Annotated in this window: 199 protein-coding genes, 2 pseudogenes and 2 riboswitches (1 of these 203 only partly in view); of the genes and pseudogenes, 153 read left to right on the top strand and 48 right to left on the bottom strand. The window is 41.3% G+C overall.

All coding sequences use genetic code 11. The annotated features are described in order from the left end of the window. Positions 1 to 1,740, bottom strand: partial view of a two-component regulator propeller domain-containing protein gene (locus FPL27_RS11685; RefSeq protein WP_143961263.1) — the 5' end (the start) only. It extends 2,310 nt beyond the left edge of the window; the window shows 1,740 of its 4,050 coding nt (coding positions 1-1,740); its start codon is at positions 1,738 to 1,740; the stop codon falls past the left edge of the window. 255 nt (positions 1,741 to 1,995) lie between these two features. Between FPL27_RS11685 and FPL27_RS11680 the strand changes: the two genes are divergently transcribed. From FPL27_RS11680 to FPL27_RS11630, 11 genes are all read left to right on the top strand, one after another. Continuing rightward, a complete protein-coding gene (locus FPL27_RS11680; RefSeq protein ID WP_235893422.1) occupies positions 1,996 to 5,055 on the top strand; it encodes a SusC/RagA family TonB-linked outer membrane protein in 3,060 nt (1,019 codons plus the stop codon). A gap of 12 nt (positions 5,056 to 5,067) precedes the next feature. Next, positions 5,068 to 6,603, top strand: coding sequence for a RagB/SusD family nutrient uptake outer membrane protein (locus FPL27_RS11675; RefSeq protein ID WP_143961262.1), 1,536 nt, complete (start codon positions 5,068 to 5,070; stop codon positions 6,601 to 6,603). A gap of 86 nt (positions 6,604 to 6,689) precedes the next feature. Next, positions 6,690 to 7,745, top strand: coding sequence for a family 43 glycosylhydrolase (locus FPL27_RS11670; protein WP_143961261.1), 1,056 nt, complete (start codon positions 6,690 to 6,692; stop codon positions 7,743 to 7,745). A 10-nt stretch (positions 7,746 to 7,755) separates the two neighbouring features. Then, positions 7,756 to 9,792, top strand: coding sequence for a glycoside hydrolase family protein (locus FPL27_RS11665; protein ID WP_221936600.1), 2,037 nt, complete (start codon positions 7,756 to 7,758; stop codon positions 9,790 to 9,792). 36 nt (positions 9,793 to 9,828) lie between these two features. Continuing rightward, on the top strand, positions 9,829 to 10,977 hold the full coding sequence (locus FPL27_RS11660; protein WP_143961260.1) for a glycoside hydrolase family 172 protein: 1,149 nt from the start codon (positions 9,829 to 9,831) through the stop codon (positions 10,975 to 10,977). Positions 10,978 to 11,004: 27 nt separating this feature from the next. Further along, the gene (locus FPL27_RS11655) at positions 11,005 to 12,855 is read left to right on the top strand and encodes a glycoside hydrolase family 2 protein (RefSeq protein ID WP_143961259.1); all 1,851 of its coding nucleotides are present in this window, start codon (positions 11,005 to 11,007) and stop codon (positions 12,853 to 12,855) included. After that, entirely contained in the window at positions 12,852 to 13,988 is a 1,137-nt protein-coding gene (locus FPL27_RS11650) for an aldose epimerase family protein (RefSeq protein WP_143961258.1), read from the top strand. Before FPL27_RS11655 ends, FPL27_RS11650 begins: the two co-directional genes overlap by 4 nt. Next, a complete protein-coding gene (galE, locus tag FPL27_RS11645; RefSeq protein ID WP_143961257.1) occupies positions 13,985 to 14,995 on the top strand; it encodes a UDP-glucose 4-epimerase GalE in 1,011 nt (336 codons plus the stop codon). The genes FPL27_RS11650 and galE overlap by 4 nt, the downstream gene beginning before the upstream one ends. 14 nt (positions 14,996 to 15,009) lie before the next feature. Beyond that, positions 15,010 to 16,209: a galactokinase gene (locus FPL27_RS11640; RefSeq protein ID WP_143961256.1), complete on the top strand. Its 1,200-nt coding sequence runs from the start codon at positions 15,010 to 15,012 to the stop codon at positions 16,207 to 16,209. Between the two features lie 2 nt (positions 16,210 to 16,211). Next, complete coding sequence (locus tag FPL27_RS11635; protein WP_143961255.1) at positions 16,212 to 17,270, top strand: UDP-glucose--hexose-1-phosphate uridylyltransferase; 1,059 nt, start codon at positions 16,212 to 16,214, stop codon at positions 17,268 to 17,270. Then, positions 17,267 to 18,373 carry a glycoside hydrolase family 43 protein gene (locus tag FPL27_RS11630; RefSeq protein ID WP_143961254.1) on the top strand — a complete coding sequence of 369 codons (1,107 nt, stop codon included), beginning with the start codon at positions 17,267 to 17,269 and terminating at the stop codon, positions 18,371 to 18,373. Before FPL27_RS11635 ends, FPL27_RS11630 begins: the two co-directional genes overlap by 4 nt. A 200-nt stretch (positions 18,374 to 18,573) precedes the next feature. Here FPL27_RS11630 and FPL27_RS11625 read toward each other — a convergent pair whose 3' ends face one another. Then, positions 18,574 to 18,858, bottom strand: a complete 285-nt coding sequence (locus FPL27_RS11625; RefSeq protein WP_317129450.1) for an SUMF1/EgtB/PvdO family nonheme iron enzyme — start codon at positions 18,856 to 18,858, stop codon at positions 18,574 to 18,576. Between the two features lie 78 nt (positions 18,859 to 18,936). Here FPL27_RS11625 and FPL27_RS11620 point away from each other — a divergent pair, with 78 nt between their 5' ends. The 9 genes from FPL27_RS11620 to FPL27_RS11580 all read left to right on the top strand — a co-directional run bounded on the left by FPL27_RS11620 (position 18,937) and on the right by FPL27_RS11580 (position 32,413). Next, positions 18,937 to 20,262, top strand: coding sequence for a cytochrome ubiquinol oxidase subunit I (locus FPL27_RS11620; protein ID WP_143961252.1), 1,326 nt, complete (start codon positions 18,937 to 18,939; stop codon positions 20,260 to 20,262). A gap of 6 nt (positions 20,263 to 20,268) precedes the next feature. Further along, positions 20,269 to 21,321: a cytochrome d ubiquinol oxidase subunit II gene (locus FPL27_RS11615; protein ID WP_143961251.1), complete on the top strand. Its 1,053-nt coding sequence runs from the start codon at positions 20,269 to 20,271 to the stop codon at positions 21,319 to 21,321. Between the two features lie 205 nt (positions 21,322 to 21,526). Continuing rightward, positions 21,527 to 23,011, top strand: a complete 1,485-nt coding sequence (locus tag FPL27_RS11610; RefSeq protein ID WP_143961250.1) for a calcineurin-like phosphoesterase C-terminal domain-containing protein — start codon at positions 21,527 to 21,529, stop codon at positions 23,009 to 23,011. A 77-nt stretch (positions 23,012 to 23,088) separates the two neighbouring features. Further along, on the top strand, positions 23,089 to 23,622 hold the full coding sequence (locus FPL27_RS11605) for a sigma-70 family RNA polymerase sigma factor (protein ID WP_143961249.1): 534 nt from the start codon (positions 23,089 to 23,091) through the stop codon (positions 23,620 to 23,622). A gap of 113 nt (positions 23,623 to 23,735) precedes the next feature. Continuing rightward, positions 23,736 to 24,692: a FecR family protein gene (locus FPL27_RS11600; protein WP_143961248.1), complete on the top strand. Its 957-nt coding sequence runs from the start codon at positions 23,736 to 23,738 to the stop codon at positions 24,690 to 24,692. A gap of 148 nt (positions 24,693 to 24,840) precedes the next feature. Further along, positions 24,841 to 28,251, top strand: coding sequence for a SusC/RagA family TonB-linked outer membrane protein (locus tag FPL27_RS11595; RefSeq protein ID WP_235893420.1), 3,411 nt, complete (start codon positions 24,841 to 24,843; stop codon positions 28,249 to 28,251). 11 nt (positions 28,252 to 28,262) lie between these two features. Further along, positions 28,263 to 29,699 carry a SusD/RagB family nutrient-binding outer membrane lipoprotein gene (locus FPL27_RS11590; protein WP_143961246.1) on the top strand — a complete coding sequence of 479 codons (1,437 nt, stop codon included), beginning with the start codon at positions 28,263 to 28,265 and terminating at the stop codon, positions 29,697 to 29,699. Positions 29,700 to 30,085: 386 nt separating this feature from the next. Continuing rightward, the gene (locus FPL27_RS11585; RefSeq protein ID WP_143961245.1) at positions 30,086 to 30,562 is read left to right on the top strand and encodes a delta-60 repeat domain-containing protein; all 477 of its coding nucleotides are present in this window, start codon (positions 30,086 to 30,088) and stop codon (positions 30,560 to 30,562) included. A 309-nt stretch (positions 30,563 to 30,871) separates the two neighbouring features. After that, entirely contained in the window at positions 30,872 to 32,413 is a 1,542-nt protein-coding gene (locus FPL27_RS11580; protein WP_185974360.1) for a S41 family peptidase, read from the top strand. A 39-nt stretch (positions 32,414 to 32,452) separates the two neighbouring features. On the opposite strand, the gene FPL27_RS11575 is transcribed toward FPL27_RS11580, so the two are convergent. After that, complete coding sequence (locus tag FPL27_RS11575; protein WP_143961243.1) at positions 32,453 to 32,827, bottom strand: hypothetical protein; 375 nt, start codon at positions 32,825 to 32,827, stop codon at positions 32,453 to 32,455. 431 nt (positions 32,828 to 33,258) lie between these two features. Between FPL27_RS11575 and FPL27_RS11570 the strand changes: the two genes are divergently transcribed. Further along, the gene (locus FPL27_RS11570) at positions 33,259 to 33,678 is read left to right on the top strand and encodes a hypothetical protein (RefSeq protein ID WP_143961242.1); all 420 of its coding nucleotides are present in this window, start codon (positions 33,259 to 33,261) and stop codon (positions 33,676 to 33,678) included. Between the two features lie 11 nt (positions 33,679 to 33,689). Here FPL27_RS11570 and FPL27_RS11565 read toward each other — a convergent pair whose 3' ends face one another. Next, a complete protein-coding gene (locus FPL27_RS11565) occupies positions 33,690 to 36,137 on the bottom strand; it encodes a S8 family peptidase (RefSeq protein WP_143961241.1) in 2,448 nt (815 codons plus the stop codon). Between the two features lie 9 nt (positions 36,138 to 36,146). Continuing rightward, on the bottom strand, positions 36,147 to 37,115 hold the full coding sequence (locus FPL27_RS11560) for an AAA family ATPase (RefSeq protein ID WP_143961240.1): 969 nt from the start codon (positions 37,113 to 37,115) through the stop codon (positions 36,147 to 36,149). Positions 37,116 to 37,300: 185 nt separating this feature from the next. Between FPL27_RS11560 and FPL27_RS11555 the strand changes: the two genes are divergently transcribed. Together FPL27_RS11555 and FPL27_RS11550 are read left to right on the top strand one after the other, a co-directional pair. Next, positions 37,301 to 38,356: a helix-turn-helix domain-containing protein gene (locus FPL27_RS11555; RefSeq protein WP_143961239.1), complete on the top strand. Its 1,056-nt coding sequence runs from the start codon at positions 37,301 to 37,303 to the stop codon at positions 38,354 to 38,356. Then, positions 38,356 to 38,871 (top strand): PIN domain-containing protein, encoded by a 516-nt coding sequence (locus tag FPL27_RS11550; protein ID WP_143961238.1) that lies wholly within the window; start codon positions 38,356 to 38,358, stop codon positions 38,869 to 38,871. Before FPL27_RS11555 ends, FPL27_RS11550 begins: the two co-directional genes overlap by 1 nt. 442 nt (positions 38,872 to 39,313) lie before the next feature. Here the strand turns inward: FPL27_RS11550 and FPL27_RS11545 are convergent, their stop codons facing one another. From FPL27_RS11545 to FPL27_RS11535, 3 genes are read right to left on the bottom strand one after another with little or no spacing between them, the layout of a single operon-like run. Next, on the bottom strand, positions 39,314 to 39,706 hold the full coding sequence (locus tag FPL27_RS11545) for a hypothetical protein (RefSeq protein WP_143961237.1): 393 nt from the start codon (positions 39,704 to 39,706) through the stop codon (positions 39,314 to 39,316). 4 nt (positions 39,707 to 39,710) lie between these two features. Continuing rightward, entirely contained in the window at positions 39,711 to 40,310 is a 600-nt protein-coding gene (locus FPL27_RS11540) for a hypothetical protein (RefSeq protein WP_143961236.1), read from the bottom strand. Continuing rightward, positions 40,310 to 40,660 (bottom strand): hypothetical protein, encoded by a 351-nt coding sequence (locus FPL27_RS11535; RefSeq protein WP_143961235.1) that lies wholly within the window; start codon positions 40,658 to 40,660, stop codon positions 40,310 to 40,312. Before FPL27_RS11535 ends, FPL27_RS11540 begins: the two co-directional genes overlap by 1 nt. 402 nt (positions 40,661 to 41,062) lie before the next feature. Here FPL27_RS11535 and tcmP point away from each other — a divergent pair, with 402 nt between their 5' ends. Together tcmP and FPL27_RS11525 are read left to right on the top strand one after the other, a co-directional pair. After that, positions 41,063 to 42,187, top strand: coding sequence for a three-Cys-motif partner protein TcmP (gene tcmP, locus FPL27_RS11530; protein WP_143961234.1), 1,125 nt, complete (start codon positions 41,063 to 41,065; stop codon positions 42,185 to 42,187). Positions 42,188 to 42,285: 98 nt separating this feature from the next. Beyond that, entirely contained in the window at positions 42,286 to 43,014 is a 729-nt protein-coding gene (locus tag FPL27_RS11525; RefSeq protein ID WP_143961233.1) for a DUF5131 family protein, read from the top strand. Positions 43,015 to 43,186: 172 nt separating this feature from the next. On the opposite strand, the gene FPL27_RS11520 is transcribed toward FPL27_RS11525, so the two are convergent. Then, a complete protein-coding gene (locus FPL27_RS11520) occupies positions 43,187 to 43,396 on the bottom strand; it encodes a hypothetical protein (RefSeq protein WP_143961232.1) in 210 nt (69 codons plus the stop codon). Positions 43,397 to 43,705: 309 nt separating this feature from the next. On the opposite strand from FPL27_RS11520, the gene FPL27_RS11515 reads away from it, so the two are divergent. From FPL27_RS11515 to FPL27_RS11415, 25 genes are all read left to right on the top strand, one after another. Further along, positions 43,706 to 44,284 (top strand): Crp/Fnr family transcriptional regulator, encoded by a 579-nt coding sequence (locus tag FPL27_RS11515; protein WP_143961231.1) that lies wholly within the window; start codon positions 43,706 to 43,708, stop codon positions 44,282 to 44,284. A gap of 113 nt (positions 44,285 to 44,397) precedes the next feature. After that, complete coding sequence (locus FPL27_RS20155; RefSeq protein WP_262712084.1) at positions 44,398 to 44,571, top strand: SDR family oxidoreductase; 174 nt, start codon at positions 44,398 to 44,400, stop codon at positions 44,569 to 44,571. Next, on the top strand, positions 44,522 to 45,049 hold the full coding sequence (locus FPL27_RS11510; protein WP_262712083.1) for an NADPH-dependent F420 reductase: 528 nt from the start codon (positions 44,522 to 44,524) through the stop codon (positions 45,047 to 45,049). The genes FPL27_RS20155 and FPL27_RS11510 overlap by 50 nt, the downstream gene beginning before the upstream one ends. Positions 45,050 to 45,167: 118 nt before the next feature. Next, the gene (gene ygiD / locus FPL27_RS11505) at positions 45,168 to 46,001 is read left to right on the top strand and encodes a 4,5-DOPA-extradiol-dioxygenase (RefSeq protein ID WP_143962147.1); all 834 of its coding nucleotides are present in this window, start codon (positions 45,168 to 45,170) and stop codon (positions 45,999 to 46,001) included. Between the two features lie 92 nt (positions 46,002 to 46,093). Beyond that, complete coding sequence (locus FPL27_RS11500) at positions 46,094 to 46,741, top strand: YceI family protein (protein ID WP_143961230.1); 648 nt, start codon at positions 46,094 to 46,096, stop codon at positions 46,739 to 46,741. 368 nt (positions 46,742 to 47,109) lie between these two features. Further along, positions 47,110 to 47,898: an alpha/beta fold hydrolase gene (locus FPL27_RS11495; protein WP_143961229.1), complete on the top strand. Its 789-nt coding sequence runs from the start codon at positions 47,110 to 47,112 to the stop codon at positions 47,896 to 47,898. A 149-nt stretch (positions 47,899 to 48,047) separates the two neighbouring features. Beyond that, positions 48,048 to 48,647, top strand: a complete 600-nt coding sequence (locus FPL27_RS11490; protein ID WP_143961228.1) for a Crp/Fnr family transcriptional regulator — start codon at positions 48,048 to 48,050, stop codon at positions 48,645 to 48,647. 204 nt (positions 48,648 to 48,851) lie between these two features. Further along, the gene (locus FPL27_RS19800) at positions 48,852 to 49,010 is read left to right on the top strand and encodes a hypothetical protein (protein WP_185974359.1); all 159 of its coding nucleotides are present in this window, start codon (positions 48,852 to 48,854) and stop codon (positions 49,008 to 49,010) included. 40 nt (positions 49,011 to 49,050) lie between these two features. After that, positions 49,051 to 49,203 carry a hypothetical protein gene (locus FPL27_RS19795; protein ID WP_185974358.1) on the top strand — a complete coding sequence of 51 codons (153 nt, stop codon included), beginning with the start codon at positions 49,051 to 49,053 and terminating at the stop codon, positions 49,201 to 49,203. A 66-nt stretch (positions 49,204 to 49,269) separates the two neighbouring features. Beyond that, on the top strand, positions 49,270 to 49,662 hold the full coding sequence (locus FPL27_RS11485; protein ID WP_185974357.1) for a YybH family protein: 393 nt from the start codon (positions 49,270 to 49,272) through the stop codon (positions 49,660 to 49,662). A gap of 24 nt (positions 49,663 to 49,686) precedes the next feature. Beyond that, positions 49,687 to 50,661 (top strand): zinc-binding alcohol dehydrogenase family protein, encoded by a 975-nt coding sequence (locus tag FPL27_RS11480; protein WP_143961226.1) that lies wholly within the window; start codon positions 49,687 to 49,689, stop codon positions 50,659 to 50,661. Positions 50,662 to 50,698: 37 nt separating this feature from the next. Beyond that, positions 50,699 to 50,953: a DUF2798 domain-containing protein gene (locus tag FPL27_RS11475; protein ID WP_143961225.1), complete on the top strand. Its 255-nt coding sequence runs from the start codon at positions 50,699 to 50,701 to the stop codon at positions 50,951 to 50,953. A 162-nt stretch (positions 50,954 to 51,115) separates the two neighbouring features. Then, positions 51,116 to 52,201, top strand: coding sequence for a right-handed parallel beta-helix repeat-containing protein (locus FPL27_RS11470; RefSeq protein ID WP_143961224.1), 1,086 nt, complete (start codon positions 51,116 to 51,118; stop codon positions 52,199 to 52,201). Positions 52,202 to 52,252: 51 nt separating this feature from the next. After that, positions 52,253 to 52,942, top strand: coding sequence for a hypothetical protein (locus tag FPL27_RS11465; protein WP_221936599.1), 690 nt, complete (start codon positions 52,253 to 52,255; stop codon positions 52,940 to 52,942). 118 nt (positions 52,943 to 53,060) lie between these two features. After that, positions 53,061 to 53,174: a hypothetical protein gene (locus FPL27_RS20300; RefSeq protein ID WP_394348503.1), complete on the top strand. Its 114-nt coding sequence runs from the start codon at positions 53,061 to 53,063 to the stop codon at positions 53,172 to 53,174. A 324-nt stretch (positions 53,175 to 53,498) separates the two neighbouring features. Then, a complete protein-coding gene (locus tag FPL27_RS11460; protein ID WP_143961223.1) occupies positions 53,499 to 53,741 on the top strand; it encodes a hypothetical protein in 243 nt (80 codons plus the stop codon). A gap of 265 nt (positions 53,742 to 54,006) precedes the next feature. Then, positions 54,007 to 54,912, top strand: a complete 906-nt coding sequence (locus FPL27_RS11455; RefSeq protein WP_143961222.1) for a hypothetical protein — start codon at positions 54,007 to 54,009, stop codon at positions 54,910 to 54,912. Next, a complete protein-coding gene (locus FPL27_RS11450) occupies positions 54,909 to 55,412 on the top strand; it encodes an SLATT domain-containing protein (RefSeq protein WP_143961221.1) in 504 nt (167 codons plus the stop codon). The genes FPL27_RS11455 and FPL27_RS11450 overlap by 4 nt, the downstream gene beginning before the upstream one ends. Positions 55,413 to 55,569: 157 nt before the next feature. Beyond that, a complete protein-coding gene (locus FPL27_RS11445; protein ID WP_143961220.1) occupies positions 55,570 to 56,814 on the top strand; it encodes a hypothetical protein in 1,245 nt (414 codons plus the stop codon). Positions 56,815 to 57,032: 218 nt separating this feature from the next. After that, positions 57,033 to 57,299, top strand: a complete 267-nt coding sequence (locus tag FPL27_RS11440) for a hypothetical protein (protein ID WP_143961219.1) — start codon at positions 57,033 to 57,035, stop codon at positions 57,297 to 57,299. Between the two features lie 11 nt (positions 57,300 to 57,310). Further along, complete coding sequence (locus FPL27_RS11435; protein WP_143961218.1) at positions 57,311 to 58,381, top strand: HipA domain-containing protein; 1,071 nt, start codon at positions 57,311 to 57,313, stop codon at positions 58,379 to 58,381. Continuing rightward, a complete protein-coding gene (locus tag FPL27_RS11430) occupies positions 58,378 to 59,031 on the top strand; it encodes an HIRAN domain-containing protein (protein ID WP_143961217.1) in 654 nt (217 codons plus the stop codon). The genes FPL27_RS11435 and FPL27_RS11430 overlap by 4 nt, the downstream gene beginning before the upstream one ends. Positions 59,032 to 59,856: 825 nt before the next feature. Further along, on the top strand, positions 59,857 to 61,395 hold the full coding sequence (istA, locus tag FPL27_RS11425) for an IS21 family transposase (RefSeq protein ID WP_143959261.1): 1,539 nt from the start codon (positions 59,857 to 59,859) through the stop codon (positions 61,393 to 61,395). A gap of 43 nt (positions 61,396 to 61,438) precedes the next feature. After that, the gene (gene istB / locus FPL27_RS11420) at positions 61,439 to 62,176 is read left to right on the top strand and encodes an IS21-like element helper ATPase IstB (RefSeq protein ID WP_143959262.1); all 738 of its coding nucleotides are present in this window, start codon (positions 61,439 to 61,441) and stop codon (positions 62,174 to 62,176) included. Positions 62,177 to 62,439: 263 nt separating this feature from the next. Further along, on the top strand, positions 62,440 to 63,069 hold the full coding sequence (locus tag FPL27_RS11415; protein WP_317129442.1) for an AbiU2 domain-containing protein: 630 nt from the start codon (positions 62,440 to 62,442) through the stop codon (positions 63,067 to 63,069). Between the two features lie 414 nt (positions 63,070 to 63,483). Here FPL27_RS11415 and FPL27_RS11410 read toward each other — a convergent pair whose 3' ends face one another. After that, on the bottom strand, positions 63,484 to 64,110 hold the full coding sequence (locus FPL27_RS11410) for a hypothetical protein (protein ID WP_143961215.1): 627 nt from the start codon (positions 64,108 to 64,110) through the stop codon (positions 63,484 to 63,486). A gap of 674 nt (positions 64,111 to 64,784) precedes the next feature. Here FPL27_RS11410 and FPL27_RS11405 point away from each other — a divergent pair. The 6 genes from FPL27_RS11405 to FPL27_RS11380 all read left to right on the top strand — a co-directional run bounded on the left by FPL27_RS11405 (position 64,785) and on the right by FPL27_RS11380 (position 71,130). Then, positions 64,785 to 65,654: an AAA family ATPase gene (locus FPL27_RS11405; protein ID WP_143961214.1), complete on the top strand. Its 870-nt coding sequence runs from the start codon at positions 64,785 to 64,787 to the stop codon at positions 65,652 to 65,654. Positions 65,655 to 65,777: 123 nt separating this feature from the next. After that, positions 65,778 to 66,725 carry an ABC-three component system protein gene (locus FPL27_RS11400; protein ID WP_143961213.1) on the top strand — a complete coding sequence of 316 codons (948 nt, stop codon included), beginning with the start codon at positions 65,778 to 65,780 and terminating at the stop codon, positions 66,723 to 66,725. Further along, positions 66,722 to 66,961 carry an ABC-three component system middle component 8 gene (locus FPL27_RS11395; RefSeq protein WP_143961212.1) on the top strand — a complete coding sequence of 80 codons (240 nt, stop codon included), beginning with the start codon at positions 66,722 to 66,724 and terminating at the stop codon, positions 66,959 to 66,961. The genes FPL27_RS11400 and FPL27_RS11395 overlap by 4 nt, the downstream gene beginning before the upstream one ends. Continuing rightward, positions 66,951 to 68,780: a DUF2326 domain-containing protein gene (locus FPL27_RS11390; RefSeq protein WP_143961211.1), complete on the top strand. Its 1,830-nt coding sequence runs from the start codon at positions 66,951 to 66,953 to the stop codon at positions 68,778 to 68,780. Before FPL27_RS11395 ends, FPL27_RS11390 begins: the two co-directional genes overlap by 11 nt. Positions 68,781 to 68,850: 70 nt before the next feature. Beyond that, positions 68,851 to 69,414 (top strand): hypothetical protein, encoded by a 564-nt coding sequence (locus tag FPL27_RS11385; protein ID WP_143961210.1) that lies wholly within the window; start codon positions 68,851 to 68,853, stop codon positions 69,412 to 69,414. 447 nt (positions 69,415 to 69,861) lie between these two features. After that, on the top strand, positions 69,862 to 71,130 hold the full coding sequence (locus FPL27_RS11380) for an AAA family ATPase (RefSeq protein WP_143961209.1): 1,269 nt from the start codon (positions 69,862 to 69,864) through the stop codon (positions 71,128 to 71,130). Positions 71,131 to 71,358: 228 nt separating this feature from the next. Here the strand turns inward: FPL27_RS11380 and FPL27_RS11375 are convergent, their stop codons facing one another. After that, the gene (locus FPL27_RS11375; protein WP_143961208.1) at positions 71,359 to 71,757 is read right to left on the bottom strand and encodes an NUDIX hydrolase; all 399 of its coding nucleotides are present in this window, start codon (positions 71,755 to 71,757) and stop codon (positions 71,359 to 71,361) included. Positions 71,758 to 71,952: 195 nt separating this feature from the next. Between FPL27_RS11375 and FPL27_RS11370 the strand changes: the two genes are divergently transcribed. From FPL27_RS11370 to FPL27_RS11360, 3 genes are all read left to right on the top strand, one after another. Beyond that, positions 71,953 to 72,435: a very short patch repair endonuclease gene (locus FPL27_RS11370; protein WP_143961207.1), complete on the top strand. Its 483-nt coding sequence runs from the start codon at positions 71,953 to 71,955 to the stop codon at positions 72,433 to 72,435. Between the two features lie 92 nt (positions 72,436 to 72,527). Continuing rightward, a complete protein-coding gene (locus tag FPL27_RS11365; RefSeq protein ID WP_143961206.1) occupies positions 72,528 to 72,770 on the top strand; it encodes a hypothetical protein in 243 nt (80 codons plus the stop codon). 346 nt (positions 72,771 to 73,116) lie between these two features. After that, positions 73,117 to 73,839: a hypothetical protein gene (locus tag FPL27_RS11360; RefSeq protein WP_143961205.1), complete on the top strand. Its 723-nt coding sequence runs from the start codon at positions 73,117 to 73,119 to the stop codon at positions 73,837 to 73,839. 121 nt (positions 73,840 to 73,960) lie between these two features. Here the strand turns inward: FPL27_RS11360 and FPL27_RS20150 are convergent, their stop codons facing one another. After that, positions 73,961 to 74,092 carry a hypothetical protein gene (locus FPL27_RS20150; protein ID WP_262712082.1) on the bottom strand — a complete coding sequence of 44 codons (132 nt, stop codon included), beginning with the start codon at positions 74,090 to 74,092 and terminating at the stop codon, positions 73,961 to 73,963. Positions 74,093 to 74,284: 192 nt separating this feature from the next. Here FPL27_RS20150 and dcm (FPL27_RS11355) point away from each other — a divergent pair, with 192 nt between their 5' ends. The 5 genes from dcm (FPL27_RS11355) (at position 74,285) to FPL27_RS11335 (ending at position 82,224) form a co-directional block, all read left to right on the top strand. Beyond that, entirely contained in the window at positions 74,285 to 75,496 is a 1,212-nt protein-coding gene (gene dcm / locus FPL27_RS11355; RefSeq protein ID WP_143961204.1) for a DNA (cytosine-5-)-methyltransferase, read from the top strand. After that, positions 75,489 to 76,703 carry a type II restriction endonuclease gene (locus FPL27_RS11350; RefSeq protein WP_143961203.1) on the top strand — a complete coding sequence of 405 codons (1,215 nt, stop codon included), beginning with the start codon at positions 75,489 to 75,491 and terminating at the stop codon, positions 76,701 to 76,703. The genes dcm (FPL27_RS11355) and FPL27_RS11350 overlap by 8 nt, the downstream gene beginning before the upstream one ends. Before the next feature lie 135 nt (positions 76,704 to 76,838). Then, positions 76,839 to 77,936 (top strand): DNA (cytosine-5-)-methyltransferase, encoded by a 1,098-nt coding sequence (dcm, locus tag FPL27_RS11345; RefSeq protein ID WP_143961202.1) that lies wholly within the window; start codon positions 76,839 to 76,841, stop codon positions 77,934 to 77,936. A gap of 1 nt (position 77,937) precedes the next feature. Next, positions 77,938 to 79,932: a hypothetical protein gene (locus FPL27_RS11340; RefSeq protein WP_143961201.1), complete on the top strand. Its 1,995-nt coding sequence runs from the start codon at positions 77,938 to 77,940 to the stop codon at positions 79,930 to 79,932. A gap of 3 nt (positions 79,933 to 79,935) precedes the next feature. Next, positions 79,936 to 82,224 (top strand): DUF2357 domain-containing protein, encoded by a 2,289-nt coding sequence (locus FPL27_RS11335; RefSeq protein WP_143961200.1) that lies wholly within the window; start codon positions 79,936 to 79,938, stop codon positions 82,222 to 82,224. Between the two features lie 290 nt (positions 82,225 to 82,514). On the opposite strand, the gene FPL27_RS11330 is transcribed toward FPL27_RS11335, so the two are convergent. Then, the gene (locus FPL27_RS11330) at positions 82,515 to 83,597 is read right to left on the bottom strand and encodes a hypothetical protein (RefSeq protein WP_143961199.1); all 1,083 of its coding nucleotides are present in this window, start codon (positions 83,595 to 83,597) and stop codon (positions 82,515 to 82,517) included. 158 nt (positions 83,598 to 83,755) lie between these two features. Here FPL27_RS11330 and FPL27_RS11325 point away from each other — a divergent pair, with 158 nt between their 5' ends. The 4 genes from FPL27_RS11325 to FPL27_RS11310 are packed head-to-tail and all read left to right on the top strand — an operon-like array spanning position 83,756 to position 86,842. Continuing rightward, entirely contained in the window at positions 83,756 to 83,983 is a 228-nt protein-coding gene (locus FPL27_RS11325; protein ID WP_143962145.1) for a DUF2188 domain-containing protein, read from the top strand. A gap of 3 nt (positions 83,984 to 83,986) precedes the next feature. Then, positions 83,987 to 85,240, top strand: coding sequence for a nucleotidyltransferase domain-containing protein (locus FPL27_RS11320; RefSeq protein WP_143961198.1), 1,254 nt, complete (start codon positions 83,987 to 83,989; stop codon positions 85,238 to 85,240). After that, positions 85,227 to 85,691: a hypothetical protein gene (locus FPL27_RS11315; RefSeq protein WP_221936598.1), complete on the top strand. Its 465-nt coding sequence runs from the start codon at positions 85,227 to 85,229 to the stop codon at positions 85,689 to 85,691. Before FPL27_RS11320 ends, FPL27_RS11315 begins: the two co-directional genes overlap by 14 nt. Beyond that, positions 85,688 to 86,842 (top strand): SAVED domain-containing protein, encoded by a 1,155-nt coding sequence (locus tag FPL27_RS11310; protein ID WP_143961197.1) that lies wholly within the window; start codon positions 85,688 to 85,690, stop codon positions 86,840 to 86,842. Before FPL27_RS11315 ends, FPL27_RS11310 begins: the two co-directional genes overlap by 4 nt. Before the next feature lie 130 nt (positions 86,843 to 86,972). On the opposite strand, the gene FPL27_RS11305 is transcribed toward FPL27_RS11310, so the two are convergent. Continuing rightward, on the bottom strand, positions 86,973 to 87,257 hold the full coding sequence (locus FPL27_RS11305; RefSeq protein WP_143961196.1) for a hypothetical protein: 285 nt from the start codon (positions 87,255 to 87,257) through the stop codon (positions 86,973 to 86,975). 946 nt (positions 87,258 to 88,203) lie between these two features. Here FPL27_RS11305 and FPL27_RS11300 point away from each other — a divergent pair. From FPL27_RS11300 to FPL27_RS11285, 4 genes are all read left to right on the top strand, one after another. Next, positions 88,204 to 88,488 (top strand): hypothetical protein, encoded by a 285-nt coding sequence (locus tag FPL27_RS11300; RefSeq protein WP_143961195.1) that lies wholly within the window; start codon positions 88,204 to 88,206, stop codon positions 88,486 to 88,488. A gap of 133 nt (positions 88,489 to 88,621) precedes the next feature. Further along, complete coding sequence (locus FPL27_RS11295) at positions 88,622 to 90,259, top strand: TlpA family protein disulfide reductase (protein WP_143961194.1); 1,638 nt, start codon at positions 88,622 to 88,624, stop codon at positions 90,257 to 90,259. 45 nt (positions 90,260 to 90,304) lie between these two features. Then, positions 90,305 to 93,505: a SusC/RagA family TonB-linked outer membrane protein gene (locus tag FPL27_RS11290; RefSeq protein ID WP_143961193.1), complete on the top strand. Its 3,201-nt coding sequence runs from the start codon at positions 90,305 to 90,307 to the stop codon at positions 93,503 to 93,505. Positions 93,506 to 93,530: 25 nt separating this feature from the next. Beyond that, the gene (locus FPL27_RS11285; protein WP_185974355.1) at positions 93,531 to 94,895 is read left to right on the top strand and encodes a RagB/SusD family nutrient uptake outer membrane protein; all 1,365 of its coding nucleotides are present in this window, start codon (positions 93,531 to 93,533) and stop codon (positions 94,893 to 94,895) included. Positions 94,896 to 94,932: 37 nt separating this feature from the next. Here FPL27_RS11285 and FPL27_RS11280 read toward each other — a convergent pair whose 3' ends face one another. Both FPL27_RS11280 and FPL27_RS11275 read right to left on the bottom strand, forming a co-directional pair. Next, positions 94,933 to 95,217: a hypothetical protein gene (locus FPL27_RS11280; protein WP_143961191.1), complete on the bottom strand. Its 285-nt coding sequence runs from the start codon at positions 95,215 to 95,217 to the stop codon at positions 94,933 to 94,935. A 510-nt stretch (positions 95,218 to 95,727) separates the two neighbouring features. Continuing rightward, on the bottom strand, positions 95,728 to 96,222 hold the full coding sequence (locus FPL27_RS11275) for a MauE/DoxX family redox-associated membrane protein (protein WP_143961190.1): 495 nt from the start codon (positions 96,220 to 96,222) through the stop codon (positions 95,728 to 95,730). 428 nt (positions 96,223 to 96,650) lie between these two features. On the opposite strand from FPL27_RS11275, the gene FPL27_RS11270 reads away from it, so the two are divergent. The 34 genes from FPL27_RS11270 (at position 96,651) to FPL27_RS11105 (ending at position 144,235) form a co-directional block, all read left to right on the top strand. Further along, positions 96,651 to 97,256, top strand: coding sequence for a Crp/Fnr family transcriptional regulator (locus tag FPL27_RS11270; protein ID WP_185974354.1), 606 nt, complete (start codon positions 96,651 to 96,653; stop codon positions 97,254 to 97,256). After that, the gene (locus FPL27_RS11265; protein ID WP_143961188.1) at positions 97,249 to 98,187 is read left to right on the top strand and encodes a terpene synthase family protein; all 939 of its coding nucleotides are present in this window, start codon (positions 97,249 to 97,251) and stop codon (positions 98,185 to 98,187) included. The genes FPL27_RS11270 and FPL27_RS11265 overlap by 8 nt, the downstream gene beginning before the upstream one ends. A gap of 45 nt (positions 98,188 to 98,232) precedes the next feature. Beyond that, positions 98,233 to 98,442 carry a hypothetical protein gene (locus FPL27_RS11260; protein ID WP_143960204.1) on the top strand — a complete coding sequence of 70 codons (210 nt, stop codon included), beginning with the start codon at positions 98,233 to 98,235 and terminating at the stop codon, positions 98,440 to 98,442. A 257-nt stretch (positions 98,443 to 98,699) separates the two neighbouring features. Further along, positions 98,700 to 99,350, top strand: a complete 651-nt coding sequence (locus tag FPL27_RS11255; protein WP_143961187.1) for a DUF6266 family protein — start codon at positions 98,700 to 98,702, stop codon at positions 99,348 to 99,350. Positions 99,351 to 99,494: 144 nt separating this feature from the next. Then, the gene (locus tag FPL27_RS11250) at positions 99,495 to 100,232 is read left to right on the top strand and encodes a hypothetical protein (protein ID WP_143961186.1); all 738 of its coding nucleotides are present in this window, start codon (positions 99,495 to 99,497) and stop codon (positions 100,230 to 100,232) included. A gap of 126 nt (positions 100,233 to 100,358) precedes the next feature. Continuing rightward, positions 100,359 to 101,114 (top strand): hypothetical protein, encoded by a 756-nt coding sequence (locus tag FPL27_RS11245; RefSeq protein WP_143960207.1) that lies wholly within the window; start codon positions 100,359 to 100,361, stop codon positions 101,112 to 101,114. Next, positions 101,111 to 101,566 (top strand): DUF5675 family protein, encoded by a 456-nt coding sequence (locus tag FPL27_RS11240; protein WP_143961185.1) that lies wholly within the window; start codon positions 101,111 to 101,113, stop codon positions 101,564 to 101,566. The genes FPL27_RS11245 and FPL27_RS11240 overlap by 4 nt, the downstream gene beginning before the upstream one ends. After that, positions 101,545 to 101,781: a hypothetical protein gene (locus FPL27_RS11235; protein ID WP_143961184.1), complete on the top strand. Its 237-nt coding sequence runs from the start codon at positions 101,545 to 101,547 to the stop codon at positions 101,779 to 101,781. The genes FPL27_RS11240 and FPL27_RS11235 overlap by 22 nt, the downstream gene beginning before the upstream one ends. 569 nt (positions 101,782 to 102,350) lie before the next feature. Next, positions 102,351 to 102,554 carry a hypothetical protein gene (locus tag FPL27_RS11230; protein WP_143961183.1) on the top strand — a complete coding sequence of 68 codons (204 nt, stop codon included), beginning with the start codon at positions 102,351 to 102,353 and terminating at the stop codon, positions 102,552 to 102,554. 258 nt (positions 102,555 to 102,812) lie between these two features. Beyond that, positions 102,813 to 105,830: a PKD domain-containing protein gene (locus FPL27_RS11225; RefSeq protein WP_143961182.1), complete on the top strand. Its 3,018-nt coding sequence runs from the start codon at positions 102,813 to 102,815 to the stop codon at positions 105,828 to 105,830. After that, positions 105,830 to 106,843 carry a PorP/SprF family type IX secretion system membrane protein gene (locus tag FPL27_RS11220; protein WP_143961181.1) on the top strand — a complete coding sequence of 338 codons (1,014 nt, stop codon included), beginning with the start codon at positions 105,830 to 105,832 and terminating at the stop codon, positions 106,841 to 106,843. The genes FPL27_RS11225 and FPL27_RS11220 overlap by 1 nt, the downstream gene beginning before the upstream one ends. A 371-nt stretch (positions 106,844 to 107,214) precedes the next feature. Further along, on the top strand, positions 107,215 to 108,192 hold the full coding sequence (locus FPL27_RS11215) for a hypothetical protein (RefSeq protein WP_143961180.1): 978 nt from the start codon (positions 107,215 to 107,217) through the stop codon (positions 108,190 to 108,192). After that, positions 108,192 to 108,986 (top strand): hypothetical protein, encoded by a 795-nt coding sequence (locus FPL27_RS11210; RefSeq protein WP_143961179.1) that lies wholly within the window; start codon positions 108,192 to 108,194, stop codon positions 108,984 to 108,986. The genes FPL27_RS11215 and FPL27_RS11210 overlap by 1 nt, the downstream gene beginning before the upstream one ends. A 4-nt stretch (positions 108,987 to 108,990) precedes the next feature. Next, positions 108,991 to 109,539, top strand: coding sequence for a hypothetical protein (locus FPL27_RS11205; RefSeq protein ID WP_143961178.1), 549 nt, complete (start codon positions 108,991 to 108,993; stop codon positions 109,537 to 109,539). Further along, positions 109,536 to 114,329 (top strand): hypothetical protein, encoded by a 4,794-nt coding sequence (locus FPL27_RS11200; protein WP_143961177.1) that lies wholly within the window; start codon positions 109,536 to 109,538, stop codon positions 114,327 to 114,329. The genes FPL27_RS11205 and FPL27_RS11200 overlap by 4 nt, the downstream gene beginning before the upstream one ends. 6 nt (positions 114,330 to 114,335) lie before the next feature. Then, positions 114,336 to 119,018, top strand: coding sequence for an Ig-like domain-containing protein (locus FPL27_RS11195; RefSeq protein WP_143961176.1), 4,683 nt, complete (start codon positions 114,336 to 114,338; stop codon positions 119,016 to 119,018). A gap of 121 nt (positions 119,019 to 119,139) precedes the next feature. Then, the gene (locus FPL27_RS11190) at positions 119,140 to 126,915 is read left to right on the top strand and encodes an RHS repeat-associated core domain-containing protein (RefSeq protein ID WP_143961175.1); all 7,776 of its coding nucleotides are present in this window, start codon (positions 119,140 to 119,142) and stop codon (positions 126,913 to 126,915) included. A gap of 11 nt (positions 126,916 to 126,926) precedes the next feature. Further along, complete coding sequence (locus tag FPL27_RS11185) at positions 126,927 to 127,154, top strand: hypothetical protein (protein WP_143961174.1); 228 nt, start codon at positions 126,927 to 126,929, stop codon at positions 127,152 to 127,154. A gap of 102 nt (positions 127,155 to 127,256) precedes the next feature. Beyond that, positions 127,257 to 128,870: an RHS repeat-associated core domain-containing protein gene (locus FPL27_RS11180; RefSeq protein WP_143961173.1), complete on the top strand. Its 1,614-nt coding sequence runs from the start codon at positions 127,257 to 127,259 to the stop codon at positions 128,868 to 128,870. Between the two features lie 582 nt (positions 128,871 to 129,452). Then, positions 129,453 to 130,556: an RHS repeat domain-containing protein gene (locus FPL27_RS11175; RefSeq protein WP_185974353.1), complete on the top strand. Its 1,104-nt coding sequence runs from the start codon at positions 129,453 to 129,455 to the stop codon at positions 130,554 to 130,556. Positions 130,557 to 131,257: 701 nt separating this feature from the next. After that, positions 131,258 to 132,280, top strand: a complete 1,023-nt coding sequence (locus FPL27_RS11170; RefSeq protein ID WP_143961171.1) for a JAB-like toxin 1 domain-containing protein — start codon at positions 131,258 to 131,260, stop codon at positions 132,278 to 132,280. Continuing rightward, complete coding sequence (locus FPL27_RS11165) at positions 132,258 to 132,536, top strand: hypothetical protein (protein WP_143961170.1); 279 nt, start codon at positions 132,258 to 132,260, stop codon at positions 132,534 to 132,536. Before FPL27_RS11170 ends, FPL27_RS11165 begins: the two co-directional genes overlap by 23 nt. A gap of 409 nt (positions 132,537 to 132,945) precedes the next feature. Further along, positions 132,946 to 135,252 (top strand): RHS repeat domain-containing protein, encoded by a 2,307-nt coding sequence (locus tag FPL27_RS11160; RefSeq protein WP_143961169.1) that lies wholly within the window; start codon positions 132,946 to 132,948, stop codon positions 135,250 to 135,252. An 8-nt stretch (positions 135,253 to 135,260) separates the two neighbouring features. After that, a complete protein-coding gene (locus FPL27_RS11155) occupies positions 135,261 to 135,761 on the top strand; it encodes an Imm26 family immunity protein (protein ID WP_143961168.1) in 501 nt (166 codons plus the stop codon). A 28-nt stretch (positions 135,762 to 135,789) separates the two neighbouring features. Beyond that, positions 135,790 to 136,008: a hypothetical protein gene (locus FPL27_RS11150; protein ID WP_143961167.1), complete on the top strand. Its 219-nt coding sequence runs from the start codon at positions 135,790 to 135,792 to the stop codon at positions 136,006 to 136,008. A 126-nt stretch (positions 136,009 to 136,134) separates the two neighbouring features. Further along, positions 136,135 to 136,443: a hypothetical protein gene (locus FPL27_RS11145; RefSeq protein WP_143961166.1), complete on the top strand. Its 309-nt coding sequence runs from the start codon at positions 136,135 to 136,137 to the stop codon at positions 136,441 to 136,443. Positions 136,444 to 136,717: 274 nt separating this feature from the next. Further along, complete coding sequence (locus FPL27_RS11140) at positions 136,718 to 137,629, top strand: thioesterase domain-containing protein (RefSeq protein WP_185974352.1); 912 nt, start codon at positions 136,718 to 136,720, stop codon at positions 137,627 to 137,629. Then, positions 137,626 to 137,910, top strand: coding sequence for a hypothetical protein (locus FPL27_RS11135; protein ID WP_143961164.1), 285 nt, complete (start codon positions 137,626 to 137,628; stop codon positions 137,908 to 137,910). Before FPL27_RS11140 ends, FPL27_RS11135 begins: the two co-directional genes overlap by 4 nt. Before the next feature lie 256 nt (positions 137,911 to 138,166). After that, on the top strand, positions 138,167 to 139,633 hold the full coding sequence (locus FPL27_RS11130; RefSeq protein WP_143961163.1) for an RHS repeat domain-containing protein: 1,467 nt from the start codon (positions 138,167 to 138,169) through the stop codon (positions 139,631 to 139,633). Positions 139,634 to 139,645: 12 nt separating this feature from the next. After that, positions 139,646 to 140,230: a hypothetical protein gene (locus FPL27_RS11125; RefSeq protein WP_143961162.1), complete on the top strand. Its 585-nt coding sequence runs from the start codon at positions 139,646 to 139,648 to the stop codon at positions 140,228 to 140,230. A 236-nt stretch (positions 140,231 to 140,466) separates the two neighbouring features. Continuing rightward, on the top strand, positions 140,467 to 141,630 hold the full coding sequence (locus FPL27_RS11120) for an RHS repeat domain-containing protein (protein ID WP_143961161.1): 1,164 nt from the start codon (positions 140,467 to 140,469) through the stop codon (positions 141,628 to 141,630). Between the two features lie 18 nt (positions 141,631 to 141,648). Beyond that, the gene (locus FPL27_RS11115) at positions 141,649 to 142,065 is read left to right on the top strand and encodes a hypothetical protein (RefSeq protein WP_143961160.1); all 417 of its coding nucleotides are present in this window, start codon (positions 141,649 to 141,651) and stop codon (positions 142,063 to 142,065) included. Positions 142,066 to 142,292: 227 nt separating this feature from the next. Further along, entirely contained in the window at positions 142,293 to 143,804 is a 1,512-nt protein-coding gene (locus tag FPL27_RS11110; RefSeq protein ID WP_143961159.1) for an RHS repeat domain-containing protein, read from the top strand. Further along, entirely contained in the window at positions 143,771 to 144,235 is a 465-nt protein-coding gene (locus FPL27_RS11105; protein WP_185974351.1) for an RHS repeat domain-containing protein, read from the top strand. Before FPL27_RS11110 ends, FPL27_RS11105 begins: the two co-directional genes overlap by 34 nt. 78 nt (positions 144,236 to 144,313) lie before the next feature. Here the strand turns inward: FPL27_RS11105 and FPL27_RS11100 are convergent, their stop codons facing one another. Beyond that, positions 144,314 to 145,510, bottom strand: coding sequence for a threonine synthase (locus FPL27_RS11100; protein ID WP_143961157.1), 1,197 nt, complete (start codon positions 145,508 to 145,510; stop codon positions 144,314 to 144,316). 349 nt (positions 145,511 to 145,859) lie between these two features. Here FPL27_RS11100 and FPL27_RS11095 point away from each other — a divergent pair, with 349 nt between their 5' ends. Further along, positions 145,860 to 146,102 (top strand): hypothetical protein, encoded by a 243-nt coding sequence (locus FPL27_RS11095; protein WP_143961156.1) that lies wholly within the window; start codon positions 145,860 to 145,862, stop codon positions 146,100 to 146,102. Beyond that, on the top strand, positions 146,090 to 146,248 hold the full coding sequence (locus FPL27_RS11090) for a GreA/GreB family elongation factor (protein WP_185974350.1): 159 nt from the start codon (positions 146,090 to 146,092) through the stop codon (positions 146,246 to 146,248). The genes FPL27_RS11095 and FPL27_RS11090 overlap by 13 nt, the downstream gene beginning before the upstream one ends. Positions 146,249 to 146,507: 259 nt before the next feature. Here FPL27_RS11090 and FPL27_RS11085 read toward each other — a convergent pair whose 3' ends face one another. Together FPL27_RS11085 and FPL27_RS11080 are read right to left on the bottom strand one after the other, a co-directional pair. Beyond that, a complete protein-coding gene (locus FPL27_RS11085; RefSeq protein ID WP_143961154.1) occupies positions 146,508 to 148,862 on the bottom strand; it encodes a PAS domain-containing hybrid sensor histidine kinase/response regulator in 2,355 nt (784 codons plus the stop codon). Further along, entirely contained in the window at positions 148,859 to 149,272 is a 414-nt protein-coding gene (locus FPL27_RS11080; protein WP_143961153.1) for a hypothetical protein, read from the bottom strand. Before FPL27_RS11080 ends, FPL27_RS11085 begins: the two co-directional genes overlap by 4 nt. A gap of 416 nt (positions 149,273 to 149,688) precedes the next feature. On the opposite strand from FPL27_RS11080, the gene FPL27_RS11075 reads away from it, so the two are divergent. Together FPL27_RS11075 and FPL27_RS11070 are read left to right on the top strand one after the other, a co-directional pair. After that, positions 149,689 to 150,441 carry a response regulator gene (locus FPL27_RS11075; RefSeq protein WP_143961152.1) on the top strand — a complete coding sequence of 251 codons (753 nt, stop codon included), beginning with the start codon at positions 149,689 to 149,691 and terminating at the stop codon, positions 150,439 to 150,441. Positions 150,442 to 150,576: 135 nt separating this feature from the next. Then, positions 150,577 to 151,290, top strand: a complete 714-nt coding sequence (locus tag FPL27_RS11070) for a LytR/AlgR family response regulator transcription factor (protein WP_143961151.1) — start codon at positions 150,577 to 150,579, stop codon at positions 151,288 to 151,290. Between the two features lie 352 nt (positions 151,291 to 151,642). Here the strand turns inward: FPL27_RS11070 and FPL27_RS11065 are convergent, their stop codons facing one another. Next, a complete protein-coding gene (locus FPL27_RS11065) occupies positions 151,643 to 151,882 on the bottom strand; it encodes a hypothetical protein (RefSeq protein WP_143961150.1) in 240 nt (79 codons plus the stop codon). Positions 151,883 to 152,246: 364 nt separating this feature from the next. On the opposite strand from FPL27_RS11065, the gene FPL27_RS11060 reads away from it, so the two are divergent. The 4 genes from FPL27_RS11060 to FPL27_RS19790 all read left to right on the top strand — a co-directional run bounded on the left by FPL27_RS11060 (position 152,247) and on the right by FPL27_RS19790 (position 157,778). Next, positions 152,247 to 152,438, top strand: coding sequence for a hypothetical protein (locus tag FPL27_RS11060; protein WP_143961149.1), 192 nt, complete (start codon positions 152,247 to 152,249; stop codon positions 152,436 to 152,438). Between the two features lie 301 nt (positions 152,439 to 152,739). Next, positions 152,740 to 153,633 (top strand): ice-binding family protein, encoded by an 894-nt coding sequence (locus FPL27_RS11055; RefSeq protein WP_185974349.1) that lies wholly within the window; start codon positions 152,740 to 152,742, stop codon positions 153,631 to 153,633. Between the two features lie 3 nt (positions 153,634 to 153,636). After that, on the top strand, positions 153,637 to 157,506 hold the full coding sequence (locus tag FPL27_RS11050) for a T9SS type A sorting domain-containing protein (RefSeq protein ID WP_143961147.1): 3,870 nt from the start codon (positions 153,637 to 153,639) through the stop codon (positions 157,504 to 157,506). A 119-nt stretch (positions 157,507 to 157,625) separates the two neighbouring features. Further along, on the top strand, positions 157,626 to 157,778 hold the full coding sequence (locus FPL27_RS19790; protein WP_185974348.1) for a hypothetical protein: 153 nt from the start codon (positions 157,626 to 157,628) through the stop codon (positions 157,776 to 157,778). 234 nt (positions 157,779 to 158,012) lie between these two features. Here the strand turns inward: FPL27_RS19790 and FPL27_RS20145 are convergent, their stop codons facing one another. The 4 genes from FPL27_RS20145 to FPL27_RS11035 all read right to left on the bottom strand — a co-directional run bounded on the left by FPL27_RS20145 (position 158,013) and on the right by FPL27_RS11035 (position 162,086). Beyond that, on the bottom strand, positions 158,013 to 158,138 hold the full coding sequence (locus tag FPL27_RS20145) for a hypothetical protein (protein WP_262712081.1): 126 nt from the start codon (positions 158,136 to 158,138) through the stop codon (positions 158,013 to 158,015). Between the two features lie 456 nt (positions 158,139 to 158,594). Then, the gene (locus FPL27_RS11045) at positions 158,595 to 159,467 is read right to left on the bottom strand and encodes an IS3 family transposase (RefSeq protein WP_235893471.1); all 873 of its coding nucleotides are present in this window, start codon (positions 159,465 to 159,467) and stop codon (positions 158,595 to 158,597) included. A 2-nt stretch (positions 159,468 to 159,469) separates the two neighbouring features. Continuing rightward, positions 159,470 to 159,850: a transposase gene (locus FPL27_RS11040; protein WP_143960946.1), complete on the bottom strand. Its 381-nt coding sequence runs from the start codon at positions 159,848 to 159,850 to the stop codon at positions 159,470 to 159,472. Positions 159,851 to 159,935: 85 nt separating this feature from the next. After that, positions 159,936 to 162,086: a S9 family peptidase gene (locus FPL27_RS11035; RefSeq protein ID WP_143961146.1), complete on the bottom strand. Its 2,151-nt coding sequence runs from the start codon at positions 162,084 to 162,086 to the stop codon at positions 159,936 to 159,938. A gap of 154 nt (positions 162,087 to 162,240) precedes the next feature. Between FPL27_RS11035 and FPL27_RS11030 the strand changes: the two genes are divergently transcribed. The 8 genes from FPL27_RS11030 to FPL27_RS10995 all read left to right on the top strand — a co-directional run bounded on the left by FPL27_RS11030 (position 162,241) and on the right by FPL27_RS10995 (position 176,503). After that, positions 162,241 to 166,572, top strand: coding sequence for a PAS domain S-box protein (locus FPL27_RS11030; RefSeq protein WP_143961145.1), 4,332 nt, complete (start codon positions 162,241 to 162,243; stop codon positions 166,570 to 166,572). A 62-nt stretch (positions 166,573 to 166,634) separates the two neighbouring features. Then, positions 166,635 to 167,942: an outer membrane protein gene (locus tag FPL27_RS11025; protein ID WP_143961144.1), complete on the top strand. Its 1,308-nt coding sequence runs from the start codon at positions 166,635 to 166,637 to the stop codon at positions 167,940 to 167,942. 51 nt (positions 167,943 to 167,993) lie between these two features. Then, positions 167,994 to 168,095, top strand: a riboswitch (SAM riboswitch). A gap of 70 nt (positions 168,096 to 168,165) precedes the next feature. Next, the gene (locus tag FPL27_RS11020; protein ID WP_143961143.1) at positions 168,166 to 169,218 is read left to right on the top strand and encodes a homocysteine S-methyltransferase family protein; all 1,053 of its coding nucleotides are present in this window, start codon (positions 168,166 to 168,168) and stop codon (positions 169,216 to 169,218) included. Beyond that, a complete protein-coding gene (metH, locus tag FPL27_RS11015; RefSeq protein WP_143961142.1) occupies positions 169,215 to 171,896 on the top strand; it encodes a methionine synthase in 2,682 nt (893 codons plus the stop codon). Before FPL27_RS11020 ends, metH begins: the two co-directional genes overlap by 4 nt. Next, on the top strand, positions 171,897 to 172,850 hold the full coding sequence (gene metF / locus FPL27_RS11010; RefSeq protein WP_143961141.1) for a methylenetetrahydrofolate reductase [NAD(P)H]: 954 nt from the start codon (positions 171,897 to 171,899) through the stop codon (positions 172,848 to 172,850). Positions 172,851 to 172,891: 41 nt separating this feature from the next. Next, entirely contained in the window at positions 172,892 to 173,737 is an 846-nt protein-coding gene (locus tag FPL27_RS11005) for a hydroxymethylglutaryl-CoA lyase (protein ID WP_143961140.1), read from the top strand. 207 nt (positions 173,738 to 173,944) lie between these two features. Then, positions 173,945 to 175,570, top strand: coding sequence for a hypothetical protein (locus tag FPL27_RS11000; protein WP_143961139.1), 1,626 nt, complete (start codon positions 173,945 to 173,947; stop codon positions 175,568 to 175,570). A 111-nt stretch (positions 175,571 to 175,681) separates the two neighbouring features. Continuing rightward, a complete protein-coding gene (locus FPL27_RS10995) occupies positions 175,682 to 176,503 on the top strand; it encodes a ZIP family metal transporter (RefSeq protein ID WP_143961138.1) in 822 nt (273 codons plus the stop codon). An 84-nt stretch (positions 176,504 to 176,587) separates the two neighbouring features. On the opposite strand, the gene FPL27_RS10990 is transcribed toward FPL27_RS10995, so the two are convergent. Continuing rightward, positions 176,588 to 176,983 carry a group III truncated hemoglobin gene (locus FPL27_RS10990; protein ID WP_143961137.1) on the bottom strand — a complete coding sequence of 132 codons (396 nt, stop codon included), beginning with the start codon at positions 176,981 to 176,983 and terminating at the stop codon, positions 176,588 to 176,590. 114 nt (positions 176,984 to 177,097) lie between these two features. Here FPL27_RS10990 and FPL27_RS10985 point away from each other — a divergent pair, with 114 nt between their 5' ends. Then, positions 177,098 to 177,532: a hypothetical protein gene (locus FPL27_RS10985; protein WP_143961136.1), complete on the top strand. Its 435-nt coding sequence runs from the start codon at positions 177,098 to 177,100 to the stop codon at positions 177,530 to 177,532. A gap of 126 nt (positions 177,533 to 177,658) precedes the next feature. Beyond that, positions 177,659 to 178,939, top strand: coding sequence for a DUF445 domain-containing protein (locus tag FPL27_RS10980; RefSeq protein ID WP_185974347.1), 1,281 nt, complete (start codon positions 177,659 to 177,661; stop codon positions 178,937 to 178,939). Between the two features lie 3 nt (positions 178,940 to 178,942). Here the strand turns inward: FPL27_RS10980 and thiH are convergent. From thiH to FPL27_RS10940, 9 genes and pseudogenes are all read right to left on the bottom strand, one after another. Then, positions 178,943 to 179,776 (bottom strand): annotated as a pseudogene (gene thiH / locus FPL27_RS10975) (2-iminoacetate synthase ThiH); the annotation flags it as partial. Between the two features lie 12 nt (positions 179,777 to 179,788). Next, the gene (locus FPL27_RS20210) at positions 179,789 to 180,058 is read right to left on the bottom strand and encodes a hypothetical protein (RefSeq protein ID WP_317129441.1); all 270 of its coding nucleotides are present in this window, start codon (positions 180,056 to 180,058) and stop codon (positions 179,789 to 179,791) included. A gap of 12 nt (positions 180,059 to 180,070) precedes the next feature. Beyond that, the gene (locus FPL27_RS10970; RefSeq protein ID WP_143961134.1) at positions 180,071 to 180,841 is read right to left on the bottom strand and encodes a thiazole synthase; all 771 of its coding nucleotides are present in this window, start codon (positions 180,839 to 180,841) and stop codon (positions 180,071 to 180,073) included. Then, complete coding sequence (gene thiE, locus FPL27_RS10965; RefSeq protein ID WP_143961133.1) at positions 180,816 to 181,445, bottom strand: thiamine phosphate synthase; 630 nt, start codon at positions 181,443 to 181,445, stop codon at positions 180,816 to 180,818. The genes FPL27_RS10970 and thiE overlap by 26 nt, the downstream gene beginning before the upstream one ends. Beyond that, the gene (locus FPL27_RS10960) at positions 181,445 to 182,053 is read right to left on the bottom strand and encodes a thiamine phosphate synthase (protein WP_143961132.1); all 609 of its coding nucleotides are present in this window, start codon (positions 182,051 to 182,053) and stop codon (positions 181,445 to 181,447) included. The genes thiE and FPL27_RS10960 overlap by 1 nt, the downstream gene beginning before the upstream one ends. Before the next feature lies 1 nt (position 182,054). Continuing rightward, positions 182,055 to 182,264: a sulfur carrier protein ThiS gene (gene thiS / locus FPL27_RS10955; protein WP_143961131.1), complete on the bottom strand. Its 210-nt coding sequence runs from the start codon at positions 182,262 to 182,264 to the stop codon at positions 182,055 to 182,057. 49 nt (positions 182,265 to 182,313) lie between these two features. Continuing rightward, a riboswitch (TPP riboswitch) is annotated at positions 182,314 to 182,405 on the bottom strand. Between the two features lie 36 nt (positions 182,406 to 182,441). Then, positions 182,442 to 183,200 (bottom strand): TIGR03915 family putative DNA repair protein, encoded by a 759-nt coding sequence (locus FPL27_RS10950; protein WP_143961130.1) that lies wholly within the window; start codon positions 183,198 to 183,200, stop codon positions 182,442 to 182,444. Beyond that, positions 183,197 to 184,348 (bottom strand): putative DNA modification/repair radical SAM protein, encoded by a 1,152-nt coding sequence (locus FPL27_RS10945; RefSeq protein ID WP_317129440.1) that lies wholly within the window; start codon positions 184,346 to 184,348, stop codon positions 183,197 to 183,199. Before FPL27_RS10945 ends, FPL27_RS10950 begins: the two co-directional genes overlap by 4 nt. A 294-nt stretch (positions 184,349 to 184,642) precedes the next feature. Continuing rightward, positions 184,643 to 185,830, bottom strand: a complete 1,188-nt coding sequence (locus FPL27_RS10940; RefSeq protein WP_143961129.1) for a DEAD/DEAH box helicase — start codon at positions 185,828 to 185,830, stop codon at positions 184,643 to 184,645. Between the two features lie 327 nt (positions 185,831 to 186,157). On the opposite strand from FPL27_RS10940, the gene FPL27_RS10935 reads away from it, so the two are divergent. Continuing rightward, complete coding sequence (locus FPL27_RS10935; RefSeq protein ID WP_143961128.1) at positions 186,158 to 186,925, top strand: hypothetical protein; 768 nt, start codon at positions 186,158 to 186,160, stop codon at positions 186,923 to 186,925. Between the two features lie 325 nt (positions 186,926 to 187,250). Here FPL27_RS10935 and FPL27_RS10930 read toward each other — a convergent pair whose 3' ends face one another. Further along, positions 187,251 to 188,120: an SDR family oxidoreductase gene (locus tag FPL27_RS10930; RefSeq protein ID WP_143961127.1), complete on the bottom strand. Its 870-nt coding sequence runs from the start codon at positions 188,118 to 188,120 to the stop codon at positions 187,251 to 187,253. Between the two features lie 183 nt (positions 188,121 to 188,303). On the opposite strand from FPL27_RS10930, the gene FPL27_RS10925 reads away from it, so the two are divergent. The 3 genes from FPL27_RS10925 to FPL27_RS10915 all read left to right on the top strand — a co-directional run bounded on the left by FPL27_RS10925 (position 188,304) and on the right by FPL27_RS10915 (position 190,132). Continuing rightward, a complete protein-coding gene (locus tag FPL27_RS10925; protein WP_185974346.1) occupies positions 188,304 to 188,807 on the top strand; it encodes an AAA family ATPase in 504 nt (167 codons plus the stop codon). Continuing rightward, positions 188,788 to 189,810, top strand: coding sequence for a hypothetical protein (locus FPL27_RS10920; protein WP_143961125.1), 1,023 nt, complete (start codon positions 188,788 to 188,790; stop codon positions 189,808 to 189,810). The genes FPL27_RS10925 and FPL27_RS10920 overlap by 20 nt, the downstream gene beginning before the upstream one ends. A gap of 67 nt (positions 189,811 to 189,877) precedes the next feature. Continuing rightward, positions 189,878 to 190,132, top strand: coding sequence for a hypothetical protein (locus tag FPL27_RS10915; protein WP_143961124.1), 255 nt, complete (start codon positions 189,878 to 189,880; stop codon positions 190,130 to 190,132). Here the strand turns inward: FPL27_RS10915 and FPL27_RS10910 are convergent. The 3 genes from FPL27_RS10910 to FPL27_RS10900 form a co-directional block, all read right to left on the bottom strand. After that, entirely contained in the window at positions 190,129 to 190,785 is a 657-nt protein-coding gene (locus FPL27_RS10910; RefSeq protein ID WP_143961123.1) for a phosphoribosyltransferase, read from the bottom strand. The genes FPL27_RS10915 and FPL27_RS10910 overlap by 4 nt on opposite strands. Positions 190,786 to 191,242: 457 nt before the next feature. Continuing rightward, positions 191,243 to 191,815, bottom strand: coding sequence for a hypothetical protein (locus FPL27_RS10905; protein ID WP_143961122.1), 573 nt, complete (start codon positions 191,813 to 191,815; stop codon positions 191,243 to 191,245). Positions 191,816 to 192,116: 301 nt separating this feature from the next. After that, positions 192,117 to 192,875 (bottom strand): class I SAM-dependent methyltransferase, encoded by a 759-nt coding sequence (locus FPL27_RS10900; protein ID WP_143961121.1) that lies wholly within the window; start codon positions 192,873 to 192,875, stop codon positions 192,117 to 192,119. Positions 192,876 to 193,090: 215 nt separating this feature from the next. Between FPL27_RS10900 and FPL27_RS10895 the strand changes: the two genes are divergently transcribed. From FPL27_RS10895 to FPL27_RS10865, 7 genes are read left to right on the top strand one after another with little or no spacing between them, the layout of a single operon-like run. Further along, a complete protein-coding gene (locus FPL27_RS10895) occupies positions 193,091 to 194,443 on the top strand; it encodes a fibrobacter succinogenes major paralogous domain-containing protein (protein ID WP_143961120.1) in 1,353 nt (450 codons plus the stop codon). A gap of 8 nt (positions 194,444 to 194,451) precedes the next feature. Then, positions 194,452 to 195,981: a fibrobacter succinogenes major paralogous domain-containing protein gene (locus tag FPL27_RS19785; RefSeq protein WP_185974345.1), complete on the top strand. Its 1,530-nt coding sequence runs from the start codon at positions 194,452 to 194,454 to the stop codon at positions 195,979 to 195,981. Between the two features lie 11 nt (positions 195,982 to 195,992). Then, positions 195,993 to 197,366 carry a fibrobacter succinogenes major paralogous domain-containing protein gene (locus FPL27_RS10885; RefSeq protein WP_185974344.1) on the top strand — a complete coding sequence of 458 codons (1,374 nt, stop codon included), beginning with the start codon at positions 195,993 to 195,995 and terminating at the stop codon, positions 197,364 to 197,366. A gap of 3 nt (positions 197,367 to 197,369) precedes the next feature. Further along, on the top strand, positions 197,370 to 198,776 hold the full coding sequence (locus FPL27_RS10880) for a fibrobacter succinogenes major paralogous domain-containing protein (RefSeq protein WP_143961117.1): 1,407 nt from the start codon (positions 197,370 to 197,372) through the stop codon (positions 198,774 to 198,776). 11 nt (positions 198,777 to 198,787) lie between these two features. After that, a complete protein-coding gene (locus FPL27_RS10875) occupies positions 198,788 to 199,480 on the top strand; it encodes a hypothetical protein (protein ID WP_143961116.1) in 693 nt (230 codons plus the stop codon). A gap of 15 nt (positions 199,481 to 199,495) precedes the next feature. Beyond that, complete coding sequence (locus tag FPL27_RS10870; RefSeq protein ID WP_143961115.1) at positions 199,496 to 200,872, top strand: fibrobacter succinogenes major paralogous domain-containing protein; 1,377 nt, start codon at positions 199,496 to 199,498, stop codon at positions 200,870 to 200,872. Further along, entirely contained in the window at positions 200,869 to 202,254 is a 1,386-nt protein-coding gene (locus FPL27_RS10865) for a fibrobacter succinogenes major paralogous domain-containing protein (protein WP_185974343.1), read from the top strand. The genes FPL27_RS10870 and FPL27_RS10865 overlap by 4 nt, the downstream gene beginning before the upstream one ends. Here FPL27_RS10865 and FPL27_RS10860 read toward each other — a convergent pair. Continuing rightward, the gene (locus FPL27_RS10860; RefSeq protein WP_143961113.1) at positions 202,251 to 203,171 is read right to left on the bottom strand and encodes a VOC family protein; all 921 of its coding nucleotides are present in this window, start codon (positions 203,169 to 203,171) and stop codon (positions 202,251 to 202,253) included. The two genes, FPL27_RS10865 and FPL27_RS10860, sit on opposite strands and share 4 nt — an antisense overlap. Positions 203,172 to 203,224: 53 nt before the next feature. Here FPL27_RS10860 and FPL27_RS10855 point away from each other — a divergent pair, with 53 nt between their 5' ends. From FPL27_RS10855 to FPL27_RS10845, 3 genes are all read left to right on the top strand, one after another. Continuing rightward, entirely contained in the window at positions 203,225 to 203,845 is a 621-nt protein-coding gene (locus FPL27_RS10855) for a class I SAM-dependent methyltransferase (RefSeq protein ID WP_185974342.1), read from the top strand. A 78-nt stretch (positions 203,846 to 203,923) separates the two neighbouring features. Continuing rightward, positions 203,924 to 205,072, top strand: coding sequence for a methionine aminotransferase (locus FPL27_RS10850; RefSeq protein WP_317129438.1), 1,149 nt, complete (start codon positions 203,924 to 203,926; stop codon positions 205,070 to 205,072). Positions 205,073 to 205,224: 152 nt separating this feature from the next. After that, complete coding sequence (locus FPL27_RS10845; RefSeq protein WP_143961110.1) at positions 205,225 to 207,324, top strand: glycoside hydrolase family 97 protein; 2,100 nt, start codon at positions 205,225 to 205,227, stop codon at positions 207,322 to 207,324. Positions 207,325 to 207,492: 168 nt separating this feature from the next. Here the strand turns inward: FPL27_RS10845 and FPL27_RS10840 are convergent, their stop codons facing one another. The 3 genes from FPL27_RS10840 to FPL27_RS10830 form a co-directional block, all read right to left on the bottom strand. Continuing rightward, positions 207,493 to 207,906 (bottom strand): (deoxy)nucleoside triphosphate pyrophosphohydrolase, encoded by a 414-nt coding sequence (locus FPL27_RS10840; RefSeq protein ID WP_143961109.1) that lies wholly within the window; start codon positions 207,904 to 207,906, stop codon positions 207,493 to 207,495. Between the two features lie 23 nt (positions 207,907 to 207,929). Continuing rightward, positions 207,930 to 208,400: a hypothetical protein gene (locus FPL27_RS10835; RefSeq protein WP_143961108.1), complete on the bottom strand. Its 471-nt coding sequence runs from the start codon at positions 208,398 to 208,400 to the stop codon at positions 207,930 to 207,932. A 313-nt stretch (positions 208,401 to 208,713) separates the two neighbouring features. Then, positions 208,714 to 209,229: a GNAT family N-acetyltransferase gene (locus FPL27_RS10830; RefSeq protein WP_143961107.1), complete on the bottom strand. Its 516-nt coding sequence runs from the start codon at positions 209,227 to 209,229 to the stop codon at positions 208,714 to 208,716. Positions 209,230 to 209,421: 192 nt separating this feature from the next. On the opposite strand from FPL27_RS10830, the gene FPL27_RS10825 reads away from it, so the two are divergent. From FPL27_RS10825 to FPL27_RS10815, 3 genes are all read left to right on the top strand, one after another. Continuing rightward, a complete protein-coding gene (locus tag FPL27_RS10825; protein ID WP_143961106.1) occupies positions 209,422 to 211,668 on the top strand; it encodes an FUSC family protein in 2,247 nt (748 codons plus the stop codon). A 253-nt stretch (positions 211,669 to 211,921) separates the two neighbouring features. Continuing rightward, positions 211,922 to 213,592 carry a L,D-transpeptidase family protein gene (locus tag FPL27_RS10820; protein WP_143961105.1) on the top strand — a complete coding sequence of 557 codons (1,671 nt, stop codon included), beginning with the start codon at positions 211,922 to 211,924 and terminating at the stop codon, positions 213,590 to 213,592. 213 nt (positions 213,593 to 213,805) lie between these two features. Further along, the gene (locus FPL27_RS10815; RefSeq protein WP_235893418.1) at positions 213,806 to 215,992 is read left to right on the top strand and encodes a M3 family metallopeptidase; all 2,187 of its coding nucleotides are present in this window, start codon (positions 213,806 to 213,808) and stop codon (positions 215,990 to 215,992) included. 68 nt (positions 215,993 to 216,060) lie between these two features. On the opposite strand, the gene FPL27_RS10810 is transcribed toward FPL27_RS10815, so the two are convergent. Together FPL27_RS10810 and FPL27_RS10805 are read right to left on the bottom strand one after the other, a co-directional pair. Then, the gene (locus tag FPL27_RS10810) at positions 216,061 to 217,155 is read right to left on the bottom strand and encodes an AI-2E family transporter (RefSeq protein WP_143961104.1); all 1,095 of its coding nucleotides are present in this window, start codon (positions 217,153 to 217,155) and stop codon (positions 216,061 to 216,063) included. Between the two features lie 88 nt (positions 217,156 to 217,243). Continuing rightward, positions 217,244 to 217,582, bottom strand: coding sequence for a zinc ribbon domain-containing protein YjdM (locus FPL27_RS10805; RefSeq protein WP_143961103.1), 339 nt, complete (start codon positions 217,580 to 217,582; stop codon positions 217,244 to 217,246). A 163-nt stretch (positions 217,583 to 217,745) separates the two neighbouring features. On the opposite strand from FPL27_RS10805, the gene FPL27_RS10800 reads away from it, so the two are divergent. The 12 genes from FPL27_RS10800 (at position 217,746) to FPL27_RS10750 (ending at position 227,011) form a co-directional block, all read left to right on the top strand. Next, the gene (locus tag FPL27_RS10800) at positions 217,746 to 218,378 is read left to right on the top strand and encodes a fasciclin domain-containing protein (protein ID WP_143961102.1); all 633 of its coding nucleotides are present in this window, start codon (positions 217,746 to 217,748) and stop codon (positions 218,376 to 218,378) included. Positions 218,379 to 218,732: 354 nt separating this feature from the next. Continuing rightward, entirely contained in the window at positions 218,733 to 218,948 is a 216-nt protein-coding gene (locus FPL27_RS10795; RefSeq protein WP_143961101.1) for a dodecin family protein, read from the top strand. A gap of 222 nt (positions 218,949 to 219,170) precedes the next feature. Next, the gene (locus FPL27_RS20140; RefSeq protein WP_262712080.1) at positions 219,171 to 219,305 is read left to right on the top strand and encodes a hypothetical protein; all 135 of its coding nucleotides are present in this window, start codon (positions 219,171 to 219,173) and stop codon (positions 219,303 to 219,305) included. A gap of 69 nt (positions 219,306 to 219,374) precedes the next feature. Next, positions 219,375 to 219,668 carry a hypothetical protein gene (locus FPL27_RS10790; protein ID WP_143961100.1) on the top strand — a complete coding sequence of 98 codons (294 nt, stop codon included), beginning with the start codon at positions 219,375 to 219,377 and terminating at the stop codon, positions 219,666 to 219,668. Then, positions 219,635 to 219,832, top strand: coding sequence for a hypothetical protein (locus tag FPL27_RS10785; RefSeq protein ID WP_394348494.1), 198 nt, complete (start codon positions 219,635 to 219,637; stop codon positions 219,830 to 219,832). The genes FPL27_RS10790 and FPL27_RS10785 overlap by 34 nt, the downstream gene beginning before the upstream one ends. A 355-nt stretch (positions 219,833 to 220,187) precedes the next feature. Further along, positions 220,188 to 220,721, top strand: coding sequence for an RNA polymerase sigma factor (locus tag FPL27_RS10780; protein ID WP_143961098.1), 534 nt, complete (start codon positions 220,188 to 220,190; stop codon positions 220,719 to 220,721). A gap of 5 nt (positions 220,722 to 220,726) precedes the next feature. Further along, positions 220,727 to 221,518, top strand: coding sequence for an anti-sigma factor (locus FPL27_RS10775; RefSeq protein ID WP_317129437.1), 792 nt, complete (start codon positions 220,727 to 220,729; stop codon positions 221,516 to 221,518). A 250-nt stretch (positions 221,519 to 221,768) separates the two neighbouring features. Then, the gene (locus FPL27_RS10770) at positions 221,769 to 223,307 is read left to right on the top strand and encodes a DUF4394 domain-containing protein (RefSeq protein WP_143961096.1); all 1,539 of its coding nucleotides are present in this window, start codon (positions 221,769 to 221,771) and stop codon (positions 223,305 to 223,307) included. Positions 223,308 to 223,427: 120 nt separating this feature from the next. Next, entirely contained in the window at positions 223,428 to 224,036 is a 609-nt protein-coding gene (locus FPL27_RS10765; RefSeq protein WP_143961095.1) for an alpha-ketoglutarate-dependent dioxygenase AlkB family protein, read from the top strand. A 238-nt stretch (positions 224,037 to 224,274) separates the two neighbouring features. Further along, positions 224,275 to 224,871, top strand: coding sequence for an SAM-dependent methyltransferase (locus FPL27_RS10760; protein WP_235893417.1), 597 nt, complete (start codon positions 224,275 to 224,277; stop codon positions 224,869 to 224,871). A 384-nt stretch (positions 224,872 to 225,255) separates the two neighbouring features. After that, positions 225,256 to 226,356 carry a peroxiredoxin family protein gene (locus tag FPL27_RS10755; RefSeq protein WP_143961094.1) on the top strand — a complete coding sequence of 367 codons (1,101 nt, stop codon included), beginning with the start codon at positions 225,256 to 225,258 and terminating at the stop codon, positions 226,354 to 226,356. Between the two features lie 196 nt (positions 226,357 to 226,552). Next, a complete protein-coding gene (locus FPL27_RS10750; protein WP_143961093.1) occupies positions 226,553 to 227,011 on the top strand; it encodes a CHY zinc finger protein in 459 nt (152 codons plus the stop codon). A gap of 235 nt (positions 227,012 to 227,246) precedes the next feature. On the opposite strand, the gene FPL27_RS10745 is transcribed toward FPL27_RS10750, so the two are convergent. The 4 genes and pseudogenes from FPL27_RS10745 to FPL27_RS10735 form a co-directional block, all read right to left on the bottom strand. Beyond that, positions 227,247 to 227,639 carry a GxxExxY protein gene (locus FPL27_RS10745; RefSeq protein WP_143961092.1) on the bottom strand — a complete coding sequence of 131 codons (393 nt, stop codon included), beginning with the start codon at positions 227,637 to 227,639 and terminating at the stop codon, positions 227,247 to 227,249. Between the two features lie 242 nt (positions 227,640 to 227,881). Continuing rightward, positions 227,882 to 228,925: a reverse transcriptase domain-containing protein gene (locus FPL27_RS10740; RefSeq protein WP_221936597.1), complete on the bottom strand. Its 1,044-nt coding sequence runs from the start codon at positions 228,923 to 228,925 to the stop codon at positions 227,882 to 227,884. Beyond that, positions 228,844 to 229,272, bottom strand: coding sequence for a reverse transcriptase family protein (locus FPL27_RS19940; protein WP_221936596.1), 429 nt, complete (start codon positions 229,270 to 229,272; stop codon positions 228,844 to 228,846). Before FPL27_RS19940 ends, FPL27_RS10740 begins: the two co-directional genes overlap by 82 nt. 579 nt (positions 229,273 to 229,851) lie before the next feature. Next, positions 229,852 to 230,172 (bottom strand): annotated as a pseudogene (locus FPL27_RS10735) (energy transducer TonB); the annotation flags it as partial. Positions 230,173 to 230,686 lie beyond the last annotated feature (514 nt).

Here is a 230,686-nt window from a genome sequence, read left to right as displayed (position 1 = left end):
GGTCAAAAAATCATCGGATTCCGCTCGATATTTGGCAAACCCACCTCCCTCGGTTCCTAACCATAATTGTCCTAAATGATCTAGGGTTAAACTTATAACCGAATTATGGGGTATAGAGTTGGGATCAGCTTTGTCGTGCCAATAGTTAGTTACTTTGCTCGTTTTTGGATTATACTTTATTAGACCGTGATTGGTGGTTGCCAACCAGAGGTTTCCGACATTGTCTTCCAATATATCCAAAGTAAAATGTATACCGGCTTCCTCGACAAATTCAAAACGCATCGTGGATTCATCAACCTTGTAAATTCCGCTTATGGTTCCAATCCAAATAGCATCCTGGCTGTCTTTGTAAATAGAAAATATATCGCTGTCATATACGGGGTTTTGGAAGTTAGACTGATTGATCTTTTGGACTTTTTGGGTTTTCAGATCTAAAAGATCAATGTTTAAATTCATGCTGTGACTACTGACCCAGAGTTTTTGATTGTGGTTCAACAGCCCATGAATATTGTGGTAACTCAGCTGGTCGTTACGGTTTCCATGGCCAAACTGTGTGAATGTTTTGGTGAGAGGATCAAATTTGTTCAGACCGGCATCTTCTGTTCCAACCCAAATGTTTCCCTCTTCATCCTCTACCATTTCCCTTACCCTTCTTCCGCTGATAGAGTTGCGGTTACTGATGGGATAGTATTTGTCAAATTGCATATTGGCATTTGGCAAATAGTTTATCCCTCCAAAGTAGGTTCCAACCCATATACCCCCTTCTTTATCCTGAAAGATCGAGTAGGTTGCATTATCCGAAAGAGAATAGGAATCATTGGGGTTGTGTTGGATATGCTGGTATTTGGCTTTTAAGGGGTCGTATTTGAATATACCTAATTCGGTACAGATCCATAATTGGTTGCTGTTATCTTGTATGATATCACGAATAAGGAGAGGTTTGTTTTCAGCGTCTCTAACAAGGACGTCTTCGATGTCTTTACTGGTCTTATCCAAACGTTTCAAACCTCCGTTTTTTGTGCCTATCAGCAACTCTTTGCCATGATCATAAAGGTCAAATATCAAATCCTGCTTCAGAACATCATTTAGATCCCAATACTCTTCAAAAGTTTCATTGGCAGCAATATATTTTTGTACCCCACTGCCTAGAATGCCTATCCAAACAGTTCCTTGTTTATCTATAGCCAAGGAAGAAATGGATCCATATGCTAAAGAATTGTCCTTCTCAGGCTGGTGGTGGAAGTATTTTAATTTCTCCGCTGCTGCATTAAACCGAAATAAACCTTGAGTACTAGAAGCCATCCAAATGTTTCCCGCCAGATCTTCTTTGATGGCCAATATGGGTCCATTTACTTTTTCCCCTTCAGGTCCCTTTTCCTCAAAAGCTGTAAATGATTCTTTTTCGGGATTATATATATAAACTCCGTCTTGAGTGCCTACCCATAAATTGTACTGAGAATCTTCAAAGAGGGATAGTACTGTATTGTTGCCAATTGAATTTGGGTCTTTGGGATTGTATTTAAAGATTTTGAACTGGCTTCCGTCAAATCTATTAAGGCCATCTTTGGTACCAAACCACATGAAGCCTTGAGTGTCCTGTAAAATTGAAAAGACAGTCTGGTGGGAAAGTCCTTGCTCAACTCCTAGATTTTTAAAATAAAAAGTATCTGAAGACTTGGCGATTATTGGGCAAGCCAATAAAAAAAGAAGGAAAAGGATACAATAGGTTATGGGCCTCATGGAAATTCGACTTTAGAGGTGATATTTCTCAAATGTCAAAAGAAAATCCTAAGGAATCCACCCCATCCTCATAAAAAAACTGAATTTTCCACCGCAAATTAGTAAAAATGCTTCATTCCTGGCCACTAGAAGGATTTGTTTTAAAGAATGAAGGATTTGTTCTATGCAATCGATTGCAATAAATTCTAGATTACAGCTGCATTAGAAAGCTTTTAAGCTTGGCTAAAATGCTCAATTAACAAAAACCCATAAACTATGAAAACACAAATACTAAAGACAGTAGTCTTAACCTTTCTGTTCAGCTGTAGCATAATGTTACCATCAATAGCTCAGACTGGCCATGTAGTGACAGGAAGGGTGGTAGATCAAACCGATCAGGAACCTATACCAGGGGTGACTATTTTGGAAAAGGGTACCCGCAATGGTGCTGTCACCGATATGGATGGTAATTATTCAATAACGGTATCTTCCGGAGAAGCTGTGCTCGTTTTTAATTTCCTTCAAATGACTACGCAAGAGGTTAGCGTAGGAGGAAGAAATTCAATCAACGTGGAGCTTGAGGAGAATGTCGGGGATTTGGATGAATTTGTTGTAATTGGCTATCAGTCAGTTAGAAAGAGAGATCTTACAGGCGCTACTGCAGTAGTAGGTACAGAGAATACCAGATCTGTGACGGCTAACTCAATAGGTGAGTCCCTTCAAGGGCTCGCTCCAGGTGTAACTGTTAGGAACCCTGGCGGACCAGGTCAAGATGCACAAGTGGAAATCCGTGGTGTGGCTAGTTTTATCAATGCAAGCCCACTTTATGTAATTGATGGGATGATTGCTGATGCCAATGTAACTATCAACCCCAATGATGTGGAGTCCATTCAGATTCTTAAAGATGCCTCTGCTGCTGCAATTTATGGTTCAAGGGCTGCCAATGGGGTAATCATTGTTACCACCAAACAGGGTCAAGAAGGACCTGCTAGAGTGACAGCTTCTGCGAAATTTGGTATCCAGCAACTTCCGAGAGGATATGAAATGATGGACAATATGCAGTTTGCCGAAACACAGCGAAGACAGTTTGAAAACTCTGGGTTGACGCCACCAGCAAGTGTGACGGGAAATTTTGACCCTAATATAAATACTAATTGGTATGATGAAAGTACCAGACTCGGAAATGTCCAAGATTATAACGTCTCCATCTCGGGTGGATCTAGTACTAGCTCATATTTAATATCGGGAAGTTATTTTAAAAATAGAGGTGAGCTTATAGGGAATGACTTTGAGCGTGCGGCACTTAGAATAAACTCAAGAACCACAAAAGGGCGGGTGACATTTGGTGAAAACATTGTGTTGACGAATTCAGTACGTAATGCTCCGGGTATGGGTAATCCATTTTTTGATGCCTATGTTAACCTTCCTATTATACCGGTTCAAAGTGATCGATACATTACAGGTTCTAATCCTGATGGATGGGGAATCGGTACCCCGGATGCGGTTACTTATGCTAATAACCCTATTGCATTAAATGCAATTAATTCCTACAGACAGGAATTTGCCAAAATTGTGGGAAATGCCTTTATAGATGTGGAAATAGCGAATTGGTTGACCTACAGGTTTAATGCCGGTCTTGAAACCAGTTTTGATCACAATCAGAGATTAAGAAGAGCTGGCGAATGGCATTTTAATCAACCAGCTGCACCCACAAATGTAATTGAAGACCGATCTAGGTATTCCAGTGTATTGCTCGAGCATACTTTAAATTTCCAAAAAGAGTTTGGCCGTCATAATTTAAATGGCGTAGTGGGGTACTCGGAGCAACATACCAAAAGAAACGTATTGCTTGGAAGTAGAACTGACTTGCAGTCATTTGGTGGCCGATATATGGAGACTATAGGATCTGCTACAGGTGAACCATTTGCTGATGGATATATTCCTCAGGATTTCTCCATAGTGGGGTATCTAGGTAGGGTCAATTATACTTTTGATGACAGGTATCTGCTTACTTTTACGGGTAGATATGACTCAGACTCCAGGTTTGGGGAGGCTCAAAGGTCAAGATTTTTCCCATCTATAGCTGCTGGCTGGAGAATCAGTGATGAGGCTTTTTTCAACTCAAACTTCATCAGTGATTTAAAATTAAGAGGCTCTTATGGTGAGCTGGGAATTGTAACAGTTGGGTCTTGGGATCATATAGGTTTCCTTAACATGAATCCAAGAGCAATTTTTGGTCCTGATCAAAGTCCTTATGTGGGAGCTACACAAGCCAGATTGGCCAACCCTGATTTAGGTTGGGAAAGAAGAATAAGCCAAAACTATGGTTTTGATGCGACCTTACTGGAAGGAAAAATCTCCATATCTGCGGAATACTATAACTCATTATCTCAAGACGTACTGGTTAATCTACCTGTAGCCTTCTATTTAGGGAACTTAGGAGGGGAACCTGCTGTAAATGCTGCTTCCATCAGAAATAGAGGATTGGAAATAGAAGCTACTTATAGAAAATTAGGAGGAGCGTTCAACTGGGACCTTTCGGCGAATTTGACCACTATCAATAATAGGGTAGAAGATGTAGGTAATCTAGGTGAAGGAATCAATTATATCCAAACAGGTATTACCAGAACTCAAATAGGAAGATCTATAGGAGAATGGTATGTATTAAAGACGGATGGAATCTTCCAAAGTCAGGAAGAGATCAATAATCACCAAGGGCCGGATGGACAGTTGATCCAGCCTCATGCCCAGCCTGGGGATATTAGATATTTGGATGTGAATGGTGATGGGGAGATCAATCAAGAGGATAGAACTTTTGTAGGATCTCCTTGGCCAACTCTTCAGGCAGGTTCTCAGTTTAATGCTTCTTACGGAAGGTTTACATTAAACCTACAATTGATGGGAGTCTTCGGCTATTCAGTGATGAATGGGGTAAGAAGGGAGATCGATAGCTATCAGAACACCAATTTCAGAAGGGATATTAATCCTTGGACTCCCAACAATACCAATACTTCAGATCCAAGACTTGGAGTGTCAGTGGGTGACCCAGGGTTGATAGACAATGCGCGATTGGAAAGTGATCGTTGGCTAGAAGATGCTTCTTATGTCAGGCTGAGAAATGTTGAATTAGGCTATCGATTAGCACCTCAAGTAAGTGAAAGGTGGGGTATTCAAAACGCAAGGGTATTTGTCAGCGGCCAGAACTTACTCACCTTCACCAGCTATAGTGGACCTGATCCAGATGTAGTAGGTAACGGAATTTTGGAAAGGGGCTTTGATATGGGCAACTGGCCAGCTAACAAAATTTTCTCTATAGGTTTTCAGTGTGAATTTTAATTGAGACAAGTCATGAAGAACATTACAAAATATATAGCCATTTCTTTGACAACAGCTTGCGTGCTTAGCTGTAACCCTGATTTGGATAGACCTAATCCAAACCAGCCTACTGTAGAGGTGTTTTGGAATAACGCCACAGATGCGGAACAAGGTGTAAATTCAATCTACAGTACTTTTGCAAGAGGGGGATTTTCCAGATGGATGCCAATGATGTTTGTATTGAGGTCTGATGAGGGTTATAGTGGAAGTCCTTGGTCCGATCTTGCCAATGCTATGGGGGAGTTCATACAACCAGATTATAATTTTGAACCTGTAGTAGATGTATGGAGAGATAATTACATAGGAATTTTTAGGGCCAATCAGGTTCTAGACAATGTTCCAGAAATTGATATGGATGAAGAATTAAAAGCCAGACTATTGGGGGAGGCTCAATTCCTCAGAGGCTATTTCTATTATAACCTTGCGTTGTTATGGGGAAATGTACCCTTGATGTTGGAAACATCTTCACCTACAGATTTGCCACCTACCTCTCAACTGCCTCAGGTGTGGGAGCAAATTGAAACAGACCTTCTGGCAGCAGTTGCAGGTCTCCCTGTACAACATGCCTCTAGCGATGATTTGGGGAGAGCGACGCAAGGAGCGGCCCGTGCATTATTAGCAAAAGCTTATATGCAACAAAGAAAATATGATCAGGCTGAGCCTCATTTGCAGTGGTTGGTGAATGGTGAAGGTGCCGGAGTATATGATCTTACTCCCGGTTACAGAGATAATTTCCTTATCCATACCGAAAACAACATCGAGTCGGTATTTGAATGGCAATTTGCGGTGAATCCAACTGAAGTGACAGATAATGATGTGGATACCCCTAATCATAACTATGGTACTTCCATTTCTCAATTCTTAGCACCTCCGGGTATTGGATGGGCTGACGGAGAGTCCAGAACCTGGCATATTGATGAGTTTTTATCAGAACAAACTGAGGATGGGGAAAGAGATCCTAGACTTGCAGTAAGTTTATTGTATCCATTTACGGATGAGAGGGGACCGGATTTCACCATGATCTATGGACAGACATTCACCCAACGTTATGGAAATTCAAATCAGAATAGGGCTTGGTTTAGGAAGTTTTTGAATGACCACTGGAAAGATGAGGAAGGCTACCGTTCACCCAACAATTACAGGTTTATCCGCTACGCTGATGTATTGTTAATGTATGCGGAAACTTTAAATGAATTGGGCAGAACTGCAGAAGCATATGCACACGTGGACCGGGTAAGGCAGCGTGTAGGTCTAGCGCCATTAAGTGATGTGCGTCCTGGGTTAGGACAGCCACAGTTCTTGGAACAGCTAAAACATGAGCGGTTGGTGGAATTGTTGGGTGAAGGTCACCGATGGGCTGATTTACTTCGTTGGGGAGACCTGAATGACCAGTTGGAAAGTAGAGATCCAGGATTTAGAAACTTTGAAGTGGGTAGACATGAGTTGTTGCCAATACCACAAAGAGATCTGGATATCAATCCCAATTTACAGCAGAATCCTCGCTGGTAACAAGAAAATATTTTTTTAACTGCATAATTAATTTGGGTTTAGGGCAGGGATGGGGACACCCATTCCTGCTTCTTTAAAACACTATTATGAAAATTAGCCAATTAATATATAGCATTGCCTCAATTATAATGTTGTATTCGTGTCAGGAAGATAATCCGGCACAGACACCTCAATCTCCCGATGTTTCTACAAATACCTATTCCAATCCAGTTTTTACTCCTGTGCTAGCTGATCCCACGATTGTTAAGAGTGGGGAACATTTCTATGCTTACGGGACTGAAGACAATTGGGGAAATGAAGGAGGGCATAGACTGGTACCTATCGTTAGGTCTAGTGATCTTGTCAATTGGGAGTTTGTCAATAATGCTTTTCAAGCCAAGCCTAATTGGAAAGAGGATGGAGGTATTTGGGCTCCAGATGTTACCAAGGTGGGGGACAGGTTTCACATGTATTATTCTGTATCCACTTGGGGTGATCCCAATCCCGGAATAGGCTTAGCGATAGCCGACAAAGCAGAAGGTCCATTTACAGATCAAGGGAAAGTGTTCCTTTCACAGGAGATAGGAGTAGAAAATTCCATCGATCCATTTTTCATTCAAGAAGATGGAAAGAACTATCTCTTCTGGGGTAGTTTCCATGGTATTTATGTTGTGGAACTAGCAGAAGATGGGAAAACGGTAATAGGTGAGAAAGTAAGAGTAGGACATACTCACTTAGAAGCACCTTATGTTTACAAAAAGAATGGAGAATATTACTTTTTTGGTTCCGAGGGTTCTTGTTGCGATGGGGCTAATAGCACCTATCAAGTAAGGGTAGGGAAAGCTGAGTCCCTGACAGGGCCATTTTTGGACAAGCAGGGCAATGATTTAGCCACAGGTAACCATGGGGAAATTATCCTTAGAACCAATGCTGTCGCCTATGGCTTTGCAGGTCCCGGTCACAATGCCGACATCGTATTGGATGATGAGGGAACGGAGTGGTTTCTTTACCACGCTATCCCTAAAAACAATCCCCGCTTGGACAACGGGACCAATCGTAGGCCATTGATGCTCGATAGGTTAATATGGGAAGATGGCTGGCCTACGATCCAAAACCAGGAGCCTAGTGTATCTTCACAACCAGCTCCTGTTTTCAACCCTTAATGAATTGAACATGAAAAGTATACTTTTAACTTTAGTGATGGCTTTCTTAGCTTCTGTTTCTTTAGCCCAAGAACTTGAGAAACTTGTTAAAGAAAATCAATCGTTTACACTTTATCTCAAGCAACCAGGGAATCCGGCAACTGCCCATCAAATACAATTCGATAATGATGGTGCCACATTTCAATCAGATGAAAATTTACCATTAAATATATTCATGGAACTTGCTGGGGATGGAGAGGATATGGAGATTCATTTCAACTTAAAGGCTCAAGAGGATGTTTATTTTTCCTTGCAGGGTCAATTGGAATTAAATGACTTGAAATTCGAATCAGCCCAAATGTTGTTGCCTGGATTTTGGTACCGTAAAAACCAGCGCTCACCCGAAAAAGCACCATCAGTAAAAACCAGTAATAACTGGCTTGTCCGAGAAGATAGGATGAGTACGCCGATGACTGCGTTATATGATTCAACGGCCAAAAAAGGATACTCCCTTATCCGAATGGATGTAGCAACGGATATAGCTTTGACTACTCATCAGTCGGGAGAAGTGGTGCTGGGAGGTCCTACCAATATGGGGTCCTTAGGCTTTGGTGAAAACTCTGATATACCCTATCTCTCCTTCGCATTCCCATATGCGGAAGCACCCCACAGTTACTACAGAAAGCTTACACTTGGGGATCCTGTTCAGAGTTTTCTGCATTTAGAAAAGGGTGATGATCTATCCTTTAGTTATCTCCTTTCCAAAACTGAACAAGAGAACTTTTCAGATTTTGTGGCTCACCAATGGTCCTACTCTTATGATAAAATGAGCCCTGAACCTTTAAAAGAACAATTATTTACCGACCATGAAATCAAATCTACATTAACGGAATTTTTCAAATCTTCCTATATGGAAACCCAAGGGTTAAAGGGTTTTTCCGGTGTACACTTAGAAACCGCTACCTGTGAGGTGGTTGAGATTTACGAAGTGGGATTTATCGGTAGAATTCTTCTCAATGCCTTCAATGCTTTGGAGTTTGGAGAGGCAAACAATGATGATGATTTGGTTCGAATGGCCAGAAACATCATGGATAGCTATGCTGAATACGGCTTTACTGACAATGGACTGATTCGCGAAATGGTGGATTTTAGAGGGGAAGGAAATGAACCTTCTATTTACTCTATAAGAAGGCAATCGGAAGGCATATATGCCTTGCTGCTCTATTTCAACTATGAAAAAGCAAGGGGAAGAAACCACCCAGACTTCGAAAATAAGATACAAAACCTATTGACCACCATCCTCTCAGTGCAACAAGTCGATGGTAGCTTCCCTCGTAAATTTGATCGTGAACTTCAGATCATCGATGAAACAGGAGGAAGTTCACCTTCAGCTGTTGCACCTTTGGTAATGGCCTATCACTATTTTGGCGATAGAAAGTACTTGGATGCCGCCAAAAAAGTGGGAGTATACCAAGAAAAGGAAATCATATCCAAGGCAGATTATTTTTCCTCCACCCTTGATGCGGTCTGTGAGGACAAGGAAGCAGCACTCTATGCTTCCACTGCAATGTATTACCTCGCCCTAGTTTCTAAAGGAAAGGAAAGGCAACATTACGTAGATTTAGCTAAGAAAGCCGCCTATTTCACCCTATCCTGGTACTATACGTGGGATGTGCCTTTTGCCCAAGGTCAAATGTTGGGTGACATAGGCCTAAAAAGCCGAGGTTGGGGGAATGTATCCGTGGAGAATAATCACATTGACGTTTTCATCTTTGAGTTTGCGGAAATCCTTAGATGGTTGGCTCAAGAAACAGGGGAGGAAAGGTTTAGAGCTTTTGGGGAAGTAATCCGCTCTTCTATGCGCGAGCAATTGTTGCCCAGGCCGGGTAATCTAATGGGGATAGCGAAGGTAGGGTACTACCCTGAAGTGGTACAGCATACAGCTTGGGATTATGGGAAAAATGGAAAAGGTTACTACAACGATATTTTTGCCCCAGGTTGGACGGTAGCCTCATTGTGGGAATTGTTAAGTGATGACAGAACAGCAAAGTTTTTCCAAACGAATTAGGATTTTGAATATTTGAATAATAAAAACAATTAATAAATGAGAAGTAAAATTACAATTCTGGTATTAGGTTTTTTATGTCTTCACTTTGTAGGGAATGCTCAAGAAAAATTCAATGCATTGGAAGTAAATATGGGAAACCTCTATAGGTTGTCCAATGCCAAAACTCGATCCATCAGTCCTGAAAACCCTACTGGAGAACCGGGTAAAGGGGGGATGGCGACTTTAGAAGAAGGTGTTCACGGCCACCAAGCCCGGGAATTGGGTGTGGGATGGAAAGTAAACCCATTTGCATGGATAGAAGCAGGGGAAACCCATACTTTAGCCGAAATTGAAGGATCTGGAGCTATTCAGCACATCTGGATGACACCTACTGGTGATTGGAGATTTACAATTCTTAGAATATATTATGATGATGAAAAAGAGCCGTCAGTAGAAGTGCCAGTTGGGGATTTCTTCGGTATGGGTTGGGGGGAGTATGCCCATTTAAACTCCTTACCGATACAAGTTAATCCCGGCAGTTCATTCAATTCGTTCTGGGTAATGCCTTTTAGAAGGAAGTGTAAAATCACCATGGAAAATATGGGGGCTGAACGCATGAATGTTTTTTACCAGATTACTTATACAGAAACGGAGGTTCCAGAGGAGGCAGCTTATTTCCATGCCCAGTTTCGCAGGAGCAATCCTACTGATGGATCCTTACACACTCTGGTAGATGGGATAAAAGGTAAAGGCCACTTTGTCGGTACCTATATGGCTTGGCAGGTTAACAATAAAGGTTGGTGGGGAGAAGGAGAAGTGAAGTTTTATATGGATGGAGATAAAGAATTTCCGACCATAGCTGGAACAGGAACGGAAGATTATTTTCTCGGCTCATACAATTTTGAAAATAAAAAAACCAAGCAATACGAGGAGTATTCTACTGCATATGCTGGTATGCACCAAGTGATTAGGCCTGATGGAGTTTACGATTCTCAGCAAAGGTTTGGAATGTACAGATGGCATATACAAGATCCGATTCGCTTTGAAGAGGATTTAAAGGTGACCGTACAGGATTTGGGCTGGAGAAGCGATCACCGCTATTTGCCACAAAAGTCCGACATCAGCTCGGTAGTGTACTGGTATCAAACTGAACCACATGCCCCTTTTCCAAAGCTGCCTTCCAAGAATGATTTGGAAGTGAATTAAAAGTAATTTACAATTAACCCTAATAGCATGAAAACATTCATTTTGTCATCAGCTTTTGTATTGGGCTGCTTTAACCTTTTTGCGCAAAGCAATGCCGAACCAGAGATAAGGTCCATGGATACTCCTTGGACCACCCAAGTAGGAGATCAACCTCATCAAGAATATCCTCGGCCCCAAATGACTCGCGAAAATTGGATCAATCTAAATGGTCATTGGGACTATACTATAAAGGAGAAGGGAGCTGGGCTTCCAAGGGTTTTCGACGGAAAAATATTGGTTCCTTTTGCGGTTGAATCTAAGCTTTCGGGAGTAGGCAAGCAGGTCGGAAAGGACAATGAACTCTGGTATAAAAGGGAATTTGAAGTAAGCCCCGGTCAGCGGGAAGAAAGGTTGTTGATGCATTTTGGTGCCGTAGATTGGGAAGCCGAAGTTTTTATAAATGGGCAGTCCGCAGGTGTTCACCGCGGTGGGTACGACCCTTTTTATTTTGACATCACCGAATTTATCTCTGAAGGGTCTAGACAGGAGGTTGTTGTAAGGGTTTGGGATCCTACGGATGAAGGGCCACAGCCGAGAGGTAAGCAAGTGGAAAAACCACGCAGCATCTGGTATACTCCTGTGACGGGTATTTGGCAAACGGTTTGGTTGGAACCGGTACCGAGCAACTACATTACCCAAACTAAGAATACGCCCAACTTTGATAATAGCAGCATAAGGGTGGCTGCTCTATTGGAAGGTGCATCAGATGGTTTGGAGGTAGCAGTTAAACTACTGGCTGAAGGAAAGGAAATAGCTTCCCAAGCAGTATCAGGTACAGATGGTGAAGTTGACCTTCAAATTGCTGATCCAATTCATTGGTCTCCCGAAAATCCGTTTTTGTATGATATTGAGGTTTCCTTAATGGATGGGAATAAAGTAGTGGACAGAGTTCATACATATTCGGCTTTGAGAAAGATCAGTATGGCTGAGGATACGGATGGTATTCAAAGAATGATGTTGAATGATGAGTTTGTGTTCCAATATGGGCCTTTAGACCAAGGCTGGTGGCCTGATGGACTCTATACCGCTCCAAATGAAGAGGCCATGGTATACGATATTGAAAAGACCCAAGAAATGGGCTTCAATATGATCCGTAAACATGTGAAAGTGGAACCAGCCAGGTGGTATTATCACTGCGATAAAATGGGGATGCTGGTTTGGCAGGACATGCCAAATGGGGACCATGGCAATCGCTGGGAATCACGTCCGGGAATCGCAGGAATCGGTACCGAAAAAGATAGGACCCCTGAATCTGAAGAGATCTTCCGAACGGAATGGAAAGCTATTATGGATGCTAACTATAATTTCCCTTCCATAGTGGTTTGGGTTCCATTTAACGAAGCCTGGGGTCAGTTTAAAACTGCAGAAATAACGGAATGGACCCGAAACCATGATCCTACAAGGTTAGTGAACAGTGCAAGTGGGGGGAATTTCATGATGGAAGGAAGCAAGATCACAGGTGATATTATGGATTTGCATAACTATCCCGATGCGGCCATGCCTGATCCCTCTATTTATGGCAAAGACCAAATACTTGTTTTAGGAGAGTTTGGAGGCCTGGGACTTCCTGTTGAGGGGCACACCTGGCAGGAAAAGGATAATTGGGGGTATCAAAGTTTTGAGAACAAGGACGAGTTAATGGAACGGTATAGCAAGCTGATTGATGCTTTGGAACCATTAATCAAAAAAGGTTTATCTGCAGCTGTCTATACCCAAACTACAGATGTGGAAATCGAGGTGAATGGTTTAATGACTTATGACAGAGAGGTTGTAAAGTTTGATGAAAAAGCACTCAATATTCTTCATCAAAAACTATATGATATAACGATATACCGATGATAAAAAGAAGCAAAATATTCCCTTGGATTGTACTAAGCTGCTCAGTAATCATATCCGCATCCTGCACAGCTTTAAATCAACAGAATGAAGAGGCATTCACCACAGAAATAGACGGAAAAGAAGTGAATTTATATCATTTGAGGAATAGCAAAGGAATGGAGATGACCGTGACCAATTATGGGGGGCGGGTAGTCCAGCTTTTGGTGCCCGATAGAAATGGAGAGGTTGAAGATATTGTCTTAGGTTTTGATTCTGTTCAGGACTATCAAGAAAGTTCAGAGGCTTACTTTGGAGCTGCAATAGGAAGATATGGCAATCGGATAGCCGAGGGACGATTTACCTTGGATGGTGAAACATATGAATTGGCTAAGAATAATGGGCCGAATGCATTGCACGGTGGCCCCGGTGGCTTTCACAATGTGGTGTGGGAAGTATTGGAGGCCAATGAAAGCAGGCTGGTTTTGCACTACGTTTCTCCCGACGGGGAAGAAGGCTATCCGGGCAAACTGGATGTGAAAATGACCTATGCCCTTACAGAGGATAATGAGTTTAAGATTGATTATGAAGCTACGACAGACAAAAAAACGGTTGTCAACCTTACCCACCATTCCTTTTTCAACTTGAACGGTGCTGGAAAGGCAGACGTGATGGATCATGTGCTACAGCTAAACGCCAGCAATTATACGCCAGTGGATAGCGTATTGATTCCATTGGGTGAAATCCGATCTGTATCAGGTAGCCCCTTTGACTTTACCCAACCCGTCACTATGGGGGAGCGGATTGATCAGGACTACGAGCAGCTCCAACATGGTGGTGGGTACGATCACAACTGGGTTTTGGACAAGCCTGAGAAAGGAACTTTAACATTGGCCGCAACAGTCGTTGCACCGCAGAATGGAAGGAAGATGGAGGTTTACACCACTGAGCCGGGAATACAGTTTTACAGTGGCAACTTCTTAGATGGAAGTGTAGATGGAAAAAATGGTTTGACGTATAACTATCGTTCTGCATTCTGTCTAGAGACTCAGCATTTCCCGGATTCTCCCAATCAGCCAAACTTTCCCAGTACGGAATTGGAACCAGATGAAACTTATTCTCAAACCTGTATATATAAATTTTCAATCGAAGAATGACGGGACAAACTTGCATTTTAATAACCGGTGGAGCTGGATATATTGGGTCTCACACCTGCCGATTATTGTTAAAAAAAGGGTTTAAGCTGGTTGTAATAGATACCCTTGAGTATGGACATCAAGATGCCTTGGAGGATAGTGAAAACCTTCAATTCTATCTGGGTAGCATTGGAAACGAAAGATTGCTGAAACGGATCTTTATTAAACATAAAATTGATGCGGTGGTACATTTTGCTGCTTATACCTATGTAGGTGAATCGGTGTCCGAACCTGAAAAATATTATGAAAACAATGTTTTGCAACCCATGACTCTATTGAGAGTTATGAAGGCTTTCGGTTGCCTAAACTTCATTTTTTCAAGTACCTGTGCCACTTACGGAAATCCTGATTATTTACCGTTGGATGAAAAACATCCTCAGCAACCATTGAGTCCCTATGGTAAGAGTAAGTATTTTCTTGAACAAATCCTTGAGGACTATGGTCGAGCATACAAATTTCAGTATGTTTTCTTGAGGTATTTTAATGCTTCGGGTTCAGCCCTGGACGGAAGTATTGGTGAGGATCACGAGCCAGAAACCCATTTGATCCCCCTGTTGCTCAAAACCGCTAAAGGCGCAATGGGTCCCATAAAAGTGTTTGGCGATGATTATGAGACTCCTGATGGCACATGTCTGCGGGATTATATTCATGTTGAGGATTTGGCCGAAGCACATTATTTGGCTCTCCAATACATTGAACAAGGGAAGTCTTCCGATGTCTTTAATCTAGGGACAGGAAAAGGATATTCGGTGATGGAAGTATTGCGGGCTGTCGAAAAAGTAACTGGCTGCAATGTTCCTTTTGAACTGGCCCCAAGGAGGGAAGGAGATGCCACATCCTTGGTTGCTGACCCAAGTCTCGCTAAGTCCCAATTGGGTTGGGAGGCAAAAATAACAGATATAAATAAAGTAGTAGAAAGTGCGTGGAAGTGGGAAAGTGGTCCGACAGACGGGAAATTTAAGAATTAATAAATGATAATATAATGGCTAAATCCGGTGATGCAGTGACTTCTTTAGAATCCGAAAGACATGATAATCGATCTGTTCTACAAACCTATTCAAACCTATATAGTAGCGATCCTATTCGGGTGAAGGCCCCGGGTAGGATTAACTTGATCGGTGATCATACGGATTACAATGAAGGATTTGTATTGCCGGCGGCCATTGATATGGAAATTGAACTGGCATTAGGCAAAAATTCAGGAAGGACCTGTCGAATATTTTCAATTGACTATAAGGAAGAGTTTATTTTTGATTTGGAGGACTTTAGTCCATTGCCATCTGGCTGGGCCAATTACATTATGGGTGTTGTGGCCCAATTTCAGGAAAAAGGATTTCTGATTACTGGGTTTGATTGTGTTTTTGGAGGGGATATCCCTATTGGTGCTGGCCTGTCATCATCTGCAGCTTTGGAATGTGGTGTTGCGGTTGGTTTAAATAGACTCTTTGGGTATGATATAAAAAAAATAGACCTGATCAAAATGGCCCAAAAGGCCGAGCATACCTTTGCTGGTGTCCAATGTGGTATCATGGATCAATTTGCATCCATTATGGGAAAAATAGATCATGTGATCCAATTGGACTGTAGGAGTCTTGATTATCGCCATTTTAAACTTGACCTCCAAGATTATGAAATTCTACTCTGTGATACCCAAGTGAAGCATTCGCTGGCTGATTCTGCCTATAACACCCGAAGAGAAGAATGTGATAAAGGTGTTGCCATATTGTCTAAGAATCATGAAAATGTAGCTTCACTGCGGGATGTCACTTTATCCATGCTTGAAGAGCAGAAGTCTCTTTTGGATCCGGTGATTTATCAGCGGTGTAAGTTTGTGGTTGAGGAAAACCAGAGGGTGTTAGATGCTTGTAAAGCGTTGGATAAAGGAGATATGGTAGGCTTTGGCACAAAAATGTATCAATCGCATGATGGTTTATCCAATTTATATGAAGTGAGTTGTGCGGAGCTTGATCTTTTAGTAGAGGCCGCCAAAAGCATGAATTCGGTAAAGGGAAGCAGAATGATGGGTGGAGGTTTTGGGGGTTGCACGATTAATTTGGTCAAAAAAAATGAAGCTCAAGCTTTTGAAAACGAAATGAAACAAGTATTCCAAAAGGCCTTTAATCAGGAGCTAGTAATTTATAGGGTTAATATTCAGGATGGAGTACGTGAAATAATGGAATAGAAATGGAGAAATTTGACTTTGAAGAACATAGCCATAGGAGGTACAACCCATTCACGGGGGAGTATGTACAAGTATCCCCTCATCGAGGAAAAAGACCTTGGCAAGGCCAACAGGAGAAGCCGGTGATTGCTGAGGGCTTGACTCATGATCCAAGTTGTTATCTCTGTCCCGGAAACGAACGGGTGGGGGGAGATCAAAATCCTAGATACGAAGAGACGTTTGTGTTTACAAATGATTTTGGAGCAATCACAGAAAATGTACCTGAAGGTAGTTTTGAGGAAGGGGATTTTTTCAAAGCAAAAAGTGAAAGAGGCATTTGCAAAGTTGTATGTTTTTCACCTCGCCATGACCTCACAGTTCCTGAGCTTTCAGTTGTAGAGGTTGAAAAAGTCTTGAAACTGTGGCAGCGTGAATTTACTGAGCTTGGGTCTCTTCCCTACATTAATTATGTGCAAATATTTGAAAATAAGGGACAAATAATGGGTTGTTCCAATCCCCACCCTCATGGCCAGATTTGGGCCCAACAAAGTATACCATCCGAACAGGAGAAGAAATCCAACAAGTTTGAAGAATATTACCGCCGAAAAGGGAGTAGCATGGTGGTAGATTATGCGCAGGAAGAGTTAGTAAAAAAAGAGAGGGTGTTGTTTGAAAATGACACTTTTGTGGGGCTGGTACCATTTTGGGCAGTATGGCCATTTGAAGCCATGATTGCTCCAAAAATGCATTTATCTTCTTTGAAGGATGTGACAGCTTCCCAACTGAAAGACTTAGCAGACGCCTATAGAAGATTGACTATAATGTATGATAACCTTTTTAAAGTGTCATTTCCATATTCTGGTGGTATCCATCAGGCTCCTACGGATGGAAAAGATCACCCAGAGTGGGATTTGCATATGGTTTTTTACCCGCCATTGCTTAGATCCGCTACAGTTAAAAAGTTTATGGTAGGTTACGAAATGCTGGCAAATCCACAACGTGATTTAACCCCTGAAAAGGCGGCGGGTATATTGAAAAGTCTTCCATCTGAACATTATAAAAGTAAAATGATATTGACATGAAAAAACCGATTTATAATTTTTACTTGCTCCTTTTAGGCTCCTTTTTTGCAGTTTTCCATTCATGCCAGCAGAAGTCAACTCAAGAAAATGGACACATTGTTATCGAAAATCCATTGGATGTAAAATTTGGCGATCCATTTATTTTGGATGATGAAAACGGAATGTATTATATGTACGGTACCGGGGGAGGAGCCAAAGATGGGTTTGCGGTATATGCTTCGGAAGACCTCAACAATTGGGAAAACAAGGGGCAGGTATTCTATGGCAATACGGATGATTCTTGGAGTGTAGCTAATTTTTGGGCTCCTGAGGTTTATAAGTTTGATGATCAATATTACATGTTTTACAGCGCTGATTGGAGGGAGAATCCAACCAACGAAGAGGAGAATTTTAGAATTGGTGTAGCAGTGGCCGATGTTCCAACAGGTCCGTTTACAGATATTCAAAATCGACCCATTTTTGATCCAGGTTACCCAATTATTGATGCTAATGTGTATAAGGAGGATGACAGATATTACCTATACTATTCCCGAGCTTGCTATAAGCACCCGGTAGAGTCTGAAATAGCTGATTGGGCTAGAGAGAAAGGACTGTTTGATGAAATTGAGGAGAGCTGGATCTATGGAGTGGAGCTTAAACCGGATTTCTCAGGTGTGATTGGGGAGCCTGTGATGTTGTTGAGACCACCTTTAACCATGGATGATGAGCAAGCCGAATGGGAAAGCCGGTCTGTTACCTCCAAAGAAGTTAACAGAAGGTGGACGGAAGGCTCCTTTACGTTCAAGCAAGGAGAAAAGTATTATATCATGTATTCTGCAAATCATTTTGGCGGTGAGCATTATGCTGTAGGATACGCTACTGGAGACTCAGCGTTAGGTCCTTTTAAAAAAGCCAGCAACAATCCTGTTATTGAAAAAAATACGGCTTCAGGAGGAGAGGTGACAGGTACAGGGCATAATAGTGTGTTGTTTACGCCTAACAATAGCCACATGTATGCTGTCTATCATGGCAGAACAAAGGCTACTGGCGATGATCGTGTGGTTTTTATCAATCCTATGACAATAGACGAAAATGGCAATTTGGAGGTCCAAGGTCCTTCCTAACACCAACTAATACCCATATCACCTAGCTGGAGGCTGTTCGAGATTTGCAATCTCGAACCCAGATCGGGGGATTTGTAATCCTTGTTTCAGTTTAATACGTGCAATGGGGATTGCAAATCCCCTTTATCTGTCCTCGGAATTGCAAATTCCGAAGAGCTTCAAAATTCCGAAGAGTCCAATGGAGCGGTCGTGTAAATTTTCTAATACTGTTTAATTTTATCCTTTACACAACGGAAACCGAGGTTGGAGGTGCTTGAATAGATATCATGGCCCCTTCTAGCACTGGGGCGGTAATTGATGCAATAATTGTCAGCACACAGGAAGGATCCTCCTTTAATAACTTTTTCCTTTGCATAGGGGTTTTCGGGATTATAGCACTTGGAAATAAGGGTGTCGAGTGGTGGGGAAAGGTTTTGGATACGCCTATAGGTCATTTCGTCATACCAGTCGCTGGTCTTGCTGCGGCCTAGCCTATTTTTTAAAATTGGATTAAAACAACCTTACCTAAAATCAAGGAAAATCATTAAATTCACAGAGTATTTTTAACAGGTAATCAGATAATTATGGATGATTTTATTGCGGCAAGATCTCAAATGGCTCTATCCCTTGGCTTCCATATTATATTTGCTTGCATTGGTATGATCATGCCTTTCTTTATGGCCATTTCACACTATTTATATCTCAAAAAAAGAAATGACCACTATCGAAAGTTGACTGTTGCATGGAGCAAAGGGGTGGCGATATTTTTTGTTACAGGGGCCGTTTCCGGGACTATGCTTTCCTTTGAACTGGGGTTACTATGGCCAGAATTTATGCTTCATGCCGGACCAATTTTTGGAATGCCGTTTTCACTTGAGGGCACGGCTTTTTTTCTGGAAGCCATTGCAATTGGGTTTTTCCTGTATGGTTGGGGTAAATTCCACCCCTGGTTTCATTGGTATACCGGTGTGATGGTAGGTGTTACCGGGCTTGCCTCGGGTATTTTGGTAGTTGCCGCCAATGGCTGGATGAATGCCCCTACAGGGTTTGATTATGTGGATGGGGAGTTTTTGAATATCGATCCAATGGCGGCAATGTTTAATGATGCCTGGTTCACCCAAGCACTGCATATGACTTTGGCAGCCTTTGTGGCTACTGGATTTGCTGTTGCCGGTATTCATGCATTCCTTTTGATGCGAGGTAAAAACAAACCGCTACATCGAAGTGCACTTAAAATAGCGCTGAGCCTTGGAGCTGTTGCTGCCATACTGCAGCCGATCAGTGGTGATATTTCAGCTAAGGATGTAGCGCAAAGGCAACCTGCAAAACTCGCGGCCATGGAAGCTCATTATCATACCGAAAGCAATGCCCCGTTGATTATCGGTGGGATTCCGGATGAAAAAAACAAAATTGTGAACTATGCGATAAAAATTCCCGGGGGCCTAAGCTTTTTGGCTCATGGAGATTTCAATGCCGAAGTGATCGGGTTAGACCAATTTCCAGAAGATGAACAGCCTCCCGTTTTGATTACCCACCTGGCTTTTCAGATTATGGTTGGCTGTGGCATGATCCTGATGTTGACGGGAATCCTCTGGCTTTTTGGGCAATGGCGCAAAAAGCCTTTTGTGGAAGCTAAATGGTTTTTGACCTTATTGGCTTTTCTTACACCCCTCGGGTTTATTGCAGTGGAAGCAGGCTGGGTAGTGACAGAGGTAGGCCGACAACCCTGGATTATTTATGGCATTATGAAAACTCGGGAAGGCTTGACTCCAATGCCTGGCATTGTCTATTCTTTTTGGCTATACACTTTCATTTACTTATCCCTTTGCGGGATTGTTAGCCTGTTATTGATTCGTCAGATTCAAGATTTGGACAAGAAAGAGACTCCTTTACCAACATATCCAAGATAGTTGCTTATGTTATATGTAGTTATTGCTTTTCTATACATTGCCTTACTTTTCTATCTGCTTTTTGGAGGAGCGGATTTTGGAGCTGGAATTATTGAACTGTTTACAAGTGATGCTAAAAAGGAAAAGAGCCGGTTGCTTACTTATCGGGCAATAGGTCCCATTTGGGAGGCCAATCACATGTGGCTTATCATTAGCATTGTTATCCTCTTTGTTGGATTTCCGGCTATCTATTCCTCTCTTTCAATTTATCTTCATATTCCTTTGTCCCTAATGCTTTTAGGTATCATAGCCCGTGGAACAGCTTTTATTTTCCGACATTACGATCCTGTAAAAGGAAAACTTCAAAAGGTCTACAACCTGATTTATGTTTATTCTTCTTTTGTCACGCCGTTCTTTTTGGGAAATATTGCGGGAACGGTTATCTCCGGCAGAATTAATCCAGCTGCCAAAAGTTTTCCTGAGGCATATCTGTTTCCCTGGCTTGGGTATTTTCCGATCGCCGTAGGTTTATTTACCATTTGCATTTGCGGGTTTCTGGCAGCGGTGTATTTGATAGGGGAAGCAGATGACTATGTGGACAGAATTCTTTTTCGCAATAAAGCTATATGGTTGAATATCTTGACGGTACTGACAGGGGGACTGATATTCCTATCAGCTTATGTTGAAGAAATGGAGTTACTGAATGAATTGCTCTCCAATAATGTAAGTTTGACTGCATTAGTTTTGGCCAGTATCTCTTTACCGATTCTTTGGTATGCCATCAGAAACTTTCACTATAAAATGGCTAGGGTACTGGCAGGTTTTCAGGTAAGTATGATCCTGTTTGCACTTTTTTATAGGTTGTTTCCAGCTTTCGTAATTATGAATGGTGCTGTGCTGACACTGGAAGAAACTGCGGCACCGCTTTCTACATTAAATGCCCTTGGGATAGCCTTGCTTGCCGGAAGTATTTTCATCTTGCCAGCCCTATATTATCTAATTTACAGTTTCCAAAAAAAGCGTTTTGATCAGGACACGGATATTGTCAACATGGTAGGAGGGGAGGAAAGAAGAAAGTAAATGAGTCAAACCTCACCACGTAGCCATTATGAAGTTACAGTCTTCATACTTCGGTTTGCGGTTTCCTCCCTCATGTCCGGCACCGTTATAAATATTTCCTTCGTATTACCCCAGTTTTAATTTATAATCACCAATGATAAATGGTGTGGCGTATTCAAATGGATTGTACCAAATTGTGGGCAGTAATTCATTTTAATCTGTCATTATGTTTAATCGAAGAAGTTTTCTCAAAACCCTTGGTCTCTCCGGGGTAGGCATTTCGGGTCTTGGATGGGGTACGGTAAATGGTGCAGTTGCTCCTTATTCCGCTCTGGACTTCAAGGCCATAAGAATAAGAGGTAAAGTGTCCTCTCAAGGTACTGGTTTGGCAAATGTGGTGGTTTCAGATGGCAAAAATGTCGTTGCCACTAAAAAGGATGGCACCTATGAGCTGATTTCCTCCAATGACCGGGAATTTGTTTTTGCCAGCTTGCCTGCCGGGTATCAGATCCCGAAACTACAGAACGGCTCCGCTAATTATTTCCATAGGCTTGATAAGGCAAAAGACGAACAAGAGTTTCACTTCAAGCTCGAACCTACGGTACAATCTGATGAAAACCATCATTTTATGCTTTTGGCCGATACCCAAATCCAGACTGACTATGAAGCCGAACAATTATTGACTGTTGCAGCAGTTGATGTAAGGCATACGGTGGACAGGGTCGGAGATCCGAACATGTTTGGTATAGGTTGCGGGGATCTAGTTTTTGACAAATTCGAACTCTTTAAAGATTACAATCAGTCCGTTCAGGCTATGGGGGTACCTTTCTTTCAGGTGATTGGCAATCATGATATGGACCTCAATGTGCGAACGGATAAGTATAGTGGACAAACTTTTAAAAGTCTTTTCGGACCTACCTATTATTCTTTCAACCGGGGTGAAATTCACTACGTGGTTTTAGATGATGTGTTTTACCTAGGGTCTGACAAAAATTACATAGGATATATAGATGAGGATCAGCTTTCCTGGCTGGAAAAAGACCTTGCTTTTGTAGAAAAGGGGAAAACAGTAGTTGTCTCCCTGCACATTCCAACTTATACCGGAGCGGTGACCCGATATCCCGACAGGAATACCTTGGGCGGTACGGTAAGCAATAGGCAGCACCTTTATAGATTATTGGAAGGATATGAGGCTCATATCATGTCGGGACATACCCATTTTAATGATAACATGGTGATGAATGACAAGCTTTTTGAACATTGTCATGGCACCGTATGCGGGGCTTGGTGGTCAGGTCCAATATGCTATGATGGCACTCCGAATGGATATGGTCTTTACAAGGCTGAAGGTTCCAGGTTGAGCTGGAAGTATAAATCCACAGGAAAAGATCTCGATCACCAGATGCGCATAAGCCGCAATCATCCGGACTTTAAAGAAGAGATCAGTGTAAATTGTTGGAACTGGGACCCTTCATGGAAAGTGGCATGGACTGAAGATGGTATACAGAAAGGTTTGCTTGATCGCAGGGTAGCTGTGGATCCATTGAGTGTAGAGCTTCACAAAGGTCCTGAACTACCAGCAAGAAGAAAGTGGGTGGAGCCCCAGTTGAGTGACCACATGTTCTTCTTTACGCCACAAAACTCCAATGCCAATATAGAGGTAGTGGCAGAGGATAGGTTTGGCAATGTGTTTAGAGAAAAATTGGTTTAATCTGTAAAATAGCTTCTGCCTTCTGGGCAGGAGCATTTTCCTTTCTATGGTATATTACAACCTTTAAATTAATACTTATGGCTATTCCAGACAGCCGAAGACAGTTTAACCTTCTTTTTGAAGAACATTGGGAAATGCTTTACAAAGCAGCCTATAGCCGAATACCTGACCAAGTAGTAGTAGAGGATCTGGTGCAGGAAATATTCATTGATATTTGGCATAGGAGAAACGAAATTCATATTAAATCTACCTTAAAAGCCTATTTGCTTACTGCAGTCAAATACAGGGTTTTCAAATATCTAGATCAAAATAAAAAAATGTTTTTTGAGGATGTATATGAGATGGAACTGGAAGGCCACCGGGAAGGGGCTTTGTTTTCCCTGGAAGAGCTGTATGATCAACTTGAGGTTGCCTTGGAAAAGTTGCCAGAAAAGAGTAGGCTGATATTTAAATTAAACAAGCTTGAGGGTTATAGTACCTCGGAAATTGCTGATAAGCTTGATTTGGCTCCCCAAACGGTACAGAATCAGCTGAGTAAGTCGCTAAAGTTGGTAAGGGGAGAATTAAGCCATCTGGCTCCTGTCGTTGTTTTTATTTTATTCCAAGGGTGACCATTGTCAACTTTTTTTATTATCACCACTTATTTTTTTGATAACATATTCTTAATCGGATTTCATGGTAATTACTGCCTCTAACCGGAACTCTATAAGTAGAAACCCGAATCATGAAATACGATCCAAACATACAAAAATTAATCACCGCAGCTCTTCGTAATAAATTGTCCAAGAAAGATTGGGAAACACTCAATTCTTGGTACGACCGTCAGGAGTCTGAATCTACTTTTATTGAGGACCACCTGCGTAGAACTTCTCCACAAGTGAAAAAAAAGCTTTGGGCGGGAATAGAGGGTCAATTGGATAGGGAAAGGAAAAGGAGGATTTGGGTTTATACCGGTATTGCTGCTTCCTTGCTTATGGTGATCAGCTGTACAATGGCTTTTCATTTTTCCTCTATTAAGAAAAACACACCGATAGAAAATACTTATTCAGTGGAGAATGGTGTCGGTATGAAAAAGAAAATCCGCCTCCCAGATGGCTCAAGGGTTACCTTGTTCCATAATTCATCCATCAGTTATGGGGAAAGGTTTGGCGAAAACAGAAATGTCAAATTAAAAGGAAAGGCGTTTTTTGAAGTGGTAGCCGATTCTATTCATCCTTTTCAAGTCATATCTGATGGCTTAACAACCCGTGTCTTAGGTACTTCATTTCAGGTGGAAAGCCACCAGAAAACTGTTGCGGTTAGAAGCGGTAAAGTGCAGGTAAGGTTTGAGGCGGAAGAATCTTCGGAAGCTTATGAGATTTCCGCTAACCAGTTTTTTAAAAATCAGAAGGGTAAGGCCAGTATTAATACCATAGAAAACCCTTCCAGATATTTCGGGTGGTTGGAAGGTGAATTATATTTTGAAAACACTTCCATGTTAGACTTGGAGCAAACCCTGAATGATTGGTATGGTGTAAAAATCAGTTCCAATGCCGCTGATATGTCATGTAAATTATCAGGGACTTATCGAGGACAAAGTTTAGAAGACCTATTGACCGCAATTCAATATAGCATTCCCTTAACCTTTCAAATCAACCAAAACCATGTAGATATCCTATTTGAAACCTGTGCAAAGGAATAATGGGACCGTTGCAGCGGTCCCATTGAAGTTCCTGGCTCTAATCTGTCATCAATCATTTACCAGAACATTCAAATTTATGAAAAAAAAGTTACAAGGCTCATTAAGACAACTGATAATGAGATTATTTTCACTGCTATTACTCCTGTGTATGGCCCAATCCTTAGTGTGGGCTGAGAACAGCAATGCTCAGAAACTTGACAAAACCCATATTCAGGTTTCAGGCAAAAGACAAGCGATTTCCGACTACTTTAAGGAGATCGAAAAGCAAACTGGGTTTAGATTTTCACACGAAAGCCAATTGGAGCTTGGCCAGGTAATAGACTTGGAAAATGGCTCCTATTCCGTGGAAAAAGTTCTAGAAGAAATTTCACGTAAATCCGCACTAAAGTTTAAGCAAGTCAATCATACTTTGGCTGTCAGTAAAAAGGCTATTCAAAATTCCGAAGCCAAAGAGGAGAGAAGGATTAGCGGTAGGGTAATCGATAGGGAGACTGGAGAAGCCCTTCCGGGAGTGAACGTTTTGATCAAAGGAAAAAACAAAGGGACTGTTTCAGACATTGAAGGAATTTACTCACTCATGGCCGAGCAGGGTGATATTTTGGTCTTTTCCTATATAGGCTATCGTAAACAGGAAGTAGTAATATTAAACCAAGAGGAGGTTAATATCCAGCTTAATATGGATGATAGTGATCTTCAGGAAGTTATCGTAACGGCACTTGGTATCAAGCGGGAAGAAAAGGCTTTGGGGTATGCTACCCAAAAAGTAAGTGGAGAGGAGCTTCTTGATGCAAGGTCCAATAACTGGTCTGATGCCTTGATCGGTAAAGTGGCAGGGTTGAATGTACTTTCTGCGGGTTCTGGTCCGATGAACTCTTCACAGATTAGCCTTCGAGGCGACAATTCCCTTAACCCCAATGGGAATGCGGCCCTAATTGTAGTAGATGGTGTGCCCATGAATAGTGGCTTGACCTCTTCCGGCGTAGGCAATGCTTATGGAGCAGGATCAGGTAATGATGTTCCGGTGGATTTTGGAAACGGGATTGCGGACATAAATCCGGATGATATAGAAAATATAACCGTGTTGAAAGGAGCCAGTGCAACTGCACTATATGGTAGCCGTGCTGCCAACGGAGCATTGATCATTACCACCAAAAGTGGTAAGAGCGCACAAAAAGGCATAGGAGTGACTTTCAATAGTAATGTAAGTTTCAATGATGTACTCAGATGGCCTGACTATCAATATGAATATGGACAGGGAACCGGCCGGGCATTCAACAGTGATGGCGAACCCTATTACTCTTATGGCGCTTCTGAGGATGGAGCCAACACTGGAGGAACCAGTAGTGCTTTTGGTCCCCGCTTTGACGGACAGTATTATTACCAGTTTGATCCATCCACTCATGCGCAGTCCTTGGAAAGGCAACTTTGGAGGCCTTATGAGGACAATGTCAAAGGGTTTTGGAGGACAGGTTCCACCATTACTAACAGCGTAGCCTTAGAAGGAAGCACAGAGTCAAGCGCCATGCGGGCATCTTTTACCCATACCAAGAATGAATGGATTATGCCCAACACCGGTTTTGAACGTTATGTGGCAGCATTGAGTGTCAATCATCAAATCAATAATCGCATGAGGCTTAATGGTAAAGTAAACTTTATCAATAAGAACAGTGATAACCTTCCAGCTACAGGGTATAACAACCAGTCGATTGCTTATTTCATGATTTTTCAGAATCCCAGTATCAGTTTGGATGCTTACAGGCCCATTTGGAGGGAAGGAATGGAAAATGTACAGCAACTCAACCCATTTAGTGGCTTTATAGACAACCCATATTTGATTGCTCATGAAATGACCAATTCGGTAAACAACAATACCATCATCGGGAGTCTGAGCTCTACTTATGAATTCACCGACAAGTTTGATTTGATGGTAAGGTCTGGGATAGCCATGAGCCAAGAAGAAAGAGAGCAAAGAAGACCTTTTAGCACGGCCAACTTCCAAAGAGGGTATTTCCGCCAACAGGATATTAAAAACTATGAGATCAATACGGACTTTCTGTTTTCCTACAAAGAAAATTTGGGAGAAAAGATGGATTTAAGAGCCAGTGTCGGCGGTAATCAGATGGTGAGAAATTATCGAATGATGGCAGCGGATGTAGACGGGTTGGTAATTCCTGGAGTTTTCACCCTAAGCAACGGCATTAACAACCCCATGCTCAACTCGATATCGAGCAATAGGGTGATCAATTCCTTATTCGGTTTAGTTTCTTGGTCATTTGATGAGAAGGTGTATGTAGATGTTTCAGGAAGAAATGACTGGTCCAGTACCTTGCCCAAGCAAAACAGATCATTCTTTTACCCATCCATCAGTACTAGTTTTATCATTTCTGATATGATTGAGCTACCGAGAGCGGTATCATTTGCCAAGGTTAGGTTATCAGGTGCACAGGTGGGAAATGATACAGAACCTTATAGAACCAGTAAGTACTATGGTCAAAGTGATTTCCCAGGCTCTGCTTCTGTGCCTACTCTTTTATATAATACAGACTTCAGGCCCGAAATCAGTACAAGTTATGAAGCCGGATTTGAACTGATCTTTTTTAATAGAAGGTTAGGGGCAGATCTTAACTTTTATCACACAGTGACCAATAATCAGATCCTCGAAGTTCCGATTGACATAACTTCTGGTTTTTCCCGTGCCATCCTTAACGCTGGCCGAGTACGTAACCAAGGTGTTGAATTGGTGTTGAACGGCTCACCTATCTCTACGAAGTCTTTCAAGTGGAATACCTTTGTGACTTGGGCGAAGAATGATAATAGGGTTTTGGAGCTTGCAGATGAGGTAGATGGTAGTCAGGTTATAGGCAGGGGAGGAACGGCCTCCGTTATTGCTAGAGTTGGTGGGACTACTGGGGATATTTATGGATTTGGATTCGTACGCTCTCCTGATGGGCAGATTGTTTACAATGCCAATACTGGTTTACCTGAAAGACCTCAAGACATCCAGTACATAGGAAATGCCTATGCCGACTGGAAAGGAGGAATCAGGAATGAGTTTACTTATCGAAATCTAAGGGCCAGCATCTTATTCGATGGGCAGTATGGTGGGATCATTTATTCCCAGACCCATCATAAGATGTCAGAAATGGGTAAGCTGACCCACACCCTAAGAGGTAGGGAGGATGGTTTTATCATTGGAGAGGGAGTAGTGGACAATGGTGATGGTACCTTTTCTCCTAATACCACCCCTGTGGATCTGCCGGACTATTACCGGGATTATTACCGAAGGGCAAATATAGAATCCAATTCCTTTGATGCATCTTTTATCAAACTCCGTGAACTGAGATTTGAATACAATGTCCCTACTAGGTTTCTTGAAAAGTGGATGGTGGAAAGGGCTGCGATTGCCGTTTATGGCCGTGATCTAGCCATGTGGACCAATTTCCCAATTTTCGATCCTGAAACTGCCGCTCTGAATGGCGGGACTTTATTGCCGGGGATAGAAATGGGACAATTACCAACTCCCCGAACTTTTGGTGTTAACCTTACTTTGAAATTCTAATTGATCTCAACATGAAAAAACTTAATATATTTATTCTAGCCCTAGTTTTTGGTCTTGGAACATTTTCCTGTGTATATGACTTTGATGAACTCAACACTAATCCAAATCTGGTGGACCGGATAAGTCCGGGAACTTTGCTTAATCCTATTTTATATGGAGTAAGCAGTTTTAATACCTCCCGAGCGGATGCTTTTACTTTTCAATTAATGCAGGTGGCGCTACCTTTTCCTAGTTCCGCCGGTGGAACACATCGTTATGACATCACGGAGGCTGCGGGAAATTCCACTTGGAATAATTATTACCGTTGGCTAATTAATATCAGGGAAATGGAGGCTGCGGCTATTGAAAACCAAGACCCCAATTATGAAGCGATAGCCTTGACCTTGAGGGCATGGGTTTATAGCCTGTTATCTGATAGTTTCGGAGATGTGCCATTTCATGAAGCTTCTAGGGCTGAAGAAGGAATACTTCGGGCAAAATTTGATACACAAGAAGAGATCTATGCGGCTTTGTTGGAGGGATTGGAACGCGCCAACGATTTATATGATCAGGAGCGTAGCATGATTTTCGGGGAAGATATCCTGTTCCAGAACAATGTGTCCAAATGGCAAAAGTTTACCAACTCCTTACACTTGAGACTTTTGCTTAGGATTTCCAATAGGGAAGAGACAGGAGCTTTCGTAAAAATGGCGCAGATAGTTCAGCAACCTGAAAGGTATCCTGTATTTTCATCCACAGATGAATCTGCAATTCTTCGCATCACGGGAGTAGCCCCAAATCTTTCTCCTTGGGGAAGGGCGATTGATTTCACTACATTCAGGGCAATGTCTGAATTCTTTATCGATAACTTGAATGAGTTGGAAGATCCTAGAAGAGCAAGGTTTAGCACACAAGCCATGGATTTGGATGGTCAGACAGCTATTGGATACAAGGGCATTCCTAGTGGATATATCAGCAATGAATCTGCATTTGAGTTTACTCCCAGCAATCACAATATTGCTTTGGTTCAGGTTCCTATGATCAGTTTGATTTTGACCTATGCTGAGGTGGAGTTTATCAAGGCCGAATTAGCATTGAAAGGACATATAGCATCTGATGCCGAAGAGCACTATCAGGCAGGTGTGGAAGCAGCCATGGCTCAGTGGAATGTAGATCTCCCTTCTGGCTATTTCGATAATCCTGCTGCGGCCTATGATGGTACCCTGGAGCGATTGATGCTTCAAAAGTACTTTGCCTTGTATTTTAATGATTACCAGCAATGGTTCGAATACAGAAGAACGGGTTACCCTGTACTTCCCAAGCAACCCGGTATGCTCAATAATCAGCAAGTGCCGGTAAGGTTCCGTTATCCAGTGGATGTGCAGTTGCATAACCGCGCCAATTATCAAGAGGCTGTATCCCGCATGGGAGGCGATGATATAAACACTAAAGTTTGGTGGGAAAAATAAGACTATGACCAAATAGGTCTACGAATTTGGAGAATTTAAACATATACTGGTGCAATAGCGGGGATATATAAATCTTCATTAAAAATGAAGCCTGGGAGTATTCCCAGGCTTTTCTAAAATATCAGTATAATCAGGATTCTCGAGTAAGATTTCAACGTGGTGACCAATGTTTTTTCATCTATTCCGATACTAATAAGTGGATCTCATAGATTTAATTTTGATTTACGAAACAATCCCTTAATTATATTCCAAATTATGCTTGTATATTCTTTGTTTTTAGTTTTAATTAGATTCCAGATTAAATACCAGTACTTCAGTGGTTTGGGTTAAAGGAAAAGTTAGAAGGTACAGGGAATATTCATTTATTGTCCATTTTAACTTATCCTATGAAAAAAACTCTACTGTTTTGTATTGCCTTCCTTATTGTATCCACAGCTTTTTCACAGCAGGTCTTTGATTCAAACTTCGCTCCCAAATTTTATGATTATGCAAAGGCTGATCAGGCCGTAGTACAGCCTGACGGGAAAATAATCGTTTCAGGAAATTTCATTGAAATCGATGGGCAAGAGGTGCCCGGATTGGTCAGACTCAACCGCGACGGGACCCTTGATCCAAGCTTCAAGTTCGATTTTGCCCCCATCACCATGGTGCGGAGAATGGAAATCGGACCGGACAACAAAATCTATGTGCTCTACGGCAGCAGGGTAGGAAACGGGCAGACGCTTTTCCGTCTTTTGGAAAACGGCTCCCTGGACACTTCCTTTGAAATCTCACTCAATACGGAGATCATGGAGTTTGCCATCCTTCCGTCCGGAAATATTGTGGCAAACCGTAATATCATTTTATTGCCAAGAAAAGGATAGTTTTAATTTTAACCTTTAAATCACCGCAAATAGAAAGCTAAAAGGATGGCATGCCGCCGGAAATTCTAATTATACCTCTGCGTTTTCAGTGACATCCAAAAGTGGAAATTCCACTACAATTGATAATACTAAAAGAATACATAATGACCAAGAATGAAATAAATGGATATGCAGGGCTTTGGAAGAAAAAATAAGTTATATCCAGCTGGACTGGATAATGAATTCGTTAAAGGTTATGAGATTACAAGTCGTGAAATTGACGAGACTCAAATAGATAATTTAAAATCGCTCGGCTTAATTTGGGGGTTTTTGAAATATTACCACCCCAGCATCGCCCGAGGAGAATACAACTGGGATTTTGAGCTTTTTAAGATTTTACCTCAAATCCTGGACATGGAGGATAGTCTTATCAGGGATGAAATCATTTATAATTGGATAATAGGCTTGGGGAAATTTCAACAGGGCAGAAGGAAGAATGTCAAGGCCTCCAAAATCAAAATCAGCCCTGACTTGGATTGGATCCATGATTTAAAATTTTCCAATAAGCTGACTGCCTTGCTTTTAGGAGTTAAAGATGCAGAGAGACCGGAAGAACACCACTATGTAGCCCTACGGACGGGTGTGGGGAATCCGGAATTCGAAAATGAAGAGGCTTATGCCTCCATGGTTTTTCCAGATGCTGGTTTTAGATTGTTGGCTCTATACCGCTACTGGAATATTATCCAATATTACTTTCCATATCGAAATCTTATCGGAGAGGATTGGAAATACACCTTGGAAGAATTTATACCCAGGGTGGTCCAGGCCAAAAATGAAACGGAATACACCCTCACCATGCTGGAGCTGATAGGTCGTGTAAATGACACCCATGCCCAAATTTCGGGAAAAACCCCAGTTGTGAGAAAATTTTTGGGCCAGCGTATCGCAGCCGTTGACCTTACTTTCATCGAAGACAATGCAGTAGTGACGGGATATCATGATGATAATCTTGGAGAGCAAACTGGGCTCATAATCGGCGATGTGATTTTAACTGTTAATGGCGAACAAGTCGAGGATATAATAAAAAGAAAGCTTAAATATTATCCCGGCTCCAATCACTCAGCCAAATTCAGGGATATGACTTTAGGTCTCCTTAGAACTAATGAGCTTTCCCTTGATATTGAATTTATTAGAGATGGCATCAAGAAAGCCATAGTATTAAACACCTATCCCATACCGGAAATTAAGCTCAACAATAAGTTTGAAGCTAAAGGGGAAAGCTTCCAACTTATCGATAACGAAATAGCCTATATCAATCATGGGGTACTAAAGAAAGAACATCTTCCGTTGGTTTTCAAACAGATGGCAAAAACCAGAGGGTTGATTATAGACCTTAGAAATTACCCAACTGATTTTCCACTTTATGGCTTATGCGATTATCTGTTGCCTAAAAGTGCTGATTTTGCAAAGATTTCAATCGGGAGTATTGACCAGCCAGGACTATTTACATATGCCGTCAGGCTGAATGTCGGGAGGCAGAATCCGAATTATTACAAAGGCAAAGTCGTGATCATACTGAATGAAATAACCCAAAGCTCATCTGAATTTCAGGCAATGGCCTATCGTCTCCATCCCAACGCCACGGTGATTGGTTCCACCACCGCCGGTGCAGATGGCAATGTGTCTACATTTTCATTGCCGGGCGGTATATCCACCACAATGAGTGGTGTCGGCGTTTATTATCCTGATGGCAGGGAAACCCAAAGGGTGGGTATAGTGCCTGACATTGAAATCAAACCCACTATTCAGGGGATAAAAGACGGCCGGGATGAATTGCTGGAAAAGGCGGTAGAAATAATCTATAACCAATAAACCCGATGGAAACTGGCTTGCCATGCATTAGGGGAGTGCCTACCAGTCATATGATTCCAGGTCCACGCCGAAATCTTTCAGGCTATAGGGGAAGCCTTTTGGCCAGCTGCCGTAATGTTTTTTAAATGCCCTGAGGGTAAAGTGGGGGCCTTCAAGGGGCAGGTGAAAAAACATATATGTGGCTTCAAATTCTTCTTTTTCTTCTTCTAATCTTTGATTTAATAGGTCCTCCTCCTGGCTTTTTTCTCCCGTCATGGCACGGTAGGGATCATAGTGCCTGAGTAAATCCAGGTTTAAGTGTTTAATCTTGTTTAGTGTCTTTTTCATATGCTCAGCATACCAGGATAATTGCTCCTGATTATACTGCCATGCGTCCCTGGGTAGGGCCAAAACCTCCAGTATTGCCGCTTTCATCCGGGATTTAGTCCCTTCGGTAAAGAGAGAATCACAAAAATAGGTAGGAATGTAGAGGTTGCCAATGTCTTTCAGGGTGAAATTTTGTTTGAAGGCAGCATGATGAATCCTTTTGGAGATTGAGGATACCCCATCGAAATTCAATCGCTCGCGGTGATAAATGAGGTCAATATCCTGGAAAATTTCGGGGAAATACTTTATTAATTACTGTAGAGGCTTTCTTGAAAAGAAGGGGGAGGATTTCCCTTACAAAAACAGCAGGAAGGGGTTGTGAGGCAGTGGTATACATGATCATTGCTTTTCATGAAAATGGTATAAAAAACATAAAAAACTCAATAACTAGGTGAAAAAAACCGGGATAGGGTGCCGCTTTTTATAGCTGCTATCTGATATACTGTCAGTAGCACTGAATTTATCGAAATGAAGGAGGTATGGCAATTCCTGAAATTTATGTTAAAACCAAAATCGGTATTGGTTCAAACAATCTATACAAGGAATTTCAAGATCAAAATGGAGAATTAGGATATGATAATTGTTGGATCAATTATCATTCTGATTTTCTTTCAGGGACTTCTTCCAAAATTATCCGATATAGGGAGCCTCTTATATTCGAGCCTCTTTTTAAAAAATTCAAGGAGAATTTAAACTCCTCAGATCAATTAATCATCATTGGGTATGGTTGCAAAGATGAGGAGATAAACAGGATCATCCTTGAGAATTTTGACTACAAAAACAAGGGGTCGTTTATGGTTAATCCCTATCCTGGCGAAAAAGTCAGTGAGGTTTGTGAAATGTTAAGTTCAACATTGATTTCCGAAAATCTTGAAAATCTTCATAAAGAAATGTTTTAAAACCTTCTTATTCAAATAGCTTCAACACCCACCCTTAATTTATTCAAAATCGGGGTCAGCAAATCCTCTGAGTCTGTTTCTATACTGATGATCAGACTGTATCGGACAGATTGGTTATAGCGTTTATGAATTTTTCTTGTTTTCCACCAGCCACCGGTTGAAATGATGGCCAGTTCGTTTTTGGTAGCCAAATCGGCTGCATTGCCAATCCAGATATCTTTATGGATGGATCCTTTGTCCCTAATACTTTGACCGATTACCCAGTTTTCCTTACCTTCTTTTAGATATTCCTCCCCTAAAGCTTCCCTAGCTTCTTTATTGATCCTTGCCAAAAAAGTAGTAGAAGTTTCATTGTTATCCTTCAATTTAAACCGAAGACCGAATGAAGCATAATTGTTTGCCTTGGCATACCTCTTATTGCCTGGATTGGGTTCTATAAAATAGGAGAGCGTTACATTCAACCTGACCTGTGTATTTCCCATTTCCAACAATTGGTCTTGCGGCCATGGAAGGGTGAACACGTGGCATTCATTGGCCTTGACAGTACCTTTCTTGATAGTATATGGTTTAATCGTTTCTTGAACAACTAAGGAAACGGAATTTTGTAAGGTGTATAAATCAGCAGGCAAAAATGGCACTCCGTAACCTACTGTCCTCAATAATTGAATTTTTTCAACTGTGGAAAGGTCTTCAATTTTTCTGTCACCTAACATTTGATCTGTCCACTGGGCAGCATGGACCATGAGTGCCCTTACTGTTTCCTGCCAAATTTTTGGATAATTTTCCAAAATACTTACAGCAAACTTACTAGCAAATGCTGTTGCTGAGGAGGTTTCACCAAAAGTTGTGAATAGAGAGCTTGCCATTCCTCCTTTGGAAATACTTAAAGGCATCAAGGAATCAGGATCACAAAGACCGCTATTCCATTCTGCCGCATTTCCTCCTTCAAAAACAACTTCTGGCTTTATTGCCCATACTTTTCCCCAATTCATGCTTGTACTGCTTGAAGGAGCTAACTGCCCCCTTTGCGCCAAAAGAGTTGATCCTGGATATTTGGATAAATCAATTCTATCTTTCAATGTATATGCTCCAACAGTCATGGCATTGAAAGCTTGGGCAGGATCATGTATACTGTAATCCTGATTGGATAAGGGATATTCCAGCCACCTATGATTTGGAATATTTCCAGCGGAAACCAATATTAACCGTTTCCATTCTTCTTCTCCAAAGGCTGATTTGTCTATTGCCGCAGACCATGCACTAGGTCTGCCAAAATGGGTATCTCCATCAGCAGTAATGGCCATGCAGAATACTCTTTGTTCGATGGGGTTTGTCTCCGCCCTGGCTATGGCTTCTTCTGTAACCGCACCATATTGATCTGGATCTGTAGGCTTTGATTGCTGAATCAACTTTATACTTTCCAATCGGTGGAAAATCCTAATGCTTTCCCTAGATACTATAGCTTCCGATAAATCCCCAAATAAGATGATTCCGGACATAGCTGTTCCGTGGCCTGGAAAACGCCAAGAATCATTAGTCCCCCATGAAGGGTCTACCGTATCCACTTGGATATTGGAATTCAAATATGCCAGTAAGGGATGGTTTTCGTTGATCCCAGAATCCAAAAGGCATACTGACAAGTTTGAATTTTCCTGAATTTCTAATTGCTGAGCCAAGTTGGCGATCCAGTCTTTTTGTTCAGGAATATCCATGGAAGTAAAAACATCAGACACTTCTACTGGCTTTCTCAATTCATCAAGATATTGAGAATATAGCAGTGGTTCAGCCAGTTGTTTGGCACTTCCTTTTGCTAGCATCACCAAGTGTTCTGGAAAAACCAAAAAACGAGAAGATATCTGTATACCAAATGCTTGTAATCGTTCAGTAATTTCCGCACGGACAGTTTTTGCTGTTGAGGCAGTTATATCCAACCAAATCTCCCACCACACTGCCTGTTCATGATCAGGGAAAGGGATTTCAGGCTCCTGCCAAAAGGACTTTAAAGTAGCCTGATGTATGGACTCCAGGTTGGATAATAGGCTTGCGTTTTTAGGATTTCCTTTTTCTGTATTTCTTTCTGGTTTAGAATAGGCAGATATTTTTTCTAGAAAACCTTTAACCCCTTTCTTGGAAAGATAAATCGCACTGAAGGTTTTTTCCTTACCATCTTCCTCTATTACCTGTTTTAAAGAAGCAATTCTGATATCACCTGCTTTTGCTTCAAATTTCTTGATATCAAGTTCAAAACCGCGGAAAGTTTCAAGCTCCACATATACGAAATCACCGGGCTCACCTTGCCAAAAATCTAAAAAAGCTTCTTCAAAATCATTTTTTAGCTTATTCCCGTGTTTGGTTTGATCAATGTTTTTGTTTGTTATAAACCTACCAGTTCCTAGGGGAGTAAAGCTTATTGATCTTGCCTTATTCTCTAAAAAAATATGCTTAAAAAATCCATTCATGTGTTTTAATTAGTAGGTTCTCTTTCTAGCCATTATATACTGAATTATTTTTTCTTCGTTAACATGATTTTCCCCATAGAGCAGATAATCTTTCCAGAAATCCTCAGATATTTTATGCACTTCCGCATAGCTCAAACCTAGAGACTTTTTGGATAGCTGATCAAGATCTATAGCTTTTAAAACTCCAATCTCTGCTATCCTAGCGGCGAAAATTTGTTTGATTTGTTCCGCTGAAGGATTAGAATAATTGATGATTTCATCAAACCTTCGGAAAAGGGCAGTATCTAAGCTTTCCGGTAAATTAGTAGCAGCAATAATCAAACTATTGGATTTATCTTTTTCTATCTGTAGCAGGAAGCTGTTTAATACCCTTTTGATTTCGCCCACATCTTGAGTCTGAGTTCTGGTGCTGCCAATGCTGTCAAATTCATCAAACAGATATACAGCCCTAAAGTCCATCATGGCATCAAAAATCAAACGAAGCTTCGCTATGGATTCACCAAGATACCTGCTGATAAGGCCATCCAATCGAATGACAAATAAAGGAAGTCCTAATTCGCCAGCTAGTGCATGGGCAGTCATGGTCTTCCCTGATCCGGGAGGTCCCAAGAGAAGTAATTTCCTTCGAGGTTGCAGGTTATGGCTTAATAACTTATCCAAATGCCTTTGTTCGTGGATGACTTCAGCCAAACTCTCCTGAATATCCTTGGAAAGTACCATGTCTTTCAATCTTGTGTCCGGACTGACCAGTTCCAAGAGATCATTCAGTTCTTTTTGGGCAGCATTGACAGGTAGTCTTTTGACTACTGCTTTGGAAGATTTCCCTTTGTCAATCAATTTTTTCAATTCTTCAGCGAGTGCTACATGACCTTTTCTAGCCTCAGAGGCGGCAATTTGCATAGCAGTAGCATAGAAGCGGGATTCATCCCCCTCCCCAAATGATTTGATCAATGTTTTTATTTGTTCAGCCGCTGCCATATAGAATTACCAAAAATTTACACTCTAAAATATAAACGTAAAATAATACAATATGCCTCAACATGCCATGAAATATCTTGCTTTCTTTTTTAAAGGTTTAATACTGATTGACATATTGTAACTTATAAACATAATTTGTCAACTGAAATGAGTATTTTTACTGCAAATCAATTTATTTATAACCCATGAAATACTTCGGCTCCCGCCTTAAGTCAGCCCGATTGATGAATGGCCTATCCCTGCAGGGGCTGGCTGATAGGATTGACAACCGTATCACCAAGCAAGCCCTAAGCAAATACGAAATGGGCCAGGTGACCCCTGATTCGGAAATGATCGGTCTCCTTGCAGAAGCACTGGGTGTCAGGCCTGATTATTTCCAAACCGATACTGTAATGGAATTTGGGGATATTGAATTTCAGAAATTGGTAAACTATCCGTCCAAGGAGAAAAACAGGATTGTGGAGATTGCAAAAAATGAACTTAGCCGCTACATAGAACTTGAGGAGATCCTGGGAATTGAAACCAAGTTTCACAATCCTCTTAATAATATGCATATTCACTCCCAGGATGATATCGAAAAAGCAGCTGAGAAGTTAAGAGATGCATGGGGATTGGGAAGGGATGCTATTTCCAATATAATTGAGGTCCTGGAGGACCATCATGTGAAGGTATTGGAGATTGATTCTGCCGAATCATTCGATGGCTTTGCCACTTGGGTAAATGGCCGGGACATTCCTTTGATTGTTCTGAACAAATCCAAACTTGATGCTAAGCTTGACAGAAAGCGCTTTACTGCACTTCATGAGTTGGCTCACCTCCTGCTGGATGTCAATGGACTTCCGGAAAAACAGAAAGAAAAATACTGTCATGCATTTGCGGCGGCCATGTTGCTTCCGGCAGAAACCATGAAAAAAGAATTGGGTGGAAAAAGAACCAAACTTTCCATTCATGAACTATCCGCCATGAAGCAGCAATATGGAATTTCCATGCAGGCATTGGTATATAGAGCCAATAATTTAGGACTGATTTCGGAAAATTACCTCAAGCAATTCTATGTGGTCTTTAACCAGTTGGGATATAGAGTCAATGAGCCTGTTGAATACGAGGGGGTGGAGCATTCCAATCGATTTTCCCAACTTCTTTTTAGGGCTCTTGCGGAGGAGTTTATCAGCATGAGCAAAGCTGCCGCATTGAAAAATCAAAAGCTGGCAGAGTTCAGGAAGGAAAATATGGTCATCTGATGAGAATCGCTGTCACCGATGCCTGTATTTTTATTGACCTGATTGAGTTGGATCTGATATCTGAATTTTTTCAATTGGATATAGAGCTACATACCACAGTGGAAGTGATTAACGAACTGTTCCCGGAACAGAAACAGGTATTAGGAGCGTACCAGGCTGTGAACAAACTGGTGGTCCACAACTTTCAGGAAGGAGATTTTGCAAGAATGGAAGAAATTTCCTTCCCAAGAGGTCTTTCCTCTGAGGACAGGTCAGTAATCTTTATGGCTATGAATCTAAAGAATGCTATTGTATTGAGCAGTGATAGGCTGGTTAGGAAATTTGCTGAAAGCTGCTCTTTGGAATACCATGGGATCTTCTGGATATTCGACCTGCTTATCAGTGAAGAATGCCTTTCAAAAGCACAAGCCATCGTTTCGCTACAAAAATTGGTGACTATCAACGGGATGTATAGTGGGGATAAAATGAAAAAGGAAATTCAGAACCGAATCAGACAGTGGGATAAGATTGTTTGAAGTCCACAGCATACATCTAACCTCTGTTATTCCACATCAGACACCTCGCTATTCGATATTTACAATCTCGAATTCAGACCACCATTTCCGGGGGGGGCGATAAGCGCAGCGGTCGGGATGAAAAGGGATTTGCAATCCCCAAACCAGCTTGCCCGTATCTTCCGTAATTTTGAATTAGACTCAATATTTCACTAATAATTGTTCCTTCCAACCACCATGAGCCAACCAAGGATGTGTTAACAGCATATGCCCGTACAAAAGGGATATATTTTCCTCCAGCAGATCAATGAGCACCAAGTTCTCTGCCGAGGCAGAAATCCCTTATCGTTGTTCTAATATTTTGACCCTGCCTAGAAGGGTAAACTTTAAGTATGAGAGCAACAAGAGAAGGTTTTTAGTTAAATCTACGGGTTAGGTTGAAAAGGTGCCGTGATTTGCCAATTTAATACCTCCTGTGGTTAAAGGGTGTAATAATTCCGTCCTTGTCAAAGTCATGTAGCCTTCTCAGAATAAGCATAAAGCTAAAAGAAGATCCACAGTATTCAAGAGATTCTTCAATGTCCAGTAAATAATTTAAGTCTCTTTCTTGTACTCCCTGATTGATTAACTTTTGAAGGATGCGGTGGATGTGATTTTTGATATTAAGGCACTGCTTATTTCGTGAAGGTTGTCCGTAAGGTTTAATGTTTCTTTCCGTATCCACGAGGCAAATCATCAAAAAACGGTCTACCCCATTTCGTTTTGTCTTCTGGTTTGGGAAAAAATACCGCATCATATTTTCGTAATCTTCTCCAATGAGCCTAGATTTAGTCTGATTGTAGGTGTCAAAGTCCATAGTTTCAATTTTTATTCAAGACCTTCACGATTTTCTCAAGGCTTTTCACCACATCATCCATTTTCTTTCGTTTTTGATAAAGCAGATTTCTCCTGTACTTAAGGTTCATGTGGATTTCTTCCTCTATTTTGTTTTTCAGGGGATCCATATAAGTTAAGTACAAAGTGTATATCTCATTTTTTTCATGAAACTCATATGTGGTGTTAACATTGGTTTTAATTATTTTCCCCGGGGGAAAGAAATTAATTTTCTCCCTAAACACTTCACTGTTAAATGAAAACTGGTCGAATAGCTTAAGGTCTGGGTTTATTGAGATAGAAACATCCAAAGCGGATGTTTTTCCAATGTTTTTAACGTAAAAATACAAGGTGTCCTCTTCAGCCTCAAAATCAGCAATCAAATAAGGCCTGGATTCTAAATATGATTCTTGCCGGGACTTTTGGAGCGATTCCCAAGTAAAAATCACCATGAAGTAGGTTAAGAAGAACATCCCCATATTAGTTGCCATACCCATGTCAATTTCTTCCACATTATTAAGCAGGACTGGTGCAAGTAAAAAAAGGAGGGGAATGGCACCTATTATTGTCCATTTAAGTGTTTTCATTATACCAAGTCTCTATACCTACCTGTAATATCAACGCCTAATTTCAATAGATGCCTTAGCTCATTGGTAGATTGGGCATGAATTAGCTGCAATTGAATAGTTTCAAGTTGTGATTTTTCCTCCGTCGTGGGCTTTCTTTTGAGGAATTTCGAAATCGCCTTTTCTATGTTTTTCTTAATTTGGACCAATTGCTTTTCAAAGCTTCCCAAATGTCGGGTGTGCGATGCACCTCTTTCAGTGTCAATTAGGTTTTTGAAGTGGTCGTTTTTTGAATTATGTTTATCATAATCACAATTAAATGCTCTTCTGATAAATGTTTCGTAATCCATTGCTGCTACATAGCTGTTCATTTCTATTCATTTAAGTGAGTAAAGTCAATTTAAGAGCGGAGAGGCTTCAGCCACATTCCCCTACTTTGGCCGAGATCTCCTATGTTCCTTTACCGGCACCGTCTTAGGGCCTGGCTTTGGGGCATCGGGATTTTTCCTCGGGGTAGGAGATGGTGTTGACCTCTTGTGTCTTTCTACAGGTACAGTCTTCTTGCTCATTATATTTTGTTTTAGGTTGTGCTTAAAGATAAAGGGTTTATTCTAAGGTTGATGTCACCTGAAAAATATAGTGCGACATTTCGTGACACAGCTCTAAGATTTCTTTTGAATTTTGGGAAAAATACCCAGATCAGGGTATTTAATTATTTAATATTAATCTTTTAATTTGAAATTCAGCTTTTTAGAACTTAAACTCTCTTTACAATGGCGATTAAAGACCTTCATGACGAACCGTTCGATGATAGCACAATAGCTAAGTTAGAAATTTTTGAGGCATACGCTGAAGCATGGTTACCCACTTTCATCATGCTAGGTTCATCGGATATCTGCGTCTTTGATTTTTTTGCGGGGACCGGATTTGATAAAAACGGTGTTGCAGGAAGCCCGATAAGGTTATTAGAAAAAATCCAGGGTCAAAAAGAGAATATCCTCAAGAAGAATGTCAAGGTTCATCTTTATTTGAACGAATTTGAACCGAATAAAAGGAAGCAATTGAAGTTTGAGCAACTGAAAGCAGCTTGTAAGGCTTTTCTTGAAAAGGATGATGAGCTGGCAAGCCATGTTGAAATGGTGTACTGTAATGAAGACTTTCAAGAATTGTTTCCAAAGCTTCTCCCAGTGATCCAAAAGAATCCATCATTGGTCTATCTAGACCAAAATGGGATCAAGTTTCTTTCCCCAAAATATTTTTTGGAATTTGAAAAGACGAATAGAACGGATTTTCTCTATTTCGTTTCTTCCTCCTATTTTTGGAGGTTTGGTGAAAGGGAAGAATTTAAAATGCATTTGGATATTGATATTGCCTTGGCAAAAAGTCAGGGTTATAAATTCATTCATCGGAGTATTACTCAGCAATTAAGGAAAAAACTTCACCCGGATTCTGGCTTGATGCTTTATCCTTTTTCCATTAAAAAGGGAGCGAATATTCATGGGATAATATTTGGGGCTACCCATCCACGTGCAGTGGATAAGTTTTTGAAAATCGCCTGGCAGAAAAACAAGATAAATGGAGATGCCAATTTTGATATTGATGATGAGGTTGGTAATCAGCAGCTGGATTTTTTCTCCCCAGCTAGACTGTCTAAAATTGATAGTTTTAAGAAAAAGGTAAGAGAAGCGGTTCTTTCAGGACAAATATCCAATAATTTCCAGCTTTTAAGTTTCTGTTATCGGTTAGGACATATCGGAACTCATGGTGCTGAGTGCTTGAAGGAAATGAAGAAAAATGGAGAGGTGGCTTATGATGCGCAGTCCCCAATGGTTACCTATGATTCCGTTTACCATAAGACAAAAAAACAGCTGGTGGATTATCAGGTAAAGAAGAAATAAGATTCGACACTAATTGGCAGGTAAAAATGAATTATGAATTTTTCAGTCTTTTTTCTCAGGAAGAATTCCAATAGCTTTACAAATTAAAAAAAGAACCTATGGCTAAATCAAGCATTGAATGGACCGAACTTACATGGAACCCAACCACCGGGTGCTCCAAGATATCCGCAGGATGTAAGTTCTGCTATGCGGAAATCATGTCCAAGCGGCTGCAGGCCATGAGGGTGGACAAGTATAAAGATGGATTCAAAAAAGTCCGCACCCATGACGATTCATTGGCTACGCCTTACTCCTGGAAAAAGCCCAAGGTGGTATTTGTCAACTCCATGAGTGATCTTTTCCATGTGGACGTGCCTTTGGAATTCATCAAAAAGGTTTTCAAAGTCATAAACGATAATCCTCAGCATGTCTTTCAGGTGCTGACTAAGCGTGCTGATGTACTACTGCAATATCACCAGGAGCTGAAGTGGACGCATAATATCTGGATGGGAGTGTCGGTGGAAGATGAGCGGGTGACAGACCGAATAGATCTGCTTAGGCAGACCGGTGCACGGGTCAAGTTCCTTTCATGTGAACCGCTTATTGGACCGTTACCCGACCTTAACCTTTCCGGAATCGATTGGGTGATAGTAGGAGGGGAGAGCGGTCATAAACCCAGGCCGATGGATGCGGACTGGGTACTGGATATCCAGGAGCAATGCGATCGTGCAGGAGTGGCTTTCTTCTTCAAGCAATGGGGAGGGAAGAACAAGAAGAAAGCTGGTAGAGAACTCAATGGCAGGACATATGATGAAATGCCTGAGATGGAGCTGCAGAAGAGCGTATAATATTTGGGATCCTAGTCGCTATAAACTATAAAAAAAGCCCCCGATCTCTCAAGGGCCCAAATTACTCACTGGAGGGTGGGTCACAACTTTGTCGTATTAGCTATTGCTTATGAAATATAAGAATTAAAGGCTTGGCATACAATAAATTGTTGTTGGAAATTGGCTTGAAATATTATAATTGAAATCCCATATCCCTAAGCTCTTTTTGACATCTCTCTTTGCCTTCTTCATTGCCATCATTCATGTATTGGAGTGTTAAGTCTATGGTCGAGATTATGCCTTTTCCTTTTACGATCCTATCATAAGGTAGCTTTTGCCATCCGTAGAGAAATTTAAGCTTAGTCTCACAACGATTTTTTAGATCTAGCAGATCTTTTTCCATGGTATCCATCTAGGTGTTTATTTTATTGACACTAACATGTTTATAAGGCAAACATATTAATTCAGATTCCATCGACTTATTAGGTACGGTAAGATTTACCATCTCCTGGATAATTATTACAATCAGATTGGGTTTATTTTATAGAGGGGCCAGTTTCGAAGTTAATTCTTGAAACATCTTACAACTGCTCCGTAAATTGATGCGTTAGTGATCCATAACTGATTCAGGGGAACCAAAAATGAAAATGTCCAAATAATTCTTGTGAAGGCAATAATCTAATTTCGTATTGACAGTAAAATTCATTTATAGATGTACAACCTATTCTTTCAAAAATACAATGAGAAAGTTCCTCTATCTGATGAAGAACAGGAACAAATCAAGAAGTATTTAACCCCTAAAAAGCTACGGAAAAAACAATACCTATTGCAGGAAGGAGATGTCTGTAAAGTTATTGCTTTTGTGGAAAATGGAGCCTTACGGGAGTACGCTGTTGAAAACGGAAAGGAACACATCATTCAATTTGCCCTCGAAGGCTGGACCATCTCGGACTTATTCAGTTTCTTTACAGGTGAACCTGCTACTTACCATATCGATGCGTTGGAGGATACCGAACTGGTTTTGATAACCAAGGATGCGCATGAAGAGCTTCTAAAAACACAGCCCAAGTATGAGACCTATATGCGCCTGCTTATCACAAACGCCTATATAGCGCTCCAAAGACGTCTTACATCCAATATCAGTTTGCCCATAGAAGAACGTTACATAAACTTTACAGAAAAGTATCCTGACATTGTCCAGAGAGTGCCCCAGCACATGATTGCCTCCTACATGGGCCTGACTCCTGAAACATTAAGCCGAATCAGGAAAAAGCTGGCAAACCGCAAATAAATCACCACCTTTTTCATTGACAAAAGTCAATGGTTTTTCTTGACTAAGCGCAATGCATGGTAGCATGGCGCGGTAGTACCTTTGCATTGTAAGAAATTTAAACCAGGAAGACAATGCAAACAATCGCTATCATCGGAGCCTCCGGAAATATGGGCTCTGCCATTTCAAAAAGGCTGGCAAAAGGCAATTACAGATTACTCCTTTGCACCAATGAGCAGGAAAAAGTCCATGCAGTAGTTGAGGAAATCAAAAGCAACAATCCTTTCTGCAAACTTAGAGGCCATTGACTGTTCTGTGGAAGCTTCCTGGGAAGCGGACATTATCATCGTTGCGGTTCCTTTTGAAGCTGAAAAAGATGTGGCTCGAAAAATTCAGGAAGTTGCCAACCAAAAAATCGTAATCAGCATCTCAAATCCACTAAACAGCACCTATGACGGCCTGGTGACAGCACCTGATACCAGTGCAGCCGAAGAACTGCAAAAACTGTTGCCTAATGCAAAAGTAGTAAAAGCATTCAACACCACTTTTGCCGCCGACTTTTCAAGCCCGCTGATTGACGGCAAGCAAGTGGATGCCTTTATAGCAGGAAACGATGAATCCGCTTTGCAGACTGCTGCTGAACTGGTAAGCACCGTGGGTTTCAACCCTCTCGTAGCAGGTGATCTTACGGTTAGCAGAACGCTGGAAAACATGCAACTTTTGCTTATTCAGCTGAACATGAAGTATAACTACAACTGGCTGGCAGGATGGAAAATCCTACACTAGTAAGCCAATCCGCCGTAATTCAGGATGGGTCGTCCCTCTGCATCCATTTGATTCAAAAAAACAAGCAATAATGCGAAGGGATCAATTTATTAAAACAATAGTCACTGGAGCAATAGGTATGTCCACATTATCCGCTTTCAATCGATTTACAAATAGCCTAAATGAGCAGGAGCAAATCATGCCTGTTTTGTTTGTAGGCCATGGTTCCCCCATGAATGGCATTCTGGATAATGAATTTAGCCGGAAATGGACACAACTGGGCAAGGAGATCCCTACACCAAAAGCGGTTCTGGTTGTTTCGGCACACTGGCTGAGTAAAGGTACACGTATCACGGCCATGGATTTTCCTGAAACCATCCATGATTTCGGTGGCTTCCCTAAGGCCTTGTTTGATGTCCAGTATAAAGCCCCAGGCAACCCACAGCTGGCCAGGGAAACAGCTTCCATCATCCAATCCGCCAAAGTGGAAATGGACCATGACTGGGGGCTTGACCATGGTGCCTGGACTGTGGTTCGGCATATGTATCCAGAAGCCAACATTCCGGTTCTGCAGTTAAGCATTGATTACTCCAAGGGGCCGCAATACCATTATGAGCTGGCAAAAGAACTGGCAAGCCTTCGAAAAAAAGGCGTACTAATTATGGGTAGCGGCAACATGGTGCACAACTTAGGCATGGTAGCCTGGGATAAAATTGACGAACCGGAATGGGGCTACGATTGGGCTGTGGATATAAACACAAAATTCAAAGACCTAATCAGTAACAGGAATCACGATCAACTAATTAAATACGAACAACTGGGAAAAGAGGCCTTACTTGCTATCCCTACCCCGGAACATTACTGGCCCCTGCTTTACACCTTAGGGTTGAGGGGAAGCAAAGATGAAGTGTCATTTTTCAATGACAGAGTGGTAGGCGGTTCCTTGACCATGACTTCTGTGAAAATTGGCTAAGAAAACAGTTTATACCTCCTCCAGTAGCTAATGGGGTCTAAAAAGACACATTTTAAAATTCAATTTATATCAAAACTTAACCAATTAAATTTATGAAAATTACTAAGTATTTATTCGCAGTTTTGGCTATAGTAGCCATTACTTCTAACGAAGTTGTAGCACAGGAAGTAGCCTCAAAAACTCTTCCCGTAGACATTCACAGTTCCAGCATGGTTTGGACTGGCAAGAAAATTGGCGGCGAGCATACCGGGAAAATTTCCCTGACTTCAGGGTCACTACAGGTAGAGGGGAACAAGCTTGTGGGAGGTGCCTTCGAGATTGACATGAACACCATCACCAACACCGATCTTACCGATGCTGAGTATAATGCAAAACTGGTGGGGCACCTTAAATCCGACGACTTCTTTGGTGTTGAAAAGCATCCTAAAGCCAAGTTCAAAGTAACCAAGGCAACACTAATAGCCGGTGCCAAAGCAGGCGCCAACAATTACCGGATTGATGGTGCATTGACCATTAAAGGAAAAACTGAAAACATTAGTTTTCCTGCCACTGTCCTTATCAGCGGAAATTCAACTGAGGCTGTAGCTACCATTGCCGTAGATCGGAGCAAGTTTGATGTGCGATATGGTTCACCTTCCTTCTTTGCAGATTTGGGAGACAAAGCCATCAATAATGAGTTTCTCATTGACATGAAGCTGGTGACTGCTACTGAAAGTACAGTAGCTGCTACGGGCAAATAACTGGAATCAACAGAGCGCCAAACCCTTACAGGATTATTCAAAAGCCAGGCGGTAAACCGACTGGCTTTTGCTTTTGCGATGCTTGATTTGACATTATTAATTTTGGATTTGACCACAATGAATTTGGCATAAAAGGGAGAAAAATTTATCCTATGTGCATGAGCAGAAATAATTCATTGGTTCCAGTTCTTCTTCTATGTAGGGAGGTGCTAAAGGATTTAAATATATCGTTTAAGGCGGAGTAATAAGGAGATTCAAAAAGCTTAAAACCAAACAATGGCTTTATTATTATTGATTAGTATGTTAAAAAAAGAAAAGTAACCGTTCATACATCTCATCATATGAAGATGTACTAATCAAAAAAATCAATGGTAACAGGAATTGTAATTTCCGGAGATGGTACAGAAATAGGATACACCAAATTTGGTAACGGCCAGGCAATCGTTATTTCTCATGGTTCATATACAGGGCAAGAAGATTGGTTTGCTTTTGCAAAGAAGCTTGCTGTCACTTTCACTGTATATGTGTATGACCGCAGAGGAAGAGGGCAAAGCATTGACACAAACAGTCCTTATACCTTCGACAAAGAGTTAGATGATCTGGCGGCAATGGTAGATCATACCAGTGCCACAATCATATTGGGTCACAGCTTTGGCGGCGCTGTTGCCTTAGCATACACCATGCGGGAGGGTTTCTCCGGCAAGCTGATAATGTATGAGCCGATGAACTCTATTTTACGACAGGTAAGTGAGGGCTATTTGAAAGAATTGAAAGTACTGGTAGAAAAAGGAGATTTAGATGGGGCCACATTGCTTGCACAACTTAAAATAGTGGGTATCCCAGGCGCAAGTGTAGAAATGTTTCGTAACAGTCCATTCTGGAATACTTTTATCAAACGAACCCCAATTTTTGTAAGGGAATTGGAAGTATTAGACACCTTTAATTCCACGGCAGTAAATCCCGAAAAAATAAAAGCAAAAATATGGTTGCTCTTGGGTGATGAATCTTGGTGTGTATTACGAATAGCTGCAGCAGGTGTCGTTTCAATGGTAAAAGGTGTCACTGTATATCCTTTAGTTGGGCAAAGTCATTTTGCATATTCAGAAAATCCTGTGTTATTAAGAGAGATAGTACTGAAATGCTTAAAAGAAATTTAATAAATCATTAATTAGTTGAAAAGTTTCTATTCTTTATTTATCATGTGGTTTTTTAGCAGATTAATCAAGCTTTAGAAAAAACATAATTATTAGCAATTCTAAAAATTAAAATCAGGAACTTAACTGAATGAACCTTTAACCCTACCAAATTGAATGATCACCACGACGCCTTAGATAAATTGATAAAATATTTCAAGAATTTCTTTCCATTAAATGAAAAGGAAAGGAATGAACTGTCAACGCGCTTCATTGAGCGTAAGGTAAAACGTCGTGCCTTGATCCTACAGCAGGGTGAGGTATGCCGCCATTTCACCTTTATTGTGAAAGGTTGCCTAAAAATGTATGCAGTTGATAAATCCGGTAAAGAGCATAATCTCCAGTTTGGAGCAGAAAATGACTGGATAACTGATTTGAGTAGCTTTTACTCGGAAAAACCCAGCAGTGTTTATATAGAAACTATGGAGCCATCTGTTATGCTACAAATCAAGCACCCGGACTTGCTTCATCTTTACACCAACTACCATAAGTTTGACCGAAACTTCCGGATTATCATTGAACAGAAATATATTGAGCTCCAAAACAGGGTGCTGCAAAACATCAGCTCTACAGCCAATGAACGGTACCTTTCCTTCCTTGAGCATTACCCCAATCTGTCCAATCGCCTGCCCAACACCCAGGTTGCATCCTACCTTGGGATAACCCCTGAATTTCTAAGCAAAATCCGAAAAGACCTGACGCAAAATCATTGACGCTTGAACTAGATTAAGGATATTTCTTAAGATAGTTCATTGGTCTACGACTCCTGGGTTCCGGATCTTTGCATATAGAAAATGATGCCTGTAATGAATTTGTCTGGAAAATATTCCACTTGCTAGAGAAGTATGCTTCACTTACAGAAACAGTAAGACAATCAACAGGTGAGCCTAAACAGAAATATTTAAACCAGAAACAATATGGCAACCCCCGAATCAGCAACAAGCGATATATTAACGCATCACCTTACTGCCTTTGGCAACAATGACCTTGATGAGATCATGAAAGATTACACAGAGGAAGGTGTTGACACCAGAAGGCTCTTTGAAAGGGCTCGCGGCAATCCGCAATTTCTTTGAAACTTTTTTCAAAGCGATACCAACGGGTTCTGCCTTCGAAATGAAGCAACTGATTACTACCGGCCCTGTAGGCTACATCGCATGGGCAAGCGAATCGGCTGTTGCCAAAATCCCCATGGGTACGGATACTTTTTTCCTGGAAGGCGACAAGATAAGGTACCACACGGTGGCGGATTTCAGGCTGGAAAAATAAGAATGAAAACCTATTTTTAATTACCTATAACTGAAACAGGTAAATACGATGATTAACCCGAAAAAAATGAGCACGCAATTTGAAAAAACAGCAGTTGAAAAATTGCTTACCGATTATGCTGAAGCCTTGAATTCAGCAAACACAGCTTTAATACCTTCCTTTTACACAGCGGATGGGCTGTTTATGCCCGATGGCTATAAAGGCCTGCCTACAGAAGATCTATTAGGTACAAGCAAAGGCTTTTTTAAGAATGTCCGCTTTCAGATTGACTTTACAGTACCGGACACCGTGATTGATGGGGAGTATGCATTTGTACAGACCATGGCAAAAACTACCACTACCAAGCTTGAAAAAAACCAGGAAGTTAAGCAGACAAGCCGTGACTTCTTTGTTCTTCGTAAAGGGAAAGAAGGTTGGAAAATTTACCGTTACATCTTCAATAATGTAAGAGGAAAGTAACCACACCAGATAAAACCAAGAAAAGTGAAAGCCGCCGTAATATATCAGCCAGGAGGAACAGAAAATTTGATTTTGGAAGACAGGCAGCTGCCAGTGGCTATAAGCGATTGGGTGCTGGTCAAAGTAAAAGCCTTTGGCCTAAACAGGTCCGAAGTGATGACCCGAAAAGGCCTGTCGCCAAATGTCAGTTTTCCAAGGGTACTGGGCATTGAGTGTGTTGGAGAAGTAGCACATGATCCTGCAGGGAAGTTTGAACCGGGGCAAAAAGTAGCTGCCTTTATGGGTGGCATGGGCCGTGAGTTTGATGGCAGCTATGCAGAGTTTGCCCTACTGCCCGGGGCTTTGTTATACCCGTTCGAAAGTCACCTAAGCTGGGAGCAACTTGGGGCTATTCCTGAAATGTTTCAGACAGTATACGGTTCCCTGCATCTGGCACTGAAGATCCAGAAAGGGGAGACCCTGCTGATCAGGGGAGGAACTTCCTCCATAGGTATGCTCTCCACACAGCTTGCTAAGAATTGCGGTCTTACCGTTCTGGCTACTACCAGAAAAGCGGAGAAAAAAGAGTTGTTATTAAACAATGGAGTGGATCACGTACTGATAGATGATGGCTATTTGGAGGAAAAGCTAAAAGCTATCTATCCCGAAGGCGTGGACAAAGTCCTGGAGCTGGTGGGTACCGCTACCCTAAAAGATTCTCTGAGGTGTACCGCTCCGGGTGGAGCAGTATGCATGACGGGCATGCTGGCAGAACAGTGGTCAATGGCCGATTTTTCCCCCATGGATGCTATTCCCTCTACTGTTCAGCTTACGATCTACGATAGCGGCCAGGTTCGGGTGGACCAGCAAAGCTTTCAGCAGTTCATCCGTGAGGTAGAAGCAGGCATGGTAAAGCTGAATATCAGCAGAACATTTTCACTGTCCGAAATCTCAGCAGCACATCAATTTATGGAAAGTAATTCGGCAGGTGGGAAAATCGTAGTTCTAACCGAAGCATAACTCCAATTATTACACAAATGAAAATAATCTTTCAATAATGAATAACAAATATTTAAAACTTCTCAATACCTTTTTTGTAGTCTTGCCCATGACCTTCATCATGGCCTTAGTAGCAATTGCCCGCAACTATGGTTTTGAAGAAGGGTGGAGTCAAATGCTATTCAGTTCATGGATAGTAATGGCTCCAGTTGCCTATGTTACGGCTTTTTTTATTATCCCCATTGCGGGAAAAGTAACGGCTAGAATTTCTAAAAGAATGCATCCTATCGAACAGAAGAAATCCTTGAAGTAGGAAAGGATTTGGCTTAATGCTTCTTTTGGAATGGGGGGCAGATAAAATAGCACTCTAGATAAGCTATCAATTCCCTATAAACGGTTTGTTGAATTTCTTAACCTATGTTAAGGGTCCAGCCCAATTATTAGGAAGAACTTTGTCAGCATAAAAATGTCAAAGATGAAAAAACTAATTGCTATCGTTCTGTTCTTGCACGTCTTCTGTTTGCAGGGATTTTCACAATTGAGTAACGGGGTTCTTTATGTCAATCCAGAGCAAGGAAAAGATGATCAATCTGGACAAAGAGAACAGCCGCTCCGTACCCTTCATCAAGCTGCCCGCCTGATAAATGAAGCTGAAGGCAATGGGGCTGTTACGGTTTTTCTTTCCGAAGGCATATACGCATTGGATACCACCGTTAGGTTTGAGCCGGAGGGTTGGACTTTTACCCGCGAAAACAGGTTGATTATCCGGGCTGAAATCCTCCCTGATGACCCCGAGTGGCATCATGGGAAAATGCCCGTGCTGATTTCTACCATGCCATTCCAAAACATCCCGGATGACCGTTTGGGTGGTGCTTCAAATGGCATTCAAATAGAGACTAGCCATGTGACGATCCAAGGCATGCGCATGCTGGGATCACCTGTCCACGAACAACCAAAAGAGGGGATGGTGATCCGCAATTATCCCATCATTCGAGAAGGCAGGGATCTGGATGATCTAAGAGTGACCCAATGCCTTTTTTTGGGAGACATCCATGCAGCCCCAAACCATCTGCCTGTATTGGCTAGTGGACAAGGAGTAGTGGTGGACCATTGTGTGTTCTATGGTGTCAAGGATGCCGTGGTTTTTTGGCATTCAGACCGACCGGCTGAAAACTCTGCCATGCACCACAACCTAATTGTCAATATTTATGGAGCTGCAGTATGGACCTGGTCCTTGGCTGAGGATTTTGAATTCTATAACAATGTGGTAACCGATGCCGAGGCCCTATGGATATTACATCAAGATGAAAAAAACAGCTTCGAATTGTCTAATTCCTTGGTAGTAGGTTACGACCAATTGGTCAATAAAGGAGGAGGCCCCGCAAATTTGGGAACCCCTGCAGATCCTTCAAAGCTAATAAGGGGAGAAAACGTAATCATCCAAAAGGAAGGCAGTCTGGAAATTGTCAAAGATCCCACCAGCAGGTACTATCTGCAGCTTTCCCCGGGCTCCCTGGGAAGTGAATTAGGTGCCGGGCTGTTTTACCAGGGGGGAAAATAAAATTAAGGTTTGACTTATAGGTATATTTAAAGGTAATTAAATTGAGCTATTATGAAACAAGGGAAATGTTTTCTTATCGCATTAAGCTTCATTTCTTTAGGAGCACAGGCACAAAGCTTGGAATTTGAAGGCCATGAATTTGAAAAGTCCCATGTTAAGGCTTCGGTTGTCGAGTTGGACGGTGAAAAAGCAATAAGGCTCGAGCGGGATTTACAATCACTTCCTTTTGATCCAGACAGGTTGGGCGAGACGGTGGACGAGCCCACTTTTCTAAAACTGAAGGGCGTGGATTTAGAAAACGGAAAAGTGGAAGTGAAAGTCTTGAGCCGTTTATTGTCCAGCGCTCCTCCCTTTGCGCGTGGTTTTATTGGATTGGCCTTTAGGGTGACGGAGGACAATTCAGCATATGAATCAATCTACCTCAGGCCCACCAACGGTAGGGCAGAGGATCAGTTTCGGAGAAACCATACTATTCAGTATTATGCATATCCGGACCATAAATTCGACCGTCTCCGAGCAGAGTCCAAAGGAGAATTTGAAACCTATGCGGATATCGGCCTGGATGAATGGATTACCATGCGGATAGAATTCCAGGGGAAATCCGCAAAACTCTTCCTTAACGAACAGGAGGCTGCTGCTTTCCTCGTTAATGAAATGTTGGGAACCAGCAAGTCAGGCTCCATTGGTCTGTGGGTGGATATCGGCACCGAAGGTTACTTCAAGGACTTAGTCCTCTACTGAGGTAACAGCAATACTATGCCCCCAAAACCTTCGAATCCCTTTAGCTGGTTTGACTTTGAATATGTCCTTTTGATTGTATGTCTGGGCCGTAAAATTTCGTGGTTCATAGAAGCCGGTAGTGGCTTTCTTTTTCAAGCAGTGGGGCGGTAAAAACAAAAAGAAGGAGGGAAGAGAACTCAATGGCAGGACATATGATGAAATGCCTGAGATGGAGCTGCAGAAGAGCGTATAATATGTGGGATCCTAGTCGCTATAAACTATAAATTAAGCCCCCGATCTCTCGGAGGCCCAACCTGTTTCGGTTTAAACTGTGCCGGGATTGGTTGCAGAGCTGGGTAAGCCACTTTATTTTCCAAAGCCTGTATATTAAATATTCACCTCGGACACTCTCCATCTGACATCCGACATCTGACATTTGGCACCCGACATCACTCCATCGGACTTCGGACATCCCTACATCCGTCATCCCCACATCCGACATCTCAAAAATACCCCGATCTAGGTATTTTTTATCTGTAATTAATTTCTTAATCTTGGAGGAGGTAAAGGGAATGGATTGTTTTGGACTCAGGAGATAGCACAGGCTGGAAACTATATAGGTCATTGGATGAAATTCAATGACCGGTCCTTAGATAAAGCAAGGAATGTCACTGTATTTCCAACGGATTATGAAATCCTCGAAATATTCTGGACAAACTGGATGGAAAAGTCAGGAGTCAAGAGATTTAAGATGAAGAGAACCCTTACCTCGGAAATGGACGCAGAGCAGGAGATTTCGGGGTTTTTGGGGGTGAAGTAAATTCGAGTGATTCCAAGGTCTGAAGTTGGAGCGCTGGGCGCTGAGAAATGAGGGCTGTCCAAAATCTCGAGATCTGACCTAAAACAACCGAAGCGCCCCAAACTAAAAGGAATAATACATATAGGAGTGTCCCGGCTTAGTCCAACTATCCTGAAAGAATGGGACAAGTTGTTTAAACCGCAATCTTGAAATGTCAAATAGAATAGTTATTTTTTGACAGGATTGCGTTTAAAACACTTTGCGTTGGAGGTAATATGAACTAAACATGAAGCAGAATCAAATAATCACAAAAGAAGAGTTTATTGGCTTTTACGAGCCAATACTTAAAGGTTATAGCGAAAGCTTTAAAAATGAAATCGTTTCTAAAGATGTTCTGCTTAGAATCTTTTTTGAGAAAAGCGAAAGACAAACAATTATTGACCTTCAAAAAGCTATAAAAAAGCAAACTGACAAGTTTGTAAAATCGTTAATATACAGACTTCTAGGAACTCGTGAAATAATTTCATGTAGAGACAATAATTTGTATCTTGACACAAAAGCAGTTTGGCGACTAATCTCAGAATCAATTAGAATAATTCCCTCAAACTATATTATATCATCTATTGGTTCACAGGGCTTTTTATCTATTCCAATATACAAGAAGGAAGAGACATTAGAAACCTTTGACTTTTTACGCTTGCACATTTGGGATGATTCACTCGATGATTATATGGACTTGCAAAAAGTGGAAGACTTTTCGATCCATTCTCATACTTTTTTCGCAAAGAGTTGGGTAGTAACAGGGAAAATAGTCAATGACAGATTTGAGTATATTAAGAATTCCAAAAATGCAAATCACTCATTCTTTAAAGTTATCTATAATGATTCTCTGAATGAAGTTAACCAACACACCTCCAAAGCTGTGAATAAGAATATTAATGCAGAACTTATAAAAGTCAGCGAAGAAGTGCATCATGAAATGGCGGTTTATGAAATTAAGCCAAGTAAGCTTCATAAATCAGGTCATAAAAATTCACCGAAATGCTCAGCCACATTTTTTTCATTCACAGGAAAAGATGGTTTAGGAGAATCTTTTGTTATCGGACCAAAGCAAATCACCGAATCCGAAGTAAATAGAAAAATGAATATCTCTCCAATATACCTATTGGATAAAATCGACAGTCAATTATGAGTAAGAAGGAACTTATGCTATTAGATTGGATGAGAAAGGTTCATCAGCTTGAATATGCGCATTGTTTCCAATCTATATCTTTCAGTCACACAGAGCGTAGGGCAGGTATTTGGGCTTTTATTCTATCTACTGTTGTTGCTTTTACTTATCGATTTCCTTTCATCGAACAACCTTGGGTCAAAGAATATCTTTTGCCTTTAATTCTGTTTGCTGTAGCTATTTTAACAGGTTATCAATCGTTTATTAGACCAGGTGAAAAGGCAGAGAAACACAGAGAATTAGGGATTGAGTATGAGAGAATTCGGCATGAAATAGAAATGATTTTGACAACACAAATTAATAACCCAGAACTTGACGACAAGATTAATTCAGTTAAATCAAGGTGGGATTCTTTAAAAACGATGTATGTTAGAGAAAGTCATTACAATGAAGCGAAAAAGAAGGTCAAATCTTTTAATAAATATCCAAAAGAACTTAATTTTCTACCTGACAATGAATGAAAACTACCGCCAACATTGTATAAGCATATTGCGGTCTGGACTGCTAAAATTGAGCATTTTTGCTATTGAGAAACTTTACGGTGGGCGGACAGTGAATCGCTCTGAAATCTAGCACTACACTTATACTTGACCACTATCGGTAATTTGAACAACCAAGATGTATAGATATAATAGTCGTACGAGAATATTTAGTTCGGGAAGAATCTCAGATAAATTTGAATCTGCTTTAGATAGCATCAAAAGAACTGTTGAAAGCGAGACAGAGGATTATATTTTGAATGTGAACGAAACTGAATATGTTAACCACATAACTGAACAATATTTAATGAAAGTTCCTGAAATTATGTTCGAGGACGTTTATGCGGACAGTTACGAAGAGGATATTCCAGCGGAGTACTTTCCTATGTCTTTTTATGTATATGAAGGTAAAAAGTACAAGAAGGAAATAATTCAGTTTATAATACCAGTCGAAGGAGATGCCGATTTGTTATCAAGTTGTCCGGCTTCCTCAATATCTCTTGGTGGTGGAGGAAATTTTCACATTAAAGGGAATACAATCGTTGCCGAGTTTATCAACTTCAATAATGACCCACAAAAAATAAAGCAAGATTTTGACAATGAGGTAAGTGGGGTTCATCGGAATTATCAAACTCTTAGAAACGACATAATAAATTTTAATAATTCACTTGCTTCAAATACAAAATCGCTTCTAAGTCAAAGGAAACAAAAGCTCTTTGCTAAAAATGATTTATTGTCATCTTTGGGTGTTCCCCTAAAAAAGAAATCCAATACTTCAGAGACATTTTCCGTTCCACAGCCGAGATTTAGAGAAAAGCTCTCAATAAAACCATCTGTATTAGAAAAAGGGTTTAAACCTGAACCAACACTTGATGACAACAACTATCGACATATTCTAAAATTAATTAATGATATCGGTAAAAACTTTGAAAGGATGCCGAGTGTGTACAAGGGCAAAGAAGAGGAAGATTTGAGAGACCATATTCTAATGACTCTTGATCCAAATTTCGAATTTGGAAGTGCGAGCGGAGAGACTTTCAATAAATCAGGTAAAACGGACATTCAATTAAGGTATGACAGTTCAGTTATTTTCATTGCTGAATGTAAATTTTGGAGTGGGGAAAAAGGGTATCTGAAGACAATTTCCCAACTATTGAATTACTTGACATGGAGAGATACTAAAGCGTCAGTTGTTATGTTTGTTCGACAAAAAGACTTTTCCTCTATTCTTGAGAAAGTTGAGAGATCCACCAAAGAGCATGAAAATTACTTGGGATTTGTAGATAAAACAGATGAGAATTGGTATAACTATCGATTTCATATAAACGGAGATAAGAACCGAGAATTAAAACTAGCAATTCAATTATATCATTTACCAAAATAAGAAACTTCTGCTAAAAATAGGAATAAAACATAAGGGGGCGGTGTTTACCGCAAGTTTCGGTACTTTACAAGCTTGGTTTCAGGCGTATTGTTAGAAGCTTCGAAATGCCCTACTTTTCATACCCGAGGTCGTTAAGGTAATCTATCCCCCCCCCCCCTTTGCAAATCCCCTAATTCCTTAATATCTTCCCATCACCATTTTTAAAGTAACTTTTGCCTATGGCTTTCAACGAGGATTCTAGAGTTAAAATACCGGCTGTGTTGCACCTGGTGAGGTTGGGGTATACTTACCTTTCGCTGAAGGGGCGGCAATGGGACCCGGAGACGAATATCTTTACCGACATTCTTTTTGAAAGGATCCATGGGCTCAATCCGGTGCTTTCGGATGGGGATGTGGAACGTATTTGCGCGGAACTGTCGCTTTCGCTGGAATATGAGGATCTGGGGAGGGCTTTTTACCAGGTTAGTTATGGAGAGCGGTTGTAATTCCAATTAAGATGGCACAACTTTTTGAAATCAATACCTGGAACGAACAACCTTGGTGGAATACAGGGGGCACCAGAGATAAGAAAATATATCAAAATCCAGAGGATGGGGAGCTTTATTATTTTAAGCAGTCTTACAAAAAGGGTAAGATGGATTACAAATACGAGTTCTGGTCCGAGATAATTGCTTATGAAGTTGGAGCATTATGTGGCTTTGATATTTTGCCTTATCATATAGCTATTAGAAATGACATCGTTGGTTGTATCTCAAAATCAATGATAAGTATATCAGGAGAAGAATTAATTGAAGGGGGAAAATACCTTCAGGTTGTTGACTCTGCATTTCGACCTGAAGATACAAAAACTAGGCACTTATATGGCTTTCATTTAATTGCTGAATCATTAACCGTATTGAAGCTAGAAAAATACATTTCAAATATAATAGAAGTAATCGTATTTGATGCTTTAATAGGCAATAGAGACCGTCATCAGGAAAATTGGGCAATCATCACTAAACATTCCGCCTTTTCTCAATCTATCGCTGAAGTTTCAGACTCTGTAGAAAATGAAAGTTTAGATGGGTTTCCTGATTTTGTTAAAAAAATCATCAAATTCCTGTATACGAATAAAGAAGGAAGACTCAAGAAAGAAATTGTTCAGGCACGATTAATGATCCCCAAAGAAAATCGGTTTGCTCCGATATATGATAGTGGATGTTGCTTTGGTCGGGAACTCAATGATGAAAGAGTGGCTTTATTATTAAAGGATAAGCAAGCATTTAATAGCTATGTACGAAAGAGTAAAGCAGAAATTCATTGGGAAGGCGAAAAGCTGAATCATTTTTTTCTTATTGAAAAAATTGCTGCTATAGATCAATATCAAGAATACGTCAGGTGGCCTTTAAAGCGGATAGTAGAAAAGTTCGACCCAGACAAAATCCGGAAAATAGTATTTGCTGTAGATGATGAACTCCAAAAAGTTGCTCCGGACAAGAAATTACCAAGTGAAAGAAAAGAGTTGATTACGAAATTGCTAATTTCGCGTTTTCAACATCTAAATGAGATTTACAAAAGCTTATTATGAAAGAAATTGGGCTTATTTATTTAACCTGGAGAGAAGGTCAGGGGAAAAGAAGACATCGGGTTGGCGTTTTGAAAAGAAGCGCTACCAATGGGGTTCTTTTCAAATACTTGTCTGAAGGGGTTAAGCAAGCCCAGGAGGATGGTTTTTCACCTTACACTGAATTTCCGGATTTAGAAAAGGAATATAAATCCGGGGTATTGGAAATTTTTGGTCAAAGGATTATGAAACAAGAAAGGTCAGATATTCAAGACCTTTTTGATTTTTGGGAAATTGACCCCAAGTTTAAAGGGGATAAATACTACATGCTCGCCCATACCCAAGGTTTGAACCCTACCGATAATTTTGAATTCTTGGCGGAATACAATCCTGTGAAGGAGCTTAGGTTTTTGACAGACCTTGCTGGATTGAGTCAGTTTAAACTCAAGCCAGGAATATTACGTCCCGGAGATTTATTGACCTATGAAAAAGAGCCGGACAATCCCTATGACCGGTTTGCAGTTAAGGTATTGAAAGGAGATACACCAATTGGATATATCAAGATGGTCCACTCCAAGGTCTTCCATAAATCAAAAAGACCATTGATACTCCAAGTGAAAGCAGTAGAGGAAAACAGTACGATTAAGAAGGTGTTTTTGAAAGTGCAGGCTTAAACTGGGTAGTTTAGAAGGTTATTCGCCCTGCGGTCTGGTTTAGGGGTTTAGAAATCGCAAAGCGGGGAGTTGAACTTTTTCTCAGGACAGCCGATTTTTCACTTCACTTCCTACTTCTCACCTAAATCTCTCTGTGCTTCTTCTAATCTTTGCTTTGGTATAGTAACCGATACCCTCGAGTCGGAGACCCACATCTCAGGGGTGCGAAGTCTGAAGACATTTGCACAACGGGTGATCACAGCTCCGTTAGGAGCGGCCGATATAATAACCGCCGGTGGCAACCGGCGGTCAGCAACACCTGCCTGCTTATAAGTCCCAGCGGGACGCACCATATTAATCTCTCATTGAGGGTTGGAAGATCCAGAAGTAACTTTTTTTAATCTTATAATCCGTTAACCAATAGGCCTAGAATCTCAAAGCATTTATCGGGAAAAACTTAAACCGCCCCTTTACATTTTACATAAATATGTCTATATTATAAACATTGTAATGTTTAGATAATAAATAATGCTTGATATTCCCTTATTAAAAAGAGATCTTAAGGATAAAGCGGAAAGGATATCCGCAAAAATGGACCTACTCATTTCCCAGAATCCTGATCCGTTCCCCTTTGAGCGGTTGGAGAAGTGTCTAAAACGGAGGTCACTGGGCCATAGTTTACGCTGATACTGGGCCAGCCATTCCGGGAATCAACGGGCCAAAAATCAGGCGTTGTTTCCGGAGGTCATTGGGCCATTTAATTACGGCAACCCATTCGAATTCCGGAGGTCATTGGGCCACTTTCCATGATAATTATTAGCCTTGTAGTTTTTAAAAACAATCTACATGGCAGGACAAAGAATAAACATCATGGAATTAAGAAGTTTGATAGCATTTAAGCAAAAAGGCTTGAGCAACCGAAAGGTGGCCGCCCTTTTGGGTGTCAACCGGAAAACCGTAGACGAGTACATCAAGCGGTTCAAGGAACTCGGCTTGGGGTACGGGGAGCTCCTGACTCTTGAGGGAAAGGATCTTGAGGAACTTTTCACCCAAAACAGCCAGACGGAAAAGGAACGGTACGAACAGCTTTCCGGACAGTTCCCACACTTCCAGAAAGAGATGAAAAAGCCCGGGTGCACCCTGCAGGCACTTTGGAAGGCATATATTGCAAAACATCCGGAAGGCTATAAATACAGCCAGTTTACCTGGCATTACCGGCAATGGAGCAAACGCCACCATGTTAGCGGAAAGCTGACCCACAGGGCCGGAGAAAAGCTTTTTGTGGACTTTTGCGGCAAGAAACTCTTTTATGTGGACAGGCATACCGGCGAACAGATCGATGTTGAGGTTTTTTTGGGGATCATGCCCTGTAGCCAATATACCTACGTCAAGGCCGTGGCCAGCCAGAACCGTGAAGATTTTATCAGCTGCCTAGTCCATTGCCTCGGATGGATAGGAGGCGTCCCCTATGCGGTGGTGCCGGACAACCTTAAGTCTGCCGTAAGCAAAAGTTCAAAATATGCCCCCATACTCAACAAGACTTTTGCCGATTTTGGACAACATTATGGCTGTGCACTTGACCCCACACGCCCTTACAGCCCACAGGACAAGGCCCTTGTCGAGCGGACGGTAACCATTGTCTATCAACGGATATACTACCCCCTGAGCAACCACACCTTTTTCAGCCTGGCCGAGCTCAACGATGCCATTGCCGACAAATTGGTGGAGTTCAACGATTATCTGTTGAGCCACGGACAGGGCAGCAGGAGGAGCCAGTTCATCGATATTGAAAAAGAGTTCCTTCAGCCCCTGCCAAGTGGTATTTATAGTATCAGGAACTATAAAAAAGCCACAGTCCAGAAAACCTCCCACGTCTTCATGGGAGAGGACAAGAACTATTACAGCTGTCCCCACCGCTATATCGGGCTGGCCGTGGAAGTACAGTACAATCAGGACATAGTGGAGATCTTCCACAGGCAGGAAAGGATAGCCTTCCACAAAAGGAGCTTCAAAGCAGGTCACTACATCACAGTGGGCGACCATATGCCCAGCAGCCACCAATACTTCAATGAATGGAGCCCCGAATTTTTTCACCGGAGAGCCCAAAAGGTCGGTCCCCACACCCAAGAGTACATCGGCAGGCTGATCGGGCAGTATGACTATCCCGAAATTGGCTACAAGCAGGCCCAGGGGATCCTTGCCTTTTTGAAAAGCTACGAACCGGAGCGCCTGGAAAGGGCCTGTAAAAGGGCTCTGGGATTCGAAAAAGCCTCTTACCATACCCTTGAAAGGGTGTTGCAGAACAAAATGGATATGGAGGAGATCCCCTTTCCGGAGGACCGAGTGACACCTGAACACAAAAACATCAGGGGGCTTTTCAGTTGAGCGGCTTCAACCCATCTACATTAAAAACCAATCCATATAAACTATGAACGAATACAACACAATCGAAAAATTGAAACAGATGCGCATGGGGGCCATGGCCGAACTTTACCACAAACGGCTCACCGAAAACCTTTACAAAGAATTTTCTGCCGATGAGCTGTTGACCTTGTTGGTCGACAGCGAATGGGAACAAAGGCAAAACAGGACGATTGACAACCTAATCCGCCAGGCCGGTTTCAAGCAGGCTTCCGCCGCCACTGACATCGATTACCATGCCTCACGTAATCTCGACAGGTCGGTGTTTGAAAGGCTGCTAGGGCTTGGCTTCATCCGCAACAGGGAAAACATCATACTTACCGGTGCCACAGGTTGCGGAAAAAGTCACCTAGCCCAGTGCCTCGGCGTAAAGGCATGCCAGTTCAGGTACAAAACACTTTATTACAATACCTCGAGATTTTTTGACACGGTCCGGCTTGCAAAGCTGGAGGGCACCTACCATAACCTACTTAAAAAGCTGGAAAAAACCGCGGTATTGATCCTGGATGATTTTGGACTGGCACCCATGGACACCCAAGCCAGGCATGCCCTGATGGACGTTATGGAGGACAGGTATGGGAAAAGCTCTACCATCATAGCCTCACAGATCCCGGTGGCCCAGTGGCATGCTACCATCGGAGATGACAGCATTGCAGATGCCGTTCTTGACAGGCTGGTATACTCCTCCCACAGGATAGAACTGGAAGGGGAATCTATGAGAAGTAGAAAGAAGTTGGACAATTAAAATATAATCCCATAATTGCACATGGAAAGTGGCCCAGTTATTCCCGTAATCACTGGCCCGGCATGCTCCGTAATCACTGGCCCATCATCGCCGTAATAGACAGAGAAGGCGCGAGTTCTGCTTAAATTGATTGAGGAAGCGCAAAGTGCCATTAGTAGTGACAATCTGTTTCGGGCGGGGTACTTGGTGAAAATGATGGAGGAGGAGGGCTTGATATTTAAGCTTCCTTTGGCGTAGTTTTAATTAATGAAATCTAAAAGGATATGCACCTTAAGAACGTTCAATATTGTCTAATGGCTTTACATTTAAGCTATAAATCACTCAATGAGATTTCATCAATCCTATCGCATGATAAGAAGTTTAAAACATCCATTGCTGAGTCGCCCACATTCAGGTTTTATAATTACTCACTTCATTATATGCTCGTAATGGAAATTTGCAAATTGATGGAGCCTAATAATTCCAAGGGTCCAGCTAAATACCGAGACAACCATTATGCGAGTTTAAAACGCTTAATTGGAGAGGTTGAACTTAGTGTACCCCCTAGCTTTAAGGCGATTAGTGAAAATCTTACAAATCGAATTGAATTATTAAAATGTGGCCTGTTTAGTAAAATACTCCACTTAAGAGATAAAAAATTGGCCTATAGTGATATGGACCAGTATGGAGGCCCTTTATCCTTTAAGGGTTTCGATATTGATGAAATTGAAGAATGCAGGGAACTCCTGGACGAGCTTCAGGATATTTTAAAAGAATGTATATCTCATTTTGATTATGACATTGTTATTCATAGTAATACCCAAACTCAAAATTTATTGAAATATGTTGATGAGTATAAGGCATTTGCTAAAGATAATAAATGGGATTTTTTTAAATGGCAATCAAAAAAATAAGCCCCTGATCCCTTGGAGGCCTATGGGTACTCGTTGGACTGGATGGGTCTCAAACAATTTTTTAAATTTCTTTCTAAGGATAAGTTAGGGAATTGATCAATTAAGACCAATAGATATTCACCTCTCATTTTTCATTTTTCTCATTTCTAAATTCAAGGGGATCAGTCCTACCGTCATTGTCGGGAACGGAATGGAAGCGTATGAAGCAATTCAACGAACGTCGGATCAATGAATCCGGCTTTTTTGCGAGTGGTCTCCATCAGCTAGAGTTATCCACTCCTCAATCTCCGAACTCTCATTCTGGTCATATAGTAGGTTTCACCTTAATCTTGAAATGAGCTCAAATATACTAAAAGGGATTGTATACACCGTTTGTTGGGTCTATTGTTGCGATTTTGACCTTCAAACCTAAAGTTATTTCAAATATTTTTCTTGATAAATTTTTATTAATATAATTTTTAACCTTTTCTCTTTTTTATGCCTATATCTAAAATAATCTTTTATTGTAATGGAGTCTATCAAAAATATAAATAATATTATAACTATAAAAATTAAGTAGGAAGAGATACTTTCTATACCAAAAAGTTGATAATCCTGGATTAATCTTCCAATTATTACTCCAAGAAAAAGTAACAATAAATTGGTGAATAAGGTATACCTGAACTTCGGGATTTGCATATTGCAATGTTCTATAAGAAAAATTAGTTTTTCTTTATTTAAACGGTTGTTTTTTTTCAATTTTTCTTTGATTATTTTTTTTCTAATTCTGAAAATAGAAGATTCAGTATATTTTTCTTCCTGATAGGGATGTACTATTCTATTTTGAGATTTCCTCAATAGAATAGCTACAGTTATTGTGCCTACGGATAAAATAAAAAATGGTAATATATAATTGAAATAGAAAGCGATGAAAAACAATAGTAATGTTATTGTTATTGTAGTAAAAATTTTAAATTTTTCTGTTTTACTTAAGTTTCTATAAATTATATTTGACCATGAAATTTCTTTTTCTAAGTATTTTATTTGTTCTAATAGTGACATAATATATCGATTAAGTTGTCGAAATAAAATTTTTTATTTTACCATTTGGTATATTGTAAGGGTTTACTTTTAGGTGTGCAGAATAGGGTTTCTAGGTAATATTTATTTTTGGCAATTGTGTTCTTTATGATCTTTACGTAATGTGTTATGGCTGGCGAAAGTATCATAATCACAATTAAACGCTCTTCTGATAAATGTTTCGTAATCCATCTCTGCTACATAGCTGTTCATTTTTATTCATTTAACTTAGTAAAGTCAATTTAAGAGCGGAGAGGCTTTCCAGCCCCTTTTTTCTACTTCGGCCGTGATCTCTTATGATCCCTAACCGGCACCGTCTTAGGTCCTGGTTTTAGAGCATCGGGATTTTTTCTTGGGATAGGAGATGGTGTTGACCTCTTGTGTCGCTCTACGGGGACAGTCTTTTTGCTCATGATTTTATTGTTTTAGGTTGTGCTTAAAGATAAAAGGTTTATTTGTAGGTTGAAGGCTAGCGGAAAAAAAAGTGTGACTATTCGTGACACAATTCAGGGATTTGTTTTGGTATGGCGATAGAATACCCCGATCAGGGTATTTTTTTTGTTGTAATTATGAGTTAAGTTGTGGGGGAATCGGGAGAGATTTGAATTTTATATCTTCTTTTTCACTTATTTTGGGTTGGGAAACAGATTTAGACAATGGCGAGAGCAGATTTATTGGTGAAATTGGTGAAGGCGGGCAGTGCCGGTGATACGGCTTTGTTCAATAGGATTGCCGAATCCATTATTGCCGAAGAAAAGCATAAGCAGCACCATGTCCTGGCAGGTCAGCTGGAAAATGTGCTGCGGAAATCTCCCGCCAATTTTTCGTCCAACCACCGGAATACCGGCAATTTGCTTAATGAAAAGCTTGAGAATTTTTTGTTTAGGGTACATCCCCAGAAAAGCCTGGATGATGTAATCCTGACGGATGAAAACAGGAAGAGCATTGCCGACCTGGTAGGTGAGCAGCATGATGGGATTATTGGGAGCTATTTGGGAGAGACGGCCTCCAGGCTGAAGGCCATGTTTGATTTTATCCGTACCCAAGAATGCGTGTTGTTTTTTGACGAATTTGATGCCATCGGTAAAGAGCGTGGGGATACCCACGAAACCGGTGAAATCAAGAGAGTGGTGAGTTCACTTTTGCTGCAGATCGACCGATTGCCATCTTACGTGGTAACGGTGGCAGCTACCAATCACCCGGAGCTGCTGGATCGTGCAGTTTGGAGAAGGTTCCAAGTAAGATTGGAATTGGATAAGCCTAACCGGCAAATGATCATCGTTTGGTTAAAGAAATTTGAAAATCAGGTTAAATATTCATTGCAACATCCACACAACCTTTTAGCTCAGAAGCTGGAAGGACTGAGTTTTTCGGAGATCGAGGAGTTTATGCTAGATATTCAGAGAAAGTATATTCTTTCCCTGCCGGATATCAATGTAAAGAGGATTGTAGATGAGTGTTTGAACCAGCTCACTTTTAAATACGATCCAAATGACGACCAAGAAACCCCTTCTAATTTTTCCTAGATATTAGGCTAAAGGGTAGGACGGTAATTCCCTACTGCAAAAATACCCTGATCAAGGTATTTTTTTAATGAATGATAATCATTTTCTTAGCAACTCTTTTAAAAAATAATTTTTACAGGCATAATGGATTATAGGCTTGAGTTATTAGACAGTAAAACTTTTGAAAGGTTGGTGAATTCAATTTGCCAAGAACTATTAGGAATAGGAGTGGTTTCCTTTTCAGAAGGAAAGGATGGTGGCCGAGATGGTAAATTCGAAGGCGAAGCGAAAAATTTCCCATCAACGACTTCTTCCAATTGGAAAGGAAAATTTATCATTCAAGCCAAACATACCACTAACCCCATAGCATCTTGTGGAGATTCGGATTTTTCAAATCATATAATTTCCAAAGAAATCCCCAAATTAAAAAAGCTAAAGGAAAACGGGGAAGTAGAATGTTATTTGCTGTTTACAAATCGGAAATATCCTGCAATTACTGGAGAAAAGCTGACGCAGAAACTAGTTTATGAGACAGGCATTCAAAATGTGACGATTATTGGGAAGGAAACTCTAAATGATCATTACATCAATCCAAATAAAAAGCTAATTAGGTTATATAATCTCGATCTTTTTCACATACCGTTTGATTTTTCGGATGAGGAAATAAAAGATTTGATCTTGGGGTTTAAAGAACAGTTGTCAAACTTTCCAGAGGAGTTTGGCCAGAATCCAAACACCTTGAAGTATGATTTTGACCTGGTACAGATTAAAAAGAAAAACAAGAGAAATAATCTAGGGCGGGAATACTTCGAGGATAACATACAAGGAAGATCTTCAATGGATTTTGATAAGATCCAAAGATTTTTGGAGAATCCAATTAATGAAGAATATAAGGAGGTTTATTTTGACATTGCTGCAGAGATCAATGAAATGATTTCTCTAAAAAGGAGTAATTTTGGCTCCTTCGAAGAAATCCTTGTTTTTCTCTACAAGAAAATCTGTGATGGAGAAAGCACTTTAAGAGGTACCAAAAGACATGTGTCGACCTTGCTGCACTATATGTATGTAGAATGTTTAATAGGAAAAAGATGATCCGACCTGATAGACATACCAATTTAGATTACTCTGTGATCAACATCAGTTCCTTCATATTGGGAGAGTTAAGCACTTATTACACCGTTTCATACGATGAATTATTGGAGCGGGTTACCAAGGAAATCGGGGAAAATGCCAAGGAAAATTTTCCTTATGCTCTGAATTTCCTTTATTTATTGGGAAAAATTAAATACGAGAACAGTAAAGACGCCTTTTTATACAATGAAGCTTAGTAAGTTATACTGCAATAAAAATAATTTTAAGCATGTTAAGTTTAATTTGCAAGGGATCAGTGTGGTATATGCTGATGTTCTTTTAGGCGAAAATGAAGCTTCCACTACAAATAAGAAAAACTCCCATAGCTTAGGCAAAACTAAGCTTGCTGAATTAATTGATTTTTTATTTTTAAAGCAAATCAATCCAAAGCATAGTTTCCTCCTTAAGCCCGGAAGCTCAGGGTCTGATCCAATTTTTAAAGATTATGTCTTCTATCTGGAGCTTTACTTGAATTCTGGAGAATATCTGACCATAAGAAGAGCTGTAGATTCCGCTACTAAAATTGCTTTTGCTCTTCATGATCAGACTGTGGATGGATTTAACCCTCCGAAGACATGGGATTGCGAAAAAGTCCCATTTGAAAAGGCCAAAGTTAAATTAGCGGAATACCTGTCCCTTCACTTTTTTCAAGACAAAAAATATGACTTCCGAAAAGCAATTAATTATTGTCTGAGGCTCCAGGGAGATTATGAGGACGTATATAAACTTTCCAAATATGTGGGGGGATACGATAAAGACTGGAAACCTTTTATGTTTTCACTTCTAGGTTTTAATGGGAATCTACTTTCTGAAAAATATGATAATGACGCTAAACGAGAAGATATAAAAAAATACATTGAAAAATTAAAAAATGAATTTTCAGTAAAGATTGAAGATCGGGATGATCTAGTGGCTCAGATTCAGCAACTTGAATTAGAGGCCCAAAAATCAGAAAATGCAATCGATAGCTTTAATTTTTATGAGCAAGATAAAAACCTGATCAGTAAAGGGATTGACGAAGTTGAAGAAAGCATCAGTACCTTAAATTCCTCTTCGTATAGGTTAAATTTTGAAATTAATAAGCTCCAACAGTCCATAAAGAACAAGTTTGCTTTCAATTTGGATAAGGTAAATAAGGTGTTTGAAGAATCCGAATTGTATTTTCCAGACCAATTGAAAAATGACTATGAAGCTCTTATGGACTTCAATAAGTCACTGACCAAAGAGAGGAACAAATTGTTGAAAGAAGCCTTAGAAAAGAAAGAGTCGGAACTTCAAAAAATAAACGAAAGACTAGCTGATTTGAATAAAGAAAAGGAATCTTTACTCTCCCATTTAAGAGATACCGATTCTTTTAGGAGATTTAAACTTTACCAAAAGGATTTAGTCCAAGTTCAAGGCCAACTGTATGCTATAAGGGAAAAGCTAGGCATTATCGATAAAATTTTCACTCTAGAAACCGAAAGGGAAACCCTTGCCCGTGAAATAGAAGGAACAGTATGGCAGCTCAAGGAGGTGTATAAGCATACAGAAGAGAACCAAAAGTATTCATTGATCCGTACCCTATTTGCCCAATTTTATAAACAGGTGATGGATGAGGAAGTACGAATTTCTTGGTCAATTAATTCAAATAACAATGTAGATTTTGTGCCACCGAAAATACAGGCTAAGGGTGGGGTGAAAAAAGACACCTCCAAAGATGATGGTAGGACCTACAAAAAAATTCTTTGTGTGGCCTTTGATCTAGCTGTTTTATGTGCCTATAATAAAGAATCCTATTTCCGTTTTGTATACCATGATGATGTTTTGTCACAGCAGGATAACGGTATAAAAAATAGACTTATTAAATTAGTAAGGGAGCTTACTGGCCAATATGATTTCCAGTACATCTTATCAGCAATTAAATCTGATCTACCGGTTGATGAAAATGAGCAACCAATTTATTTCCCAAAACAGGAAACTGTTTTATTATTGGATAAAGAAAGTAAAGGTCCTCTGTTTGGGTTTGAGTTTTAGTTTCTGGTAAATAACCGTAGGACTTGATGCCAAGGATTGAGGTGTAGGTTTTTACTGAGAAACTAAGTATATGGAAAAGGTATTGAAAGCTTTGATTTTTGTGACGGTAGGGGCTTTAGTTCTTTACCTTATGGTTATTCAAGATTGGTTGGGGGCTTTTAGTTTTTTAATTTTCCTTCCTTTGGCCTTTCTTTCTATTGGTGCAGTGGCTTTATTTCTAATGCTAATCGTGACTGGGATTAAAGAGGTCAAATTGCCTGATTTCAAATTACTTTCCATATTATTTATTTCAGGAGGTTTGTTTCTTGGGATTTATGGATTTCGTAATGGTCTTTTTTGGAATAAATCTCTGGAAGCGGCATTTATTGATGAAAGAAGCCGAATGGATCTGATGTTGTTTGAGAATGGTAACTATATCATTTTTGCTAACTGGTTTCTTGGGGAAGAAAGGTTTGAGGGCAAATATGAAATTAGAGGAGATACATTGGTTTTTAAAAAATCACCTGTTACTGATAATGATTTTATAAATACTGAGTCAATCATTGATTATAATGCTGGTAAGATCTACTTTAAGAAAGGGAAGGATGGGGAATATGATACCACTTATTATTATTTCCAAATTAATTTTAGATAGAGAAAACATCATTGATCTAGTAGAACTGAATGGTTTGAGTTATACTAACCCATTCATAACAACCGATTTCAACTATGGGATCCATGAGGTTGGTTTCTGAATTCAGTCAGGCATCGGTCATCTGAAATCCTCTCATCCGATATCGGACATCAGTCACCCAGACTTCCGACATCTCACAAAATACCCCAATCACGGTATTTTTTAATTGTAATTAATTCCTTAATCTTGGAGGAAGTAAGGAAAACTCGATCAAGCAGGTAATGCCACAGTCTATCAGACGAATTATGAAATCCTCGAACTGTTCTTGACCGAATGAATGGAAAAGTCCCTTGCTCTATTCATGCCTGATAAACATTAACTCTTTGTGAGGCTTATCCCTTCTAATCTGGGTAGATAAGCCTCATAGGACTTATGGAGATATAAGTGTTGTGCACAATTAAAAAAAACATGAAACCAGAAGAAGTATTCACACCCCGATCCCACTCAATAAATCAGTATTCCTATGTTGAGAGGAAATTGCACTTAAAAAGTCTAGAAGAAGGTTTCAAAGGTTCCAAGCATATTTTTTTGCACGGAGATAGCGGTACGGGAAAGTCATGGTTATACAAGGATTTTTTAAAAAAGAATGATATAAGGCACCTTACCGTAAACCTCACTAACGCTTCTAGATTGGGCTCTTTAAATCAAGAATTTGAGAATACTGTTAATAGAGAGTTGAAAAAACAGAAAACAGGTTATTCTATTACTAATGAGGGTGCATTACATACAGAAGGTGGACTCAGTGGTTGGTGGACTGGAGTTGTTCTCAAGGCAAAGACAATTCTTAAACGAAATAAACAAACCAGTTATAAAACTCTAGCAAAAGAACCATTTGAAGCTTGTCTAGAATATCTAAGGAAAAAATCAAAGAAAAAACGTGCCGTTTTAGTATTTGAAAACTTCGAATCTATCCTGAGAAAGGAGGAGCTACTAGAAGAATTAGGAAATATCATATTACTCCTGGATGACGAACGCTACGGACAGTATAACATTAAAATCCTTATTGTAGGAACTCCTTCAGATATCATGTATTTCTTTTCTAACTATCCTGCCAACGGGCCACTCTCCAATAGAGTTGAAGAACTTACAGAAGTATCAAGGATGACCGAAGATGAGACTGAGAAATTGTTTGATCATGGCTTCCAATCCTTAAAATACCAAGTTGAGAACAGAGATCAGATAATATCCCACCTTAAATGGGTCACCGATAGAATTCCTCAAAGAGTTCAAGAGTATTGTTTAATTCTTGCTCGTAAGGGAGAATCAGATAAAAAATTAGATGCTAACGACTTGACCTCTTGCGACCAAAAATGGATTAATGAATCATTGAGTCAAACATACACAGCTATTGAAAATGTTATGAATTCTAGGGAAACCTCCATAGGTAGGCGCAATCAAACCTTGTACTGTCTAAGTCTCTTGGAAAAAAATGAAATTCGACTTAATGAAATTGAAGAGTTAATTCGAAGTGAATTCCCTACTAAAACGGAAGGTAAGGCTATAAACCCAAGCGCAATTTTAACTGAGATATCCAAGGCTGAAACGCCCATTATCAAAAGAAATCCAAAAGGAGACGCATACTACTTCACAGATCCAAAGTTTAGAATGTGTTTAAGGGCTACTCTTGTAAAGGAGGGAGAAAATATTTCTAAAAGAGAGATCAGTGAAATAAAATAACTGTGCACAACACGAGGCTATAAGCAAGCGGGCGGACAGTGAGTTACGAAATGTTTGGGCATTTTAGCTACATTTGTTCGGTCGGACAGGTTGGAGCATTTAAAGCCCGCCTGCTCATAGCCCGGGAACGCTAATTGAGAAATAACATAAGCCATACCTACCGGCAGCAGTTCAACCCATCCAGAAATTTGGTAGGAGGGGGGAGCCCATTGTCCAAGTTCACAAGGTCTATCTAATCCTCCTTTCTTCCTTTAGCCAATCAAAGATGATTTTATCCACCGGCGATACCTTTTCTTTGTCAGCATAACTGAGCCAGACTATTTCTTCAATTTCAGCTGCAGCTTGAAGCTTGCCTGTATAGTAGGCGGCATAACAGGTCATCTGGACCATGACGCCTTGAGGATGGCCATGTGCCTGAGCTTTAAAAGTACCTATATGATGCAGGCTGTCTTTAACCAATTGCACGCTCAGTTCTTCCTGTATCTCCCGGATGAGCGCCTCAGCATCACTTTCCCCGCTTTCCCTTTTTCCGCCTAGAATATAGTAAACCTCTTTGCCGGTGCTTCGGGTACTCAGGAGGCGTTGGTCTTGGATGTGGATCCATGCCAATTTATCAATTACTTTCATTCAGCTATAAATATATTGTCCACCACTAAATTCTCAAATTTAGAATCAATCTCACCATTCCGTTTAATTTTAATCAGAATAGCCAATGGTGGTCCGAGCCTATTTTTGAAAAGAATATTGATAATAGCCATTTCCAAATCCGGCACTAATTCTTCCTATTCTTGGTTCTTTTCACAGTGCCTAAAAGGATGAATTATGAGTAAACCCTATCACCAGCCTAAAATACAGGTGCCAAAATTCTGTGAGGAGAATGGCTTTTATACCACTAAGAAGCGGTCATACAATATGTCGCGGATTAAAGGCAGTGGTACCAAGCCGGAGAAAATGTTGAAAAAGGCTTTATGGGATGCGGGGGTAAGGTATAGGAGCAATAAAAGGAAGCTGCCTGGCAAACCGGATATAGCATTCATAAAATACAAACTGGTCGTTTTTGTGGATGGGAGTTTTTGGCATGGTCACGACTGGGAACACAGGCAACAAACTATCAAATCCAATAGGGATTTTTGGATTCTAAAGATCGAAAGAAACATGCAGCGGGATAGGGAAATCAATTCCTGGTACAAAGCAAAGGGATGGATGGTACTCCGCTTTTGGGATTTTGAAGTACAGAAGGACCTTGGGGTCTGCGTCAAAGAAATTGTAGATTTTATTATTCGTAAAAATAGCCTAATAAATTGATTTAAAGTGTTTTGTGTGTTATTTTTATGCTACGAAAAAATAGCATTCCAGAACAGTACTTTTTTGATATCCACTACTTAACACTTTACCCCATGGAACAAACCTCCCAACTCAAACCATACCGATTCTATATCGACCTACCCAAAGACATTTTGGTCGATGAGGTCAACAAACTTTCCAGAGAAGAGCTGATTGAATGGCTAAGCTGGAATGATCCCAATGGTATTTACCGGGATGAGGATTCTTTTGATGAACTTGGGAATGTAATGTCGTTAAAAGAGGGGAGGGAGATAATGATTAGGCAGATTTCCGAAGGGCAGGGAATTAAGGACTAAATAAATCCCCTTCGATTTCCCTTTGCTTTTGCGATACCTTAACAGGTCATGGGGTTCGTTGATTATAGGCCTGCAAGTTTTCACCTAATTTTAGGGGGAATGCTTTATTGGGCATAGTTGCTTTATTTATGGCAGTGTATCACGAAGATTGTGAAGGGAAAAGCTACATCTTTTTGTTTTCTATGGATTTTTGACTTTTGAAGAGTAATCTTAGATGATTGATCTTCTATAGGATTTTTCTAAGCCAAATAAGCATAAAAATACCCCAAACCAGGTATTTTTATTATCAGATTTATTTTTGAATTTTAATTTCTAATTTTTTATAATCTAAACTAACTAGGGAATCATGAAAATTTTCACAATTATTTTGGTTTTGGGTATTTTTATATCGAAAAGTTATGCCCAAGAGTCCAAACCTGATACACTTACTTTTCTAGAGTTTAAATCAAAAAAAATTAAGGTAGTTAGTTCAAAGTTTGATGAATCAACAGGTTTGTGGAAATTCGTTGGGTTTAAAAATGAGGAACCAGTAATTCATAATGTTCGTTTTTCACGTTTTAATGTTTACAATGATCAATACTTTTTAAAATTCCGTTATCCCAAAGTTTCTGTGTTGACAGTACCTTTAAAAGTACGACCCTCTTTAAGTTATCAACCTTTTCTTTCAGAGGAACCTGATGTCATGCCCTCAAATGCACAGTTTGGATTAACTAATGCCTATCTTGGATTGGGGGTAATAAATTGGGGAATGAATAGGTATTTTTCTTCTGGAAAAGTTTCTTCACATTATTTGTCTTTTGGAGGTTTAATGGGGTTTTCTGTTGAAAAGCTGACTGGGAATAATGTAAATGCTGATTTTCCTTATTCAGAATTGGATCAGTTGTTTGTTTCTACAGGTTTGCAATTAACTTATTCTTATAATGACATCAGTTTTATTTTTGTTCCTGCTGCCTGGGATTTTGCTGTAAACAGACCTGGAACAAATTACATCTATAATGGGACAAGATGGTGGGGCTTAGGCATAGGACTTTCCTTAAAAAGGATGGGAATGCCATATGGCAGAAACTAACGAACTGGAACCTATTCCTTGTTGTACCTATTGTAAATTAACTTAATCATCATCCCCGCCTAATAAATATCCTCCCCCTCCCTTTCACAAGGGAGGGGTTATGGTGGGCGGCTTCGGATAGTTAATAGGTGGGTGTACCAGTTTTGAGATCAACGTAATTTGCGAAGGCTTCATCCGGGTGGAAAATTAAACCGTCTTCAATTAAACCCTGGATATATAGCTTTACCTCATCTAAAGTTTTGATGGTTTTCATGTTCTTGTATTTTGTTTAAATGGTGACAATTAGTTTCTTATAATTTAAAAATTGACATTGAAGTATCCAAGTTAAAGTCACCTTGTAAATAGTGCGACAGCAAATGTCTCACTATGGTCAAAATAATCCCTTCCTCTTTCACCAATTTTTCTATCTTTGGAAATCCATTGATTATAATACTTCCCTTTACAGATGCCAAAATACTCTGACCTCAAGAAAAACTTGAAAATTGATGTGAAAAAGCCTGAGCAAACTGAGTTGGCTCACTTGACGCACTTTCTTCATACCATGGATAATGGGGCCGCTCACCATTTTGAGAAAGGAGCCAAGGCTTATGCTTCAACAGTTGATGAAGACTTGGGCCTTGTGGAAGAACCTTGGTATCAGGGATATCTTCCCATCAAGTGGGACGTCCCATTTCCTCCTCCTGAAAAGCCTACCTTTAAATTCATTGACCTTTTCGCGGGAATCGGAGGCTTTAGATTAGCATTTCAGAACTTGGGGGGAAAATGTGTTTTTACCAGCGAGTGGAACCATTACGCTCAAAAAACATACGAAGCGAATTTCGGAGAGGTGCCGTTCGGAGATATTACCAAAATAAATGAAAAGGAAATTCCTGACCACGAGATTTTGGTAGCCGGATTTCCTTGTCAGCCCTTTTCCATTGCCGGTGTATCCAAAAAGAATGCCTTAGGAAAGAAACATGGATTCTTGGATGAAACGCAGGGCACCTTGTTTTTTGATGTAGCCAGAATTTTGAAAGAGAAAAGACCTAAGGCCTTTCTATTAGAAAATGTGAAGAACCTGGTGTCCCATGACAAAGGTAAAACCTTTAAAGTGATTACCCATGCACTGAAGGAACTCGGGTACAATATACATTACCGTGTGTTGGATGGGAAATATTATGTACCACAGCATAGAGAGCGGATTGTTATAGTGGGCTTCAATAGAGATGTCTTCCAAGGAAATGAGGACTTCAGTTTTCCGGAGATGCCGGATAACCCTCCAATGGTAATGGAGGATATTTTGCACAAGGATGTACTGGAGAAATATACGCTTTCCGAAAAACTATGGGATTACCTTCAAAAATATGCTCAAAAGCATAAAGCCAAAGGGAATGGATTTGGATTTGGCTTGGTGAAGTTTGATGGAATTTCAAGGACTCTCAGCGCAAGATATTATAAAGATGGATCTGAAATACTCATTCCCCACGAAGGAAAAAATCCGAGAAGGCTTACACCTAAAGAATGTGCATTGCTTCAGGGGTTTCCAGAAAACTTTAAGATTCCTGTTTCTGATACACAAGCATACAAGCAATTTGGAAATTCAGTAGTAACCACTTTGATGCAGGATGTGGGGAAGCAAATCGTAAAAGTTTTAGACTCCCAATCTAAAAATGAATAATCCCCTTTCCAAATATATTGTAGCTGCAGGAGCGAAAAGACTTAGCCAAGTTGAGATTAATGAAAAGAAATCTAATCAACATGAATTAAATGGTGGGGGGTTTAGGCATATATTCGGATCTGAAAAAAGCATCTTCCAAACTAAGTTTCTTTATCTAGCTGACGAAGAAGATGAGCAGCTGGTGGAAGATGTTTCTATGACGTGGTATGATTCACGTAAGAATAAAAAAAACAGAAGTCCAGAATTTCGATTCTATTACACACCAAATTCGATAATTAAAAAAGCCCAAGAGTCTGATTTAATCATAATAGCTAAATCAACGGATGATACGCTTTTGGTGGTAGTATGCCCCAACGGCTCTACCCATGAAAGCCAGCTGTTATGGTTATTTGGTCTTGAAGAATCTGAGAAGAAGTTTGTAGTCAAAGAATTTAAAGATCAAAAGGGGGATCTGGGTTTTGCAGGAAAACTTATTATTTCCAACCTAGGACTCGAGGTAGAGGAAGAGGAACCTGATTATTTGGTGGAGATGTTGAAATTGTTTGGCCCCAAATTACCTACTACAGCTATTTTTTCCGAGTATGCACGAAAAACTTATAGAGATAAAGTATCCCCTTTAGAAGCGCCGGATGATACCTTAATGGCTTGGCTGGAATGGGAGGAGATTTTGTTCAAAACATTCGAAAGGTATCTGGTAGCCCAAAAATTAGGTGAAGGTTTTGGTAAGGATGGTCTTGATGTTGATGATTTTATCAAATTCTCCCTCAGTGTACAAAACCGGAGAAAATCCAGGGCGGGATATGCTTTTGAAAACCATTTGGCCGTCATTTTTGATGAGCATTGCGTGAAATATTCCAGGGGAGTCAAAACCGACCGAAATAACAAACCTGACTTCCTGTTTCCAGGAATAGAGGAGTATTTAGATGCCGGATTTTCATCTGAACTGCTCACCATGCTGGGATTAAAGACAACTGCAAAAGACAGGTGGAGGCAGGTATTACCTGAGGCAGACCGAATTGACAAAAAGCACCTCATTACCTTAGAGCCTGCCATCAGCAAGAATCAAACTGAGGAGATGAGGATAAAACTTGTACAGTTGGTTATTCCAAAGCCTATTTTATATACCTATTCAGATTCTCAGCAGAAGGAGATAATTTTAGTGGAGGAATTTTTGAAATTGGTGAAGGGGAAACAAATTTTATTGTGAAAACTTTCTGGGTTAATGAAAAGTAAAGACGCTACTGTGCTATATGATTAATTAGAGGTTCGTGAAAATATTAGAGATCGAAAAAAGAAATTTTACTTGTATTATTGCGAAGAACAAATGATTGTAAATTATCAAATGAGAGTAAAGAAGGCATTTAGGTTTATTGATTTGTTTGCGGGAATTGGAGGGTTTCATATTGCAATGCACGAAATTGGCGGCAAATGCGTGTTTGCGTCAGAAATTGATAAGTTTGCACGAAAGACATATGAACATAATTTTCAAAAATTGTCACCTGAAATTTTTGAAAATGGGAATTTTAATGAGGATATTACTGATCCAAATCTAGATTATTCTAAGATTCCGGATTTTGATGTGCTCTGTGCAGGATTCCCGTGTCAGCCGTTTTCTCATGCTGGTTTAAAGAAGGGGTTTGACGATACTAGAGGGACACTTTTCTTCAATATAAAAGAAATTGTAAGGGCAAAAATTGAAGCTAATAAGCATAATAATAGAGTTTCTATACCGAAAGTTCTTTTACTGGAAAATGTTAAGGGGTTTAGAAACCATGATAAAGGGAATACTTTTAAAGTCATTAAAAAAACTCTAAATGATTTGGGGTATGATGTAGCCGCTGAAGTATTAAACAGTAAAAATTTCTGTGTGCCACAAAATAGAGAAAGAATTTTTATAGTTGCTTGGCACAGAGAAAGTGTAAAAAAATCTGACTTCAAGTTTCCATTCGGATTAAATGACAAAGGAGAAGTAATCTTTGAAAAATCTCAAATAGAAGTAGAGGCGAAGAAAGTAGTAGTTGGAGAAATACTTTTGAATAGATCAGAATTAGAATGCTTTGAAAAAAGAGATAATAAAACTTATACTATTTCTGAAAAGCTTTGGAATGGTCATCAAAGGAGAAGGCTTGCTCATGCCCAAAAAGGTAATGGTTTCGGATATTCTTCTTTCAATTCTAATTCACCATATACTAGTACTATTTCAGCACGATATTATAAAGATGGGAGTGAAATTTTAATTGAGCAAAATGGAATTTTAGGAAGACCAGACAGGCCAAGAAAACTTCATCCAATTGAAGCAGCCAGGTTGCAAGGATATCCCATTGATAGTTGGTATGAAATTCCAGTGTCAGATAATCAGGCATATAAACAATTTGGCAATAGTGTCTCAATCCCTGTTGTTAAATCAATAGCATTAGAAATAATAAAACAATTACTATAGTATGAGTAGCAAACTAATAGATTTTTCAAAATATGAGACGACAAACTCAAAATTTACTGCAGAACTAGCTGAGAATGGAGGCCACATAAACTTTAGTAACTCTGGAAAAGGTGGGAATAAAAAATTCTTCACTTTAAGTTTAGAATCATATTTAAATTGTCTAATTGATATTAAATCAAATTTAAATGAGTTTAGAGGCCACGAAGATTATCTTGAAGGAAAATGGAGAGATTTAGGCAGTGCTCATTATAGTGATAAACCAGCAAATGCCCAATGTACAGTCCAGACCAAACCTATGTTCTCGACTTTGAGCAAGATAATAATGTGGGCAAATTCCCCTATATTAGATCATAATGATCCAGAATCACACATTCCTTTGGATGAAAAGTATATTGACAATGCTATAACCAAATTGAAATATACAATTTCTCTTTTTACTCCAAAGTCAAGAAGCATTCCTAAACTTGAAAATACTGTTTTTTCTTTTAAATCGATACGGGAATTCGCTTTTTCAGTTTTTAATCACTTCTATGGAAATGATTGGGAATTTGTAATTGACCTTTCAGAGGAGAAAGATTCGAAAATTAATGGAATTGATTTTAAGTTGTTGAATTTTAGTTTATTCAAACGTTTACTTGGTGGCTTTAAATCTAAACAAACAAAAGACACATTGACCTCGTCAAATACCCTTAGGTATTTTGAGGAGGAAGTCCTAATTAAATATGGAAATCATTATTATTTCACAACACAATGGGTGGGAAATCAAGAGGGAGATTTGTCGTTTTCTAACTTAAAGAAATATTTTGAAAAAGAGTTTCCGGAATATTTACTTAAGTATACTCAAGGGGTTTATTCCTTAATTAAGTTGGATCGATTACAATTTGAGATATTTGATAAAACTCATTTTGAAGTTAAGCTTAAAGAAGCTGGTTTATCATTTGATCCGTTACTTCTAACTAGGTTTATATCTTCTATTATCTCTAAACCTTTTGTAATACTTACAGGGCTTTCAGGTTCAGGCAAAACAAAATTATCCCAAGCCTTTGTTCAATGGATTTGTCAGGATGAAAGTCAGTATTGTATTATTCCAGTAGGGGCCGACTGGACGAACCGTGAGCCATTATTTGGATATCCAAATGCACTTAAACCTGAGGAATATGTAAAGCCAGATAGTGGAGTATTGGACTTGATTATTCAAGCGGGTCATCATCCTAATTTGCCACATTTTCTGATCTTGGATGAAATGAACCTAAGCCACGTTGAGCGATATTTTGCTGATTTTTTGAGTGCTATGGAATCCAAAGCGGCAATTCCGCTTTATCCAGAAGGTACAGTTAATAATGGTGTTCCTGCAAAATTGGTGATACCTAGAAATCTTTTTATAATTGGAACGGTAAACATTGACGAAACCACCAATATGTTCAGTCCCAAAGTATTAGATAGGGCCAATACAATTGAATTCCGGGTAACTAAGGATGAAATGAAAGGTTTTTTAAGTAATATGAAGCTCATAAACATGGAAGTCCTTAATGGAATGGGGGCAGGAATGGCAAAAAGCTTTCTTGAATTGACTTCAGACAAATCAATTTCTGTTGCAGGTGTAGATGAAATAAACGAAGTGCTATTACAGTTTTTTGAAGAGTTGAAAAAAACTGGTGCAGAATTCGGGTACCGAAGTGCAACAGAGATTCTTAGGTTGATAAATCATCTTGGTGTATTGGATGAGAGACTTTTAATCCATGAAAAAATCGACATTGCCATCATGCAAAAGTTGTTGCCTAAGCTGCATGGTTCAAGAAGAAAACTTTGTCCTATACTAGAAACACTTGGTTCATTCTGCATGTCGGGTGAAGTCAAAATCATAAAAGATGTTTATGAAAATGCAGACTTTGATTTCAAAGGGTCAAACGTTCTTTATCCGATATCACTCGAAAAAATTGCACGTATGTACCGCGGGGCAATAGATAATGGGTTTGCAAGTTTTGCTGAAGCATAAAGAATGAAATCAATATCACACATAGAAATCAACCTTGACAGAGTTCAAGAAGGTTTGCGGCTTTGGATAGATGCCCGCAGACCGGATTCTTTGTTTGATGCGGAAGAAAGCGCCACTGAAAATAATGAAGCCCGTTTTCAGTTGGTTGAAGGATGTTATTATGATTTTCAAATCAGTAATCCTGAATTTGTTTTGGGTGATGTTGGGGAAAACATCATACAACAACATAGGCGGACAACAAATTTGGGAACCATTGCACCAAACATTTTTGTAGGTACGCTTTTAATCCCATTAATTGAAAAAGAAACATCCAAGGAATGTAGCAAAGTTCAACTTGAGGTTCAATCTATAAAATCAGGGTATCGTGATGATTATCGTGATATGCTGGAACTCATTACTGAAAAATCTACCGACCTGCTTTTGCAGGCAAATTCACCTGTTTCCCACCATTTTGATATAGACTACACCAAGGACAGCCAAACCCTTTATCAGAAATTTGCTTTCATCAAATCGATAATTGGTTCTGATGAGTTTATCGAAGCAATTCACCGAATTGTTACGACACCCGTAACCAAATGGACCGAAACAACGGAAGAAAAAGATATCAGGAATGCTAGGCGATTTTCCAATGCCAATATACGAGAACTACTGAAGGGTGGAAAACGTACCAAATTGCCGGAGTCCAATTTTTTGAGAAACTATGGCATTGAAACTTTGCCCGAGCGAATTACCACCAACAGAAAGACAGATTCAGTTGATACTCCGGAAAACCGTTTTATTAAACATGCCCTTGAAAACTTTCTGAAATTCTGCACGGATATAAATAATAAGGCATTAGAGTTCAGCCATAAAAAAATGGAAAACGAATCAGAAAATATGATTCGTGAACTGGAAAGTCAGCTACATCATACTGTTTTCAAAGATATTTCTAGACCAACAACATTGAAGCTTAACAGCCCGGTCTTACAGCGTAAAGAAGGTTACCGTGAAGTTTTGAGGGTATGGCTCATGTTTGACCTTGCTGCCAAATTAATCTGGAGTGGAGGTGACGATATCTACAGCGGTGGTAAAAAAGATATTGCCACTCTTTATGAATACTGGCTTTTTTTTAAACTGCTCGACCTGTTTCAATCTATCTTTGATATTGAGCCCAAAGACATTGAAAATTTAATTAAAGAAACACCTGATGGCTTAAACCTTCAATTAAAGCAAGGCAAGTTTACGGCACTACGTGGTGTTTATGATTCAGGAAACAGAAAACTAAATATTCGCTTCAACTACAATCGTTCATTTAGCGGTAAGAAAAAATACCCTCACTCAGGAAGCTGGACAACAACATTACGACCGGACTATACCCTTTCTTTTTGGCCTTTTGGAATTTCGGAACAGGAAGCTGAAAAGCAGGAACTAATTGTTCATGTTCATTTCGATGCAAAATACAAAATAGCGAACCTGACCGATTTCCTAGAACAGAACACAGATAACGACCTTGACGAACAAAAAGCAGAAAACAGAAAAGGCATTTACAAAAATGCGGACCTGCTTAAGATGCACGCCTACAAAGATGCGATAAGAAGAACAGGAGGTGCTTATGTTTTATACCCCGGTGACAAATCCATCAACCAAAAAGGGTTTCACGAAATTATTCCGGGTCTTGGAGCTTTTCCTGTAAAACCATCAAAAACCGACAGCGGAATTGGAGAATTAAAAGCATTTATTCTTGAAATAATTGAGCACTTCATAAACCGTGCTTCACAGCGGGAGAAAATTGCTTATAGAACATTCGACATCTATAAAAATCCGCCTGAATCTGACAATGTGGTCAAAGAACCATTGCCTGAACCATACAATGCTAACAGAGACTTAATACCGGACGACACTTTTGCTTTGGTGGGATATTATAACTCACAGGAACAATACAACTGGATTCAACGAACCGGACTTTACAATTTCAGAATGGGTTCAGGGGCGGGTTCACTCATACTAGACAAGGAAACAGTAAGTTCAAAATACTTATTGCTCCATACTTCAGGTGACACAGAGTCCGGTGACTTATGGAAGATTGTAAGCAGAGGCCCTAAAGTATATTCAAAGGACGACTTAATAAAAAAGGGCTATCCATCCCCTTCCCAGGACAATTATCTCGTAATTCAAATAGAGCTAGTAACAGACTCGGAATTTGAAAATGTAAGCTGGAATTTCAGAGAACTTGCAAACTATTCGACAGGTAGAGCTTCAGCATTTCCATTTACGACATGTCTGACAGAACTGATGAAAAATAAAATCAGATAAAATGCCAACGCATCACAGCCACACCCACATTGCCAAGCCGCACAAGCCAAAGCTCAAACCAATGTTTGGCAAAGAGTGTGTCTGCCCAGCCACACGACTGACCGACAAACAAACGAGCAAAAAGACGCACTAGGCGGTAACAGGCGTTTGGCTCGAAGGCGGGTTCAGTGGTTATTGAACATTCTACTTCGCAGGAATCCAGAAAGCTTTCGGGATGGGGTATTGACAGTTTGGGTGCCGAAATCCGCCACTGCGCCAAGGACCGAAACGTTAGCGACACAAAACCCCCATCACCAATACCCTGGGTATTTTGGAGGCTCAGTACAGTATTCTCCCAGAATGTCATCTTCCAGGCCAGTAGTAGGATCGATCCAGTCTGCTTTGGCTCTGATCCATTCTACTTCATGAGTTTCTTTTCCTAATGTTTCCAGATGGTCAGCGTATTTGCGGAGTGTTTCGGCTTTTTCCAACCTATTGGCGTCTTCTAATATCCTTTCAAGTTTTTTGAATTCCGCTGACTTGGTATGGTATTGCTCAATTTTTATTTTCCTTTCCTTTTCCTGCTGAATTCGGCGTTTCTCGGCTTCAATTTTCCATTGCTTTCTTTCAGCCGCAAAAGTTTCAAGTTTTGCGAATATTGCTGGAAAGTTAGATTCAATTGGGGATTTGCTGTTATCCCATTCCCGTTTCGGGGAAGTGTCTATTCTAAAACTCAATATTCCAGAAGGAATTTTATTGTGATATGTGTAATTGGACCCCGGTGATTTTTCTATTATCCTTTTTTGCCTTTCCCTTATATCAATGGCTATTTCAATTTCATCAATAACAATTACTGTTGATTCTTTCTCTACCTTTACAAGATGTCCGCGGGCCTCTGCCAGCCATATGAATGAGTTGAAAACTCTTAATGCTTGAGAAATTAAGGACTGAGATGAAACGGAAATATCCAGAAACTCGCTTGAGTCATTCCTAATATAGCCTTCATAATTGGTTTTATTTCCTATCAAATGATCTTTAGCAGCTATAACTAAATGGTGGGGCGTAGTGAGTTTTGTGGTCGGCTCAAGATAAATTTTATACCCTTTGGAAATTTCATGTTTAATTTTGATCCGCTCATCTTCAGTTGGGTCACAAGGCACACCATTATCATCTTTGATATAAAGTATTATGGGCGATTGGTCCGTGTCTTTTGGTAATGGTATTTGCTTTACCTTTTTTCCGTGACGTTTCAAGCATTTTTTCCTGAGACCAACATCAGAAATTTTAAATTCTTTTGCCAGCTGGGTCAGCGGGTTAGCCCAGACTTTTTGGTACAATTCCTCCCGGGTTATTGTTATTTCTTCCATGATATTAAAATAAAGAAAAATAATCATTTGAGCAGTGGTTTTCCAGGAGAGATTCTGGCGGTGTACCCGAATAATATTGGGACTTCTTAAAAAGTAAATAAAAGACGGAAATAATACCTTTTAAGGCTTCACAATGAAAATTCCATCTATAACATGGACGTTCCAACTTTTATCCATAATGCCAAATTTGGAAAGGTAAAAATCAACATGTTGTCAAACACCCAGAAGGCTGGGCAGTGAAAGGGGCTGGCAATTCAAAAGCCACTAAAGTAACATCTACCCAAAAGGAAGCCATTACTGCTGCAAGGGTAATTTCAAAAAATCAAAGCTCAGAGCTATTGATTCACGGAAAGAATGGGAGAATTCGTGAAAAGAATTCACACGGGAATGATCCTAGAAATATTAAAGGGTAAAGAATGAAGCTAACTTTGAATAAAGAACAGAAGTCGCAGTTTAGGGAAATCCTAGAATGCTTAGGGGAGTCACTTGATATTTCGCGGACTCAATTTGAAGCTGCAGTATCAAGTTATAATGCTGTTGGAAATCACCTTTCAGAAATCAATTCGAATTTGCACCCCTATTTCCCCACCATTTTACCCCAAGGATCTTTCTTGTTGGGTACAATGATTCAGCCCATTAATCCAGATGATGATCTTGATATCGATCTTGTGTGCCAATTAACTGGGAAAAAGGAGGAGTGGACTCAATTTGACCTAAAAAAGGAGGTCGGTGATCAACTAAAAAAGAAAAAAGTATACGCTGAGCTTTTGGCTCAACCCGATGGAAGAAGGTGTTGGACACTTAAGTATAGGGAGAGTTCAGAAAATTACAAAAATAAGTATCACATGGATATACTTCCTGCTATAGTGGATCATGGTTATCATATTTTATTAGAGAAGGCTTATTCCTCCAATGAACCTATTGATAAATTGGCTATTAGAATTACTGACAAGAAACGCGGGGATTATAAATCGGAAACCTCCCATTTGAATTGGCTGAAATGTAATCCATTCGGGTATGGGAAATGGTTTTTTGATAGGGCAAGTATTACTGTAAGTGGTGTTAAATTATTTTCTGAGTCTGTTAAACCCGTGCCCCAATATCAAGACGAAAAATTACCTCTTCAAAGAATTGTTCAAATACTGAAAAGGCATCGTGATATGCTTTTTAATGGTGATGATGATAAACCAATATCCATCATTATCACTACTTTGGCTGCGAGGGCTTATAATAAAGAAGTAGATGTTTTAGAAGGTTTGGTGAATGTAGTGGCGAGAATGGAACAGTATATCCAGGTAAGATTTTCAATTGAGCATGGGAAATTAATCAAATGGGTAGAAAACCCTGTAAATTCTGCTGAAAATTTTGCTGACAAATGGCATGAAACACCGCGGAAAGAAAAGAATTTTTTCCTGTGGTTATCAAAAGTTAAATCGGATTTAGCAGCACTTCAAGAATCTTCTAATTCCGGGCTATATTCTCTGCAAAAGTCGTTTTCATTATCGTTTGGGCAAAGTGTGGTAAATGAAGCTTTTACCCAATATGGTAATAAAATGAGAAGCAAAAGGGATTCAGGACTTTTGAAGATGGAGAAATCTACCGGGATTTTAGGAGGAATAGGGATGTCAGTAAAACAACATAATTTCGAAGGTAACCTTGGTAAAGAATAAATATATAAAAAAGCCACATAAAGCTATAAAGAATGGTTTTTCTGCTAGTTTTCAGCTTAAAAAAATAAAGGAAAGTTTCCCTAATCTAATCAAAGAAAAGGTTAAGGGAAACTCCTTTTCCATATCACTGAAAATTCAACCAACTCCATTCAGTAAATCTTACAATATTCGAATTCAGTATGATAAGTTCCTTGGGGTAAAAGTCTATGTAATTGGGGAAGATTTGGAAATTGCGGAAAATAGGTCTAAGCTTCCTCATGTCTATTCTCACGAGAAGCAAGAGTTATGCTTATACTCGCCCGGCAAAAATGAATGGACAAGAGAGAAGTTAATAGTTGCCACAATTATCCCGTGGGCTTCCGAATGGCTGTTTTTTTATGAGCTATGGCTGACAAATGGAGAATGGCTAGGTGGTGGACATGATGAATATTCAAATGAACAGATAAAATGAGTGTTATTAATAGAGTAAGAAAGGGTATCCCAGGAAAAGTGGCAAGACAGCTTTGGGTAAAATCAGGAGGAAGATGCCAGTATTATAACTGCAATGTAAATTTGCTTGAAGACTCTTTGACAAAGAAGAGTCTTAACAAAGCATATATCTCACATATTGTTGGGGCGAGTCCAAAAGGCCCTCGAGGCTCAGAGATTTTATCACCAAAACTAGAGATTGAGTTTGATAATTTAATGTTACTATGTGACGAGTGTCATAACAGGATTGATGAGTCTGATGTGGAAAATCACTCGGTTTCGATCCTTAAAGAAATGAAGGAGGCCCACGAAAAACGAATTGAAATTGTTACCGGACTGACGTTGGAAAACCGTACGAATGTTGTGACCTATACTGCAAATATTGGAAACCAATCTGCCTCTATTCCATTTAAGAAAGCTACAGAGGCTATTTTGCCAATATTTTACCCGAATAATAATCGGCCTGTTGAATTGTCCTTACATCAAAGGAGTTTTTACGATAATGAAGAGTTATTCTGGGACACAGAAGAAACAAGTTTGACAAGACAATTTAACAGTAAAATTAAACCATTAATTGAAACGGAGGCTGTTCAGCATTATTCAATTTTTGCTTTAGCTCCTCAGCCATTGCTTATTAAATTAGGCACTTTATTAAGTGAGTTGACATCTGTTGAAGTGTATCAGCCTCAGAGAGAGCCCGACACTTGGAAGTGGGCGGTAGGAGATGGAATGACCAATTATTACTTAGACAAATCTTCAGAAAAGGGTAGGGTTGTAGCTTTAAAAGTGGAACTTAGCGCAAATATTACAGATGACCGAGTAATTGAGGCTATTGGGGATGTTCCAATCTGGTCAATTAAAATTGAATCACCTGATGTAGAGTTTTTAAGAGAAAGGGAACAATTGATTGCATTTAAAAGAATTGTCAGGAAAATGTTCAATGAGGTAAAAGCTTTAAATGGTCAGGATGTTGAATTACATGTTTTTCCTGCAATGCCAGCTTCTGCAGCTGTTGAATTTGGCAGAGTCTGGAATAGTAAAGCAGATTCGAATTTAATTGTTTATGATCAGAATTGGTTAAAGGGTGGATTTATGAAGACTTTGGAAATAAGTGGTACTAAGGCCTTTGTTTAAATTTACCGTCTCCAGTAAGGGGACGGTAGATCCACCTCTACAAGGTTCGATTGTAAAAAAAGCCCCTGATCTCTGGGAGGTATAATTATTTCTTACAGGATGTAATAGCCCAAGATTGGCTAATAAAAGCCTATTTTAAGTTTTTAATTATTTCTTTGTTAATAACTTCAGAAATTAGGTTTGGTTCTATCCCTACTAAAATCGAGATTTTATGAATCTCCTCAAAGGTAAATTGTTCGGGGTGGTACAATTTCTCAATGTATCGCGCATGGTTCAATTGGAGGAGTTTAGCCATTTTTGTGGGGGATAATTTTTCTATATCCTTCATTATTCTAACTTTCCCACTCTCAAACAAAGCTCCAATTGACTGTAATTGGTCCTCCATTTCAATTTCAGAAATCTTCTTTTTTGCCATTCCACCCTGGTTTATATCAAAGGTGTGGTAGTATGTCTGTAACAGAAAGAATAATTTACAAATTATCAGTAAAAATATTTGATTTATAAGTTTTTATTTCTAAATTTGATGCAATACAGAGATTTAAAGGTGTTGAGTCCTATATTCACTGTGATTTATTAATTTTGCAGAACTTCAAATAGAAGGACTGCTCAACGAGCCTCGCTGCTAAATCTGGTAAATTTTCCACGCGAGCGTAAGTGAGTCGTCCCGATTCCCTATATTTATTATTAGGGCGGGCGCTCCTTATGTTAATGTGTGGAGCCATTTCGAAAGAAATGGTGGCTTTACCAGAGCCATGCTGCATTAATAGAGGAGTTGCTGCCCTATACTTTTAAGCAAGCAACCTTCCAAGAGGCTCATATATCATTATTATGAGCACCAAAAGCCAAACATATTCTTTCTTAGTAATAAAACTGCCAGGGACCCTGCCAGAGCAGGAGGGAAGGATTGTGGATTTTTGCTGCCTACCTATCAAATTCATCACACATCTGCGCTACGATCCATGGGGATACCCCGTATGCTGCTGCCTCGTCCCCGTTATCTATCAAAACCTAAGAATAACATTCAAGCAATTGCAGAGAAATCTGATTAAAAGCCCGGATTGAGGCGAAGCAAAGCTGCGCAGTTAAGGTTTCACGGTCAGAGTTAACAGTTAACAGTTAACCGTTAATCCCCAATGTTTTCCCACCAATAACCATGGCGCCTGGGAGGGGGAAGGGTAAGGGTTCACAGTTCACAGTTAACGGTTCACGCTTTTGAACATTGAACATTGAACCTTGAACCCAAATGGTACACCCCTGCGGTGTTGTAGAAGTTCACAGTTCACGGTTGCGAACCCTGAACAACTGAACAGTTTACCCTTAATCATTAACCATTAACTATTATTTCCATAATGAAAAAAAGAATGCACCAATTCTTAATGGCACTGCTATGGCTTTTTATGCCGGATGCCCGATGTCGGAAGTCCGATGTAAGTACCGTCAGTGCCGGCACAGCAGGTCGCAAGACCGGGAGATCCCGTCCTGGGATAGTGATGGAAGAGTTGTACAACAATAAGTACGTTAGCACGACCATGAGCCAGCAGCAGTGTATTCTGCTGATCCAGGCAGTTAGCCGGATCCTCAGGGATGAGGCGGAAAAACAGGATCTGATCTTTAGCTTGGAGGTGAAGCCCAAGAAAATTGAATGACAAGCTGAGACTTGACATTAACCAAAATAAAAATATCAGCCCCCAGATTAAGGTAAATGGTTTATTCGATACTCTCCTCATAAGGTTTATCGGTGGGGGCTGTACTTCCTTATATTTCTTAAATACACGTAGTATGAAAAAAGCTTGTTTTTTCTTCCTGGCACTGCTATGCCAATATTCAATTGATGCGTTAGGAAATCCTCATTCTCCAAAGGAATCTGACATGACATCCTTTACTATGGCTCCCAAAATGGGAGATTACGACACTGATTCTAGTAGCGGAGCTCCTGTGATAGTCTATTTGGAATTATCTTCTTTCCCTTTAATACAGGACACTTTAGTTTTAGAGTCAATGCCATATTTTTTGTCACGAAACACTCACAATTTCAAGCAGAAGTCCTATACCCAAATTGGAACGCCTAAATCTTTTTTCTATGGAGTATCTCCCACAATGGACCAGGTATTTCAATTTGAAACGGAACCATATTTCCGACCAGGTTATATCAGTCTCAAAAATAGCGCAGGATATATATTAAAAGATTTTGTGGTGCTTCCTGGAGACAGCATTATGGTAAGGGTGGATAAGACCAAAACTCTAGTCTCTTTTGCCGGCCCTTCCGCCAAATCCTTCCAATGTCAATATGAAATGGCATCTGCAAAGGAATCCAATTCTTTTAGCAAACCCACAAGGTTTATTACTAAGTCCAAGGAAGATTTTCTGGAATTAGATGATTACCGGAGTCATTATTTGGCCGCTCGGTCCTCTTTTGGTGGATACCTCGATATTATTGAAGAAGGAGAGGAGCAAGTTTCCAGATTTATAGAAGACGTCCAAATGCATTGGACAGATGACCCCCAATGGGAGCGTCTCAAGCAATATAAGGGTAGTCTGAATGAAGATTTATTTGAGATCCTAAAAGGTGAAATCATTGGCAGCTTTTACACTAAACTCATCAAAACATTCAATAGGGATCTCTACGCAAAATTCTACCCTGATAAAGAAAGTCAGGCTTACCAATCACTGATGGCTGCCTATAGCGATCATATATCAGCCCTATCGTTAAATGAAATTTCTGATAAGGCTGGTGCTATCTCGATTAATTATTTAGAGTTTCTTGGAGAATGGATATATGCAAAGGCAATAGTAGAAAGACTTTCAATGACAGCTGCTGTCAATGCCGTTTTTGAGGGCGAATTGAAGGAGAAATTACTTTCGCAATATTTGGCGAATCATTTCAATTTCATTGCCAACAAGGAAAGGTATATGGAAAAGGCAAATCCTGAAATAAATTCTGTCCCATGGAGGTTTGTATTTGATCAGTACTATCTAAAGCAACAGGCAGGAGCTTTGGTTGAGAATTTCGCTTTTCTAGACAAATCAGGTAGGCATTGGAGCAAGGAAGACTTTGCGGATAAGTATGTAATCTTTTATTTCTGGTTTTATGGCTGTGGTGCGAGTGCCAATTTTTATGAATATCAAATCAGCCGGCTCCAAGATCTTTTAGGAGATGCACCTGAGGTTCGGATAGTGAGTGTTTCTGTAGACAGAACAATGGAGCTTTGGGATTTAGGTCTTGCCTCTGGAAAGTATACTGATAAATCCTTGCTCAATCTCCATATCCCCCAGTCTGAAGTATCCTGGCTCGAGAACTATAATATCAAATCATTTCCACACCTGCTAATAATGGATAAACGGGGACAATATATAGGGTGGGAGCCAGATGAAAAAAATGCAGATGGTCTATGGAAAAAATTAGAAAACCTCAGATGAGAGGAATTGAAAAGCAAATTAACACCAATCCCAAATTTATAAAATATGAAAACAAAATTCTACATCAGCATTGGCTTTGCCTTTTGGTGGAGCCTAATTGCTTGGACCAATACGGTACAAGCCCAAGATAAGGCTTTTCCCTTGGAGGGAAGCGTTTTTAGCAAATCCAGTTCCTTACCCCTGCCAGGAGCTACGGTTTATGTGCGTAATACAGACAATGGTGCCCTTACGGATGACCAAGGGTCTTTTGGCCTTCATTTGCAGGCGGGAATACATATTCTGGAGGTAAGGTTTATGGGGTATGAAACGAAGGTTATGGAATTGGAGATTCCATTTCAAGGGGAGCTCAAAATATTGTTGGAAGATGGAATTGAGATGGAAGGGGTAGAGGTGCTTTCCACCGGTTACCAGAAGTTATCCAAAGAAAGGGCTACCGGTTCCTTTGTGCATCTGGATGAGGAGCTGGTAAATAGAAGGGTCAGTACCAATTTGTTGGATAGGCTTGAAGATGTCACCTCTGGCTTGATTTTCAACCGCAATATTTCATCTTCGGGCAATGCGATCAGCATCAGGGGTACCAGTACTATTTTTTCAGATGCCCAACCTTTGATTGTCATTGACAACTTCCCCTATGATGGACCTTTGGAAAACATTAATCCCAATGATGTGGAAAGCATCACTGTATTACGGGATGCTGCTGCCGCTTCTATTTGGGGCGCCCGAGCGGGGAATGGGGTGATTATCATTACCACCAAACAAGGGGGAGAGATGGCAGTCCCTAAAATCACTTTCAACACCAACGTAACTGTGGTGGACAAGCCGGATTTATTTCATCTTCCCCAGATGGGAATGGATGATTTTGTCAACGTAGAAAAGAGTCTTTTTGAGAGAGGGTTTTATAACAGCATGATCAACAGCAACAACCGGCCTGCTCTTTCCCCGGTGGTAGAGGCCTTAATAGCAGAAAGCCGAGGTGAAATCTCTGAAATGGAGCTCAATAACCTATTGGGACAACACCAGAGGCAGGACATCAGAAATGATATTTCACGGCACCTATTAAGACCAGCGGTCAACCAGCAGCATTCAATGAATATCCGTGGCGGAAACCGGACGCATCAATATGTTATCTCTGCTGGTTATGATAAGAATCTCCAAAACGAAGTGGGGAATCACCGTGATAGGATCACCTTAAATGCCCAGAACCAATGGAGTGCCTTGAATAACCGACTGGATATTAAAGTGGGACTTTACTATGCGAAAACTACCAGTGAAAGCGGTGCTCCCGATGTGGGAAACCTGTTTCCTCATGATCGGCTAGTGGATGCTGCCGGTAATCCAACTAGTGTGATTAGGGATTATAGTACCAGATTTCTTCGTGAGGTGTCAGACCTACCCCTTTTGGATTGGACCTATTCTCCGCTTGGGGAAATTGGCAGGACTGTTCAAAAAAGTAGAAATCATGATGTAAGGGTAAACACTTCTGTAGGGTACCGGATTGCACCAGGACTGAGGGCGGAAGCTTTTTATCAGTATTGGGAAAACTCCGCAGACCTCTCCACCTTGAATAGCGCCAATAGTTATTTTAGCAGAAACCTGATCAACCAATTTTCTCAGAGAGATGGGGCTGGGCAGATCACTAGAATTATTCCGGAAGGGGGAATTTATGATGTGGCCAATGGCCACGCTTTCAGTCACAATATAAGGGGGCAACTGAATTACAACAAAATCTGGAATCAAGAGCATGAGTTGACGGCACTGGGTGGATTTGAAATAAGAGACCACCAAAGCAGAACCGATCGGTTTAGGTATTATGGATTTAATGAGGAAATTGGTATCAGCCAACCTGTGGATCAAGTCACCAGGTTTAGAAGACTGCATAATAATTCATTGGCTAATATTCCGATATATGGGGGGCATTCTGGTTTGGTGGATCGGTTTCTTTCAGCCTATGTAAATGCTTCCTACACCTTTAAAAAGCGGTATATCGTCTCAGGAAGTGCCAGAAGGGATGCTTCAAATCTTTTTGGAGTGAACAGCAATCAAAAAGCGGTGCCGCTATGGTCCACAGGCTTTGCCTGGAATTTAAGTGGGGAGGATTTCTTCAATGTTTCGTGGGTTGATTTCCTCAAGCTAAGGACTTCTTACGGCTACAATGGCAATATAGATAAATCTGTTTCAGCATTCACAACGGCAATATATAGACCTGCTGGTCTCAACCAGCTTGGACAAGTGCCCTATACCCAATTGGTCAATCCTCCAAATCCTGACCTGAGGTGGGAGCAAATAGAAATAGCAAATTTCGCATTGGATTTTGACTTGTTTAAAAGCAGGGTGAATGGTAGCATTGAAGTTTATAGAAAAAGAGGGTTGGATTTGATTGGTGATACACCGTTTGCACCATCGAGGGGAGTGGAAATGTTCAGGGGAAATTTTGCGGATACTAAGAGTAATGGGTTTGATTTGACATTGAATTCCACCAATATTAATCGAGGTATGGTATGGAAAACCCAGTTATTGCTCAGTCATATAGAGGAGCAAGTGACAAAATATGAAGCAGAGATACCTGCGCTCAACTATTTACTTCATGGCGGCGGATCTGCTGCAATGATTCCAGTAGAGGGAAGGCCATTATATGGCATTTATAGTCTTCCTTTTGCTGGTCTTGATCCGCAAACAGGAGATCCCTTAGGGTATTTAGATGGAGAAGTAAGTGATAACTATAGTTCTATAATAAATCTTACAGGCGCTGAAGATTTGATTTTTCACGGTTCGGCTAGGCCCACTTGGTTTGGTGCTTTGAGAAATGATTTTTTTTGGAAAGGCTTTTCTCTATCGATGAATATCTCCTACAGGTTAAATTATTATTTCCGAAGACCTTCTGTCAATTATGTGACTTTGTATAATGGGAATATCACCCATGGAGATTTTCAGAACAGGTGGCAGCAGCCGGGGGATGAATTGGCCACTACCGTTCCATCCATGCCGTCTTCTTTGAATAACAATAGACAGGTTTTTTACCAAAGGTCGGCCGCATTGATTGAGCCTGGGGATCACCTACGACTACAAGATGTGAGGTTTTCTTACAGTTTAGAGCCCCGTAGCGGCAAGTTTAAGCGGGTGGAAATATATTCTTACGCCAACCATCTGGGGTTACTTTGGAAGAAATCGCAACAAGTAAAAGATCCTGATTTTAGGTTCTCCAATGCCCAAAGAAGCTATTCTTTTGGTGTCCGCCTTGACTTTTAAGAATGTTAAATCAAATATTAAAGAGATGAAAAAGATAAACTATATCACCTTGTTGATTGTGATTGTATTAAGCTCGTGCCAGGAGTTTTTGGACGAAAAGCCTTCAATGGCCTTAGTGGTACCCACTACCCTTGCTGATTACCAAGGTTTTTTAGATGCTACTCCTTTGGGTATGAACAGCGCTCCGAATTTTGGTGTAATCAGTGCTGATGACTTGACTATAACTGGGAGCGGGCTATTTTCTTTGACGGAAGCTGAGCAAAATCTATATAGATGGAAGTCACAAATTTTTCCTGAAACAGAAAAGTCCTTTGACTGGATTGAATGTTATAAGCAAATTTTGAACAGTAATATTGTGCTTGATGGACTTAAGGATTTCACACCTCAAGGTCTAGAGGAAAGCAGGGAAATGCAGGAGACGATCGGTAGGGCTCATTTTTATAGGGCGAATGCATATTATAATCTTTTGCAACTTTTTGCTGATTCATATGATCCTAATACTTCCTCGACTGTCTTGGGGTTGCCCATCCGAAAGACTAGCAATATAAATGAAAGTTCAGTAAGGCCATTATTGGAAGATAATTATAATTTTCTCATTCAGGATTTGATAGAAGCTGAAAAATTAATGTCCGAAAAGTCTTCTATTCTCACCAGACCATCTAAATGGGCTGCTTCGGCGTTACTTTCAAAAGTTTTTCTTTTAATGGGAAGATATGAAGAAGCCTTGGAATTTGCCGAAAAGTGTCTGGAAATTGATGGATCCTTAATGAATTATGCCCATTTGGATCCATTATCTCCATACCCTATTCCTTTATTCAACTCAGAGGTTATCTTTCATTCTGAAGTTCTTTTATCTATGTATATGATTTTTTCATCTACCACCTTAGTGGCAGATGATTTATACCAGTCTTATGATGATGCTGATTTGCGAAAGCAAATTTATTTTACTGAATCAACTTCAGGAAATGGGACGAATTTCAAAGGAAATTATACAGGTTCGATTCAGTTATTTGGAGGGCTATCTACGAACGAGATATACCTTATCAAGGCCGAGTGCTTAACCAGAATGGGCAGAGCAGGGGAGGGGGGTGCTACTTTGGATCAGTTGCTCGAGACAAGGTATCAAGAAGGAGCTTACGAACCTGTGTCATACCAAAATGATGATGCTCTTTTGAGTACAATCTTACTTGAAAGGAGGAAAGAATTGTTGTTTAGGAATGTTAGGTGGTCGGATTTAAGAAGGTTAAACAAAGAGCAAAGATTTGCCAAAACCTTAAAAAGGGAAATCGATGGAGAGGAGTATATGTTGCCTCCAAACGATCCCAAATACACATTGCCTTTGCCTCCTGATGAAATTAGGTTAAGTAATTTGGAGCAAAACCCGAGATAAAAATAGAAAGGCAGGCTTTCACCTGCCTTTCATTTAATCAATCATCTTCTGGAACTATTGGGAAATTCCCAATTTTCACAAACATACCCGTGGCAACAATTGGGGCATCTGGATGAGGCCTTTCCTGTGTACATACGGTACCAGAATTGCACAAGTACGTAGTTGGTCCTGGCGATTGTCCAGTTAAGTTGTACCAGACATCTTCATTACTGTCATAGGCATATTGCTCTAATATTTCTCCATTTGGAGAATTGAAAGCAAATGCTATGGTTGCTGCCAGCGCCAATCCTAGGGCTGGGAGCGATTTAATTAACTTTTTCATAATTCATGCGTTTAGAAATTATACATAAATGACAGCCTCTACAGCCCAGTTTCCGTGAGCATGCTCCCATCGTGTGGGATTTGTTCTACTGAGCAGTAGAGGCTTTTTTGGGTACCTCCCAAATTCGACTGTATTGGAGAAAACTAAAACATGTTTAGACTTCTCCGCTCTGGTCGAAGTGACGGGAGATACCGCTTCGCTGTACAGGGCTCCACCGTTCAACTGCGCTGTTCATGGCTACGCCTTTCAATGTTCAGGATCGTGTGCACCTGATCATGGACATTTAACATTTGAACCTTTGAACAGCTGAACATTGAACAACTGAACCTTGAACACCTGAACTTTCAACCCCCGCTTGGTATAGTGAGCTTCTGACCCTCACTCTCAGAAGAAGCGGAATTTTGTTTATAGTTTATTGTCCGCTGCGCGGACGTTTATGGGTTAAGGTTTATGGATCTCGGTTTTAAACTTTAACCGTCCGCATTAGCGGACCATAAACCATAAACCCACTCATTGCTTTACGTTAATCCATTCATCCTCCGCTTTAGCGGAAATTAAACCTTTAAACCTGTCCCCACTTTCCTGATGACCTTCACCAGGCATTGTCGTGGAGAGGTAGATTCCTACAGCGCTGATGGCTACGAATGCCAAGTTTACTACCAAATGTGCTCCCCAGCTCATGGAGTCGAAGATTCCGGCGCAACCGCAGGGGACTCTCGGAAAGCTGCCAATCCAGATCAGACCTACATAGGTGCTGAATACTGATAGTAATGCCAAGGAGCCCATAAAACCCCAGATTCTTGTTTTTTCAAAAAGTAAAAAACCTACAAGAAATATCTCAACTAGGGGGATTGCCCAGGCAAGTTGCCTTCCCCACTCCAACGGAATCTCCTGGTTTTGCATTGCTGAGCGGAAACTGGCAAAGTCAGTTAGCTTGGCTACTCCTGTATACCCTAAAAGAATAATAAGAAGAATCGCTGCAGTTATGGTGATGTTCTGTCTCATTGGGCCTGAAGTTTTTTACTTTAAATCTTGTTTATGCATAGTTAGGATGTTTTTTGTATATATAAAAGCAAACTTGATCTAGGTCAAGTACTATTTTTTAGGATGGGAATTTTCAGTTTTCCTTTATAGAGGAGGAGTAGTTGTAGTCGCAAAATAATTCTTGATATATATCAAGTTTTAAAAATTGGTTTTGTTATTTGATTTTTAGATAGAGTACAATTAAATGAAAATCTTCATAGGATATAAATCAATTTTTACCTGAAAAAATCTAAAATTGATATTTGTTATTTTAAGGTTAAATAGTTAACAATTTAGTAACGTAATTTGGAGGTTTAGTTTTTTTGTTTTTATATTTTGGAACGTAAAGCATGGTTTGACTTTTTTTTAAGCCCTTTTTTTGACCGTTTGAATTTTTAATTTATATGCATATGGAAAAGATATTAAAAAGAATCAAGGCCCAATTTGATCCCTATTACGAGATCCCTTTTACCACCTACAAGGCTGTAATCCCATATTTGGATATTGAAGAGTATCCACCCAGGTACCTGGTCAAAAGAAGAAGTATGGTGGAGGTAAAGGCACGCTACCTTTTGGAAGGGGGCATGGGGTTATATGCGCACACCGAAAAAGGAGTGCTTTGCCAAAAATATTTCAAAGAGAATCAAATTGCCTGTGATTTTAATTCATATATCCCCCAGATGCTTTCCAACAAGTTGATTAAGACCTATGTAAGCTCCGTCGCGGTGGTCTTCTACAAGAAGGACTTTAACCCCCTGACTGAAGAGCTTCCGGACTTTGCCAAGCTAGCTTTGCGGATTACCGAAGAGGTATATAACCAGAACATCAAATGGCAGGAACGGATGGCGGGAAAAAATGCCAAAGAGCGGGTTAGGATTTTTTTAAAAAAAGATCCACATGCCCTGCAACTTCTGCCGCAAAAGGACATAGCCAACATGCTCAGCATGAGCCCGGAAGTATTGAGCAGGATATTGAAAGAACTGGAAAAAGAGGGGCCGTCATTTGATCATGAATAATCTCCTTAACATAAAATACGCCTTTCCCTCTTATCTCAATCCACATGTGGAAGCTGTGGATGCCGAGGTGATCCAATGGGCGCAAAGCAAAAAGATATTGAAGGGACCTTTTGAAATAACCCAATATCGGAAAATGAAGATCACCTGGTTTGCGGCGCGGCTATATCCGGAAGCATCCAAGCGTAAACTTACGGCGGTGGCGAAGCTTTTTTGCCTGCTTTTTATATTGGACGATTATACGGATATGATCGTGGACAAAAATGAATTTTGGATAATACTTTCGCGGGATATGATGAAGGCCATAAAGGGGGAGGAGGGGAAATTGGAACTTTTTTTTTCCAAGGCTTTTCAGGAAGTATGGGAGGAAATCAGTTCCTGGACCGGCCATCTCTGGCAAAAGGAAGCACAGACACTTTTTGAGAAGTTTCTTCAAGCGGGATCTTGGGAGGCACGAAACCGTCAGAAAAACAGGATTCCCGCTATTGGCGAATATATGAGGCAAAGAGTGGAATTCTCCGGGGCGAAGATTGCTTTTATTCTCATCCCTCCCGTGTGGGACATTCCCTTTGAATTGACCCAAAAATCAAAATTCGAAGCTATCCAGGTGGTGGCAGGAAAGATCATTTACATCGCTAACGATCTGATGTCCTATGAAAAGGAAAAACTGGAGAATGATTGTCATAACCTTGTCCTGCTGATTAGGCACCATTATCAGTTGCAACCGGAGGCAGCCCTAAAAAAAGTCTTTGATTTGCATTACGAGGAAGTGGCAAGATTCCACCGGATGGAAGTAGAAATCCGCAACTGTGCGGAGGAAACCGATGGATTCAGCCATGAATTTCTGATGGCCTTAAGATTTTTGATCTCCGGAAGCACGGAATGGTCAAAAGCCGATACGCAGCGTTACCGTTCGGCCCAAAACGGCAATTGATCCCAAAGTTGCCAATCCATGTATTACTTTTTAACCCATCTTTTTATGTACAAGAAAAATCAAAAGATCAAGAAGAAGTGCGTCATTTCCGCCAATGACATCCTCAGGATTACCAACATGAGTGAGCGCTATGGACAGGACCTGCTGTGCAGGATCAAAAAATACTACAAAAAAGGGAAGCACCAGTTTGTGACCGTCAAGGAGTTTTCAAAATTTTCCGGGATACCCGTGGAGGAAATTGAAGAGTATTTATAAAAAAATCCAGGAGGTCATGGGAGTTTTTGTGGGGCCGTATCTCCCCCGACCCAAAGGGCTATATACTCCCGACCTCCTCCCGATCAGGTCCGCTTCAGGGGCCCATCAGATTCGCAAAACAGCCGGCTTGAGTGTGCTCCGTGCCTGTTCCGAAAGAATTTCAAAACGGGACTAGGGTAAAGGGACATATAGGGCTGCCTTGGGTCTTACGGAATGGCATTCATTTCAATTTTTTATTCACGTTTAACAACAAAAAAATGGCAAAAGCAGAAGGTCCCGAAAAACACTACCGGGGCAAAAAAGGATCATTGGTCTACTACCGGGTGAAGGGGGTGACCTATGTAAGAAAGCATGTTGAAAAAATTGCTGCAAAGCCTCCCACCAAATTGCAGGAGTATGGGCAACGGAAATTCCGGCTTGCGGGAGAATTTTTCAAACCGCTCAAAATTCCCGTGGAATTCGGTTTTCAGCAACAGGCCACAGGCATGCGGACGGGCACCCACCTTGCCTGTGGCTGGGCCATCAAAAACGGGTTTAAGGGCAGCCTTGAAGACAGCACGCTGGATCCATCATTGATCAAAGTGAGCGGGGGAACACTCACGGGCGCACTTTCTCCCACTGTCCACTGGGCCGGGGATGGGAAGGTCCTCTTTGAATGGGAGGACAATTCCAACCTTGGCAGTGCCCGGCGGGATGACCAGGTCATGGTGACCCTTTACAATGTGGAGGACAAAGCCGTGTTTTTTGTCCTGGAGGGCAATTTCAGATGGGAAAAGCAACAGCTTGTCTCCATTTACAGGCACGATCTGCATGTAGGGAAACTTGAGGCCTACATTTCCTTTTCCAGACCTCTGGCCAAAAACAAAACCCGGGACCTTTCGGACAGTGTGTATGTGGGGAGGGTATAAGGGTTAAGGTTTATGGTTTAAGGCTTAACGTGTTCACGGTTAACGGTTCATTGTTCACAGTTCAGAGTTATGAACCCTAAACAGTGAACCTTGAACAATTAAACATTTAATAATTAATTTTTTATAACTATAACGAAAACAACTATGGCAAAGCAAAGTGGATTATTATTTTTTGAAGGCAATATGGGTGGTATCAATTATTATAAAACCGCCAAGGGATATTATGCCCGGAAAAAAGGAGGGGTAAGCAAGTCCCGGATCATGAAGGATCCCAACTATGAGCATACCCGTAGAAACATGGAGGAATTCAAGCTGGCAGCTGGGGAAGGGAAAAGGATCAGAAACCTGTTCCTGCCCCTGATTCAAAGGAGTGCTGACAGCACCTTTAGCAAGAGGTTTTTCACCCTGCTGCTGAAAATCACGAAAACCGATCCTGTGCATCCTCCCGGGAGCAGGAAACCCGGGAATGGGGACTGGAGTTTATTGGAAGGTCTGGAGCTGAACAAGGATCGAAAGTTCTGGAAACTATGGTCGCCCGAGATCCGTGTGGAGGAAACCACCTCAGAGTTGAGGTTTTCGTGGAGCCAAACGGATTTTGAGAAGTTTGAGTTTCCGGCCAACGCCACTCACCTCAGCCTTTTTCTGAACGTGGTAACGGTGGACGTGGAAGGCAGGGGAAACGACTCCCAGGTCGAACTGTCCAGACAGTTTGAGATGGGGACCACACTCCAGGGGGGAGAACTCGTGGTGGATAAACAGGATATCCCCGGCACGCGCAGGCTATACATATTCAGTATTGAATATTATCAGTGGATGGCTGGAACATATTACCCCTATTGCTCCACGATGTACAAAGGCGCCAAGGTGGTCAGGGTGGAATAATATTAATGCCTGTATTTCCGCACTGACCGCAAAATGCGCAGAATCCGCTGTAACCGCATAATTGTTTGTTAATCAATGTTTTACAATTGATATTTGGACATGTTTAACATTTAAAACCAATAAAATATGGGACAACAAGCGAGTTTTGTGAGTTTCACCGGCAATATAGGAAAACTTACATTTTACAAAAACAAAGACGGTTTTATGGTCCGCGAAAAAGGCGGGGTCACCAAGGAGCGGATCATGAATGATCCCAAGTATGCCCGTACGAGGGAGAATATGCGGGAGTTTGCCGAAGCGGCCTCGGCCGTCAAGCTGCTCAAGAACAGCATCAGGCCGGCAATCATCTCCTCTACCGATTCCAGGCTACACAGGAGGCTTCAGCATGCGATGGTGAAGGTGGTGAAAAGCGATCCTGTAAACACCAGGGGAGAAAGAAAGGTGACTGAGGGCAATTGGGACCTGTTAAAGGGATTGCAGCTCAATGCCGGAGCCAACCTTACATCTGTGTTGAAAAAGCACGTGGTCATCACCAATACTGGGGAAACCCTGGCGATCAGCCTTCCGGCATTTCATCCCGCGAGTTATCTGATGGCACCCTCCGGCACCACCAATTACAGGATCTACCTCATGGGAGGTGCCATTGATCTTGAATTGGCCGATTTCAACCTGGAGAAAGTGGAGTCGGAAATGTTGAGCGTGCGGGCGAGTTCCCCTGAACTGACCCTGGAGCTTAACAAGGTGCCATTGGAATTCAATCACAGGGTGTTTGTGCTCGGCATTGAATTTTTCCAGACGGTCAATGGGGAGGAGTTTCCCATGAATGACAGTGGGTACAACGCCGGTACAATCATATTGACCGAAAAAATCGATACTCCATGAAGCTCTTATTGAACAGGGAGTACTGGCCCAATGGCACCAACGGGTTTATCACCCACAATGGGATCGAGGTGGCCAAAACCATAGAGCTGCCCTACAGAAACAACAGGCGGAATGAGTCCTGTATTCCGGAGGGTGTCTATGGGTTGGAGAAGCGGTATTCCGAGCGATACGGCTGGCACCTGCTGGTAAAAGGGGTGAAAGACAGGTCTGGAATCCTTTTCCATCCTGCCAATGATGCGCTGAAGGAGCTGAGAGGCTGCATTGCCCCGGTGACGAACCATACAGGCGAGGGGAAAGGTAACTTTTCCCGGAATGCAACCTACCTGTTTCGGGATATGGTGTACGAGGCCTTGGATGCTGGAGAGGAAGTCAAGCTGGAAATCTTCAGCGATGCGGATCTTGCCCTAAACCTAGCTGTAACAGAACTGCTATGGACGGAGGAATTTATTTAGTGGGAGTGGGGGGACTGGTCACAGTCCTCCTTTCCATCTCCGGTTTCCTGCTCAGGTACCTTGTCCAGGACCTACGGGAATTGAAGAGTGAGCTTGCTGAGCTGAAAACCGGTATGCACAGCCTGCAGGGTGAGCAGCTGGTGATGAAGTCCATGCTGGTGACGCAGCTGGGTATGCTGAGGAAGCGGGTGCAGGTGTTAGAGAAGGTGAGTTAGTAGTTGTCAGGGTTGTCCACCCGTGGGTCGGCTTCGCCTCCCCGGGTTGTTGTCAGGGTTGTCATTGTTCTATGTACGGAAAGGACTGGGCACTGAGGACGCATCGCTGGTCACTGTACTACATGCCGTCTTCTCGCATAGTCCCGAGCAGTCCTGATAGCTATATCGGGGGGAATCGGGAACCGCAGCGAAGCGGAGTGGAGCATTGAGAACGGGAGCACTGTGCACTGAGCATTTAAAAATCCGGAATGCCAAAAATGGTCCCGTTTGATGCTGGATCTGACAACCACGATAACAATGACAACGGCGGGTTCCGATGCCCAGCGTCGGAAGAGCGGACAACAAAAAGTCGGAGACATACGCACAACGGTGGTTCTGAGCGCTGAGCACGGAGCACTGAGCACTGAGCATTTAAAAATCCGGAAAGGCAAAAATTGCTACAATGGCCGGCTGAGATGCTCCATCTGACAACCACGACAACCATGACAACGGCGAATTCCGATGCGCAGCATCGGAACAGCGGACAACCATGACAACAACGTAATCTTAAATTTTAGACCATAAACATAATGAACGAAATCCAAAACAGATGGCAGGCGCCCACGCCGCCGTTTTTCAAGAGGCTGCAATATGCCGGAATGATGCTGGCAGCAGCAGGGGGAACCCTGTTGGCTGCGCCAGTTGCCCTTCCTGCCGCGATCATTACAGCAGCAGGATACGCGGTGGTGGCGGGATCGGTACTGGCGGCAGTGAGTCAGGTTACAACTGATTAAGTACGAGGTACGAGGTTAAGTACGAGGTACGAAGTTGGAAGTACGAAGTAAAGTTGAGTTAAAGCCAGTCTGGATTCCGGGCTGGTTTTTTTAAGTGTAATAAAACTACTTTTCTATTAACAAAATTGTTTTGTACAACTTTGGTGAAAAATATTCTTATTTGGATGTTTGAAAAATTATACAAGGTAATATATTGCTGAATCTTTTAAATGTAAAATAATGAGAATACTGGTTTTTCCCTTTGTTTACCTTATTTAAATGGCGCGCGCAATACTCATATTCTTATTATTTTTTGTTGTAGAAAAATCTTTAGGACTAGCGTTGCCACCAATTGAAAATTTCAATAGGGAAGGTTGGGCTGATTTTGAAGTGGATTTTAGCCTTGATTACTATGATGGCTGTGCTCCTTTCTTTTTTGTAGCAACAGATGAAACTGCTCCTACCTGTCCTGTGCAATACTTTGAGTGGTCTGCCGCTTATGTGGAAGGGTCATGCGGTCCCGGTCCGGATTGGGAATTCATCCACGGAAGAGACAGCAGGTCCAATCCGACCCATTTCCACTTGATCAATTCCGGAAAGTATGAAATCACCCTAACCTATTATACAGAATGTGGAACATTCACCAAAACCAAGCTGGCAAGATCCATCTCGAGTCCTACTTCTGAAGTCCTTGGTATTACGGATCTCTGCGGCCCAGGTGAAATATTCCCTTATGCCGAGGTGACCGACTGTGAAGGGGAGGATATTTGGTATATTTGGAGTTTTGAAGGTGGCAGCCCCTCGTATTCTTATGATGCTTACCCGGGGCCTATTTTTTATGACACACCCGGGGAATATAATATCACGCTACTGATCAGTAATATTTGTGGTACAAAAATGTCCCATGCGATTCAGAAAGTCAATCCATTGCCGGAAATAATAGTGGGTGAACCTTTGGAAACATGCCCATATGATCCTATTACCATTAATCCGGAAATTTATCCTGCAAATGGAAATTACAAATTCCTATGGACCTCAGATAATGAGGAGTACCTTTCTGATGCTGATTCAAGAAACATAACCGTTAACCCCCAGATAACCACATCATATTTCTTTAAATTGATAGATCTGGATATCAATTGTTATGTAGAGGAAGAATTTATAATAGAAGTCAAGCAACTGCCGGTCATAGATGTTTCAATCCCGGATCAGGTTATCTGTTCTGAAGGTTACATGGAGATGGTTAATTTTATTCCTTCTGTTCCGGGTGACTTATCATGGAGGCTGGTTTCAGGGAATATCGCGGATGTGCAGCAGGATGGTGCCTCGGAAATTCCCGCTCAAGTATTGACCCATCAATCTGATTGGCCTGTAGAACTTGTTTTTGAAGCAAGTTTGGTTCCTTATGATAGCGAAACCTGTATTCCTGAGCCGGTGAATTATACAGTTACAGTATTACCCAAACCTAGGGTCACTCATCAAAATTTCATCATTTGTAGTGGAGAATCGGTAAGTTTCGAACCTTCTGAACACCTTGAAGGAGCTTTGTTCAACTGGAGGGTCCAGGAGGATGAAGGGCTCCAAGGTGTTACTGTTCCCCAGGATTTTAGGCCCTTTCACCAAACTCTTTCGCATGAGGGAACGGAGCCCAAATCCATTGTTTACAGTGCAATTCCATTGCTCGATATTTGCGAGGGCGATGAGTTCCTAATTACCATAACAGTTTTGCCCAAGCCAAGAATTACGCCATCACTCGCCGATCAAGAGATCTGCTCAGGAAACTTTATGGAAGGGGTGTTTTTTGCTTCCCAATTGGAAGGAACTGAATTTGTATGGAGAGCCAATGCCGCCGCTGCAGGTATTGGTGGCTTGGTTTCCGAAGGGATTGGTGATATGCCTGCACAAATGCTTACAAACAATTCCCCACACCCCATAGATGTCGTTTTTGAAATTATTGGACAGACATCAGGAGAGAATTCTTGTGATTCCGATCCCATTTTTCATAGAGTAACAGTAACTCCTCCACTTGAAATAAATGAAAATATAAGTGATTATAATGGGTATGGGGTTTCCTGCTCCGGAATGGAGGATGGGTGGATAAGCATCCGCATTACAGGTGGATCGGGGGATTACCAATATTCTTGGACAGGCCCTGAAGGGTTTAGTTCAGATGAACTTGAAATCAACGGTTTAAAGTCCGGGATTTATGAGCTTTCGGTAGAGGATCAGGCAGGCTGTATTAATGTAAGTTCATTTGAGCTTAAAGCGCCTGAGGCCTTACAGCTTCACCTGATTGATTATACAGAACTGATCTGTTATGAAAGAGGAACAGGGTCAATTGAGGTGGAAGCAAGTGGAGGTGCAGGAGGTTATGAATATGTATGGACCAAAAATGGAAATGTTTTACCTGACACCGGCCGTTTGTTGGTAGGTCAGGGAAGGGGGGACTATAATGTAGAAGTATATGATGCAAATGGTTGTTTCGGTGTTCTTGATGTTGATTTAAAAATAAATGAAACCCCATCACTTGAAGTAAGTTGGGAGAGAAGCACCCAAATTAGTTGTGAACCAAGGCTGATAAATGAAATTATTGAATTAAAAATTGATGGTGGGGTCCCGCCTTATAGTATTGAATGGTCCGGGGGAATCATCTCAAATAATGGATATAGTTTCTCATCCTCCCTTTCAGGGGAATATACTTTCCAAGTAAGTGATGCAAAAGGTTGTATGGTTTCACAAATTTTCTCTGTTGAGGAATTTACCGTCACAATGGATATTGGGATCGAATCAGCAGAATTTGATCTGTACCAGTCTTTTCTTATTAACAAACAAATCAATTTTGTAAACCAGTCTAATGGTCCTATTGTAGAGTTTTACTGGGATTTTGGAGATGGAAGTGTGAGTTTTGAGGAAAACCCCACTCATACCTATACAGCAGAGGGTCAATACACCATTACTTTGATAGTTACTGATAAATACGGTTGCCAGACCGTACAAAAACAGGTAATAGAGGTTTGGGATTATTATTTAGTCATTCCCGAAGCGTTCACCCCTAATGGCGATGGATTGAACGATTACTTTTTCCCCAAATTCTTATATTTCAAGACTATTGAATTCTGGGTGCAGAACAAATGGGGAGAATTGGTATTCCATACCACTAAATTGGATTCTCCAGGTTGGGATGGCTTTACTAAAGGGCAGCTTGCCATTCCCGGTAACTATGTATATAAATTAAGATTTACCACATTGGATGACCGGGAGGTGACAAAGACCGGGGTCTTTTTACTTTTGAAATAATGGCTAGATTGATTTTGTTGATAATATTAATCGGTTCTGTATCTGTAGCAAAAGCACAGGATTTTCATTACTCCCAGTTTTATGCAGCCCCTTTATATTTGAACCCTGCTATGACTGGAGCAACCGATATGCTCAGAGTAGGCCTGAATTACCGGAAGCAATGGCCGGGATTGGATTTTGATTTTAATTCATACAGCGCTTATGTGGATTACTATAACCCGGATATCAAAAGCGGGTACGGGGTATCTGTTACGAGCTTTCAAGAGTCAAATTGGAATATCCAAACCACTGACTTAGCTTTTCTTTATAGTTATAATTTGAGTTTATCTGAATCAGTGGATCTCAGATTTGGAAGTCAGGCAAGTTATGTCAGGAGAAATGTGATGTTAGATGAGTTGTTGTTTGGGGATCAGGTAGATTTGATTAACCGTTCCATTGCTGCCAATTCAGGTGATGTCCAGCCCGGCCGGGATTCTTATGGATATGTTGATTTGTCCTTTGGGGGGTTATTGAGTGGAGAGAATTTTTGGATGGGTCTATCTGCACACCACCTTAACCGTCCCTCTTTGTCCTTTTATCCTGATTTAGAAGGTGGAAAGTTACCTATAAAATACAGTGTTCACACCGGCCTAAATTTCCCACTTTCCCCAAGTTATGGGTCATCAACTGAAAACAGCTTTCTGTTGTTGGCAAATTATAAACAGCAAGGCACATTTATGCAGCTTGATTTTGGCGGACAAATTTTATATGGACCACTTATTACCGGAATAGGATATAGAGGGATTCCCGGTAAAAAAGGATTGCCAAATCAGGATTCAATCATTCTGACGATAGGGTTTGCACTTGATTCAGGAATGATACTTGGCTATAGCTATGATTATTTGATCTCTCCATTCGCCTCCCAGATGAGGGGAGCTCACGAAGTATCCCTAAGATACCTGTTTTTGAAGGAAAATGTCAATCCCAAACGATATAAAGGCAGGAAACTGAAATGTTTTAATTATCTATTATGATTTTCCGTTAGAATCCAGTGTTCAAGTCTACTCGGATAGAGGGTAGATGGCAGTATTAACAGGCAGGACTTACCTGAAGTTGTAAATAATTACTCGATGGGGTTCATTTTGTTTGTAGGGTATAAAGGATTCGGTCAATAATCAGTTTTTTCTTCTATATTAAAATGCTTTTCCAGTCTTTAAATTTGTATTTAAGAAAAAATCGAAAAAAATATTAACTAAAGATTTGGAAACATTGAATTGTAACGTAAATTAGATCCGAATATTGTTTAATTGTTCAGATTTATTTTGGTTGGAGGTTTTTTTAAACTTACCCAACCTGATAATCATCAAACAAATTCTTTGAAACATGATTACCATAAGCTTTTAATATGGATAAACTTTTACTTTCACTGCTATTAGTTTTCTTTTCTGCAGCCTCTTTTGCTCAAAAAGTTGTGGTCAAAACTGATCCAAACCAAATGGATTCTCTTCGGAGATCCAGACCTCTTAACATTTCAGATGATTCTTTAAGACTTCAGAAGATTGAGGGCGTAGTTGATTCTATTAAAGTTTTAACTCCAAATGGAGCCCTGGATTTAAATAGCCCATTGTCAAATGAAAATGGAATACTTACGGACCTAAAGATACAGGGTAGGGAAGAGGAGATTAAAGTTTTGGAGGAAGCTTGGACGCTCAAAGAAAAAATGGAGAGTTATAAAAAGATTCAGTTTCCGGAACTTCCGACCGAACCTAATGGCTTGTCCTCCAAAGTGCTTTCTGCTGTTCAAATGGAAGAGCTCAGAGAGGTAATTTACCAGAATGAAAATTTTTCCAAAATTTCACAGCAGGGGAAAGAAGCTCATGCCAGAGTAATTATTGAAAACAAACAAAAACTTAAAGAAAGATTTTTTTTGGAGGGGGTCGTTTCATGGATACCTGATTTTAACAGAATTATAAATGTTTCTCCTGCACTTGGTTTAAATGTGTTTGAAAAGTTTTCAATAGGAGCCGGTCCTAATATACTTTTTGGCCAACCGGATCCGCGCATTCCTCAGCCTGATTTACCAAAGCTTTCAACTTTAGGCTTCAGACCCTTTATAAAATATGATCTGATAGAGCAAAAATTGTTTGTGCAGGCCGAGAATACAGTGCACAAAAGATTGGGAATCCGGGAAAAATCTACATTAACAGAGAATCCTTCTGCTCTTTTTCATCAGGTTGCTATAGGTGCCGGTTACCTGCTCAAACTGTCCTCTAACAGCGGCCTCAACTTTATGGCCCTATATCAAATAGGTGACCGATCACTTTCTGATTCACCGATCATTATCAGGGTGGGGTTAAGTTCTTTACAAAACAATAAAAAATAATGAGGAAATTTTTACTGCTTTTGTTGATTCTTCTTATTGAAGTAAAAATATCGGCTTTTGCCCAGTACCATGACCTTAAGCATTATAAACAGGAAACTGATACGGTTTATTATAAACTGAGTCTGGAGTCTGGAAATAAAGCTTTTATCCATCAGCTTAATATCCCCCATGTCTACCTTTCCTTTGATGACAGGTATGGGAAAAACGGTTTGGTTAAGGTTGAACTTTTGGACTGGAAGGGCCAAAGCATCAAGACCCAAAGCTTTCAAAAAAAATATGGAACAAATGAGTTTCGTATCAAGCTCATGGATTGGCTGAAGGGTTGGGAACCTGAGAAAATATACACTTTCCGTACAGTTGGGGACACAGGAAAGATTTATCAAGCAAGCTTCAGCTTATCGGAGGACTTTATAGCACCCGAACCGGAAGTGGAAATCCTCATCAACCCCTTGACCCTCGACTGTGAAGTATTGGATAATACCCTATTTGAATTTTACGGATTGATCAATGGTGGCACTCCTCCTTTCACCATCAACTGGACAATTTTGGAGAGAAGTACCAGCCCGGATAATGTAAAAACACTTTCATTTCAGGTGCCGGTTGCAGGATATACCAGTGGAATAGAAGTAGCCCTACCGCCTAGTTATAATGTTATCCTCAACGTTCAGGATGCCTGTGGCTCAGAGGTAGAAAAAGCAGTCCTTATTTCCTGTGAGGAAAAGCATAAAAATGTAAATACCCTGTTTTTCCAACAATTAAGGAGGGATAACGGAAATTCCAGAATTATCAATTAAGAAGATGCGTAAATTTTATTTCCTGATTTTGATTTTATTTGGTGCCTGTCAGGCCAACCTTGATCCGGTCCAATATCTAAACTGGTCAAAAACAAATAGAAAGGTTGGCTTTTCTTCAGCTACCACCCCAAACTATAAAGTTGAAATTCAATACCAGCCCCGGGAACTGGTATTCCTGCAAAGGGGAGGAGCAGATTTAGATGACTTCCAGAAGATTGCTTTATGGAAAGAAATTGACCAAATGGAATATTACAAGCTGGACCTTTTTCCTGTCCCAGGTTTGGAGATAAATCACCAAGACCAGTATTACTTCTCTTATCGATTCGCTGAGGATATAATATTGGAAAAGAGTGGGGTTCGCCAAAACCCTGACCTTTTCCATTATGAAAGGTCCAACGCCTTATCATCAAAAAAAACCTTTGTCCTGGCATTTCAAAAAATCGCCCCCACTAAAGCAGGGGCTGCAAAAATTTTGATCCAAAATGACCGTATTGCTCCTTCATCCCTTGAGCTCGAAATAAACACTAATAAATTTCCAAAATTAAAGCTATGAGACTTTTTAATAAACGTACTCAAAGAGCGGTTGCTTTGTTTTTTGCTATCGTTTTAGTTAATCAAGCGGTGGCACCCACAGTGGTCTATGCCCTTACCTCGGGACCAAGTCAACCGGAAGTAAGTTCTTTTGAACCTGTAGGTATGACAGAAATGGTAGATCCCTTTACCGGAGATTTTACCTATAATATCCCTTTGTTCGAATTGCCCGGTCCCAGCGGAGGCTATCCTTTCAATCTCTCTTATCATGCGGGTGTGGGAATGGACGATGAGGCCAGCTGGGTAGGTTTGGGATGGAACCTAAATGCAGGAGCCATCACAAGGCATGTCCGTGGATTGCCCGATGAATTTAATGGGGATGAAATAATAAGTAAAAAAGATATAAACCCAAGTGTCACTTATGGAGTAGAGGCGGGTGCGGGTGTTGAGATTTTAGGTAAGGAAATTAATGCCTCTGGAAGTTTAGGCTTGGCCATTAAAAACAACAATTACAATGGTTTGGGATATAGTATCAGTTCCGACATAGGGTTCCAAGGTGCAATAAGTGAATCCATCTCCAAGGGAGGTGCTTCAAGGAAAATAAACCTCGATCCTGAGGTTGGTGTTTCTGTTACTTCAATTGTAGGTTTGACTTCCAAATTTGGAGAATTTGGATTAAGCAGTAACTATAATTCAAAAGCTGGCCTGCAGAGTGTTTCAGCGAACTATCAAAAATTTATAGGGTTAAATGAAGGTTATTTCGCCCACCCTTCATACACACCCTATGTGCAGCAACCAATGGAGTTTTACAGCATATCTGCTGCATTTAAAGTGGGAGCTTCTTTTGTGACTGTTTATCCGCATGCATATGTAAGAGGGTTTTATTCAGAATCCAAAATTAAGGACAGGGGCCGCCCCATTGCTTCTGAAGCCTACGGTTATTTGAATATTCAAAATAGACGAGGTTTAGGGTATGTTTTGGATTTCAATAGGGAAAAAGAAGGCCTGATTTCCATAGACCATCCCAATTTGGCCTCTCCTGTGATGACTCCTGATACCTATCAGGTGACGGCACAAGGTATGATGGGAACATTCAGACCTGTAAGGAACGAGAATGTATTGGTTTCAGATGCTCCCCAATTATCCCAATCATCTACTTCTTTTGGGGCTGGTGTAGATGCCGGGTTTGGAAAAATCGGAATAAACAGTTCAATTAATTCAGTCAAACACCTCAATACTCCCTGGACAGAAGAAAATGGATTGAATACAGTTTTCCAATCTAGCTCACAGGAAAACAACAGGATTTACGAACCCTGGTACTTCAGAAAAATGGGAAGCAGGACTGCCGAAAGTTTACAGGATTACAATTCTATTGGAAAAGATCAAGCTATAAAGCCTAGCATTTTCCAAACAAGTGCCTTAAGACTTATGGAAAATGAGAACGGATCATATCAGCCTCCTACAAACCATACCGCAAAAGGAAGAAAGGCTAGAAATGAAGTTCTAGTTCCCCATACGAATGATGAAATTTTATTAAATGGGGAGCCTGTAATAGATGAATTCAAAATATACATTTTGAATGAGAACGGAGAATCAATCCGATATGATAGGAGCGGTTTGCCTAAGCATCACATTACAGGTTTTGTAGCAGTGGGTGAGGATGGTCTGAGGTATAATTATACCCTACCGGTCTATAATTTTAATAAAGAGGAAATTACATTTAGCACTGCATCCCATGAGGGTGTGCTCACTTTCCCTCAAGGGAGCGAAAACAATGATCCCAATTATAAATTCGGTGGTACCGAGGAGCTTTTAAATAATGTCAAAACGCCCCCCCATGCTTATGCATATCTGCTTACATCCGTAACAGGTCCTGATTATGTAGATGTGGAAAATGATGGCATTTCAGATGATGACCTTGGTTATTGGGTGAAATTCACCTATAGACAGGCTGCCACTAAAGATAATCCGTACAAGTGGAGAGATCCTTTTGTAGGGGCGCATTTTCTGGAAGGTTTCAAATCTGATCCAAGGGATGATAAGGGTTCTTTTACCTTTGGAGAGAAGGAAGTTTATTATTTAGCTCGTGCAGAAACCAAGTCACATGTAGCCATTTTTGATCTGAAAAACCGAAAGGATGCCACAGGTGTTTTTTCAAAATTGCAGAACGGGAACAATACAGTAGGCAAATCTTTAATGGGACTCAAAAGCATTACCTTATTTACCAAAGCCGGATTTCCCGAAGTGCCAATTAAAAAGGTAAATTTTGAATATGATTACAGCCTCTGCAATGGAATTCCAAATATTGCTGCCGAAAGTGGGGGTAGCAACGAGCTGGCGACAGGTCCCACAGGTGGGAAATTGACCCTCAAAAAATTGTATTTTGAATATGGTAACAGCCAAAGAGGCAAATTGAATCCATATGAATTCGCGTATGCCTTTAATCCCGATTATGATATATTGGCTTACGACAGGTGGGGGAATTTCAAACCCAAAAACCCTTTGGATGAGACCCTCAACAGGGATATGCCTTATGTGGACCAGAATCCCGGTTCCAAATCCTCACTGGATGAAAATGCAGCTTCTTGGAGCCTTACTGATATAAATCTGCCATCAGGAGGGCGGATGAAAATCGATTATGAAATAGATGATTATGCATATGTTCAGCATTTGGAAGCGATGTATATGGCTCCAATAGTGGATCCGGATATCATACCGGGCCAGCAGGCACCGGATAAGTTCATTCTCAATAACGGATCTAAAGTTCGATTTAAATTAAAAGCTCCCATATCAGAAACCTTAACGAAAGATTTGGAAGAAAAGGAGGTAAAGAAATATCTTGATATAAGAAGGGGACAGGTGTATTTTAAAGCCTTTGTCAATCTTCGGGATTACCAAAAGGAACAATTTTTTGAAGCCATTGAGGGGTATGTGGATTTGGACCTGTCCAAAGGAATGGGATTGGAAAAAGGAGCCAGTGGACATTATGAGTTTGGCTATTTCCACCTTCAGCATGAAGTGGGCAACTACCATCCGTTTTCTTTAAGGGCATGGCAACATATTCAGTCCAATCAGCCCCACCTAATGAATCTGACCGGGTCGATCAGTCCGACCAATAACCGGGATGAACAGATCCGGGAAATGCGAAAGCTTCCTAGTCTTATTCCTATGATCAAGGAGGTCTTCGGCCAATATTACAGTTACTGTGAAAAGAAAAATTGGGGAAAGCAATTTGACCTCTCCAGATCTGTAGTTCGGTTAAATTCCCCTGATAAAATCAAATTTGGCGGAGGATTACGGGTCCGCCAACTTACCATGTTCGACGGATGGGAGGGAGACGGTGAATCTGTTTATGGAAAAGTGTTTGATTATACGATGGAGGAGAATGGACAAAGCATCAGCAGCGGAGTGGCCGCCTATGAGCCTTTTATCGGAGGGGAAGAGAACGCCCTGAGATATGCCAAGAAGTTTTCCCGATCCATTCCTTTAAAAGCAAACAATAACTTATTCTTTGAATACCCGGTTAATGAAAGCCTGTATCCTGGTCCACATATAGGGTATGCCAAAGTAACCGAAATGAGTTTGCCTGCCGCTTATAGGGCCGGGCTTTCAATCAAGAATCTTCCTCAAACCTATTACCCTTCCAGATCAAATGCTACTTTCGGAACTACAGGGGCAAAAGTTTATGAGTTTTATACAGCAAAAGATTTTCCTACAAGATCATATGAAACGCAAAAAGAGGATTATGAAATTGATTACCGTCACCCTCTTTCGATACTTGGGATTTATACAAAAGATGGAGCCGTCAGTAGTCAGGGATATTCTCTTATTTCCAATGACATGCACGGGAAACCTAAAAAAGAAAGTTCATTCCGCCAGGGAGTGGACGGTTCAATAAACCCTGAGCCATATCAATGGACTGCATATACTTATTTGGCCAAAGAAATTATTTATGATGACAAAAAAGCATTCGCCTTAATCAATGATTTTGAAGAGGATGGTGAGCACCAGATAAAAGTGGGAGGTGAGCCAGGAGACAATACCGTCAGCATGGGGCAACTAGTGGAGCTGGTTACTGATATGAGCGAAAGCCAAACAAACACTTGGCAGGGCGGTGCGGATGGGAATCTGGATTTGGTTAAGTTATTTTTTCTCCCTATACCAGTTCCGGCAATTTGGCCAAAGGTCTCAAAATCGGAAAGCCTCTTCAGAGTTGCCGTAACCAATAAAATAATTACCCAAACCGGTATCTTGCAAGCCGTTGAGACCTACAATGAAGGCTCATTGATTTCCTCAAAAAACCTTGCTTGGGACAAACAGACAGGTGAACCTGTATTGGTTCAGGTCAATAATAACTTTGATGATCCGCTCTATAATTATAAATACTTGGCCTTCAGGCAATATAAGGGAATGGGAGGGGCTTATCAGAATTTGAAGTTCGCCTTTGATATCAATACTGTGATGCAGCATACCACTGAGCCCAACCTGTATACTTTCAGGGCCAGAGGAAGTACGAGAAATTTTCTTCAGGAAGGTGATGAGTTAATAATTTACAGTAGGGAAGAAGGGGAGGAAAAGATTTTGACCAAAGCTGTATTTCTCCAAGAAGAGGGGGGAAGACAGGTGATCCATCCGATGTCTCCTATCTCCATGGACAGTCAGAATTTATATGCCAAAATAACGAGGTCTGGATATAGTAATCAGTTGCGCACATCTGCCGGTAGCATTGTGTCTTTATCCCCACCATTTACCGGAGACACAGCGGTTTACAGCTCCACAATTAAAGTCCCTTCCGGTAAAGCCATTAGATAATATTATATGAAGAAAATTATACTCATTAAGCTTATTATTCTTTTTTGCGTCGTTCATAATTCCTTTTCGCAGCAAATTGTTGACGTGGTAATGGAGGGTCCAACTCAGGTCAACCTAGGTTCAACTCATACCTATTTGGTATTTCATTATGATGCCAATTATCAAGCTATCGCCCCAAGTGGATCCGGAAGTTGGTCAATTACCGGAAATATTGGAAATTTTTCGTACCAAGGTCAGGGAAATGTACACGTGACATTTACTCAAGCTGGATCAGGAATGATTTATTATTATTATCAAGATTGGGGAGGTGGTACATTTATGGCTTCCAGATTTGTGACAGTTACTTCTCCTTGTACTACGGTAACCCCATCCGCATCTGGTGCCACCAGATGTGCAACAGGTGCTGTAACCTTAACTTCCCAAGCCAGATCCGGCTTTACACCCCAATGGTTTGACTCCAACCAAACCACATTGTTATCATCAAATCAAAACTTTACCACACCATCTTTATCATCAAGTAAAACTTACTATTTCGCGCTCAGACATAATTCTACTGGTTGTTTGACTAATAAGGTTCCGGTTACAGCCACCATAAACCCCTTGCCTTCTGCCAACACCACTCCAAATAGAGCGAGGTGTGGATCGGGATCTGTTACCTTTACCGGGTCAGGGAGTAGCAATGCCAATACATACAGATGGTACAATGCTTCAAGTGGAGGATCACCACTTGCCACATCTGCATCTTATACAACAGCTTCACTTACCACAACAACAAACTTTTGGGTCTCAGGTTACAACACTTCCACTGGCTGTGAAGGACCAAGGAGGCAGGTGACTGCTACCATTAACCCTATTCCAACTGCAAACACCACAGCCAACCAGGCCCGATGCGGAACAGGTACTATCACCTTTACCGGGGCAGGAAGTACCAATGCAAACACCTATAGATGGTATACGGCTTCCACGGGAGGTTCACCTTTCCTGACCGCCGCAAGCTTTACAACAGCTTCTCTTTCCAGTACGACCAGTTATTGGGTATCTGGGTTCAATTCCACCACTGGCTGCGAAGGTCCGAGAAGGCAAGTAACGGCTACTATTAACCCTGTTCCAACTGCAAACAGCACAGCTAACCGAGCACGATGTGGTACAGGCACTGTCACCTTTACTGGTACAGGGAGTAGCAATGCTAATACCTATAGATGGTATAGTGCATCAAGTGGAGGGTCGCCACTTGCCACATCTGCATCTTATACAACTGCTTCCCTTACCTCGACAACTAATTTTTGGGTTTCAGGTTACAATACTACCACTGGCTGTGAAGGGCCTCGAAGGCAAGTAACGGCAACCATTAATCCGATTCCATCTGCCAATACAACTGCAGGAGCTGTAAGTTGCGGGCCGACTTCTCTTTCCATAACTGGGACTGGTTCAAGTAATGCAAACACTTATAGATGGTATAGTGTAGCTTCTGGTGGAAGTTCTATCCACCAAGGAGGAAGTTATGTTGCTGATTTTAATTCTACAACAAATTTATGGGTTTCAGGATATAACACCAACACTGGATGTGAAGGTCCAAGAAGACAAGTAACGGTAACTGTAAATCCTATTCCGGGAATGCCAACTGCTCCAAGTGCGAGTTTTTGTGATCCTGCAACCAGGACCTCTACAGCTTCGGGTATTGCGGGGGCCACTTACCGGTGGTATTCTGCTTCGAGCGGAGGAAGTCTTTTGTTTGAAGGGGCATCCTACACAAGACCTGTTGCCAATACTACTTCGGTTTGGGTGGCGGCAAGGGTTAACGGTTGCGAAGGTCCGAGAAGACAGGTCACCATAAGCGTATATCCCCGACCGGCGACCCCCACTGCCACCTCAAATGGAAGGTGTGGACCGGGAGTGGTAAACCTAACTGCATCGGGCAGTACAGGAGTTTACCAGTGGTTCAATTCCCTAGGGGAACACGTTGCATCAGGTGCTACCTATTCCCCAAACATTTCTGTCACCACTACCTATACGGTAAGGGCAATCAGCAATGATGGTTGTCCCTCCCCAGGTACTACAACGGTTACTGCCACGGTCAACCCGATCCCTACGGCAAACACTACTGCTGACCAGGAAAGATGCGGTCCCGGCGCTGTTACCTTTACGGGCACCGGAAGCTCCAATGCGGATACCTATAGATGGTACAGTGCTTCCAGCGGCGGTACTTTACTGGCAACTGCAGCCAGCTATACGACAGCTACTTTGACCGAAGCCACCAGCTTCTGGGTTTCAGGTTACAATTCATCAACCGGCTGTGAAGGCCCTCGAAAGCAGGTTTTTGCTTCTTTCACACCCTTTGCCATCATAGATGGACCTGAGGTTTCCAGATGTGGTCCGGGTAGCCTTTTACTGACTGCAATTGTTGAAGGTGAAAATTATCTTCTACAATGGTACAACTCCGAAACTGATGGAGAAATAATCGGCGAAGGGAATGAGTATTTAACACCGGAACTTCAAATTACGGAATCCTATTGGGTAGAGGCAGTAAACAGCTCTACAGGATGTGTTTCACCGAGGTTTGAAATTCAGGCAGTAATTTCACCAGCCCCTGATTCTCCGGTGACGTTGGACGGAATTTCTTGTGGTGCCGGAGAGGTAGTTTTGGAAGCTTCGGGAAAAAATGCAGGAGAGATGTATCAGTGGTATGCACTAGCTACTGATGAAGTCCCTTTAGCTACAAGTGCTGATCAATATTTCAACACCGGGTGGTTGGATACCACAACAGTATATTATGTTTCAATTGTAACTGAAAATGGCTGCGAAAGCCAAAAGGTTCCTGTCAATGCTGTCATTGAACAGCCGAATTTTGAGGAAATCGAAGTTACGGGCAGCACCAGGTACGGAGAGGGGCCTTTGGTATTGCAAATCGTCAACCCTTTACCTGATGTAAACTACCATTGGCTGGACCAGGATGATGCCATTTTGCATACTGGTGTATCCTTTACCCAATCTTATGATCCGACCACAATGATTTTTGTGCAGGCGGACTCAGGAGAAAATTGCCCTGGATCAAAACAAGCTGTTCAAGTGGAGTATTTACCTGAATTTGATTTTGATGCTTACAACATCTTTTGTGGCAAGGCATTTTATTCCCGGCAGACAGAAGCTTCAGCTTGTGATATTCAATCATATGAATGGAACTATGGAGATGGTAATTTCGGAAATGGTATTCATTCCCTTCATCATTATGCAAATGATGGGTTGTATACGGTTACCTTAACTGTCAATTATTCCTGTGGGGGCTCGGAAGTTTATGAATCAGTGGTTTCCAAAGATTTGAATATGGAATCGGAAACCACTATAACTGAAGAATACTTTAAGGAGGAAAATATCCAGGTGACAAGTATCCGTACTCCCAAGGTAATATCTTCTGAAGTATCAACTTTCAGGGACCAATGGCCGCTTGCTTACCAAAATCTAAACCTTTCCAAAAAACAGTCCTATCTCAACGGCACCCAAGGTGTCTGGAGAGTTTCGGATTCCTATTACTTCGACCGTGACAGGACAAGATCAGAGGTCCCTAGTATCAAAGAGGACGGAAGCTATACCTTAGAATCTTTCAACTGGAAATATAATGACCTGGAGCTGATTCCTGATTGGGTTAAAGCCAATACCATAACAGCTTATTCTCCTTTTGGAAATGCCAATGAGGTAAGGGATGTTTTGGGAATTTACAGTGCAGAGCTGTACAACAACAATGGCCAGCATCTCATAGGGCAAGGGATAAATATGAAACATGGTGAAATGGCTTTCACCGGATTTGAAAATAATGATTTTATTGAAGGTAACTGGCAGTTTGGAGAACTTCCTTTTTATAAATGGGAGACATTTGAGGTAGTTGGAGGCTATGGGTACTCCGCAATTGTCAGATCTTCCATGGAAGAATTGGAAAAGGTAGATAAAGTTAATGTCTTTGCCCGTATTAGAATTGGAATGTTCCCTGTTTTCCAAACCCTTCATGAAGTGAATGTGGTATGTAAAACCCCACACCCGGTGTCTCCTGAGTTCACTGTGCTGGTATTGGATAAGCTTCCTATTGCAGATAGCTGGAGTGGTTACGTATACTTTAACCATCCCCCCAAATCTGGAGTGGTTGCAAATTTTGATGACTCCTTTAGCCATTCAGGGAAACGAAGTCTTAAAATCAATCAAAATGAAATATTCGAACAGTCACCTTTGAATCTTACAGAAGGAAGAAATTACCATGTGTCGGCCTGGGCATCCACCAAATCCGGTCATAGCTTGGGCAAAGGGTTGAATTTGAAGGTAGTAATAAAAGATAAGGATGGAGAAGAGATCGGCAGAAAAGAGATGTATCCATCAGGTCAGGTCATTGAAGGCTGGCAACAGGTAAAAGGGAATTTTACTTTCCCGGCCGGAGCCCATAGCATTGCCCTGATATTCGACTCCGGTAATCAGCCTAATAGCTGGTGGGATGATCTGCGGCTTTTCCCTGAGGAGGGGGAGATGCAATCCTTCGTCTATGATCTGGCAACTGACCGGCTGACTGTGGTACTGGATGAAGAAAATTTTGCCACCTTCTATTTCTACGATGCTGAAGGGAATCTCCGGTTGGTCAAAAAAGAAACTTTTGACGGAATCAAGACAATCCAGGAGGTGGAGCAATATAAGAGGGAAAGAGGAGATTGATGATCGAGAAATTATGAATTGGCATTGGAGAACGAGCGGGGCAGGATGGTATCAGACGAATGGCTTCTCCTTTACTAACACAAATAAAAAACCATTGTAATTAATTTTAACTGTATTTTTAATGGAAGCTGTCCGAATCGCTTTTAAAACCTTGTTGCTATTGTTATTGGCAATGTATATTCCGGTAGCGGGAACTGTAAAGGCTTTGCCTTATGATGCTCCCCAAAATCTCCGGGGCAGAGTCATTTCCCAAGAATCCATTAGGATCTCATGGGATCTCCTACCATTTTCCACAAATGGTTATGAGGTGGAAAGGAAAACGGAAAATGGAATATTTCAAAAAATTGCAGATTTAGGCCCGAATGAGCATTCTTATCTAGATCAGCAGATTCCTGCAGGTCAGGTGGGATATTATAGGGTTAGGGCAAAATATGTATCCGGATTTTCCGGCTACAGCAAGCAGGTAAGAATGAAAATAGCCCAAGAACAATTTTTTATCCCTGAGGCTTTGAAAGTAGACCAATTGGGAAGCCTTCCTCTCGAACCAATGGAAAGAGAATTGAAGTGGGGAGTGATAGAGGAAATGGATATTTTCTCCCTTTATCAGGCTCCTCCATGTCTGGATGGGGAATACTATATAGGATTCCGTCTGGAATACGACCTTGGAGATTTTCAAACTGAAGGAGATTGGGAGGCACAGTTGGAAATCACTTTTAAGGAAAACGGGCAGTCTATGTGGACTAAGCCACTCTATCTGAATCTCCCCGAACAGACTTTTGTAGGTACCATATTCCATGATGTGGCCGTTAATTGTAGTTCTGGATATGAGTTTGTCATTACTTCCAAAAATGAATTCGGAATGGTCCCTGACCAAAATGTTGCTTTGAAGGTCCTATATTTTAAGAAACCGGATCCCACTTCAGTTTTGGAGCTCCCTATTGAAGTTCAGGTATCTTTAGTTGGGGGGAAATCAATCATCAATTGGGCTCATGCCGCAGACAGAAGAATTGCCTACGATCTCGAATGGGTGTTCATAGGGGGCTATGAAAATTTCACCGGCTCAACGGCCCCTCAAGCTTTTCAATTTAAAGAACCTGTCCGGATCACCACCATCTCAAGATCTTTTGACCATCATTTGTTTTATCCTTCAGGTAAAGTGTGGTACCGGATCAGGGCAGTGACAAGGGATGCCGATAACCCCGGGCAAAGACTTGCAGGAGCCTGGACCTATGGTGCAGATGCCGGGCTAGACCTTGCCAATCCACAGCCCCAGATCAATTGGCAACAACAGACGCAATTTGCCGAAGAAGGCAAGTACAAGAAGACCTTGGCCTATCTGGACGGCAGCCTTCGGCAACGCCAGTTTCAGACAAACCTAAATTCTGAAAACTTGGTATTAGTGGGAGAAACCTTGTTTGATTTTGAAGGCAGACCCTCAGTGGAAATTCTACCTGTTCCTCTGCAGTCCGGTAATCTTACTTACAAGCCGGTATTGAATACCTTCTCAAATGCCGTCGCCGAAGTGGCTGCAGAGGCTGGAAATAACCGCTCCAAATTCCACTACGACAACGGTCCGCTTCAAAACAGCGCCTTGGATGCTTCTTCTGGAACCTCCAGGTATTATTCTGCCAACAATCCTCTGGTACAAATGATCCACCGGGACTATGTTCCCGATGCCGAAGGTTTCCCTTACAGTCAAACCCTCTATACCGATGATCAGAGCGGCAGGGTAAAGAAACAGTCGGGAGTCGGCAAAACCTTTGAAATCGACGGTGATAGGACTACGCGGTACTTCTATGGGGAACCCTCTGCTGAGGAGCTTGTAAGGCTCTTTGGGTCCAATGTGGGGAGTGCCAAACACTATAAAAAAGAAGTGGTGGTAGATCCAAATGGCCAGGCCAGTATACGTTATCAGGATCAGGAAAACAGGACTGTAGGAACCGCATTGGCCGGAGAAGTCCCTGACAACACCGCAGCATTGCCGGAATTTACCGCCAAGGAGCAGGCCGGATGGCCCAGTTATACCATTGGCTTGGAACCGCACAACCGGATAGAGGGAAATACGAGCATTACCGCCCGGGTATTACTCAATACTACCCCTAATACCATATATGAATTCAATTATGGCTTCAGTGGTCTGGGCAGTGAGCTTGACCAGGTAGGCTGCCAATCCTGTAGCTTTGAGCTGCAGCTTCATCTGTCCGATCCTGACGGCCTGCCCGTACCTTTACCGGCCATTGGCGGCAATGAATCCACAGATACCCATATCTTCATGAGGCGCTTCACGGCAGAGGACTGTATGGTCAGAGAAGAATCAGGCCCCATCACTTTTGATCTTCTGTTGGATAAAGCGGGGGACTATTCTCTGGTCAAAAAGTTGGTGGTAAAGGAAAAAACTATTGACCAGATAAGACAGGAACTGGTCACCTCCGAATATTTCAGTCAAAAGGAAGCAGCCTTAAGGGATTATTATGAGCTGGATGACAGTCATTGTGAATTTTGTGGGGACGTATGTCCCGAGGCACCGGAACTGGTGGATCAGGCTATTGATGAAATCACTGCCATGGAATGCACCACCATCCTCAATCAGATCCTTTCCGATCTTGGTGAAGATGCATCTCAAGCTGAAATTGAAGCCCATCCGGACTATTGTCATTATTCACTGTGTCAACAAAACAGGGCGTCTGCAGTATTTGAATCCAATCTTTCCCGGATTACCAATTGGGAAGCTGCTGTGGAAACCGGACTTCAGGACGTCGTGGGGAGAGATCCGTATTTCAATGATGCAGGCCTCTCGGGCTTTGGAGAGAAAAACAGATTGATCGCCCATTTGAGCAACTTAAAATTCGGGAATCTGCCATCGGGAACCATCCATGAGGTGACCGACAGAACAAATAGAGCCATGTATGTGGATGGAAACGGCAATCCTGATGTAAACGGTAAGCATATTCTTTACTATCACTTATATGAGCAGCAAGGGGGTATGAGTGAGGAAGGGTTTGACCGACTATTATCTGAAACCCAATGGACTTATTTCCGGAACTTTTATCTGGAAGGTAAGCGGAAAACAATTTTGGAAATGGCTTCCGTGGCCGGTTGCCCTGCCTATCTTGCCCAGTATATCGAGATCAAAAATCTTCCGCGTACAGAGGAAGAAATTGAGCAATATGCTTTGGAAAGCGGATTGTTCGATCCAGTCGACGGGGTTCAGGTAGAGTCCACCTTGAGCTTGATCACAGGTTCCTGCGACATGACCCTTTCACCGGAAGACAGCTCAACCGTGGGAAATCATTTAGAAAGTTACTTCAACAGCAACCTGCGAGATAATTTCTTACGACTAATTTTGGCAGAAGATGTTGGAAACCATCCTGATCTGCTTGCAATTGAGCAGGTGCTTCAGCGATATGGCTGTGGATTGGCAGAAATTGCTGTTCCAGATCCTATAATATGTCTGAGGGATACCTTGATTTTTGTACCGGAAAAAATAGCTTTCAACAATGATGTAAATGAAGCTTTTGGAACAATGGGGCAACCAACCGAAGCTAGTATGAAGATGGCCTCCATTGATCAATTTGATGAGGATGTAGAAAAAGAAAGGGAAGAATTTAAAGCAAGGCTTATTCAAATAGAAAGAGAAATTCAATTAGCAGAAGATGAACAATACCAAAGTTCTAAGGATTTGAAATTTAGTACCCTATCCTTTAGCGTCCAGAATGATAATTCAGTGGCATTACAAGCACAATTTGATGCACTTTTGGATTTTTATTTTTCAACTGGGGGAATATATTGGAATGAAAATTTTGGATGGAAGGATGCTATAAGGGGAGAATATCAGGAGGTGAGAGGGTGGAAAGGCCTTACCATTGATCAAAATGGGTTTGTAACTAGAATTAACCTTGAAAATAATAATTTAAATGGTTCGATTCCTGCAAGTATAGAAAACCTTATTCAGCTCGAAAGTTTTTGGGTCCAAGATAATAAAATCAATGGATCTATCCCTGAAGAACTTTGTAACTTAAACAATCTAAAAACATTAGTTTTGTCCCGAAATAATTTAGAAGGGGAGATACCAAATTCTATTGGGTCATTAAATAACCTTGTAACTTTTTCTTTAAGTTATAATGAAAATTTATCAGGACCACTTCCGGAAGAAATCGGAAATTTGACGCAGTTAACAAGTTTGAGTATTTTTGAAACAAATTTGGGAGGGGAACTGCCCCCTTCAATTGGAAATTTGACTAACCTTATTTCTATATTTCTTTACATGAATAATTTTTCGGGAGTATTGCCGGAGAGTTTAAATAATCTCACTAAATTATCATACATAATATTAAGTCGTAATAATTTTGAGGGACAAATTCCTGAATTTTTTGGAGAATTAAATTTGCGTACCCTTGATATCTGGGGTAACAATTTTGTAGGGCCTATTCCGGAAAAGTTAAAAAATGCACCACCGACTTCTGTTTCCTTGAGGAACAATTATTTTACAATAAGCGATTTGTTACCATTCAAAGATATATATACTAATAGTTCTGGTTACAGCCCACAAAAAGGTAGAGTTGATTCAACAAAAACCTTTCAGGGGGGAAGAGGTGGTGAGTTTACTTTTGAAGCAAAAGTTGATAGAAATAATGATCCTCCGGCATTGTATAAATGGGTCAAACAGGGGTTTTGGAATAATAACCCACGAACCATTGATGGATATTCCTTGACCTTTTCTTCCTTGCAACCTGAGGATGCAGGGACCTATTATTATGAAATTTCTCATCCAGATTTACCTGGGTTGACTTTAATGAGCAATCCACAAACTCTAGAAGTTTTAGATGGGCACTGGATCCGTTTGTGCCAGGAATATGAATTCGACCTGTCCAAAAATCCCGGATTGGCACTGTTTACTTTGAATAAATCTTGGGACCAGATAGCTGAAGAGTGTAGAGCGGCAGCGGTGGGTAGAAATGAATCGGTGATCGAAAATGCCGTGGAGCGCTTGGTGCAGCAGGAACTGAACACTTGGTTTGCAAGCTTCACCACCAGCTGTATAGAACTTGTGGAGGAGACTTTCACCTACACCTATACCCCAAAAGAATACCATTATACTCTGTATTACTACGACCAAGCGGGCAACCTGGTGCAGACCACACCGCCTCAGGGCGTGCAGCCGCTGGATCAGTCGGGCGTAAGCTCCGTGCTGGGCGGTACGGAAACCTATCCCGGGCATACCCTGAACACCCGCTATGGCTACAACAGCCGCGACCAGCTCATCTGGCAGCAGACCCCGGATGCGGGAGAGTCCAGATTCTGGTACAACCGGGCCGGGCAGCTGCGCCTATCGCAGGATGCCAAGCAGGCGGGCAAGAATGCATATAGCTATACCCGCTACGATGCCAAAGGCAGGGTAACCGAGGTCGGGGAGCTGCTGAGCACCGAACCCATCGACAGCCTGAAGGCCAAAATCAACACCCTGACTTGGCCGGACCTGAATGAGTATACAGCCTATGATATTACGAAGACCGTGTATGATAGGCCTCATACTCATGCCGACAGCACCTTTCTGCAGGAAAACCTGCGGAGCAGGGTGAGCTGGACGGCCATGATCGAAAAGGACCGGCAGGATACTGTGATTACATTGTACAGTTACGATGAACACGGAAACGTGAAGAGTTTACTTCAACAGATCCCGGGACTGGCTCCGAAGCGGACGGAGTACGTATATGACTTGGTGAGCGGGAATGTGAATTTTGTAATGTATCAATATGGGTATGATGACCAGTTTATCCATCGGTACAGCTATGACGCGGATAACAGGATAGAGTTTGTGCATACGAGTACGGATGGATATCTGTGGAATCGTGAAGCCACTTATCATTACTATCCTCACGGGCCACTCGCTAGGGTTGAACTTGGTGAATACAACGTACAGGGGATGGATTATTACTATACCCTGCAGGGATGGCTGAAGGGGGTGAATATGCCGGGTGATGGTGATCTTGGTGAGGATGGTATGAATGGGTTGAGGACTGGGAAAGATGCTTTTGCGTTTACCCTGGGTTATCATGCCGATGATTTCAAGCCGATTAACCCGAATGTGGTGACAAGTGACGGAAGGGATGGGCTGTGGAATCGGTATGATGAGCAAAGGGGGACAGCAGGCCTATATAATGGTAATATCACTTGGATGAACACTGATCTGCCGGGGTTGGAACAGGATCCTATGCAGGCGATGCTTTATAACTATGACCAGTTGCATAGGATTGTGGAAGCCAGAAGCCTAAGGGAGCATGGACCGAATGGTTATGCAACTAGGACTAGTACTCCGAAAGCATATGACGTGGACTACTCGTATGACGCAAACGGGAATCTATTATCCCTAAACAGGAGAGATCAGCAAGGTGCATCATTAGATAATTTGAATTATGATTATTATTCCGGGACCAATAAACTTAGGAATACCAATGGCTCTGCAGGGGATAATTATCAATACGATCCTATTGGAAATCTGATTTCTGATAGCGAGGAAGGGATATCTTCTATAACCTGGAATTCATTCGGTAAAGTTAGTTCTGTAAATAAGTCTGACGGTTCTTCCATTCAATACCGATATGATGCTTCAGGTAACAGGATAAAGAAAAAAGTCGGGTCAGATGAAGAAAACTATGTCCTGGACGGTATGGGGAATATCCTTGGCATATATAAAAACGATACGCTTATTGAGCAGACCATTACTTCCGATGGAAGACTGGGGTCAAAAATAGCATCTTCTGATCCTGGGTATAGGACCTTGGGAGGGAAAATGTATGAGCTTTCTAACCATTTGGGTAATGTACTTGCCGTCGTTTCAGATAATATTAATATGTCTGCAGATAGCACCTGGGCCTCGACTGTTTCCATCAGCGATTACTATCCATTTGGTTTAGCCATGGAAGGCAGGAGTTTTCAGGATACCACCTTCTATAGGTATGGCTTTAATGGAATGGAGCTGGACAATGCTTGGAAAGGTGCGGGAAGGCACTATACAACGGAATGGAGACAGTATGACCCGAGGATAGGGAGATGGATGAGTGTGGATCCATTAGGCGATCACCCGAGCCAAATTGGTATGTCCCCTTATTCTGCATATTGGAATAACCCGATTTATTATGTTGATCCAACGGGCCTATGTCCCGATTGTGGAGGAATAGAAGATCCTTATGAAGGCCAGGTTTATACATCCACGGGAGGAATGGATTATCATTATTCCGAGGGGCAATGGACTGGTGATGGAGGGTCTCTCGAGGGGGTTACTGTGACCGCTCCCCGTAGATTTGATGGTGTTTTGGGAAGGGCTGCTGATTCATGGTTAACTAACCAAAAGGATTACAGTACATTTGGAAAGAAAGGAAGGGAAGGCTTAGGAGGTGAAACTGAGTGGTGGTCCGATACCAAGCAGGCCATTGGTGTGGGATATGGAGCTATCACCAATACGATGTTGGCAACCTTCCAAGGTGCGCAGATGTCGGCGGAGTTTGCAACAAGTGTTGGAGGAAAAGTCGGAGTGAATTCAACTAGGGGTGTAGGCCTTTCAAGTGATATTGCCAAAACCTTTGCAAAAGGTAGATATCAGAAAATAGTATTAGATAAACCAATGACATTAAGTAGATATTATGATAATGTGGGAGCATTTGCAAAAGGTAGATATATGGCAAATCCATCATCAATTACTGGGAATAGGTTCATAGATCGTATGGGATTGGCCCTAAGGCCTAAATGGAATGAAATGACAAAAGTTGCACATTGGAATTTGCCAAAAGGAACAACAGTTTATAAGGGCAAGGCAGCTATGCAATTTCCTTGGATAGGCGGAAGAACTCAGTATTTCGTGCCAAATCTAAATAATATTAACAGGGTGATAAGACCATAAAAAGTTCAATTATGAGATTAAGGATAAAGGAAGTTAATTTTGAAATGGACAAGAATTGGGTTTTTCATTTAACGGACGGTTCATCAGATTATTATGTGCTAAACGAAAACATGTATAAAAAAATTGGGATTAAAAGTCCTTTGTCCAAACATCATTTGGATCAGTGGGATGTTGGTCATTCTATTCTTTGTGATGTTGTTGAAATAAAAGGGGTTAAAATAGTTACCAAAGTTAAATAATTTGATTATCCTTAATGATACTCTTATCATCGGGATCAGTTGTGGAATCGGTATGATGAGCAAAGAAGTACATCAGGGCTGTATAACGGAAATATCGCTTGGATGAATACATATCTTCCAGGCTTGGAGCAGGATCCCATGCAGGCGATGGTATATCATTATGACCAGTTGCATAGGATCGTGGAGGCGAGGAGTTTGACCGAATATAGTTCAGGTAGTGGATTTGCTTCTAGATCCACTAATCCTAGTGCGTATGATGTAGACTATAGCTATGACGCCAACGGTAATTTACTTACTTTAAATAGGAGAAATGATCAAGCAAGTGTTCAGGATGATTTTGAATACAGTTACTATGAGAACAGCAATAAGCTGAGGAATATAGATGGAAGTACGGGGAGTAATTATACATATGATGAAATAGGCAATCTAATATCGGATGCCTCTGAAGGCATCACGGGTATAGAATGGAATCCTTACGGTAAAATCAGGTCAGTTAACAAATCTGATGGGACTAAACTGGAGTTTAGATATGACGCTGCAGGTCAGAGAATAGAGAAGAAAGTTGGGGACTCGGTGCAGAGGTATGTGAGGGATGCGTCAGGCAATCCGATGGCGATATATGAGACAGATTCATTGACTGAACAATCTATTTATGGAAGTTCACGATTGGGTATTCAGGTGGCAGGTTCAGAGCAAGGTTATCGGTCTTTGGGTAGGAAGAGATATGAACTTGTAAACCATCTTGGAAATGTATTAGCCGTAGTGACGGATAATATCCATATGGATCAGGACAGTACTTGGGCTGAGGTAATTAATATAACTGACTATTACCCATTCGGACTTGCAATGGAAGAAAGGATTTATCAGGATACTTCATCTTATAGGTATGGTTTTAATGGTAAGGAAAATGACTTGGAAACGGGTACGCAGGATTATGGATTTAGGATTTATAACACAAAGATTGCGAAATTTTTAAGTGTAGATCCATTGACGAGTAAATATCCCGAATTAACTCCTTTTCAATTTGCAAGTAATACTCCTATTCAGGCAATTGATTTGGATGGGCTTGAGGCATATTTTATCCACGGCACAACTGCCAGTTCTGAAATGTGGAGTCCCAAGCTTACTAATTTTATTAAAGAAAAATTAACAAATAATAGGACTCAAGATGATACCTTTAATTGGAATCAGCAAGAAGGCCCGACAAATAGAAATTGGATTCTTAATAACGAGAAAAAGAGACAAAAAGCTGCCAATAGCTTAGTCATGCATATTGTTCAATTTAGGAAAGATAATAATATTACTGATGAAGAGATTACACTTATTGGACATAGTCATGGGGGTAATGTGGCTATTCAAGCGGCGAAAATTCTTTATGATAAATATGGAGTTCAAGCCAATATAATTAATTTTAATACTCCTGCATATAATAAACGAGGTGATGCGGAGAATCCTGAGAATAATTCGGGTATTAATGAGTTGATACATTATTATACAAAAGGCGACATTGTAGCTGGGCAAGTTGCCCCAGGATCTAATGATAAATATAATTATAAAGTAAATACTAAGATTAAGAATATTCAATTAACTAATCCACATAAAAAAGGTCCTATAAGTTCACATTTAATGGAAAATATAAATCTGGAAGAACTAAAGGAGAAAGGTCAAAAACCTAATGAAGTTTATAAAGGTCTTAGAAATCCTGATGAAAAATGAAAATACTAAGGTTTATAATGTTGTTATTGTTATTAGTGTTCAGTAGTGCTATTGTATATACAATTTCTTTTAGAATTGACATTTTTGAATGGGGTAGTTCAAAAACTGATGGGCTGTTTATAATAGTTATACCTGTGTGGATAGTTCCCACGGCATATATAGCTTTAATTATAAAGTGGATAGTAGATAAGAAGCTGGTGATAAAGAGTAAATTTGAAAATTATATTCTTTTTATATTATATACTTTAATTGGTTTTTTAGTGTTATTTGATTCTCAATTATTGTATTATATATCTCTTATGTTGTCAGGTTTGATTATTGTTTTGGTTATTATTATAATGTTTTCTAAAAAACATTGTCTTTAAGCTTAAATTATTCTTTTCTGAAATGGGTTTTTTGGAAAGTAGGAGAGCGATAAAGGAATAGGTCGGGATGAGCAAAAAGCCCATAAGATGGTAGAGGGGGCGGTGCAAAAATATGTTCGGGATGCAAGTGAGGACCAAGGGTTAAAAAATTTTTGATAAAAATTTTAGCTCGGGGGCAGGATGTATGGGAGGGATGGCGATATATAAGACAGATTCTTTGACTGAACAATCTATTTATGGAAGTTCACGATTGGGTATTCAGATCGTTTCTTCACAGCAGGGATATAGGAGTTTAGGAGGAAAACGTTTTGAGCTCTCCAACCATCTTGGAAATGTGCTGGCGGTGGTTTCGGACAACATCCACCAATCTTCAGATAGCACGTGGGCTGAAATTATTAACCTGACTGATTATTACCCATTCGGGTTAGCTATGGAAGGAAGAGGTTATCAAAATTCCTTATCATATAGATATGGTTTTAATGGTAAGGAAAATGACTTAGAAACGGGTACGCAAGATTATGGATTTAGGATTTATGATCCGAAGATTGCGAAGTTTTTGAGTGTGGATCCGTTAACTAAGTCCTTTCCAATGCTAACGCCCTATCAATTTGCTTCAAATACGCCGATTGTGGCAATTGATTTAGATGGGTTAGAAGCTGAATATTACCTAAATAAAAGGACTAATCCAGAAAATAAAAAACCCGTATTTTTAAGGGAAGGCTGGGGCGATGTACAGAAGCAGAATTACCAATTGACAGTTCAAGGTATGGGTAAAGGAATTGACGAATTTTATAAGGATTTTTCTAAAGACCCTACACAGTTTTTAAATAATGATAGGGCTGCTTTTAAAATTGCATATCAGCAAAATGAAGGGGGTATTTCAAAAGGAGATGTTCTTGCCATCAAAATTGCTGCCCCAGCAATGAATGAAGTTAGTGTTATAGTAAAAAGTATAATACAAAATGATGGCGGGTTTAGTGTTACATTTCAAACTTTAAAGGGACATGTTGAAGCAGGAGAAATAACTTTTACAGGGACTCAAAAGGAAGATGAGATAAATTTTGATATTTCAAGCGAAACACGGTTAAATAATTGGTTTATTTATAAATCTGCAGAAGGTAAAGCAAGAAAAGAACAGAAGGCTTCATGGATGCAAGTACTTGGGACAGTTAGTGATTATTTAGGAGGAAATGTCGTTGAAAAGTTTGGTCATTCTAGTACTTTTGAATATAGTGAGCCAGATTGGAAAGATAATTATAAGGGATCAGAAGTACAAGTAGGTACAACAAAAGCAAACAAAGATTATCACAAGGAAAGATGATTAGAATTATTTTTTATAATATAAAGTATGGACTATCGTTAATTATAAGCCTTTTGATTATATTAGCTACGGTTTATGTTATCATGTTTAATGTAAGTCAATTTACTGTTTTGGCAAAAGTAATACCAATTGTCATACTTTTAATTATAATGAACGGTTGTGATCTTGTAGAAGGGTTAACACTTAAAAAAGTTATTCTATTTTTAAATAGTTCTTTTATAGTTCTGCTTTTTTATGGGTTGATCTTAAAAATAATTGGTGACAAATCGGAATATTATTTGATAGGATGGGAAGCATTTTTTATTCTCTATATTCTTTCTGCTAGTTTAATTGGTATAGTGCCCTTAAATATTGTTTACTTCATTCGGAAACGCAAGATTGTTAAAGATTAAATAAACCTGAAAGGGGCCCGATGAAATTCGAATCATATACAATGGAGAGGAATTGTTCCTGGGGGATATGCAATGAATTCAAATCAACCAGAAAATACCAAGGTAGGTAATAACTAAAAATATGATCAGGTAGGTAACCTTATGGCCGATGCCGAAGAATGAATTTTATCAATAACCTGGAATTCATTCGGGAAAGTAAGTTCTGTAAATAAGTCTGACGGTTCTTCCATTGAATACCGATATGATGCTTCAGGTAACAGGATAAAGAAAAAGATCGGATCAGATGAAGAAACTTATGTCCTGGACGGTATGGGGAATATCCTTGGCATATATAAAAACGATACGCTTATAGAGCAGACGATTACTTCCGATGGAAGATTGGGGTCAAAAATAGCCTCTTCAGAGCCTGGGTATAGGACTTTGGGCGGAAAGATGTATGAGCTTTCTAACCATCTGGGAAATGTACTTGCCGTCGTTTCAGACAATATTAATATGTCTGCAGATAGCACCTGGGCCTCGTCTGTTTCCATCAGCGATTACTATCCATTTGGTTTAGCCATGGAAGGCAGGAGTTTTCAGGATACCACCTTCTATAGGTATGGCTTTAATGGTATGGAGCTGGACAATGCTTGGAAAGGTGCGGGAAGGCATTATACAACCGAATGGAGGCAATATGACCCGAGGATAGGGAGGTGGATGAGTGTGGATCCGTTAATGAGTAAGATGCCGGAATGGTCTTCTTATAACTTTGGCTTTAATAATCCGATGAGATTTACAGATCTAAGGGGGTTAGCTCCTGATGATTATCAATTACAAAAAAATGGCGAAATTAAGTTAATTAGGGAAACCAATGATGATTTTGATGTGCTATATGCCTCAAATCAAGACGGATCACCAAATGATTTACAACTAACGATTCTTGAAAAAGGAATTTTGAATAATAAAGAAACTAAAACTGTGATGGGAGTAGATAATGAAAAGTATACATTTGACCTTTATAACATAACGGGTGATTTAACTTCTAAAAACCTATTTGAATTTGTTTCAAATCATTCTGATGTGGAATGGTCTTTAACGCGTGTAGGATTAAATAAAGGTTCTTCAGGAAATAATTTTTTAAGTACATCACGCCTTAAAGATCGAGAGGTAGGGGGTGGTTATCTATTTTATAAAGGATTCCATTTAAGGGAGCACACCCACAGTCATCCCTATAGACCTCTACCATCATTGTCTGATGTAGATTTAGCTGAAAAAATAATAAATAAATTTCCAAATTCACGACATTTTATCTATCATAAACATTTGTATCATGAATTTACTCCAAATAAATAAAATAGCAGTGTTGATTGGGTTAATTATGTTTTCATGCTCTGGGTTTAAAAATGCAAAGCAAAAAATCAAAATAAAAGAATATTTTCTACATGATGATATGTTAAAATCTGTTCTTTATGGTGTAATCGACCATGAAAAAGGCTGCGATTATTTTTCTTCAGATTTAATTGCTTATTTGGATTTTTTTGATGAATATGGAGATTTTTATTTAAAAATTGAAACTATAAATAGAAAAGATATCGTGTTAAATAAATAGGTTAAAGGAGTTGTTGAATTAGATGGGTTTTTATTTTTTATCAATAGGCCATCTACTAAATTTTTTTCGAGTAGGGGTATCCATAGGACAGTTAAATATGAAAAATATTTAGTAAAAACTCATGAAAATGGAGAATTAATTATTCCTAGCTTAAATGATGATAGGTTTTCATACTGGATATATAATTATGATTATAGTTTCAGGTTGCAGGGTTTTTTTACAAATTGCTCAGAGAAGGATTAAAAATAGACAAGACTGTTGGAGAAGTAATTGAATGAAATCTAACTTTTAACAACCGAACCTAATGAAAACCTGGAGGAAAAAAAAAATAATTTTCAGGACAAGGTGAATTTACCACTAATGACAAATCCCATACCCAAGCCGACTGAAGGAAAACCTGCGGATCAGGGTGAGCTGGACCGCCATGATCGAGAAGGACAGGCAGGATACGGTGATTACCTTGTACAGTTACGACGAACATGAGGACCGAGCGTTAAAAATTGCTCCAGTGGAGCAATTTAGCGAGGGGCCAGGTTGCAGGGGAGGAAAGGGTTTATTACAGCAAATTCCGGGGCTGGCACCAAAGCGTACGGAGTACGTGTATGATTTGGTCAGCGGGAATGTTAATTTTGTGATGTACCAGTACGGGTATGAGGACCAGTTTATCCATAGATACAGCTATGATGCGGATAACCGTATCGAGGACGTTCATACCAGTACGGACGGGTACCTGTGGAACCGGGAAGCCACGTATCACTACTATCCCCATGGGCCGCTGGCCAGGGTTGAGCTTGGTGAATACAACGTACAGGGGATGGATTACTACTATACTTTGCAGGGTTGGCTCAAAGGTGTGAATATGCCCGGTGATGGTGATCCTGGAGCAGATGGAATGAACGGATTGAGAACAGGTAAGGATGCCTTTGCATTTACGCTTGGGTACCACGCAGATGATTTTAAGCCCATTAATCCAAATGCGGTGACCAGCGACGGAAGGGATCAGTTGTGGAATAGGTATGATGAGCAAAGAAATACATCAGGGCTGTATAATGGAAACATTGCTTGGATGAATACCGATTTGCCTGGACTGGAGCAGGATCCTATGCAGGCGATGATTTATAACTACGATCAGTTACACAGGATTGTAGAAGCCAGAAGCCTTAGGGAGTATTCAAGTAACGGATATGCAACTAGGACTGTTACTCCTAAAGCATATGATGTGGATTATAGTTATGACGGAAACGGTAATTTGCTTACATTGAATAGAAGGAATGAACAAGGTAGTGTACAGGATGATTTTGAGTATAGTTATTATGAAAATACTAATAAACTCCGAAATATAGATCCTTCAACTGGGAGCAACTATCAATATGATGAGGTAGGAAATTTAGTAGCTGATGTCTCAGAAGGTATTACTGGTATAGAGTGGACGCCTTATGGGAAGATCCGTTCTGTAAATAAAAGTGATGGTACAAAGTTGGAGTTTAGGTATGACGCAGCAGGGCAGCGGATAGAGAAAAAGGTAGGGGAATCCATACAAAGGTATGTAAAAGATGCGTCGGGCAATCCTATGGCAATATATGAGTCCGACTCCTTAGCTGAGCAATCTATCTATGGAAGTTCTAGATTGGGTATCCAAGTGGCAGGTTCGCAACAAGGGTACCGCACGTTAGGAGGAAAGCGGTATGAGCTCTCCAATCATCTGGGGAATGTGCTGGCTGTGGTGACCGATAATATCCATATGGATCAGGACAGTACCTGGGCGCAGGTGAGTTCACTTACAGATTACTATCCGTTTGGATTGGCGATGAAAGGTAGGAGTTTTCAGGATACGAGGGTTTATAGATATGGGTTTGGTGGACATGAGAAGGACGATGAGATTAAAGGCCATGCAAATCATTTAAGTTTTGGGGATTATGGGTATGATCCAAGATTAGGAAAGCGCTGGAATGTTGACCCGATGACCAATGAAATGCCAGGAACGTCTCCATATTCATATGCCTACAATAATCCTGTTCTATTAATAGACCCTGATGGGAAATTACCAATCATTCCATTTTTAATTAAGGCAGGTGCCGCAGGTGCTACGGATATGCTTTTGCAAGTGGGGATGAACTACTTGCTTGATGATGATGTACAAACCATTGGTCTGGCTTTTGAGAAAGTTGACTGGGTTGACGTGAGTATTTCGGCAGCACAAGGAGCACTTCCTTGGAGTGTTCCAGGAGGTAAATTTGGTAAAGCTGCAGCTGCTGCAACGGGTGATGTTTTAATAAATGCTGGAAAAGCTACCTTGAATAATAAAGACTATTCAATGGAAAGTGCGGCAGCAGACTTTTTTATAGGGTTTGTTTCTCAATTGAGTGCTGACCAAGTGGGAGAATTGTTGTCAAGTAAAAATGCACAACAAAAATTAGCTAAACTCCTTCCTGAAGAAGAATTAGGAATTATTTATGAAAGAATAGATAAAACTGGTAAATTGAAACCTTATGTAGGGCAAGCTAAGAACGATTCAAGGTTTGCAGCCAGACAAAAAGAACATGCAAGGGCAAACCCTGATTCACGCTTTAAATTTAAAGAAATTGATAAAGGCAAGCCGGGAGCTGATTTAAATCAAAAGGAACAAAAAGCCCTTGACACTAGGGGTGGTCCAACAAATAAGTCTAACCCTAATGGGGGAACTTCAAATAAGAAAAACGTTATAAAGAAAGAATAAAGAAATATATGAAACTTAAAACAGGAGATATATTTACGATACCTATTGATGATGCCAGAATTGGTTTAGGTCAAATTGTTAATATACCTAATAAGAATAATTTTATAATCATAGTTTTTAAAAATTCTTATGATAAAAATAAAATACCATCACTGGAAGAAATTGTAAAAAGTGAGGTTTTGTTCTTGGGCTATACACTTGATGCAAAGCTTTATCATAAACATTGGGTAATTATTGGGAATTATGCCGATAATGTGGCTTCCATCCCGTTGCCTTATTTCAAATTAGGGACTTCTCCAGATGTTAATATTATTAATTATAAAGGTGATTTTGTTAGAAAAGCTAAACAAGAAGAGGATAAATATATTGAATATAAAACTGTAACGGCACCAGTTGAATATGAATTAGCTTTAAAGGCATATCATAACGTTGTTGATTGGGAAGAGGATTTTAATTCCCTTCTGTATAAAGAAACTCTTAATAGCATTAAAGTTGTTGAAGGGAGATAAGCTAAAAACACTGTTAATTTAAATTAAATTGGAGGAACCTTATTCAACTGTTTACTTAAAAATACGCCGGACTTTAGCAGAATCAATTGAAGAAAGAGAGATTGGTGAAGTATGGGATCAGGGTATGAGTGGTGATTATATGGATTTATCATTAGATATTATACCCAGCGAAGAAAATGAGCAAAAAATTAGATCTATATTGCAGTCTTTAAACTTATTGGATAGAGCAGAATTAATCTATGAGTAACAAATCTTTGTATGTTAATGATAAGTCAAAAGTGTGGTTGGCGGCTGAACAAAAGTCACCAAAGGGTTCGTGATGATTATCAATATCCTGAAAAAGTTTCAGGACGAGTTACTCATGCAAACGTTTATGACAAGAAAGACCCTGTACAGATTAAGTTATTATGAAAATACTAATAAACTCCGAAATGTAGATCCTTCTACTGGGAACAACTATCAATATGATGAAATAGGTAATCTAATTTCTGATGCTTCTGAAGGTATTACTGGTATTGAATGGACTCCATATGGAAAAATTAGGTCGGTGAATAAGTCTGATGGGACGAAGCTTGAGTTCCGGTATGATGCAGCGGGTCAGCGTATTGAAAAGAAGGTTGGGGAATCGGTTCAGAGATATGTAAGGGATGCGAGTGAGGACCGAGCGTTAAAAAATCTTTGATAAAGATTTTAGCTCGGGGCCAGGCTGCAGGGGAGGGATGGCAATATATGAGTCCGACTCTTTGACTGAGCAGTCGATTTACGGAAGTTCGAGACTGGGCATACAGATAGCTTCCTCACCACAGGGATATAGAAGTCTCGGAGGGAAGCGGTATGAGCTATCTAATCACCTTGGTAATGTATTAACAGTGGTTTCTGACAACATCCACCAATCTTCAGATAGCACGTGGGCTGAAGTTATTAACCTGACTGATTATTACCCATTCGGGTTAGCTATGGAAGGAAGAGGTTATCAGGATTCCTTATCATATAGATATGGGTTTAACGGACACGAAAAGGATGACGAAATAAAAGGCTCTGGAAATCACATAAGTTTCAATGACTATGGTTACGACCCAAGAACTGGAAGAAGATGGCGGACAGACCCAGCGTTTAAAGAATATCCTTCAATCTCTCCTTATGCAGGTTTTGGAAATAACCCATTAGTATTTATTGACCCAGACGGTAAGAGGCTATATTTTGTTGGAGGTGCAGGAAATGATGCAGATGGGTGGAACTATATTACCAGGTTCAAAAATATTTTTACTTCAAAAGGCATAGAAGGTTTTACACGGATTAATGCATCTGGTGGGAAAGTAAACGATATGGCGTTTACGGCTTCTTATAAAAACTTCTCTCACGTAGGACAACATCTAGTTAAAACCGATAAGGGGCTTGAGGTACAGTTAAAACGCAGAGACCACAAGCAAATAGCAAAAGCCGTAAATGATATAATGGCAGACCTTGCAGCAAATCCATTGAAGGAGGGAGAACAGTTAAATCTTGCAGGGTATAGCTATGGAAGCGTTTTACAGGCAAACGTTGCGTTAAGATTGGCAGATAAAGGAATTAAGGTTGACAACCTTGTTTTAATTGGTAGTCCTATCTCTGATAAGTCGGAGTTGTACAATGCCTTAACGACTAATAAAAACATAGGCAAAGTAATTAGGGAAGATATTCAAGGAGATAAATTGAGTAACCCACAAACATCACAGGATTTTAAAGACGGTATCGAGCAGAGTGCCCCTAAAATGGTTGGCGGTATGGGCGATGCTGCCCCTCACTTTGATTTAGCAAGACCAGGAGCAGCAGCCGATAAGAAAATAGGTGAGTTAGGCGATAAACTCAAAAAGGAGGGCGTGAAATGATGAGAGGGAAAATAACGGTTATCGTTCTAGCATCAATTATTATTTGGGTGCTATTATTTACTTTATTCTATTTTACTCCATTGTTTGCATTTAGCTTTGGAGGAGAACCCGAATGGTATATAGTTGTAATTGCATTTTTAAGAAATGCCCCTTTTACTGTAGGTAAAGCAGGTGAAGTCAATACCTTTTTAGTATTTATTAATGCTCTCTTTTGGACATTGTGTGTTGCTGGCTTACTCTATTCTGTAGCACGTGGTATAAGTAAGAAAAGTACATTATAAGTCCATATAATGGAAATATCGCATGGATGAATACCGACCTCCCGGGACTGGACCAGAATCCCATGCAGGCGATGATATATAACTACGACCAGTTACATCGAATTGTGGAAGCTAGGAGTCTAAGGGAGTATGGTGCGAATGGATATTCACCCAGATCTTCAGCTCCGAAGGGATATGATGTGGACTATTCATATGACGCTAATGAGGACCGAGCGTTAAGAATTGCTCCGGTGGAGCAATCTAGCTCGGGGCCAGGTTGCAGGGTGGGAAAACTTTACATAGGAGGAATGATCAGGCTAGTGTCCAGGATGCCTTCGAGTACAGTTATTATGAGAATACCAATAAGCTTAGAAATGTAGATGGAGGATCGGGGAATAATTATACTTATGATGAAGTTGGTAATCTAATTTCTGATTCATCGGAAGGGATTACAGGTATAGAATGGACTCCTTATGGAAAAATAAGAGCTGTTAATAAATCAGACGGGACGAAACTGGAATTTAGATATGATGCGGCTGGACAGCGAATTGAGAAAAAGGTTGGGGAGTCGGTTCAAAGATATATCCGTGATGCCTCTGGAATCCCGATGGCCATATATGAAGCAGACTCATTATCCGAGCAGTCGATATATGGGAGTTCAAGATTGGGAATCCAAGTGGTAGGTTCACAACAAGGTTATCGGTCTTTGGGTGGAAAGAGATATGAACTCTCTAACCATCTGGGGAATGTGCTGGCGGTTGTTACCGATAATATTCATCTTAATCAGGACAGTACTTGGGCGCAGGTAAGTTCGCTTACGGATTATTATCCGTTTGGATTGGCGATGGAAGGGAGAGCTTATCAGGATACTACCTTTTATAGATATGGTTTCAATGGGATGGAGCGTGATGATGAATGGAAGGGAGATGGTAGGTCATATGATTTTGGGGCTAGGATTTATGATCCGAAGGTGGGGAGATGGTTGAGTGTGGATCCGTTGGCACACGAATTCCCTTGGCATTCCCCATACAATGTCTTCAATAATAATCCAATCAGATTTATTGACCCTGATGGCCGTGCTGCCGTTGACCATATAGATGTTGAAAAGAATGATGATGGTACTTACAAAGTAGTTGGAGGGAAGGCTAATTCAGATAAGAATATTTATGTGTTGGACAAGCAAGGGAAACGAGAAGTTTTAGGAGAAATGCTTACTGAATATTCTTTTCACGATGAGAAAGGCAATGCTATAGTTGGTGCAAATATCAATCTCAATGACGAGTCAGGGCAAAATTTCTTCAATAATGAAATCAAGAATATTGGACTGTTTAGTTATATGAGCAATGCCAAAGGAGGAGAACCTCTTGATTTTAAAACAAGAAATATTCCTAAAGGATTAACAGGAGAAGCAAGAGATCAATACGTGTATAGAGGGATGTCATTTCAGGGAAAAATAGCGTCAGCGAGGGATATTGGGAATTATTCTGCAGGTTATGTGGCAGGCATTCATGGTATGGGCTGGGGGGCATCTCGATTTGCCTTTGATGCTTTACAAACCAAACAAGAAAAGGGGACATGGAGTACTATTATGTTTTATCCATTTAACAGGGTCAGGGAAGGGCAGCCAACTCACAGAGCTGAAGAAGAAGGACATAACTTGGGTTATTCTATTCATAAACAACAACAATTTGATAGGGAATGGAGAAAAGCCACAAATCCGTGGCCCGCAGGACCAAAATGGTAAAATAAATAAAAGATGTTAATAATAATCATATTAGGTATTGTTGTGGTATTAATTTTAAGTGTTTTTCTGTTCAAGAAAATACTTGATGCCGAAAAGTTTAAAATTATAAATAAGAAAATAATAATATTGATAATAATAATATTTGTGTTAGCTGTTTATTTTATTATAAATATCTTTATGTCTGATGGGATTAAATATGTTTATTGCCTTTCGTATGATAAATGTGTTACTGTTTGGAAAAGGGGTAATGGAGAGAAGTATATAATACTGGGAAAGTATGAGGGTAAAGAAATTCCATCCGACAATTTTATTTACTTTTCCATTTTAAATAGTACTTATGTTGATGTTATTTTTGTTAATGGTGAAAATGTGCTTATTGCTATTGATGACAATACCCAGGTTGTAAAGAAATCTTCTAATGGTCTTATTGAACTTTATAGTGATAATAAGCCTTTATTTGATAGCTTGTATACTTATTTTGATGGTAATTACAGAAAATATAAAAACGAAGTCGAATTTATAAGTATAGATATACAAGAAAATTACGCTACTGATAAAAGTGGTAAGAAGTTGGGAAAGGTAAAAGCAACAAAGTAGAAATTACTGACAATTGAGGGCTCAAGAAATTACTATACCTATGATGAAATAGGTAATTTAGTAGCTGATGCTTGGGAAGGTATTACTGGTATAGAGTGGACTCCTTACGGAAAGATCCGTTCTGTAAATAAAAGTGATGGTACAAGGCTGGAATTTAGGTATGATGCTTCCGGTAATAGGATACAGAAGAAGGTTGGCGAATTCAGACTTATATAAGAGATGCTTCGGGAAATCCTATGGCTATATATGAGGTAGATTCTTTGACTGAACAGTCTATTTATGGTAGTTCACGATTGGGTATACAAGTGGTCAGTTTACAGCAAGGATATAGGAGTTTAGGAGGGAAACGATATGAGCTATCTAATCACCTTGGTAATGTATTAGCAGTGGTTTCGGACAACATCCACCAATCTTCAGATAGCACGTGGGCAGAAGTTATTAACCTGACTGATTATTACCCATTTGGGTTAACCATGGAGGGGAGAGCTTACCAAGACTCCTTATCTTATAGATACGGGTTCAATGGGAAAGAAAATGATTCGGAGACTGGTACGCAGGATTATGGGTTTAGGATATATGATCCTAAGATAGCAAAGTTTTTGAGTGTGGATCCTCTAGCTCCTGAGTTTCCATGGAATAGTACCTATGCTTTTTCAGAAGGCAGTCCTGTTTCAAATGTTGATCTTGATGGGCTTGAGAAGTTGGATTTCAGAACCCATATGTCTAAAGGGATGGCAAGTGGAAATCCAGCTCTTGGTCTTATTACATACCCTGCAGATTGGCTGGAAGACAAAATAGTCGGTGGAAGTGAGCGTTTTATAAAAAGCGGATTTAAGTATGCCCAAAATGAAAGGGTTTACCAAGAAAATTTAACTAGACCCCATCAACACTTTCCTGAAGATATTGGTAAGATAAATCATACAATAACTCAGCTACAAACAGGGGCTGAAATGATTCAAGCTGGTTCAGACGTTTTGGAAGGATATACGGCCGTGATGGGATTGGCTATGGGAGGAGTTGAATCTGGTTTAGGAGGGGGACTAATAAAATCAACTGTTCCTAGATCTATAGGTGGTGGTGCAGCTAAAAAGATTTCTCCTCTAAGGGCAGCATATGTTTCCGAAGTTGAAGGATTGAAATCACAAGCACATAATTTGAAAGCCGCAGGTAACTCTTCAGAACAAATTGCAAAAACACTTCATAGTTTAAGGAGAGATATTGGGGTGAGATATAAGTCACTAACCCCCGAAGATTTATTGCAGCAAATATACCAAAGAAATCAAAAAAAATATGGAGACAAACTTGGGCCGTCTATAGATTATTTAAGGCAACAAGGTAAGTCATGGGATGATATAATTGATAGTGCTACAAGACCTGGGGGGAAAGACTTAGGATTATAATAATTAATTTTAGATGATATGTTACTAAGGAATTTTGATATTGCTGCAAGTTATATAAATTATTATACTAAAGAGGAAATAGAAAATAATGATGTTGTCAAAATATCTGGCTGGTATAAGGTTGTTAATGGGGTTTTTTCTGCAATTTTTGTTAGTGAAAATAAACTTTATTTTATATATGGGGAAGAAAAAATTTTAATAAAGGAATCAAGTAAAGTGTTTCTAAATAAGATAAGTGACTCGGAAGAAGAATTTTTACTTATAGAAAATGAAATTATTGTAAAATTTACGTATCGCTGTGAATATCCTTTGATAAATTTTTCACCATTTGAATATATTGATGAGGATGATTTTAAATGGGCTGGATTTATAGAAAAAATTATTAACGATAAAAACCGCCAGAGAAATTTTGTTTTAAATATAATGGAAGGCTAAGTTTAGCTTTTATTTAAATCAGCTATGCCAAGTTGACTGACTTGTCTGGATTGGGCGAGGACAAGGGCATGCAGAAAGTGGAGCAGGTTAGCAAAGGAGAAAAGCTACTCCCCGCCCACGAACTCGCCACCCAGTACTGATACAATTCCCAGAACCAGCTGATCTGGCAACAGACCCCCGATGCGGGAGAGTCGAGGTTCTGGTACAACAGGGCTGGGCAGCTGCGTTTGTCGCAGGATGCGAAGCAGGCGGGCAACAATGCCTACAGCTATACCCGCTACGATGCCAAGGGACGGGTGACCGAGGTGGGTGAGCTGCTGAGCACGGAGCCCATCGACAGCCTAAAGGCGAAAATCAACACCCTGAATTGGCCGGACCTGAATGAATATACGGCTTATGACATTACCAAGACCGTGTACGACAAGCCCCATACCCATGCAGACAGCACCTTCCTGCAGGAGAACTTAAGGAGCCGTGTAAGTTGGACTGCCATGATCGAAAAGGACCGGCAGGATACGGTGATAACCTTGTACAGCTATGATGAGCACGGAAACGTGAAGGGTTTACTGCAGCAGATTCCGGGCCTTGCTCCGAAGCGTACGGAGTACGTGTATGACCTGGTGAGCGGAAATGTAAACTTTGTGATGTATCAGTACGGGTATGATGATCAATTCATTCATCGGTACAGCTATGACGCGGATAATAGGATAGAGTACGTGCATACGAGTACGGATGCCTACCTGTGGAACAGGGAAGCGACGTACCATTATTATCCTCATGGTCCTTTAGCTAGAGTAGAGCTAGGGGAATATAACGTGCAGGGGATGGATTACTACTACACCTTGCAGGGATGGTTGAAAGGCGTGAATATGCCTGGTGATGGTGATCCTGGAGCAGATGGAATAAATGGGCTGAGAACAGGTAAGGATGCTTTTGCCTTTGCGCTTGGGTACCATGCGGATGATTTTAAGCCGATCAATCCGAATGCAGTGACCAGCGACGGAAGGGATCAGTTGTGGAATAGGTATGATGAGCAGAGGGGTACATCAGGACTGTATAACGGAAACATCGCCTGGATGAATACGGATCTGCCGGGGCTGGAAAATGATCCTATGCAGGCGATGATTTACAACTATGATCAGTTGCACCGGATTGTGGAGGCGAGAAGTTTAAGGGAGTATGGTGCGAATGGCTTTGCGTCCAGAAATTCAACTCCCAAAGCTTATGATGTTGATTATAGTTATGACGGAAATGAGGACCGAGCGTTAAGGATTGCTCCGGTGGAGCAATCTAGCTCGGGGCCAGGTTGTAGGGTGGGAATAACTTTACAAAGGAGGAATGAGCAGGTTAGTGTGCAGGATGATTTTGAGTACAGTTACTATGAGAACAGCAATAAGCTGAGGAATGTAGACGGGGGTGCAGGGAATAATTATCAGTATGATGATGTAGGTAATCTAGTTTCTGATGCTTCTAAAGGAATCACAGGAATAGAATGGACGCCGTATGGGAAAATTAGATCCGTGAACAAGACAGACGGTACCAAACTGGAGATCCGATATGACGCCGCAGGGCAGAGGGTAGAGAAAAAGGTTGGGAGTCTGTTCAAGGATATGTCAGGGATGCCTCCGGAAATCCGATGGGTATTTATGAAGCGGATTCATTGGCTGAACAATCTATTTATGGAAGCTCGAGATTGGGGATTCAGGTGGCAAGTTCACATCAGGGGTACCGCACTTTAGGAGGGAAGAGATATGAGCTTTCAAACCACTTGGGGAATGTTCTTGCAGTGGTGACTGACAACATTCGTATGGATTCGGACAGTACCTGGGCGCAGGTGAGGGCACTTACAGATTACTATCCATTTGGATTGGCGATGGAGGGGAGAGGGTATCAGGATACTACTGTTTATAGGTATGGCTTCAATGGAAAGGAAAATGATTCGGAGACTGGTACGCAGGATTATGGGTTTAGGATATATGATCCGAAGATTGCGAAGTTTTTGAGTGTGGATCCATTGACATCAACGTTTCCTTGGTGGACTAATGAAGAATTCAATCTAACCGCGAAGGATGGAAAGAGACGCAAAGAGGACTGGAATCTCTTTGCATTTCTTCTTCCTTTGCGGTTTCCGCCTATATTTCGCATCGCCTGGCGCCTCGGGGTCCTCTGAGCCTCGGTGGTGATTTTTTTTTGGGTCGCCTTGTACACCTTCTTTGCGTTTCTTATTAACCTTTGCGGTTAGATTATATCACCCTTCCACCTCTATATTTTCCAAATACTTATACCCGCTGCCGGTGTTCATTAGCAGGACCTTTTCCCCGGGGGATATCCAGTTGGTTTTCTTCAAATTCTTGAAGGCTTGCCATAGGGCAGCTCCCTCTGGGCAAAAAAGGAGGCCTTCTTTTGAGGCTATCTCTTTCATGCCTGACTCCATTTCTTTATCGGTTACCGTAAGGGCATTTCCTTTACTTTTCCTCAACACCTGCAGGATGTATTGGTCAGCATAGGGCTTGGGGACCCGCAGGCCATTGGCAATGGTGAAGCCGTTATCCACATATTCCGAATGCTGCTTGTGGTGGTGAAAAGCCTGTGTGATCCCATCGCAACAGGTGGCTTGGACGGAGACCATCTTTGGGCGTTTGCTGTCAATCCATCCCAAGGCTTCCATTTCCTCAAAGGCCTTCCAAATCCCCAGCAGTCCGGTGCCACCCCCTGTGGGGTAAAGGATAACGTCCGGAAGCGTCCAGCCAAACTGTTCGGCAATTTCATAACCCATTATTTTTTTCCCTTCTAGCCGGTAGGGTTCCTTGAGGGTGAACACGGGAAACCATCCGTTTTCCTCACCTTCTTTTGTTGCTTTATCAGCGCAGTCCTTAATGTTTCCATCTATTTCTGTGAGGTTGGCTCCATAGAGCCTGCATTCGTCTTTGAAAATCTGTGGTGTTTCCTTAGGCATAAAAACATGGGCTTCGAGGCCCGCGCGGGCACAATAGGCCGCCATGGCACCGGCGGCATTGCCGGCAGAGGGAATGCAAACCGTCTTCACACCCAACTCAAAAGCTTTAGAAATTGCCGTGCTCTGGCCCCTGGATTTGAAGGAACCGGTAGGGTTGCCGGACTCATCCTTCCAGAAGACTTCGTTTTCTCCCAAATAATCCAGATTTGTAAGGGGTAGGATAGGGGTGAACCCTTCTCCTAAAGTGATGATATGTTCAGGGTTTTTTGTAGGCAAGACCTGCCTATAGCGCCACATGGTGGGTGGTAGGGCAGCTAAGTTTTCCTTTTTAATTACCCCCGGAGATAGATTGTATCTTGCAAAAAGTGAGGATTTGCAATCAGGGTTTTCGCATACAGTATGGAGTTCTTGATGGTTATAGGTATTCCCGCAGTTAGGGCATTCAAGATGGGAAATTAGGGAATTGGTATGTTGTTGGTCAATCTGCATAATTTACAAAGTGTTTGGGATTATAACCCTGCGAACAAAATCATGTTTAGCTTTTATATGTTGCCTCGGTAGGACCACTGGAAACTTAATAGAGAAGTGAGTGTGGGGAAAATTTGCTTTTAAATTAATTATCCCTATTTTTAATAAATGATCAGCCCTTCGAAAATTGCTTTCTCTTCTCCCGTTAACTTCTCCAACTTTAGGAGGAAGGGGATATGCTTTCATTCTAAAGCTTTTATCTTTTAACCCTCAGCGGACGGGCAAGGCCTCCACTACATTTTGCGAATGAGAGTTTCCCTATTAAGGTGCTCTATATAATATTATATCAATTCTAAACTTACATCGACCTATGATACCAGTGATTAAAGAATCGGATTGCTTTAACATCAAGGCAATCGTAAACACTCTGTCTCCTGCTGAGAAAACCCATGAAGTCAGCCAGTTAATGAGAGAAATCAATCGAGCCACTATTTTGCCTGATGAGCAGGTTGCAGATGATATCATTCAATTGAATTCCACTTTCGAAGTAAAGGATATCAGTTCCAAAAAACATTCAACTTTACCCTTACCGTACCTAAGGTGGCCAATGTAAATGAGAAGAAACTGTCTATCTTTTCACCTTTGGGAGCTGCCCTGATTGGCTTTAAACAGGGCAAGACCATTGACTGGGATTTGCCTGGAGGAAAGAAAAAACTCAAAATCCTGAAAGTAAGTAGCCAATCCCAGGTGGTGCAATAAATAAAGTCCCTTCTACATTTGCCCTTACGATTTGCTCAAAACGTCTTACCCCAATTTTACTTCCTTTTTTCAGGTACTTACCTCATACCAGTCTAGGGGCAACGTTGGGGTAAAGCTGGGGTAACGTTGGGGATACCTAGACCTTAGCTTATTCTTTTTTAATTAATTAATCATATTCTCTTAAGGAAATACAAATCATTGGTGTTAGCTTCTCCTATTAAATCCTAAATTCAATGTAGAGCATTAAAAAATCATGCTTTTAATTTTTCCTGAGTAAGATAAGCGACTCTTCCAATTCCTTCTTGGCTATTTCAGATGTAGTTTTTACTTCCTCAAAAATGGCTGTTAACCGTTTACCATCTTTTTGCTTTTTGGCGATTTGCTCCATATCGGTCAGTGTTTTATATAGGGAATTTAGCCCGACGGTTTGAAGTGAAGATCTGATTTTATGTATGACGGATGCCGCTTTTGGGTAATTATTACTTAAAAGAGCGTCATGTAGCTCAGCTATCATTATATCATGGTGATGAAGATAGTCCTCTACAATTTCGATTATAATTTCCTGATCGCCGTTAAAAACTTGTTCTAAAAAAGATAAACCGGTTAGGTTTTGAGGAGAATTCATTTGGGAGTGCATTGCGGAGATATTCTGAGGTACCCATTTTATGACTTTATCCTGAAATGACTTTTTGGTAAAAGGACGCCCGAGATAATCGTTCATGCCGGACTCAAAACAGTATTCAATATCCTCCTTATAAACATTTGCGCTCAATCCAACGATTGGAACCTTTGAATCTTGTTCTTTGCGTATCCTGCGGGTAGTTTCAAATCCATCCAATACAGGCATTTGGACATCCATTAAAATTAGATCAAAGTTTTCCTTTTGAAGATAGTTTAAGGCTTCTTTCCCATTGTTTGCTAACACGACAGTGCACCCAATATCGTCAAGCATGGCAGAACCTAACCTTTGATTTAGATAATTATCGTCCACCAGCAGTACCTTAACCTCACCTTTAAAATGGACATGATTGGTTTCGGAGCTTGCTTTTGGAAGGATTTGGGAGTCGGTAATTTGTAAGGGTAGGTGTATCCAGAAAGTACTTCCACAGGGTCCCGAGTTATTTGAAAGTTTACCAGGACTTTGAACGCCAATTTCTCCACTCATTAAGTTGGTCAATTTGCGGACAATCGACAAGCCAAGCCCAAAACCACCAAATTCTTTGTTGATAGAGCTATCCGCCTGGGTGTAATCTTCAAAGACTGAATTTTGTTTACTTTTTAGGATACCTATGCCTGTGTCAGAAACTTCTATACCTAATGTAAATAGTTGATTTTGGGGTTTTGATAGGCACTTAAATGAAACCTGAATTTCTCCCTGTTTAGTGAATTTCAGACTGTTTGAAATCAGGTTTAGAATTATCTGAACAATCTTTTGGGAATCCCCAATCAAAAGATTTGGGATGTTTTTGTCAAATTTAAGGGTAAAGTTTAGCCCTTTTTCCCTAGCCTGGAATTTATATGGATAAACATTCGAGGTTATAGTTTCTTTCAAATGAAAGGGTTCCGCAAGAATTTCGATTTTTCCTTCCTCGATCTTGGTTAGATCGAGTACATTTCCTAAAAGTGATAACAATATTTTTCCTGAGGAAATTATAAAATCTAGGTATTCTTCGGCTTCAGCTGGCAGGGGATGGTTTTTTATCAATTGCGCGAAACCTAACATTGTATTTATGGGGGTCCGGATTTCATGGCTTTGATTGGCGAGGAAGGAGCTTTTTGCCAAGTTGGCATTTTCAGCCAATTCTTTTGCATGCTGCAATTCTTGTTTATAATTGGATTGTTCAGTCACATCAAATGCAAAGCCCACGATATCTTGCGGATTTGTTTCATCTTGAAAAGTATATGTCTCAAAAACCCAGTTGATGCCATTTTTAGTACCCTCTAATATGAATTTTGAAGGACTATTTCTTTTCATTTTTTGAATGGGTTGTTGAAGTTCAGGGAAGACCTTCAGAGCTTTTTGACCAATAATATCTTCTCGATTGAGCTCAAGTTTATTTATTCCAGCCCCTAAAAACTCTAGAAAATGGCCATCTGCGGAAATACGGAAAATGATGACGGGCAGATTTTCGAGAATACTTTTCAGCAACTGACTTTGTTGTCTTACCTGATACTCCGATTTTTTTCTTTTAGTGATTTCATGTCCAACCACACTTATTTCAACCACCTTATTGTTAATGTATCGGATGGGATAAAATGAAAATTCGTAATAAACTTTCTTTTTTGCCCATCTAATGAGAAGTTCTTTTGAAAAATTCAAGCCTTTAAAACTTTTTCCAATAAGGTTGGGGAAACTGGATCCAAAAAGTAAAGAAAGTTTTTCAGAGGGAAGGACATCTCCTAGCTTTAATTTTTCGCCGGTTTCAGAGGAAAAGTATTTTACAAAATTTGAGTTTAGGGTGGTGAAATTGGGGTGCTCGTCCAACGTAAATACAAGGTCTTTAGAATACTCCAAAATGGCAGCATGGCTGTTATGATATTGATGAGCTATTTGGCATAAGTCATTTATTGACTTGTCTTTGAGAAAAATGTCATAAAGCACTGGTTGAATCAATTTGACCAGTTTCGTGTTTTTTCTTTACTTCCAGGAGATAATGGGAAACCAAAAACCGCATAGCTGTTTACTTCAATTGGTACTATGAGTAGATGGTTGAGCTTTTCAAAACCGCTTTTCTTTTCCGACTTAAGCAATTTTTTAAATGAAATGACATCTTTCTGACAGCCCTTTATAATAGCCTTAAACAGTAATGAGGTTTCTGTCTCGGAGGTATAAATTTCGAGTAGCTGCTCACATTTGGGGCCTATCCTAAAGAAAAATGAATTGGAAGCCTGTAAGGTTTGACCGGCTTTTAATTTTATTGCCTTCAGTGCCTGTGGCACTGGGAAAAGTCTTTGTTGCTCTAAGGAAAACTGCAAAAAACTAGACGAAATATCCCACCACGATGTAGGTCCGGCAGTTGGCATATGTCTTATAGGTTAAGGTATACTGAAAATTAAATCGTAAAAACACCCAATCCACTAAATGTATTAATAAAACAGTGTATAACAGGTAATTGTTTGGTGGTAGGAACTTTCTATTCGTGTATGAATTGAAGTTCTCCGTTTGTATTTAGTGCTTATATCATAAAAATCGACAAAGATACTTTTTAGGTTTATACCTAAAGAAAAGCCCTGATCATATTAAAAAGGCCTAAAATTAAAATTTCATGAAACAGGATTCTCTTGAAATAAGGAGTTCATTTTATCTAACGTGAGAAACAATTATCTGACCTTTATTACCTATAAACCTACCGAATTATCATGTTGTTTCAAAAAAATCAATCTATTTTTAAAGTTGAGTTGGTATTTATATCCTATAAAAGAATTAAGCATATTACCCAATGGCAAGATCTATTAAGTCAGGCAAAATTCTCTTAGCAGAGGACAATATGATTTCCCAAAAATTCATGGGTACGCTATTGTCTCAATGGGGATATGAGGTAACACTAGTGGGGAATGGGAGAGCCGTGTTGGAGGAGGTCAAGCAAAACGCATTTGACATATTGATCTTGGATTATCAAATGCCGGAAATGGATGGATTAGCGACTTATAAATCACTCAGAGCTGAGGGGAATAGAAATATTGATAATATGCAGATTGTTTTTCTTACAGGAGAGACGAGTGTGCCTGTTTTAAATGAGCTGAAGATTTCTGGAGTCAACTATTTTTTGCGCAAGCCGATACAAAAGGAGGTGTTATTTTCCACATTAACCGAATTGATGAACATGGGAGGTGTTCAAAGCCCTAAAACTGTGTCAACCTCTACAGTTTATCTAAAAAACATCACCAATTCCAATCCTCAACTAATGAAAGAAATTATAGATATTTTTATTGAAGAGGCACCAAAGTTTCTTTTTAAGATGAAAACTTATTGTCTCCTCGAGGATTGGAAAAGTCTCAAATCCCTCGTTCATAAGACCAAAGCCAACTATACATATGTTGGCTCTATGAAGCAAAAGGAGCTGCTGACAGAGCTTGAGTTTGATTTGGAATTCATGACTTCTACCGAAACCTTTATGGCTAGAATTATACGGTTGGAAGAGATAACCCAAAATGTAATCGATTCACTTGAAAAGAAAAAAAGAAATCTTTAAAAAATCAAATAAAAACAATAAATAGGTGATTTCTAGTTATTATAAGTTTTTGTTTTTTACTAACTTAGTACCTTGTTACCGTCCAAGGCTTATTTTTGTGACCGTAGGTTTTTTAACCGTTCTAATTGATTTTTTATGAAAAGAAAATATACTTGCGTACTAGTGGATGATGACCGGATGTCACTGAAGATTTTAGAGATTCTTGTGGCGAAAACTCCTTTTCTCGAAGTAATTGGAGTATTTGACAATCCGGTGGACGCCTTCCGAATGCTATCTGAAGTAAAGGTTGATATACTGTTCCTGGATGTAGAAATGCCGGAAATGAGTGGACTAGAACTTTTGGATTCCTTAGCAGATCAACCTCAAATCATTATGACCACTTCGAAGGATACCTATGCGGTACCGGCATTTGATTATGAGGTAGCAGATTTTCTATTAAAGCCCATTGAGAATTATTCCCGGTTTTTGAAGGCAGTTAGAAAAGCAAAATCAAACTTGGAAAAGACGGGCGATTTAGGTAGGCAAGATAAGTCCAAGCAAATCTTCATAAAAATTGATTCCTTGTTGTTGAGTTTTCAATTAAAGGATATTTTGTATATAGAGGCTTTTGGAGATTATATCAAAATTTACACGGAGGAAAAGATGTATGTGGCTCATGCGAAGCTGAGAACAGTAGAGGAGACCCTTCCCAAAAATGCTTTTGCAAGAATTCATAGGTCCTTTATTGTGAGATTGGATAAGATTGAAAATATAGATCCATCGAACCTTGAGGTAAGAAAAAAGGTCATACCTATAAGTAATAGTTACCGGTCGAATCTTTTGGCGAAAATAAATACTTTATCTAATTAGTGACACTTTCAAAGCTAAATGAATTTGGAGTTAGAGTTTCTTTTTAGTATAGTATAAAATCAATAACTGTTTAATCTGACTTATAGGTTTTTGGTTTTTCTGCCATAGTGTTCTAATCTAGGTGTTTCAAAATCACCGCTTAGAAACCAAAACCATCTGAAAGAGAGATCAGCATACTCCGGAACAGGACCCGTAAGGGGTCAACATGCTCCGGATTCTTTTTAATGTTTAATTTATAGGGGGTAAGTCCCGACAATGAAGACGGGACCGGAATGGCAGGTGATTAAAGCCTGAAAACGGACATTGGGTCACTGGATCCGGCCGGTTGGGGAGGGGGTCAGTATATCCTTTATTAAAGGAAAAAAGCCTCAAGATCCACGAATCTTTGTTCTGATGTGTGGCCGGGATCGGCAAGCAGGGCATCAAGTACTTCGTCGCCCATATCCAGAAGATTGCCATATCCCAGGTTTTTGGCTTCAATAAGTTGAAGGTATTTTTTGACCGTGTTGCGGGCAATTCCAACGGTCTTGGAGATGATCTGCAATGCCCTGCCGTTGTCACGGTGGCGAATTATCTTTTTGAGTTTACTCATGGTTATCGTTTTTCCGGCCATGCTTTACGGTTTAAGTAGAAACCGCAAAGCAAACGATACCTGAAGATATCCGGTGGTCAATATGGCAATTTAGGTCTTTTTAAAGAAAAATCATGAGTAATAAAATTACGTTATTATAAATAAAATCTGGTCAAAATATTGACTTTGGTAGAATTTTTCCATTATTTATATTGTAAATACCGAATATACTATTGTTTAAAGTTATAGCTCGGATTTGCCAGAGCATCGGAGAATATTTTTTAACCTGCTTTTTCAGTATTTCAAATTTATTTTTATGCGTTTCATCGAAAATTAAAATTTAGAGCTTTTCATTTATTTAGATTTATTCAAATAAAATAACATCATGAAAAGCAATTATATAAATATTCTTGGCATAAACTTTTTTAATGGACAAATCAAAGAAGTTATAAAAACTCTTAAAGCTGATGGCTTATTAATAGCACCATCAGATCCAGGTCTTGATTCAATAGAAGCGGATTCAACATATTATCAATCCCTATTAAAGGCTGACATAGTTATAGCTGATAGTGGATAAATGGCCTTGCTTTGGAATTTTTTCCACAAGTCAATAGCATCTCAGGGTTAGAGGTACTAGACACCTGCTTTGCTGATCCCGATATCAAGTTTCTGAAATATTTTTGGTCAACCCCAAATTGAAAGAAACAGAAGTAAATCTAGATTATCTTCAACGGAGAGGTTTAAGCATTTCTTATATCGCACTCATGTATCCAAAGGATGATATTTTATTCTTGTCTTTACTCTTCATCACGATTTAAAAAAACTCCAATATGAAAACAAAACTACTCTACACATTAGTGGCAGTTTATCTTTTTTTAATGCCTAATGTGATTTTCGGACAGACAACAGCACCAAACTTAGGCACAGCTTCCTCTTTCGGGGTATTTACTGGGGCTGGTGCTATAACCAATGATGGGAATACGGTTGTAAATGGTGATCTTGGCACTTTTGCAGGTGCTATCACTGGGTTTCCACCGGGAATTGTAACTGGAACAATTTATCCGGTGGGTGATCCATATTTAAATGGAGTTAGGGCTGATGTGGAGGCTGCTTATACAGATTTATCCAACAGAACCTGTGGGACTGTTTTAACTACTCCATTAGGAAACGGTCAGATTCTTACCCCCGGCGTTTACTGCATTGGAAGTGCTGCAACCTTAGAGGGGGGATTAATATTGGATGCTCAAGGCGATCCGAATGCTATATTTATAATACAAATAGGTGGTGCTTTTTCCACAAGTGCAAACTCCACGATTACACTTATAAATGGAGCTTGTCTGAGTAATGTCTATTGGCAAATAGGTGGTGCCGTTGAGTTAGGTGCAAATTCAGTTTTCAGAGGGACTATTGTTGCCGACGGGCAGATCGAATTACTCGAAGGTTCTACCCTTTACGGCAGGGCTTTAGCAATCTCAGGAGCTATCCTATTGAATAATAATGACATTATTGTGCCAGCTGACCAGGCAGAAGCACCTATAGTTGCGCTTGTGCAGCCGACGTGCGAGGAGCCGGGCAGCGCCACGATCACCAACTACGATCCAGCTTACACATATGTCTTCTCTCCGGCAGGACCTGTTGTTGACGCCAGTGGCGTTATTACTGGTTTTACCCCCGGCGTGACATATACGGTTACAGCAAACAATACAGATGAATGTGCATCGGCAGCCTCTGCTGAGTTCACGATAGAAGAAGCCGAGGAAGCCCCGGCCTAGCCGGTGGTTGCGGTTGTCCAGCCGACGTGCGAGGATCCGGGCAGCGCCACTATCACCAACTACAATGCTGCCTACACCTATATCTTCAGCCCTGCGGGACCGACGGTGGGAGCCGGCGGCGAGATCACCGGCTTCACCACCGGCGTGACTTACACCGTGACGGCCACCAGCGGCGACGAGTGCGTGAGCCCTGCCTCTGCTGAGTTCACCATTGAGGAAGCCGAGGAAGCCCCTGTTCAGCCTGTGGTTGTTGTTGTGGATCCGACGTGCGAGGAGCCGGGCAGTGCCACGATCACGAATTACGATCCAGCGTACACCTATATCTTCAGCCCTGCGGGACCGACGGTGGGAGCCGGCGGGGAGATCACCGGCTTCACCACCGGCGTGACTTACACCGTGACGGCCACCAGCGGCGACGAGTGCGTGAGCCCTGCCTCTGCTGAGTTCACGATAGAGGAAGCTGAGGAAGCCCCTGTTCAGCCTGTGGTTGTTGTTGTGGATCCGACGTGCGAGGAGCCGGGCAGCGCCACGATCACGAATTACGATGCTGCCTACACCTATATCTTCAGCCCTGCGGGACCGACGGTGGGAGCCGGCGGGGAGATCACCGGCTTCACCACCGGTGTGACTTACACCGTGACGGCCACCAGCGGCGACGAGTGCGTGAGCCCTGCCTCTGCTGAGTTCACGATAGAGGAAGCTGAGGAAGCCCCTGTTCAGCCTGTGGTTGTTGTTGTGGATCCGACGTGCGAGGAGCCGGGCAGCGCCACGATCACGAATTACGATGCTGCCTACACCTATATTTTCAGTCCTTCGGGACCGACGGTTGGAGCAAACGGCGAGATCACCGGTTTTATCACAGGAGAGTCTTATACCGTAACGGCCACCAATGAGGACGAGTGTATTAGTGTAGCCTCTGCACCGTTTATGATACAAGAAGCCGAGGAAGCCCCTGTTCAGCCGCTGGTTGTTGTTGTGGATCCGACGTGCGAGGACCCGGGCAGTGCCACGATCACGAATTACGATCCAGCCTACACCTATATCTTCAGCCCTGCGGGACCGACGGTGGGAGCCGGCGGGGAGATCACCGGCTTCACCACCGGCGTGACTTACAATGTGACGGCCACCAATGAGGACGAATGTGTTAGTGTAGCCTCTGCGCCATTTACGATACAGGAAGCCGAGGACGCACCTCCAGCGCCTGAAGTAATCGTGATCCAGCCTACGTGTGAAAACCCCACTGGGACCATCAAGGTCACCTCACCGCGGGGCCGTAAACGTAAATATACCTATAGTATTGGCGGAGCATTCCAGACCAGTCCGGTATTCAACAATGTATTGCCAGGCACTTACCAGGTGACGGTAAAAGGCGCAGACGAATGTATTTCAATGGCCACGGTAGTTGTTATTACAGAACCTCTGGCACCAGCACCGAAAGTAAGCGTGATCCAGCCTACGTGTGAAAACCCCACTGGCACTATCAAGGTCACCTCACCGCGGGGCCGTAAACGTAAAAATACCTATAGCATTGGCGGAGCCTTCCAGACCAGTCCGGTATTCAACAACGTATTGCCAGGCACTTACCAGGTGACGGTAAAAGGCGCAGACGAATGTGTTTCAATGGCCACGGTAGTTGTTATTTCAGAACCTTTGGCACCAGCACCGAAAGTAAGCGTGATCCAGCCTACGTGTGAAAACCCCACTGGCACCATTAAGGTCACCTCACCGCGGGGCCGTAAACGTAAAAATACTTATAGCATTGGCGGAGCATTCCAGGCCAGTCCGGTATTCAACAACGTAATGCCAGGCACTTACCAGGTGACGGTAAAAGGCGCAGACGAATGTGTTTCAAGTGCCACGGTAGTTGTTATTACAGAACCTCTGGCACCAGCAGCACCAGATGTAAGCGTGATCCAGCCTACGTGTGAAAACCCCACTGGGACCATCAAGGTCACCTCACCGCAGGGCCGTAAACGTAAAAATACCTATAGCATTGGCGGAGCATTCCAGGCCAGTCCGGTATTCAACAACGTAATGCCAGGCACTTACCAAGTGACGGTTAAAGGAGCAGACAACTGTGTGTCATTGGCCAAGGTAGTTGTAATAACAGAACCTCTGGCACCAGCAGCACCGGAAGTAAGCGTGATCCAGCCTACATGTGAAGTATCCACGGGCACCATCAAGGTCACCTCACCTCTGGGACGTAAACGTAAGTATACCTATAGCATTGGTGGAGCATTCCAGACCAGTCCGGTATTCAACAATGTAATGCCAGGCACTTACCAGGTGACGGTTAAAGGAGCAGACAACTGTGTGTCATTGGCCAAGGTAGTCGTAATAAAAGAACCTCTGACACCAGCAGCACCGGAAGTAAGCGTGATCCAGCCTACATGTGAAGTACCCACGGGCAACATCAAGGTCAACTCACCACGGGGCCGTAAATACACCTACAGCATTGGTGGAGCATTCCAGACCAGTCCGGTATTCAGCCAAGTATTGCCAGGCAAATACAATGTGAGGGTTAAAGGAGAAGACAACTGTGTGTCAATGGCCAAGGTAGTTGTTATTGAACAGCCGAAATGTAAATGTGAAGTAATTGCCAAAGCTAAGCCTGTGGTGATACTGAAACTCAACAGTCAAGGCAAGGCAACTCTTACCACTGCCATGGCGGATAACGGTTCCGAAGCATCCTGCGACAATCTCATACTGGAGCTAAGCAAACGCAACTTCACCTGTGAGGATATCGGGAAGACTACTGTCAAACTGATTGCAAGAGACAGCAAAGGAAACAGAAGTGTTACCGAGTTCACGGTAGTGGTAGTGGACGAATCCAAACCAAAAATAAAGGTTGCCAAGAAAGCCTTTGTATGGATGATGAAGAAAGGAGACACCTTCACCATGCCAGACTTTAGGGACAGGGTAGAGGTATCCGATAATTGCGGATATGAACTGACTCAATACCCCGCACCGGGAACCAAATTCAGGAAATCTGAGAATATCTTTGTAAGATTTGAGGCCAAGGATCCTTCAGGAAACAGGGCAACTGACAATTTCAGGTTCAACCTGCTCGTCTTTAAATGTAAAGTAACGAAGAAGAACGGTAGAATTGATGAGGAGTCGGAACTTTCCGATATGCTGGTAGTACCTTGGAACACAGCGTTTAACAAGGTAATTAGCGAAGGCGTCATCTTCGAGGAGGGAAATGATCCTGAATACATCAACAGCCTCAAGTGGCAGATGAACGACTACAATCCGCTCAGACCTGATCTTTACAGGATAACAGCAACTATGGACAACGAAGGCTTCGAAGGCTGGGACAATTCGATTGACATCCCAGTGATCGTACTTGACAAACCTCTTGCAGAAGATATCATGTTGAGCAAGAACAAGGTTTCGATAAAAGTCCAAAGCGGCGAGATCATCGGAAGTTTAAACACCTTGGATCCTGTGGACAATATACATACCTACAGTATGGACGAGCATCCAGATTTCTTTATAGATAGGAATGTCCTTATATGGAAAGGAGCAGGAATACCTGAAGAACAGATGACCGTCACCGTCCACAGCACTGACAGGGCAGGTCAGACCATTAGCAGGGAGCTTACATTACTCAGAGAGCTAGCCAGAGGTGAGATCCTGATCTACCCTAATCCTGCCACCCAGGAAACTAACTTACTGGTCCAACTCTCAAGCGCTGGAACGGTAGGCATCAGGATATTCGATGCCGCTGGCAGACTGGTGTACGAGGAACAGGTACATCAGGAGGGCAACTTTGTCCACAACATTGACCTGAAAGATCTGAGTTCGGGAATGTACCAGGTCATTGTACAATCCGGTAAAGAGGTGATGACCGGCAGGCTGGTGAAAAAGTAACAGTTTCTGGCTTTGAATAATTGGTCAGCCCCTTCCCGAGAGATCTGGAGGGGGTTGTTTTTTTTAAGGGATTTGAAGTACTTGGCAGTGGTTAAATGTAAGATTTACAAATTGTAAAATTGGAGGATGCACAATTAGGTAATAAAGGAGCAGTTTCAGACTTAAATGCAATTATTTTGATGATTGATAAGCAGCTTGCTTTCTGTATTGATCCTTTTGAAGCGTTGGTCATCGGATATCCTTTAGATTCTCGAGGGTTGCTGTTTTGTTAGCCCTGTCAGTTCTGATATGGTGTGGTCTTTTGCCAAAGATCAACATCATGACCTAAAAAAACCATATTTATTTCAACAAGAATTTTTTTTGTTTTGGTAAAAGTGGAAAGTGGGGGAAATATGCAGCATACTAGTTCTAGGCAATAGTCAAATCAGCTTTATCGGTTTCCTCCTATAAGTAGCCTACGTAGTGTTTAATTGTTTAAATATTTATAGCCTAGGCAGTATTTGGAGTCATAGCCCTTCATTATTTACCCCATATGGGTGTAGATTGGCGTAGAAGCTGGAGTCCCCTTCTGGGTGAAGTTTAGAATTGGAGATAATCGTAATTTCCAATTCCTCTAATATAGGAAAGGGCATAGTTGTATTTTAGATTTGATTGTATCCAATTGTAATCTAACTGCTTTACATGGATATTGTGATAGTGGGGATTTTTGTAATTTGTAAGTCATTTTCGCAAATAGTGGGGAACACATCGCTTCCGGTGCATCCTATTCCCTAATATTTCAACCACCACCTATGCGGTAAGGGCTATCAGCAATGATCCCTCCCTTGATACTACAATGGTTACTGCCACGGCAACGTTGGGGTAAAGTTGGGCCTTGACCTTATTCGGGAAAATAGGATTATTCCGCTATTGTTTGAGGTTGAAGGATTGAAGCTCTAAACGTATTAAAGTACGAAATACGAAGTTGGAGGTACGAAGGAATGTCTGTCACGTCCTAAATTTACTTGACACTTTTTTTCTTTCAACTCTCTCCTAAATGCAACACCAGTTTTAGCCGGGGTTCTGTCAAGGCCGGAGCGGAGCGGAGTTCATTTAGCCTTGACAGGTTCTCGGCTAAAACTATCTTTGCGTTTATGGGAGGGGTGAAGTTCCGGCCGGTCATGAACCCTTGCTGGAATTTCCAACTTAAGTGACCAATGTGGCCTTCCCTCATTGTAAAACTTTACCGCCTGCTTGACAGCCGTAAAAGCTTCTGCACCGCTCTGATAAGTCAAATCCAACCCATATTCTTCTTTTAGAATACCGTTGACCCTCTCAGCCATTGCATTATCGTAACAGTATCCCGCCTGGCCCATGCTAGTGATAATACCATTCTTTTTCAACAGGTTTATATAGTTTTTGCTGCAATACTGGAACCCCCTGTCCGAGTGGTGCACCAGCCCAGCCGTACTGGAACACTGTTTTATGGCCATTTTTGCCGCCTCTACAGCCCACTTAGACTCCAATGTCCCAGCCAGGTGCCAGCCGACAATTTTGCGGCTGAATGCATCTGTCATCAAAAACAGGTATTTAAACGTATCCCGCACCCTGATGTAGGTAATGTCGCAAACCCAGGCTTGCCCAGGCATATTCCAGGTCTTACCGTTGAAATGGTCTTTGTACTGGTGGTACCTGTAGAAGGTCTGGGTGGTTACCGCATATTTCTTTTTGCGGATTACCAAAAGCCCTTCCTGTCTGAGCAAGGCTAGAAACTTGTCCCTTCCCATCCCAGGGTCAATATCCCTGATATTAGCTTCCAGAAGCCTGTAGACCTTTTTACTGCCCATCCTGGGGTGGTTTTTCCTTACCCTGCGGGCCATTTCAAGAATAAGGGTTCTGTCCACTTCTTGTCTGGCCAACTGCTTCACGCGGCTGTAATATGCTGAAGTCGAGTAACCGAAATACCTGCAAAGTGTCCTTATACTCAGTTCTCCCCTTTTTTTGCTGACGCATCTGACCCAAAGTTTTTTTTTAGATCAGTTTTATACTCCTTGTTGGCCTCTTCTATTAGCGCCTCAAGACACTGTTTAGCAATCAGGGAGTCAGCCAGGGCAATTTTTGTGGCTTTCAGTTCTTCCTCAAGTTTTTTTAACCTGTTCTGGTCAGACATATTCTCTATCCGTACAATTTTGTTCAACAATTGGTATTTACCGAAACGCTTGGCCCAACCTTGGATGGTGGCAGCCCCGCCTATTCCGTACTTCTTTTGGAGGAAGCCAACCGAGGCTCCCTCCTCTAATTCCGAAACTACCATTTTTTTGAATCCAATGCCGTACCGGACCACTTTTCTTTCACTTTTTGCCATAATCTGTCATGTTTATCTGTAACAGTCAAGCTATATCAGGACATGACAGTCACTTCGTACCTCGTACTTCCAACTTCATACTTACTTAATCTCTGTAGCGCTCAAAAAATTCAATAATCCTGGCTATCCGGTCAATCCTACGGTTGATGTCACCGGAGCGAGAAAGCTCATGGCCCTCATCCGGATACCTTACATATTCAACTGGTTTGCCAAGAATTTTTAGGCTTTTATAAAGCAGTTCACTTTGCCTTACTCCTGTGCGGTAATCTACGTCGCCGTGCTTGATAAGTAATGGAGTTCGGATCTGATCCACGTAAGTTTGCGGGGAGTTGTAGTCAAGAATTTCCTTTACGCCCTCTTCCCAAGGATAACCGAAATGGTTTGGCACTAGCCTCCAGGCGTTCCCTTCTCCTAAGAAAAAAGTTAGCTCATAGACACCACGCTGGGAAAAGGCTGCTTTAAACCTGTGGTCATGGCCGACGATCCAAGCAGTTAGATAACCGGCATAGGAACCTCCTGTGAGGAATAGCTGGTCGCCGTCAATCCAATTATACCGCTTTTGGGCATCATCCAGAGAACCCAGTACATCACTTGCCGGGCCGTCTCCCCAATCTTGGAAATTGCCTTTCTGGAAAGCTCTTCCGTAGCCACCCGAACCTCTTGGATTGGCGTATACAACGCCGTAGCCTCGGGATGTCATAGTTTGGTATTCATGCCACATCGAAAACTCGCCTGGTCCCCACATGGCCGATGGACCACCGTGCATTTGTAATACTGTCGGATATTTCACACCGTCCTGACGGTCAATGGGTTCCATCACCCAGTAATCGATTTCAAAACCGTCTTGGCTGATTTGGTGGGCCGTAGGTTTGGAAATTTTCCGCTCCGCAAGCCAGCCGTCATTGAATGAGCTGAATTTTTCTGTATTTCCGGCATCTAGGTCTGCAAAATATATTTCGCTAGGGTTTTCAATTTGGGTCAGCGCATAAACCAATCTATTATCATCTAAATCAAAATCTCTAACGCCTATAGGCCCCTCGATCAGCGGGGTAGTTCGATTTTCTTCTACCGAAGTCCTAAACAATGTAATTCCACCGATATTGGGGGCAGTATAATAAATGTGTCTGCTGTCCCTGGACCACTTGCCGGAATATACACTCCGGTCCAAATCCTCAGTAAGCCAGCGGAAATCGGAACCATCAGGCTTCATAATTCCTAGCATGCCCAAATTGTAGCTTGGTTCAGTAATATCCTGTCCGGAGACCAAGACCCATTCTCCATCAGGGGAAAAGGAAGGGTTGCCTACGCGGTGATTGTCTATGTGCAGTACTTTTGTGTGTGAGCCTCCCTCGAGGGATATCCGATATACATCTGTATGCATGGTTTCATCTGGATGATCCTCGTATTTTACAGAGGAAGCCAGAAGGTATGAGCCATCAGGAGCCCAATCGGCGTTGAAATAATTTTGGAAACCGTTAGTAAGTTGTTTTGACTCCTTGGTGCTCACATCGATGACGGAAAGATGGCTAAACTGAAAGTCAGGGCTTAGGTCTTTTTCTCCAAGGAAGTTAAGTCTTGTAATGACCTTTGGATCTTTGTTAGCCGCATTTTTGGCAAGGTAGGCTCTCAGCTCATCAATTGAACCATCCACGTCTGGCTTGACGTCTTCTTTGGATTTTCCATCCTTAATTGCACCATAATGTGGTTCATCGCCGAACTCCCTTCCCGGTCTTTCGTATTCCCATGTAGGCTCACCATCGAGTTCCCAGATTGGTAGGGTGCTACTGAATAGTATTTTCTTGCTATCAGGGGACCATTTTGGAGAAGTAGCACCGTGTTTGGCAGAGGTCAGCACTTGTGCTTCACCGCCTTCGAGTGACAACAAGTAGATTTGGGATTTACCGTCCTTGGAGCGGACGAATGCCAGTGTTTTTCCATCTGGGGAAAGTTCCACACTGCGGGTGGAGTTATCGCTACTGGTAAGTGCCCTTGCTCGATCCGGGTTGTCAACTGGGGCTATGAAAACTTGGCTTTTGTACTGGTATTTCTCCTTTTCCTGGTCAATGTAACTCTTGACAAAAATCAAATTCTTGCCATCTGGTGTAAGTTTGTGGTCAGAGGTGCTGACGATCTTGGTCAAGTCACTGATCTGTACAGGTTTTTTCTCTTGGGCTGTAGCTGATAACAGGCATAGCTGGAGAAAGATGAAGAAAATCAAACTGGTTTTTTTAATCATAGTCGTTAGATTAGTTGGATGGAATAGGAATGAATTTAAAAATAATTGCTATTATTAAGCACGTATTTTATATAAATGGTAAAAAAAGTAAGTACAACAAATAGCTGGGTGCAAAATCCGGATATATATATTTGTGGGCAAAATTGTGAATAGCGTGGAAACCAGTATCTTTCAGTCCATTGATATAGCAGAGTATTTTGATAAAATAAATGACCCTCTGTTTATATTCAGTGAAAGTGAAATAATTTATTTTAACGAGTGTTTCAAAAAGCATTTCGAAAGTTTGCCTGCAAGCTGGGAAAAGTTCTTTACTGACCCCTCATTAACCGAGCAGCTAAAAAGCTTCTTTGAAGGAGGTAATTTACCCTCCCCCCAAGTGGCAAGAGATGCTCATGAACAGACCGAGAAGAAATCATTTTACATCTGGGAATTTGTAAAAATGCCATCAAAAGATGGTGAACCTCTCTGCATGGCAAAGGGGCGTAAAAAGGTAACCTTTACCGAAATACTTTTTGACCACCTTACACAGGAATCGGATGATGTGAAACGGAGTGAGGTTAGCCTTATTCACAACATTCTTCGAAATAGCCATGAAATGATCGCCATTTTGGATAAAAATGGCGTGTTCCGTTATATTAGCCCCGCCACAGTCCAGATCTTGGGATATGACCTTCACGAAGTCATAGGCAAGTCCTTTTCTCATTTGGTGAAAAATGATTTTATAACTATTGAAAAAGGAAATTTTGAGGACTTGGATGATAGTGATATGGAAATAGAAATTGATTTTTGGATTAAAACTAAAGAGGGTAAGAATTTATTTTTGGAAAGTTTTGGCAAAAACCTACTCAACGACCCCGAAATCAACGGTTTGTTGTTTAGTGCAAGAGACATCACCGCCATCAAAAAGTCGGAAAAATCTCTTAAGAAGCGGTATGAACTGGAACAACTCATTAATCGTATTTCAACCAAGTTTGTAAACTCTGAAGTAAAGGATTTTGATGGGGTTTTCAATGAGGCTCTGCGCCTGATTGGACAATTTGAAAAAGCCGACAGAAGCTATATTTTCCTCGTTCATCAAGATTTGAAAGTTCTGGAAAATGTATACGAATGGACAGCGGAGGGAATCGAACCACAAATTGAATATTTAAAAGAACTTCCCTATTCAGAGGAAGAAATAATCATTCAGGGTCTTCTCAGAAGGGATATTACTGTCATTTCAGACACTGAAGAGCTGGATGATCAGCATATTTATGAAAAGGAAATCTATCGGCAGCAGGGGATCAAGTCCCTGATGGTGATTCCTATTTTCTCGGAATACCAACTGATAGGCTTTTTTGGCCTTGATGCGGTAAAGGAAAAGCGGGAATGGCATTCGAATGACGAATATGTTCTTCGGCAGCTAGGGGATGTGTTTGCCGGAAGCTTCATCAACCGATCTTTCAAAGTAAAACTTGAGCGTAATGAAAACCTATTGGCCTCAACTGAGCTTTTGGCGAAGTCTGGTTCATGGAGGTTTAGCAACACTAAAAAGCGTATTTATTTCTCAAAAGGACTCAACAATATTTTTGAGCTAGACGAAAAACTGGAATACGCAAAGATCAACGATTTCTTTAAACTGTTGAGCCCCAAGGTGAGGATGGAGATTACCACGGATGTGAAATGGTCTCTTAAAAATCGCGAATCTTCCAGTGGTGAATTTTCAATTTCGTCCAAAAAAGGGGGACATAAATATATTACCTATTCTATCCAGGTTAAGGAAAACTATACCAATTCAGAGCTTGAGATATTTGGATATTGTAGGGATATCACATCCAAAAAGAATGCGGAAAAGAACCTCCTGCTACAGTCCCAGATTCTAGCGCAGGTAAATGACGCTATCTTCGTGACGGATTTGAATCTGCGGGTAATCTATATGAACCAATCTGCATCATATAGCTATGCGACCGATGGTTTCGAAGAAAATAAAACGATACTTTCCCAATTGATAAGTATCATTTTGCCCAATAGCAAAAAACTGGAAGGGGTAAAAGAAAAAGTCGATGCCAGCGGTTCATGGGTTGGGGAAGTGGAAATAGAGACAAAACAGGGGAAATTTGAGCCTCATGAACTTTCTGTAAATCCTTTCAAGGATGATGAAGGCAAGCACATTGGGTATTCTTTTTTGGCGAAAAACCTTGCCTTTCAGAAGAATAGTGAAGAAATAGCTAAGAAGTCCAGACTAATCATTGAAAATAGCCCGGCAGTGTTGTTCACCTTAGATCCGAATGAAAATTTCCGGATCAACTTTATAACGGATAACATCAGTCAGTTTGGTTATAATGCCGAAGAGATAGTAAAGAACAATACTTCCATCGTCGAATTAATCCATCCTGATGATGCCAAGGAGTTGCTAAATTTTCACAACATCAACACAACTGACAAGGGTGTACCCTCGTTTTCGGGAGAATATCGGCTTCGGATGGCTGATGGCACCTATAGATGGGTTGAGGATAGGACTAGGGAGATATATGACAAAAATGGAAAAATCTTATTACATGAAGGTCTATTCCAGGATGTCACTGAGCGAAAAAAGCATCGCTTGGAAATTGAGAGAAATGAAAAAAGGTACCGGGTGTTGGCCTCCAATATTCCATTTACCAACGTTTTCCTGATCGATAAAGATCTCAAATATATTGTAGCGGAAGGGCCAAACTTCAAGTATTGGGGGATGGACTCCGGGACTTTTGAGGGGAAAACCATCTATGAGGTCCATACTACTAATTTGGAAAAAATAGAACCTGTTGTAGAAGCTGCACTTAAAAAAAGGCGAACTGTTCAGGAAAATATCACCCTATTAAGCCGAGTGTATGAGTTGACGGCCAAACCTATTATTGCGGGCGATGAAGTCGAGTACATTTTGGGTATTGTCAGAGATATTACGGAAGAGTATCGGGTCAAGCAGGATTTGCAGCGAAGTGAGGAAAAGTATAGAAACCTGGTAGAGGAGTCTACCGAGATTATATTTTCCTTGGGAGCTGATTTAGAGCTGACTTATATATCACCAAATGTGAAGCAATTTTTGGGTTATGAACCCCATGAGGTGACTTCAGGAAGCTTGACGAAGTTTCTTCATCCAGACGATACGGAGGCATTTGTACAAAAAATGAAGGAAAGCAATGTTTTCTTTCAAGAAAATCAATACCTGGAATTTAAACTAAACCATAAAAACGGGGATTATAAGATTTTCTCCGCTAATGGGAAGGTAATAAAGGACCAGGATGGAAAGTTCAAGTATTACACGGGTATAGCCAGGGATATTTCCAAACTCAAAGAGGCGCAGCGTGAATTATATATTGCCAAGGAAAAAGCCGAGCAGGCCTCTATGGTCAAATCACAATTCCTCAGTATTATGAGCCATGAGATCCGGACCCCGATGAATGCGGTAATCGGAATGTCTCACCTTTTGATTGAGGATAACCCGAGGGAAGACCAGTTGGAAAATCTGCGAACGCTTCAGTTCTCTGCAGAAAACCTCCTTGGTCTGATCAATGATATCTTGGATTACAGTAAGATTGAGTCCGGAAAAATTGAATTGGAGCATGTGGATTTTGAGCCTAAGAATGTGCTTAACCGCATGATGCACAGCCATACCTTTCAAGCCAGAGAAAAATCACTTGAAATCCTCGCAAAGGTGGATCCCAAAATCCCCGATATACTCAACGGCGATCCGGTGCGATTGGGCCAGATCATCAACAATTTGATCTCTAATGCTATTAAATTTACCGAAAAAGGACATGTCAAAATCTCACTGAGTAATGTGGGAGAGACGGTTAAGACGGTCACGGTAAGGTTCATGTTTGAGGACACGGGAATAGGAATTGACGAGGATAAGAAGGATATCATTTTTGAGGCATTTACTCAGGCAAGTACAGAGACCACACGTAAATTTGGTGGTACAGGGTTAGGTTTGGCCATAGTCAAAAAACTTGTTGAATTGTTTGACTCACGTATTGTTGTACAGTCTCAAAAAGGAAGCGGTACCCTTTTCATGTTTGACATCAAGTTCAACAAGTACATCAAAAAGTCTGTAGTTTCTCATGACAATGATGAAAAGAAGATTAAGAACCTCACTCAGGCCAAAATTTTGGTAGCAGAGGATAACTTAGTTAACCAGATCATGATTCGCAAGTTTCTCACTAAATGGGAGGCAGGCCATGTTGAATTTGCCAATAATGGACTTGAAGCCTTGGAGCTTTTCGAAAAAGGCGACTTCAACATCATGTTGCTTGATTTACAAATGCCGGAAATGGATGGGTTTGAGGTGGCTAGGGTAGTGCGTAGCCATGCCGATGAGTCTAAGCGAAATATCCCAATTATCGCCCTTACAGCTTCCAGCCTTATTGAAGTAAAAGACCAGTTGGACGAAGTGGGTATGGACGATTATATCCCCAAACCATTTAACCCCGATAATCTTTATGCCAGGATGATAAAATACCTGCAGAAGTAAAATTCAGGTATCATTTCTGTTATGTGAAGGAATAGCTTATTTTTGAGCCCAAATTCAAGTTGATGCGCATATTCTTTACCATTCTCATAAATGTTTTGTTGATCAGCCTGGCATCTGCTCAGGGTTCCGGGCACCAGAGAAGCACCCTGCATATTATTCAGGGAAATGCAGGAGCCAACCTTCGGGAATTTAACCAACTTCTAGAAAATAAAGGCATTAGTCCTTTGCGTAGCGGTTATTCCACCTTTGGTATTGGTTACCAAAACAGGTTCAATGACTTTGTTCTGGGATTTGAGCTTTATCACAATAACGGACCGCAATCCACCTTTGGGGATTATACTATCGATTATCGGACCTCACGAGCATATTTGAATGTAGGATATGCTTTTACTGAAGAGGGACGCTTTCACCTCATTCATTATATGTCTATTGGGGTTGGTTATCTCAGTTTTGAAATGCTGCAAGAAAACCAGCCGGGATCCATGTCGGGTTTTCTGACCGACCCTGAGCGTGGTTACATCCTTCGACAAAACAACATTCACAAAGGTTCTCAAAAATTCGGTGATCTTTTGACTGAGATCGGTTTTCAGGTTGGGTACGACATCGATTTACCTGTGATGGAAGAGTCAATCGAAGTTATTGCCAAGTTTGGGTATTCCTTTAGTCCTTTTGAAAATGCCTGGAGCCGGAAGGGAATTGCCTTTGACAATGCACAAAGTGGCCCTTTCCTTCGCTTAGGAGCCGGTATCAGCCTTCCCGATTATAATTACTTCTATCGGGACGCTTCATTGGGTGTTCACCTTCTATATGGGCTGCATTTTACTCGCCCCGACCAGCTGAATGGCTATTTGGACTCTTACGGCTATCAAAGTTTCCAGGGAAGACCCCGTAACTGGGGTTTAAAGATTCTTGGGGAAAATCGCGGTACATTATACGGAATTGATATCTACAACCTTGCTAATAGTGGGCAGGCCAATACTGAAAGATCCCACACGCTAAATAGTGTGCGGGTGTATGGTAATTTTGGACAAAAGCTATATGACCACAAAAATGTGGAAGTGGGCATTTTAGGAGGGTTGGGTTATGGCAATCTGAGATATTCCCTGCTGAAAGATCAAAAACCGGATTTCCCCCTGCTCTTTGAGGAGCCTGATCATGATGGTTACTTGAGAACTTGGGGATTTTTGGCCAAACCTGAACTTTACCTGGCTTACGCTATGCCTTTAAGCCGTCGCAAATCCTTTGATCTGATTTACAGCGCCCATTTTGGTTATGAGCTTCCATTGGGAAGATACAGGCTGGCAGACTTGGGAATGAACAAGTTTGTAGCAGGGTCCTATATACAATTTGGTTTTGGGATCAGGCCCTAGCTGAAAAATTTTTTATGCATTGCAATAAATTTTTGCTTACTTTGTAATATTAGCTTATCAAGAAAGACTGAGGGAAGGGCCCGTTGACGTCTTAGCAACCTGTTTGAATCAGGTGCTAACTCCCATTTCGGAAATGCCGGAAGAAGATGAGCCGCATGAAAATAGTAATCTATTTTTATTCGTTCGTGTCTGTCTGTGATAAGCTTTTTAAACTACGAACTTTATGTCAAACCGAACAGACCTTTTACTCCAGACTTTACGCAAGAAGATCCTTATACTAGATGGAGCCATGGGAACCATGATCCAAAGGTATCAACTTACTGAGGAGGATTTCCGCACCCCTGAACTTAAAGATCATCCTAAATCCCTCAAAGGCAACAACGACCTGCTCTCACTGAGCCGGCCAGATGTCATAGCTGCCATCCATAGAGCCTATTTGGATGTGGGAGCCGATATTATCGAAACCAATACCTTCAGTAGCACAACTGTAGCTCAAGCTGATTATGGCTTGGAGCATCTTGCATATGAATTAAATTTAAAATCAGCCCAAATCGCCAAAAAAGAAGCGATTGTATATTCAGAGCGAAACCCATCCAAACCCAGATTCGTTGCCGGGGCAATTGGTCCTACCAACCGGACGGCTTCAATTTCTCCAGATGTGAATGATCCAGGTTTCCGGGCAATTACTTTTGACCAGCTTGCAGAAGCGTATGCCGAGCAAGTTCGAGGGCTTCTGGATGGGGGTGCGGACATTATTTTAGTGGAGACCATATTCGACACTCTTAATGCCAAAGCGGCATTGTTTGCAATTCAGGAAGTTTTTGATGAAAAAAGCATACCACTTTCCCCGGAAGAAGGAGGCATTCCAGTCATGATAAGCGGAACCATAACTGATGCTTCTGGAAGAACCCTTTCTGGGCAGACTACGGAGGCCTTTTTGATTTCCTTATCACATGTTCCTCTCTTAAGCATAGGTCTCAACTGTGCTTTGGGAGCGAAAGAATTGAGGCCATACTTGAAGGTCCTATCCGAAAAAGCCCCTTTCCATGTTTCTGCTTATCCCAACGCCGGATTGCCAAATGAATTTGGCAAGTATGACCAAAACCCAGAGGAAATGGCCAAGCAGGTGGAAGCCTTTCTGAAGGAAGGGTATATCAATATTTTAGGAGGTTGCTGTGGGACCACCCCGGATCATATTGCCGCTCTGGCAAAAGTCTCAGAAGGCTATGCTCCAAGGAAAATAACTTTTCAAACCGAACCAAACCTGTCAGTATGAAGAACCAATATCCATTGAAACTTTCGGGCTTGGAGCCTTTGCTTATCACACCAGAAATTAATTTTGTAAACATAGGGGAGCGGACCAATATAACAGGTTCCAAGAAATTTGCTCGGCTTATCCTAAACGGTGATTACGAGGAGGCCTTAGACGTGGCTCTCGAGCAAGTACGGGGAGGAGCACAAGTGCTTGATGTTTGCATGGACGAAGGGATGCTCGATGGAGAATCAGCCATGGTAAAATTCCTCAACCTGATTGCGTCAGAACCGGAAATTTCCCGCATTCCTATAATGATAGACAGTTCCAAATGGAAAATTATCCTAGCCGGGCTGAAGTGCATTCAGGGAAAAGGAATTGTCAACTCCATAAGCTTAAAGAACGGTGAAGAGGAATTTCTCCATCAGGCCAAAACAGTCAAGAAATTTGGTGCAGCAGTGGTGGTGATGGCTTTTGATGAAGAAGGACAGGCCGATACCTACGAGCGCCGGATAGAGATATGCAAGAGAAGCTACGACCTTTTAACGCAAAAGGCGAGATTCAATCCAGCAGATATCATTTTTGACCCCAATATTTTCCCCGTGGCCACAGGAATGGAGGAGCATCGCCGCAATGCTCTTGATTTTTTTGAAGCGACCAAATGGATAAAAGGAAACCTCCCCGGAGCCAAAATCAGTGGTGGAGTCAGTAACGTTAGCTTTTCCTTCCGCGGCAATAACCCCGTGAGGGAAGCCATGCATGCCTCTTTCCTCTATCACGCAATCCGCTACGGTATGGACATGGGAATTGTTAATCCGACTATGCTGGAAGTGTATGATGATATTGACAAAGAGCTTTTGGAAAGGGTGGAAGATGTGTTCTTTGATCGCAGAGATGATGCCACAGAAAGGTTGCTGGAGTTTGCAGAAACGGTGAGGTCCAAGGACAAAAAAGAAGTGGCCTCAGAGGAATGGCGTGAGGCAAGTGTGGAAAAGAGGATAGAGCATGCCTTGGTAAAAGGTGTGATTGATTACATCATAGATGACACCGAAGAGGCCCGCTTGAAATATCAAAGTCCATTGAAGGTGATAGAAGGACCTTTGATGGATGGAATGAATGTGGTCGGAGATTTATTTGGGGAAGGGAAAATGTTTCTTCCTCAAGTGGTGAAATCCGCCCGTGTGATGAAAAAGGCCGTTGCGTACCTAGAGCCATTTATGCCCAAAGCTGGAGATGAAGGTTATGAGGCCTCCCAGGGAAAAATCAAAAAAGTACTTCTTGCAACTGTGAAAGGTGATGTTCACGATATTGGTAAAAACATTGTTGGCGTGGTACTCGCCTGCAACAGTTATCAAATTATAGATTTGGGTGTGATGGTGGATGCACAAAAGATCATTGATGAAGCCGTCAGGCAGGATGTAGACGTGATCGGGCTAAGTGGGTTGATTACTCCTTCACTTGACGAAATGGTTAATGTGGCCAGCGAGATGGAACGACAGGGCTTAAGACTACCTCTACTTATAGGTGGAGCAACTACGAGCAAAATTCATACAGCGGTTAAAATAGATCCAGTGTACTCTGGTTCGGTAGTACATGTGCAGGATGCTTCCAAGTCTGTTCCCATAGTCGGTGAATCTATTCAGGAAAGCGGAAAGGAAAGATTCAAAGAAAAGGTGAAAACTGAATATGCCTCTCTCAGGGTAGCCCACGAAGCCAAGCAGGAGGCTAAGCAACTGGTGAGTTTTGGGGACGCTGTGCAGAATGGAGCTGATTTAACTGAATTTCCTCCAGTGGTTCCTCAGAGTTTGGGAAGGAAAACGATAGAATTTGACATTGCAGTTTTACGGAATTTTATCGATTGGACTCCATTTTTCAGCACCTGGATGCTGAGTGGAAGGTATCCAAAGATTCTGGAAGATAAAGTGGTAGGGCTTGAGGCCAAAAAACTTTTCGATGAGGCCAATGCTATGCTTGATAGGATCGTGTCGGAAAAGTGGTTTGCCGCAAAAGGTGTATATGGCATCTTTCCGGTGCAAAGAAAGGGTGAAGATGTGGAAGTGAAAGCTGAAAGAAATCCAAGTTTTCATTTTTTGAGACAGCAGGGCAAAAAAGGTAGGGGAGTGCCTAACCGCTCTCTTGTGGACTTCCTTTCCCCCAATCAAGAAGACTATCTTGGCGCATTTGCTGTGGCTGCTGGAATCGGTATGGAAAGCAGACTTGCTGTCTTTGAAAAAGCCGGAGATGATTACAATGCTATCATGTTAAAAGCCCTGGCCGATAGGTTGGCAGAAGCAGCTGCGGAATATCTACACCAGAAAGTACGTAGAGAAGACTGGGGATACGCTTCAGGTGAAAAATTGATAAATGAAGACCTGATCCGTGAAAAGTACCAAGGTATACGTCCAGCCCCAGGGTATCCCGCATGTCCTGAACATTCGGAAAAAGTAACCTTATTTAACCTTTTAAAAGCTGGGGAAATAGGGATAACCTTGACTGAAAGCTTTGCCATGCTTCCTACATCGGCGGTGAGCGGTTTTTATTTTGCTCATCCAGAAAGTAAATACTTTGGACTAGGAAAAATCGGTAGAGATCAAGTGGCCGACTATGCCGATAGAAAAGGAATCAGTTTAGAACTTGCAGAAAAATACCTTTCTCCAAACCTTGCCTACACACCAGAAGTCAAACCTATAGAACAGCTATAAATGAAAATTACAGAATATATCGAACAGGCTCAGAAGTGTCTGTTCTCCTTTGAGATTTTGCCCCCGTTGAAGGGACAAAGCATTCAACATCTGATGGAAGGTATTTCGCCGTTAATGGAGTTTAAGCCACCATTTGTTGACGTGACTTATCATAGAGAGGAGTTTATTTACAAAAAGCACCCAAATGGGCTTTTAGAAAAAGTGAGCACCAAAAAAAGACCCGGAACAGTTGGTATCTGTGCCGCAATCATGCATCGGTTCCATGTGGAAGCTGTACCCCACCTGCTTTGTGGGGGATTTACGAAGGAAGAAACCGAAAATGCGCTGATTGACCTTAATTTTATTGGGGTGCAAAACGTGCTGGCTTTACGGGGGGATGCGCCAAAAACTGAGTCCAGATTTGTACCAGAGCATAATGGCCATCATTATTCTAAAGATTTGGTCAAACAGATAGTAGCTATGAACCATGGCAAGTACCTGCATGAAGAAACAGAAGTAGGCTTTCATACCAATTTTTGTGTGGGTGTGGCGGGGTATCCGGAAAAACACTTTGAAGCCCCTAACCTTAGGTTTGATCTAAAGCATCTAAAATGCAAGGTTGATGCTGGGGCCGAGTATATTGTCACCCAAATGTTTTTTGACAACCAAAAGTTTTTTGATTTTGTAGACAAAGTAAGGGAAGCAGGTATCACAGTACCGATTATACCAGGCCTAAAGCCCATTACTACCATGAGTCAAATTACCAACTTACCAAGAACCTTTTTTCTAGACTTACCCGATGATTTGCTTGATGAATTGGAGAAGTGTAAGACCAACCAAGAGGTGAAAGAAGTAGGTATAGAGTGGTCTATTCAGCAAAGCAAGGAACTTATTGAAAAAGGCACTCCATGCCTGCACTATTACACTATGAGTAAGGCGGATGCAACTTACCGCATCGCAAAGGCCCTATTCTGATGATTTTTGCCTAATTTTAGGCTGAACCTGAATATGACCCTATGAAAATAATTGAATGTCCTCGCGATGCAATGCAAGGCATGAGTGGATTTATTGATACGGCCATGAAGGCTGCTTATATCAATCAACTTTTGGAAGTTGGATTCGATACCATTGATTTTGGAAGTTTTGTAAGTCCGAAGGCCATTCCTCAAATGCGTGATACGGCTGAAGTGTTGGAGCTATTGGATCTCTTTAAAAGTAAGTCAAAGTTACTCGCCATCATTGCAAATGTGCGTGGTGCCCAAGATGCTCTTCATTTTGAAGAAATTGATTACTTGGGTTTTCCTTTGTCTATTTCCGAAAGTTTTCAACAAAGGAATACCAACAAGTCTATTGAAGACGCTTTGGAAACTGTTGAGGAAATACAAAACCTTTGCGAAACCAAAGGTAAGACTTTGGTGACCTATATCAGTATGGGTTTTGGAAATCCCTATGGAGAGGACTTTTCACCTGAGATTGTAGCTGAATTTGTAAAAAAGCTAGATGAAATCGGTGTTAAAATTATATCCTTTGCAGACACAATAGGTGTTGCCAAGCCAGAATTGATCAAAGACATATTTGAAACAAATATCCAGGCATTTCCGCATATTGAGTTTGGGGCGCACTTTCATAGTACCCCTGATACCATTCAAGAAAAAGTAGAGGCTGGCTTGAAGGGAGGATCCAACAGATTTGATGGAGCCTTGCGTGGATATGGAGGCTGCCCCATGGCCAAAGATGAATTGGTGGGCAATGTCGCCACCGAAAAGCTCATTGAGGTGCTGGAGTCTAATGGACATTCCCTGAATCTCAACAAAACAGAGCTGAATGAAGCTATGAAATTGGCACAGGTGATTTTTCCTTAATAATGTGAATGATATAAGATTAAACCGCCCCGAATGCACCAATAGATCCGTGTGTTCGGGGTCTTCTTTTTAATATGTAGTCATATTTTTCTCTTTCGTATAACGTTTTTTGCACTTAAATATCTAGACTAAGTTTGCTTTTGATAAAATACCGAACTATATTGCGCTGGTTATTTAATTTTATTATTGGTACTTTATCAGAAAATCATGAGAATTTTACAGGCTTCTGCGTTAGCAGTTTTCTTTTTAGGCTTAATAGCCTGTAACCCTGAGGATTCGGTTCCCCAGTCGAATCAAGATTCGAACATCCTTATCAACAACGACTCCGAAACTTTGTCCAAAAGGATAAAAAGTTCCTCAGCCGGGGTTGTGGGTATGAGAGGTTTTGCCGATGCAGCAGCAAGAGTCATGGACTCTGAAAATACACCGGCCGGAACAATGGCCCTCGAACTTGTTGGCCAGGTAGCTCCTCCGACAATTAACGGTGTGACACTTCAAGCCAATCACGTGGCCATAGACGGGAAATATGCTTATGTGGCTTATACCACGCAGGGCCCTATATTCCATGGTGCCATTGAAATCATGGACATTAGCACTTTGCCTACTCCGACCATTGTAAGCCAGGCAAAATTCAAGTATTCAAATATTAACTCGTTGACGTATGATGCCGGTAAACTTTATATGGCGGTATCATCCGATATTTATAAGGAAGAGGGTGTGGAGGCACCTGCAAACTTATTGAGTGTTTCGGTTGCCAATGGTCAATTTGCGGATGACTTTAAGTTTCATCCCGTAATTGGTTCTGCAGGTACGGATATTATCCATACCGAAAATAAGGTCATCGTTACAAGCGGAACTTCCGGTGCAGCTAGCGTTTTTGATATCAACACTTTGGAAATGGTCCAAGTAGTAGAAATGGAAGACCTCCGCTCTGCAGTGTACGGCAATGGAAAGTTGGCCGTTCTCGATGGCAGTAAAGGTGTTAATTTCCTGGATTTGGCTAACTTTTCAGTTACCAGCAATATTCCGGTTAATTTGACTGTACCTCACGCAAAAAGAACCATGGATATTCATGACGATCAGTTACTGGTTGCTGAAGGTCCAAATGGTGTTGGTGTGTATGATTTGATGAGTGGGTCACTTGTAGCGAGATTAGCTATTCCGGAAAGTGAAAATGAAGTAGCAATTGAAGATTTTGTTACCAATGCTGTTTCTTCCAATCAAGGACATATCTATATGGCCAACGGGGGTGCAGGACTAAGCGTTTCTGAGTTTGGTGCCACTCAAATCGAGGAACTTGGTGTTCTTGAGATTGGGGGTTCTTCAAATTATGTAAAAGTAAACGAGGACTACATTTTTGTAGCCAGCGGAAAAGAAGGTTTGCAGGTGATCAAAACGAACCGTATTGATGAGGTGAACGATCCATTATGCGACGGACTTCCAAGATATAAAGGCAAGGCAACTCTAAACGTAAACAATGGCGCTCAAGGTTACTCTGGAACTACCTTGTTGCATCAACTTAATATAAATGATGAGTTTACTTATTGTGGAGCCTTGGCTGTTACCAACAGAGTAAATGTAAACCAGCATGCAATCTTTAACATGAGAGGCAATCTTGTGATTGGAAAGCAAGATGGCAACTCTGGATTGATCATCAATGGCGATATGACTGTAAACGGCAACTTAATCATATATGGAGACCTTACAATTAATAACAGTGGTGTATTGGAATTCGTAGGTGAAAATTCTTCCATAACAGTTTTTGGAACAGTTAGAATTAACAATCAAGGTGAGGTAAAAGGCAACTTTAAAGACCTTAGCGGAAAATTATAAAAACTTTTTAGCCAAACATTTAAGCAAGCCGGGGTCTTCGATTCTGGCTTGTTTTGTTTTAAGAAAACAGCGATTCCGAAACAATTATTACCTTTTTTAGCTAATAATAGGATGGATGACAATTTGATTTTTGCATTTATACTGACTTTTTTAGCTGGAATGTCCACGGCACTGGGTGGAGCGGTTGCCTTTACCAAATATGCCAAGAAAGAATCCCTCTTAGCATTTGGTCTGGGTTTGGCAGCAGGTGCCATGATTTTCATTTCATTTTTTGATTTGATTGTAAGGGCTATGGAATTCTTTACTGAGGAGGAGGGAAGTTCCATGGCTTTTATGCGGGTTTCTTTTTCCTTTGTGGGTGGGATGATTCTGTTGGCTTTGCTTGGCGTGTTGATAGAGACAGTTTCAGATAAACTAGGTGTCAACAAGTCTGAAATAGACAAGCTCGCCAAAGGTAAAGGTTCGGTAGAAAAGGAGAAAAAGTTGTATAGAGCGGGTATGGTTACCGCGGTTGCCTTAGCTGTTCATAATGTTCCAGAGGGGTTGGTGACTTTCCTGACCACCATGCAAGATCCCCAGATGGGGATTGGGATTGCCATTGCAATCGGACTGCACAATGTTCCTGAGGGAATGGCTGTGGCAATGCCTTTGTATCACTCCCTCCAAAATAAGAGGAAAATCATCTGGCTGACCCTGATTCCAGCCGCCGCCGAACCTTTTGGTGCACTAATGGCCTATTTGGTTTTTTTTAGAAACTTAGACATGTATGCCATAGAAATGGTCAATGTCTTCCTGGCCAGTATCATGGTGTATATCTCCCTTTTCGAACTGCTACCTACTGCCTTCCAACTCAAATACGATTCCTACACCAAATGGGGCCTACTGGTAGGGACTGTCGTAATTGCAATCACGCTTGCAATCACTGGGAACTAAGAGTTCACGCAATGGCGCAAAGACTGAGCAACGAACGCAACGCATGCTATCTTCCTTCGTACCTCGTCCTTCGTTTTTCGTACTTCAATGGCTTCTTCCTTCCATAATCCTAAAAAACAAGATATGCGCCATCCTGCGAGCGTGTTCTTTAGCGAACTCGGTATTTGGACCGGCAAAATGTTCATCCAGGGTGCTAAACCATAGTTCAAGCCAATTCCCAAAATGGGCCTGATGAATTTGCCTGTCGGTTTCCTTGTCGACGTCTTTATGAACTTTTACTGGGTTGAATTTGCCCGCACCGGGACCAGTATTGAGGATGACCATTTCCCAAAAATCACTCAGCCTCTCCAAATGGGTCGGCCAGTCATCCACCACTCCATTGAAAATTGGACCCAAGGTGTCGTGTTGCCTCACTTTTTCGTAAAAACTGTTAACCAAAAGGGAAACATCCTTTCGGCCCTCTATATCTGTTTTACTCATACATTCTCGCTTTTGCCTTCAATTTACTAAGATTTAAGAAAAGCAGGCCCAAGATTCAAGGAATCCTTTGTTTACAAGGAGGGCGTTTTACTTTTAGATAACAATTACTCCACTATGAAATATATTCTGTTCTATGCCATATTGATCATGGCTTCTTGCCAATCAAAAAGTGAAGAGACCACCGCACGTGACAGTAGCCGTTATCCTAATGATGACGCACCATTAGCTTGGTTGATGAGAGAAATGTTTGAGGATATGGAGGAAATGAAAACATCCGTGGAGAAAGGCGAGCAGATCAAATCCTATGTGGAAAAGCATCAAGAACTCCTCACCTTGAGGGGTACAGAACCACATAAATCCCAGCAGGTAAGCTTCCAGATGATGGGAAATGGCTACCTAGAAAGCCTAAAGACACTTGAGGCCAGTTCAGAACCAGAGGAGCTATTATCCAATTACCAAACCCTGGTAAATTCCTGCTTGGCCTGCCATACCAACTATTGCCCCGGCCCGATAAAGCGGATCAAGAAGCTGGAGGGAGTAAAAAATTAAAGGGGCTCGATTGGCACAAAGGAAAATAGCACACATCGCAATTACTTGGTACCTGGTACTCTGTACCCATATAACAATTAATATGCAAAACGATTATATTCCTGTTGGGACAAAAACATTTTTAATTTGAAAAGCAAAATTGGGCTTTATTCTTTGATTACGGCTATTACCGGATTTGTACTAGCCGAGATTTTGATTCATGTGGGTTTGTTGGAGGGAGTCGGTTGGCGCGTGTTGGCCACGGGATTTGAAGCCGCTACGGTTGGTGCATTGGCGGACTGGTTTGCTGTGAGTGCTTTGTTTTATGAGATTCCGATTCCCTATATCAGGCGGCACACCAACATAATTGTTAAAAATCGGGACAAGCTTACAGAAAGCATTGTAGAGATGGTGACAACCAAGTGGCTTTCTCCTGAAATCATACAAGAAAAGCTGCAAGGGGTGGAAATGACCAAGTACATTCTTGAAATGCTTGACAAACCTAGAAACCTGGACAAAACCTTGATGATGTTCCGAAAGGTGATTCTAAAACTTTCGGAAGGCTTGGACGACCCTAAAATGGCCAGGTTTATTCAAAACATGCTCCATGATCAGCTAAAAGACTTTGAAATTGCTGAACCTCTTGGCAAATGGCTTGAAGAAACTGTGGCCGAACAGAAGCACCAACAAGTGGTCAGCATGGTGATAGGAGAAGTGGAGAAATCACTTCGGACACCCGAAACCAGACAGGTAGTGTTTGAAAAGTTGAAGCTTGTTCTTGAAGAGTATCGCAAACTCGACTGGGTCAAAATGTCCGCCATTTGGGTGGGAAAACGTACCGGTGGGATAGATTTGGATGTACTAACCGAGCAATTGATCGAAGTGGCCCTCGTGATGGCTAGGGAAATCGAAAATGATTCCAACCATCCTGTTCGTCAAAAATTGGACGGTTATTTTATTGAATTTGCCTATAACCTTCGAATAGGAGACAGGAAATCTGTGAGGTATATCCAAGATCTCAAAGATCAATTGGTGCTCAATGTCGGAGCCAGTCACATCATCCAGAGTATCCTTACCAAACTGCAATCAACCCTTGCTTCCCAACTAGAAAATGATCAAACTGAGCTGATGATGATGGTGAAAGATGGGGTTTATAAATACTTGAATCAGATCCGTAATGATGCTGAATTACAGGTGAATATAGATAATTGGTTAAAGGATAAAATAACCTATATGATCAATGAGCTTCACCCCCATATTGGGGCTTTGGTCAGGGACAGTCTCGGCCGACTTGATGACAAAGAGATCATGACCCAGATCAAAGATAAGGTAGGGGATGACCTTCAATACATCAGACTCAATGGCGCAGTTGTCGGTTTTCTTGTGGGAATAACAATTGCCTTGGTGAGGCTTTTCTCTGGCTTTTGAAAATCATTCCTGTCCCACAAACCAATCCTTCCAAACCGGCTCATAACCTTTTCCCCTAATCATCTGCGCTATGGCTGAAGCAGGCCGCTCATCGCAAATCTCGAACTGCTCCAAGGTTTCCGGTTCAACGGCATAGCCTCCAGGATTTGTCTTTGACTCTGCACTCATGCTTGTGGCCCCCAGTGGAATTACCGATTCTCGAAACTTCTCCGATTCTCTTGTGGAAATAGAAAGCTCAACGTCAGGATTGAACATTCGATAAGCGCAGATCAATTGAACCAGGTTTTTATCGGACACGATCACATTAGGTTCTATGATGCCTTCTGCGGGACGCATGCGTGGAAAGGAAATCGAGTACTTGCTCTGCCAGTAAGTCTTCTGAAGGTAGTCCAAATGAAGCGCACAGAAGAAGCTGTCAGCTCTCCAATCTTCCAGCCCCAACAGAACGCCTATTCCAATCTTGTGAATTTGTGCTCTGCCGATACGGTCAGGAGTGTCCAGGCGGTAATTAAAGTTACTCTTCTTTCCCTTTGGGTGATAGGTTTTATACGTGTCCCGGTGATAGGTTTCCTGATAGACCAGTACCGCATAAACGCCCAATTCCTGCAGAGTTTCATATTCATCCTGTTCCAAGGGCTGCACTTCAATAGAAATATTGGCAAACTTATCCCGAATCAGTTTTACTGCATTGGAAAAATAATTGATGTTTACCGTGTAATTTGCTTCTCCGGATACCAAGAGCACATGCTGAAAGCCAAGCTCTTTTATTGCTTCGACTTCTTTTAGAAGTTCTGCGTCGGAAAGCGTTTTTCTGGGCACTCGGTTGTTGAAGCTGAAGCCACAGTAGGTTCAGATATTTTGGCACTCATTGCTCACATACATTGGGGCATACATCTGTATGGTTTTCCCAAATCGCTCCTTGGTGAGTTGATGGCTGATTTGGGCCATCTCTTCCAGGAATGGCTCAGCTGCCGGACTGATCAAAGCCATAAAATCATCCAGATTACGCTTCTGGTTGTTAATGGCCCGGATTACATCCTTTTCCTGTTTACTATTAATTTTTTCGCTGATTTCTTCCCAGCTGTGATTTTCAAATATCTCAAGAAAGCTTTTCTGCACAGTTCAATCTAATTATTCATTCAAAAATTGGGTGAGGGGACTGGAGGCCTCTGCATGGCTGTTAATTTTGCCCAACCTCGCCTCAAAACCCATACGGCCAGCCTCAACTGCTAGCTTAAAGGCCCTTGCCATATCACTTGGATTACCAGCCACGGCAATTGCAGTATTGACCAAAACGGCATCGGCGCCCATTTCCATTGCTTTGGCTGCATCGGACGGAGCTCCAATTCCCGCATCGATGATCACTGGCACGCGGCTTTGTTCGATTATGATTTCAAGGAAAGTCTCTGCCTTCAGGCCTTTATTGGTACCAATAGGGGCTCCAAGTGGCATTACCGCTGCTGTGCCTGCATCTTCCAGCCTTTTACACAAAACAGGATCGGCATGGATATAAGGTAGGACGATAAACCCAAGTTTTGCTAATTCCTCCGTGGCTTTAAGCGTTTCGATAGGGTCAGGCATTAGATATTTTGGATCCGGGTGGATTTCCAGTTTTAGCCAGTTGGTTTCCATGGCTTCTCGAGTAAGCTGAGCCGCAAAGATGGCTTCTTTGGCATTCCTGACTCCGGAAGTATTGGGCAAGAGGTTGATATGCGGATGATGTAGGTGCGTGATGATTTGGTCCGTGTCGGTTTCCATATCCACCCGCTTGAGGGCAACAGTTACCATCTCACTTCCTGAAGCTAATATTGCCTCCTCCATTTCTCTATTGCTACCAAATTTTCCTGTTCCCAGAAAAAGTCGAGAGTTAAATTCTTTATCGGCAATTTTTAGCGGTTTCATAAAGTTTTTTGTTAAAATTCTCAATGCTTAAGCTGGGGCTTTCCAGTAGGGCAGAGGATACCGCCACCCCATGGACGCCACAATCCAACAACTGTGGAATATCCTCGGCTCTCACCCCTCCAATGGCATAAATAGGCATTTCACCCCGAGTAAGTTTGTGGCAGATATCGGCATAGCCTTCAAAGCCTAAAATTGGGCTCAACTTTTCTTTAGTGGTCGTAAACCTCAATGGTCCTAAACCAATGTAATCAACGCCCTCTTCAATTCTCTGCTGCACATGTTCCCAAGTGTTTGCGGTGCCACCGATTATTTTGTTATTTCCTAGCACTTCTCTTGCTTCAATTATACTTTCATCATTTAGACCCAAGTGAAGTCCATCCGCATCAAGTTGATCTGCTATAGTTAGGTGGTCATTTATTATAAGCTTAGCTCTATATAATCCAGTAAAAGACCTGACTTCTGTTCCAGTTTTTAGAATATCAGTCAAGGACGCGTTCTTCCATCTGAATTGTATCCATTGACAGCCCACATCTAATACTCTTTTTATGCTCTCTAGTTGCTCATTAGCTGTATTTCCTTGGCTAATAAATTGTAATCTTTCCATTAAACGTTTTTCTCAAATTCTAATGAAGCCCTAATCTCTTCCATGGCCTGCGGGTAAGTTGATTTCCAAACGCTACCCAACAAAGCTGCACCTGAAAAACCTAAGTCCTTTATTATTGGTAGCTTTTCCTTATTTAAACCCCCTATTGCTATCAGAGGAGTGTTTACCTCTTTCACCTGATTCCATTTACTTGCCTCGAAAGGGGCTCCATACCCTTTTTTACTTATACTCGGGAATATAGGTCCCATAAAGACATAATGAAAATGATTGGGGAGATTTTCTAGGGTTCCAAAGGAATGAACCGAGGTGGTTAGGTGAAAACCCTGGTCTAATAAGTTTTCGAAATCCTCTGCTGGAGTATTATCTCTCAATATTTCAGGAAAGTGTAAGCGTTTTATGCCTAAAGGTCTAGCAATGTGATGATGAGAATGTAATGCGATTTTCTCCCGGTGTTCATCACCTATCAGTTCGATCAAGCGAAGCAATGCATTTTCGGGTAAAAGGGGTTTTTTGAGGTGGAAGTATTCTATCCCACAATCCAGGTAACTCCTGATCAGATCAGCTTCTTTGGATAAAGGAGTAGGGGAAGAGAATAGTATAATCTTCATATCAACCTCCTTGAGTAGCTCTGAATACGACCACCTTGGCGGAGTCTTTTATGATGGTTTCCTCCCATTTGTGACGCGGAATCACTTGATTTTCCACTGCCAGGGCTATCCCTTTTCCATTTTTGGGAAAACTCACAGAGACCAGTTCAGCTGCACTGATTTCCTCATGATTAGGCAAGGATTTAGGGGTGTTGTTCAGAAGTATTTCCATGTTAGAAGAAATTATTGACTCAGAAATCTAACACTTTAGGCATGGTCACGGTGGAGCCATTACTTTTCCCTTCGGCAGTATGAGCAGCATCAGGTTCAAAGGGTATGATCTCAGCCCGATTGGGCACCCCTAAAGCATTTTTCACAAAGATAACAGTTTTGGTGGGAAGACCTATTTTCATTTTTCTACTAAATATTTCCAATATCTTCTTGGTACATGCTGAAGATGAAGTTTTGTATTTTTCCGGCTGGCAATATTTGTTGATTTGAAATAGTTTTTCCACAGAGATTGAAACTCCTTTTCTGTTTCATCCCATTCTATGCTGATGACAGAGAGGCTTTGTCCGGCTTCAGGGTTATGAAACTCTACAGGAATGACTTTTCTGAGGTCATAAAAAATCCCATAATTCCTTTTAAGGTCAAAAATCATCCATTTCTGATCTGCATATCTGTTTTTGAAATGGTCGGAAATCAGGGGCAGCACATCAAAGTCAGGCTCAATGGTGGCGTAATAAACTTGGTCAGAAGCTAGTTTGAATCTCACAAATGCAGTCATCCTATGTCTTTCCCGACTGAGCTTTTTCATAATTTCCTGCAGGCTCAATACCGAGGGATGACCATAGTCTTTTAAAATGTTCTTTTCTGTTTTAAGAGCATATCTAACAACTCCCAGGACTATGTTTCCAACTTCAGCCCCTTCAGAAAGAGTGGCTTTCCAAAGCATTTGGAGTCCATTTTGTCCCAAAATTGACTTGATTTTAGTCTTGACACGTAAAGCTTTTTCCTCATCACTTGAAACTTCAAGAACTTGCTCAAAAAGTTGAGGGCCAAGTTGGTCTTTAGTATAAACCTGAGGACTTTCCAGCTTCAAGGCATAGCTTTCAAAAACAGCCGTCATCAACCCGTCAAATGTACCATCATAGATTAAAAAGCTCATTGAAAAAGTGATAGTTGAGGGGAGAAGTTTGCGGAGAATTTACTTTTACCATTCTGAAGAATCATTTGACGTAGGGTCAAACTGTCCATATCACTGATGCCAATGTGATTTCCGCAGGCAATGAAATGCTGCGCACGGTTCATGGCAATTCCCAATTTACGAAGTTTATCCAAATTCAACGCACCAAACTTCCTTGCTGCTACAATCTTTTTGGCCGATTTGACACCCACTCCAGGAATGCGCAGTATCATGTGATAATCTGCTTTATTTACATCTACAGGAAAATGGCCCCTGTTTCTCAAAGCCCAGCTTAACTTTGGGTCAATTTCTAAGTCTAGGTTGGGATAGGTCTCATTCACAATTTCTTGGGGATTAAACTGGTAGAATCGCATGAGCCAATCCGTCTGATAAAGCCTATTTTCTCTCACCAGAGGTACTGGAGTGCCCAGCATAGGTAAATTCTGGTGTTCGAGCACTGGCACATAACCGGAAAAGTAAACCCTTTTAAGGTTGAATTTCTGATAGAGGGTTGAACTGGTCTTGATGATATCCAAGTCACTTTCATTAGTGGCACCGATGATCATCTGGCTTGACTGTCCAGCCGGGGCAAAAATTGGAGTGGACTTGATCAGTTTTTTCTCCTCCTTAAATTTTAAAATATCCTGCTGAATAGAGGCCATGGGTTTAATCATGTCCTTATGGTTTTTGTCCGGGGCAAGAAGCTTAAGGCCTGAGGAGGTAGGGAGTTCCAAGTTGACGCTCAGTCGGTCGGCGTAAAGTCCTGCTTCACGCATGAGCTCATCCCTGGCTCCTGGAATTGTTTTGAGGTGTATGTATCCGTTGAATTTATGCTCCTGCCTGAGCTTTTTGGCCACTTTGACCAATCTCTCCATAGTGAAATCAGCATCTTTGAAAATGCCGGAAGAGAGAAACAATCCTTCTATGTAGTTTCTTCGATAAAAATTGATGGTGAGTTCTACGACTTCATCCACGGTGAATGCCGCCCTTTTGATATTATTGCTTTTGCGGGAGACGCAATATAGGCAATCGTAGATGCAATGGTTGGTAAGAAGGATTTTGAGTAGTGAGACGCATCGCCCGTCTTCAGTATAGGTATGGCAGATCCCCATGCCGCTACTGTCCCCCAAGCCTTTTTCCTAATTGGTCCGCTTGCTCCCGCTGGAGGAACAAGAAACGTCATATTTAGCCGCATCGGCCAGGATATTAAGCTTTTCCTTTAATCTGTCCCAGTTCATACTTCCCTTACTTTCAGGAACTATTCAACACCATCGGCTGATTTTAATTCCCTTATAGAACGCAAAACTGAAGGATAAATTCTGATTTATGAAAAGTGTGACGAAGGTTGTCGGGGAAAGTTAATTTTTAAAATAACCGCAGAGGCGCAAAGGTACCGCCTCTGCGGTTAAACTCTCATGTTTAAACTATCGCCTTTTAAATCCAGACTTCTTCTTAGCTTTCTCCGCTTTTGGAGTCATGACACCGTTGAAGGGGTAGGGATGCTTTTCTACTACCGGAATCTTCTTGCCAATCAGTTTTTCAATGTCCTTGAGTTCTTTATGCGTGTCTCCATCCACAAATGACATGGCAATACCATGGTGACCAGCCCTTCCGGTTCGGCCAATTCTGTGGACATATGTCTCTGGAATATTTGGCAAATCGTAGTTGAACACGTTCGCGAGTTCATCGATATCTATACCTCTTGCAGCAATGTCGGTGGCTACCAAAATCTGGAGCTTGCCATTCTTGAAGTCATTCAAGGCATTCTGGCGGGCATTCTGGCTTTTGTTACCGTGAATTGCAGCAGCCTGCATGTCTTCTCGCTTAAGCAGTTTGACTACTTTGTCAGCACCATGTTTCGTTCTGGTAAAAACCAAAGCCGAACCAATGCCTTTTTCCTCCATAAGGTGGATTAGCAATTTAGCTTTGTCGTTCTTGTTGGTATAATAGAGTTGCTGGTCAATTTTGTCCACTGTAGAACTTGGAGGGGTCACCTCCACAAATGCCGGTCTTGTAAGTAGGGTATCTGCGAGTTTTTGGATTTCAGACGGCATGGTGGCCGAGAAGAAAAGCGTTTGTCTCTTTTTAGGCAGTAGAGCAATGATTTTTTTTACATCGTGAATAAAGCCCATGTCCAGCATCCTGTCGGCCTCATCGAGGACGAAGGTTTCCAATTGGCGCAAGTCGATAAATTTTTGGTTGATCAAATCCAGGAGTCTACCTGGAGTGGCCACCAATACATCGACTCCGCGTTGTAACGCTTTGGTTTGGTGGAGTTGAGACACCCCGCCAAAAATGACCGTGTGGCGGATATCCGTAAATCTGCCGTAAGCAGCGAAACTCTCGTCAATCTGAATAGCCAATTCCCGCGTAGGGGTCAAAATAAGGGTTTTGATACCCCTTTTTCTTTGTTTCTGCTGAGCAAGTAACTGAATAATGGGTATTGCGAAAGCAGCAGTTTTTCCCGTTCCAGTTTGGGCACAGCCCAAAAGATCACGCCCCTCAAGTACTAGAGGGATGGATTTCTGTTGGATAGGAGTAGGGGTGGTGTAACCTTCCTCGGCAAGCGCCTTGAGGATAGGGTCAATCAATGATAGGTTTTTGAATGCCATATTGGCTAATAATAAAATTGTGGGCTGGCAGGATGTTGTAAATTCCTGTATAGCCGGGGATATTCATTTGTACGGCTAACAACCGGCCGGTGTAAAAGGCAAAGATACGAATAACATTTGTACTATGTACTAAGTACGAGGTACTATGTATAGTTCCATTTGAAAGTCAATCTCATCTATCCTTTTGAGAATGGAATTGTAATCTAACGGAAAGGTCATGTCTGTTTTTGGTAATAACTGAGTTTGGGGTATGGATGTTAAGAAATTTTACTATTTCTTTAGGACATCAAAATAAAAATGACCGTATTGACTCTAAATTTTAAACTTATGAAAAAAATTATACCGCTTTTTGTATTGTTTCTTTTAACTGGTCTAGCGAAGGGCCAAAGTGATGAGTATAAATGGGCTGTCTTTTCTGAAATCACGCCATATGCAAATGCCACTCCGGCAATGCATGAAAACAACTTTTATTCCCATAACATCAGTTGGAGAAATCGTATAGGAATTTTGGCTGGAGAGAACACTATTATTGGACTTATAGGAAGTTACCGTTCTTATGAACACCTTGAGAATAAAGCTTTTATAAATATGTGGGAAAATGATGGATCAGGGGAACTAGGCACAGGTTATAATTATAGATTTCAAACCCGGAATAATTTATTGGGTGCGGGAGTCTTTGTGACTCAACTGTTTCCTTTGGGAAGGAAGTTTGAACTCCAACTGAATTATTACGCATTGGTGGAACAGGGCACTGGGGAGGTTAATAGAGTTCACGAAAGTACGTACGGTATCGGATGGAGGTGGCGCCTTGTTCCTGATACAATGGCTCCTGACAGATATGAATACCAAGAAAGGAATTTGAATACGGGTTTGGATATCGGGTTGAGCTATTACCTGCGAAGTAATATTGCAATTCAGGGAAATGTAAGATTAATACAATTGGAGAATTACAATTTCAGGACTTCTGACACCAATCGCTTTCGGGAAGAATCAGAACATGATTTAGATTTAAATCAGAAAGGAACGAGATTTAATCATCTGATAAATATGCCAGTGGCTCATATTGGAGTGTCGTACCATTTTGGAAGTAGGTAGAAAAATTAAAAAGGGCTTCCTACGGATAGGAAACCCTTTTCGGTTGGAGGTTAGGTTATTGACAGATATTCTTATTAAATAAAGTCAATTAACTTAAGCCAAACTCTGTTCCACATCTTGTGTTTGGCTTTGTTTACCTTATTTTGCCTTTAAATAAGCTATACAGGTAATATTATTGATAAAATAGGATTCCACTCTTAGTCCCAATAGGGGCAATTGAGCCACATTGTTACTTTTATGTATCAATAAATGGAACGAAGTACCTTGTACCAAAACCTCTCACTTCCTACCTCCGTATTTCATATCTCGCACTTCGTACTTTAAATCAAATTGTCGGAGTTCCTCCTGTGATTTGAATAGTAGCTCCGGTCATGTAGCTGGAACCTTCTGAGGCCAGCAACACATAGGTGGCTGATAACTCCACCGGTTGGCCTGCACGCTTCATGGGGGTGGTTTTTCCGAATTCCTCCACGTTTTCCGGAGGCATGGTCGCAGGGATCAATGGAGTCCATATGGGCCCAGGTGCAACACAGTTGACTCGTATACCGTCCTCTGCCAAGAGCTGAGCTAGGGAAGATGTGAAGTTTTGAATTGCACCCTTCGTTGCCGCATAGGCTAATAAAATAGGTTTTGGATTATAGGCATTCACTGATGTAGTATTGATTATGGTGCTGCCAGGTTTCATGTGGGGTTTTGCAGCTTTGCAGAGGTAAAACATGGCATGGATGTTTGTACGGAAAGTATAATCCCATTCATCGCTGGGGATGTCTTCAATTTTTTCCCGGGCCATCTGGTAGGCGGCATTGTTGACTAAAATATCAATTTGACCAAATTCAGCCACAGCTTTATCAATAATCTTTTTGCAATGGTCCTCATGACTGATATCCCCCGGTACTAATACGGCATTTCTTCCTGCCTCCTCCACATAGCGGGCAGTTTCCATGGCGTCTTCATCCTCAGATAGGTAGGAAATCAGCACATCTGCTCCCTCACGGGCAAAAGCAATGGCGACAGCCCGCCCAATTCCGGAATCTCCCCCGGTGATAATGGCTTTTTTACCCTCTAGTTTCCCTGAACCTCTGTAACTCTTCTCTCCATGGTCAGCTTTGGGCTCCAGTTTTGATTCAGTACCTGGTACATTCTGTTTCTGTTCCGGATGTGGGGGTTGAGGATGTTTTGTTTTTGGATCTTGCATAGTTATAATGTTTTTGGTTAAAAGAAGAACCAAACCAACTAGTATACCAAGGGGAAAATAGACCAATGAATCCATTTAATTGGACTTTTTAAAATTCCCTGAGGTTCTTTGACCACAGTTTGGAAGTTAGTAGGGACAGTTCAAACAAATTATAAAAGAGGTAGTATATAAGTTATGTTAATCATGGTATCAGGATTGCCGGGGACGGGTAAGAGTTATTTTGCAAGCAGGTTATCCCAACGATTGGGTGCTGTCTATATAAACAGCGATGCGGTGCGGCGTGAACTTGGCGCCATGGGAAAATACACCGATAAAGATAAGCTTACGGTGTATGAAGAGTTGTTTTACCGAACCAAGAACTCCCTAAATGCCGGAAAATGCGTAGTGGCAGATGCAACCTTTCATAAAAAAATCAACAGGAAATATTTTTTCGATTGGACCAGTAAGCAAGGAATTTCCTTAGTGGTTTTTGAGGTATTTGCCTCGGAAGAAATTATTAAAAAACGGCTTTCGAAACCACGAACCTATAGTGAGGCTGATTGGAATGTTTACCTCAAACTGAAGCAAGAACGGGAACCGTTAGAGATTAAGCATCATAAACTAGAATCGAGCTCCAATAATATCAACTTTATGCTAGAAAAGGCCCATCAAGTAATTGAGTCCAACCATGAATACAAAGCAAATTGAACAATTGTGTGCCTCAGGTAATTTTTTGGGAGAAAACCTTGATAAAGAGTTTCTTGAAACCCACATATCTTGGGTAGTTTTTTCTAATGATTTTGCTTTCAAAATAAAGAAACCAGTTAAATACCCTTTTTTAGACTATAGCAGCTTGGAAAGAAGAAAAGCAAACTGCCATAAAGAACTAGAAGTAAATGGACGGTACTCAAATATTTATCTCGAGGTAGTTGAGCTCCGTCAAAGGGGAGATACCTTCTTTTTGGGAGGGGAAGGTGGAGATGTAGTGGATTATGCCGTGCGGGTGAAAAAACTCTCAACCTCCAAGAAAATGGATGTGCTTTTAGATAAAAAAAAGGTAGAGCTATATCAGATGGTATCTTTAGCCAAAGTTGTAGGGGAGTTTCATATGGGGGCTAAGGTAGTAAAGAATCCTTTTCAATTAGAAGAAAACAGACGGCTTTTTAATGATATTAACTCTGTAATTAAGGATGTTTCGAAAAACTTTGGAAATGAAGTTAGCGACATTCTTTCAGAAAGTATGGCTTTCAGCGATATCTTTCTGAAAACACATTCTAGGAGATTTAAGGAGAGGATAAAGTCCAGCCTACAGCGAGATGTTCATGGCGATTTGCACAGCGGAAATATATTTCTCTATAAAAAACCTATTCTTTTTGATGGCATAGAATTTAACGATTCCATGAGACAGGTGGATTTGGCATATGAGGTGGCTTTTTTATGTATGGACCTAGAGAGCAGAGGCTACCTGGATCTTTCCCAAACCTTTCTTGTTGAATATAGAAAGAGTGTGGAGATTTTTGAACAACCAGAAGATACCCAGATATTTATTTATTTTAAGATGCTTCGGGCAAATGTTCGAGCTAAAATCCATATGTATGGTGCCCGTCAGGCTGAGGACCTGGCACCGCACAATCTTAACCTGCAGCGAGCTAAAACCTACATAATTCAGATGAGGAAATATTTGGACCAACTGGAGGGTTTTTATGTTTAATTGTACCATTAGAGGAAACAGGTTCATTTAAATTTTTGTTATTCCAATCCCACCAAAACCTACAGTCATGGCTATTGATCACAAACTCCCAGTCAAAGCGGTAGAATACCTAAAAGAAAATTTCAGGAAGGAATTTATTTTTGACCTTAAAGAAACTCGGAAGGTGGAAGGTGAGACTTTCTACAAAGTAGAGGTTTCCAAAGATGGATTAATCCACCATCTGACTTTCAATAGGGCCGGACAAAAAGTGAACGAAATAGCAGACGAGGCTTTTCCTTCCGAAGAGGGCAATGCGGAAAGCAACCCTGAAATTCAGGATTAATCGTTTTCGGAAGATTCGCCCTCTTTTTCAGATTCATATTTATTTAGGATTTCAAGGACGTGCTTATCATTGAGTACTTCAAATTCTTTGTACGCCTGTTCTATAGACCTGAAGAAAAATGGGGTTTTCAAAACAATGATTTCATCTACTTTTTTTCTAATCTTTTTAAAAATAGTTTCTCCTATAATAGGACAGGCCAATATGATATTCGCGGCATCCCTATTTTTGCAAAGCTCTATTGTAGCCATCACAGTGTTTCCAGAGGCAATTCCGTCATCTACGATAATGACGGTTCGGTTTTTCAGTGGAGGTAAATCTTCATCCTTGCGGTAGAGAGATATTCTCCTGCGTATTTCCTTTCTGGCCTCACTTAGATACCGATTGATCTCCTGTTTGGGAATTTGAGTTTTTGCTACATCTGTTAAGATGAGACTATCATCTTCCGCTATGGCTCCGATTGTACTTTCTTTTTCACCTTTAAGACTTATACGTTTGGAAATAGCGAGATACATAGGAGCGCCTAAATGCTTGGCGATAATATAGGCCACCTCAGTACCACCACGGGGAATACCGAGGACAATCGGATCCAAAGATTTGAACCTATCCAGCTTTGGAGCCAGTTTTTCAGCAGCTTCTTTTCTATCCTTAATCATTATCAAAAGTCAAAAAATTAAGTTTTCTGATCCCCTAAGGCTGTTTCTTCTGATATAAGTTTTCCAAAAACCAGAGATTAGCCAAATGGCCACCTCTTCGATGTGCCTTCTTCCTCAAAAAGATGTGATGCTCCTTGGATTACTTCTAATTTCCTCATTTTTCACAATCTTTCAAAGGCTTTTTTTCTACCAATCAAAAACTTTGTTCGTTTATTTATCCCATGTTCGAAAGAAATTGCCTGAGGGCCTGGGAAAGGCTCCTCTGGAGCCTGCTCGAATAGAAATTTTTAAAAATTGAAAGAGGAAGGGAAATGAAAATAAATGACCTGCAGATAAATTTCGGCAGGCCATTTATTAAATTACTCTACCCATTTCATTACAGTGAATTTAGTCACAAATGAAAGAGTAGCTCAAATCTAGATTCATACCTATCGGTAATCTGTTTCCGTCTCAAAAACTATTTGGCTGAAATTAGTCTGCTGAATCCAGATGCTGAAGTTACCTGAAATTCAATCTGACTAGTATTTCTTACGTTAACCAAATCATACACTTTCGAGAAACCTTTGGAATCCATAGCTTTTTCTTGAAAGATTAAGTTCCCGTTTTCATAGATGGCTACATTCAGGTCAGATTCGTGTAGGGCATTTACAATTAACTTGTACTTGTGTCCACCGATTTTTTCCATCTTTGTGTAAACGTCCTTTTGATTAATTTTACCAATTTCGAATTCCATGTTTTCAATTACGCCATTCGAATTTTGGACCAAGATGTTGTACTTACCTGGAGCCGCTTGGCTGAAGTCGTAATTTTTGGCGAAAGAACCTGTCTTATGGATTCTCTCATTTACCAACATCTCATTTTTGTGGTTGTAAACCTTCACAGTCAACAATCCCTCAGGGTTACCATTGTGTGTTAATTGGACCTTTGTAGGCTGGACCAGTTTAAGAGCCACTTTGTTGGTATCAGGTTCAGAAGCAAATACGCTTGCTACTATGGCCAGGACGGCCACTGTTGTCATCAATAGTTTCATAATATAATAGGTTTAATAGGTTCGAAATCTTAGGACACTGTCCCTTAATTATTTATGCAAAGCTAGAGAGGATATTGTTTTATTGCAAATAATTCAAAAAAATAAATTAAATGTTAATGATTCGGTAATTTTACAACGTTTTAATTATAAAAATGCAAACGTTTGCGGTAACGGTTGAAATCATAAAAACACCAAAAGACCACCCTTTACGTGCAATCGCACCGGGCAGTCTTTTTTACTTCTTACTTCTTACTTCCTACCTCTTACTTGTCTTCCTACTTCTACCCCCGTACCTCGTACTTCAATAATCATATCCTTTCACCCTAAACTTAGCCAACAGACTATTAATTCCGCGATGAAAGTTGTCCTTGACTCGGTAAAGCTTTGATCGGTTGTGTTCTAATTTGAAACTTGGAGTGCCAGTTTTTTCGTGGTAAGGTGTTTTACGCTTCTTTTTCTCCAGTACCAATATGCTGTCATAATAATGAATGGAGTCAATGTTTTTTGTTAGGTAATCTACTTGCAAGCTATTTTGGGTGGAATGATGAGCATTGAGTGCATCGATAAAATTCTTGCTGTATTCAATAAAAGTCCCTTTACGCTTGTGACCGCCACCATATTTAAGCCAATAGGAAGTATGGAGATCCTCACAAAGAAATACCCCGTTATCCTTTACATGCTCAAACATTTCTTCGAAGGTTACTATCTGCTGCTGCATGGTGTGACCACCATCATCGATGAGGATGTCTACCTTTGGGATTGATTTTTTAACCTCACGTAGAAATTTTTTGTCCGATTGGGATCCAATGAAAATCTTGATGTTTTCCTCTTCCAGCTCTTTGCACTGGGGGTTAACGTCTATTCCATAGATTTTTGCTTTGGGACCAAAATAATCCTTCCACATTTGAAGGCTGCCTCCCTGAGAAACACCAATTTCTAATATGGTAATTTCCTTATCCCTGAATCTTGAAAAATGCCGATCGTAGGCATCAAAATAATGTATCCATTTATGAATTAACCTTCCTTTATTCTCTCTAAAATATGTCTCTAAATCGTTCATTTTAATATAGTGATTTCTTGAATATAAGGCGTTTGATTTTAAATGCCATAGAAAATGCTGGAAAGGCTTGGGTTAGCTTTTTATAAAGTCTTTTCACTTAACGGATTCTTTTTATATAAAATCTAACTTTTTCGTGATTTATTATAACATAAACATTATATTTATGTTCATATATAACTTTTTGCATTTTGATAATTGTTTAAGACTAAAGGAGTATGCGACAAATTTTACTTTATATCCTGATTTTTATAGGGCTGGCAAGTTGCCAAAAGTTCGATAATGAACAAAATCACCAAGGAGTAGTGAATTTTTCCGGTTTAAATCTGGGGGAGTTTTCCAATCTAAACGCGAATGCCCGAAGCCTAGCTACTTCAACTTGGGAACATATTTATCAAGAAGAAGTAGAAGTGGTCATCTCCCGGCAAGGAAGTGGTGATACCTATGTAGTCAACATTAACCCAAATGACCTTTCCTCAGCCGAACAAATTGAATTACCCTACGGAGATTACCAGTATGCCATCCAGGTTAATGGTGGTGCAATGGAAGATTTTTTGCCCTTCGTAGCTGAGGGAAACTTCGAAGTGGCCGCAGATATGACCAATATAGTTATAGATGCAAGCACAGATTACGGCTTAGTGACGGTCAGAAATGATTTAGTAGAGGCCGCCTCTATAAATGGAACAGGCTTGGCCATGACAGAGGATGAAGCCTATTATTATAAATACATTAAAGAAGGGGGCAACCTAAGTCTGTCTATTAATTCAACTGCTGAAGAACAGTTTGAGGAATCCTTATTAATAGAAGCTTATCAGCATTTCCATTATTTCCTCCAAATGCAAGATGAATCGAACGTGAGCTTTATAGAATTTATCATAGGGGAGTTTGAATATGTTGAAATCCCCATTGGTGGCTCAGGGGAGTTTGTCAACAAGGTAATCGATGCTTCAGATAATATTTATAGAACTGTTCAGATAGGCAGTCAGACTTGGATGGCGGAAAATCTACGAACCACTAAATTTTGCAATGGAGAAGAAATCCCTAATGTAGAAGGTGGTGGCGCATGGGAAAGTCTAGAGGAGGCCGCCTGGACCTATTATGATAATGACCAAAATTATAACAGCCTTTTCGGGAAACTATATAGTAGGTATGTGGTGGATGACCCCAGAAATATCTGTCCTTGTGGCTGGAGGGTTCCTGATAACGCAGACTGGGAAGAGCTTCAGGAATACCTAGGCGGAGCAGCAGAAGCTGGAGGCAAATTAAAGGCAGCCGGATTCAATTATTGGAGATCGCCAAATATGGGGGCAAATGATGAAACAAGATTTACGGCTTATCCTGGTGGGGCATTTGTGTACGCTTCTGAAAGCGGGAATCTGATGAATGGACAGTCCGTCTCAGAAGGGGCTAATTTTTCCTTCCTTTATTCATTGGGCATATGGTGGAGCAGTTCTGTCAATGAAGGTCAAGGCAATGCTATGAAGCTGAACCATGCCAATAGTGCAGCTAATTTGCAAGCCCTTCAGACCCAACAGGCAGCTCTTTCAATCCGATGTGTTAAAAACGATTAAGCCTTATTATGAAAAATCATATTTTTTATATCGTAGCAATACTTTTACTGACCACCGCCTGCCGCCTTGGAGATGAGGAAAGGGAAGACTCAGTAGGGGATGTCAATTTTCAGCCCATCCAAGTAGATCAGTTTATGCTGGTAGGTGAAGATAGTACGCTTAATCCATCAGAATGGAGGCATGTTTTTCCAACCTTTGCCAGAATCAATATCAATCACGTGCACTCTGGTCAGACTCATCAACTTGATTTTGATCCAAATGAAGAAGGGGTATATACTATCGAATTGCCCTTTGGGGCCTACACCTATACTTTACAGATTGAGGGTGGTACTACAGAGGACTTCCTTCCGGTGGAAGCTTCCGGAAGTTTTGTGCTTACCGGTCAAAGCATCAATGTACCCTTGGATGCAACTACTGAGCATGGCCTGGTGACTTTGAGAAATCAATATGTAGAAACTGCACAATTGGTAGTGGGAGAAAATAATTATGACTTGGGATTGCTAGAAAGCGGCGAGCACTATTATAAATATGTCAGACGTAGCCTACCTACCCAGTTGCAGATTCAGGATAATGTTAACCTTTCAAATTTTGAGAGGAACTTCACTATGAGGTCAAGAAGGCATTATCATTTTTACCTGAATACCCCACCGGTTCAGCAAGAGCCCGACGATCCTAGTCAACCGGTCGATCCAACGGATCCCATTTATCCGATCAACCCGATAGACCCAGGTGAGCCAGAGGACCCTGATGATCCGGATGATCCAAGTGACCCGGATGATCCTTCCGACCCAGATCCAGATCCAGACCCGGACCCAGATCCAGATGATCCGAGTACGGGACAGGTAAGATTTGTGGAGTTAGCCATGGGAGGTTTCAGCTATGAAGAACGTCCTTTGGATGTGCCGGGTCAGCAGGTAGAAAACTTCGTGCAGGATGCCGATGGAAACTCTTACAGGATTATCAGGATAGGCAACCAATACTGGATGGGGGAGAACCTTCGCACCAGTACCTATTGCAACGGAGATAATATCCCAGAAGAAGCTGCTTCCAATGATTGGCTTTCGCTGAACAGTGGTGTGTATACAAGATTCAACGGGGATCAGAATTTCGGCAGACCTTACGGGTATTATTACACCCAGGAGGCAGCCCAAGATAGCCGTGGGCTTTGTCCATGTGGTTGGAAGATACCAAGTAATGCAGATTGGCAACAACTGATTACCTACTTGGGTGGCAATGCTGCCGCTGGGGGCAGGATGAAAAATCCGACCACGGACAGATGGAAATATCCAAATACTGGAGCCAATAATGAAAGTGGGTTTAATGCTGTTGGAGGTGGCTGGGTGACCGTGACGGAAAACCCAGACCAATACCCTGGTATAGCCGGCCCTTACAACTGGCTGTATGAAAGGGGAGCTTGGTGGTCTTCCACTGGAAATTACTTTGCCCAGTTGTATTACAACAGGGCTGAAATCAGGCTTGAAGAATTTTATGTGGCTGGTACTGCTAATGCATTTACCGTCAGATGTATAAGAGAATAAATTTTTTTGAAATGAGAGTTAAAGGTTTGTTAATGATATTGATGCTGATTTCCTTTTCCTGCGTGCAGCCGGAAGAGGAGCAGATGGGCATGCTTAGTTTTTCTGCTCTGGAGTTAGCTCAATTCAACACCTACAATCCAAACGCTCGGACAAGTTCCATTTCTGAATGGCAACACATTTTTGACTCCAATACCGCAGTAAATATATCGGGTGCAAATGGTGGTCAAACCCTTACCATCAATCCAGGAGACTTCTTCCTTCCGTACCAAACCCAGTTGACGTTTGGGGATTACGAATACATAGTTGAACAAGGCGGGGAGCAGTATATGGATTACCTGCCTTTTAGGGCCGCAGGGAGTTTCGGGATGGGGACACTCAATTATAATATCATACTTCAAGGCGATACTGATTACGGTCTGATTACAATCAAAAACGACATGGTGGAAGAAGTGCTATTGGATGGTGATATTACTTTTGCGCTTACAGAAGACGAGGAGTTTTACTTCAAGTACGTGAGAGGTGGTGAGGTTTATAGGGTTGATATTCAGTCAGATGTAGATGATGAAATTCTGGTGCGGGAGATCCAGGTAGATGCCTATAGCCACCAGCATTTTTATCTCTATCAGGGAGGTCCAAGTTTCATTGAGCTGCTGATAGGCGATTTTGAATATTCGGAAAGCGGGTTTGAACTGGGTGATGTGAGCAACATTGTCTACGACTATGATGGCAATGCCTACCGAACGGTGCAGATCGGCAACCAGACCTGGATGGCCCAAAACCTCAAAACCGAAACTTTCTGCAACGGCGACCCCATAGAAAATGTCCCGGGCGGCGAGGAGTGGATTGAGCTGGATAGGCCTGCTTATACGTATTATGAAAATGATGAGAGGTATAATAAAGATTATGGGAAGTTGTATAATGAATATGCCATAACTGATGAGCGCAATGTTTGTCCTTGTGGTTGGAGGGTGCCGAGTCTTGAGGATTATAATGAATTGTTTACAGCAATAGTGGGCAATGATCTAGATTTTAGCTTGATGGGACATAAATTGAGAAAAACCGGAACAGATTATTGGTATTCTCCCAATCCAGACGCCACTGATGAGTTTGGTTTTTCAGCTATGCCTTCTGGGATGTTTGCGATTACTACTCTTTCTATAGAATTATTTGACATTACAGATCGAAATCCCCCTAGGTTTGGGTTCGGGCTCGTGTATAGATGGGGGGCATTTTGGACCAATACGAAATATGAATGGACAACCCATTTGGGGGATATTAGAGAAGATTATAACGTGATAATGCTTAACCATGGCAACAATCTAATTTATACTCATCTCGAAGGTGACGTTTTAGGACTTGCAGTGAGATGCTTAATGGAAGATTAATTCATGAAAAGACTTTTATATATAGCGTTGATTGCATTTTTATATTCCTGCACCCAGGAAGTTGACACTGAATCGCCCATTGGGGTGGTTGAACTGTCAGGGTTATTTGTGGAAGATTTTCAAAATCATTCTCCGGAGAAAAGGGTAAATGAAATGTCTGAATGGATTCATATTTATCCTGAAGAGGTGGATTTGGTCCTCACCCACACTGGAACCAATGAAAGCTTTACCTTATCCTATGACCCTAACAATTTTTGGCAGGGGTATCAGTTTTCGGTTCCGGTCGGGGATTATACCTATTTATCAGAGGTAAATGGTGAGATGACTTCTCCTTTTTTGCCCTATTCTGCCAGCGGTAATTTGGTGGTAACAGATCAAGGCGCTGAGTTGATATTGGAAGCGACTACGGACTATGGTCTTTTAACGCTCAACTCCCAGGACTTTGAGCAAGCCGAAGTAAATGCCGGCAGTGGCTATGAGGATTTTTTTAGCCTTCCTGAAAGAAATGTGCATTACATCTATCTGCGAAATGGAGTGGAGGGGACTGTACGGGCTTCACAAGGAGAGGAAAGCATTGAAGCTGGATTTTCAATGGGCAGGTACCAGCATTCCCACTTTGTGCCGAGGCATGATAATGGCAATCTGAATGTTGTAGGACTAGAGCTCGGAGAGTTTTCCTTGGAAGAGCACGGAATCTCTATGGGTGAAGAACAGCTGAGGTATATTAGAGATTATGAAGGAAATCTTTACAAGGTCGTGCAGATAGGAGATCAGTTTTGGATGGCCGAGAACCTGAGGAGCAAAGCTTTCTGTAATGGAGATGAAATAGCTTTTGAACCTGCGGGAGATGGATGGGCTTATTTAGATGGGGCAGATTATGTCTATTCGAGAGAGCCCCTGTTTTCCTACTTGAACAATGATCCGACTTTAGAGAAGCCTTTTGGCCTTTATTATAATTCAATTGCGGCTATGGATGAGAGAAATATCTGTCCATGTGGCTGGAAAGTGCCTTCACGGGAGGATTTTGAAGAATTGCTCGAGTTTGCAGGCGGGGATGAGACAGGTAGCCATGCCCTCAGACAACGAGGGACCGAATATTGGCGGTATCCAAATGATGGGGCTCTAGATAGTTATGGTTTTAAAGCCATACCCGGAGGGTTTTTATCAGTAGGTTTTACGGAATGGACTTATCCAGACCATTATTTTTATTACACTTTTGAAGTTGCCAATTTTTGGACAACATCCCCACATTGGGCGAGCTCAGGTTTACCCATTGATCACCCTGATTTTAGGATGTTTGAAGTTGAGCATTTCGGGTTGAGAAGTGAGGATATAGGTGGTTACTATTATTTTGGAAGAGAGGATATGGAACAAGTACTTGGTTTCAATATCCGCTGCATCAAAGAATAAACAACACGATTATGAAAAAATACACATTAGGCTTATTGGTTTTGCTGGGCTGCTCCGAGGTGGAGACACCCGCTCCCGTGGCTAGGGAGGTAAACTTCAGCGGGATTGAGGTTCAGGATTTCCAACTGGGGGGGCCAAACTCCCGGGTGAAGGCGGAAGATTGGAAACATATCTTCGAGCGCTATGCCGAGCTGGAGATCACCAACGTGGCATCGGGACAGACATACACCCTGCCCTTTGACCCGAATGATTTCCAGCATCCCTACAACATCAACCTTCCGGAAGGGGAATATACCGCTACAACCGCCCAGGCTGGCGAAGGCATCATCCCCAATTTGCCATTTACTGCCGAGGAAAGCTTTACTGTAGGGGAAGAGCGGGTTAACCTGACATTGAATGCTGAAACCAGTTATGGGCTGGTGACCGTGCAAAATGAGTTTCTGGAGAGTGCAGCTCTTGTCGTAGAAGGTGAGCGATACGAACTCGTGCGTACTTTGGACAGGGAGAACTATTTCTTTTATGTACCAGGTGGAACTACAGCAGAACTGCAGATTATCGACCACTTTGACCAGGATACGGTGAGGAGGGACCTTACTATTGGCACGAGGGAGCATTATCACTTCTTCTTATTCATACCTGAAAATGGAAGGGTTGATGGAATAGAATTGAGAATGATGAGTGAGAAAATGAGAAATGATGAATAATTTATCTGTATTGGGATGAAAAGAATTTTTTACTCAGTGGCTATCATGTTTTTTCTCTTTTCCTGCCAAGGATTGGAGGAGGAAAAGCATTTGCCGCAAGCCGAGGTGAGCTTTTCCACCCTTTCCCTTCAGCAGTTTAACACTCACTCCGAGCAGGCCAGAACGCAGGCCTCAGCCTGGGAGCATGTCTTTGCCGAGGAGGTGGAGATGCTGATCACCAACAATGAAAGCGGGGAGGCATTTACCCTGGTTTTTGACCCCAATGACTTTTTTCTGCCCAGAACCATCATGCTGCCTTACGGGGAATACACCTATGTGGTAGAGTCGGCGGGGGAAGAGGAGGAGTTTTCCAGCTATCTGCCCTTTATCGCATCAGGTTCTTTCCAGGTCAGTTCTCCCAATATCAACATCAGCCTCAATGCAGAAACGACATTTGGGTTGGTTACGGTCAAGAATAAGTATGTGGAATCAGCCACATTGTCCAACAGGGACATGAGGCTCACCGATGATGAGACATTTTATTATATCTATCTACTTAATAGACATGAAAGCTGGCTAAGGGTCAGGGACATTAATGACATGTCAACCGAGTGGGAGATTACCCTTGACCCCTATATGCATTTACATTATTTTTTAAGACCGGAGGGTGGTAACATAGAATTCCGTGAACTCAATATGGGCGAATTTGAATACATTCCGGAGGGAATAGCTTTGGATGACATCACCAACATTGTATATGATAACGATGGCAACAGGTACAGGACTGTTAGGATAGGCAACCAAACCTGGATGGCTGAAAACCTCAGGTCTACTACCTTTTGCAACGGTGAAGAAATTCCATTTTTAGAGGGAACGGAAGCATGGATAGAACTGGAAGAACCCGTATGGACCTATTATGACAATGATGAAAGTTACAACCACCCTTATGGCAAATTATACAACGGCTTTACAGCCATAGATGAGCGTAACCCATGCCCTTGCGGGTGGAAGGTGCCATCTCAGGAGGATCTGTTAGAATTGATTGAGGGTAGAGTTTATAATGAATTTAAAGCCACCGGTTTTGATTATTGGGTAGCGCCAAATCATAGGGCCAATAATTCCACCGGTTTTTCTATGGTGGGTTCGGGAATATTTGTTCCGCTCATGACTCACTTTCGCGGTGAGGAGTTTTTTTATATAGGTCAATATGGGCATTATGGTACGGGATTCAATTTTTTACGCCGCACCGCAAATATTTGGAGTACAACGAGAGAAATGTCAACTTCTTGGGGCTATGAAGTACTATATATACTATATATGGGTGCTTATGGGGAGATGAATGTTGCCATGCACGATGGCCCCCTTCGGGAAGGACTTTCCATCAGATGTTTAAAAGTGGAGGAAGCGGGATGAAAAAGTTAAGCTATATTTTATTCGCATTCCTAATAGGATGCCAAGTCATGGAGGAGGAAAAGCCCATTGGGACGGTTTCCCTCACAGGGCTGGAGGTGATGTCTTTTTCCCATCCAGAAATAAATGCCCGCCAAAATGCCCGCTCTGGATGGCAGCACATTTTTCCCGAAAGGATAACGCTTTCCTTTCAGCAAATGGAATCTGGAGAGGAAACATACGTTGACTTGGATCCCAACAATTTTGAACAGCCGTATTTGGTACAACTTGTCCAGGGCCAATATTCCTTTTCAGCAAAGGTGGAAGGGGGCTTGATGGAGGATTATTTGCCATTTGAAATTAACGGAACCTTTGTAGTGGAAAATGGCTCCCAAAAGCTGCTTCTAGAAGGTTTTACAAATTATGCTCTGATTACCGTCGATGCGGAAACAGCGGAAGAGGTTCGCCTAATAGCGTCTGGAGAAGAAAAACTTTTGCCATTAGCCCCTCAACCTACTGTATTTTATCAATACCTGAAAGAAAATGAGGATTATACTTTGGAGGTAAGAGATAAAAACTCTGAAGATCAGTATACCGAAACTCTCTCGGTAGTGGAAAGGACCCACTATCATTTTACCCTTGAGTATGCCGTGCCTGGTAATGCCAATGTGGTGGAATTGTTGATGCGGGAATTTGATTTTGATTATTACTTCGGAACTGTCGAGGTTCCTTTCAATTCAATCATTAGAGACATTGAGGGAAATGTTTACAAGGTGGTTAAAATCGGGAACCAAACTTGGATGGCTGAAAATCTAAGAACAAGTAAGTATTGCAATGGTGATGATATAAAGATGCAGGAAGAAAAACTCAGATTTTCCTGGGAGGACCATTTAGAGCCCGCCTATTTTCATATCAATTATGACCTAAGTATGGATGTTCCATATGGAAAGCTCTATAACAATTTAGTCGTCTTGGATGAACGTAATATTTGCCCTTGTGATTGGGAAGTTCCAACTGTTGGGGATTGGGAAATATTAAGAGATTATCTGGGTGGCCCAGAAGCAGCAAGTAACAAAATGAGAAACCCTAACCCAATTTTTTGGGCACCTCCAATGAATGAAAATGCTACAAATGAAAGTGGTTTTAATGCGCTGGGAACAGGTTTTTTTATCCAAGAATTTGGGGATGATCTTTATTATGGTAATTTCTTTAACATTCAAGAAGGCGCTACATGGTGGACTTCGGATATGGCAGAACCTACACCAGTGAATTCTAACCCTTTAAATTTTGTGGCGATAGGAAATGCACATACTCCCTTCTACTTTAGGGATTTCTTCCGAATTGCAAATTCTAGGTCCAGGGAAGTTTATGCCTATAAATCCATCCGCTGCATCAAGAAAAACTAACCGTTTTCAAACGCCTCTTCCAGTTCTGACATCACGAGCCTTTTCATCTTGAACATGCAGGCGGAAAGGCGCTCTTTGGCTTCCTGCTCGTTGCTTTTGAACAGTTCCATCATTCTGCGGGGGATTACCTGCCAGGAGACGCCAAATTTGTCCTTTAGCCAACCGCAGGGTTGCTCTTCACCGTCTTGGGACAAGCTATTCCAATAATGGTCCACCTCCGCTTGATCCTCGCACAGAATCACGAAGGAAATTCCCTCCGTAAAAGAATAGTCCTGGGGAACCCCACTGTCCATGGCCATTATTTGTTTCCCTAATAGACTGAACTGTGCATGCATCACATTTCCAGCGTTTCCATCTTGGTCTTCAGCAGGATATTGAAGTATCCCGATAACGTCTGAATCTGGAAAAATGGATGTATAATACTCGATGGCTGGTGCTGCCTGTCCAGGTTGGGTATGGGGAAACAAAAACGTGGGAACTATCTTTTGATGCTTCACATCCTCCATGTTGCCAAGGGAAAGTTGCCAGGAAACACCGAACCGATCCTGAACCCACCCATATTTTTGACTCCAGTCATATTTATCCAATGGCATGAGTATGTTTCCATTAGTAGCCAGAGTTTTCCAAACTCCATCTAACTGCTCCTCGTCCTCATAAGTAACATAAAATGAAATGGAAGGATTTGGGGAAAATACATCCCCACCGTTTAATGCCGTGAAGTGGGAGTCGTAAATTTGAAATTCCACAGAAAGCACACTGCCTTCCTCCTGACCATGGTGTTCTTTGCCGGCTTTCCCGTAACGGGTTATATGATTAACTTTACCATCTTGGAAAGTTTCGATGTAAAAGTTAGCGGCTTCTTCAGCATTGCCATCAAACCAGAAGCAATTGCTCAATTTTGATTGGTGGATATCCATAAGTAGTTGTGGTTAAGGCTTATAAATTTACGAAAATTAGCATTAAAAGGCAGGTGAAAAAATCAGCAAATTATGATAATGTAGCTTTTTTTTATGACGAGCTTGCGGAGCTGGTTTTCCTAGGTGCCATAAGAAAATCCCAAAGGAGTGTCCTTAGCCATATAACTGACCATTCTCATATTCTGATAGTAGGAGGGGGAACCGGCTGGATCCTTAAGGATATTGCCGATCTTCATTTGAAGCATCTTAAAGTAACTTTTGTGGATCATTCAGAATTGATGATTAAGAAGGCTAAAAATCAGCCCTTCTGGGGGTTAGAAGTCGAATTCATACATCAATCAGTTCAGGCTTTGACTTTCAGTAAAACCTATGATGTGGCCCTAACCCCCTTTTTCTTTGACAACCTTTCATCTATAGAAACACATAAAGCATTTTCTAAAATCAATGAATTTTTAAAGCCCCAAGGCATATGGCTTCATGTGGACTTTGAAAATACACGGATTTGGCACCGTGTATTTCTGGGACTTATGTATAAATGCTTTAACCTTTTGTGTAATGTCCAAACATCCAATTTGCCGCCTGTAGTTAGCCATTTTGCGGATGGGGGCTTTGAAGAAATAGCCCACAAAGCCTTTTATCAAGGTTTCATTTCTGCCAAAGTTTATAAGAAATAATACACCTGTTTTCCTTTATCCTTTTTACATTCAGTTTGATGTTAGTATTTTAGTTTTTTGCACTTAAATATCCCTGATTTGAAATCCAAACTACCGAACATTGGGCAGACCATTTTTACGGTCATGAGTCAGTTAGCCCAAAACGAGAATGCCATCAACCTTTCCCAAGGCTTTCCTGGATTTGATTGTGACCCTGAATTGCAGGAGCTTGTCACTTATTATATGCGAAAAGGGTATAACCAATATGCTCCTATGTCGGGAATGCCACTGCTTAGAGAGGCCATTGCGGAGAAAACCAGGAAAACCCTAACAATCGAAATTGATGCTGAGGCTGAAATAACTGTAACTTCCGGTGCCACCGAAGCGCTATTTGCTGCTATTACTGCCGTTGTGCGTAGTGGAGATGAGGTCATCCTTTTCGAGCCTGCCTATGATAGTTACCAGCCTGCGATTGAACTTAGTGGAGGTATACCCGTTTTTATTCCCCTTACCATGCCTGACTTCTCGGTGGATTGGGATTTGGTGAAGAGCAAGGTGAATGATAAAACTCGACTGATTATAGTCAATACGCCTCACAACCCCAGCGGATATGTATGGACATCAAATGATCTGGACCAACTAGCTGGTATTGTTGCCCATAAGCCAATCTATTTGATAAGTGACGAAGTCTATGAGCATATTGTTTTTGATGAAAAGCAACATTTAAGCTTATTGACCCACCCCCAGCTGAGAGAAAAAAGCTTTGTCTGCAGTTCTTTTGGTAAAACCTTTCACATCACCGGTTGGAAGGTGGGATATTGCATAGCACCCCAATCGCTTTCCGCAGAATTTAGAAAAGTGCATCAATACCTCACATTCAGTACATCCACCCCAATGCAATTGGCTATAGCTGAGTATTTAGAGACCAAAGATCGCTATCTAGAACTCTCAGCATTTTATCAAAATAAAAGGGATCTATTTTGTGAGGGCTTGAAACAGACCGGATTTAAGTTTACAGCAGCTCAAGGCAGTTTTTTCCAAATGGTGGAGTTTGGTCATTTAACAGATTTGAGTGATTATGAACTTGCGGTAAAGCTTACGCGGGAGGCTAAAGTCGCCAGTATTCCCATCTCGGTCTTTTATCAAAACCAAACCGATCCAAAGATGCTACGCTTCTGCTTTGCCAAATCCGACCAAGAGCTAGAAAGAGCGTTAAACCAATTGATTTCCTATAAGTTAAAGGGTTAAGCTTGATTTAAATTCAAATCGCTTAAACATTGGTCAGGAATCAAGTTTGAGCGTCTATTGCGGTTAATTAAAACTCATCTAAGTATTTCCTCAATGGTGATGGATTATTCATTATAGGTTATATTTGCCTAATATCAAACCTATTTAGATTTATGAAGAAGCCTATTTACTTTACCATTTTTCTGTGCTTATTAGGAACTTTGGTCCAGGCACAAACCCTTGAATCACCCAGTGGTGACTTTGTTTTAAATGTTGAATTGAAAGAAGGACGACCCTTTTATCAACTTGAGTTTAAAGGACAAGAGGTTATCCAACCAAGTGGCTTAGGCTTGGAGCTGAAGGACCAGCCATCCATGATGAAGGGTTTTGAAGTATTGGAAACCGAGACAAACAGCCATGATGACAGCTGGGAGCCACTTTGGGGAGAATACAAAGAAATCCAGAACAAGTATAACGAACTGCTGCTGACTCTGGGTCAACTGGGGGGAGAGGGCAGAAAGCTTCACATCCGCTTTCGTCTATTTGATGATGGCCTTGGTTTCCGCTATGAATTTCCAAAGCAGGAAAATCTCAATTATTTCATCATCACGGAAGAGCATACCGAATTTCATTTAGCCGGAGACCACAAGGCTTTCTGGATTCCAGGTGATTATGATACCAACGAGTATTTCTACACCACTTCCAAGGTTTCTGAAGTGGATGACAAAATGGAGGAGGCCACGCATACCGTCCATGCTCAGCACCCAATTGAAACCTTAGCGGTTCAGACCACCTTAATGCTGAAAAGCGATGATGGTCTTTACATCAACATCCACGAAGCTGCTTTGATCAATTATCCCGCCATGCAGCTAAACTTGGACCCAAGTAATTACAAGCTGAGTTCACATTTGGTGCCTGATGCTGTGGGAAATAAGGGTTACTTACAAACTGACGCTACCACTCCATGGAGAACGATAATCGTCAGCGACAAATCAACAGACATCTTAGCATCCACCTTGATTTTGAACCTTAACGAGCCAACTGCCTATGAGGACGTCTCTTGGATCAAACCGATGAAATATATCGGAATGTGGTGGGAGCTTTTTGTGCCACAGGGAAAAACATGGGCATACAGCGATGCAACCAACATCAAGCTGGATGATGATTTTACATCACTTGAGCCAAGTGGCAGGCATGGAGCGACTAACGAAAATGTAAAAAAATACCTTGATTTTGCTTCTGAGCATGGTTTTGAGGCAGTTCTGGTTGAAGGTTGGAACATTGGCTGGGAAGACTGGTTTGGCGAGTGGAAGGAAGATGTTTTTGATTTTGTAACCCCATATCCTGATTTTGATGTGGAGGGATTGCAGGAATACGCGGAATCTAAAGGTGTGCGCCTGATGATGCACCATGAGACTTCCGGTTCAGCAACCAATTACGAGAGAAGATTGGATAGGGCCTTCCAGTTTATGCAGGACCATGGTTACAATTCAGTGAAAACAGGTTATGTGGGCAAAATCATCCCTAGGGGTGAGCACCATGACGGACAGTGGATGGTCAACCATTATATCCACGTTGCTAGACGCGCTGCTGATTTTGGAATCATGATCAATAGCCATGAGGCGGTAAGGCCAACAGGTCTACATAGAACTTTTCCTAACTGGCTGGCCCAGGAATCAGCACGTGGAACTGAATTTGAAGCTATGGGGGGACTGACGCCTGAGCATACTACCATTTTGCCATTTACAAGAATGATGGGAGGTCCAATGGATTATACTCCAGGTATCTTCCAAACGGATCTTTCTTATTATGATGAAAACAACGATGGTAGGGTAAATACTACCTTGGTCAAGCAATTGGCGTATTATGTGACTATTTATTCCCCACTGCAAATGGCTGCCGATCTGCCAGATAATTATGAGAGGTTTATGGACGCTTTCCAGTTTATCAAAGATGTGGCCGTGGATTGGGACAACACATACTTCCTAGAGGCCGAGCCTGGCGATTACATAACCATTGCCCGAAAGGCTAAAGGCAAAGATGAATGGTTTGTAGGCAGCGTGACTGATGAAAATGAAAGGGAAGCAACCGTGAACTTTGATTTCTTACCTGAAGGAAGAACTTTCACTGCTACTATCTATGCAGATGGAGATGACGCAAGCTATGATGAAAACCCACAAAGCTATACAATCACTGAAATGGAAGTAACTTCTGAGACTACCTTGACGCAAAGAATCGCGCGTGGAGGGGGATTGGCGATTAGTGTCAAATAGGAAATAATGAAATGAGGAAATAGAAAGGCTTCGGTTGATAAAACCGAAGCCTTTTTAAGTTCTAAAGAGTAAAACCCCTACTAATAAAAGTATGGTCAAATTTCAAGATTAAACGCTTGGGTCTCCCGTCTTTCAAGATATCCTACATCCATCATCGGGCATCCCACATCAAAATCTCCTCGCTTCAATCAAATTTTGCGAAGTCATTGTAAGTACCTCCTCCACAATTGGAATGTCAGCATCTGCCCAATCCATATCTTCAAGTTCCTCAGGCATCAGCCATTTGAAATCTATGTGTTCCTGCAGCTGTATGGCGCCTGAAAGGTGGGTTGCTAGGTAAGGGATAAGCTCAATGGGATTCCGCTCATAGTTAAATTGAACGGGAGTCAGCCTTTTGTCAAGCTTTACTCGCACCTCAAGCTCTTCTTGGATTTCGCGGAGAAGGCAATGCTCTTCGGATTCTCCTTGCTCGATTTTTCCCCCAGGAAACTCCCATTTTAAAGGATTACTCTGAGTGGCATTCCTTTGCACGGCCAATATCAGTCCGTTTTTGATGATAACGGCACAAGTGACTTTAATCATAGAAAAATAGTTACTGTAAATTTTTATTTCCGTGTGTAAGCTTTATAATTTTCCTTGGATTCAAAATAAAGAACGCCATCATTGGGATGGGTCGGGTCAAGTACGATGAATGCGTTTGATTTGTCCACCTGTACACCAGAATGGGGATCCTCAGCCATATGTACTGTAGGGTCATTTTGAAGGGTGTTCACGCACATCTCGCAGCAGCCGTAATAGGTCTTTTTATTAAACTCTACGGGAAATTGTTTCTCCTTCATATATGCATTGTTGACCATGCATACTTCGTCTTTTTTTAGACTAACAATGCCTTCTGATTTTTCCGGGAGGGTTTCCACGCGGTTACCGACAGAGACGGGCAGGCCCGTATAATTGGTGAAGATGACTTCGGGCTCAGGGGAGCTTGCCATTACAATGACATCGCGCTTTCTTTCAGTCGAACAGGCAGCCATTATCAATACAGATAAGGAGGCTGCCAATATGGAACCTGTTTTCATGCTGATTCAATTACGTTGGGCCGTAGAAATAACTGGGGTTATCCTACAATTAATAAGGGATTACCCTTCTATAACGGATTTGCCGCTGTGTCATTGTCAATACCCAAAGGGTGACTGGGCTTTCAATTTCACAAACGGCAGTTAAATGCTTTTTAAGATCTTTTTAGAGACTTGCAAAGGTGAAAATTTAATTAATTATTTTTCACAAAAGGTCAAATGCCTCTTTTTTCCTGTACAAATCAGCCCCAAAAGTAAAAATTGTTTGTCAATAGCACAAACATTAAAAGTGACATTCGAAAAAATAAGCGCTTATTTACCAAGGAAGGCCATTTAAGTTGATTTCTTTACTGCAAGGAATAGGACGCTTTGACATCAGCATAGTGTTGCTTGACCAATGAATAGGACCAACTTGAGGCTGTTCTACGATGAGGTCCCCGGAAAACTTATGCCATCCCAATTTTTTATAAAAGCCTACGAGCTCGTCCCCACATAAAAGGAGACCAAAATCAGCCTTCAACGTATTAAATATAAAATCTCGGGTATGTTTCAAGGTGCGGGATGCATAACCTTGTCCTTGAAAATCCGGATGGGTAATCACATTGTTGATTCCTGCCACTGAAAAGGGGGTCCCATCAAAATCCACGGACCTTACTACCAAGTTATAATACATGACAATCTTACCATCATGCCTGTTGATTATAGACCAATCAGGAGTCGACCACGTGGTGTTTTCCACGATTTCAACCCCCTCAAAGGCTTTTTGAGCCATTTGATCCAGGTCCAATCGGGTCCTTTCCTCTAACTCCACGTATTTTTTAATCTCAATCATGCGCCGAAGGTAGGTAAAATAGTTGTAGGATTGGAATATTTATTATCTATTCGCAATTTAAAGTTAAAAATTGGAGAAAAACTATTATTTAACTTATAATAATAATGTGTAAAGATCAGATTTAGAGGAGGTTGAAACAGCGTATTATTAGTTAGTCTGTTTCATAAAATTTTATTTCTTAAATTGAGACCGATGTTTTACCCAGCAAAGAGATTTTTCAGTCAGTTTATTAAAGATTCAGATTTTTTAAAAGCCCTCTTGACCACTTTTGGGATGGTACTTCCTTTGGTGGTAGGGATCAGCTTGGGGGTGTTGCCCTACACCTTGAGCATGGCCATTGGAGTTTTGCTGTCAGCAGGTAGTGATGTGCCCGGCAGTAAAAAACATAAAAACTTCGGGATTCTAATCGCCTCATCCACAGTAATGATGGTAAATATCCTGATTAGTGGTGCTATGGTTTCCCAATGGCTTCTGATTCCAGTGATGATTATATTGACTTTTTTAGTCTCCTATATCTCTGTGTATGGGTTCAGGGCCTCGCTAATTTCCTTTGCCGGACTGATGACTATTGTTTTCAGCTTTGCTCACCCGCATTACGGTTTAGACATCCTGTATCATGGGGGCATGTTTGCATTAGGTGGGTTATGGTACCTTTTGCTTTCCAATATTTTCCACCCGCTCTTAGAAAAAAGGCAAACTACCAATTTACTAGCAGCCTGCCTTAAGGATACCGGGAGATTGGTGAGGCTTAAAGGAAAACTATTGCTGACTGGGGAAATGGGAGAGCCATTGGAAAAGGAAATGTTTGATCTACAGGTCAAAATCAATGAAGAGCATGAATCTTTAAGGGCAGTCTTACTTAGTGAGCGTCAGAAATCAGGGACTTCAAATTACAAGAGAAAACAACTACTAATTCTCATAGAACTGATTGATCTGTTGGAACTCACAGTGGCAAGCCCGGTAAACCACCAAAAAATCAAGGAAATCTTTACAACCCATTCCGAAAAGCTTGCTCCATTTCAAAAAATTATCCTCCAACTTTCTCAAAGGCTTTCCACAGCTGGCTCTTTTATGCAAAAGGAGGGGGAGATACTTTCCCAACCTGATTGGGAACAAATGGTCGGAAACTGTAAAAGTTCAATAGATGAGTATGTGAACCAAGTGGGCTTACCACAAGCCCGGGAGGGCGCTTTGCTGATGCATAATTTGCTGGATTATATTGGTAAGCTAATCCAAAAGAGTCAATCAATGGAAAGAGTGATATTGGATTTTGGGTCAGATAAACAAGGTTTGGACCCTCAAAGTCATCACAAATTTCTCACTCAGCAGGATTATGATATACGCATACTGAGGGAAAATCTAAATTTTGATTCACCCATCTTTCGCCATTCAGCTAGACTTACTGTTGCAATGCTGATTGGATATGCAGTAGGTATGATCTTTCCGGTGCAAAATGCCTATTGGATCATTCTTACCGTGGTGGTGATAATGCGTCCTGGCTATACACTGACGAAAGAACGCTCAAAGCAACGGCTTTACGGTACTCTGATAGGTGCAGTTTTAGCCGGTATCTTCGTGCTTTTTATTGGAAATGTCTATCTGTTTGCAGCCTTATCCATAATATCCCTAGTATTGGCTTTGAGTTTTATGCAAAAAAACTACAAAACCTCCTCTATCTTTATCACTACCGGGATAGTCTTTCTGTATGTTTTGATAGAGCCCAATGCCTTTGAGGTCATAGGCCACCGCATCGTAGACACTATTACCGGTGCTGCAATTTCTATGTTTTCCATCCTTTTTATTTGGCCAGCATGGGAGTCCAGTCATATTAGAACAGGAATACTCAAAGCTCTTAAAGCCAATGAACATTACCTGCATCAGATTAAAAGTTTATGTGAAGGAAAACAAGATTTGACACCTTATAGGCTATCCCGGAAAGAAGCCTTCCTGGCGATGGGACACCTTAACGCTGCTTTTCAGAGGATGAGTCAGGAGCCCAAGACCAGACAGTTGGATGGTATCCTCGTGTATAAGATTGTAGGGCTTAATCACACCTTGCTTGCTGCTGCTGCCGCTTTGGGTACCTACATCAAAGATAACCGTGGAAATCTGACGTCGATTTCTTTTTTGGATGCTATCAGCAGTATACAGCAAAATTTAATAGAATCTATAGCTATTTTGAATAATGAGGAAGGCTCCCACGTGCCGGAACGGAGTCACTCTATACCGGATGCCTTGCAGGAGCTGGAAAATAAATATTCGGACCTTTCACAAACCCGAGATCAACAACTCCAAACTGACCAAAGGAGGCCTATCGCCCCTGAAATGCTCAGAGAACTTCAGTCCACAAGAATGATTGCAGACCAACTTAACTGGATGAATAACATCTCCCAAAGCCTGAAAAGTACAATTAAAAATACCGTAGAAAGAGATATATAAAACCTGTCAACTCACGTTTCTTGAATTGAAAATTAAATAACATAATTATCCGCAATGATGCCAGTAGCCAATTTCCCTTGCTTTACGGACGGAAGACCGAAGACCGATGCCTGCCTGACTCGGCAGAGGCAGGACCGAAGAAGCGGCCATTCTAGCATCAGACCAAGAATTTGCAGTTTAAACGGCTTACTGGTGCAATTGCGGATATACATATTAAATAATTTGGTACTTTTGAGCCAAGATCACTATTGAAATGAAATTTTACCATCCTATTACCGCCCAATTATTCAATGCGGCCCTCATCATCAGTTTCTTCATAAATTTGACCGCCTGTGGGTTCAGTACAATCCGTAAGGATTTTTCCGATAGGTTTAAAAAAGAACTTGTGGTCATTCAGGAGGAAAATCCGCAATACGAAGGAGTTTCTCTTCTAAATCCAGAATTAATTTCAGCCATCTATGAAGACGATGCTGAACATATCTTGGCAAAGTGGGGCAACCGGTCGAAAGTTGAAGGAATGGTAGCTGCTATCCGAGGTGCCAAAGAGGATGGATTGAACCCTGAGGATTACCATCTGTCAGTTATAGAGCCTTTAATTACCAAAGTATTTGAAACCAAACAGGCGGATTTGGAGGATGAGGTTACACTTGAATTGCTGCTAACCGATGCTTATTTAATATTATCTACGCATCTTTCTCAAGGGAAAACGAATCCGGAAACGATTGATCCTAATTGGAAGGCAGCTAGAAGAGAAGCTAAACCTGAACTTGCGGCATTTGTGGATAGTACCATCATGCATGACAATGTATTGGAAAGCCTGAAGAGCCTTACCCCAAAACATAGGGAATATGTCAACCTTAAAGCTGGGCTGGTACGTTACCGCCAAATCGCCGAGCAAGGTGGCTGGGACCACGTAGAGTTTTCTACTGCTAAGCTTGAAAAAGGCATGAGACATTCCGATGTTTTGAAACTACGGCAGCGATTAGGTAAGGAATTGGAAGATCCTGAAGATGAGGAGATAAACGTTTTTGACTTAAAATTGGAACAGAAGATAAAACAGTTCCAAGAGGAAAACGGATTGACCCCGGATGGGGTGGTAGGTAGAGGGACTATGGATGCTCTGAATATTCCGGTGCAAAGTAGAATTGAGAACATTGAAGCCAACCTTGAACGCTGGAGATGGCTTAGTGATAATCTGGGTGAAAGGTATGTGAAAGTAAATATTGCTAACTATGAAATGCAGGTGATTGAAAATGATAAGCCTGTATTTGTGTCCAGGGCAATTGTGGGTAAGCATTACAGACAGACTCCAGTATTTAGTGCCCGCATGAATCATTTGGTCTTTGCGCCGACTTGGACCGTTCCTCCTACTATATTATGGAATGATGTGATACCTGCTGTGAAGAAGGATCCAAATTATTTGGCTTCCAAAAACATGCAGGTTTTGACTAGAGATGGCAAACCAGTGGATGCCAAAAGTATAGACTGGAAAAACGTAAGCAGAAGCAATTTTTCCTACATGATCCGTCAATCTCCTGGAAAGGACAATGCCTTGGGGAATGTAAAATTCATGTTTCCAAACCAGTACAATGTCTACATCCACGATACACCCACTCGGAATCTTTTTGCCCATACAGACAGGTCATTCAGTTCTGGTTGTATTCGTATCAGTAAGCCTATGGAATTTGCAGAATACCTTTTAAAGGATAAACCGGAGTGGACGCAAGAGCAGATGACCAGGGTAGTGGCACAAGGAAAGGAAAGAACCGTCTTCCTAGGCGAGCCCATCCCCGTACACATCATTTACATGACTGCCTGGGCTGACGATAATGGAACAGTTCATTTTCGCAAAGACCTCTACACCAGGGATCAACCCCTGTTGAATGCGTTGAGGCAAACTCCTCCGAGAGAGGGTGACAATTAAAAACGGTTAGAGGGTTATTACCCGGCGCTGGCGCGCTGCGGGTGGTTAAGAGGTTTAGTGATGAAGGTAGATGAATCTCTTGCTGGACGCTAAATCTCTTCTGCATCCTCTGTTCCTCTATGGTTTTAAAGACCCAAATTCTTCGTACCTCGTAATTCCAACTTCGTACTTAAAAAATGTATATTTACTACATAATCAAACAAACCCAAAACTATGAGTAAGACAGGAATTTTTACACCTAAATTGATGCGGATGCTGGCCTTGGTGGCTGTGGTGGGAGCCTCGGCGCCATTGATGGCACAAACACAAAATCAAGCTCAGACAGAGATGCAACAAACTGCAACGGACGAAAATATTCTCCTAGCCGAATTTAAAGGTCCCTACGGGGGAGTGCCGGCCTTTGACAAAATGGAATTAGATAAATTGAAGCCAGCCCTTGAAAGGGGTATGGAGCTTCACCTTCAGGAAATTGAGGAAATAGCCAACAATCCAGAAGAACCAACTTTCGAAAACACCATCGAAGAAATGGAAAGGGCAGGAAAACCCTTGAAGAACGCCTTTACCTATTACGGAATCTGGAGCAGCAACATTTCCTCACCTGAATTCAGGGAAATCCAAGCTGAAATGTCCCCCAAGATTTCGTCGTATTCCTCCAAAATTTCGCAAAATGAGAAGCTGTTTAATAGAATTAAAACAGTATACGAAAACTCCAAAGAAAACCCACTTCCCGCCGACCAACAAAGGGTAGTAGACCTGATTTATACCAATTTTGCTATGGAAGGTGCTGAACTCGACGAGAAAGCAAAGGAACGCTACGCTGAGATCAATATGGAACTCTCAAAGCTTTACACCAAATTCTCCAGCAATGTACTCGCAGATGAGGAAAACTATGTGGTGTATCTTGAAGAAGACCAGCTTGGTGGTCTGCCTAATTCTTTGGTGAGAGCTGCCGCCAAAGCCGCAGAAGATAGAGAGCAAAAGGGCAAATACGCTATTACCAACACCCGTTCGTCTATGGATCCATTCTTGACCTATTCAGATGAAAGGGAGCTGAGAGAAGAAGTTTGGCGCAACTACTACTCCAGAGGCGACAACAGGGATGAATACGATAACAACGATATCATTGCCGAAATCCTAAAACTACGCAAGGAAAGAGTTGGCCTGATGGGGTATGATAACTATGCCGAGTGGAGACTGCAGGACAGGATGGCTAAAACTCCAGAAGCAGCTATGGAATTGATGACGGCAGTATGGCCGGCAGCCCTAGCTAGAGTAGAGGAGGAGGTCGTAGACATGCAGGCCATTGCCGATAAGGAAGGAGCAGATATTACCATCCAGCCTTGGGATTATCGCTATTACTCCGAAAAAGTAAGAAAAGACAAATATGACCTAGACAGTGATGAAGTAAAGCAATACCTTCAACTGGATAATCTAACTGATGCTTTGTTCTACACAGCTGGAGAGGTATTTGGTTTTGAATTTGAACCCGTTCCAGAAGGTTCAGTGCCCGTATTCCATGAAGACGTGAAAGTTTGGGAGGTAAGCGATAAGGAAGGGGAGCATATCGGACTTTGGTATCTGGATCCTTTTGCCCGCCAAGGGAAGCGTTCCGGTGCTTGGGCTACCACTTATAGAAGCCACACTACTTTCGATGGGAAAGAAACGGTGCTTTCTTCCAATAACTCTAACTTTGTGAAAGCAGCTCCAGGTGAGCCTGTGTTGATTTCATGGGATGATGCCAAAACCTTCTTCCATGAGTTTGGGCACGCACTTCACTTTTTGGCTGCTGACGTTAAATACCCAACCCTGAATTCAGGTGTGAGGGACTATACGGAATTCCAGTCACAATTGCTTGAAAGATGGCTTTCTACGGATGAAGTGATTGAAAGATTCTTGCTGCACCAAGAGACCGGTGAACCGATGCCCCAAGAATTGGTAGAGAAGATCAAAAATGCGGCTACCTTCAATCAGGGTTTTGCCACTACTGAGTTTTTGGCTTCAGCTCTTATGGATATGAAATATCATACCACAGATCCGGAAGGCATAGATCCACGTGAATTTGAGAAGGAAACCTTGAATGAACTGAACATGCCTGACGAAATCGTGATGCGTCACCGTTCGCCACATTTCGGGCATGTATTTTCTAGTGAAGGATATGCTACGGCGTATTATGGATATCTGTGGGCTGATGTGCTCACTTCAGATGCTGCGGAAGCATTTACTGAATCTCCAGGAGGCTTTTATGATAATGATGTTGCGGCTAAATTAGTACAATATCTTTTTGCTCCAAGAAATGCAATGGATCCGGCTGAGGCCTACAGAAAATTCAGAGGCAGAGATGCTACCATCGACGCTCTGATGAGAGATAGAGGCTTTCCAGCTCCAGGTGATAAGAAATAAGTAAGTACGAAATACGAGGTACGAAGTACGAAGCAGTGTCTTGGTACTTCGAACTTCGTACCTCGTACTTATTTCTTAAACCATCCCTTAATCTTATCCACTGTCAGGGCATACTTTTCTGTGCCCTTATCACTTAATAGGTAACCCACCGGTTTTAGAAAAGAAACATGATCGCAGAAAATCTTGAACATGGCCACAAAAGGGACAATCAGAAACATGCCTGCCAATCCCCAGATCATGCTTCCAAATATTAAGCTTAGAATAGTGATAAATGGGTTAAGGCTCAAGTATCCACCAGTGATGTTTGGAGTCAGGATATTATTCTCCACAAACTGAATCACTACGAAATAAATCAAGATCCAGAAGAAATAGGAAAGGGTGTCCATAGCCAAGAATGCATAGAGTAGGGGCAATGCCGCTCCAATTAAGGTCCCAAAATATGGAATAAAGTTAAATAGAGCAGCCATGACACCAAAGAAAATGGGGTAATCCAACCCAATAATAGAAAATGCAATGGTGTGCGTGATGGATAAAATGATAACCACGATGAAAAGGCCTGTCATGTATTTTTTGGCAACCAGATTAATCTTACCTAGAATGGTTTCTATTTTTTCTTCCCTTTCTGGAGGGGCCATTCGGATAATGAAGTCATGAAACTTATCCCGATAATACAGCATGAAAAAGATGAAAACTGGCATTAGACCTGTTTGTACAATGATGTTTGTTGTAGTGGAAAATGTGGAACGGAGCATATCATCAGAAGCTGCAAACACACTGCTCACTTCTTCCTCCCAGCTGTCAAAGCGGTCTTTGGAAATCCCAGTGCTTTCACTTAAATTCATCTTAATGCTCTCCCAATTACTGGCAGACTGTTCCCGAATACTGGGAAGGTCCTCGGCAAAAACTCCAAACTGGTAGGAAATAAAGTTGATAGCGAGGACCAAAACCCCAATTCCCACTATGATAGCTACAAGATTGGCCAAAATGCGTGGTAACCACCTTTTCTCCAAAAATTTGGCAATAGGAAATAGCAGATAGGCCAATAAAACTCCAAGAAGCAAGGGTACCAAAAAGCCCCTTGATTCTATCAAAGCATAGATAAAAACGATAAAAAAAATTAAGAATAAGGTAATCTTCTTTAAAAACTCGTAGCGTTTGCCCATGATAAGCTAATAATGATGGTTAAGGTTAAGGAATCCAAATCTTCCCTTATAACAAAATAACCGCCAATGAGTTTTAAAGTGGGCCTTTCTAAGCTTTTTTTACAAATTCTGATTTTAGGGCCATACTACCAAAACCATCAATTTTGCAATCAATGTTGTGATCACCTTCCACTAGCCGGATGTTCTTAACCTTAGTGCCACCCTTTATTGGAGTGGGAGAACCTTTTACAGGGAGGTTTTTGATCACCACTACCGAGTCCCCGTCGGCAAGCAAGTTGCCGTTTGAGTCCTTTACAACTAAACCGGTTTCGGCTTCACTTTCAGCTTTTGACACCCATTCGAAAGCACACTCTGGACAGACAAGTTTGTTATCCATTTCATATGCATAAAGTGATTGGCAGGCGGGACACGGGGGGATTTTTTCCATAGGGTCAAAGTTAAGGATTATTGGTACAAAATTTCGAAAAATTAATCAATGCAGATGAAAAGTTTGAATTGATTTATTTGGGATTAAAAAAAGGTATAATAATTGCTCATTATATAAATATAATATATAACCGCTAATAATCTTTAAATTAAAGAAGAAAATTATGAATAAAGAAATCAAAATATTTGGAGCGGCTTTAGCCTTTATGTTCTGTGGAACGACCTTAATGGCTCAGCAAACACAAATGACTACCCAGGATATGGCCCAGACCGATGTTGAGGTAGATTATGAAAGCATTTTTGAAGATGTGGATAATACGGAAGACCATGATATCTTAACTTTGCTTAAGCAAGATGACAATTTTTCCATTTTTGTGGAAATGTTGGAAAAATCACAAATAGATCTTGATGCGGCTGCTGAGGCAGCAGGTGAAATAACTGTTTTTGCACCAACCAATGATGCCTTCAAACAGTTGACAAAAGAACAATATAAGCAAATCACAGAACCTGAAGATTTAGCCTTGTTACAAAGCATCGTTAAATCCCATGTGATGACTAAAAAAGTTAATTTGGCGGACTTCCAGACTAACCAGGTAATTGAAAATGCTGATGGACAGGAAATTGCCGTGGAAACTGCAGGAGGACAAGGTGTAGCCACTCCTGCCGATGATGTGATGATCGGTGGAGCAAGAATAGGCAAGCCAGATATTCAAGCTTCAAATGGCGTGATTCATGTAATGGAAGGTGTGGTAATACCTGATCAGCAAGGTTCTACCACAGGATTTGGTGCGCAATAATTACAATCTGTTTTTTTAAAAAGAAAGCGTCTTCTTTATAGAAGGCGCTTTTTTTTGGCACACTTTTGTTTCAGTTTCCACGGGAGCCTCCTGGTTTTTCAACCTGGTGATAAATCTTTGATATGATTTTTCATATTATCTCATATGACATGAAAAATCCTTTGAAGCTTGGTCAGTAACTTTTTAAATGAAAAATATAGGAAATTTCAATGCAGCAACTGGCAAAAGGCTAGGGATCCCCCTATTGAATTCATTTCTAGCTGGTATTCAAAACAATAGGAGGATATTGAGGTTAGGAATATATCACATTATTAGGAATAATAATTAAATATCCACCACAAAACCTTAACCATTATGTCCATTGTAAAAGTAATTGAAGTAATAGCAAGTTCAGAAAGTAGTTTTGATGACGCTGTCAGAAATGCTCTGAAGGAAGCTAAGAAGTCTGTTAAAAACATAAAGTCAATTTATGTAAATGAAATGCATGCCAACGTGGATAACAATGAAATTGTCTCATACGGCGTGAATGCAAAAATTTCCTTTACCATACAGGGCAAGGACGAAATGTAAGATAGTAGGGAAGGCCGGGAAATGCTCTTCATTGCAAGGGATAGCAAAAGCAATCTAGACCATTAACCTAAGGTTCAGATTGCTTCTCCCGACTTTTTTACTTATAACCACACTTCTTCAAACCTAGCAAACGTATTTTACCTTTTAGGATAGGTACCTCTACAATTTGATTTGATTATTGGATTTTTATCTAGGGACATTGGACCTCTAAAACTTTCCCTTATGGAACTTAAACTTTTTGGTACTACTGAATTGCGGTGCTCTAACGGTATTTTGGCCCATACCTTTCTAGCTGGGAAAAAAGGACTTGCGCTTTTGGTTTATCTAATACTGAATCATGATAAAGGTTTTCAATGAAGAGATCACCTTTTGGGGCTATTTTGGCCTAACTTGAATCAAAAGGAAGCACGTAACTCACTCAATAACATGCTTTGGCATATACGTAAGGATGTGGGCAAGGATGTACTTCTAAACCGCGGTCATGATGAGGTGATGATCAATATGGACTTTGTCAAATGTGACGTGGTTGAGTTCAGGCATTTGTCAAAATCCGGTGAATTTGAAAAAGCTATACATATTTATCAAGGCCAATTTATGCAAGGGTTTTTCTTTCCAATGCCTCCGAGGAGTTTGATGACTGGATGGAAAATCAACGGAGTCAACTTTCAGAATGCTATCTGGGCTGTTTGGATAAAAGTGCAAACCATTGTATTTCAGTAGGAAATCTGGAAGAGGCAGCAGAATTACTAAAAAGAAAGATCCAAGAGAATCCATTTGATACCTCAACAGTAATCAGCCTGGTTGGTACTTTGAATAGAAGTGGTAAAGGTTGGGACGGTCAAAAGTACGCCCAATTGCACGCTGAAGTGATGAAAAAGGAATAAGGTAAAGACTTCTTAATCCGGAAAATTTCTTAGAAGTCCAATCAGAGCTTTCCTGCAAAATTACCGATACCATAATTAACTATTTTAAATTTAAGCCAGCTTCATTACATATTTTGCCAATAGAAAACCAGAAGGCATTTAGGTTTTATCACAAGGGTTGGCAGCCTCTCTTCAAAGGAACATTTCAAGGTAAGATCTCTCCCCGAAGCGATTAAATACAGGGAAAAATTTATGAATTGTTGGGGTCATGGATCTCTAGTAACTTTCATTCAAATCATCATCCTTACTTTTTTCAAACATTCTGGGTACAAATCGATTTAATGAAAAGTACTTTTTAAAACCAACTAAATGCTAATTGCAGGAAAAGCAAATCATCTCGGGACTGAAAGCACGAAATAAGGCTGCCGTAGAATACCTCTATGAGAAATATTCTAGGGCGCTTTTTGGTGTGGTAGTTCGGATAATCCCACAAAGGGATCAAGCCGAGGAAGTTTTCCATGATGCATTTGTTAAAATAGTAAGTAAAATAGATTCCTATCAGAAGGGAAGAGGGGCCCTCTACACTTGGATGGCCAATATCTGCCGCAATGCCGCCATCGACAAAACAAGATCCAAGGAATTCTCTAAATCCGGCCAAACTAACAGCATTGACGATTACGTATATGCTCTGGAAGGGCGCTCCGATACAGGTGATTATGTGGACGGAATAGGAGTAAAGGAGCTTATGGCCGAATTAAATGATGATCAAAAATTAATAATTGATTACATTTATTTTAAAGGCTATTCCCATGCTGAAATCGCCGAAGAATTTAACATCCCCCTTGGGACGGTAAAGTCCCGTGTGCGTGCTTCTTTTGCTGTATTGAAGAAAAAAATGGAGAAAATATAGTGGACGTGAAAGGCTACATATCGTCAGGCATACTTGAACTTTACCTTCTTGGGGAGCTTTCTGAAAGAGAGCGTCAGGAAGTAGAGCAAATGGCTGCACGCTATCCTGAAATCAGGGAAGAACTCGACCAGCTCGAGGCCTCCATGTTTGCATTTGACCGATTATCGGGCCAAAAACCTTCGCCGGCCATAAAGGATAAGATTTTCGCATCCTTAGAAGTTGAAACACCACCAGCTTCAATTAAAACAATGGATACGCCAGAAAGTAAAGCCCTTTCACGTTGGAGAAATTTTTCAGCTGCCGCAGCTGTAGTAGCGCTACTTGCCACAGTCTTTGCCTTTTATTTTGCAAACCGTTATTATTCTACCCAAGAAGAATACCGAACCTTGGTACTCGAAAGGTCTGTTTTAGCTGAGGAACTGGAAATCAACCAGGCCAGGTATGAGCAAATGGAAGAGTTTTTGGGTGGAGATTTTGATCGGATTCCATTGGAAGGAGAAGCATATGAGATGCAGAAAGATGCCCAAGTAGATATTTTTTGGGACAGAAACGATGCCCGGGTTTTTGCCTCTGTACGTAACCTTCAATTACTTGAGCCAGGCCAGGACTACCAGCTCTGGGCTATCGGAGAAGACGGTCCTATCGGCATAGGGATAATCAATGCCTCCCAAACAGGGCTTCTACAGCAAATGGAGACCGTTTCCGCTGCTGGAGCTTTTGCTATTACCATCGAACCAAAAGGCGGAAGCCAAACACCAACTCTTGAAAATCTGGTGGTTTTGGGAGAAGTGGTATAAAGAGTGGAGACCGGAGAGGGATGACCGGAGACCGAGCTACCCAAAAAAAACTCATCTTGCTAGATCCAGTTAGCATACCTACCTCGTATATCCTTTCAAACAACTTATTCAATTTTAATGAGATGTGTATTTGGTTGAGGTTGGTTAATTTTTTCAAAGGGATGCCCACTTTGGGTGTCCCATTTTGAAGACCTTGATTTTCATCCCCCAAATGCTTCAAATCATTTTTACTAACTAAACCACTATGATTATGAAAAACCCATTGAAAATTAACGCATTCATGGCCTTGTTCTGCGGTGCAATGTTATGGAGCTGTACGGATGAAATTGACTCTCCTCCGGGCATGGATGGAGATCATGACAATGATACAGCCATGCCTGGGGAGGCTCCTGAGATTGAATTCACTGCCATTTCTAGCGACAATGAATTAGTTTGGTATCAAGCCAGAGACCTTTCCAGTCCCATGAATACCGTCATGATCTCTGGTCTTGAGGAAGGGGATGAGATTGTCAGTATTGATTACCGGCCCGCCACGGGCCAACTATACGGTTTAGGAGCTTCAAGTCGCCTGTATATTATCAACGAAAACAGTGGAGAAGCAACGGCTTTGGGTGAAGGACCATTTTCGCCTATGTTGGAAGGGGAGAATGCCTCCTTGGATTTCAACCCTACCGTAGATAGAATCCGTGTGGTGACCAATTCTGGCCAAAATCTAAGACTGCATCCTGAATTGGGAACCGTGGTGGCCGAAGATGGTGATATCTCTGGCGGGGATAGCCCGATGATAGGAGCGGTGGCTTATACCAACAGTATGGCCGGTGCCAGTGAGACAGAGCTATTTGATATAGATTTCAGTTCCAACAAACTATATGTTCAGGATCCTCCTAATGACGGCGGGCTGAGAGAAGTCGGTGAGCTTGGAGTAGATTTTAATGGCATTGGCAACTTTGATATCAGTCCAGATAATTCCGCTGCTTTGGCTGTGGTATACAATGAACAGCGAAACAACCTCTATACCATCAATCTTACTACCGGTGCTGCACAAAATGTGGGAGACTTTAGCCATTCTGTAATTGGTATTGCTATCAAAACAGACCCTGTAGCTTTTGCTGCCACTGCAGACAACAGGTTAAATAGATTCAATCCTTTGGCTCCTGCTGACAACTATGTGGATTTGGATGGACTTGGCAATGGCGAATCAATAGTAGGGTTGGATTTCAGACCAGCCAATGGACAGCTCTATGCCATCACCTCTGAAAGCAGGTTGTTGACCGTCAATACTTCAAATGGTGAACTCATGGAAGTGGGTACTTTATCACCCTACTTGGATGGAACTTCCTTCGGCTTTGATTTTAATCCAACTGTAGATAGAATAAGGTTAGTCAGCAATACAGGGCAGAATTTAAGACTTCACCCTGACGAAGGTACGGTGGTGGAAGTAGACGGTGATCTCAATCCAGATAGTCCATATGTGAATGCCGCGGCTTATACAAACAACTTTGCCAATGCAAGCTCTACCATGCTGTTTGTCCTGGACAGTGAGACCAACGCTCTATACACTCAGGATCCACCAAATGATGGAGTTCTAAACATGGTGGGTAGCCTTGGTATTGAATTTACATCAGATAATGGTTTTGATATTGGAGGTATGTCTGACAATGCCTATGCGCTACTCGAAGTAGATGGTGAAATGGGGGTTTACCAGATTGATCTATCCTCTGGTGAGGCAAGTAAGGTTTCCGACATAAATATTGCGGCTACGGCCATGGCCTTAGGCTTAGGGTTCTAAAGAATGGGTGTTTGCTTTAGTGTAAGGAAAAAGCCATCCCGCTGTAGGGATGGCTTTTTTAATGAAATCAATGTCAATAAGAAAATGTTTATCAGGGTATGAAACTATACTTAATGATGTATGGATTTATTTAGAGATCACATGGACAAAAGCAGGAATTGGCTGCCTAAAGATGGGACAGTTAATTATTACGGTAAGTTATTCACTACCAATGAAGCCAATCATTACTTAGAGCGACTGTTAAACACGATTGAATGGAGAAATGACGAAGCGGTGATTTTCGGGAAAATCATCGTAACCAAACGCAAGGTAGCCTGGTATGGTGATGAACCGTTCGAATATACCTACTCTAACGTCACAAAACATGCACTACCTTGGACAAAAGAATTGTTGGAGTTAAAGGCCGTCATCGAAAGAGAAACGGGAGAAACCTTTAATTCCTGTTTGCTTAACCTGTATCATAGCGGAGATGAGGGGATGGCCTGGCATAGTGACGGGGAAAAGGACCTCAAAAAGGATGGGGCCATAGGTTCGCTGAGTTTTGGTGCTGAGCGGAAATTTGCCTTCAAGCACAAAGAGACCCAAGAAAAAATCTCCCTTGTTCTGGAACATGGCAGCCTCCTAATCATGAAAGGCACCACCCAAACCTTCTGGCTACACCGCCTACCACCAACCAAACTCATTAATAAGCCAAGGGTAAATTTGACTTTCAGGACGATAATTAAATAACCTTGCAATTCCATCAGGCATTCCAGATTTTACAATTTTAACCCTGACTCCTCATATTTAATAATATAAATATCCGCAATGATGGCAGTTGCCAATTTTCCTTTGTTTAGTGGGACCGAAGACCGATGACCGAAGAAAGCTCCATCCTAGCAGCAGAACAGGATTCTGGCAGCTTCAATGGCTTACTGGTGCTATTGTGGATAAACATATTTAATAATATAAATAGTAACTTAATGAAATGAAACTGCCAAAAGCTACTATACCCTTTGAAAGATATTTTAAATATGAGATGGGAAAGAATGTGTTATGCCTATTGGTTTTGCTTATAAGTTTTCAATCTGTATGGGCACAGGGCGAAACTCCGGGTTTTTCGGACCTGGTGCCTTTCGTGGCGACCCCTGATGAAGTCGTGAATATAATCCTTGAGTTGTCCGAAATTCAGGAGGGTGATGTTCTTTACGATTTGGGTTCGGGGGACGGAAGAATTCCCATCGAGGCTGCTGTGAGATATGGAATAAAAGCCGTAGGAGTGGAGATAGATGCCGATCTGGTAAGTGAGGCAAATTCTAATGCCCGGGAAATGGGAGTGGAAGATTTAGTGACTTTTGTTCAAGGGGATCTGTTTGAGATGGACTTTTCGGAAGCGACAGTTCTGGTCTTGTATTTATTCCCGGATATTAACCTGAAGTTAAGGCCTATAATACAGCAGCTTCCCAAAGGTACCCGTGTGATCTCCCATCGTTTTGATATGGGGGATTGGGAGCCGGAGAAAATCCGGAAGGTGACCCTGGAGGACGGGAGGGAGCATGAGGTGTATTATTGGACGGTGGAGTAGGGAGCGTTGGGCCTGGAGCAGTGAGAGAGGAGATCTGGCCACAAAGACCCTAAGGCGCAAAGGTGACATTCTTAGCGCCTTATTGGCAAGAAAATGAAATGGAGAGGGAGGTTTCCTTGTACTTAGTCTAAGCTAAGTGTGAGTGAAAGATAAGTATTCTGTTTAAGAAGAAATTCTTGGGATGGTTTGAGAACGATCTTAAATAGAGGCATTTGGAAATATAATTAAAACTGACCATAAGAATGGAATTTGCTCTAAGAGCATTAGAGAAATTAGTTCGGGATTAAGCACCAACTACTGTAACAATTTAATAAGAGTTTATAGCATAGTTATTAGATATATCCTAAATTTCATTAACTTGTAGTTTAGTTATTATTGTAAGCCATGAAAAATCTACTTATACCAGTTTTAATCATTATTTCTTTATCGGCCTGCCAAGATTCCTCGGAGCAGGTTCTGAATAAAGCAAAAGCTCAGCTTTCTCAATCAGCCTATATTTCATATTCCTACACATCCCTTTGGCCTATCTCGATGGGTATTGCAGATACTGTTGCAGGTTCAGGAGAGTATATAAGAAATGAGAAAGCTCCTTTTGGGTATGATTACATCGATAGAAGACCTCAAAATAGTGATGCTGTGTTTTTGGATAATGAATATAAACTTATAAATCATGAGAATAACACGGTAACAATTTATACATCTAAGGACCTTGAGAAAAACGAGCGGGATTTGACGGAGAGTTTGGCATACAGTTTTTCACCTATTTCATTTCTTAAAAACGAGGAATGGGAATATGTGAAGGATACCTTGATAGATGAAATAAAACTTTTGGATTATTATCAGATTGAAAATGATACGATTGTGGACAGAAAATCCATATATACTGAACAGCATATTTTCATTAATCCGAATAATTTTCTAGTAACACATTTTGAGCGGAGGAATTACATTGACGGTATTCTTGCCCAGAACATTTCTTATCAGTTCTGGGATTATGAATTGCAGCGGGAACCAAGGGAACTGGTCTATACCCAGCCAGAAGATTACATTTCCAAGCTTTACAAAGACAGGGAAAAACGCAGTCTGCTCAAGGAAGGGGAGAAGGCGCCAGAATTTGAGCTTCTTGACCTGGAGGGGCAAACGGTTAAATTGGAGGACTATGCAGGTCAAAAGCTGTTGCTTAATTTCTCCATGATCAGATGTGGGGCCTGCAAGAGGGCCTTAAACCATTTCTCGGAACCAGGATTCCAGTTGGCTGAAGATAGGAAGATGCTTTATGTAAATCCAGTGGATGTTAAAGAAGAAATGGAGACTTACCTAGGAAACTTTAACGTGGATTTCCCCGTACTCTTGGGGACCGAAGGTCTCGGTAAGGCTTATGGGGTCAATGGTTATCCCATTTTTTATCTTGTGGATGAGCAAGGTACGATTGAGAAGGTTCATCCTGGGTATAAAAAGGAATTTTTTGAAGGTTTGAGAAAATGATTTAAGTTTCCTCTCTCGGTGCTCACCAATGTCAGTTACCGATCACTTACTCTTCAATAACTCGGACGTAGCCGTTCGGTAAACTTAATACTGTTTGGTGAGCTAAGGAGGGTGATTACTTGGAATGACGATATTTATAAAGCCTGGGGCGCTTGCTTTAAATTCCGTACTTTTGCTTTCGAAAACCTAGTACAGCATGTATAAAACCCTTTTTCCCCTTCTTTTCCTGTTCCTATTTTCCATAGGCAATGCCTTTGCCCAGGAAAGTGAACCTGAAGTATTCAATCTGGTCAAAATCGGCGGTGTCAATGTCTTCGGGAAATCCGTCGACAACCAGACCCGCTGTGTGCACTGGCATTCGGAACTGGATATCATTGCGATCAAGTTCAAGTGCTGCGACAAGTATTATCCCTGCTTTTCCTGTCATGAGGAAGAGGCTGACCATGAACATGAGGTGTGGCCGGTAGGGGAGTTTGACGAAAAGGCGATTCTCTGCGGGGCTTGTGGCCATGAACTGACCATTCAGGAATACATGGATTCAAACAATACCTGCCCGAAGTGCGAAGCGAGTTTTAATCCGGGGTGTAGTAACCACTATCATTTGTACTTTGAAGTTGCGGAAAAAGGAATGGCCACAAAGGCGGGAAGGCGCTAAGAATTTAATTTTTAGCCACTAAGGCGCTAAGACTCAAAGGAATTAAAAGTTAGTGGCCACTAAGGCGCTAAGACCCAAAGGAATGAAAGGTGGATAGCCACTATGGCGCTAAGACTAAAGGAATTGAAGGTTAATGGCCACTAAGACGCAAAGAAATGAAATGTTAGTAGGCACTAATTATCGTTAAAATAGGAACCCCTTCGCGCCTTTGGACCTTTGTGGCTACTGTAAGGAATCACCTTTTAAATCTTCTTATGCCGTTTTTTATGAGGGGAACATTGAAATTTATTAGATATCCTAGGTTGAGCTTTGTAAGTTTAAGGTGACTTATAATCTGGGCTTCCCAAACAGGATTTACGGCATCTACAGCTTTTAATTCTATAATTACTAAATCCTCAACTAGTAAATCCAGCCTTAATCCCTCATCAAAATAAATTCCATCATAAACTATGGGTATTGTTACCTGCTTTTTTACAATCCATCCGGCTTTTCTTAATTCATGGGCTAAGCACACCTCATAAACCCTTTCTAAAAGTCCAGGACCAAGCTCTTTGTGAATATTGTAAGCGGCGTTTACAATCGCTTTTCCTATTATCTCCTCTCTTTCTGTTAGATCTAAAAATTCCATACCACGATTCTTAAAAAAATGAATAAAAAATAACTCGCTAATACTGAGGTAAATTAGTGAAAAAAATATTTTGATGGATATGAGGGGTTTAATTTTTTTTTTTCTTGCCACTAAGGCGCGAAGGCACTAAGTTTTATTCCTTGCCAGTAGAGTAGAGTGGTCAGGGTCTGATTTTGACCCTGACCAACCCCCTCGTCAAACCGTACGTGCGGTTTTCCCGCATACGGCTTTCCTGCCGAAGTTCATCTTTGGGCATTCACAGGCCTTATTCCAGAGTTCACATAAGGAACCACCAGACCGTATTGCTTGGTAAGCAGTTCGTATGCCTCCTGACCATATAGGCGTGATTTCCTCTGGCTTTTTCGGTTGTAGAAGCGACCTATCCGTTTTCTCAGGTAATCGTTCAGCTTTTTGAACGGCACCTGCGTATAGCTCACCCCCTCAATCCTATAGTTGTTGGTCCAGCCCCTTATTATCGGGTTGAGTTCTTTGACGACATCTTCCGCCTTGTAGTGGCCGATCTTTTTGAGCTTGGCGTTGATTTTCTGCCTTATCTTCTTTTGGGACTGGGGTTTTGGCAGTATGTTCCAGAACCTGCTCCCCTTGTAGATAATGCTTTTGTCGTACCTGACGGTAAAGCCGAGGAAGTCGAACGGTGACTCCTTGGCCTTTACCATCTTGCTCTTTTCCTTGTTGATGGTCAGTTCCATCCGATCCAGATACCCGTATACCTTTTCCAGTGCTCCCTGACCTATATGCTGACCCATCAGGATGAAGTCGTCCGCATATCTGATCATTTTTATACCCTGTCTGGCAAAATACCCATCTGCCTTTCGGACAATCCTGTCCAGAAGGTTCATGTAGATATTGGCCAGCAGAGGGGATATTACCCCTCCCTGCGGTGTACCCTTTGAGTTTTTCCTGCCTCCCGTGAACCTGCCGTCATCCTCGGCTATCGGCGCTTTCAGCCATAGCTTGATGAGGTGCAGAACCCTCGGATCCGCAATCCTTTCCCTCAGGGCCACCATGAGTTTGTCATGTGGGATTGTGTCGAAGTATTTGCTCAGGTCCGCATCATAGACATCGTGCATCCCCTTTTTCAGGTTCTCCTTGATCTCGGTAATGGCGGTCTTTACTGAGCGCTTCGGTCTGAAACCGTGCGACGATTCGTCAAAGTCAGCCTCGAATATCGGCTCTACCACTATCAGGCAGGCCCGTTGTACGACCTGTCCCTGATTGTCGGTATCCCAAGGGGACGCTGGCCCCCATTCTCTTTCTCTATCCACACCCGTTTTACCGCCTGCGGTTTGTAGGTGCGCGTCCTCAGTTCCTCCTTTATTTCGGAAAGGAACTTCTCGCGCCCATATTTCTCCACGGCTTCAAAGGTCATCCCGTCTATGCCTGCACTGCCTCCCTTGGATTTACATTTCCTGTAGGAATGTTCCAGTACATAGTCCAGAAAAATCTTGTCATAGAGAACATAGAACCTATAGTCCTTGTCCTGCTTGGCTTTCTGATATAGTTTCAGGTATAACAGTCTTGACCTTTCCTGTGAGCCCATGTCCTTGCGCTTTTTCTGCGACAGCTCCATAATCTCATTTTGTACGCTCTTTTGAATACTTTCCTTCTTCAATTCTGTAATCTTTTGGTTATCTAAAACAGTTGTTTCGGCAGTAATGCCCCTTCCCTACCTTCAGGTTGTGTTGTCCTGAAGCTCAGACAGTACTATGGGCATCTCCGCATCCCTCGTCCATCGGCGGTCACTCCGATGCCGTTAGGGACCTTCCCAAGTTTCATGCGTTCCCCTTGTCATGCACGCCATCCCATCTTACTCCGTGCAGCCATAGCGGTGCAGGTTGCCGTTGCTTCCCGCTATGTATCAGGTTTCGCCACCTTCGGAAGGTTGACCGCTGCAATGTTGCGTAACGAAGCCTAACTGGGTTCATTTGCATTACGGCTTACATGACCGCTCATCGGGAACTCAGCACACACCCGTTTCCAGTTGCATACCTCCCGACTGCTTCAGACTGAACGGCAAATTGGTCTGTGTATTCCTTTCATAATACTGGGTTATAAACTATATTTATATATAAACGCACGCTAAATGGCGTACCTAAGGCGCGAAGGCACTAATTTTTATTGCTTGACACCAAGACGTGAAGGCGCAAAGAATTTAAACTTTGCGCCTTCGGGCCTTTGTGGCAGTTTTTTTTTATGCCTCCGGCAATTTAAACTTGATCGGCACCCTCATTCTTACATTGACTGTCTGGTCTTTTTGCTTACCTGGCTCCCAATCGGGAGCGTTTCTGACGACTCTCAGGGCTTCTTCATCCAAGCCACCGCCAATTCCTCTGAGAATTTCGACACCTTGTATAGATCCGTCTACTTCCACCACAAAGGATACGTATACTGTTCCTTCTTTTCCCTCCTTTTTTGCCTGTTCAGGATAGGATAGATTTTGGCTGAGGTAGGCGGTCCATGCCTCATATCCCCCGGGAGGAGTTGGTGGGGTTTCCACAACATCAAAAACTTCTCCGGAGGAGGCGCGAAGGGCTAATTCACCGCTTGTATCCTCCTCAAGGATCAACTCATGGTCCTCGTCAGGTGCACAGGAGAATACCAGCATCAAAAATGCCATCAAGGGTATCCCAAATGAAAATTTACTTTTCGTCATTGCATTCGATTCAGTTTTATCCATCATCATGATATGTTTTAGGGTTAAAAATTTTTATTTAAGGTTGTTATGATATCTATCAAGCATCGCCTTGGATGTTCCACATGTTAAATATATAAAATTTACTTTAGTTATACTACGTAAAAATTAATATTTGGAAAAAAAATAAAGAATCAAGCGCGAAGATTTGGAAGAGAGGCAAAGGAGGGGACAGAGGAAAAGATGAAGGACGTATCAAACGTCATACTAAGTTAGAGGTCAGAAAAGTGTTGGTAAATTATCAGAATATTATTTGGTTTGCCTAGTAAGCAGGGCGCTGCTACCAGGTAAAAGCAGAAGGATTAAGAACCGTACCCGTCATTCGTCATTAAAG

Source organism: Litoribacter populi (assembly GCF_007483685.1).
In the GTDB taxonomy this organism is placed as follows: Bacteria; Bacteroidota; Bacteroidia; order Cytophagales; family Cyclobacteriaceae; genus Litoribacter; species Litoribacter populi.
This window is presented reverse-complemented; position numbering and strand designations above follow the sequence as displayed.

What these genes read in the sequence shown, in the direction of transcription:
- FPL27_RS11440 (WP_143961219.1), top strand. Translation starts at nt 57,033, where the DNA reads ATGGCTTTCAACGAGGATTCTAGAGTTAAAATACCGGCTGTGTTGCAC.
- FPL27_RS11235 (WP_143961184.1), top strand. Translation starts at nt 101,545, where the DNA reads ATGGACGGAGGAATTTATTTAGTGGGAGTGGGGGGACTGGTCACAGTC.
- FPL27_RS10790 (WP_143961100.1), top strand. Translation starts at nt 219,375, where the DNA reads ATGCTTTGGCATATACGTAAGGATGTGGGCAAGGATGTACTTCTAAAC.
- FPL27_RS10755 (WP_143961094.1), top strand. Translation starts at nt 225,256, where the DNA reads ATGAAAAATCTACTTATACCAGTTTTAATCATTATTTCTTTATCGGCC.
- FPL27_RS10940 (WP_143961129.1), bottom strand. Translation starts at nt 185,830, where the DNA reads ATGGCATTCAAAAACCTATCATTGATTGACCCTATCCTCAAGGCGCTT.
- istA (WP_143959261.1), top strand. Translation starts at nt 59,857, where the DNA reads ATGGCAGGACAAAGAATAAACATCATGGAATTAAGAAGTTTGATAGCA.
- FPL27_RS10770 (WP_143961096.1), top strand. Translation starts at nt 221,769, where the DNA reads ATGAAAAACCCATTGAAAATTAACGCATTCATGGCCTTGTTCTGCGGT.
- FPL27_RS11585 (WP_143961245.1), top strand. Translation starts at nt 30,086, where the DNA reads ATGAAAAAAACTCTACTGTTTTGTATTGCCTTCCTTATTGTATCCACA.
- FPL27_RS11000 (WP_143961139.1), top strand. Translation starts at nt 173,945, where the DNA reads ATGAGAATTTTACAGGCTTCTGCGTTAGCAGTTTTCTTTTTAGGCTTA.
- thiS (WP_143961131.1), bottom strand. Translation starts at nt 182,264, where the DNA reads ATGGAAATACTTCTGAACAACACCCCTAAATCCTTGCCTAATCATGAG.
- FPL27_RS11610 (WP_143961250.1), top strand. Translation starts at nt 21,527, where the DNA reads ATGTTTAATCGAAGAAGTTTTCTCAAAACCCTTGGTCTCTCCGGGGTA.
- FPL27_RS11180 (WP_143961173.1), top strand. Translation starts at nt 127,257, where the DNA reads ATGAATACATATCTTCCAGGCTTGGAGCAGGATCCCATGCAGGCGATG.
- metF (WP_143961141.1), top strand. Translation starts at nt 171,897, where the DNA reads ATGAAAATTACAGAATATATCGAACAGGCTCAGAAGTGTCTGTTCTCC.
- FPL27_RS11245 (WP_143960207.1), top strand. Translation starts at nt 100,359, where the DNA reads ATGGGACAACAAGCGAGTTTTGTGAGTTTCACCGGCAATATAGGAAAA.
- FPL27_RS10925 (WP_185974346.1), top strand. Translation starts at nt 188,304, where the DNA reads ATGGTATCAGGATTGCCGGGGACGGGTAAGAGTTATTTTGCAAGCAGG.
- FPL27_RS10915 (WP_143961124.1), top strand. Translation starts at nt 189,878, where the DNA reads ATGGCTATTGATCACAAACTCCCAGTCAAAGCGGTAGAATACCTAAAA.
- FPL27_RS11280 (WP_143961191.1), bottom strand. Translation starts at nt 95,217, where the DNA reads ATGAAAAAGTTAATTAAATCGCTCCCAGCCCTAGGATTGGCGCTGGCA.
- FPL27_RS10960 (WP_143961132.1), bottom strand. Translation starts at nt 182,053, where the DNA reads ATGAAGATTATACTATTCTCTTCCCCTACTCCTTTATCCAAAGAAGCT.
- istB (WP_143959262.1), top strand. Translation starts at nt 61,439, where the DNA reads ATGAACGAATACAACACAATCGAAAAATTGAAACAGATGCGCATGGGG.
- FPL27_RS10990 (WP_143961137.1), bottom strand. Translation starts at nt 176,983, where the DNA reads ATGAGTAAAACAGATATAGAGGGCCGAAAGGATGTTTCCCTTTTGGTT.
- FPL27_RS11390 (WP_143961211.1), top strand. Translation starts at nt 66,951, where the DNA reads ATGAAGCTTAGTAAGTTATACTGCAATAAAAATAATTTTAAGCATGTT.
- FPL27_RS11220 (WP_143961181.1), top strand. Translation starts at nt 105,830, where the DNA reads ATGGCTAGATTGATTTTGTTGATAATATTAATCGGTTCTGTATCTGTA.
- FPL27_RS10865 (WP_185974343.1), top strand. Translation starts at nt 200,869, where the DNA reads ATGAAAAAGTTAAGCTATATTTTATTCGCATTCCTAATAGGATGCCAA.
- FPL27_RS11465 (WP_221936599.1), top strand. Translation starts at nt 52,253, where the DNA reads ATGAAACAAGGGAAATGTTTTCTTATCGCATTAAGCTTCATTTCTTTA.
- FPL27_RS11500 (WP_143961230.1), top strand. Translation starts at nt 46,094, where the DNA reads ATGAAAATTACTAAGTATTTATTCGCAGTTTTGGCTATAGTAGCCATT.
- FPL27_RS11005 (WP_143961140.1), top strand. Translation starts at nt 172,892, where the DNA reads ATGAAAATAATTGAATGTCCTCGCGATGCAATGCAAGGCATGAGTGGA.
- FPL27_RS11635 (WP_143961255.1), top strand. Translation starts at nt 16,212, where the DNA reads ATGGAGAAATTTGACTTTGAAGAACATAGCCATAGGAGGTACAACCCA.
- FPL27_RS11545 (WP_143961237.1), bottom strand. Translation starts at nt 39,706, where the DNA reads ATGGACTTTGACACCTACAATCAGACTAAATCTAGGCTCATTGGAGAA.
- FPL27_RS11670 (WP_143961261.1), top strand. Translation starts at nt 6,690, where the DNA reads ATGAAAATTAGCCAATTAATATATAGCATTGCCTCAATTATAATGTTG.
- FPL27_RS10845 (WP_143961110.1), top strand. Translation starts at nt 205,225, where the DNA reads ATGAAGAAGCCTATTTACTTTACCATTTTTCTGTGCTTATTAGGAACT.
- FPL27_RS10880 (WP_143961117.1), top strand. Translation starts at nt 197,370, where the DNA reads ATGAAAAGACTTTTATATATAGCGTTGATTGCATTTTTATATTCCTGC.
- FPL27_RS10860 (WP_143961113.1), bottom strand. Translation starts at nt 203,171, where the DNA reads ATGGATATCCACCAATCAAAATTGAGCAATTGCTTCTGGTTTGATGGC.
- galE (WP_143961257.1), top strand. Translation starts at nt 13,985, where the DNA reads ATGACGGGACAAACTTGCATTTTAATAACCGGTGGAGCTGGATATATT.
- FPL27_RS11095 (WP_143961156.1), top strand. Translation starts at nt 145,860, where the DNA reads ATGATACCAGTGATTAAAGAATCGGATTGCTTTAACATCAAGGCAATC.
- FPL27_RS11040 (WP_143960946.1), bottom strand. Translation starts at nt 159,850, where the DNA reads ATGGCAAAAAGTGAAAGAAAAGTGGTCCGGTACGGCATTGGATTCAAA.
- FPL27_RS11380 (WP_143961209.1), top strand. Translation starts at nt 69,862, where the DNA reads ATGAAACCAGAAGAAGTATTCACACCCCGATCCCACTCAATAAATCAG.
- FPL27_RS11630 (WP_143961254.1), top strand. Translation starts at nt 17,267, where the DNA reads ATGAAAAAACCGATTTATAATTTTTACTTGCTCCTTTTAGGCTCCTTT.
- FPL27_RS11070 (WP_143961151.1), top strand. Translation starts at nt 150,577, where the DNA reads ATGAAAAGAAAATATACTTGCGTACTAGTGGATGATGACCGGATGTCA.
- FPL27_RS11265 (WP_143961188.1), top strand. Translation starts at nt 97,249, where the DNA reads ATGAATAATCTCCTTAACATAAAATACGCCTTTCCCTCTTATCTCAAT.
- FPL27_RS10995 (WP_143961138.1), top strand. Translation starts at nt 175,682, where the DNA reads ATGGATGACAATTTGATTTTTGCATTTATACTGACTTTTTTAGCTGGA.
- FPL27_RS11575 (WP_143961243.1), bottom strand. Translation starts at nt 32,827, where the DNA reads ATGAAAGCGGCAATACTGGAGGTTTTGGCCCTACCCAGGGACGCATGG.
- FPL27_RS20145 (WP_262712081.1), bottom strand. Translation starts at nt 158,138, where the DNA reads ATGCCCTTTCCTATATTAGAGGAATTGGAAATTACGATTATCTCCAAT.
- FPL27_RS11360 (WP_143961205.1), top strand. Translation starts at nt 73,117, where the DNA reads ATGAAAATTTTCACAATTATTTTGGTTTTGGGTATTTTTATATCGAAA.
- FPL27_RS11020 (WP_143961143.1), top strand. Translation starts at nt 168,166, where the DNA reads ATGTCAAACCGAACAGACCTTTTACTCCAGACTTTACGCAAGAAGATC.
- FPL27_RS11540 (WP_143961236.1), bottom strand. Translation starts at nt 40,310, where the DNA reads ATGAAAACACTTAAATGGACAATAATAGGTGCCATTCCCCTCCTTTTT.
- FPL27_RS11660 (WP_143961260.1), top strand. Translation starts at nt 9,829, where the DNA reads ATGAGAAGTAAAATTACAATTCTGGTATTAGGTTTTTTATGTCTTCAC.
- FPL27_RS11285 (WP_185974355.1), top strand. Translation starts at nt 93,531, where the DNA reads ATGAAAAAGATAAACTATATCACCTTGTTGATTGTGATTGTATTAAGC.
- FPL27_RS11185 (WP_143961174.1), top strand. Translation starts at nt 126,927, where the DNA reads ATGAGATTAAGGATAAAGGAAGTTAATTTTGAAATGGACAAGAATTGG.
- FPL27_RS11620 (WP_143961252.1), top strand. Translation starts at nt 18,937, where the DNA reads ATGGATGATTTTATTGCGGCAAGATCTCAAATGGCTCTATCCCTTGGC.
- FPL27_RS11640 (WP_143961256.1), top strand. Translation starts at nt 15,010, where the DNA reads ATGGCTAAATCCGGTGATGCAGTGACTTCTTTAGAATCCGAAAGACAT.
- FPL27_RS11075 (WP_143961152.1), top strand. Translation starts at nt 149,689, where the DNA reads ATGGCAAGATCTATTAAGTCAGGCAAAATTCTCTTAGCAGAGGACAAT.
- FPL27_RS11210 (WP_143961179.1), top strand. Translation starts at nt 108,192, where the DNA reads ATGAGGAAATTTTTACTGCTTTTGTTGATTCTTCTTATTGAAGTAAAA.
- FPL27_RS11475 (WP_143961225.1), top strand. Translation starts at nt 50,699, where the DNA reads ATGAATAACAAATATTTAAAACTTCTCAATACCTTTTTTGTAGTCTTG.
- FPL27_RS11400 (WP_143961213.1), top strand. Translation starts at nt 65,778, where the DNA reads ATGGATTATAGGCTTGAGTTATTAGACAGTAAAACTTTTGAAAGGTTG.
- FPL27_RS11365 (WP_143961206.1), top strand. Translation starts at nt 72,528, where the DNA reads ATGGAACAAACCTCCCAACTCAAACCATACCGATTCTATATCGACCTA.
- FPL27_RS11230 (WP_143961183.1), top strand. Translation starts at nt 102,351, where the DNA reads ATGAACGAAATCCAAAACAGATGGCAGGCGCCCACGCCGCCGTTTTTC.
- FPL27_RS10835 (WP_143961108.1), bottom strand. Translation starts at nt 208,400, where the DNA reads ATGAAAACAGGTTCCATATTGGCAGCCTCCTTATCTGTATTGATAATG.
- FPL27_RS20140 (WP_262712080.1), top strand. Translation starts at nt 219,171, where the DNA reads ATGGAACTTAAACTTTTTGGTACTACTGAATTGCGGTGCTCTAACGGT.
- FPL27_RS10910 (WP_143961123.1), bottom strand. Translation starts at nt 190,785, where the DNA reads ATGATTAAGGATAGAAAAGAAGCTGCTGAAAAACTGGCTCCAAAGCTG.
- FPL27_RS11350 (WP_143961203.1), top strand. Translation starts at nt 75,489, where the DNA reads ATGAATAATCCCCTTTCCAAATATATTGTAGCTGCAGGAGCGAAAAGA.
- FPL27_RS11065 (WP_143961150.1), bottom strand. Translation starts at nt 151,882, where the DNA reads ATGAGTAAACTCAAAAAGATAATTCGCCACCGTGACAACGGCAGGGCA.
- FPL27_RS11570 (WP_143961242.1), top strand. Translation starts at nt 33,259, where the DNA reads ATGGCAATTCCTGAAATTTATGTTAAAACCAAAATCGGTATTGGTTCA.
- FPL27_RS10810 (WP_143961104.1), bottom strand. Translation starts at nt 217,155, where the DNA reads ATGGGCAAACGCTACGAGTTTTTAAAGAAGATTACCTTATTCTTAATT.
- FPL27_RS10795 (WP_143961101.1), top strand. Translation starts at nt 218,733, where the DNA reads ATGTCCATTGTAAAAGTAATTGAAGTAATAGCAAGTTCAGAAAGTAGT.
- FPL27_RS11100 (WP_143961157.1), bottom strand. Translation starts at nt 145,510, where the DNA reads ATGCAGATTGACCAACAACATACCAATTCCCTAATTTCCCATCTTGAA.
- FPL27_RS11080 (WP_143961153.1), bottom strand. Translation starts at nt 149,272, where the DNA reads ATGCCAACTGCCGGACCTACATCGTGGTGGGATATTTCGTCTAGTTTT.
- FPL27_RS11155 (WP_143961168.1), top strand. Translation starts at nt 135,261, where the DNA reads ATGAAACTTAAAACAGGAGATATATTTACGATACCTATTGATGATGCC.
- FPL27_RS11215 (WP_143961180.1), top strand. Translation starts at nt 107,215, where the DNA reads ATGGATAAACTTTTACTTTCACTGCTATTAGTTTTCTTTTCTGCAGCC.
- FPL27_RS11495 (WP_143961229.1), top strand. Translation starts at nt 47,110, where the DNA reads ATGGTAACAGGAATTGTAATTTCCGGAGATGGTACAGAAATAGGATAC.
- FPL27_RS10830 (WP_143961107.1), bottom strand. Translation starts at nt 209,229, where the DNA reads ATGATTGAGATTAAAAAATACGTGGAGTTAGAGGAAAGGACCCGATTG.
- FPL27_RS11055 (WP_185974349.1), top strand. Translation starts at nt 152,740, where the DNA reads ATGCCTAATGTGATTTTCGGACAGACAACAGCACCAAACTTAGGCACA.
- FPL27_RS11415 (WP_317129442.1), top strand. Translation starts at nt 62,440, where the DNA reads ATGCACCTTAAGAACGTTCAATATTGTCTAATGGCTTTACATTTAAGC.
- FPL27_RS11450 (WP_143961221.1), top strand. Translation starts at nt 54,909, where the DNA reads ATGAGTAAGAAGGAACTTATGCTATTAGATTGGATGAGAAAGGTTCAT.
- FPL27_RS11145 (WP_143961166.1), top strand. Translation starts at nt 136,135, where the DNA reads ATGACAAGAAAGACCCTGTACAGATTAAGTTATTATGAAAATACTAAT.
- FPL27_RS11615 (WP_143961251.1), top strand. Translation starts at nt 20,269, where the DNA reads ATGTTATATGTAGTTATTGCTTTTCTATACATTGCCTTACTTTTCTAT.
- FPL27_RS11115 (WP_143961160.1), top strand. Translation starts at nt 141,649, where the DNA reads ATGTTACTAAGGAATTTTGATATTGCTGCAAGTTATATAAATTATTAT.
- FPL27_RS11170 (WP_143961171.1), top strand. Translation starts at nt 131,258, where the DNA reads ATGGGGAATATCCTTGGCATATATAAAAACGATACGCTTATAGAGCAG.
- FPL27_RS11205 (WP_143961178.1), top strand. Translation starts at nt 108,991, where the DNA reads ATGCGTAAATTTTATTTCCTGATTTTGATTTTATTTGGTGCCTGTCAG.
- FPL27_RS10800 (WP_143961102.1), top strand. Translation starts at nt 217,746, where the DNA reads ATGAATAAAGAAATCAAAATATTTGGAGCGGCTTTAGCCTTTATGTTC.
- dcm (WP_143961204.1), top strand. Translation starts at nt 74,285, where the DNA reads ATGCCAAAATACTCTGACCTCAAGAAAAACTTGAAAATTGATGTGAAA.
- FPL27_RS11405 (WP_143961214.1), top strand. Translation starts at nt 64,785, where the DNA reads ATGGCGAGAGCAGATTTATTGGTGAAATTGGTGAAGGCGGGCAGTGCC.
- FPL27_RS10765 (WP_143961095.1), top strand. Translation starts at nt 223,428, where the DNA reads ATGGATTTATTTAGAGATCACATGGACAAAAGCAGGAATTGGCTGCCT.
- FPL27_RS11605 (WP_143961249.1), top strand. Translation starts at nt 23,089, where the DNA reads ATGGCTATTCCAGACAGCCGAAGACAGTTTAACCTTCTTTTTGAAGAA.
- FPL27_RS11060 (WP_143961149.1), top strand. Translation starts at nt 152,247, where the DNA reads ATGAAAAGCAATTATATAAATATTCTTGGCATAAACTTTTTTAATGGA.
- FPL27_RS19785 (WP_185974345.1), top strand. Translation starts at nt 194,452, where the DNA reads ATGAAAAATCATATTTTTTATATCGTAGCAATACTTTTACTGACCACC.
- FPL27_RS11520 (WP_143961232.1), bottom strand. Translation starts at nt 43,396, where the DNA reads ATGGAAAAAGATCTGCTAGATCTAAAAAATCGTTGTGAGACTAAGCTT.
- FPL27_RS10935 (WP_143961128.1), top strand. Translation starts at nt 186,158, where the DNA reads ATGAAAAAAATTATACCGCTTTTTGTATTGTTTCTTTTAACTGGTCTA.
- FPL27_RS11165 (WP_143961170.1), top strand. Translation starts at nt 132,258, where the DNA reads ATGAATTTACTCCAAATAAATAAAATAGCAGTGTTGATTGGGTTAATT.
- FPL27_RS10815 (WP_235893418.1), top strand. Translation starts at nt 213,806, where the DNA reads ATGAGTAAGACAGGAATTTTTACACCTAAATTGATGCGGATGCTGGCC.
- FPL27_RS11560 (WP_143961240.1), bottom strand. Translation starts at nt 37,115, where the DNA reads ATGGCAGCGGCTGAACAAATAAAAACATTGATCAAATCATTTGGGGAG.
- FPL27_RS11655 (WP_143961259.1), top strand. Translation starts at nt 11,005, where the DNA reads ATGAAAACATTCATTTTGTCATCAGCTTTTGTATTGGGCTGCTTTAAC.
- FPL27_RS10895 (WP_143961120.1), top strand. Translation starts at nt 193,091, where the DNA reads ATGCGACAAATTTTACTTTATATCCTGATTTTTATAGGGCTGGCAAGT.
- FPL27_RS11485 (WP_185974357.1), top strand. Translation starts at nt 49,270, where the DNA reads ATGAGCACGCAATTTGAAAAAACAGCAGTTGAAAAATTGCTTACCGAT.
- FPL27_RS11250 (WP_143961186.1), top strand. Translation starts at nt 99,495, where the DNA reads ATGGCAAAGCAAAGTGGATTATTATTTTTTGAAGGCAATATGGGTGGT.
- FPL27_RS19795 (WP_185974358.1), top strand. Translation starts at nt 49,051, where the DNA reads ATGAAGCAACTGATTACTACCGGCCCTGTAGGCTACATCGCATGGGCA.
- FPL27_RS10905 (WP_143961122.1), bottom strand. Translation starts at nt 191,815, where the DNA reads ATGAAACTATTGATGACAACAGTGGCCGTCCTGGCCATAGTAGCAAGC.
- FPL27_RS11430 (WP_143961217.1), top strand. Translation starts at nt 58,378, where the DNA reads ATGAAAGAAATTGGGCTTATTTATTTAACCTGGAGAGAAGGTCAGGGG.
- FPL27_RS10840 (WP_143961109.1), bottom strand. Translation starts at nt 207,906, where the DNA reads ATGATTAAAGTCACTTGTGCCGTTATCATCAAAAACGGACTGATATTG.
- FPL27_RS11300 (WP_143961195.1), top strand. Translation starts at nt 88,204, where the DNA reads ATGCACCAATTCTTAATGGCACTGCTATGGCTTTTTATGCCGGATGCC.
- FPL27_RS11675 (WP_143961262.1), top strand. Translation starts at nt 5,068, where the DNA reads ATGAAGAACATTACAAAATATATAGCCATTTCTTTGACAACAGCTTGC.
- FPL27_RS11600 (WP_143961248.1), top strand. Translation starts at nt 23,736, where the DNA reads ATGAAATACGATCCAAACATACAAAAATTAATCACCGCAGCTCTTCGT.
- FPL27_RS11320 (WP_143961198.1), top strand. Translation starts at nt 83,987, where the DNA reads ATGAAGCTAACTTTGAATAAAGAACAGAAGTCGCAGTTTAGGGAAATC.
- FPL27_RS10745 (WP_143961092.1), bottom strand. Translation starts at nt 227,639, where the DNA reads ATGGAATTTTTAGATCTAACAGAAAGAGAGGAGATAATAGGAAAAGCG.
- FPL27_RS11595 (WP_235893420.1), top strand. Translation starts at nt 24,841, where the DNA reads ATGGCCCAATCCTTAGTGTGGGCTGAGAACAGCAATGCTCAGAAACTT.
- FPL27_RS11125 (WP_143961162.1), top strand. Translation starts at nt 139,646, where the DNA reads ATGTTAATAATAATCATATTAGGTATTGTTGTGGTATTAATTTTAAGT.
- FPL27_RS11445 (WP_143961220.1), top strand. Translation starts at nt 55,570, where the DNA reads ATGTATAGATATAATAGTCGTACGAGAATATTTAGTTCGGGAAGAATC.
- FPL27_RS11310 (WP_143961197.1), top strand. Translation starts at nt 85,688, where the DNA reads ATGAGTGTTATTAATAGAGTAAGAAAGGGTATCCCAGGAAAAGTGGCA.
- FPL27_RS11275 (WP_143961190.1), bottom strand. Translation starts at nt 96,222, where the DNA reads ATGAGACAGAACATCACCATAACTGCAGCGATTCTTCTTATTATTCTT.
- FPL27_RS19800 (WP_185974359.1), top strand. Translation starts at nt 48,852, where the DNA reads ATGGCAACCCCCGAATCAGCAACAAGCGATATATTAACGCATCACCTT.
- FPL27_RS11550 (WP_143961238.1), top strand. Translation starts at nt 38,356, where the DNA reads ATGAGAATCGCTGTCACCGATGCCTGTATTTTTATTGACCTGATTGAG.
- FPL27_RS11190 (WP_143961175.1), top strand. Translation starts at nt 119,140, where the DNA reads ATGGAAGCTGTCCGAATCGCTTTTAAAACCTTGTTGCTATTGTTATTG.
- FPL27_RS10950 (WP_143961130.1), bottom strand. Translation starts at nt 183,200, where the DNA reads ATGAGCTTTTTAATCTATGATGGTACATTTGACGGGTTGATGACGGCT.
- FPL27_RS10875 (WP_143961116.1), top strand. Translation starts at nt 198,788, where the DNA reads ATGAAAAAATACACATTAGGCTTATTGGTTTTGCTGGGCTGCTCCGAG.
- FPL27_RS10920 (WP_143961125.1), top strand. Translation starts at nt 188,788, where the DNA reads ATGAATACAAAGCAAATTGAACAATTGTGTGCCTCAGGTAATTTTTTG.
- FPL27_RS11535 (WP_143961235.1), bottom strand. Translation starts at nt 40,660, where the DNA reads ATGAACAGCTATGTAGCAGCAATGGATTACGAAACATTTATCAGAAGA.
- FPL27_RS10750 (WP_143961093.1), top strand. Translation starts at nt 226,553, where the DNA reads ATGTATAAAACCCTTTTTCCCCTTCTTTTCCTGTTCCTATTTTCCATA.
- FPL27_RS11455 (WP_143961222.1), top strand. Translation starts at nt 54,007, where the DNA reads ATGAAGCAGAATCAAATAATCACAAAAGAAGAGTTTATTGGCTTTTAC.
- FPL27_RS11525 (WP_143961233.1), top strand. Translation starts at nt 42,286, where the DNA reads ATGGCTAAATCAAGCATTGAATGGACCGAACTTACATGGAACCCAACC.
- FPL27_RS11375 (WP_143961208.1), bottom strand. Translation starts at nt 71,757, where the DNA reads ATGAAAGTAATTGATAAATTGGCATGGATCCACATCCAAGACCAACGC.
- FPL27_RS10970 (WP_143961134.1), bottom strand. Translation starts at nt 180,841, where the DNA reads ATGAAACCGCTAAAAATTGCCGATAAAGAATTTAACTCTCGACTTTTT.
- FPL27_RS10885 (WP_185974344.1), top strand. Translation starts at nt 195,993, where the DNA reads ATGAGAGTTAAAGGTTTGTTAATGATATTGATGCTGATTTCCTTTTCC.
- FPL27_RS10985 (WP_143961136.1), top strand. Translation starts at nt 177,098, where the DNA reads ATGAAATATATTCTGTTCTATGCCATATTGATCATGGCTTCTTGCCAA.
- FPL27_RS11295 (WP_143961194.1), top strand. Translation starts at nt 88,622, where the DNA reads ATGAAAAAAGCTTGTTTTTTCTTCCTGGCACTGCTATGCCAATATTCA.
- FPL27_RS11435 (WP_143961218.1), top strand. Translation starts at nt 57,311, where the DNA reads ATGGCACAACTTTTTGAAATCAATACCTGGAACGAACAACCTTGGTGG.
- metH (WP_143961142.1), top strand. Translation starts at nt 169,215, where the DNA reads ATGAAGAACCAATATCCATTGAAACTTTCGGGCTTGGAGCCTTTGCTT.
- FPL27_RS11290 (WP_143961193.1), top strand. Translation starts at nt 90,305, where the DNA reads ATGAAAACAAAATTCTACATCAGCATTGGCTTTGCCTTTTGGTGGAGC.
- FPL27_RS11120 (WP_143961161.1), top strand. Translation starts at nt 140,467, where the DNA reads ATGGCTATATATGAGGTAGATTCTTTGACTGAACAGTCTATTTATGGT.
- FPL27_RS20155 (WP_262712084.1), top strand. Translation starts at nt 44,398, where the DNA reads ATGCAAACAATCGCTATCATCGGAGCCTCCGGAAATATGGGCTCTGCC.
- ygiD (WP_143962147.1), top strand. Translation starts at nt 45,168, where the DNA reads ATGTCCACATTATCCGCTTTCAATCGATTTACAAATAGCCTAAATGAG.
- FPL27_RS11225 (WP_143961182.1), top strand. Translation starts at nt 102,813, where the DNA reads ATGGCGCGCGCAATACTCATATTCTTATTATTTTTTGTTGTAGAAAAA.
- FPL27_RS20150 (WP_262712082.1), bottom strand. Translation starts at nt 74,092, where the DNA reads ATGAAAACCATCAAAACTTTAGATGAGGTAAAGCTATATATCCAGGGT.
- FPL27_RS11590 (WP_143961246.1), top strand. Translation starts at nt 28,263, where the DNA reads ATGAAAAAACTTAATATATTTATTCTAGCCCTAGTTTTTGGTCTTGGA.
- FPL27_RS10870 (WP_143961115.1), top strand. Translation starts at nt 199,496, where the DNA reads ATGAAAAGAATTTTTTACTCAGTGGCTATCATGTTTTTTCTCTTTTCC.
- tcmP (WP_143961234.1), top strand. Translation starts at nt 41,063, where the DNA reads ATGGCGATTAAAGACCTTCATGACGAACCGTTCGATGATAGCACAATA.
- FPL27_RS11650 (WP_143961258.1), top strand. Translation starts at nt 12,852, where the DNA reads ATGATAAAAAGAAGCAAAATATTCCCTTGGATTGTACTAAGCTGCTCA.
- FPL27_RS10820 (WP_143961105.1), top strand. Translation starts at nt 211,922, where the DNA reads ATGAAATTTTACCATCCTATTACCGCCCAATTATTCAATGCGGCCCTC.
- FPL27_RS11335 (WP_143961200.1), top strand. Translation starts at nt 79,936, where the DNA reads ATGAAATCAATATCACACATAGAAATCAACCTTGACAGAGTTCAAGAA.
- FPL27_RS11305 (WP_143961196.1), bottom strand. Translation starts at nt 87,257, where the DNA reads ATGGCAAAAAAGAAGATTTCTGAAATTGAAATGGAGGACCAATTACAG.
- FPL27_RS10805 (WP_143961103.1), bottom strand. Translation starts at nt 217,582, where the DNA reads ATGGAAAAAATCCCCCCGTGTCCCGCCTGCCAATCACTTTATGCATAT.
- FPL27_RS11140 (WP_185974352.1), top strand. Translation starts at nt 136,718, where the DNA reads ATGGAAGGAAGAGGTTATCAGGATTCCTTATCATATAGATATGGGTTT.
- FPL27_RS11270 (WP_185974354.1), top strand. Translation starts at nt 96,651, where the DNA reads ATGGAAAAGATATTAAAAAGAATCAAGGCCCAATTTGATCCCTATTAC.
- FPL27_RS11340 (WP_143961201.1), top strand. Translation starts at nt 77,938, where the DNA reads ATGAGTAGCAAACTAATAGATTTTTCAAAATATGAGACGACAAACTCA.
- FPL27_RS11470 (WP_143961224.1), top strand. Translation starts at nt 51,116, where the DNA reads ATGAAAAAACTAATTGCTATCGTTCTGTTCTTGCACGTCTTCTGTTTG.
- dcm (WP_143961202.1), top strand. Translation starts at nt 76,839, where the DNA reads ATGAGAGTAAAGAAGGCATTTAGGTTTATTGATTTGTTTGCGGGAATT.
- thiE (WP_143961133.1), bottom strand. Translation starts at nt 181,445, where the DNA reads ATGGAAAGATTACAATTTATTAGCCAAGGAAATACAGCTAATGAGCAA.
- FPL27_RS11555 (WP_143961239.1), top strand. Translation starts at nt 37,301, where the DNA reads ATGAAATACTTCGGCTCCCGCCTTAAGTCAGCCCGATTGATGAATGGC.
- FPL27_RS11260 (WP_143960204.1), top strand. Translation starts at nt 98,233, where the DNA reads ATGTACAAGAAAAATCAAAAGATCAAGAAGAAGTGCGTCATTTCCGCC.
- FPL27_RS10760 (WP_235893417.1), top strand. Translation starts at nt 224,275, where the DNA reads ATGAAACTGCCAAAAGCTACTATACCCTTTGAAAGATATTTTAAATAT.
- FPL27_RS10930 (WP_143961127.1), bottom strand. Translation starts at nt 188,120, where the DNA reads ATGCAAGATCCAAAAACAAAACATCCTCAACCCCCACATCCGGAACAG.
- FPL27_RS11330 (WP_143961199.1), bottom strand. Translation starts at nt 83,597, where the DNA reads ATGATTATTTTTCTTTATTTTAATATCATGGAAGAAATAACAATAACC.
- FPL27_RS11395 (WP_143961212.1), top strand. Translation starts at nt 66,722, where the DNA reads ATGATCCGACCTGATAGACATACCAATTTAGATTACTCTGTGATCAAC.
- FPL27_RS11025 (WP_143961144.1), top strand. Translation starts at nt 166,635, where the DNA reads ATGCGCATATTCTTTACCATTCTCATAAATGTTTTGTTGATCAGCCTG.
- FPL27_RS11240 (WP_143961185.1), top strand. Translation starts at nt 101,111, where the DNA reads ATGAAGCTCTTATTGAACAGGGAGTACTGGCCCAATGGCACCAACGGG.
- FPL27_RS11255 (WP_143961187.1), top strand. Translation starts at nt 98,700, where the DNA reads ATGGCAAAAGCAGAAGGTCCCGAAAAACACTACCGGGGCAAAAAAGGA.
- FPL27_RS11385 (WP_143961210.1), top strand. Translation starts at nt 68,851, where the DNA reads ATGGAAAAGGTATTGAAAGCTTTGATTTTTGTGACGGTAGGGGCTTTA.
- FPL27_RS11195 (WP_143961176.1), top strand. Translation starts at nt 114,336, where the DNA reads ATGAAGAAAATTATACTCATTAAGCTTATTATTCTTTTTTGCGTCGTT.
- FPL27_RS10900 (WP_143961121.1), bottom strand. Translation starts at nt 192,875, where the DNA reads ATGAACGATTTAGAGACATATTTTAGAGAGAATAAAGGAAGGTTAATT.
- FPL27_RS11035 (WP_143961146.1), bottom strand. Translation starts at nt 162,086, where the DNA reads ATGATTAAAAAAACCAGTTTGATTTTCTTCATCTTTCTCCAGCTATGC.
- FPL27_RS11665 (WP_221936600.1), top strand. Translation starts at nt 7,756, where the DNA reads ATGAAAAGTATACTTTTAACTTTAGTGATGGCTTTCTTAGCTTCTGTT.
- FPL27_RS10825 (WP_143961106.1), top strand. Translation starts at nt 209,422, where the DNA reads ATGTTTTACCCAGCAAAGAGATTTTTCAGTCAGTTTATTAAAGATTCA.
- FPL27_RS11370 (WP_143961207.1), top strand. Translation starts at nt 71,953, where the DNA reads ATGAGTAAACCCTATCACCAGCCTAAAATACAGGTGCCAAAATTCTGT.
- FPL27_RS11200 (WP_143961177.1), top strand. Translation starts at nt 109,536, where the DNA reads ATGAGACTTTTTAATAAACGTACTCAAAGAGCGGTTGCTTTGTTTTTT.
- FPL27_RS11680 (WP_235893422.1), top strand. Translation starts at nt 1,996, where the DNA reads ATGAAAACACAAATACTAAAGACAGTAGTCTTAACCTTTCTGTTCAGC.
- FPL27_RS11135 (WP_143961164.1), top strand. Translation starts at nt 137,626, where the DNA reads ATGATGAGAGGGAAAATAACGGTTATCGTTCTAGCATCAATTATTATT.
- FPL27_RS11410 (WP_143961215.1), bottom strand. Translation starts at nt 64,110, where the DNA reads ATGTCACTATTAGAACAAATAAAATACTTAGAAAAAGAAATTTCATGG.
- FPL27_RS11565 (WP_143961241.1), bottom strand. Translation starts at nt 36,137, where the DNA reads ATGAATGGATTTTTTAAGCATATTTTTTTAGAGAATAAGGCAAGATCA.
- FPL27_RS11515 (WP_143961231.1), top strand. Translation starts at nt 43,706, where the DNA reads ATGTACAACCTATTCTTTCAAAAATACAATGAGAAAGTTCCTCTATCT.